Source organism: Granulimonas faecalis (assembly GCF_022834715.1).
GTDB lineage: Bacteria > Actinomycetota > Coriobacteriia > Coriobacteriales > Atopobiaceae > Granulimonas > Granulimonas faecalis.
This window is the reverse complement of sequence record NZ_BQKC01000001.1, coordinates 1,833,037-2,063,722: the sequence shown is the minus strand read 5'-3', so window position 1 is coordinate 2,063,722 and position 230,686 is coordinate 1,833,037. Positions and strand designations below refer to the sequence as shown.

The 230,686-nt window shown below is 68.8% G+C and carries 171 protein-coding genes, 8 tRNA genes, 1 other RNA gene and 1 riboswitch (1 of these 181 cut by a window edge); of the genes, 132 read left to right on the top strand and 48 right to left on the bottom strand.

From position 1 onward, the window contains the following. The 9 genes from OR600_RS09130 to OR600_RS09090 form a co-directional block, all read left to right on the top strand. On the top strand, positions 1-2,649 hold the final stretch of the coding sequence (locus OR600_RS09130; RefSeq protein WP_265591053.1) for an InlB B-repeat-containing protein. 4,446 nt of this gene lie to the left of the window's left edge; 2,649 of the gene's 7,095 nt are visible here — the last part of the coding sequence; its start codon lies beyond the left edge, outside the window; the stop codon is at positions 2,647-2,649. A 207-nt stretch (positions 2,650-2,856) separates the two neighbouring features. Further along, the gene (locus tag OR600_RS09125; protein ID WP_265591052.1) at positions 2,857-8,928 is read left to right on the top strand and encodes a hypothetical protein; all 6,072 of its coding nucleotides are present in this window, start codon (positions 2,857-2,859) and stop codon (positions 8,926-8,928) included. A 335-nt stretch (positions 8,929-9,263) separates the two neighbouring features. Further along, positions 9,264-9,338 (top strand) — tRNA-Gly (locus OR600_RS09120). A gap of 60 nt (positions 9,339-9,398) precedes the next feature. Beyond that, complete coding sequence (locus tag OR600_RS09115) at positions 9,399-9,905, top strand: hypothetical protein (protein WP_135977852.1); 507 nt, start codon at positions 9,399-9,401, stop codon at positions 9,903-9,905. Positions 9,906-9,962: 57 nt separating this feature from the next. Then, a complete protein-coding gene (locus OR600_RS09110) occupies positions 9,963-11,240 on the top strand; it encodes an aminopeptidase (protein WP_135977851.1) in 1,278 nt (425 codons plus the stop codon). 39 nt (positions 11,241-11,279) lie between these two features. Further along, positions 11,280-11,355 (top strand) — tRNA-Lys (locus tag OR600_RS09105). 101 nt (positions 11,356-11,456) lie between these two features. After that, a complete protein-coding gene (locus OR600_RS09100) occupies positions 11,457-11,732 on the top strand; it encodes a DUF4177 domain-containing protein (RefSeq protein ID WP_168354013.1) in 276 nt (91 codons plus the stop codon). Between the two features lie 2 nt (positions 11,733-11,734). Next, positions 11,735-11,965 (top strand): RDAC family protein, encoded by a 231-nt coding sequence (locus OR600_RS09095; protein ID WP_135977849.1) that lies wholly within the window; start codon positions 11,735-11,737, stop codon positions 11,963-11,965. Positions 11,966-12,349: 384 nt separating this feature from the next. Further along, a complete protein-coding gene (locus OR600_RS09090; RefSeq protein WP_135977848.1) occupies positions 12,350-12,898 on the top strand; it encodes a Spy/CpxP family protein refolding chaperone in 549 nt (182 codons plus the stop codon). 1 nt (position 12,899) lies between these two features. Here OR600_RS09090 and OR600_RS09085 read toward each other — a convergent pair whose 3' ends face one another. Continuing rightward, on the bottom strand, positions 12,900-13,796 hold the full coding sequence (locus OR600_RS09085; RefSeq protein ID WP_135977847.1) for a hypothetical protein: 897 nt from the start codon (positions 13,794-13,796) through the stop codon (positions 12,900-12,902). 133 nt (positions 13,797-13,929) lie between these two features. On the opposite strand from OR600_RS09085, the gene purB reads away from it, so the two are divergent. From purB to OR600_RS09040, 9 genes are all read left to right on the top strand, one after another. Further along, a complete protein-coding gene (purB, locus tag OR600_RS09080) occupies positions 13,930-15,276 on the top strand; it encodes an adenylosuccinate lyase (RefSeq protein ID WP_135977846.1) in 1,347 nt (448 codons plus the stop codon). A gap of 94 nt (positions 15,277-15,370) precedes the next feature. Then, entirely contained in the window at positions 15,371-16,762 is a 1,392-nt protein-coding gene (locus tag OR600_RS09075) for a Sapep family Mn(2+)-dependent dipeptidase (RefSeq protein ID WP_265591051.1), read from the top strand. 251 nt (positions 16,763-17,013) lie between these two features. Beyond that, on the top strand, positions 17,014-17,274 hold the full coding sequence (locus OR600_RS09070; RefSeq protein WP_135977844.1) for a TIGR03905 family TSCPD domain-containing protein: 261 nt from the start codon (positions 17,014-17,016) through the stop codon (positions 17,272-17,274). Positions 17,275-17,277: 3 nt separating this feature from the next. Continuing rightward, complete coding sequence (locus OR600_RS09065; RefSeq protein WP_265591050.1) at positions 17,278-18,663, top strand: Tat pathway signal protein; 1,386 nt, start codon at positions 17,278-17,280, stop codon at positions 18,661-18,663. A 148-nt stretch (positions 18,664-18,811) separates the two neighbouring features. Next, on the top strand, positions 18,812-19,531 hold the full coding sequence (locus tag OR600_RS09060; protein WP_135977842.1) for a response regulator transcription factor: 720 nt from the start codon (positions 18,812-18,814) through the stop codon (positions 19,529-19,531). A gap of 3 nt (positions 19,532-19,534) precedes the next feature. Further along, entirely contained in the window at positions 19,535-21,064 is a 1,530-nt protein-coding gene (locus tag OR600_RS09055) for a HAMP domain-containing sensor histidine kinase (protein WP_204406951.1), read from the top strand. Between the two features lie 75 nt (positions 21,065-21,139). Further along, the gene (locus OR600_RS09050) at positions 21,140-22,036 is read left to right on the top strand and encodes a phosphoribosylaminoimidazolesuccinocarboxamide synthase (protein ID WP_204406950.1); all 897 of its coding nucleotides are present in this window, start codon (positions 21,140-21,142) and stop codon (positions 22,034-22,036) included. Next, positions 22,023-22,628 carry a hypothetical protein gene (locus OR600_RS09045; protein WP_135977839.1) on the top strand — a complete coding sequence of 202 codons (606 nt, stop codon included), beginning with the start codon at positions 22,023-22,025 and terminating at the stop codon, positions 22,626-22,628. The genes OR600_RS09050 and OR600_RS09045 overlap by 14 nt, the downstream gene beginning before the upstream one ends. Before the next feature lie 22 nt (positions 22,629-22,650). Then, positions 22,651-22,726 (top strand) — tRNA-Arg (locus tag OR600_RS09040). Between the two features lie 443 nt (positions 22,727-23,169). Here the strand turns inward: OR600_RS09040 and pknB are convergent. From pknB to OR600_RS08995, 9 genes are all read right to left on the bottom strand, one after another. After that, on the bottom strand, positions 23,170-25,041 hold the full coding sequence (pknB, locus tag OR600_RS09035; RefSeq protein ID WP_135977838.1) for a Stk1 family PASTA domain-containing Ser/Thr kinase: 1,872 nt from the start codon (positions 25,039-25,041) through the stop codon (positions 23,170-23,172). 140 nt (positions 25,042-25,181) lie between these two features. Continuing rightward, the gene (locus tag OR600_RS09030; RefSeq protein ID WP_251164383.1) at positions 25,182-28,079 is read right to left on the bottom strand and encodes an FtsW/RodA/SpoVE family cell cycle protein; all 2,898 of its coding nucleotides are present in this window, start codon (positions 28,077-28,079) and stop codon (positions 25,182-25,184) included. Further along, the gene (locus OR600_RS09025) at positions 28,076-29,302 is read right to left on the bottom strand and encodes a Stp1/IreP family PP2C-type Ser/Thr phosphatase (protein ID WP_265591049.1); all 1,227 of its coding nucleotides are present in this window, start codon (positions 29,300-29,302) and stop codon (positions 28,076-28,078) included. The genes OR600_RS09030 and OR600_RS09025 overlap by 4 nt, the downstream gene beginning before the upstream one ends. Then, complete coding sequence (locus OR600_RS09020) at positions 29,299-29,712, bottom strand: FHA domain-containing protein (RefSeq protein WP_135977836.1); 414 nt, start codon at positions 29,710-29,712, stop codon at positions 29,299-29,301. The genes OR600_RS09025 and OR600_RS09020 overlap by 4 nt, the downstream gene beginning before the upstream one ends. Beyond that, entirely contained in the window at positions 29,712-30,815 is a 1,104-nt protein-coding gene (locus OR600_RS09015) for an FHA domain-containing protein (protein WP_265591048.1), read from the bottom strand. Before OR600_RS09015 ends, OR600_RS09020 begins: the two co-directional genes overlap by 1 nt. Further along, positions 30,802-32,547 carry a serine/threonine-protein kinase gene (locus OR600_RS09010; RefSeq protein ID WP_265591047.1) on the bottom strand — a complete coding sequence of 582 codons (1,746 nt, stop codon included), beginning with the start codon at positions 32,545-32,547 and terminating at the stop codon, positions 30,802-30,804. The genes OR600_RS09015 and OR600_RS09010 overlap by 14 nt, the downstream gene beginning before the upstream one ends. Before the next feature lie 122 nt (positions 32,548-32,669). Beyond that, a complete protein-coding gene (locus OR600_RS09005) occupies positions 32,670-33,602 on the bottom strand; it encodes a putative endonuclease domain-containing protein (protein ID WP_265591046.1) in 933 nt (310 codons plus the stop codon). Between the two features lie 282 nt (positions 33,603-33,884). Continuing rightward, a tRNA-Leu gene (locus OR600_RS09000) sits at positions 33,885-33,971 on the bottom strand. 383 nt (positions 33,972-34,354) lie between these two features. Further along, entirely contained in the window at positions 34,355-34,555 is a 201-nt protein-coding gene (locus OR600_RS08995) for a DUF6724 family protein (RefSeq protein WP_135977832.1), read from the bottom strand. Positions 34,556-34,718: 163 nt separating this feature from the next. Between OR600_RS08995 and serS the strand changes: the two genes are divergently transcribed. Together serS and OR600_RS08985 are read left to right on the top strand one after the other, a co-directional pair. Continuing rightward, the gene (serS, locus tag OR600_RS08990; RefSeq protein ID WP_265591045.1) at positions 34,719-36,014 is read left to right on the top strand and encodes a serine--tRNA ligase; all 1,296 of its coding nucleotides are present in this window, start codon (positions 34,719-34,721) and stop codon (positions 36,012-36,014) included. 146 nt (positions 36,015-36,160) lie between these two features. Then, a complete protein-coding gene (locus OR600_RS08985; RefSeq protein ID WP_135977830.1) occupies positions 36,161-37,051 on the top strand; it encodes a helix-turn-helix domain-containing protein in 891 nt (296 codons plus the stop codon). Between the two features lie 55 nt (positions 37,052-37,106). Here OR600_RS08985 and OR600_RS08980 read toward each other — a convergent pair whose 3' ends face one another. Then, positions 37,107-38,057 (bottom strand): patatin-like phospholipase family protein, encoded by a 951-nt coding sequence (locus OR600_RS08980; RefSeq protein WP_265591044.1) that lies wholly within the window; start codon positions 38,055-38,057, stop codon positions 37,107-37,109. A gap of 112 nt (positions 38,058-38,169) precedes the next feature. Here OR600_RS08980 and OR600_RS08975 point away from each other — a divergent pair, with 112 nt between their 5' ends. Continuing rightward, positions 38,170-38,514, top strand: coding sequence for a hypothetical protein (locus OR600_RS08975; RefSeq protein WP_265591043.1), 345 nt, complete (start codon positions 38,170-38,172; stop codon positions 38,512-38,514). A gap of 94 nt (positions 38,515-38,608) precedes the next feature. Here the strand turns inward: OR600_RS08975 and OR600_RS08970 are convergent. The 6 genes from OR600_RS08970 to OR600_RS08945 form a co-directional block, all read right to left on the bottom strand. Next, positions 38,609-38,685 (bottom strand) — tRNA-Arg (locus OR600_RS08970). A gap of 177 nt (positions 38,686-38,862) precedes the next feature. Beyond that, positions 38,863-38,939 (bottom strand) — tRNA-Arg (locus tag OR600_RS08965). 156 nt (positions 38,940-39,095) lie between these two features. Further along, positions 39,096-39,186: transfer RNA gene (locus OR600_RS08960), tRNA-Ser, on the bottom strand. Between the two features lie 96 nt (positions 39,187-39,282). After that, positions 39,283-40,029, bottom strand: a complete 747-nt coding sequence (locus OR600_RS08955; RefSeq protein WP_135977827.1) for a transposase — start codon at positions 40,027-40,029, stop codon at positions 39,283-39,285. 228 nt (positions 40,030-40,257) lie between these two features. Then, positions 40,258-41,187, bottom strand: coding sequence for a tRNA glutamyl-Q(34) synthetase GluQRS (gluQRS, locus tag OR600_RS08950; protein WP_265591042.1), 930 nt, complete (start codon positions 41,185-41,187; stop codon positions 40,258-40,260). Between the two features lie 93 nt (positions 41,188-41,280). Then, positions 41,281-41,796 carry a ferritin gene (locus tag OR600_RS08945; RefSeq protein WP_135977825.1) on the bottom strand — a complete coding sequence of 172 codons (516 nt, stop codon included), beginning with the start codon at positions 41,794-41,796 and terminating at the stop codon, positions 41,281-41,283. Positions 41,797-42,082: 286 nt separating this feature from the next. On the opposite strand from OR600_RS08945, the gene rfbA reads away from it, so the two are divergent. From rfbA to OR600_RS08810, 27 genes are all read left to right on the top strand, one after another. After that, complete coding sequence (rfbA, locus tag OR600_RS08940) at positions 42,083-42,985, top strand: glucose-1-phosphate thymidylyltransferase RfbA (RefSeq protein ID WP_265591041.1); 903 nt, start codon at positions 42,083-42,085, stop codon at positions 42,983-42,985. A 29-nt stretch (positions 42,986-43,014) separates the two neighbouring features. Further along, the gene (gene rfbB / locus OR600_RS08935; RefSeq protein ID WP_265591040.1) at positions 43,015-44,034 is read left to right on the top strand and encodes a dTDP-glucose 4,6-dehydratase; all 1,020 of its coding nucleotides are present in this window, start codon (positions 43,015-43,017) and stop codon (positions 44,032-44,034) included. Positions 44,035-44,049: 15 nt separating this feature from the next. Next, positions 44,050-45,519: a sugar nucleotide-binding protein gene (locus OR600_RS08930; protein WP_265591039.1), complete on the top strand. Its 1,470-nt coding sequence runs from the start codon at positions 44,050-44,052 to the stop codon at positions 45,517-45,519. Positions 45,520-45,835: 316 nt separating this feature from the next. Then, complete coding sequence (locus OR600_RS08925; protein ID WP_265591038.1) at positions 45,836-47,083, top strand: Fic family protein; 1,248 nt, start codon at positions 45,836-45,838, stop codon at positions 47,081-47,083. A gap of 188 nt (positions 47,084-47,271) precedes the next feature. Then, entirely contained in the window at positions 47,272-48,135 is an 864-nt protein-coding gene (locus OR600_RS08920) for a glycosyltransferase family 2 protein (protein ID WP_265591037.1), read from the top strand. 24 nt (positions 48,136-48,159) lie between these two features. Beyond that, on the top strand, positions 48,160-49,050 hold the full coding sequence (locus OR600_RS08915; protein ID WP_265591036.1) for a glycosyltransferase: 891 nt from the start codon (positions 48,160-48,162) through the stop codon (positions 49,048-49,050). Beyond that, complete coding sequence (locus OR600_RS08910) at positions 49,044-50,198, top strand: EpsG family protein (protein WP_265591035.1); 1,155 nt, start codon at positions 49,044-49,046, stop codon at positions 50,196-50,198. The genes OR600_RS08915 and OR600_RS08910 overlap by 7 nt, the downstream gene beginning before the upstream one ends. Then, positions 50,185-51,234, top strand: coding sequence for a glycosyltransferase family 2 protein (locus tag OR600_RS08905; protein ID WP_265591033.1), 1,050 nt, complete (start codon positions 50,185-50,187; stop codon positions 51,232-51,234). Before OR600_RS08910 ends, OR600_RS08905 begins: the two co-directional genes overlap by 14 nt. Before the next feature lie 38 nt (positions 51,235-51,272). Further along, positions 51,273-52,331 (top strand): polysaccharide pyruvyl transferase family protein, encoded by a 1,059-nt coding sequence (locus OR600_RS08900; protein ID WP_265591032.1) that lies wholly within the window; start codon positions 51,273-51,275, stop codon positions 52,329-52,331. Further along, complete coding sequence (locus tag OR600_RS08895) at positions 52,324-53,826, top strand: lipopolysaccharide biosynthesis protein (protein WP_265591031.1); 1,503 nt, start codon at positions 52,324-52,326, stop codon at positions 53,824-53,826. Before OR600_RS08900 ends, OR600_RS08895 begins: the two co-directional genes overlap by 8 nt. 21 nt (positions 53,827-53,847) lie before the next feature. After that, positions 53,848-55,041 (top strand): Coenzyme F420 hydrogenase/dehydrogenase, beta subunit C-terminal domain, encoded by a 1,194-nt coding sequence (locus tag OR600_RS09930; RefSeq protein ID WP_309295243.1) that lies wholly within the window; start codon positions 53,848-53,850, stop codon positions 55,039-55,041. A gap of 229 nt (positions 55,042-55,270) precedes the next feature. Continuing rightward, the gene (locus OR600_RS08885; protein ID WP_265591030.1) at positions 55,271-56,584 is read left to right on the top strand and encodes a nucleotide sugar dehydrogenase; all 1,314 of its coding nucleotides are present in this window, start codon (positions 55,271-55,273) and stop codon (positions 56,582-56,584) included. A gap of 1 nt (position 56,585) precedes the next feature. Further along, a complete protein-coding gene (locus OR600_RS08880) occupies positions 56,586-57,677 on the top strand; it encodes a Gfo/Idh/MocA family protein (RefSeq protein ID WP_265591029.1) in 1,092 nt (363 codons plus the stop codon). Then, positions 57,674-58,255, top strand: coding sequence for an acyltransferase (locus OR600_RS08875; RefSeq protein WP_265591028.1), 582 nt, complete (start codon positions 57,674-57,676; stop codon positions 58,253-58,255). Before OR600_RS08880 ends, OR600_RS08875 begins: the two co-directional genes overlap by 4 nt. After that, positions 58,255-59,388: a DegT/DnrJ/EryC1/StrS family aminotransferase gene (locus tag OR600_RS08870; protein ID WP_265591027.1), complete on the top strand. Its 1,134-nt coding sequence runs from the start codon at positions 58,255-58,257 to the stop codon at positions 59,386-59,388. Before OR600_RS08875 ends, OR600_RS08870 begins: the two co-directional genes overlap by 1 nt. Before the next feature lie 2 nt (positions 59,389-59,390). Continuing rightward, positions 59,391-60,662, top strand: coding sequence for a lipopolysaccharide biosynthesis protein (locus tag OR600_RS08865; RefSeq protein ID WP_265591026.1), 1,272 nt, complete (start codon positions 59,391-59,393; stop codon positions 60,660-60,662). Between the two features lie 607 nt (positions 60,663-61,269). Then, positions 61,270-63,294: a DUF4012 domain-containing protein gene (locus tag OR600_RS08860; RefSeq protein WP_265591025.1), complete on the top strand. Its 2,025-nt coding sequence runs from the start codon at positions 61,270-61,272 to the stop codon at positions 63,292-63,294. A gap of 137 nt (positions 63,295-63,431) precedes the next feature. Continuing rightward, entirely contained in the window at positions 63,432-64,754 is a 1,323-nt protein-coding gene (locus OR600_RS08855) for a glycosyltransferase family protein (RefSeq protein WP_265591024.1), read from the top strand. Between the two features lie 65 nt (positions 64,755-64,819). After that, positions 64,820-64,963 carry a hypothetical protein gene (locus OR600_RS08850; protein WP_168354009.1) on the top strand — a complete coding sequence of 48 codons (144 nt, stop codon included), beginning with the start codon at positions 64,820-64,822 and terminating at the stop codon, positions 64,961-64,963. Positions 64,964-65,403: 440 nt separating this feature from the next. Continuing rightward, positions 65,404-67,356, top strand: a complete 1,953-nt coding sequence (locus tag OR600_RS08845) for a DUF2207 domain-containing protein (RefSeq protein ID WP_265591023.1) — start codon at positions 65,404-65,406, stop codon at positions 67,354-67,356. 690 nt (positions 67,357-68,046) lie between these two features. After that, a complete protein-coding gene (arcC, locus tag OR600_RS08840; protein ID WP_135977809.1) occupies positions 68,047-69,015 on the top strand; it encodes a carbamate kinase in 969 nt (322 codons plus the stop codon). 199 nt (positions 69,016-69,214) lie between these two features. Further along, positions 69,215-71,344: an InlB B-repeat-containing protein gene (locus tag OR600_RS08835; protein WP_265591022.1), complete on the top strand. Its 2,130-nt coding sequence runs from the start codon at positions 69,215-69,217 to the stop codon at positions 71,342-71,344. A 379-nt stretch (positions 71,345-71,723) separates the two neighbouring features. Continuing rightward, entirely contained in the window at positions 71,724-72,788 is a 1,065-nt protein-coding gene (locus OR600_RS08830; RefSeq protein ID WP_251164147.1) for a putative endonuclease domain-containing protein, read from the top strand. 463 nt (positions 72,789-73,251) lie between these two features. Beyond that, positions 73,252-74,853: a bifunctional phosphoribosylaminoimidazolecarboxamide formyltransferase/IMP cyclohydrolase gene (purH, locus tag OR600_RS08825; RefSeq protein WP_135978374.1), complete on the top strand. Its 1,602-nt coding sequence runs from the start codon at positions 73,252-73,254 to the stop codon at positions 74,851-74,853. Positions 74,854-75,216: 363 nt separating this feature from the next. Continuing rightward, positions 75,217-75,912: a hypothetical protein gene (locus tag OR600_RS08820; RefSeq protein ID WP_239652475.1), complete on the top strand. Its 696-nt coding sequence runs from the start codon at positions 75,217-75,219 to the stop codon at positions 75,910-75,912. A gap of 58 nt (positions 75,913-75,970) precedes the next feature. Beyond that, positions 75,971-76,636 (top strand): response regulator transcription factor, encoded by a 666-nt coding sequence (locus tag OR600_RS08815; protein WP_135978375.1) that lies wholly within the window; start codon positions 75,971-75,973, stop codon positions 76,634-76,636. Between the two features lie 2 nt (positions 76,637-76,638). Next, positions 76,639-77,679, top strand: a complete 1,041-nt coding sequence (locus tag OR600_RS08810) for a sensor histidine kinase (protein WP_204408104.1) — start codon at positions 76,639-76,641, stop codon at positions 77,677-77,679. A gap of 173 nt (positions 77,680-77,852) precedes the next feature. Here OR600_RS08810 and rlmD read toward each other — a convergent pair whose 3' ends face one another. Continuing rightward, complete coding sequence (rlmD, locus tag OR600_RS08805; protein WP_135978377.1) at positions 77,853-79,040, bottom strand: 23S rRNA (uracil(1939)-C(5))-methyltransferase RlmD; 1,188 nt, start codon at positions 79,038-79,040, stop codon at positions 77,853-77,855. Positions 79,041-79,180: 140 nt separating this feature from the next. Continuing rightward, a riboswitch (cobalamin riboswitch) is annotated at positions 79,181-79,387 on the top strand. A gap of 168 nt (positions 79,388-79,555) precedes the next feature. Here rlmD and OR600_RS08800 point away from each other — a divergent pair. From OR600_RS08800 to OR600_RS08780, 5 genes are all read left to right on the top strand, one after another. Next, positions 79,556-80,008 carry a DUF4430 domain-containing protein gene (locus tag OR600_RS08800; RefSeq protein WP_265591021.1) on the top strand — a complete coding sequence of 151 codons (453 nt, stop codon included), beginning with the start codon at positions 79,556-79,558 and terminating at the stop codon, positions 80,006-80,008. Positions 80,009-80,157: 149 nt separating this feature from the next. Continuing rightward, complete coding sequence (locus tag OR600_RS08795) at positions 80,158-81,129, top strand: lactate/malate family dehydrogenase (protein ID WP_135978379.1); 972 nt, start codon at positions 80,158-80,160, stop codon at positions 81,127-81,129. Positions 81,130-81,468: 339 nt separating this feature from the next. Beyond that, positions 81,469-82,935, top strand: coding sequence for a radical SAM protein (locus OR600_RS08790; RefSeq protein ID WP_265591020.1), 1,467 nt, complete (start codon positions 81,469-81,471; stop codon positions 82,933-82,935). Between the two features lie 196 nt (positions 82,936-83,131). Next, complete coding sequence (locus tag OR600_RS08785) at positions 83,132-87,256, top strand: chromosomal replication initiator protein DnaA (RefSeq protein WP_251164149.1); 4,125 nt, start codon at positions 83,132-83,134, stop codon at positions 87,254-87,256. Positions 87,257-87,789: 533 nt separating this feature from the next. Then, on the top strand, positions 87,790-88,497 hold the full coding sequence (locus OR600_RS08780; protein WP_135978382.1) for an MgtC/SapB family protein: 708 nt from the start codon (positions 87,790-87,792) through the stop codon (positions 88,495-88,497). A 21-nt stretch (positions 88,498-88,518) separates the two neighbouring features. Here OR600_RS08780 and OR600_RS08775 read toward each other — a convergent pair whose 3' ends face one another. Then, positions 88,519-89,598, bottom strand: coding sequence for a 6-phosphofructokinase (locus tag OR600_RS08775; protein ID WP_135978383.1), 1,080 nt, complete (start codon positions 89,596-89,598; stop codon positions 88,519-88,521). Positions 89,599-90,015: 417 nt separating this feature from the next. Here OR600_RS08775 and fusA point away from each other — a divergent pair, with 417 nt between their 5' ends. The 14 genes from fusA to OR600_RS08705 all read left to right on the top strand — a co-directional run bounded on the left by fusA (position 90,016) and on the right by OR600_RS08705 (position 113,548). Beyond that, positions 90,016-92,070: an elongation factor G gene (gene fusA, locus OR600_RS08770; RefSeq protein WP_265591019.1), complete on the top strand. Its 2,055-nt coding sequence runs from the start codon at positions 90,016-90,018 to the stop codon at positions 92,068-92,070. 406 nt (positions 92,071-92,476) lie between these two features. Beyond that, positions 92,477-93,295 carry a vWA domain-containing protein gene (locus tag OR600_RS08765; protein WP_265591017.1) on the top strand — a complete coding sequence of 273 codons (819 nt, stop codon included), beginning with the start codon at positions 92,477-92,479 and terminating at the stop codon, positions 93,293-93,295. 242 nt (positions 93,296-93,537) lie between these two features. Continuing rightward, on the top strand, positions 93,538-95,463 hold the full coding sequence (locus OR600_RS09925; RefSeq protein ID WP_309295247.1) for a Spy0128 family protein: 1,926 nt from the start codon (positions 93,538-93,540) through the stop codon (positions 95,461-95,463). 396 nt (positions 95,464-95,859) lie between these two features. Then, complete coding sequence (locus OR600_RS08755) at positions 95,860-97,047, top strand: FprA family A-type flavoprotein (RefSeq protein WP_265591016.1); 1,188 nt, start codon at positions 95,860-95,862, stop codon at positions 97,045-97,047. 78 nt (positions 97,048-97,125) lie between these two features. After that, positions 97,126-97,320 carry a heavy-metal-associated domain-containing protein gene (locus OR600_RS08750; RefSeq protein WP_135978387.1) on the top strand — a complete coding sequence of 65 codons (195 nt, stop codon included), beginning with the start codon at positions 97,126-97,128 and terminating at the stop codon, positions 97,318-97,320. Positions 97,321-97,341: 21 nt separating this feature from the next. After that, positions 97,342-98,751, top strand: coding sequence for a hemolysin family protein (locus tag OR600_RS08745; RefSeq protein WP_135978388.1), 1,410 nt, complete (start codon positions 97,342-97,344; stop codon positions 98,749-98,751). 169 nt (positions 98,752-98,920) lie between these two features. Further along, positions 98,921-99,610, top strand: coding sequence for a sugar transferase (locus tag OR600_RS08740; RefSeq protein WP_135978389.1), 690 nt, complete (start codon positions 98,921-98,923; stop codon positions 99,608-99,610). Positions 99,611-99,972: 362 nt separating this feature from the next. After that, positions 99,973-104,517, top strand: coding sequence for an InlB B-repeat-containing protein (locus OR600_RS08735; RefSeq protein ID WP_251164152.1), 4,545 nt, complete (start codon positions 99,973-99,975; stop codon positions 104,515-104,517). A 266-nt stretch (positions 104,518-104,783) separates the two neighbouring features. Continuing rightward, the gene (locus tag OR600_RS08730; RefSeq protein ID WP_251164153.1) at positions 104,784-106,352 is read left to right on the top strand and encodes an amidohydrolase; all 1,569 of its coding nucleotides are present in this window, start codon (positions 104,784-104,786) and stop codon (positions 106,350-106,352) included. A gap of 389 nt (positions 106,353-106,741) precedes the next feature. After that, complete coding sequence (locus OR600_RS08725; RefSeq protein ID WP_265591015.1) at positions 106,742-108,598, top strand: phosphotransferase; 1,857 nt, start codon at positions 106,742-106,744, stop codon at positions 108,596-108,598. A 2-nt stretch (positions 108,599-108,600) separates the two neighbouring features. Next, positions 108,601-109,401, top strand: coding sequence for a sugar phosphate nucleotidyltransferase (locus OR600_RS08720; protein ID WP_251173683.1), 801 nt, complete (start codon positions 108,601-108,603; stop codon positions 109,399-109,401). Between the two features lie 9 nt (positions 109,402-109,410). Then, a complete protein-coding gene (locus OR600_RS08715) occupies positions 109,411-111,237 on the top strand; it encodes an aminotransferase class I/II-fold pyridoxal phosphate-dependent enzyme (protein ID WP_135978394.1) in 1,827 nt (608 codons plus the stop codon). A gap of 8 nt (positions 111,238-111,245) precedes the next feature. Further along, positions 111,246-112,313 (top strand): NAD/NADP octopine/nopaline dehydrogenase family protein, encoded by a 1,068-nt coding sequence (locus tag OR600_RS08710; protein WP_135978395.1) that lies wholly within the window; start codon positions 111,246-111,248, stop codon positions 112,311-112,313. A 5-nt stretch (positions 112,314-112,318) separates the two neighbouring features. Then, positions 112,319-113,548 carry a DUF1015 domain-containing protein gene (locus OR600_RS08705; protein ID WP_265591014.1) on the top strand — a complete coding sequence of 410 codons (1,230 nt, stop codon included), beginning with the start codon at positions 112,319-112,321 and terminating at the stop codon, positions 113,546-113,548. A 599-nt stretch (positions 113,549-114,147) separates the two neighbouring features. On the opposite strand, the gene nadC is transcribed toward OR600_RS08705, so the two are convergent. From nadC to OR600_RS08685, 4 genes are all read right to left on the bottom strand, one after another. Continuing rightward, complete coding sequence (gene nadC / locus OR600_RS08700) at positions 114,148-114,999, bottom strand: carboxylating nicotinate-nucleotide diphosphorylase (protein ID WP_135978397.1); 852 nt, start codon at positions 114,997-114,999, stop codon at positions 114,148-114,150. A 25-nt stretch (positions 115,000-115,024) separates the two neighbouring features. Beyond that, the gene (locus OR600_RS08695) at positions 115,025-116,251 is read right to left on the bottom strand and encodes an L-aspartate oxidase (RefSeq protein ID WP_265591013.1); all 1,227 of its coding nucleotides are present in this window, start codon (positions 116,249-116,251) and stop codon (positions 115,025-115,027) included. Further along, complete coding sequence (nadA, locus tag OR600_RS08690) at positions 116,248-117,180, bottom strand: quinolinate synthase NadA (RefSeq protein ID WP_135978399.1); 933 nt, start codon at positions 117,178-117,180, stop codon at positions 116,248-116,250. Before nadA ends, OR600_RS08695 begins: the two co-directional genes overlap by 4 nt. A 268-nt stretch (positions 117,181-117,448) precedes the next feature. Continuing rightward, positions 117,449-118,291, bottom strand: coding sequence for a LicD family protein (locus tag OR600_RS08685; protein ID WP_168354060.1), 843 nt, complete (start codon positions 118,289-118,291; stop codon positions 117,449-117,451). Positions 118,292-118,422: 131 nt separating this feature from the next. On the opposite strand from OR600_RS08685, the gene OR600_RS08680 reads away from it, so the two are divergent. The 5 genes from OR600_RS08680 (at position 118,423) to OR600_RS08660 (ending at position 126,750) form a co-directional block, all read left to right on the top strand. After that, positions 118,423-119,562: a glycosyltransferase family 4 protein gene (locus OR600_RS08680; protein ID WP_135978401.1), complete on the top strand. Its 1,140-nt coding sequence runs from the start codon at positions 118,423-118,425 to the stop codon at positions 119,560-119,562. A gap of 213 nt (positions 119,563-119,775) precedes the next feature. Beyond that, positions 119,776-121,548 carry a phosphotransferase gene (locus OR600_RS08675; RefSeq protein ID WP_265591012.1) on the top strand — a complete coding sequence of 591 codons (1,773 nt, stop codon included), beginning with the start codon at positions 119,776-119,778 and terminating at the stop codon, positions 121,546-121,548. 41 nt (positions 121,549-121,589) lie between these two features. Next, positions 121,590-122,537 (top strand): DMT family transporter, encoded by a 948-nt coding sequence (locus tag OR600_RS08670; RefSeq protein WP_204407158.1) that lies wholly within the window; start codon positions 121,590-121,592, stop codon positions 122,535-122,537. A gap of 108 nt (positions 122,538-122,645) precedes the next feature. Next, complete coding sequence (locus OR600_RS08665) at positions 122,646-124,664, top strand: YidC/Oxa1 family membrane protein insertase (protein WP_265591011.1); 2,019 nt, start codon at positions 122,646-122,648, stop codon at positions 124,662-124,664. Then, the gene (locus tag OR600_RS08660; protein ID WP_251173673.1) at positions 124,654-126,750 is read left to right on the top strand and encodes an alkaline phosphatase family protein; all 2,097 of its coding nucleotides are present in this window, start codon (positions 124,654-124,656) and stop codon (positions 126,748-126,750) included. Before OR600_RS08665 ends, OR600_RS08660 begins: the two co-directional genes overlap by 11 nt. 133 nt (positions 126,751-126,883) lie before the next feature. On the opposite strand, the gene OR600_RS08655 is transcribed toward OR600_RS08660, so the two are convergent. From OR600_RS08655 to OR600_RS08640, 4 genes are all read right to left on the bottom strand, one after another. Continuing rightward, entirely contained in the window at positions 126,884-127,492 is a 609-nt protein-coding gene (locus OR600_RS08655) for a hypothetical protein (RefSeq protein WP_135978406.1), read from the bottom strand. A gap of 350 nt (positions 127,493-127,842) precedes the next feature. After that, on the bottom strand, positions 127,843-128,526 hold the full coding sequence (locus tag OR600_RS08650; protein WP_135978407.1) for a hypothetical protein: 684 nt from the start codon (positions 128,524-128,526) through the stop codon (positions 127,843-127,845). A gap of 9 nt (positions 128,527-128,535) precedes the next feature. Beyond that, positions 128,536-129,252, bottom strand: a complete 717-nt coding sequence (locus OR600_RS08645) for a hypothetical protein (protein ID WP_265591010.1) — start codon at positions 129,250-129,252, stop codon at positions 128,536-128,538. Between the two features lie 41 nt (positions 129,253-129,293). Next, on the bottom strand, positions 129,294-129,857 hold the full coding sequence (locus OR600_RS08640; RefSeq protein ID WP_135978409.1) for a hypothetical protein: 564 nt from the start codon (positions 129,855-129,857) through the stop codon (positions 129,294-129,296). A 494-nt stretch (positions 129,858-130,351) separates the two neighbouring features. Here OR600_RS08640 and OR600_RS08635 point away from each other — a divergent pair, with 494 nt between their 5' ends. From OR600_RS08635 to OR600_RS08620, 4 genes are all read left to right on the top strand, one after another. Then, a complete protein-coding gene (locus OR600_RS08635; protein ID WP_135978410.1) occupies positions 130,352-131,410 on the top strand; it encodes an ABC transporter substrate-binding protein in 1,059 nt (352 codons plus the stop codon). A 69-nt stretch (positions 131,411-131,479) separates the two neighbouring features. Continuing rightward, complete coding sequence (locus OR600_RS08630) at positions 131,480-132,436, top strand: ABC transporter permease (protein WP_251164161.1); 957 nt, start codon at positions 131,480-131,482, stop codon at positions 132,434-132,436. A gap of 1 nt (position 132,437) precedes the next feature. Next, entirely contained in the window at positions 132,438-133,244 is an 807-nt protein-coding gene (locus OR600_RS08625) for an ABC transporter ATP-binding protein (RefSeq protein WP_265591009.1), read from the top strand. A gap of 301 nt (positions 133,245-133,545) precedes the next feature. Continuing rightward, positions 133,546-138,216 (top strand): hypothetical protein, encoded by a 4,671-nt coding sequence (locus OR600_RS08620; protein WP_265591008.1) that lies wholly within the window; start codon positions 133,546-133,548, stop codon positions 138,214-138,216. A 245-nt stretch (positions 138,217-138,461) separates the two neighbouring features. Here OR600_RS08620 and OR600_RS08615 read toward each other — a convergent pair whose 3' ends face one another. Both OR600_RS08615 and ffs read right to left on the bottom strand, forming a co-directional pair. Further along, positions 138,462-139,151, bottom strand: a complete 690-nt coding sequence (locus OR600_RS08615) for a DedA family protein (RefSeq protein ID WP_204407946.1) — start codon at positions 139,149-139,151, stop codon at positions 138,462-138,464. 66 nt (positions 139,152-139,217) lie between these two features. Further along, positions 139,218-139,313, bottom strand: an RNA gene (gene ffs, locus OR600_RS08610) — signal recognition particle sRNA small type. An 84-nt stretch (positions 139,314-139,397) separates the two neighbouring features. Between ffs and OR600_RS08605 the strand changes: the two genes are divergently transcribed. The 27 genes from OR600_RS08605 (at position 139,398) to OR600_RS08475 (ending at position 172,021) form a co-directional block, all read left to right on the top strand. Next, on the top strand, positions 139,398-140,009 hold the full coding sequence (locus tag OR600_RS08605) for a sugar O-acetyltransferase (protein WP_251173681.1): 612 nt from the start codon (positions 139,398-139,400) through the stop codon (positions 140,007-140,009). A gap of 107 nt (positions 140,010-140,116) precedes the next feature. After that, positions 140,117-140,809: an iron-sulfur cluster assembly scaffold protein gene (locus OR600_RS08600; RefSeq protein WP_265591007.1), complete on the top strand. Its 693-nt coding sequence runs from the start codon at positions 140,117-140,119 to the stop codon at positions 140,807-140,809. 20 nt (positions 140,810-140,829) lie between these two features. Beyond that, positions 140,830-141,864: a GGGtGRT protein gene (locus OR600_RS08595; protein ID WP_135978416.1), complete on the top strand. Its 1,035-nt coding sequence runs from the start codon at positions 140,830-140,832 to the stop codon at positions 141,862-141,864. Between the two features lie 541 nt (positions 141,865-142,405). Then, positions 142,406-144,802 (top strand): DNA polymerase III subunit gamma/tau, encoded by a 2,397-nt coding sequence (dnaX, locus tag OR600_RS08590; protein ID WP_265591006.1) that lies wholly within the window; start codon positions 142,406-142,408, stop codon positions 144,800-144,802. Positions 144,803-144,993: 191 nt separating this feature from the next. After that, entirely contained in the window at positions 144,994-145,377 is a 384-nt protein-coding gene (locus OR600_RS08585; protein ID WP_135978418.1) for a YbaB/EbfC family nucleoid-associated protein, read from the top strand. A gap of 34 nt (positions 145,378-145,411) precedes the next feature. Then, positions 145,412-146,032 (top strand): recombination mediator RecR, encoded by a 621-nt coding sequence (gene recR, locus OR600_RS08580; protein WP_135978481.1) that lies wholly within the window; start codon positions 145,412-145,414, stop codon positions 146,030-146,032. Between the two features lie 330 nt (positions 146,033-146,362). After that, positions 146,363-146,512 carry a hypothetical protein gene (locus OR600_RS08575; protein WP_168354062.1) on the top strand — a complete coding sequence of 50 codons (150 nt, stop codon included), beginning with the start codon at positions 146,363-146,365 and terminating at the stop codon, positions 146,510-146,512. A gap of 38 nt (positions 146,513-146,550) precedes the next feature. After that, positions 146,551-147,315 carry an ABC transporter ATP-binding protein gene (locus OR600_RS08570; protein ID WP_135978419.1) on the top strand — a complete coding sequence of 255 codons (765 nt, stop codon included), beginning with the start codon at positions 146,551-146,553 and terminating at the stop codon, positions 147,313-147,315. Further along, the gene (locus OR600_RS08565) at positions 147,305-149,512 is read left to right on the top strand and encodes an FtsX-like permease family protein (RefSeq protein WP_265591005.1); all 2,208 of its coding nucleotides are present in this window, start codon (positions 147,305-147,307) and stop codon (positions 149,510-149,512) included. Before OR600_RS08570 ends, OR600_RS08565 begins: the two co-directional genes overlap by 11 nt. A gap of 185 nt (positions 149,513-149,697) precedes the next feature. Next, positions 149,698-150,621: a hypothetical protein gene (locus OR600_RS08560; RefSeq protein ID WP_135978421.1), complete on the top strand. Its 924-nt coding sequence runs from the start codon at positions 149,698-149,700 to the stop codon at positions 150,619-150,621. Between the two features lie 144 nt (positions 150,622-150,765). Then, a tRNA-Asp gene (locus OR600_RS08555) sits at positions 150,766-150,842 on the top strand. A 159-nt stretch (positions 150,843-151,001) separates the two neighbouring features. Continuing rightward, positions 151,002-151,721 carry an HAD family hydrolase gene (locus OR600_RS08550; RefSeq protein WP_204407979.1) on the top strand — a complete coding sequence of 240 codons (720 nt, stop codon included), beginning with the start codon at positions 151,002-151,004 and terminating at the stop codon, positions 151,719-151,721. Further along, positions 151,697-152,593 carry an HhH-GPD family protein gene (locus tag OR600_RS08545; RefSeq protein WP_204407980.1) on the top strand — a complete coding sequence of 299 codons (897 nt, stop codon included), beginning with the start codon at positions 151,697-151,699 and terminating at the stop codon, positions 152,591-152,593. Before OR600_RS08550 ends, OR600_RS08545 begins: the two co-directional genes overlap by 25 nt. Positions 152,594-152,683: 90 nt before the next feature. Further along, positions 152,684-153,232 (top strand): rubrerythrin, encoded by a 549-nt coding sequence (gene rbr, locus OR600_RS08540; RefSeq protein WP_135978423.1) that lies wholly within the window; start codon positions 152,684-152,686, stop codon positions 153,230-153,232. A 513-nt stretch (positions 153,233-153,745) separates the two neighbouring features. After that, the gene (gene glgB / locus OR600_RS08535) at positions 153,746-156,016 is read left to right on the top strand and encodes a 1,4-alpha-glucan branching protein GlgB (RefSeq protein ID WP_135978424.1); all 2,271 of its coding nucleotides are present in this window, start codon (positions 153,746-153,748) and stop codon (positions 156,014-156,016) included. Between the two features lie 36 nt (positions 156,017-156,052). After that, the gene (locus OR600_RS08530; RefSeq protein ID WP_135978425.1) at positions 156,053-158,497 is read left to right on the top strand and encodes a glycogen/starch/alpha-glucan phosphorylase; all 2,445 of its coding nucleotides are present in this window, start codon (positions 156,053-156,055) and stop codon (positions 158,495-158,497) included. A gap of 65 nt (positions 158,498-158,562) precedes the next feature. Further along, complete coding sequence (locus tag OR600_RS08525; RefSeq protein ID WP_251164167.1) at positions 158,563-159,711, top strand: glucose-1-phosphate adenylyltransferase; 1,149 nt, start codon at positions 158,563-158,565, stop codon at positions 159,709-159,711. Positions 159,712-159,713: 2 nt separating this feature from the next. Continuing rightward, positions 159,714-160,808, top strand: coding sequence for a glucose-1-phosphate adenylyltransferase subunit GlgD (glgD, locus tag OR600_RS08520; RefSeq protein ID WP_135978427.1), 1,095 nt, complete (start codon positions 159,714-159,716; stop codon positions 160,806-160,808). After that, positions 160,808-162,295 carry a glycogen synthase GlgA gene (gene glgA, locus OR600_RS08515; protein ID WP_265591004.1) on the top strand — a complete coding sequence of 496 codons (1,488 nt, stop codon included), beginning with the start codon at positions 160,808-160,810 and terminating at the stop codon, positions 162,293-162,295. The genes glgD and glgA overlap by 1 nt, the downstream gene beginning before the upstream one ends. 32 nt (positions 162,296-162,327) lie before the next feature. Next, entirely contained in the window at positions 162,328-165,726 is a 3,399-nt protein-coding gene (locus OR600_RS08510; protein ID WP_265591003.1) for a 4-alpha-glucanotransferase, read from the top strand. Positions 165,727-166,056: 330 nt separating this feature from the next. Further along, the gene (locus OR600_RS08505) at positions 166,057-166,911 is read left to right on the top strand and encodes an acyl-ACP thioesterase domain-containing protein (protein ID WP_204829953.1); all 855 of its coding nucleotides are present in this window, start codon (positions 166,057-166,059) and stop codon (positions 166,909-166,911) included. Between the two features lie 11 nt (positions 166,912-166,922). Beyond that, positions 166,923-167,273 (top strand): phenylpyruvate tautomerase MIF-related protein, encoded by a 351-nt coding sequence (locus OR600_RS08500; protein ID WP_265591002.1) that lies wholly within the window; start codon positions 166,923-166,925, stop codon positions 167,271-167,273. 21 nt (positions 167,274-167,294) lie between these two features. Continuing rightward, positions 167,295-167,774: a UCP014422 family protein gene (locus OR600_RS08495; RefSeq protein ID WP_135978432.1), complete on the top strand. Its 480-nt coding sequence runs from the start codon at positions 167,295-167,297 to the stop codon at positions 167,772-167,774. A gap of 212 nt (positions 167,775-167,986) precedes the next feature. Further along, positions 167,987-168,127 (top strand): hypothetical protein, encoded by a 141-nt coding sequence (locus tag OR600_RS08490; RefSeq protein ID WP_168354064.1) that lies wholly within the window; start codon positions 167,987-167,989, stop codon positions 168,125-168,127. Positions 168,128-168,133: 6 nt separating this feature from the next. Beyond that, complete coding sequence (locus OR600_RS08485; protein WP_135978433.1) at positions 168,134-168,502, top strand: hypothetical protein; 369 nt, start codon at positions 168,134-168,136, stop codon at positions 168,500-168,502. A 219-nt stretch (positions 168,503-168,721) separates the two neighbouring features. Beyond that, positions 168,722-170,119: an FtsX-like permease family protein gene (locus OR600_RS08480; RefSeq protein ID WP_168354065.1), complete on the top strand. Its 1,398-nt coding sequence runs from the start codon at positions 168,722-168,724 to the stop codon at positions 170,117-170,119. A gap of 159 nt (positions 170,120-170,278) precedes the next feature. Next, complete coding sequence (locus tag OR600_RS08475; RefSeq protein WP_265591001.1) at positions 170,279-172,021, top strand: alpha-amylase family glycosyl hydrolase; 1,743 nt, start codon at positions 170,279-170,281, stop codon at positions 172,019-172,021. Positions 172,022-172,265: 244 nt separating this feature from the next. Here the strand turns inward: OR600_RS08475 and OR600_RS08470 are convergent, their stop codons facing one another. Then, positions 172,266-172,442: a hypothetical protein gene (locus tag OR600_RS08470; RefSeq protein ID WP_168354058.1), complete on the bottom strand. Its 177-nt coding sequence runs from the start codon at positions 172,440-172,442 to the stop codon at positions 172,266-172,268. On the opposite strand from OR600_RS08470, the gene OR600_RS08465 reads away from it, so the two are divergent. Beyond that, on the top strand, positions 172,432-172,617 hold the full coding sequence (locus OR600_RS08465; protein ID WP_204829965.1) for a hypothetical protein: 186 nt from the start codon (positions 172,432-172,434) through the stop codon (positions 172,615-172,617). The genes OR600_RS08470 and OR600_RS08465 overlap by 11 nt on opposite strands. Before the next feature lie 30 nt (positions 172,618-172,647). On the opposite strand, the gene OR600_RS08460 is transcribed toward OR600_RS08465, so the two are convergent. Continuing rightward, positions 172,648-174,042 carry a Wadjet anti-phage system protein JetD domain-containing protein gene (locus tag OR600_RS08460; RefSeq protein WP_251164170.1) on the bottom strand — a complete coding sequence of 465 codons (1,395 nt, stop codon included), beginning with the start codon at positions 174,040-174,042 and terminating at the stop codon, positions 172,648-172,650. A gap of 623 nt (positions 174,043-174,665) precedes the next feature. On the opposite strand from OR600_RS08460, the gene OR600_RS08455 reads away from it, so the two are divergent. Further along, complete coding sequence (locus OR600_RS08455; RefSeq protein WP_135978437.1) at positions 174,666-176,717, top strand: lipase family protein; 2,052 nt, start codon at positions 174,666-174,668, stop codon at positions 176,715-176,717. A 232-nt stretch (positions 176,718-176,949) separates the two neighbouring features. Here the strand turns inward: OR600_RS08455 and OR600_RS08450 are convergent, their stop codons facing one another. From OR600_RS08450 to OR600_RS08440, 3 genes are all read right to left on the bottom strand, one after another. Further along, positions 176,950-177,822: a spermidine synthase gene (locus OR600_RS08450; RefSeq protein ID WP_265591000.1), complete on the bottom strand. Its 873-nt coding sequence runs from the start codon at positions 177,820-177,822 to the stop codon at positions 176,950-176,952. After that, positions 177,819-179,066: a 6-phosphofructokinase gene (locus tag OR600_RS08445; RefSeq protein WP_251173799.1), complete on the bottom strand. Its 1,248-nt coding sequence runs from the start codon at positions 179,064-179,066 to the stop codon at positions 177,819-177,821. The genes OR600_RS08450 and OR600_RS08445 overlap by 4 nt, the downstream gene beginning before the upstream one ends. Before the next feature lie 96 nt (positions 179,067-179,162). Beyond that, entirely contained in the window at positions 179,163-179,516 is a 354-nt protein-coding gene (locus OR600_RS08440; protein ID WP_168354067.1) for a YxeA family protein, read from the bottom strand. Between the two features lie 230 nt (positions 179,517-179,746). Between OR600_RS08440 and OR600_RS08435 the strand changes: the two genes are divergently transcribed. Further along, positions 179,747-180,556, top strand: a complete 810-nt coding sequence (locus OR600_RS08435; RefSeq protein ID WP_135978441.1) for a MurR/RpiR family transcriptional regulator — start codon at positions 179,747-179,749, stop codon at positions 180,554-180,556. 245 nt (positions 180,557-180,801) lie between these two features. Here the strand turns inward: OR600_RS08435 and OR600_RS08430 are convergent, their stop codons facing one another. After that, positions 180,802-181,968, bottom strand: coding sequence for a DUF3810 domain-containing protein (locus OR600_RS08430; RefSeq protein WP_168354068.1), 1,167 nt, complete (start codon positions 181,966-181,968; stop codon positions 180,802-180,804). A gap of 361 nt (positions 181,969-182,329) precedes the next feature. Between OR600_RS08430 and OR600_RS08425 the strand changes: the two genes are divergently transcribed. The 3 genes from OR600_RS08425 (at position 182,330) to OR600_RS08415 (ending at position 184,071) form a co-directional block, all read left to right on the top strand. Next, on the top strand, positions 182,330-182,476 hold the full coding sequence (locus tag OR600_RS08425) for a hypothetical protein (protein ID WP_168354069.1): 147 nt from the start codon (positions 182,330-182,332) through the stop codon (positions 182,474-182,476). 36 nt (positions 182,477-182,512) lie between these two features. Then, a complete protein-coding gene (locus OR600_RS08420) occupies positions 182,513-183,304 on the top strand; it encodes an amidase domain-containing protein (protein WP_204407731.1) in 792 nt (263 codons plus the stop codon). Between the two features lie 140 nt (positions 183,305-183,444). After that, positions 183,445-184,071 carry a hypothetical protein gene (locus OR600_RS08415; protein WP_251173795.1) on the top strand — a complete coding sequence of 209 codons (627 nt, stop codon included), beginning with the start codon at positions 183,445-183,447 and terminating at the stop codon, positions 184,069-184,071. A gap of 195 nt (positions 184,072-184,266) precedes the next feature. On the opposite strand, the gene OR600_RS08410 is transcribed toward OR600_RS08415, so the two are convergent. Together OR600_RS08410 and OR600_RS08405 are read right to left on the bottom strand one after the other, a co-directional pair. Further along, complete coding sequence (locus tag OR600_RS08410) at positions 184,267-184,830, bottom strand: SGNH/GDSL hydrolase family protein (protein WP_265590999.1); 564 nt, start codon at positions 184,828-184,830, stop codon at positions 184,267-184,269. After that, the gene (locus OR600_RS08405) at positions 184,827-185,441 is read right to left on the bottom strand and encodes a DNA-deoxyinosine glycosylase (RefSeq protein WP_265590998.1); all 615 of its coding nucleotides are present in this window, start codon (positions 185,439-185,441) and stop codon (positions 184,827-184,829) included. The genes OR600_RS08410 and OR600_RS08405 overlap by 4 nt, the downstream gene beginning before the upstream one ends. A 368-nt stretch (positions 185,442-185,809) precedes the next feature. Between OR600_RS08405 and OR600_RS08400 the strand changes: the two genes are divergently transcribed. The 9 genes from OR600_RS08400 (at position 185,810) to OR600_RS08360 (ending at position 197,516) form a co-directional block, all read left to right on the top strand. Then, a complete protein-coding gene (locus tag OR600_RS08400) occupies positions 185,810-186,208 on the top strand; it encodes a hypothetical protein (RefSeq protein ID WP_265590997.1) in 399 nt (132 codons plus the stop codon). Further along, on the top strand, positions 186,205-186,468 hold the full coding sequence (locus tag OR600_RS08395) for a hypothetical protein (RefSeq protein ID WP_135978448.1): 264 nt from the start codon (positions 186,205-186,207) through the stop codon (positions 186,466-186,468). Before OR600_RS08400 ends, OR600_RS08395 begins: the two co-directional genes overlap by 4 nt. 63 nt (positions 186,469-186,531) lie before the next feature. Next, the gene (gene ettA, locus OR600_RS08390; protein WP_135978449.1) at positions 186,532-188,226 is read left to right on the top strand and encodes an energy-dependent translational throttle protein EttA; all 1,695 of its coding nucleotides are present in this window, start codon (positions 186,532-186,534) and stop codon (positions 188,224-188,226) included. Positions 188,227-188,360: 134 nt separating this feature from the next. Next, positions 188,361-188,846, top strand: coding sequence for a C-GCAxxG-C-C family protein (locus tag OR600_RS08385; protein WP_265590996.1), 486 nt, complete (start codon positions 188,361-188,363; stop codon positions 188,844-188,846). Between the two features lie 230 nt (positions 188,847-189,076). Then, positions 189,077-190,156 (top strand): Gfo/Idh/MocA family protein, encoded by a 1,080-nt coding sequence (locus OR600_RS08380; protein WP_265590995.1) that lies wholly within the window; start codon positions 189,077-189,079, stop codon positions 190,154-190,156. After that, positions 190,153-190,893, top strand: coding sequence for a DeoR/GlpR family DNA-binding transcription regulator (locus OR600_RS08375; protein WP_265590994.1), 741 nt, complete (start codon positions 190,153-190,155; stop codon positions 190,891-190,893). The genes OR600_RS08380 and OR600_RS08375 overlap by 4 nt, the downstream gene beginning before the upstream one ends. Before the next feature lie 293 nt (positions 190,894-191,186). Continuing rightward, positions 191,187-191,609: a glycosyl hydrolase family 28-related protein gene (locus tag OR600_RS08370; RefSeq protein ID WP_168354070.1), complete on the top strand. Its 423-nt coding sequence runs from the start codon at positions 191,187-191,189 to the stop codon at positions 191,607-191,609. A gap of 73 nt (positions 191,610-191,682) precedes the next feature. Beyond that, positions 191,683-192,630, top strand: a complete 948-nt coding sequence (locus tag OR600_RS08365) for a glycoside hydrolase family 28 protein (protein ID WP_309295242.1) — start codon at positions 191,683-191,685, stop codon at positions 192,628-192,630. Between the two features lie 125 nt (positions 192,631-192,755). Continuing rightward, positions 192,756-197,516, top strand: a complete 4,761-nt coding sequence (locus OR600_RS08360) for a hypothetical protein (protein WP_265590992.1) — start codon at positions 192,756-192,758, stop codon at positions 197,514-197,516. A 199-nt stretch (positions 197,517-197,715) separates the two neighbouring features. Here the strand turns inward: OR600_RS08360 and OR600_RS08355 are convergent, their stop codons facing one another. Next, positions 197,716-197,982 carry a hypothetical protein gene (locus OR600_RS08355; protein WP_265590991.1) on the bottom strand — a complete coding sequence of 89 codons (267 nt, stop codon included), beginning with the start codon at positions 197,980-197,982 and terminating at the stop codon, positions 197,716-197,718. Positions 197,983-198,186: 204 nt separating this feature from the next. Here OR600_RS08355 and OR600_RS08350 point away from each other — a divergent pair, with 204 nt between their 5' ends. From OR600_RS08350 to OR600_RS08340, 3 genes are read left to right on the top strand one after another with little or no spacing between them, the layout of a single operon-like run. Continuing rightward, positions 198,187-199,419 carry a cation diffusion facilitator family transporter gene (locus OR600_RS08350; protein WP_168354071.1) on the top strand — a complete coding sequence of 411 codons (1,233 nt, stop codon included), beginning with the start codon at positions 198,187-198,189 and terminating at the stop codon, positions 199,417-199,419. Between the two features lie 22 nt (positions 199,420-199,441). Next, a complete protein-coding gene (gene pth2 / locus OR600_RS08345; RefSeq protein WP_135978458.1) occupies positions 199,442-199,855 on the top strand; it encodes an aminoacyl-tRNA hydrolase in 414 nt (137 codons plus the stop codon). Positions 199,856-199,863: 8 nt separating this feature from the next. Next, entirely contained in the window at positions 199,864-200,634 is a 771-nt protein-coding gene (locus OR600_RS08340) for a YaaA family protein (RefSeq protein ID WP_251164179.1), read from the top strand. A 350-nt stretch (positions 200,635-200,984) separates the two neighbouring features. Here the strand turns inward: OR600_RS08340 and OR600_RS08335 are convergent, their stop codons facing one another. Further along, complete coding sequence (locus tag OR600_RS08335) at positions 200,985-202,184, bottom strand: MFS transporter (RefSeq protein ID WP_204407965.1); 1,200 nt, start codon at positions 202,182-202,184, stop codon at positions 200,985-200,987. 270 nt (positions 202,185-202,454) lie between these two features. Between OR600_RS08335 and OR600_RS08330 the strand changes: the two genes are divergently transcribed. Beyond that, the gene (locus OR600_RS08330) at positions 202,455-202,748 is read left to right on the top strand and encodes a DUF2087 domain-containing protein (RefSeq protein WP_204407964.1); all 294 of its coding nucleotides are present in this window, start codon (positions 202,455-202,457) and stop codon (positions 202,746-202,748) included. Positions 202,749-202,751: 3 nt separating this feature from the next. On the opposite strand, the gene OR600_RS08325 is transcribed toward OR600_RS08330, so the two are convergent. Then, complete coding sequence (locus OR600_RS08325) at positions 202,752-204,044, bottom strand: MFS transporter (RefSeq protein ID WP_251173782.1); 1,293 nt, start codon at positions 204,042-204,044, stop codon at positions 202,752-202,754. A gap of 108 nt (positions 204,045-204,152) precedes the next feature. On the opposite strand from OR600_RS08325, the gene OR600_RS08320 reads away from it, so the two are divergent. Next, a complete protein-coding gene (locus tag OR600_RS08320; protein ID WP_251164181.1) occupies positions 204,153-205,013 on the top strand; it encodes a LysR family transcriptional regulator in 861 nt (286 codons plus the stop codon). 195 nt (positions 205,014-205,208) lie between these two features. On the opposite strand, the gene OR600_RS08315 is transcribed toward OR600_RS08320, so the two are convergent. From OR600_RS08315 to OR600_RS08300, 4 genes are all read right to left on the bottom strand, one after another. Next, complete coding sequence (locus tag OR600_RS08315) at positions 205,209-205,976, bottom strand: MFS transporter (protein ID WP_265591064.1); 768 nt, start codon at positions 205,974-205,976, stop codon at positions 205,209-205,211. Positions 205,977-206,376: 400 nt separating this feature from the next. Next, entirely contained in the window at positions 206,377-207,558 is a 1,182-nt protein-coding gene (locus OR600_RS08310; RefSeq protein WP_204407816.1) for an iron-containing alcohol dehydrogenase, read from the bottom strand. Positions 207,559-207,675: 117 nt separating this feature from the next. Beyond that, on the bottom strand, positions 207,676-208,329 hold the full coding sequence (locus tag OR600_RS08305; protein WP_135978465.1) for a GPP34 family phosphoprotein: 654 nt from the start codon (positions 208,327-208,329) through the stop codon (positions 207,676-207,678). Between the two features lie 112 nt (positions 208,330-208,441). Continuing rightward, on the bottom strand, positions 208,442-208,954 hold the full coding sequence (locus tag OR600_RS08300; RefSeq protein ID WP_265590990.1) for a hypothetical protein: 513 nt from the start codon (positions 208,952-208,954) through the stop codon (positions 208,442-208,444). 116 nt (positions 208,955-209,070) lie between these two features. On the opposite strand from OR600_RS08300, the gene OR600_RS08295 reads away from it, so the two are divergent. Then, on the top strand, positions 209,071-210,408 hold the full coding sequence (locus tag OR600_RS08295) for a 2-hydroxyacyl-CoA dehydratase subunit D (RefSeq protein WP_265590989.1): 1,338 nt from the start codon (positions 209,071-209,073) through the stop codon (positions 210,406-210,408). Here the strand turns inward: OR600_RS08295 and OR600_RS08290 are convergent. Continuing rightward, positions 210,405-210,956: an NADPH-dependent FMN reductase gene (locus tag OR600_RS08290; protein WP_135978468.1), complete on the bottom strand. Its 552-nt coding sequence runs from the start codon at positions 210,954-210,956 to the stop codon at positions 210,405-210,407. The genes OR600_RS08295 and OR600_RS08290 overlap by 4 nt on opposite strands. A gap of 362 nt (positions 210,957-211,318) precedes the next feature. On the opposite strand from OR600_RS08290, the gene OR600_RS08285 reads away from it, so the two are divergent. Together OR600_RS08285 and OR600_RS08280 are read left to right on the top strand one after the other, a co-directional pair. Continuing rightward, positions 211,319-211,813, top strand: coding sequence for a MarR family transcriptional regulator (locus OR600_RS08285; protein ID WP_135978469.1), 495 nt, complete (start codon positions 211,319-211,321; stop codon positions 211,811-211,813). A 93-nt stretch (positions 211,814-211,906) separates the two neighbouring features. Beyond that, complete coding sequence (locus OR600_RS08280; RefSeq protein WP_135978470.1) at positions 211,907-213,406, top strand: putative ABC transporter permease; 1,500 nt, start codon at positions 211,907-211,909, stop codon at positions 213,404-213,406. Between the two features lie 55 nt (positions 213,407-213,461). Here OR600_RS08280 and OR600_RS08275 read toward each other — a convergent pair whose 3' ends face one another. Then, positions 213,462-214,817 carry an Mbeg1-like protein gene (locus tag OR600_RS08275; RefSeq protein ID WP_135978471.1) on the bottom strand — a complete coding sequence of 452 codons (1,356 nt, stop codon included), beginning with the start codon at positions 214,815-214,817 and terminating at the stop codon, positions 213,462-213,464. Positions 214,818-214,936: 119 nt separating this feature from the next. Between OR600_RS08275 and OR600_RS08270 the strand changes: the two genes are divergently transcribed. The 3 genes from OR600_RS08270 (at position 214,937) to OR600_RS08260 (ending at position 220,061) form a co-directional block, all read left to right on the top strand. After that, a complete protein-coding gene (locus tag OR600_RS08270) occupies positions 214,937-215,506 on the top strand; it encodes a hypothetical protein (RefSeq protein ID WP_265590988.1) in 570 nt (189 codons plus the stop codon). Between the two features lie 644 nt (positions 215,507-216,150). Beyond that, the gene (locus tag OR600_RS08265; protein ID WP_204407484.1) at positions 216,151-216,549 is read left to right on the top strand and encodes an ArsR/SmtB family transcription factor; all 399 of its coding nucleotides are present in this window, start codon (positions 216,151-216,153) and stop codon (positions 216,547-216,549) included. A gap of 98 nt (positions 216,550-216,647) precedes the next feature. Then, a complete protein-coding gene (locus OR600_RS08260; protein ID WP_251164184.1) occupies positions 216,648-220,061 on the top strand; it encodes an ATP-binding cassette domain-containing protein in 3,414 nt (1,137 codons plus the stop codon). A gap of 114 nt (positions 220,062-220,175) precedes the next feature. On the opposite strand, the gene frc is transcribed toward OR600_RS08260, so the two are convergent. Continuing rightward, positions 220,176-221,507 carry a formyl-CoA transferase gene (gene frc, locus OR600_RS08255; protein ID WP_135978474.1) on the bottom strand — a complete coding sequence of 444 codons (1,332 nt, stop codon included), beginning with the start codon at positions 221,505-221,507 and terminating at the stop codon, positions 220,176-220,178. A gap of 306 nt (positions 221,508-221,813) precedes the next feature. Here frc and oxc point away from each other — a divergent pair, with 306 nt between their 5' ends. Both oxc and OR600_RS08245 read left to right on the top strand, forming a co-directional pair. Beyond that, the gene (gene oxc / locus OR600_RS08250) at positions 221,814-223,601 is read left to right on the top strand and encodes an oxalyl-CoA decarboxylase (RefSeq protein WP_251164185.1); all 1,788 of its coding nucleotides are present in this window, start codon (positions 221,814-221,816) and stop codon (positions 223,599-223,601) included. Between the two features lie 66 nt (positions 223,602-223,667). Then, a complete protein-coding gene (locus tag OR600_RS08245) occupies positions 223,668-224,855 on the top strand; it encodes an AEC family transporter (RefSeq protein WP_135978476.1) in 1,188 nt (395 codons plus the stop codon). A 256-nt stretch (positions 224,856-225,111) separates the two neighbouring features. On the opposite strand, the gene OR600_RS08240 is transcribed toward OR600_RS08245, so the two are convergent. Then, entirely contained in the window at positions 225,112-226,371 is a 1,260-nt protein-coding gene (locus OR600_RS08240; RefSeq protein WP_135978478.1) for a chloride channel protein, read from the bottom strand. Between the two features lie 122 nt (positions 226,372-226,493). Between OR600_RS08240 and nifJ the strand changes: the two genes are divergently transcribed. Next, positions 226,494-230,093: a pyruvate:ferredoxin (flavodoxin) oxidoreductase gene (nifJ, locus tag OR600_RS08235; RefSeq protein WP_251164186.1), complete on the top strand. Its 3,600-nt coding sequence runs from the start codon at positions 226,494-226,496 to the stop codon at positions 230,091-230,093. Positions 230,094-230,686 lie beyond the last annotated feature (593 nt).

Below are 230,686 nucleotides of genomic sequence, written 5' to 3'. Positions count from 1 at the left end.
GAGGACTACACCTACTATCAGGTGAGTAAGGTCGAGGTCACCGGCGACACCGCCGCCAAGGTCGACCAGGACAACCAGCAGGTCACCGTCACCCTCACCCAGGACGCCGACGTGAAGGTCTATGTGGAGCCCGTGGTGCGCAAGGTGGAGACCTACAAGGTCACCCGCCAGGTGGTCGACGGTCAGGTCGTCCCCAACGCCGACGGCGGCTCCATCGTGGCCTCCCGCACGGTTGGTCTCTACGGCAACTACTCCAATATCCTCGCCACCCCCAAGTCCGGCTTCAGGGTGGGGGCCGTGGAGGTCACCGACAGGCGCAACGGTGCCGCCGCGTCCCAGACGGGCACCATCACCCACCTGATCGGGCAGGACGGCGCGATCGCCGAGACCATCAAGGGCAAGGTCACCTGGAACGGTGCCGCCACAGCCTCCGAGCAGGAGACCGCGGACGAGCCCCAGGCCCTTGCCGACCAGGTGAACCCCGAGGCGCTCTCGGCCGACCCGGCCGCCCAGGCTCCCGCCAGCGACCCTCGCAACATCCAGGCCGACGAGCCCCAGGCCGCCGAGCCCGTCGAGGACCCGGTTGCCCCCAGCGTCTCCGCCCCTGTGGCCGATGAGGCCGATGGCACCGAGCCTGCGTCCGACGACACCCAGGCCCAGGAGCCCGAGGGTGCTGCGGCCGACGACGCCCTGGCGGCCGCCGCCTCCCAGCTCTCCGACGACGCCCCAGCCGACGAGGGCTTCTCCCTCATGACCAAGGCCTACGCCGACGGCACCAACGGCCCCGACGCCGACAAGAACGTCTTCACCGAGCCGGTCACCACCGACGGCAAGACCTCGGTGAGCATCACCAACATCACCGAGGACCAGATGGTGGTGGTCTACTTCGTGTCCGAGAGCGAGACGCCCGAGGACACCAAGCAGGTCGTCTCCGACCGTCAGGACGGCAAACTCCACCGCGTCTCCGTGGTCTTCACCGACCCCGAGGGCAACGTGCTCGCCACCGAGCCCAAGACCGAGGGTGAAGGCTTCGTGCCCGACGGCGGCAACGCCACCCTCTCCTGGGCCGACCTCGCCGGGTACCGCGTGGTCTCCGTCAACGGCGGGGCCGCAGCCTCCACCATCAACCTCGACAACGTCACTGCCGACACCGTGGTGACGGTGGTCCTCGAGCCCAACCGTCCCTCCGACCCCATCAAGGAGAGCGGATTCGAGCCCCGCTACGTCATCTCCACCGACGTGCGCGGTTACGGCGCCCTCACCATCACGCCCACCAAGACCGTGAGCGCCGGGGCCGACCACCAGGTCACCTGGGAGATCGACGGCGCACCAGTCGCCCAGGCCGAGGGTGACGAGGGCGGCTCCTCCGCCATGCCCCTCAACGTCCCCTACATCATCGACGTCGAGGTGGACGGCGACTCTGCTTCTGTGAGCGACAACGTGTTCAACCACGGCGGGTCCCAGGTCTCCACCCGCTCCGCTGGTGACAAGGGCTTCACCAACGTGGACGCCGACCACCACGTGGCCGTGACCACCATCCTCCTGAACGAGGACACCGACGGTAACGGCAAGCCCGACACCAACGTGGACACCGACGGTAACGGCGAGCCCGACACCAACGTGGACACCGACGGCGACGGCGAGCCCGACACCAACATCGTCGACGAGGACGGCGACGGCAAGCCCGACCCCGACGTCGTGGACCCTGACGACCCGGACAAGGACCCCAAGAAGCCCACCACCAACATCGACAAGGACGGCGACGGCATCCCTGAGGTCAACGTGGACACCGACGGCGACGGCAAGCCCGACGTGAACATCGACACCGACGGCGACGGCGAGCCCGACATCAACATCGTCGACCCCGACGGCGACGGCAAGCCCGACCCCGTGGACCCCAAGGACCCGGATTCTCCCAAGGTCCCCACCACCAACGTGGACACCGACGGCGACGGCAGGCCCGACACCAACGTGGACACCGACGGCGACGGCAAGCCCGACACCAACATCGTGGACGTCGACCTGGACGGCAAGCCCGACCCCGTGGACCCCAAGGACCCCGAGGCGCCCAAGCCCAACGTGAACATCGACACCGACGGCGACGGCAAGCCCGACCTCAACATCGACAAGGACGGCGACGGCAAGCCTGATCTCAACATCGTGGACAAGGACGGCGACGGCGTCCCGGACCCCGTGGATCCCAAGGCCGATCCCGTGCCCACCCCCGATGTCAACGTGGACACCGACGGCGACGGCTGGCCTGACATCAACATCGACACCGACGGCGACGGCAAGCCCGACAAGAACGTGGACACCGACGGTGACGGCGTCTACGACTGGAAGGACGAGGGCCACCCCGACCACCAGAAGTACCTCGACTCGATCAAGGGCGGGGACACCAACGGTGACGGCGTCTACGACTGGAAGGACGAGGGCCACCCCGACCACCAGAAGTACCTCGACTGGCTGAAGAGCCAGAGCACGACCACCACGACCACGACGCGCAGGCTCCCCTTCACCGGCGGCGCGGTTCCCAGGACCGGAGACATCGCCTCCGTGGCCCCCGCCATGGGCATCCTGGGTGCCATCGCCCTGGCGGCCACCGGCGCCCTGGTCATCCGTCGCAAGCGTCGCGACGACGAGGAGTAACGGCGGCGGGGGAGGGTACCGCCCATCACCGCTTCCCAAAGGGCCCGCATCGAAAGGTGCGGGCCCTTTCCTGTGGGAATGGAACCCGCAGGCCGATGGGCCCGCCGCCGACCGCCTGCCCATGGGTCTTCAAAAGGGAAAAGTGAGGTAGTGTATATATATTCAGGCTGAATACAGCTATCCCGATAAGGGAAGGAAGTGGAACCCATGAAGTCCAAACGCACCCACCCACGCCTTCTGTCCCTGCGCACCTTGCTGGCCGCCTTGCTGGCCGTGGCCCTCTCGGTGCCTCAGCCCTGTGTGGCCGCTGTGGCCGAGGCTGTCCGGGAGGGGACGTCGACCACCGTCTTCGGCGGTGTCACGGTCACGGGCGGCATGAGCGGCGTCGACTACGACGTGAGTGTCTCGCCGCTCCTGCTCACCGTGAAGACGGGGACCCCGCTGAGCTTCTCGGGCACCGGCGAGGGCTCTATCAAGATCGCTGAGGGGGTGGACGCCTCCATCACGCTCGACAACCTCGACCTCACGAGCAAGAGCTCCGCGCCTACGACGGCGGCGGACCGCAACTCGCCTATCGACCTCTGGCCCGGCTCGTCGCTCCACATCACCCTTGCCGACGGCTCCACCAACTATCTGCGCACGCAGCTCGACACCAACTGCGCCGGCATCCACGTGGCCGAGACCGCCAAGCTCACCATCGACGACTCCGTGACCAACCGCCTCACCGACGGTACCCACGTGGAGGTGGACGGCGGCAAGATCGCCACGGCCGGCACGCTGCTCGACGGCACCGAGGTGGCCGTGGGCGACGAGATCCTCAAACTTGCCTCCGACGACCCCGGCGTCCTCAAGGTGGCCGGAGGCTACGGCTGTGCGGCCATCGGCTCCGGCTCCATGAAGAACGCCGGGCTCATGGTCTTCGACGGCGGCTCCGTCGTCGCGGTGACCTGGCGCGGCGTGGCCGTGGACCTCGACAACCCCGGTGCCGGCGGCGACGCCGACATCCCGGTGAGCGGCAGCTACTACGCCAGCGCCGGCGCGGGCATCGGCGCCGGCTGCGGCGGCGGTGCCACCGACATGGTCTTCAACGCCGCCGACATCGACGCCTACGGCTCGTACCACGGCGCCGCCATCGGCGCCCCGCTGCGCTACGAGGGCGGCACCACCTACAACGGCGGCGCCCGCCAGCCCAGCGCCCTCACCACCACCCCCAACTCCACCTGTGGAAACATCACCATCAACGGCGGCTTTCTCAAGGCCCGCGGCTTCACCCACGGCAACGCCTTCGGCGGCGCCTGCGACTCCGCGGCCGCCCCGGGCGCCAAGGGCAAGGTCATCAAGGTCACCGGTGGCACCCTGCTGCCCACGTCGGGGAGCGGCCATTGGGACCTCGGTGGCCGCGACGGCACCGTCATCGTCACCGGCGGCTCCATGCGCATCGCCAACATGAGCAAGTTCCAGGGCGACGGCCCGTGGTCCGACGAGACCAAGACCACCAAGCTGACCATGGTCACCATCGACATGAAGGCCGAGCTCGAGCAGCTCGACAGCCTCAACTCCAAGATCAGCGGCTGGCAGCTCTTCGTCAACGGGCAGCCCCACAGCTACGGCGCGCCCACCATGTTCGACGACGGCAAGCTGTACCTCTGGCTCTCCGACGCCTATCTCCAGAAGGACCCCGAGACCGGCAAGTCCGCCCGCATCGAGGTGCGCCTCAACTACATCGACGCCAACGGCAAGGAGCAACGCCTCGAGCCCCTCTACGTCGAGGAGCTCGGCGGCTCCTCCGGGTCCACCCTCAAGCGCTACGTCAACATCGACCTCGACAACGAGGAGCTCGACCCCGCCGCCCGCGAGGTAGTGGCCGGCTACTTCTCCAAGCTCGACAAGTACTACGACGGCCTGCCCCTGCCCGGCCTCGAGCTCTCCGAGGAGGAGGGCCACTACATCTCTACCGCGGGCCTCGAGACCGTGCCCAAGCGCCTCACCGACTCCAGCTCCCTCGAGTACACCTACCAGACCGTCTCCGAGGAGGTCGACAAGAACGGCGACCCTGTGATCATCGGTTCCGGCTCGTCCCTGCCAACGGACTCCGGGCGCCAGCTCATCGAGATCGTCTCCAAGCAGTACGCCTCCGACCCTGGCATGCAGTCGTACTGGGGCCACCGCATCCGCGGCAACGCCGTCATCAACCCGGTGAACTCCGCCGCCCAGGCCGACATCTCCTCCCTCGGCCACGGCGTCGACGTCGAGGTGGGAGGGGAGACCCGCTCCTACAGCGAGCCCACGTGGGCCCAGGGCTCCGACTCCGCCATCGACTTCAACACCGCCACCATGGACTGCCTCGTGGTGCCCTTCGACGTGACGAGCGGCACCATCCCCGGCACCGACACGCCGTCGGCCGCCACGTGCGCGGCCCCCACGGGCACCGTGAGCCTCTACCTCGACGGCCGCCCCCTCACGGCCTCCCAGGGCGGCGTGATCGAGCTCGACGAGGGGACCTTCAGGGACGCCTCCGTTCCCGTAGCGGTCGAGAAGGTCGACGGTCGCGAGCACGTGGTGGGGTACTTCAAGATCACGCGCTCCCAGCTCGAGGCCTGGGGCCTCGCCGCCACCGAGGACAACCAGCACACCGTGCAGGTGCGCTACACGTCTGTGACCTCGGATGACCCGCCCCTGCGCGGCGAGCGCTCCGCGGGCCCTGCCTATGAGGACAGCGCCTACCTCAACTACTACGAGAGCGAGAGCCCGGTCACCAACGTCGAGATCGAGATAGCCCAGCCCGGCTTCACACTCTACAGCGGCGCCCTGACGGCCACGGGCTTCGACCCGGCCGCCCCCTTTGCCAAGGACCCCTCCGCCCTCGACGTGGCCGCGGCCCGCATGAGCTACCTCGACGCCGAGCGCGACGACGCCGGCAACCTGGTGGTGGGCGACGACGGCTCCCTCAAGACCTGGGTGGTCGACGCCGACTACGAGGCCGCACCGGCCCAACAGGTGGTCGACGGCGCCATGTTCATCGGCAAGGACAAGAACTGGTTCGACGTCTACACGCTCACGAGCTCCGTGGGCGAGATCGACATCGTGAGCTCCGACCCCGGCGTCGTCGCTGTGGAGCCCAACGCCAGCCTCGTGGGGCGCCGCGCCCAGTACCGGCCCGGCACCTCCGCCTACGTGGCCGGCACCAAGGCCCGCGTGGTGGGTCCCGGCGTGGCCGTGATCACCGCCACCATCCACGGCACAGGCGCCTACGACGGGGCCACCCGCAGCTTCCGGGTGTTCGTGAACCCGGACCTCGCCACGGAGCCCGCGCTCGAGGCGGCCATGACGGCGCGGGACGTCTCGCGCTCCGACGGCACCGTGCGCCCGGGCGACACCGTGCGTTACACCGCGGTGGTCTCCAACACCGCTGGCCTGACCATGTACCAGAACCCGGTCTACTCCCTCACCGTGCCGGCCGATGCCACGCTCTCGTCCCTGCGCCTCGTGGCGGCCGACGGCTCCGTGACCGCCCTCGAGGAGGGCAGCGGCTACACGCGCTCGGGCGACACCCTCACCGTGGCGAGCCTGCCGGCCCTCTACGGCGGCCAGTCCGTGCGCTTTGTGATGGACGTCACCGTGAACGACGGAGTGATCCTGCCCGAGCACGGGCCTCTGGAGGCCCTACGCTCCGAGTGCGCCACCTGGGGCGTGTACGGCCAGGACAAGTTCCATGGCGACGTGTTCCCGTGGGACACGCGCTTTGACTTTGAGAACGGCAAGGAGCTGGGCAGCGCCGACGAGCCCGCCGCAAGCGCCTGGGCCGACCCCATGGCCGAGAAGCGGGACCCCTCCGACCCCGACCCCGACGACCCGTCCCATACCGTCGACGACGCCGAGGGCACCGAGACCCGCCCCGTGGACCCCGGAGCCGTGATGGGTGACGACGAGCTCGCCGAGGTGGCTGCCCGTATCGCCGCCGAGAACGGCAAGGGGCTCCCCGATGGTGTGACGCCCACGGTGTCCGTGACGCGCGTCGACGGCGCCGGCGGGGTCACCGTGACCGGGGGCGTGCCCCTCTCGGCCCCCTCCACCTATCGCGTGGCCGTCACCTGGGAGCACGAGGGCGAAGACGGCTCCATCTCCACTACCACCGTGGTGGTGCAGGTGGACGTAACCGACGGGGACGACCACGACCTCGTGGTGGTCCCTGCCGACCCCGACGTGCCTGCGGGCGACATCTCCGTGGCCAAGACCTGGGCCAACGTGACGGCCGGTGCCGAGGACCGCGGCAACCGCGAGGTCGTGCAGGTGGGTGACGAGCTGCTCTACACCATCACCGCGACCAACGCCAAGGCGGGCTCCGTGTACCACGCCGCCGTGGTGGCTGACACGCTCCCCGTGGGCGTGGAGTACGTGCCCGGCTCCATCGAGGTCGTGTGCCGCCGCGGCACCGAGAAGGAGCGCCTGCTCAAGGCCGACGACTTCTCGGTCGACTACGGCGCCGACAGCCGCACGCTCTACGTGGCCGTTGGCGACCTCTACGGCGGCGAGACGGCCACCGTGCGCTTCAGGGCCCGCGTGACCGCCGAGCGCCTGAGCCACACCGACCCGCAGTCGCTCGTGAACGTGGGACGCGCCTTCGGCACGCTGCCCACGGACACCGTGAGCGACCCCGACCCCGACCCCGACGATCCCGACGCCCCCAAGAAGGTCGTGGTGACGCCGCCCGACGACACCCCCGGGCCCTTCGGCGACGACAACCCGCCCGCCGACCCCACCCTCGACGACCGCAAGGACGAGGAGCCCGCGGACGTCGAGCTGGAGTACACGGAGCATGTGCGCGCCGTGGCCGCCGACGCCGAGGTCACCTCCATCACCCGCGACGAGCTGCTCGGGCACCTGCGTGGCTTTGCGGCGGCCGACGGCTACGAGCTTGGGGCCGAGCCCACCGACCTCGCGTTCACGGCGGCCCACGCCGTGGCACCCCTCGGCCGCGCCGTCACCGGCGACGAGGCCACCTCGCTCGTCGAGACCGGCCGGAGCGACCTTGCGGCCACCTACGTGGCCGAGGACGGCTCCCGGGTGAGGGCCGTCCTGCACCACGTGGTGTGGGACGACGGCACCCCCGAGGACGAACGCCCCGGCGACGGCCCTGCACCCGGGACCTTCTCGGCGGCCATGACGGTCTCCGAGCGCGTCTCCGAGGGTACCGTCACCGCCTCCGAGCTCAAGGACCGCGCCCTGGCCCTGGCGGCCGACCGTGGCCTGACCCTGCCTGCCGGCGTCGCCGCGGGCGACTGGAGGCTCGTGCGCGTGGCTGCCGACGGCTCCGAGGAGGCGGTGGCCCCCGACGCCGAGGTGGACCTCTCCGAGCCCGCGACCTACCGGGCGGACGTCTCCTACCACCGCGACGCCGCCGGTGACACGCGCGGGCTGACCGGCACCCTGGCCCTGGGCTACGTGCTCTTTGACGGCACCTACCCCGAGAGCGACCCGGTGCCCGGCACCGTGGGCCCCGTGGCCCCCGCCGACCCCGACACGGCCCAGGTGACCGTGGTCAAGGAGTCCGCCAACAAGACGCCCCACGGGGACGGCAAGGCCCACGTGGGCGACCTCATCTCCTACACCGTCACCGTGGCCAACGGCGGCTCGGCCGAGACCTGCGTGTACGACGTGGTGGTCTCCGACGAGCTTCCCGTGGGCGTGGAGGTCGTGGCCGGCACCATGACCCTGGAGCTCCCCAGCGGGGAGACGGTGGCCGTGCCCGACGCCGTGTGCGACCCGGCGACCCACGCCATCTCGGTGTTCGGCGGCTCGCTCAAGGGCGGCGAGCGGGTTGTGCTGCGGTTCGACGCCCGGGTGACCGAGGACGCCGAGGGCCGCGACATCGGCAACCACGCCGTGGCGTCCTTCGTGCGGCCGTCCGACGCGCCCACGGAGACGATCTTCGGCCGTGACGACGACGCTCCCGGGCCCGGCGACCCCGCCAAGCCGGAGGACTTCGCCGGCTCCGTGGTCCTCGACCCCACGCCGGCCGCCTACCCGGACGGCGCCTCCGACCCGGTGGCCCCCGCCGAGGGCGGCTTCGGCGGCGCTGACGGCAACGGTACCGACGGCTCCGGCGGCAGCGGCACCTTGAGGCCCGCCCTCACACCGCTCTCCCGCGTGCCGGTGGGGCGCATCCTGCCGGTCACCGGGGACGTGGCCTCCCTGGTCCCGGTGCTCGGCAGCCTCGCGGCCGTCGCCCTGGGCGCCACGGGCGCGCTCGTGGCGCGGTCGCGCCGCCGCGACGGCTAGGCCCCGGGTCCTTCCCGGCCCCCACCCATCCATCTCCACCTGAACGCGATTGAGGGCGACTTTCCGCGGGCGAAACCCCCGGAAGTCGCCCTCATCCGTGTTCAGGCGGCCAGAATCCGCCCTTGACCGCGTTCAGGTGGGGGAGGGGTCGCCCTCAGACGCGTTCAGGTGCCGGGCAGGGGTGCCGGGTGGGAGTGGAGAGAAAGGCGCAGGGGCGGGGAGGAAGGTACGGGGAGAATGTCGGGCGCGGGTGTCGAGGATGGGTGATGGGGACGGGATACCGCGTCGCGCCGCCGTGCCACGCGGGCGCATCTGGGCTATAATGCAAGCCCGATGCGGGCATCGCCAAGTGGTAAGGCATCAGCTTCCCAAGCTGACATCCGCGGGTTCGAGTCCCGTTGCCCGCTCCATCGCGCTTCCGGCCCCCGCCAAGGGGGCTTTTTTGTGTGTGTGGCAGACAGGAGGAGGCCATGCAGGAGAGGTTCGACCGGGGAATGGCGGAGGCGATCAGGGCGTTCGTCGTGCGCAACCGCAACTCCGACGGCACCTATTCCCTCGACCCCAAGATCGCGCCGGAGGCCCTGGTCTCCCTCATCCACGAGGCCGTCGGCGACGAGCTCTCGTTCTACCCTGAGGCCGACCAGCTTGTGTGGGATGTGGCACGGCACATGGGCTTCGTCATACCGGCATGCCCGGTGGAGTCGCGAGGCGACGCCAAGGCCTTCCTGGCGGAGTACGGGGTGAGGAACGCCGACCAGTGGTACCGGAGGTTCGGGTTCGACGACGGCGTGATGAAGAACTTCTATGCGACATCCGTCCTCATGGCGCGCAACACCCCCTTCTGGCGCAAGCTGGTCCCGGTGCCCAAGTTGGCCGCCACCAAGGCGTCGACGTTCGCCCCGTACCTCGTGGACGCGCTCGACTTCTGCCTTGGGTATGAGACGGGGGCGGACGACGACCGGCTGTTCCGTTGCTGAGCCGGACCCGCCCGCGTGCAAGGTCTTCTGCAAAACTCTGAAAGGAGTCGTCCGGTCATGAGCCGTGAGCTTACCGACGAGGAGTTCGACATTCAGATGGGGGCGCTCGCACCCCGTCTCAAGAAGTACGCGCACCTGCTGGTGCGCGAGGGCCTCGGCCTCACCGAGGGCCAGGAGCTCGTGGTGGAGGCGGCCGTCGAGGCCGTCTCCTTTGTGCGCGACGTCGTCGCGGCCGGTTACGCCGAGGGTGCCGGCCATGTCACCGTGGTGTGGAGCGACGAGGCCGTCACCCGCATGGAGTACGAGAACGTGCCCAAGGATTGGTTCGAGCGCGTGCCCGAGTGGCGCGTCAAGCAGATGAACGGGCTCGCCGAGCAGGGAGCCGCCTTCCTGTGGTTGGACGGCGACGACCCCGACGGCATGGCCGGCGTGGACCAGGCCAAGGTGGCGGCCCGCCGCAAGGCCTCCAACACCCAGTGCGACGTGTGGCGCCACGGACTGGACTTCGGCCTCAACGCCTGGTGCATCGGCGGCGTGTCCACCCGCGCCTGGGCCCAGAAGGTCTTCCCCGACCTCGGTCCCCACGCCGCGGTCGTCGAGCTGTGGGAGGCCATCCTCTCCGTGGCCCGCGTGACCGACGACCCCCAGAGCGCCTGGGAGACCCACAACGCCACGCTCGAGAAGAACAAGCGCTCGCTCAACCGCCGTCATTTCGACGCCCTCCACTACGTGAGCGAGAGCAACGGCACGGACCTCGTGATCGGCCTCTCGCCGCGTCACATCTGGGACGGCGGCGCCGCCGAGACCCAGGGCGGGGTGCGGTTCTTCCCCAACATCCCCACCGAGGAGGTCTTCACCACCCCCGACCGCAACCGCGCCGACGGCATCGTCCACTCGGCCCTGCCGCTCGTCCACAACGGCAGTGTGGTGCGCGATTTCTGGTTCCGCTTCGAGGGGGGTCGCGTGTCCGACTTCGGCGCCGCCGAGGGGGCGGACGTCCTTGAGCACATCCTCGCCACCGACGAGGGGGCGGCTCGCCTGGGGGAGTGCGCGCTCATCTCCAAGAACACGCCCATCCGCGAGAGCGGCCTGCTCTTCTACAACACCCTCTATGACGAGAACGCCTCATGCCACCTGGCGTTGGGCATGGGCTTCCCCGAGTGCTACGAGGGCGGTTACGACCTCTCGCCCACGGAGCTCGAGGCCTCCGGTGTCAACCAGAGCGCCCAGCACGTGGACTTCATGATCGGCACCGACGACCTCGACATCACGGGTGTCACCGCCAAGGGCGAAGAGGTCCCGGTGTTCATCCATGGCCAGTGGGCGTGGGAGTAGGGTAAGATTGCACATACCGTGCGCATCGCGTGCGTTCATGGGCCTTTAGCTCAGCTGGCAGAGCAGGAGACTTTTAATCTCAAGGTCGTGGGTTCGAACCCCACAGGGCCCACCAGAGGCACAGACGCCCCCACCCGCCGACAGCCGGCGGGTGGGGGCGTTCCTTTTATATATAGTCGTGGACAATCAACGGAATCATGAGAGATGGGGGTTCCCATGGCAGGGTTCGAGTATCGCCACCGCGACGTGCCGTTCCGCGACTTCTTGGCTACGAACGTGGGTGAGGGGTTGCTCCCCAGGGGGGTGCGTGACAACGACGGCGCCTGCGCCGCCCTGGACCGCTGCATGGAGATCGTGGCCGAGGAGGCGCGGGACGGCTGGCGCCTCGTGCAGGTGATCCCCATGTTGAGCGAGCGCGTGGCCTACATGCAGGGGAGCGACCGGACCTGGGGCTACCGCGTGGTCCTGGAGCGCCCGGTGGGGGAGGAGTGACCATGGCCGTCATCACCACGTTCGACGTCGTCGACTGCAACCGCGCCCTTGCCGAGGCCGGCTTCTCCGGCTCGGTCCACCTTCACGACGCCTGCGGGGCCCAGTCCCTCTCCTGGGACGAGTCCCTCGACTCCGGTCCTGAACCCGTGGGACCGTGGCTGGAGCTGTTCTTCGCGTCCCGCGGCGCGACGGTGCGCGCCCTAGGGGGCCGGCGCCTCGTGGCGGGGTGCTGACGGGGCCCGCCGTGGCCCCGGGAGGGGACCCATTGCGCCCCGTTATGGCAACCGGTGAACGTATCTATATAATTGTTAGTTGATGTTATGGCGTTACAGGTACGGTCCTGTGTCACAACCGTCTTCACAACGGCGTCGTACCGAGGTATTGATTCTTTAAGTCTATATTTACAACAGCATGTGGATACTGGCGTTACGCAATGCATATCCTGTTCAGGTACGTTGTGTTACGGCGTGGATCCGATCCGGTCTTGGGTCACTTCCGTCACGGTATGGTGTCGCACAAAGAGGGTGGATAACACGCCTTAACGGCAACAGGATACGGTGGGCCGGCGGTGATACAATGACCGTCACGTTCGTCGCACCCTAAAAGGAGCAAGCCCTGTGGCCACCCTCAAAGAACTCGCAACCCGCTGCAACGTCTCCAAGATGACGGTCATCCGCACCATCGACAGCCTGGGCCTGCGCGGCGAGCACGTGGTCAAGAAGGGCGAGCGCGGCATGCTCGACATCGACGACTACGCCGCCTCCCTCATCGCGGACACCCTGATGAAGCGCGCCGAGCCCCAGCCTGCCAAGGCCGAGGAGGCCCAACCGGCGGCCGCGGCGGATGCCGCGCCGCGGGAGAGCGAGACGGCCGAGGTCTACCGTTCGTGGATCGAGGACAGCCGCCGTGCCTACGAGGAGCGCATTGAGGGCCTTAAAGAGCAGCTCGTTGCCAAAGACGCCCAGATAGCCCAGCTCACGTCGCTGCTCGAGGCCCAGAACGCCTCCATCGAGAAGGAGAGGGACGAGGCCCGGGAGGCCTCCGCCGCCCTGCGCGACGCCCTGGTGCGGGCCAACTCTGCCACGGAGACCCTGGGCCGCATCAAGTCGGCCACGCTGCGCCAGAGGCTCTTCGGGTTCAGGGGGCTGCTGCCCTCGGGGGAGTGACCTAGTCGTCCACGGCCGAGAGGCCGACGCCGAAGAGGATCCCCAAGATCGTGGTGTAGACGATGCCGACGCCCGAGAGGCGGTAGTCGTTGAAGTCGACGCTCAGGGTCGTGTGGAGCTGGAGCACGTCGAGGATGTCTGAGACAAAGAGCGCCGCCATCACGGCCAGCGGCACCCAGAACAGGAGCTTGGGGAGCCACGAGGGGTAGCCGAAGGCGGCCAGGCCCCAGAGCCACGACACCACGAGCGAGGTGATGAGGAACGCCCCGAGCGGCACGCAGGTGGAGCGCGAGACGAAGGTCACCGCCGGGCCCATGGCCAGGATCCCCGCGTCGTTGGCCATCACGGCGAAGGCCAGCTGGAACGAGAGCGTCATCCACAGCAGGCAGGCGAGCGTCGTCTGGATGAGCCTCCTCCTCGGCGCCTGCAGGGCCGGGCCGTCCTTGGCCCGGGTGCTCACGGGCATGGCGAAGCCCATGGCGAGGCCGAGGAGCACGATGAGCCACGCGCCGCGCCGCACTATGTCGCCGGAGAAGGCGTCGAGCTGCCGGGCGGTCTCTGTGGCGGGCAGCGCGATGGTGCCCATGATAGGGAAGGCCGCGATGAAGCACAGGAACCCGAAGGACGCCGCAGCCATGGCATAGCGGAGGCGCCGGGGCACGCAGATGTCGCGCATGATGACCACCACCATGCCGGCGACGCAAGGGACGGCGTAGGCCACCACCATGCAGGCCAGGGAGCAGGCCGAGACCTCGCCCGCCGTCGCGGCAGGGTTCGCCAAGGCGCAGGTGAGCACGACGAGGCTCACCACGACGGCCGCGCACAGCGCGATGCCGGCGTTGAGTATGGGCCTGCGCCCTGGGCGCGCGATGGCGCCGTTCATGTCGTCGTGGCCCATGCCCCCCCCCTTCCCGAGGTCCGCACAAGAATACACCGCGTCCCGACGGCCCGTGAGTCCGCACGGCCGCGGTTCAGCCGGTAGAATCATCCCCAGTTAGCAGCCGGCCCCCGCCACCCGGAAAGGACTCCCCATGATCGACCGCTACACCCGCCCCGAGATGGGCCACATCTTCTCGCTCGAGAACAAGTACGCCATCTGGCAGGAGATCGAGGTGCTGGCGTGCGAGGCCCACGCCAAGCTGGGCGAGTCGGGCATCACCGAGGAGGAGGCCGCCTGGATCCGCGCCCATGCGGGCTTCGACGTGGACGAGGTGGACGCCATCGAGGCGGTCACCAACCACGACGTCATCGCCTTCCTCACCGACCTGGGCGAGCACATCGACGCCGAGGTCCCCGAGGGCGAGCCCAAACCCAGCCGCCACGTGCACTACGGCATGACCAGCTCCGACCTGGGCGACACCGCCCTCTGCCTTCAGCTGGTGCAGGCCACCGACATCATCGTCGACGACGTCCGGCGTCTCGGCGGCATCTGCCTGCGCCGTGCCTTCGAGGAGCGCGACACCCTCTGCGTGGGCCGCACCCACGGCATCCACGCCGAGCCCATGACCTTCGGCATGAAGTTCGGCAGCTGGGCGTGGGAGCTCCACCGGGACCTGCGGCGCCTCGAGGACGCCCGCGCCAACGTGGCCTGCGGCGCCATCAGCGGCGCGGTGGGCACCTACTCCTCCATCGACCCGGCCGTGGAGGCCTACGTCTGCGAGCACCTCGGCCTGAACGCCGACCCGCTGTCCACCCAGGTGATCAGCCGCGACCACCACGCCTACCTCGCCGGTGTCCTCGCCACGACGGCGGCCACCTGCGAGCGCATCGCCACCGAGATCCGTAACCTGCAGAAGACCGACACCCTCGAGGCCGAGGAGCCCTTCCGCGCCGGCCAGAAGGGCAGCTCGGCCATGCCCCACAAGCGCAACCCCATCACCGCCGAGAAGGTCTGCGGCCTGGCCCGCGTGGTCAAGGCCAACGCCCAGGTGGCCTTCGACAACGTGGCCCTCTGGCACGAGCGCGACATCTCGCACTCCTCGGCCGAGCGCGTGGCCATGGCCGACTCCTTCATCGCCCTCGACCACATGCTCCACTGCCTCATCCGCATCGTGGACGGCCTCGTGCTCTACCCGGCCCAGATGCTCGCCAACCTCAACAAGACCCGCGGCCTCATCTTCTCGTCCAAGGTGCTGCTCGCCCTGGTGGACGAGGGCCTGAGCCGCGAGGACGCCTACGCCGTGGTGCAGGAGAACGCCATGGCCACCTGGCGCGAGATCCAGGCGGGCGAGCCCGGCACCACCTTCCGCGAGAAGCTCGCCGCCGACCCACGGGTGTCCCTCTCCGGGGAGGCGCTCGACGCCATCTTCGACCCGCGTTCCTTCCTCACCCGTGTGGACGCGGTCTTCGACCGCCTGGGGGAGCTCTCCTTCGAGTAGGCCGTCCTGTCCGCCCTTTTTCGGTCCCCACGTTTCAGCATGGGGCTCAATGGGCACGAAGACCCCCATGGAACCCAGGAGAGAGGAAGCGGGCATGGCTGTTTCGAAGGAGATCTCGGAGTTCGTCGACGAGGTGTGGCCGAGCGTCAAGAAGGACATCGCGGCCCTGGTGGCGGTGGACTCCGTGGAGGACCTCGCCGCGGCGGCGCCCGGCGCGCCCTGGGGCCCCGGCCCCCGCGCGGCGATGGACGAGGCACTCGACCAGGCCCGGCGTCACGGGCTCGAGACCTGCGACATCGACGGGCGCATCGCCTATGCCGACCTCCCTGGCACCGGCGACGGCGTGCTGGCCACCATCGCCCACGTGGACGTGGTGCCCGCCGGCCCCGGCTGGGACTCCAACCCCTTCGAGCTGCGCGAGCGCGACGGCTACCTCGTGGGCCGCGGCGTCGTGGACGACAAGGGGCCCTTCGTGCTCACGCTCTGGGCGGCCGAGTACTTCCGTCGCGCCGGCAGGCCGCTGCCCCGCACGCTGCGCTGCATCGTGGGCGCCAACGAGGAGACCGGCATGAAGGACGTGGCGGCCTACCTCGAGCGCGAGGGCGAGCCGTGGTTCCTGTTCACCCCCGACGCCGAGTTCTGCGTGGGCTGCGGCGAGAAGGGCCACCTCACGGCCACGTTCCTCTCGGGCCCCGTGGCCGGCGCGCCCCTCGTCTCGGTGAGCGGCGGCACCGTGGCCAACGCCGTGCCCGGCACCGCCACGGCCGTGGTGGAGGCCCAGGCGGCGAGCCTGCCCGTGGCCGACGGCATCGAGGTCCGAGACCTCGGCGGCGGCCTGGCCGAGCTGTCGGCCACCGGCGTGGGCGGCCACGCGTCGCTGCCCGACGGCACGGTCAACGCCATCGCCGTGCTCATCGGCTACATCGCGGACAACGGCCTGTACGACGCACGCACCCAGGGCGGCTACGTGTCGTTCGTGCAGGGGCTGCTCGCCTCCACCGATGGCTCCTCCGTGGGCCTTGCCTCCGCCGACGACAAGTTCGGCCCCCTCACCATGGTGGGCGGCGTGGCCCGCACCGTGGACGGCCGCTTCACCCAGACCGTGGACATCCGCTTCCCGACGTCGACGACCTCCGAGCACCTGCACGCGGTCCTCTTCCGGTTCGCCGAGGAGCACGGCATGCGCATGAGCGCACCCCACGTCATGGAGCCTTCCTACATCGAGCCGGACTCCCCGCAGGTGATGGCGCTGATCGACGCCTACGAGGGGGTGACCGGCCGGGAGGGTGACGCCTTCACCATGGGCGGCGGCACCTACGCGCGGCACTTCGCAAACGCGGTATCCTTTGGCCCGGAGGGCGACGACCCCGCCATGCCCGAGTGGGCCGGCTCCATGCACGGCCCCAACGAGGCGGTGAGCGAGGCGGCCCTGCGCGAGGCCCTGGCCGTGTACATCCAGGCGATCGAGAACCTGATGGCGCTGTAGGGGCGCTCGCTGCCGGGAGGGGGTGACAGAGGTGCCTGGCCCATCTGTCACTCCCCCTATGCTCTATTTATGTCATCCGGCCCCCCTGACGGGGCGCCCCCGGAAAATGGGACAGAAGTGTCCGACCAAAGGGACAGGGGGGGTTGTGTCCCGTGATGATGGCGTGACAACCGTGCGCAGGGTCTGTGCATACAAGCTGAAAAAACCCGGGCCGTCGTATACTTCTCCCCTGACGAAAGGGTTCTAGCTTCATGACCACCCATGACTTTGCGCCGCGCGGGGTCTGCTCCCGCGCGATCCATATAGAGCTCGAGGACGACGGCCGCACCCTGCGCTCCGTGTCCTTCGAAGGTGGCTGCGACGGCAACCTCAAGGCCATCGGCACCCTGTGTGCCGGCCGCCCGGTCGACGAGATCGTGGCGCTCCTCGAGGGCAACACCTGCGGCCGCCGACCCACCTCCTGCGCCGACCAGCTCACCCGCGCCCTCCGGGCGGCCCAGGCGGAGGTGTAGCCCATGGCATCGACCCAGCGCCGGCCCACGCCGCGCCGGGCCGCCGGCCGGACCCGTCCGGCCCCGTCCGGCCGCACCAAGCCCAAGACCCCCAAGACCCCCAAGACCCGGGCCGCCGCCGCCCGCACGGCCGCCGGTTACGCCGTGCCGCGCCCCGAGGGCGCCGACCGGTCAGCCATCGACCGCCGCACCCTCATCAAGGGCGGCGCGGGCATCGGCGCCGTGGCGGTCCTCGGCTCGGCCCTGAGCTCCATCCAGGGCTGCTCGTCCAAGGGTCAGGGAGACGCCCAGGCCCCCGGCCCCGTGGTGGTCGACGAGGGCTCGGCCACGAGCGTCCTCGACTCCTACACCGCCGCCGACGCCGCCCCCGGCCTCGCCCAGACCGGCGCGTGGACGCTGCCCCTGGGCACCGTGCTCACGCCGTCGGAGGGGCAGTGGATCGCCTGCACGCTCACCGGCGAGAACGCCAACCCGCCCGTGAGCGCCGGCGCGTTCTCCCTGGCCTCCGGCACGGTCCAGGCCGTGGTGGAGCGGCCCCGCACCCAGGGCGCCACCTACGTGGTCTACGAGGCCCGCTGCTCCGACTCGGTCTACGCCTGGGTGGAGCTCGACACCGTCTCGGGCTCCTGGACCCTCTACGGCTCGGCCTTCTCGGGCGGCGCTCTCGCCGGTGAGCCCGTGGAGCTCTACTCGGCCGACACCGAGTGGGAGCCTCCCCTGGTGGCGTGCTCCGGCGACGCCGTCCTGTGGCTCGTCATGCCCGTGGCCTCCGGGTCGCAGTCCACCCAGGACTCCACCTGCCACATCTGGCGCGCCGGCCAGGCCGAGGGGTCTGTGGCGGTGACCTCCCACGGGCGCTTCGCCTGCGAGCCCACCGTCTCCGACGGCGTCGTCACCCTGGTGCCCCGCGTGCGCGAGGACGAGGGCGTCTATTACGGCATCACCGCCTACGACCTGGCGTCCGACCTCTCAAAGCAGGTGGACCAGCTCGTGTTGCCCCAGACCGTCAGGCCCTTCTCGGCCGTGCGCATGGGGGAGCGCTTCGTCTTCCAGATCGAGGCCAACTACCAGTCGGGCGGCCAACTGGGCAAGATGGGCACCTACGTGTCGCAGGGGGACGGCTCGTTCGTCTCCGTGGCCCGCGAGCCCCTGGCGGCGCCAGCCGGCAAGGGCGACATCGTGGTGGTGAAGGTGCGGGCCAGCTACGTGGTCGCCGACCTCGCCAACTCGACCTACGGCACCCTGGCCGCCGAGGACCGTGCCGTCGACTACGGCGAGTACCCGGCCCGCGTGGGAACGTGCGACACCTTCGTCACGTTCTGCACCGTCAAGGACCCCACCACCGGCTACCCCTCCGCGGTGTCGGTCCGGGCCTTCTCCGTGGCCTAGGCGGGGCGGTCCCTTTCACCCTTGTCATCCATGCCCCCTTTTGGATGGAAATTCCCTGGCTGGGGTAGACTGGTATTTGTTCAGTTATATGGAACGGCCCGCGACACCGGGCCGTTGCACCGGTTTTTTGCGAGCAAGGGGGCCCTCCATGGCTTCAGACGCCAAGCGCATTCTGTTGGTTGAGGACGAGAAGGTAATCCGCGACGCCGTGCAGGCGTACCTGGAGCGCGAGGGTTACTGGGTGCGCTCCGTGGGCGACGGCCAGTCGGCCGTGGAGGAGTTCGAGAAGCACACCTTCGACCTCATCATCCTCGACCTCATGCTCCCCAAGCTGTCCGGCGAGCGCGTTTGCCGCGCCATCCGCGACACCTCCGACGTGCCCATCATCATGCTCACCGCCAAGGGTGAGGTCGAGGACCGCATCATCGGCCTCGAGCTCGGCGCCGACGACTACCTCATCAAGCCTTTCTCGCCCCGCGAGCTCGTGGCCCGCGTCCGCGCCCTGCTGCGCCGCGCCCGCGTGGAAGCCGAGCCCCAGATCGAGGTCCTGGACTTCGGGGACCTGGTCATCGACATCTCCGGCCACAAGGTGATGGTGGAGGGCAAGGAGGTCGACCTCACGGCCTCCGAGTTCAAGCTCCTCACCACCCTCGCCCGCTACCCCGGCCGCGTGTACACCCGCATGGAGCTCGTGGAGAAGGTTCTCGGCTACGACTTCGAGGGCTACGAGCGCACCATCGACTCCCACGTGAAGAACCTTCGCGCCAAGCTGGGCGACGACCCCCGCAACCCCAAGTGGCTCTACACCGTCCACGGTGTGGGCTACCGCTTCGAGGCCCCGGAGAAGCCGGCGGAGGAGCAGAAGTAACCCATGGCCCGCGTCGACTCCCACAGCACCGCCCACGAAGGTCAGGGCGGCCAGGAGCACGCCGAGGGCCAGGGGGCCGCGTGGCAGACCGGTAGGGCGGACGTCGGGCGTGGGCCGAGCTTCTCGAGCCGGCTCATCCTCTCGTTCGCCCTCACGGCGGTCATGACGGCTGCTCTGCTCGTGGCGGTGCTCGGCGTGGTGTGGGAGGGGCAGTTCCAGAGCTACACCCGCGACAACATGGAGCGCATGGCCTCCAACACGGCCAGCATGCTGGCCCGCGCCTACAAGGCCGCCGACGGCTGGGGCGCCTCCACCAACCAGGTGGTGAGCGCCGCGAGCGCCCAGGCGTCCGACGTGGGCATCCAGGTCATCAACGCCAACGGCACGATCATCTACGACGACACATGGCCCGCCTCGGCCGTCGTCGGCGAGGACGGCGCGCCCTCCGTGTCGCTCGCGCCGGCCGCGCCGGAGTCTGCCGTCACGGCTCCCGTGGAGGTGGACGGCGGGCGCGTGGGCACCGTGCGCGTGTGGGCCTTCGGCTCGGACGCCCTGCTCACCAAGTCCGACGCCGCGTTCCGCAAGAACTCCTACGGGGCCATCGCGGCCGCGGCCTGTGCCGCCATGTTGCTCGCCTGCATCATGGGCGTGTTCATCTCGCACTCCCTCTCCAAACCCATCCGGCGCATCGCGCAGGCCGCCAAGGCCCTGCGCAACGGCGACCTCACGGCCCGCTGCCGCGTGGACGGCGAGGACGAGATCGGCCGGTTGGGGGAGACCTTCGACGACATGGCCACGAGCCTCGAGCGCGACCTCACGATGGAGCACCGCCTCACCTCCGACGTGGCCCACGAGCTGCGTACGCCCCTCATGGCCATGCTCGTGAACGTGGAGGCCATGCAGGACGGCGTGCTGCCGGCCGACGACGAGCACCTGGCCCTCGTGGCCAGCGAGGTGCGCCGCCTGTCGCGCCTCGTGGACGCCATGCTGCGGCTCTCGCGCATCGAGAACGGGACCACGGCCGTCAAGCTGGAGACCTGCGACATCGGCGCGCTGGTGGGTGCCATCGTGGAGAGCCAGGAGGGCCTGTTCCGCGACCAGGGGCTCGAGCTCACCTACATCGGCCGCGCCCCCTCAGACGAGCTGCGCTGTGCGGCTGACCCCGACATGATCAAGCAGGCCGTCATCAACCTCATGAGCAACGCCATGCGCTACACGCCCGAGGGCGGCCACGTGGTGGTGTCCGTGGGCCGCGAGGGCTCCGACATGGTCATCTCCGTGGCCGACACCGGCATAGGCATCGCAGAGGAGGACCTGCCCCGCGTCTTCTCGCGGTTCTGGCGCTCCGACGCCAGCCGTGAGCGCGTGAGCGGCGGCCTCGGCGTGGGCCTGTCCCTCGTGAAGGAGATCGTCTCCAAGCACAACGGCTTCGTGGAGGTGAAGTCGGAGCTCGGGCAGGGGACCGTGTTCATCATCCACATCCCAGCCGAGCAGCCCTCCCACCGCGTCCGCGGCCTCGGGTCTACGCATTAGGGTTCCTCTACAATGGAGGGTCAGTGCGTCCGAAGAGAGGGGCGCCGAGGCCCACAGACGGGGGAGAGGACCCATATGGAGACCATGGACAGGCGGCCGGACGGCTCGGGCAAGGTCCGCGACATCTACGACTGCGGCGACAACCTCCTCATGGTGGCGAGCGACCGCATCAGTGCCTACGACTTCGTGCTGCCCGACGAGATCCCGTCCAAGGGCGAGGTCCTCACCCGCATCTCGGCGTTCTGGTTCGACCGCTTCGCCGACCTCGTGCCCAACCACATGGTCTCCATGGACGTGGCGGACTTCCCCGAGGAGTTCTCCCGGTGGGCCGACTACCTGGACGGCCGCGCCATGCTCGTGAGGAAGGCCCAGCCGCTGCCCGTGGAGTGCATCGTGCGCGGCTACCTCACCGGCTCCGGCAAGAAGACCTACGACGAGGACGGCACCGTGTGCGGCATCGCGCTGCCCGACGGCCTCCGGGAGGCCTCAAAGCTGCCCGAGCCCATCTTCACCCCCTCCACCAAGGCCGATTTGGGCGACCACGACGAGAACATCTCGTTCGAGCGCTGCGCCCAGATCGTGGGGCCCGAGGTGGCGGACCGTCTGCGCAGCCTCTCCATAGCCTTGTACAAGGCGGCTTCCGAGTATGCCGCCGAGCGCGGTATCATCATCGCCGATACAAAATTCGAGTTCGGACTCATCGACGGCGAGATCGTCCTCATCGACGAGTGCCTCACCCCCGACTCCAGCCGCTTCTGGCCCGCCTCCACCTATGGGGAGGGCGAGGTCCAGCCCAGCTACGACAAGCAGTACGTGCGTGACTGGCTGCGGGCCAACTGGGACATGGAGGGGGAGCCGCCCCACCTTCCGGCCGACGTGGTCGAGGGCACGGCCGCGCGGTACCAGGAGGCGTACGAGATCGTCTGCGGGGAGCCGTTCGTTCCCGCAAAGGAGCAGCATGTCTCAGCGTAACCCCAACAACGACCGCTCCCAGAAGCAGCGCACCGAGGGCGTCTCGGGCATGACGCGCAAGGGCGCCTCCCGGGCCAAGCCGGTGTCGCAGGCGGGCTCCACGGTGCAGGTCGTGGAGCGCCGGTCCAAGACCCGCTCCAAGGCCAACCCTGCCACCCTCTCCAAGGAGGAGAAGAAGGAGCTCAAGCGCCGCGAGCGCGACGAGCGCGACCGCGTGACGGTGGTCAGCAACATCCTGCAGCGCCAGGACCCGGCCTACGCTGGCCTGCGCCGTCTGTGGTGGATCCTCCTGGGCGCCGGCCTCGCCTTCACGGCCGTCTCCTGGATCTGCATGTTCATCGTTCCCGGCGCCTCCAGCGACCCGGGCACCCCCATGGGTATGGCCGCCATGGTCTGCATCATACTGGCGTACGTGTGCATCATCGGCGGCTTCATCTTCGACTGGGTGAAGGTGCGCCCCATCCGCCGCAAGATCGAGGCTACCGTGGCCGGCATGACCGAGAAGCGCATGCAGCAGATCGTGGACGACGACTTCCGTCGCGAGGAGGAGGCCCGTCTGGCCCGCGAGCAGCGCAAGCGGGGCACCAAGTAGGCTAGAATAGCCTTTGCACAACGCGCCTGTAGCTCAGGGGATAGAGCACCGCTCTCCTAAAGCGGGTGTCGACGGTTCGAATCCGCCCAGGCGCACCACGATAACCGCAGGCCGGGACCGCCAACGGGCGTCCCGGCCTTTTTGCTGCCGCGACCCGGCGGCCGGCCCCCTCTCCCGACCGTCTCCCCTCGGCACCTGAACGCGTCCGAGGGCACCCCCATTCCCACCTGAACGCGGTTGAGGGCGGATTTGGCGCCCCTGAGTGCGTCTGAGGGCGGATTCCGGCTCGTTCGGCCGTCCGGAGTCGCCCTCAACCGCGTTCAGGTGCCGAGGGGCACGGGGGGGGCACGGGCGGCACGGGCGGCGGGCATGGGACCGGCGGGCGGCGGGCAGGGGACAGCGTCAGGGGCTCGCGTGGGACAAAAGTGTCCGGGTGGTGGGACAAAAGTGTCCGACCAATGGGACGGGGCATGAGAAAGGGGCCCACGCGTCGTCGGATGCGCGGGCCCCTCGGGTCTCTCGTCTCGATGCTGCCAGTGGCTTACGGGTTGTTGGAGTCCGAGCCGCCCTCGCCCTCGTTACCGGTGTCGCCACCCTGGTTGTCCGAGTTGCCGCCCTCGTTGCCGGTGTCACCGCCCTGGTTGTCCGAGTTGCCGCTCGAGTTCCCGCCTTGGGAGGGCGTCGTGGGGGTGGTGGGCTGCTGCGGGGCCGGCTTGGGGCCCTTGCTGATGGTGAGCGAGATGGTGGTGCCGGCGGGCTGCTCGCCGTTGGGGGTGTACGAGATGACGCAGCCCTCGTCGACGGAGTCGCTGTAGACCGAGTTGCCCACCGACACGGCGAAGCCCGCGTTCTGCAGGGTAGAGGTGGCGCTGGACTCAGAGTAGCCGCGCACGTCGGGCACCGACTTGGAGTCCTTGCCCTTGGACAGGCTGTAGGTCACCGTGTCGCCCTCCTTGGCGGTGGTGCCGGCGGCGGGGGACTGGCTTACCACGAGGCCGCTGTCCACGGAGTCGCTGAACACGGAGTCGCCGGCCTTGGCTACGAGGCCGAGCTTGGAGAGGGCCTCCTGGGCCTGGTCGGGGGTCATGTTGTCGAGGGGCGGCACCGTCACCTCCTGGGCTGGCTTCTTGCCCTTGGACACGGTGAGGTTGATCTTGGTGCCGCGCTCCTGGAGGGTGCCGGACTGCGGGTCCTGGTCGATGACCGTGCCCTCCTCGGCGGTGTCGCTGTACTCCTGGGTCACCGAGCCTACCTGGAAGAAGTCGGTCTGCTCGATAGCCGCCACGGCGGAGTCCTGGGTCATGGAGATGTAGTTGGGCACCGACTGGGTGGCGTTCTGGTTGCCCAAGGCAAAGTACACGATGGCGCCGATGAGGACGATGGCTGCGATCACGCCGACGACGATGCCCACCTTCTTGCCGGTGCCGCCGCCCGAGGGCTCGTCGTCCTCGTCGTCGCTGTCCACCTTGGCGGCCACGCGGGTGGCGCCGGAGGGGTTGGAGACGCGGTTCATCTGCTGGGTACCGCCGGTACGGTTCATGCGGCTGGTGGGGCCGGCCGGGATCATCGTGGTGGCGTTGTTGGAGACCGAGACCACGCGGCCCGCCAGGTAGTCGGTGAGGGCGCGGCGCAGCTCGTCGGCGGTCTGGAAGCGCGCCTGCGGGTCCTTCATGAGGCACTTCATGATGATGGTCTCGAGCTGCGGGTCCACGTTGGGGTTGACCTGCGATGGCGGCACAGGCTGCTCGTTGACCTGCTTGAGGGCCACCGAGATGGCGTCGTCCCCATCGAAGGGCACCTTGCCGCAGCTGGCCTCGTACATGACGATGCCGAGGCTGTAGATGTCGGAGGTAGGACCGAGGGGCTTGCCCTGGGTCTGCTCGGGCGAGACGTAGTGGGCCGTGCCGAGAACGGAGTTGTCGGCCGTGAGGTGGCTGTTCTTGGCCCGGGCGATGCCGAAGTCCATGACCTTGATGGTGCCGTCGGGCTGCACCATGATGTTCTGCGGCTTGATGTCGCGGTGGATGATGTCGTGCTTGTGGGCCACCGAGAGGGCCTGGCAGATCTGGGAGCCGATCTGGGCAACCTTGCGCGAGTCGAGGGCGCCGTGGGTGCGGATGCCGCTCTTGAGGTCGGTGCCGCGCAGGTACTCCATAACGATGTAGTAGGTGTCGCCGTCCTTGCCCCAGTCGAAGATGCCCACGATGTAGGGGCTCTGGAGGGCGGCGGCCGCCTGGGCCTCCTGCTTGAAGCGGGCGGCGAATGAGGGGTCGGCCGCGTACTGCGGCAGCATGGTCTTGATGGCCACCGTGCGCCCCAGGACCTCGTCGGTCCCGCGGTACACCGTGGCCATGCCGCCGATGCCGATCTTTCCCTGTACCTTGTAGCGTCCGCCAAGGATCCGCTCTGGCATATTCCGCTCCTGTTCCGTACGTGCCGGGGCCGTGGTGCTCGAGATGATGTGGGCGCCCTGCCGGTGTCCTGTTTTAACTGCGTTTGTGCCTGGTGCCGTCGATGTCTGTCAGTGGTGCGTGGGTGGTGCGGTCGTCTCCATCATGCCGCCGCCTGGATCTGGAGGGTCCGGGCGATGACCTTGCCGGCTATCGAGGTCGCCACGCCGCGGGCCTCCGCGTCGTTGGACCCCTCGATGCACACCGAGATGGCCAGGGTGGGCTTGTCGGCAGGTGCGAAGCCGATGAAGAGCGAGTTGATGCCGCTGCCGGTCTCGGCGGTGCCGGTCTTGCCGGCCACCGTGACGCCCGACAGCGACGCCGCTCCGCCGGTGCCCGACTCAACCACGGAGACCATGGCGTCGGTGACCTCTCGGGCGGTGTCGGCCGAGATGGCCTGCCCGAGCGACTTGGGGGCGGTCTTTGAGATCTGGGTGCCCTCGGGGGAGAGCACGGAGTCGACGACGTAGGGGTTCATGACCACGCCGCCGTTGGCGATGGCGGCCGCCACTACGGCGTTTTGCATGACGGTGGCCTGGGGTCCGTTGGCGCTGGCGTGCTCGCCCACGGGCTGGCCGCAGCCGGCCCAGGCGGTCTCCCACTCGCCCATGTCGCCGGGGTTGGCCATGACGGAGGGGATGCACGAGAAGTCCAGGCCCAGGGAGCCGTCGTAGCCGAAGGCCTCGGCGTACTTGACGAGCTCACCGGCGCCCTCCTGCACGGCAAGCTGGCCGAAGGCCACGTTGCTCGAGACGGCGAAGGCCTCGCGCAGGGTGAGGGTGCCGTACTCGCGGTCGCCGTCGTTGGTCACCGCGGCGCCCCCGATGTCCATGGAGGCCGGGGCGTCGAAGGTGGAGTCGAGCGTGAACGCGCCGGAGTTGAGGGCGGCCGAGAGCGTCACGGCCTTGAAGGTGGAGCCGGGCGCGTAGAGGGCCTGGGTGGTGCGGTCGACGAGGGCGCCGTTGCCGCTGGCCCCCGTGATGGCTGCGGCGAGGTCGTCGTAGGAGTAGGTGGGCGCGCTCGACTTGGCCAGGACGGCGCCGGTGGACGGGTCGAGCACCACGACAGCGCCCACCCGGCCGGCGAGGGCCTCGTCGGCCACCTGCTGGATCTTGGAGTTGATGGTGAGCACCACGGAGTCGCCGGGCTGCTCGATGCCGGCGAGGGAGTTCATGGCCCCCTGCCAGCTGGAGTGGTCGGCGTGGCCGGTGAGGGCGTTGTTCATGGTGCTCTCGATGCCGGTGGCGCCGTACTGGGTGGAGAGGTAGCCCACGGTGTGCACGGCCAGGTTGCCGGCCGGGTAGCTGCGCACGTAGGTGCCGTCGGACTGCTTGAGCGACTCCGCCAGCGTCACGCCGTCCGACGTGATGATGGCGCCGCGCTGCACCTTGGCCGAACGGGCGATGGTGTGGTTGTTGGACGGCATGGACTGGTAGTCGCCGGCCTTGATGACCTGGATGAACGTGAGGTTGGCGATGAGCAGGGCGAAGAGCACCGTGAAGAAGGTGACGAGCGCCGTGAGACGGTGCGAGAGGGCCACGCGGCCGAGTACGCCGGACTCGGGTGTCTCCATACCGAAGCTCACCATGGCGTAGGGGCTGTCCTTGAGGGCGTCGTGCACCTGCGACACGCCGTTGGCGTGGAGCGCGGGGGTGACGGTGGAGCCGGCCACGCCCGAGCCGCTCACCAGTACGTTGTGGCCCGTGCCCTGGTCGCCGCAGCGCAGGAGCAGGCCCACGATGATGAAGCTGGCGAGCAGCGACGAGCCGCCCTGGCTCATGAAGGGCAGCGTCACGCCCGTGAGCGGCATGAACTTGGTGACGCCGGCCACGATGAGGAAGGCCTGGAAGCACACCGAGGTGGTGAGGCCCGTGGCGGTGAAGGCGGCCATGTCGCTCTTGGCGCGCGCCGCCGTGGCGAAGCCGCGCACGGCGAACAGCATGAACAGCAGGAGGACGGCGCTGCCGCCGAGCAGGCCCATCTCCTCGCCAATGGCCGAGAAGATGAAGTCGGACTCAACCACCGGGATGAGGCGGGGCATGCCACGGCCCACGCCGGCGCCGAAGAGGCCGCCGTCGGCCAGGGAGTAGAGCGACTGCACGATCTGGAGGCCGCCGCCTTGGGCGTCGGCGAAGGGGTCGAGCCAGATGTTGAAGCGCACACGCACGTGGTTGAACAGGAAGTAGCAGCCCACGGCGCCCGCGGCGAGCAGGGCTACGGAGATGAGCACGTAGCTGGCGCGCCCCGTGGTGACGTAGATCATCACCACGAAGATGGTGAAGAAGAGCAGGGCGCTGCCGAGGTCGCGCTCGAAGACCACGATGAGCAGCGACAGGCCCCACATGCAGAGCACCGGCGCGAGCATGCGCGGGCGCGGCAGGGTGAGCGGGCCGATCTTGCGGCTCGACACGCTCAGGAGCTCGCGGTTGGCTGCGAAGAAGCTCGCGAGGAACAGGACGATGGCGATCTTGGCCAGCTCGCCGGGCTGGAAGGAGAAGGAACCCAGCCTGAGCCACAACTTGGAGCCGCCCTGCTCGGTGCCAAAGACCATGGGCAGCAGGATGAGCGCCACGCCGATGATGCCGATGGTGAACTTGTAGTCGGCCAGCTCGTCGAGGTTGCGCACCACGAACAGCGTGACCACCATGGCCGCCACCGAGAGGAACAGCCAGGTCACCTGGTTCATGGCCAGCGTGGGCGCCAGGCGTGTGACGAACGTGATGCCTATGCCCGACAGCACGAAGACGATGGGCAGGATGGCCGGGTCGGCCCCGGGGGCCAACATGCGCACGGCCAGGTGCGCGGCGGCGAAGGCGGCGAACAGACAGATGGGCACGGCCACGGTCTCGAAGGAGAGGGTCGCGCCGGTGTCCACCACGTACATGGCGTAGATGAGCAGTACAGGGACGGCGCCGGCGCAGAGGAGCAGGAGCTCGGTGGTGCGTCGGTTGGCCCCGCGCTCGAGGCGCTCCTGGGCGTAGGCGGAGACGTGTCCCATCATGATGCGGCACCTCCCTGGTCGCCGGAGCTCTTGAGCGTGTCGGCCGTCTCCTTGGCCTGGCCGGCGGCCTCCTGGATCTGGCGGCGGTAGTCCTCCACCGTGGTGCGGGCCTTGTCCTCGGACTCCACGGAGATGCCCTCGGAAAGGCGGCTCTGCACGGCCTCGGGCAGCGAGGCCACCGGGACGTCGGTCTCCTCCACGAGGTGGGAGAGGGGCACTCCGAGGAAGTCCCCCTCCATGCCCTGGTAGATGCCCACGGTGTCGCCGGAGGGGGCGAGGTAGAACGTGCTGTTGATGAAGAGGGAGAGCACGACGGCCGCCACGGCCAGGAAGGCCGCGAGCACGCCCACCCAGGCCAGGACCGCGCGGCGGCGGCCGCGGCGGCGGATGTCCTCCTTGCCGTCGTTCCTGATGTCCACCACGATGACGGTCACGTTGTCGTGGCCGCCGGCGATGAGGGCGGCCGACACGAGGGCGTCGGCGCAGACCTGGGGGCTCGCCGAGGTGACGCAGATGTCCTCGATCTCGGCGTCCGTGACCATGGACGAGAGGCCGTCGGAGCACAGGATCACACGCTCGCCTGCCTCGACGCCGATGGTGAAGTGGTCCGCGTACATGTCGGGGTCGGAGCCCAGGGCGCGGGTGATGACGGAGCGCGAGGGGTGCACGCGGGCCTCGTCGGCCGTGATCTCGCCGGCATCCACGAGCTCCTCCACGAAGGAGTGGTCGTGGGTCACGCGCACGAGGGCTCCCTTGTGCAGCAGGTAGAGCCGTGAGTCGCCCACGTGGGCCACGGCCATGCGGTCGTCCTCGATGATGCACGCCGTGGCGGTGCAGCCCATGCCCTCGCGGCCCCGCCCGGTCTCGGGGGCCGTGAGGACGTCCATGTTGGCCGCCTCGATGGCGGCGCCGAGCTGGGCGGAATCCGCCGTGGCGGGCGCCTCCTTGGCGATGGTGTGGATGGCGATGGAGCTGGCCACCTCGCCGGCGGCGTGGCCGCCCATGCCGTCCGAGACGGCGAAGAGCGGCGGCCGGCAGAGGTAGGAGTCCTCGTTGTGGTCGCGGATGAGGCCCACGTCCGAGCGGGACCCCCACGCGAGGCGCCGGTCGGACCCTGACTCGGAGTCCGATCCGGGCCTGCGTTCGAGGTCGAGCATGGGTCGGGAGGGGGCCGTGGCCTGGGTGACGCTCGCAGGCACGGGCAGGTGCTGCTCGTCCGTCATCGGCGGCTCACCCTAAGGACGGCGTCCCCCACCTGGAGGTCGTCGCCGTCGCGCAGGGTCACCGGCTCGGTCACGGTGCGGCCGTTGACCATGGTGCCGTTGGTGGACTCGAGGTCCTCGAGGACCAGTGCGGGCCCCTGGATGGTGAGGCGCGCGTGGTTGGCGCTCACGAAGGGCTCGTCGATGACGATGTCGCAGCTGGGGGAGCGGCCGATGACCACCGGCCCCAGCATGTCCACGTGCAGGCCGCGCAGGTTGCGGGGACCCTTCTCGAGGTCGAGGGTCCAGATGGCGGAGTCCTTGCGCTGCCCCTTCACCAGGCCGATGCCGGTGCGCATGACGGCGAAGAGGAAGAGGTAGAGCAGCACCACCAGGAGGATACGGCCCGCGAACAGGACGATGTCGATCATCAGCCCTCCCGGAACTCGAGGTTCGTGAGGCCGAGGGTGATCAGGTCGCCGTCACGAAGGGCGCACTGGTCGACGTCGACGTCGTTGACCAGCGTGCCGTTGGTGGAGTTGAGGTCGGTGATGGTCCAGCCGGACCCGTGGTGCGAGAGCTCGGCATGGCGCCGGCTGACGTTGGGGTCGCGCAGGACGATGCCGCCGGTGGTGCGCTCGCGGCCGATGACGCAGCGGTCGGAGGTGCAGGAGTAGGTGCGGCCCGACTGACGGTCGATGAGCAGGGCGCCTACGGGCGTGGAGGTCGGGCGCTGGTTGGCGTGGGGGTTCACCAGGGGCACGTTGCGGCGTTGGGTGGCCGGCGCGGGGGCAGGGACGGGCGCCGGCGCGGCGAGGCGCTGGTCGTCGTGGCGGGCACGGGCCTGCTGGGCGTGCACCTCGTCGGACGGAGAGACGGAGCCCATGTAGCCGGCGCGGGGCTGGGCCGGGGGTACGGGCGTGCCCGGGCTGCGGTAGCCGGCGGGCAGGGGCGCCGCAGGGTCGTGTCCCATGGCGTAGGCGTCCTCCACGACGTCGAGCACGGTGTCGGGGCTCATGACGTCCAGGCCGTCCTGGGAGGGGTCGGCCGCCGGGGTGCCGATGGGCCCGAGTCCGAGGTCGAGGTCGGCGGCCTGGGGCTCGGGCCGGGACTGGCCCGCGGGGGCGCCGGTGTAGGCGCGCTCCTCCTCGCGCAGGCGGTCGAGCGTGCGGGCGTCCACGTTCTCGGCGAAGACCGAGAACTTCCCGTGCTTGAGGGCGGGGTCCACCATGAAGCGCACGAGGGGCTGGCCCACGAAGGTGTAGCCGCGCCGCTGGGCGTGGGCCTCCAGGAACAGGGCCGTCTCCTCGGTGAGGTTGGCGTAGAGCGGGCGCATGGCGGTGTCGTCCGCCTGCGACACGAGCACGGTGAAGAGTGCCGGCGCGGTGTCCACGCCGTTGATGACGTAGGTCTCGTTCTCCATCTCCGACGAGGCCTTCTTGGCGAGCTTCTTGAAGGAGAGGGGTGCTGCGGCCTGGGACGACGATCCGAAGATGCCTGCTATACGTTCTTCGAACACGTTAAGAAAGTTCACGGTCTTCCCCTTCCCGACGCAATTCGGGAGGCCCGAACAACGTGATCGCGACGATCATAAGTACCGTAGAGCCTAGCGCAAGGCCCATGGGGGCGCCCGACGGTGCGCCCCATATCCCGCCAAAATCCAGACCCCCCGCCAGGGAGCAGCCCACAAGCGTGACGACGAGCGCGAGCACCTGTCCCGCCGCCGCGGTGCCCTCGGACCCCCGGCGCCCCGTGGCCGAGGCGAGTGCCGCCGCCCCTGCCGAGAAGGCCGCGGCCGCCCAGGGGCCCGGCGAGGCCAGGGCGGCCGGCACGGAGGCGACGGCCTGGGCCACGGTGGCGGGGTCCGCCGACCAGAGCGCCCCCTGACCGGTGACCACCCAGGTGACGACGGACGCGGCGGCCGCTGTGCCGGCTGCGGCGGCGGGCTCCAGCGCGAAGCCGGCCAGGGCCGGGCACACGGTCCATGCGCCGAGGGCTGGCGCCGCCAGGACCGCCGGCGCCAGCGGCGCTCGGCCGCCCGCGAGGCGCAGGGGCACGAACCCGCAGGCCACCGCGACGGCGCAGCCGACCACGGCCTGGGCGGGTAGCCCGGCTGCGATGCCGGCGGCCGCGCACGCGACGCCGGCGAGGGCGAGCCCCGCGGCGCAGGCCGCCGTGGGCACCGCCGCCCCGGCCACGGCGGCCGCAACGATCAGGCAGACCACGGCCACCGGCCCGAGGCCGGCGAGCGGGGCGGCGCACTGCCACGCCAGAGCGGCCGTGCAGCCGGCGGAGGCCAGGCGGGCGGCCGCGGCGGGGAGCCAGGGGATGCGGCGGCCGGGGGGGTCGAGGGCGCGCCAGGCCCCCTCGTCGAAGAGCTCCTCGTCGGAGCCTTCGTCGTCCAGCAGCGAGACGATGGAGTCGCGGCCCTCATCGGGGTCGCCGAGGGAGGGCAGCACCTCGCCGGCGAACTCCTCGGGGTCTGTCATGCGGCCGGCGGGGGAGGGGGCGAGGGCCGTCTGGAACGCCAGGGTGGTGGGGCCGCCGAGACCCTCCTCGGCGTCGGAGAGCGGCGGCGCGCCCTTCTCGATGAGCTTGAGGGAGGCGGCCGGCGTGGTCGCCTCGAAGGGCCGCAGGCCGGTGAGGGCCTCGTAGCAGACGGCGGCCAGGGCGAAGACGTCGGTGCGCTCGTCGACGAGGTCGCCGGTGAGCTGCTCGGGAGGCATGTAGCCCACGGTGCCGCCCCGGGCCCCGCCCCAGCCTGCGGCGCTGGCGATGGAGGCCATGCCAAAGTCCGCGAGCTTCACCGAGCCGTCCCGGGCCACCATGACGTTGGCCGGCTTGATGTCCAGGTGCAGGACGCCGTTGTCGTGGGCGTAGGCCAGGGCGGCCGCCACGGACCTCAGCACGTGGGCCACCTCGCACCAGATGAGAACGCCCCCCTCCACCCGGGCCATGAGCTCGGCGAGGGTCACGCCGTCCACGTACTCCATGACAATGTAGGCGTGGCGGTCGTCCACGGCGAAGTCGTGGACCGTGACGATGTTGGGATGGGTGAGGAAGCTGGAGGCGCGGGCCTCGGCCAGGGCCTCGTCGACCACCGAGGCGGCGTCGCCCTCGGCGTCCAGGGGCAGGCACTTCACGGCCACGCGCCGCTGCAGGCGCACGTCCCAGCACACCAGGACCGACCCGAAGCCGCCGGTGTCGCGCAGCTCTATGGTGCGGTAACGGCCCAGGAGCAGGGCCGGCGATGTCTGTGTCTCCATGGGCGAGTCCTTGGGTGCGGTTGGGGTGTGGTGGGGCCGCCTGACCGCACCAGTGTAGCGCGGGCGCCCCGGTCGGTGGTGGCCCGCCCATGCCGGTGCCGCCTTTGGCATGGTCCCGTCCGTCACCAGAACCGGTGGGGGCCCAGCATGACCGCCCGGAGGCACCGGCGCTGCCAGGTGAAGCGGTCGTCGGGGTGCCACGACAGCCCCAGCCGCTCGGCCAGCCGGGCGCAGGCCATGGAGAAGAGCCGCTCGTCGTGGACGACGGCCGAGGTCCACGGGCCCACGTCTATGCCGAGCAGGTCCGAGGCCAACTGCCGCTGTCGGTCCTTGATAGCCTGCTCGCGGTTGTCGTGGAACTCGGTGCTGTCGTACTCCACGCCAGCGCCGGCGTCGGGCCAGTAGAGGTCCACGAGCATCGACCGTTGGCCCCCGACGGCCTGTCTGAGCTCGCTCGGGAGCTCTATCTTGGCGTTGAGCTCGGGTTTTGGCAGCCCCATGCCCCCGTGGGCGGGCTTCAGGGCGAGCATGACCGTCAGGGCCGTCTCCATGGGGGAGCGCGAGCGGTCGGCGATGGCGCCCAGGGCCTCCTCGAGCACGGCCCTGCCCTTTGCCGCAGGGGCCTTCCGGCAGAGTTCCTCCACGGCGCCTGCGGTTATCAGGGGGTCGCGGGGGAGGCACCGGCCGATCGCCGGGTCGCACAGGTAGCTCGCCGCCACCGTGCACCCGAGCGCCGCCGTGCCGGCCACCCCGAGCATCGCGGCCCTGAGCAGCAGGTAGAGCCCGGGTGCCGGCACGTGGACCGGGTCGCCTCCCGCAAGGGGCCCCTCGACCCGGAGCAGAGGGGACATCGGCGTCTCGAAGGCCGGCGTGCGGTGGGGGACCGCGCCGTCCCGTCGGCAGCGGTCGTGCCCCGGGGCCACCATGAGGTGCACCGGCAGCCGCTGCGTGTCGGGGAGGCCGGCGAGGCTGCGGGCGAACGGGCCCATCTCGCTGTACCACGGCAGGTCGCGAACGGCGTCGGCCTGCCGTGCCGTGCACGTGGCCTCCCCCATGATGCGGTCCGCCTCTTCCTTCGGGATCGGTGTGAGCGGGGCTCGTGAGGCGTATGCGATCCAAGCACCCAGGTCGGTCAATACGGTACTCATGGGAATCAGTATGCACTAAATATACCGGTTTATATTGGACTTCTCAAAAATAGTTTGACAAAAACCCGACAATCGCCCGACCGTTCCCCGACGGGGCCTGTCAGGCGGCGAGGTGGGGGCGCCTGGGGACGGGGCGGCAGGAGGCGCGGCGGCACAAAAAAAGAGCCCCGGGGGGCTCTGGAAGTGCGATGGTGCGGGCGAAAGGACTTGAACCTTCATGAGGGAACCCTCATACGGACCTGAACCGTACGCGTCTGCCAATTCCGCCACGCCCGCGTAAGTCGGAATTATACACGTCCGTCGCCCGGAGGCAACGGTTTTTTAGGCAACGGCCGCCCGGACCCCAGGGGTGCGGGGTCGCGCCGCCATGCCAAAGCGGCTTTTGGCATGGACCTGCCGTCGCCGGGGCGTCTCAAGCCCCCTCACGAGGCCCCTTTGCCCATGCCAATAGCAGCCTCTGGCATGGGTCCGCCGCCCGCCGACCCCCTGCGGCCCATGCCGGACGAGCCTTTGGCATGGAATCGCCGCGTCGGAGTGCCGCTTTTGCCGAGAGACCCATGCCGGAGACGCCTCTGGCATGGGTTGAGACGCGACAAGGGCCCGCACCGCGGCATCCCACGGCACGGGCCCCATGAAGGTCGCTGTGCGGCGGCCGCGGCCTACTCGTCGTCCTCGTCGTCGCCGCCAAAGATGCCCGAGAAGATGCCGTCGTCCTCGCCGTCCCCCTTGGGGTGGTCGAAGTACATCCTCTTGGTGCGTCGCTCGAGGATGAAGGCGATGAGCAGGCACAGGGCGATGCCGCCGATGAAGATGGCGGCCACGCCTGCGCGGGTGTCGAAGAGCCAGGTCACGAAATCCATGGGGGAACCTCTCATGCAAAAGGGCCTGCGGGCCCGTCCGGTGGGGCCGGGCGCGTAGGCGCAAGTATATACTGGTGCGTCAGGCCGCGCAGGTGCCGCCTGCCCAGCCGCAGGTACGGCGCCCGACGGCGCATCAAACGAGCCCTAGCGAAAGTGGGTCACCATGCTCGACATCAAGTTTGTTCGCGAGAACCCCGACGCCGTGGACGCCTCCATGGCCTCCCGCAACGGCTCTTGGGACCGCGACCGCTTCTTCGAGCTCGAGGCCGAGCGCCGCTCCGTGATCGCCGAGGTGGAGGGCCTGCAGGCGCGGCGCAACAGCGCCTCCAAGGAGATCGGCCGCCTCATGCGCGAGGGCAGGCGCGACGAGGCCGAGGCCGCCAAGGCCGCCGTGGCCGCCGACAAGGAGCGCATCGCCGAGCTCGACGCCCGCCGCGGCGAGGTCGAGGAGGCCCTCACCGACCTCATGAGCCACATCCCCAACATCCCCGACGAGTCGGTGCCCTACGGCAAGGACGACAGCGAGAACGTCGAGGTCAGGCGCTGGGGCACCCCGCGCGAGCTCGACTTCGAGGCCAAGGCCCACTGGGACCTGGGGCCCGAGCTGGGCATCATCGACTTCGAGCGCGGCGTCAAGATCGCCGGCAGCCGCTTCTACCTGCTGGGCGGCATGGGCGCCCGCCTGGAGCGTGCACTCATCAACTTCTTCATCGACATGCACATCAAGGCGGGCTTCAAGGAGTGGTGGCCCCCGGTGATCACCAACGCCGCCACCCTCTACGGCACCGGCCAGCTGCCCAAGTTCGAGGACGACCTCTACCACGTGGAGCCCAACCTGTACCTCATCCCCACCGCCGAGGTCATGCTCACCAACATCCACCGCGACGAGATCATCGACGGCTCCAAGCTGCCGCTCAAGTACACCGCCTTCACCCCGTGCTTCCGCGAGGAGTCGGGCAGTGCCGGCCGCGACACCCGCGGCATCATCCGCGTGCACGAGTTCGACAAGGTGGAGATGGTCAAGTTCGCCCGCCCCGAGGACTCCATGAACCAGCTCGAGGCCATGACCCACGAGGCCGAGCTGTGCCTCCAGGCCCTCGGCCTGCCCTACCACGTGGTCACGCTCTGCTCGGGCGACCTGGGCTTCTCGGCCGCCAAAACCTACGACCTCGAGGTCTGGCTGCCCAGCTACGGCGACTACAAGGAGATCTCCAGCTGCTCCAACTGCTGGGACTTCCAGGCCCGCCGCGCCAATATCCGCTACAAGGACCCCAGCGAGTTCAAGGGCACCCGCTACGTGCACACGCTCAACGGCAGCGGTCTGGCCGTGGGCCGTGCCATGGCCGCCATCATCGAGAACTACCAGAACGAGGACGGCACGGTCACGGTCCCCGAGGCCCTCGTGCCCTACATGGGCGGGGTCACCGTCATCGAGCCCGAGGAGGGTGTGAACGCGTAACAGGGTCTTTCACCTGTGTCTTTGCGCCCCTGCAACCCAAAGTTGCGGGGGCGTTCCCGTTTCTCAACCCAAAGGTGGTGGCCTGCAACCGGCCGTCGCGGCACGGTGGTCCCATCCGTCCGGCCACGTACAGGAAGGCACCGACCATGAACGTCTCCATCGCCCAGCGCCTGGCCACCCTGCGGCGCGAGCACGGCCTCACCCAGGAACAGCTCGCCGAGAGGCTCGGGGTCTCGCGGCAGGCGGTCTCAAAGTGGGAGCGCACGGAGTCGAGCCCAGACACGGACAACCTCATCGCGCTCGCCCGGCTCTACGGGGTGACCCTGGACGAGCTGGTGTATGGGCCGGCCGGAGGAGAGCGTCCGGAGGGGCCGGCGGCCGAAGAACCGGTCGAGGCCGCGGCGGGAGCCGGCGACGCCGTCGAGTGCTCGTGGGACGACGGTGTGCGGGTGACGTCGGCCGACGCGTCGGTCTCCGTGGGCTGGGGTGGCGTGGACGTGCACGACCGCCGTACCGGCGACCACGTGGAGGTGGGTCCCGGCGGCATCCATGTGAATGCGTCCGACGGCGAGCATACCGTGCGCACCGAGGAGGACGGCTCGGTGTGGATCGACGACGAGCGCTACGACAGCTGGGCGGACGCCCACCGGGCCGAGGGGCACGGGTCCAAGCCGCGGGCGTTCGTCTCGCGCATCCCCTATGCGCCGCTGGCCATTATCGCGTTCCTCTGGCTCGGGCTCTTCGAGCAGCGCTGGGATGTGGGCGGCTGCCTGCTTGCCGTCATCCCCGCCTGGGAGAGCCTGTGCTCCGTGGCGAACGCCGTGGTGCGCGGCAAGCGCGGGCGCAAGCTGCGCGGGGCCGTGGCCGGCCTGTGCTTCTGGTTGGGGCTCTCGGGCTTTCTCGTGGTGGGGCTTCTCGAAGGGGCGTGGCATCCGGCGTGGGGCCTCATTCTCATGGGGCTGGCGGTGTCGCTGCTGGTGGACGCCCTGTGGCCGCGCCCTGCCGACGATACCGGGGAGGAGGCGCCGGCCGAGTAGCAGGCCCCCTGTCCCATCACCCGGACACTTTTGTCCCAAATCGCCGGCTTGGGCCCTACCCCTCCTGCCCGTTTCCGCCCCCGCGGAAGAGGCGGCTCAGGTAGTCCGCGGCGCCACGGCGCACGGAGTCGAGCAGGCTCGGGTGCGCGGCCGACCAGTCCACCGGGTGCTTGAGCAGCCACTCCCGGGCAAAGTCCACCACGCCCTCGCCGTGGCCGGGGTTGAAGGTGTCCTCGCCGGGCACGGGCACGTCGACCGCGACGTCGGCCGCCTGGGCGTAGAGGATCTCGAGCTGCTGGGCGCCGTAGTCCATGCACTTGCCCATGACGTTGAGGATGGAGAGGTCGTCCACGGCCTTGTAGGTCTTGAGCATGTGCACGCCCACCACGGCGTCCACCGCCGAGCGGTCGAACAGCGGCGTGGGCAGGTTCATGCGGCAGCCGCCGTCCACCAGGGTGCGGCCTAGGAAATGGACGGGCTGCACCACCAGCGGATATGCGCCCGACGCGGCGATGCAGGTGGCGAGGTCGTGGTCGCCCGGGATGGTGGTCCAGGCGCCCGGCCCCTCGAAGAAGCCGTCCGTGCCCGTGAACACCACGAGGTCACCGGTGATGATGTCCACCGATGTGATGGCCAGGGGCATCTTGAGGTCAGAGAAGGTGGCCACGCCCGCCTCCTCGAGCAGGGGGCGGACCTGCTCCACCAGCACGCCGTTGTCCACGAAGCCCTGGCGGGTGACGGCCGAGATCACGTGGCGGCGCATGTTCTTGACGATGCCTGCCTCCTCCACGCTGACGTCCATCTTGAGCAGGAGGTCCTCGATCTGGGTGGAGGAGAGCCCCGCCGCGGTGAGCGTGGCCACGAGCGAGCCCATGGATGTGCCCGCCACCGCACCCACGGGGATGCCGTTGGCCTCCATGTTGGCGAGTACCGCCACCTGGGCATAGGACCGCCATCCGCCGCCGGCCAGGGCGAGACCCACACCATCAACCTTGTTAGCCGCCATAGGACCTCCCTCTTTTTTGTGAACGAGACCTTTCTACCGCCGCTTGCCGCCTCTAAACAGAACATATGTTCGTATTTAGGGTATACTCCTGTCAACACCGAGAGGAGAACCCGTGAGCCGTTGTCCCGCAGCCCTTGCCCGCCCCCTGGCGCCCGTGGTGCCCCTGTCGCCCGGCCTGCAGGGGCCCGACGGCCCGTCCGTGGCCGTGGCGGACCTCGGCCGCGCCGTCGCGGTGCTGGAGCGGGTGGCGTCCGGGGCGCAAGGCCCGTGGCGGCGTGTGGTCACGGTGTCCAAGGGGGAGCCGCTTCGGGCCGCCCTGCGATGTCCAGAGGGGTGCGAGGCCCAGACGCTGGTGCAAGGCCTCTCGGCGCCCGGGGCCACGTTCGACGACCTGCTGGGGCTGCTCATGGCGGCCGGGGTGCCGTGCTCGGTGCGGGGCGACCCGTTCTGGTTGTGAGGTTTCTGGCTGTAAGGCGCCCGGCGGCATGGCCCGGATCAGGGGCGCTTTCTGCCGGCAAGAAAAAAGGCCCCGGAGGGCCTGGAAAATCGAGTGGTGCGGCGTACAGGATTCGAACCTGTGACGTTCTGATTCGTAGTCAGACCCTCTATCCAGCTGAGGTAACGCCGCGACTGATATTGAGTATCGTGGTAGGGTCCTCGTTTGTCAACCACCGAATACCGTCTTTTTCAGAGGCGGCGTCCGGCACCCGCCCGCTTCGTCCGAGGAGGCCCTCGGGGTTCGAGGCGGTGGGGGGTCGGCTCCGACCGGCAAGAAAAAAGGCCCCGGAGGGCCTAGAAGATCGAGTGGTGCGGCGTACAGGATTCGAACCTGTGACGTTCTGATTCGTAGTCAGACCCTCTATCCAGCTGAGGTAACGCCGCGTGCGAGAAATAGTATGTAACGGCGGTCCAAGGGTGTCAAGGACGAATTTTATTCAGCTTGGATACGGCTTCGTGCATGGGGACGGCGGCCTGCCAGGGCGCCGGAAAACAAGAGCAGCCCGCAGGCCACGGGGGTCTGCGGGCTGGGGCAGTCACTGGCGGAGAGCTGGGGATTCGAACCCCAGATAGGATTGAGTCCTATACTCGCTTAGCAGGCGAGCACCTTCGGCCTCTCGGTCAGCTCTCCGGGTGCGCACCCCATCATAACCCATCGCCGCGTCCCACCACCCGGACACTTTTGTCCCAATGGTCGGGCACTTTTGTCCCACAGGTTCACCGCTCCCTAACCCAAGGGGGCCCGGGACACGACTCCCCTCGACACGCCGGTAAGGCGCTCGATCGACCGGACGGTCATCCCTCCCTTCCGGAGGGTCGCCAGCGCGAAGTCCCGCTCGCCCCTCGCCATCGCCTTGACCTCCTTCGGGTCCGTTCCGCCCAACAGGCTGCGCGCCATCTCGAGAAGCGCCTCGGGTTGCACGTCCCTCTGGCGAACAGTCCCCGGAGCCGGCGGCGGCCCCTGGTCGGCGTGGGCCTCCTCAAAACCGTCCCACCCTCCAAAAAGGTCGAGCAGCCGCTCCACATCCACACGGCCGCACCCCTCCATCACCTCGTGGTAGCTGCTCCACGGGTAGGCGCTGGTGGGGGAGAGCCCCGCCCGCTCCGGATTGCGGTGGACGTAGGGGACGAGGGTCAGCAGGTACCCGTCGTCTTCCACTGGAAGCCGCAGGTACCGGCCTTGAAAAAGATGTCCCACACGGTCGTGCCGATGGTTGAACGCCCGGGCGTAGGTAGAGTTCACGCGGTGCATGAGCTTTGGGATGTCGTCCGCGTCCCCCTCGGCGACCAGATGGAAGTGGTTGTCCATGAGGCACCACGCGAGAAGCCCCACGTCGTTGGCCTCCAGGCCTTCGTCGAGGATTCTCAGGAGCTCGCGGCGGTCGTCGTCGTCCTCGAAGACGATTTGCCTGCCCGACCCGCGGGTCGTGATGTGGTAGATGTCCGAGCTGCTCTGTCGTCTGGCAAACGGCATGGGATTCCCTCCTTCAAGTTTGCCGGCCCATGCATGAGCGGGCGGTGTGGGAGGGGGTGGGGAGAGAATATCTCACATGGTTCGCCGTGGCTGTTAATAAGGGATACTTCGCGGAATGTTCAAAAGTACAAACCAATGGGAGGTTTTGTCGATAAGTGTAAAAGCAGCAAAGTGGGACAAAAGTGCCCGACCATTGGGACAAAAGTGTCCGGGTGGTGGGACGGCGGTTCAGGTTGTGATGCCGTCGCAGGGGATGTCCCCGCGGCCTCGCAGCGGGTCCCAGGAGAAGCCCTGCAGCAGCTCCGTCGGCGTCGTCGGGGCGTCGCTGTCCGTCAGGCCGGCCGCGTGGGCCAGGCGCCCCACCACGGTCTCGGGCCGCACGCCGCGGGCCCGGATGGCACCCAGGTCGAGGTCGCCGTCGCGTTTGGAGAGGCGCCGGCCGTCGGCCGCCATCAGCAGCGGCACGTGGGCGTACTCCACCTCGGGCAGCCCCAGCAGGCGCTGCAGGTAGCGCTGCCTCGCGGCGGACCCCAGCAGGTCGCGGCCGCGCACCACCTGCGTCACCCCCATGGCGGCGTCGTCCACCACCACGGCCAGCTGGTAGGCGGTCACGCCGTCGCTCCTCCGCACGAGGAAGTCCCCGCACTCCCGGGCCAGCACCTCCCGGTGCCTCCCCGCCACGAGGTCGTCCACCTCCACGGTGCCGGCCGGGTCGTCGGCGTCGGGCACCGCCAGCCGCACGGCCGGCGCCCGCACCGCGCTCCGGCGCGCCACCTCCTCGGCAGAGAGCCCGCGGCAGGTCCCCGCGTACACGTAGGTGCCGTCGCTCGCATGGGGCGCGCTCGCCGCATGGAGCTCGGCCCGCGTGCAAAAGCATAGGTACGTGAGCCCCAGCCCCGCAAGCCGCGCCAGGGCCTCGTCGTAGGCGTCGCCGCGCCGGCTCTGGAACACCGGGTCACCGTCCCAATCCAGGCCAAGCCACCGGAGGTCGTCCATGATGGCCTCCGCGCGCCCCGGCACCTGGCAGCGCGGGTCGAGGTCCTCCACCCGCATGACCACCGACCCCCCGCGGCTCCGGGCGCCCAGCCAGGTCATGAGCGCCGAGAAGGCGTTGCCTAGGTGCATACGCCCGGAGGGGGAGGGGGCGAAGCGGCCCATGACGGCCCCTCCGCCCCCGTGGCGCGCCGACCCATGGCCGGGCGCGGTCAGGTTGTGCGAACGGTCTCCTGCGGGAGTGTCCAACGGGCCTGCCTACATCGCCTTCGTGGGCGCCACGAACGTGCGGGCGGCGTACTTGGTGTCGAGGCTGAACAGGCCGTCGGGGGAGCCGCCGAACAGCTCGTAGTCCTTGATCATGTCCTCGGCGTTGATCTCCTCCTCCCCCTGCTCGGAGATGTACCAGTCCAGCAGCTTCATGGTGCGGTAATCCTTGGTGGCCACGGCGGCGGCATAGCAGTCGTTGATGCAGGAGGTGATGTAGTGCTCGTGCTCGAGGCCGGCCTTGAGCGGGGCGATGTCGCTGTCAAAGGCCATGGTGGGCTGCTCGATGCCCAGCATCTTCACGGGGTAGTTGTTGTCGAGCAGATAGCGGCGGAGAATCTTGGCGTGGGCCACCTCCTCCTCAACCTGGACCATGTACCAGTTGGCGTAGCCCTTGAGGCCGCGCTCCTCGTAGTAGTCGGCGAAGGTGAGGTACAGGTAGGCGCTGTAGAGCTCCTTGTTGATCTGGGTGTTGAGAAGCTCTCCGAGGTGCTCATCGATGACCATGGGTTTTCCTTTCGTGAGGGTGCGCGGTCGTTCGACCGCCAGGGTCTGTATCCGCGATTCTAGCGCCCGAGATGTATGGGCGGCGGAGCCGACCTCCTCGAAAGCGCACCCTTTTCATTGCCGCCCTGCGCTTTGGGTGAATTTGGGTGAATATGACGCAGGATTGAAGTTCGTCGGACCTGTCGGGGCCATACTGACTATGGTCGACGGCGCCGAGCGTCCGTCACGTTCTCACGATCGGCGGCACGGCCCGGGGCGGTGCCGCTCTATAGGAGGTCTGGCGCCCGTGAAAGGCATCATTCTCGCCGGCGGATCCGGCACCCGGCTCTACCCGTTGACCGAGGTCACGTCCAAGCAGCTGCTCCCGGTCTACGACAAGCCCATGATCTACTACCCGCTCTCCATCCTCATGATGGCGGGCATCCGCGAGATCCTGGTCATCTCGACCCCGGCGGACCTGCCCAACTTCGAGCGGCTCCTGGGCGACGGCGGCCGCTTCGGCGTCGAGCTCTCCTACGCCGAGCAGCCCAGCCCCGACGGCCTGGCCCAGGCCTTCGTCATCGGCGAGGGGTTCGTGGGCGGCGAGCCGTGCGCCCTGGTGCTGGGCGACAACATCTTCTACGGCGAGGGGCTCAAAAAGGTGCTGCGCGGGGCCGTGGCCCACGCCGAGAGCGAGGGCGGCGCCACGGTCTTCGGCTACCACGTCGACGACCCCGAGCGCTTCGGCGTGGTGGAGTTCGACGAGGGCTACAACGTGGTCTCCATCGAGGAGAAGCCCTCCCGGCCCAAGAGCTCCTACGCCGTCACCGGCCTGTACTTCTACGACGGCCGGGTGTGCGAGATGGCCAGGAGGGTGCGCCCCAGCGCCCGCGGCGAGCTCGAGATCACCGACCTCAACCGCCTCTACCTGGAGGAGGGCTCGCTCGACGTGGTGACCCTGGGCCGCGGCTACGCCTGGCTCGACACCGGCACCATGGAGAGCCTCTACGACGCCGGCGACTTCGTGCGCGCCGTGGAGCGCAGCCAGGGCCTGCCGGTGTGCGTGCCCGAGGAGGTGGCCTTCGAGAACGGCTGGGTCGGCCGCGAGGCGCTGCTCGCGGCGGCCGGGCGCTACGGCAAGAGCGGGTACGGCAGGCACCTCGCCGAGGTGGCCGAGGGCCGCCTCGTCCCCCACCACATCAGCGAGTGACAGCCCCCACCGAGGAACGAGGAGCACCCATGCAGGAGACCTTCTCCCCCAGAAACATCGTCGTCACCGGCGGCTGCGGGTTCATCGGCAGCAACTTCGTGCGCTGGGTCGCCGAGAACCGCCCCGAGACCCACGTGACCGTGCTCGACAAGCTCACCTACGCCGGCAACCCCGAGAACATCGCCGGCCTGCCCGCCGAGCGGGTGGAGCTCGTGGTGGGCGACATCTGCGACGCGGGGCTGCTGGAGCGGGTGGTGCCCGGCCACGACGCCGTCGTGCACTACGCCGCCGAGAGCCACAACGACAACTCCATCTCCGACCCGGAGCCCTTTATCAGGACCAACGTGGAGGGGACGTTCCGGCTGCTGGAGGCCGCCCGCAGGCACGGGCTGCGCTTCCACCACGTGTCCACCGACGAGGTCTACGGCGACCTCGCCCTGGACGAGCCGCGGCGCTTCCGCCCCGACGACCCCTACCGCCCGAGCTCGCCCTACTCCAGCTCCAAGGCGTCGTCGGACATGCTCGTGAGGGCGTGGCACCGCACCTACGGGCTGCCCGCGACCATCTCCAACTGCTCCAACAACTACGGCCCCTACCAGCACGTCGAGAAGTTCATCCCCCGCCAGGTCACCAACCTGCTCTGCGGGGGCCGCGCCAAGCTCTACGGCGACGGCAGGAACGTCCGCGACTGGATCCACACCGAGGACCACTCCCGCGCCGTGTGGGACGTCCTCACCAAGGGCCGCCCCGGCGAGACCTACCTCGTCGGCGCCGACGGGGAGAGGAGCAACCTCGAGGTGCTGCAGGCCATCCTCATGGCCATGGGCCGCGACCCCGAGGACTTCGACTGGGTGCGCGACCGCCCCGGCCACGACCGCCGCTACGCCATCGACCCTGCCAAGACCATGGAGGAGCTGGGCTGGGAGCCGCGCCACCGCGACTTCTCCGAGGGCCTGGAGGACACCATCGCCTGGTACGCGGAGCACAGGGACTGGTGGATGCCCGCCAAGGAGGCCACGGAGGCCAAGTACGCCGAGCAGGGGCAGTAGGAAGGGGTTGCATCCATGGAGTTCGAGCGCGAGCTTGCGGTGACGGAGTCGCCCATCGACGGCCTGTACGTCGTCGACCTCTCGGTCCACGGCGACGACCGCGGGTGGTTCAAGGAGAACTGGCAGAAGGCAAAGATGGAGGCCGCGGGCCTGCCTTCGTTCAACCCGGTTCAAAACAACATCAGCTTCAACGCCGACCGCGGCGTCACCCGCGGCATCCATGCCGAGCCGTGGGACAAGTTCATCTCCGTAGCCTGCGGCTCCGTCTTTGGCGCCTGGGTGGACCTCCGGCCGGGCAAGGGCTTTGGCACGGTGTTCACGTGCGTCATCGACTCCTCGGTGGCCGTGTTCGTGCCCCGCGGCGTGGGCAACGCCTTCCAGGCCCTGGAGGACGGCACGGCCTACACCTACCTGGTGAACGCCCACTGGTCCGCCGAGCTCAAGAAGACCTACACCTTCGTGAACCTGGCCGACCCCGAGCTGGCCATCCAGTGGCCCATCCCGCTGGAGCAGTGCACGCTCTCCGAGGCCGACCGGCACCACCCCTTCCTGGCCGACGCCCTGGCCATGGGGCCCAGGCGCACCTTGGTCACCGGCTGCAACGGCCAGCTGGGCCAGGCCGTGCGGTCCCTGGCCGAGGAGCGCGGCCTGGCGGGGTTCTTTGACTACTGCGACATCGACACCTTCGACATGTCAAACCCCGCGGCCTACGACGGCATCGACTGGGACCTCTACGGCACGGTCATCAACTGCGGTGCCTACACGGCCGTGGATGCCGCCGAGACCGAGGAGGGGCGCCGCACCTGCTGGGCCGCCAACGCCCAGGGGCCGGCCCTGCTCGCCGCCACCTGCGCCGCCCGCGGCATCACGCTGGTGCACGTGAGCTCTGACTACGTGTTTGACGGGGTTGAGGAGCTCCATGGCGAGGACGAGCCCTTTGGTCCGCTGGGGGTCTACGGGCAGTCCAAGGCCGCCGGCGATCTGGCCGTGGCCGTGGCGCCGGCTTACTACATCCTGCGCAGCTCCTGGGTGGTGGGACGCGGCAAGAACTTTGTGCGCACCATGGTGGCCCTCTCCGACCGCGTGGCCGACGGCGACGACGCCCTGGAGCGGGTGACCGTGGTGGACGACCAGATCGGCGCCCTCACCTTTACCGACGACATGGCCCGGGCCATCTTCTGGCTGCTGGGGTACCGCGAGGGCGACGTGGAGCCGAGCGAGCCCGCGCCCTTTGGCACCTACAACCTCACCGGTGCTGGCGAGGCGGCGAGCTGGGCCGAGATCGCCCGGACGGTCTTTGAGGTGCGCAACGGTAACGGCAGCGCCGTCGTGCCGGTGACCACCGAGGCCTACTACGAGGGGGCGAAGGGCCCGGTGGCCCCGCGGCCGCACTTCTCGGGCCTGGACCTTGCCAAGATCCGCGGGACCGGCTTTGAGCCGGAGCCGTGGAGGGATACGCTGGCCGCGTACATGGAGGAGCTGTAGGCGGCTGTTGACGCTGGATTGTCGACGCCCCCGGTGGCTTGTGGCCGCCGGGGGCGTTTTCATTTTTTTCTTTGTCTGCCTGTGAAGTCAGCGCATATGGCAACAATGATGCTGGTTGAGATAATATATAAATTACAGGTAAATCGATATCGAGAAAGCTAGTGTCTGGGAATATGACTCCTTTTGGGGGTTGGGTGTCCATTATTATTAAGGCCCCATTCCTCCCCGTCTTATTTATACTAATTGGCGTTTAGTATAAATAAGACGTCCCTAAATGGGCTCTTATTGCTACTGCATGGGATTGAGGAGGTCGGAGATGCCCTATGAAGAGCTATCGAAACTATTCTATAAAGATGGTTCTCCAGATAGGTATCGTGTGAACAGCGAGAAGGCGCGGGAAAGGCTGTCGGCTGAGTCGACCTTCCGCAGCGGGATCGTGTTCAATGAGGATGAGCTCTTCTTGGCGATGCCGCGTGAGCTTTCGGTAATTATCGAGCGGGTTCTTAGGCGTGAGCGTAAGGCCTCCGCTGCATTCAAGGCACTGCCTCCCATTGCCCAGGGTGCCTTCACTCGCAGCCTCATTATCGACGAGGTGGTGTGTTCAAACGGAATTGAAGGTGTTCGCAGCACGCGCAGGCAAGTGAGTGATGTTCTTGACGAGGTCAAGCATGGAGATTCCGCCGACGGGCTGAAGTCAAAACGTTTTAAGGAGTTTGCCAAGCTCTATCTCGGATTGAGCGAGAAGACGTCGGTGATGCCCCACTCGCCGGAGGACATACGGGGCATCTACGACCTATTGATGGCTGGCGAGGATCTTGACGGGAACACTCCGGATGGCCGCCTTTTCAGGAAAGATCCTGTGGACATTATCGATGGACGTGGAAGAACCGCGCATTCGGGCGTGAATCCAGAGCGGCGCATCATTGAGATGGTGGAATCCATGCTCTCCTTGCAGGAAAACGAGGAGGTTCCGCAGATCTGCTCGGCGGTGATGGCGCACTATGTGTTCGAGGCTGTGCATCCGTTCTATGACGGAAACGGCCGCACGGGACGCTACCTACTGGCGCTGGCGTTAAGCGATCCATTGTCTGTGAGTACTGCGTTGTCGCTCTCGCGTGTGATCGCCGAAAACAAGGAATCGTATTATCAGGCATTCAAGACTGTCCAACACCCCATGAACCATGGGGAGCTGACCTTCTTTGTCATGAGGATGCTCGAGTATGTGCTCGAGGCACAGGCCAACAACATCGAGAGGCTCGAGTTGAGGCGGGGACAAATGGAGGGCGCACGGAGTGCGGCACGTCTGGCTGTTGGCTCTGACGAGGTCAATGAGAAGGGGGGCGACCTCCTCTTTATGTTTGCCCAGGTCCAGCTGTTTGGATGGACCCCCGAGGTACTGCTTACCGATGCTGCCAACTACCTTAGTCTTTCGCCACAAATGGCAAGGAAACATCTGAAGACGCTGGAGGAAAAGGGACTCATAGAGACCCTGTCCCAAAGGCCCCTAAAGTTCCAGCTGTCTGCTCGAGGCCGGGGATTGATGGGGCTTCTGGAGGGGGAGTAGGTGGCTGTTGGCGCTGGATTGCCGACGCCCCCGGTGGCTTGTGGCCGCCGGGGGCGTTTTCTGTGGCACGGGGGCTTCCCGGTCTATGCTCTTTGTTGAAAAAGCTGAGTGCATTTTAAAGTGACATAGCGGGGTGCATCCCGCGGTATTACCTTTAGAGGGTAAAACTGTGAGAGGAAAATGCCACTGTGTCCGCGATTTCTTTGGTTTTGCCCACACTGAACGGGGAAAGCGAGCTGCCCGGCCTTCTGGAGACCCTGGGCGCCCAGACCCGCCCTGCAGGCGAGATCGTGGTGGTTGATTCCTCATCGGACGACAACACCTGCGAGGTGGCCGCATCTTATCCCGGCGTGCGTGTGGTGAGAATCGCTCGGGACGAGTTCAACCACGGGCTCACCCGAGACTTTGCCCTGCGTCAGACGACGGGCGACTACGTTGCCTTCATGACCCAGGACGCCGTTCCCGCCAACGGGCGCTACCTCGAGAACCTCGTGGCCCCGCTGGACAAGGACCCGCTGGTGGCCCTGGTGAGCGGTCGCCAGCTCCCCAAGCCCGACGCCCGTCGTTTCGAGCAGTTGGTGAGGGAGTTCAACTATCCGGCCGAGTCCAATGTGAGGACCATCGAGGACCTGCCCCGCCTGGGCATCAAGACCTATTTCGCCTCCGACGTGTGCTCCTGCTATCGACGGAGCGCCTATCTCGAGGTGGGCGGTTTTGACGAGGTGGAGACCAACGAGGACATGCTCATGGCAGCCAGACTGCTCAAGGCCGGCTACAAGGTGGCCTATGCGGCGGAGGCCGAGGTCTATCACTCCCACAACCTCACGCCAAAGGAGCAGTACCGGAGAAACAGGGCCGTGGGTGCCTTCCTGGCCGCCTACGACGGGGAGCTCGATGTCCCCGACGAGGTGGGGGAGGGTTCCCGTCTGGCAAAGAGCGTGCTGGGGGCGGTGCTTCGCGAGGGCAGGCCGGTCGAGGCCATGGCATTTGCGGCGGACTGCGCGGCGCGGCTTGCCGGCAACCGGATGGGACGGAGCCGCTGTCATGGATAGCGTCATTTGCATTGCAGGTGTTTCATGGCGGTAGCTGCATGCATAACCGTTCACAACCCCGACGTGGCTAGGCTCGGGAGTGTTGTCGATGCGCTCCGTGACAGCGTTGAGGCCGTCGTGCTGTTTGACAACGGTGGCGCTGAGGCCTTTCTCATGGCTCGTGGGTTGAATCAGTGCGATGGTTTTCAGGTAATTGGATCAGGAGAAAACGTTGGTCTTTCTCGGGCCCTCAACTGCTGCTGTGCCAAAGCGGCGGAGATGGGCATGGGTAGAGTGCTCCTGATGGATCAGGACAGCATCCCCGGGCCCCATATGGTCGAGGAGCTTACGCGGGGGTTCAACGGTAGGGGAAACGTTGCTATCGTCTGTCCCCGGATTGTCAAGGAGGGCGAAGACGCGGCGATCGCGGATTCCAAAGTCGATTCGAGTGAAGAGGACGTTCCGAGGGCCATTACATCTGGGTCTTTGCTCTCGCTCGATGCATGGGAATCTGTCGGAGGCTTTGACGAGGACCTGTTCGTGGACTGGGTCGATTACGATTTCTCGGCGTCTCTTCGTGATGCCGGGTATCGCTTAGTTCGCGAGAATGGGGTTTTCCTTGAGCATCAGCTGGGAAATGCGTCTCCCGTAACGCTTCCCGTCCCCGTCGTGGGCAGGGACGGAGTTCGTCTTCTCAGGATGCTGCGCACGAACCATTCGGAGGCCAGAAGAATGGACAAGGCCCGTTCCTGGGCGATTAGTCTTGCCAAAGGGCGGTCCCGTGCCATTAGAGCTCAAGAGGTTCGATATGTTTTCGCCACGGTCTTGCGCGATCTTCTCGTCGAGAAGAACAAGCGGGGCCTAGTAGATGCCTATGCTCGCGGCTTTCGAGAGGGAATTGCCCATGTGAGGGGCAAGGAGGCGCAGAGTTGCTAGTCTATCTTGCTCTCGATGTCATTCCGGTTGCTTGCATGGTTGCCTCTGTTGCCGTGAAGACGGCAACAAGATCGGACATAGTTGCGTTTTGGTTGATGGCGGCGCTCCTCATCCTCATAGGTGCTCTGCGCGGGCGCACCGTTGGAACGGATACGGGAGGCTACCTGCTGGGGGCCTATGGGGAGTCTCGAATCAACTCCCTTGAGTTCTTTTACAGATACAGCAAGTACTCCAGCTGGGATCCGCTGTTCAAATTGGTTCTTTGGCTGACGGGGCACTGGTCGCCCACCATGATGCCGGTGCAGTTGGCCTGCTCCGCGCTGACCGTTATTCCTATTTTTATGTCTCTTGCCGGAATGGCTAAGATGAACAGCAGGTTCTCCCCGTGGCCGGGGGTTGCAGTGTACACCCTGCTTTTCTATCCGGCATCCTTCAACCTCATACGCCAGTCGATTGCGATGTCGTTTGTGGTCTTCGCCTACTACCTGTCGATGAAGCGGCGTTGGTTCCGGGCTTTTCTGCCTCTGATTGTTGCTGTGGGGTTCCACAAGTCGGCTGTCGTGGTGGTTCCGCTGGTGCTGCTGTGCGCCCTTAGGTCCCTTCCCCTTCGAAGGTACGATGCGGTGCGGTATGCCGTGTTGACCGTGGGGGCCATTGCAGTTCTGTTCGCCGCCCCCCTTCTGCAGTGGGCGACGTCTGTTCTCGGCATTTACGGCCACTATGCCGACGGCACTGTTTCCGCAGGACCTGGAGGGCGAAGAAGTTGGTTGGAAATTTGTTTCATCGCCGTCGTTTTGGTCGTGGCGCACCGAAGGTTGTCGGTGCCGTCTGCGCTTCCCGAGAGATTCTCTCGGGAGTTGTCAACCGTCTGCCTGATGGGTGCCGTGCTTTACGGTCTGTGCGTCGTCAATCTGTTCCTCTATAGAATAGGTCTTTATTACCTGTACTTCTTCATTCTCTATGCGCCTTGTCTTATGGATGTGACGGCAATGGCTCCGGTGTTTTCAAAGGCTCGGCATTTTGACGGAGCGGCGGCCCGTAGAGCTGCGTTGCTAGGTTGTTTGGTCCTCCTGGCATGCCTGGTATTCTCCATAGATTATTATTTCATTTGTAAGATGAACGAGGTTGTGCCCTATGTCTTCTTGTAACGGCGGCCCGTTCTTTTCCATTTGCGTCGCCAGCTATAACGCTGCGCGCTATATCGGTGAGTGCCTTGAGTCCATTGCTTGTCAGTCCTTTAAGGACTATGAGGTGGTGTTGGTCGACGATGGGTCCACTGATGGAACGGCGGACGTGGTGGATTCTGTCGCCTATATGTTTGAACCTGGCGTACTGAGGTCATTCCGTTCCCCTGACAACCGTGGGACCTACGAGACAAGGCTTGACCTGATACGGCGCAGTCTCGGGGACTACATCTTGTTCCTCGATTCTGACGACATGTATGCATCTCCCGACGCGCTCCAAAAGATGCACAAGGCCATCTCATCTGGACGATTGGACATCCTGGTTTTCAACGCCACTCGCAGTATGGAGGTTCCAAGACCCTTGGAGAGCCTGGGGTGTCTCGTCGTGGGTGACGATGGCCTGCTTGACCTGCAGGCCGTGAGACGGTGTGCATTGAACACATACAAGATGAATAGCCTTTGCTACAAGGCGGTGAGGCGTGACCTGCTCGGGTGGAGCGTTGAAGCGGGGAGGCGTGTGGATATGTGTGAGGATCGGCTCCTGTCGGTCAGCGCAATCCTGACCGCCGACCGAGTGGGGCTACTCGACGAGCCCTTGTATTTCTACCGGAAGAACGAGGAATCCGTTACCAGGAAGAGATTCTATGTGAGGTTCTTTTTTGATCAGATGTTCGTGGACAGCACCTTGTGCGCTCGTGCCCGGTCCGCTGGCCTGGATGTTTCTGGACTATATCGCATGGACCAGAAGCTTATGTGTTCCGACCTGAGGTTGTGTGCGACGGCACCCAAGAGCGATCGGAGTCTGGAAGTTTTTGACGAGCTGCTTGGGTCGATGAGGGCTGAACCTTTTGCCCGGGAGGCATTGGGTGTGCGTCCTTCTCGTAGGCTGAGGCCTGATGAGGCCCTGCTGGTTGGCGGCATAAGAAGGGGATGGCCCTCTCGCGTCTTGTATGTACTGGCGCGAGGTTTTGCCGCTGCCAAGAGATTGGTGGCCGACTGAGCGATGGTTATGGTTCTCAACTCAAGAGGAGTGTGCGCATGGGCAAGGTCGGAATAGTCACACTGCCCGGAAAGTACAATTACGGCAATCGTCTCCAGGCGTATGCAAATTGGAAAATATATTCTAATCTCGGCTACGAGGCCTCCCTTCTTGTTCCCGGGCACAAGGGGTCGCTGGTTTCTGGTGCGGAGCGTCTTGCGAGAAAAGTCCTGGGAAGGGAGCGTGAGGACCCGGAGAGCTTGATGTCGGTCGGGCGCAGGGAGGCGTTTTCCCGTTTCGAGGGGCGCGTGGTCACCGAGGTGTTCGACCAAGGAGACACCCGGAGCGTGAGGGGATACGACCTTTTCTCGGTGGGAAGCGACCAAGTGTGGAACCCCTATTTCAATCGGGGCGCTCGTGCGTGGTACTACTTGGAGTTTGCCAGTCCGGATCAGAGGATTGCCCTGTCTCCGAGTATCGGGCTCGACGAGATGACGCCTATCCAAGGGCGGTCGTTGGCGCGAGGGGTCAAGGGGTTTGATCGAGTGTCTGTGCGGGAGAATCGCGGGGCGGACCTCATCGAACGGTGGGCCGGTAAGGAAGCCGTGGTGCTGTGCGACCCCACTTTGGTGCTTGGTGTCGATGAGTGGCGGGCCGTGGCGTCCGACCTCCTTACCCCTGATGGCCCCTATGTGTTCACCTACCTTCTCGGTGGCTTGGGAGGGTCGGCGGAGGAAGTCTTGCATGCCGTGACCGGAGGCGGTGCAATGCCGGTAATCTCTCTTTCCGACAGGGAAGGGACAGGACAGCTCCCGGCAGGACCCGCCGAGTTCATCTCCCTCATTGACCACGCCTACCACGTGGTGACCGACTCGTTCCACGCCGCGGTCTTCTCCTCGATCATGGAGACTCCCCTTACGATCGTGCGGAGAGAGGGTGGTGTTGGAATGTTCTCCCGTCTGGAGACCCTGGCCGACCTTCTGGACCTTCGAGACAAGATATACGGCGCCAACGGGTTCTCCCTTGACGATGCGGGCTCCTATGGCGGCACTCCCGGGCGCATCGCCCGGGAGAGGGACAGGTTCTTCTCCTATTTGGATGGCTGCATCCATGGCTAGCCAACGGAAGCTCGGCGCCCTGCTGGGGTATATGAACATCCTCATCAAAAACCTGGTGAATCTCGCCTACACCCCCATGCTCCTCGCATTCGTGGGTTCGGCAGATTACGGTGTCTATCAGTCGGCGAATTCCTTCGTATTCGCCCTTTCCCTGCTGTCTTTTGGGTTTTCCGGAGCCTATGTCAAGTTCTACACGTCGTTTGAGAAGAACGGGACGTCTGACGACATCCGTCGCCTCAACGGCATGTATCTCCTGGTGTATGCGGTTGTCTCTCTTGGTGCCTTTGTGCTTGGGTCTGGTTTTGCTCTCGGTGCGCCGGCCATCTTCTCCGACGGGTTCACCCAAGAACAGTCCGAACTCGCTCGCTCCTTGATGACGGTGATGAGCGCTACCATTGCGGTGACTCTTTTTTCGACGGTATTCGACTCGTATCTGCTCGTACATGAAGAATTTAAGTTCCAACAGAGTCGTCAGATTGCCACGACCCTTGTGACGCCGATAGCTGCTTACGTCCTTCTTGTGGCAGGGTTCGGTGCCATGGGCGTGGCTGTCGCACAGCTTGTGGTGACCGTTGCGCTCTTGTTGTTGAACGTTCGGTTTACGCTCGGAAAACTACATATGCGCTTTGACCTCGGCCATTTTGACAAGGCCTTGTTTAGAGCCATTGTTGTGTTTAGCGCCTGGGTGTTCATGAATCAGGTGAGCGACCTGGTCAACCAGAATGTGCCCAATATCTTGTTGGGGGCCCGTTCGGGGGCGGTGGCAGTGGCGGTGTTTGCCGTCTCCGTCCAGGTACGAAATGTTTTTGTCTACATGTCGTCGACTATGAGCAGCGTATTTGTCCCAAAAATCAACCGCATCGTTGCCGAGAGCGATGACAACCGGGTCCTCACCGGCCTGATGACGACGGTTGGTCGGTATCAGATGATGTTGTTCTGCTGGCTCTATGGGGGGTTTGTTCTGCTTGGTAGGTTCTTTGTCTCAAGGTGGGCGGGACCGGAATTCATGGACGCGTACTGGCTTATTTGCATTATGGCGCTCCCCCTCGGAATCCCCCTTTGTCAAAACACTGGCATCGAGATCCAGAAGGCCAAGAATCGCCATCGTGCACGTTCGGTTGTGTTGATGGTCATGGCGTTACTCAACGTCGCTTTCACTTGGGTGGCCGCCCCCGCCCTTGGGTACTGGGCTCCCGCCATTGCCTACGTCGTCACCATCGCAGTGGGTAACGGTGCGTTCATGAACTGGTACTACCACTTTCGAATCGGCCTTGATATGCGTATCTTCTGGGCTCGGGTTCTGCGAATCGTTGTCGTTGCACTCGCAGTGGTTTGCATCTTCTCATTGATGATTGCTTGGATGCCCGTTGCCTCATGGCTTGGTTTTGTGTTCTGGGGGCTTCTCTACACCGTCTGTTTTGGGGCTGCCTGTTGGTTCTTGGCGCTCGACGACGGTGAACGGGGCGCCATCGAAAGACAGGTCCCGTTCATATGATAGAAGCGAGGAGGTTCGGCGATGAATGAGACTCCTGTGATTCGAAGTCTGGGTGACGCCTGCTGCGGTTGCTCTGCCTGTGCGTCGGTGTGTCCCGTGGGGGCCATAGCCTTGGAGGCCGATGGGACGGGCTTTCGCTATCCGCGCGTGGATGAGGACGTTTGCGTTCGATGCGGTAGGTGCGACAAGGCGTGCCCCTCGCTCAGCCCCGGCGCAAGAGATGAGGTAAACGGGGTCAAATGGATACAGTCCCGAGATTGCGCCACATTGGCTAGGTCGTCTTCGGGGGGCGTTTTCTCGCTTGTCGCATCTCGTGTCATCGAGGACGGAGGAGTGGTCTCAGGCGCCCTGTTCTGCGACGGTGGGGCAGCGGTGTGCCATGGGGTGACGGGCGACCTTGATGGTCTCGTCGCCATGCGGGGATCTAAATACCTCCAGAGCTCCATTGATAAAGATATGTATAAAGATTTAAAGAACCGCGCCAAAGGGGGTCAGACTGTCCTGTTCACTGGTACACCGTGCCAAGTGGCAGGCTTCAACGGCGCTCTGGGAGAGGTGTCGCGGCTGCCCAACGTCTATTCGATGGCGGTGATGTGTCACGGCGTCCCCTCACCCCGCTTGTGGCGTGAATACTTGGCCTGGCTCGTGGGTGCTCATTCGGCGGACGTGGTGAAAGACATCCGTTTCAGGGACAAGGAGGACGGTTGGGGGCGCTCTCGCGTTGTGGTGGCTCTCGACGGAGGGGACACCGACGACGTGAGCGAGCGCTTTGGGGAGAACTGGTTCATGAGGGCATTTCTTGGCGACGCCTGCCTTCGTCCGAGTTGTTACGACTGCACGTACAAGTCGGTGAGCGGGTCAGACTTGGTGGTCGGGGATTTTTGGGGATTCGACGCGGCTGGTCATGGGTGCCAGGACCCGGCCCTCGGAGTGTCTGCGGTGGTCGAGAACACCGAAAAGGGAAAAACGATCATAAGTTCCGTTATGGACGGAGCGTTTATGGGGGAGGCCGACTACCGCGAGGTTCTTGAGGGAAATCCCGCCCTTGTCAAAAGCCCCAGGCCCCATCCGGGAAAGGATGCGTTCATGGAGGAGCTCGCAGCGGGAACGCCAGTGGAGGTCCTGATGTCTAGATGGAGCTTTGAGCCCACGCTGTCCCAAGTCGTCGCCCGCAAGGTGCGGGGTGCGCTGAGAAGAATCAGCCGCCTGGTGTAGGCTCTTGCCTGCCCCGACTTCCCCCGCCTGACAGTTAGCGGTGGTAGGTGTTACGATTTTGAATGAATGTTCGCCTCCGGGAGGGCAATGCCGTCCTATGACTTTCGTTTGATGCGGGATTCTGTGGGGCGACGTTGTCTCCGCGCCCGACTGTATGCTTGGGACCCGGGCCGGTAGCGCAGCCGAACCCTTCTGACCGGCTGTTCGATCGTGGTTCAGGGGAGGCCCTATGGTCGACGATGTCAGAACGAGCATAGAGCACCGCACCATCACCTGCGGCACCGTGGGCCTCGGCTACGTGGGCCTGCCCCTGGCCGTGGAGAAAGCCAAGGCGGGTTTCCGTACCATCGGCTTCGACGTGCAGCCCGCCAAGGTGGATATGGTCAATGCCGGCCAGAACTACATCGGTGATGTAGTGCAGGAGGACCTGGCACAGCTCGTCTCTTCCGGCATGTTGGAGGCTACGGGCGACTTCTCTCGCGTGGCCCAGTGCGACTTCGTGGCCCTTTGCGTGCCCACACCGCTCGACGCTCACCAGCAGCCCGATACTTCCTATATGGAGGCGTCGGCCAGAGAGATTGCCCCGCATCTCAAACCCGGCGCCATGGTGGTCTTGGAGTCCACCACCTACCCTGGCACCACCGAGGACCTCATCCGCCCCATCCTCGAGGAGGGTTCTGGCCTTGTGTGCGGCAAGGACTTCTACCTGGGCTTCTCGCCGGAGCGCGTGGACCCGGGCAACCTCGTCTACAAGACCAAGAGCACGCCCAAGGTGGTGGGCGCCATCGGCGAGGACGCCCTCGAGTGCATCTCCGCCGTCTACGAGGCGGTGCTGGAGGGCGGTGTCACCCGGGTCTCTAGCCCGCGCGTGGCCGAGATGGAGAAGATCCTCGAGAACACCTACCGCAACGTCAACATCGGCTTGGTGAACGAGCTCGCCCAGCTCTGCGACGAGATGGGCATCGACATCTGGGAGGTCATCGACGCCGCCAAGACCAAACCCTACGGCTTCACGGCGTTCTACCCGGGCCCCGGCCTGGGCGGCCACTGCATCCCACTCGACCCCTACTACCTGTCGTGGAAGGCTCGCGAGTACGGGTTCCACACCTCCATGATCGAGGCCTCCATGATGGTGAACGACCGCATGCCCGAGTACTGCGTGGACCGCGCGGCGCGGGTGCTCAACGACCAGCAAAAGGCCCTCAACGGCTCCAAGGTCCTAGTTCTGGGCGTGGCCTACAAGCAGGACATAGACGACTACCGCGAGAGCCCGGCCCTCAAGGTGATTGATCTGCTCGAGCGCCGCGGCGCCGAGGTCTCCTACTTTGACCCGTGGGTGTCCAGCTACCGCTTCAAGGGCGAGACCCACGAGTCGTTGCCCGAGCTCACACCCGAGGTCGTGGCCTCCGCCGACCTCGTGGTGGTGGCCTGCGGCCACACCAACGTCGACTACGAGATGGTACAGGCCAACGCCCAGGCCGTCTTTGACACCAAGAACGCCATGAAAGGCGTGGTCAACCGCGACAACATCGAGGTGCTGTAGCGTGAAGTGCGCCATCATCGGCTGCGGCCGCATCTCCACCAACCACGTCACCGCCATCGAGCGCAACGGCTTTGACCTTGTGGCCGTCTGCGACGTCAAGCCCGAGCGCATGGAGGAGCTGCTGGCCAAGCACGGCCTCGAGAACGACGACTCTATCGCTCGCCACACCGACTACCGGCAGATGCTCGCCGAGCACCCCGAGATCGAGCTTGCGGCCGTGGCCACCGAGAGCGGCGAGCACGCCAGGATTGCCCTGGACCTCATCGACGCGGGCGTGAACTGCATTGTGGAGAAGCCCTTGGCCATGTCCATGGCCGATGCAAACGAGATTGTGCGCCGCGCCGAGGAGACGGGCGTCAAGGTGTGCGCCTGCCATCAGAACCGCTTCAACGTGGCCGTGCAGAAGACGCGCGACGCCCTGGAGGCGGGGCGCTTCGGCCGGCTGTCCAACGGGGCCGTGAACATCCGCTGGAACCGCAACCGCGCCTATTACGAGCAGGCTCCTTGGCGCGGCACGTGGGCCCAGGACGGCGGCTGTCTCATGAACCAGTGCATCCACGGCATCGACCTGCTGCGCTGGATGATGGGGGGCGACGTGGTGGAGGTCTACGGCGCCACCGGCCAGCGCCAGCACGGCTACCTCGAGGCCGAGGATATCGGCGTGGCCGTGATCAGGTTCGCCGACGGCGCCGTGGCCACCGTGGAGGGCACCGTCAACGTCTACCCCCGCAACCTCGAGGAGACCCTCTGCCTCATCGGCGAGACCGGCACGGTCAAGGTTGGCGGCAAGTCCACCAACAACATCGACGTGTGGGACTTTGCCGACGAGACGGAGGAGGACCAGGCCAACAAAGGCCTGGAAGAGGCCACGAGCAACGTCTACGGCAACGGCCACACCGCTGTCTACGCCGACATGGCCGACGCCATCGCCAACGACCGCGCGCCCTACATCGACGCCAGGGCCGGGCGCGACGCCCTCGAGGTGGTGCTGGCCATCTACAAGAGCCAGAAGACCGGCCTTCCGGTAAGGCTGCCCCTCGACGACTTCGCCTCCACCGACATGGCCGGCGAGTTCGGGGAGGGGTCGCTGTGAGCGAGGGCCGCTTTCCGGGCGCCTTCGTGCACCCCACCGCCCTCGTCGACGAGGGCGCGGTCATAGGGGAGGGCACCAAGGTGTGGTGCTTCTCCCACATACAGGCGGGCGCCGTCATCGGCCGCGGCTGCACCCTGGGCCAGAACGTCAACGTGGCCGACAACGTGCATGTGGGCGACGGCTGCAAGGTGCAGAACAACGTCTCCCTCTACGAGGGGGTGGAGCTGGCCGACGGTGTCTTCTGCGGGCCCTCCTGCGTGTTCACCAACGACCTCACGCCCCGTGCCCCCTATCCCAAGGGCAGGGCCGGCTACCGCAGGACCGTCGTGGGGCGCGGCGCCTCCATCGGCGCCAACGCCACGGTGGTGTGCGGCCACGCGCTGGGGGAGTGGTGCATGGTGGGGGCGGGCGCCGTGGTGACCGGCGACGTGCCGGCCCACGCCCTGGTGGTCGGCGTTCCGGCCCGCCGGGTGGGCTGGGTCTGCGAGTGCGGCGAGCGCCTGGATGCGGACCTCGCCTGCTCCGCCTGCGGCAGGCGCTACCACGAGGCCGGGGCGGGCCTGAAGGAGGGGCTGTGATGGAGTTCAGGGATCTCAAGGCCCAGTACGCGGCGCTCAAACCCGCCGTCGATGGTGCGGTGGGGGCCGTTCTGTCCTCGGGGCGGTTCATCGGCGGCGCCCCGGTGGCGGAGCTCGAGGGGGCCTTGGCTGACTACGTGGCCGTGGCCCACTGCCTCACCTGCGCCAACGGCACCGACGCCTTGGAGCTGGCCCTCCTGGCCTGGGGCGTGGGCGAGGGTGACGCCGTGTTCGTGCCGGACTTTACGTTCTTCTCCAGTGGCGAGGTGGTGCCCCTGGTGGGGGCCACCCCGGTGTTCGTGGACGTGGACCCGGCCACCTACAACATGGACCCCGCCTCGCTGCGCCGGGCGGTGGCCTGGGTGCGGGAGAACACGGGGCTTGCCCCCAAGGCCGTCGTCGCCGTGGACCTTTTCGGCCTCCCGGCCGACCTTCCCGCCATCCGCGAGGTGTGCGACGGGGAGGGCATGTTCCTTCTGGAGGACGGCGCCCAGGGCTTTGGCGGCCGGATAGGCGAGGCCCGCGCCTGCTCCTTTGGCGACATCTCCACCACGAGCTTCTTCCCGGCCAAGCCCCTGGGCTGCTACGGCGACGGAGGGGCCGTCTTTACCGACGACGACGGTTGGGACGCCCTTATGCGCAGCATCGCCGTCCACGGCAAGGGGACGATGAAGTACGACAATGTGCGTCTGGGCATGAACAGCCGCCTGGACACCCTGCAGGCCGCCGTGCTCTCCGTGAAGCTCGAGGCCTTTGCCGGCTACGAGGTGGCCGACGTCAACCGGGTGGCCGCCTGGTACGGGGAGGCGCTGTCCTTCCTCGGGGCGCGCGGCTGGGGGCTGCCCCTTGTGCCCGACGGCTTCACGAGCTCCTGGGCCCAGTACACGGTGAAGGTGCCCGAGGGTGTGGACCGCGGCGCGGTGCAGGCCACCCTCAAGGACCAGGGGGTGCCCACCATGGTCTACTACCCCCGCCCCATGCACAGGCAGCCGGCCTTTGACGGCGTGGGACTCTGTCCCGACGGCTGTCCGGTCACCTGCGAGCTGTGCGGCCGCGTGCTGTCCCTGCCCATGGGGCCCTACATGGGCCGAGACGACGTCGAGCGGGTCGCGGCCGCCCTCGAGGCCCTCTGACCGTGGCGGCCCTCGACCGCCTCAAAGGACCCTTCGCCAAGCTCTACCGGACGGGGTTCTTCCATATCTTCGGTGCCGGGACGATCAACAAGGCGGTCTCCAGCCTCACCATGATCGTGCTGGTGTGGCTCATCCCCAAGGCGGAGTACGGCCTCTACTCCTACGTGTTCAACATCGTGAGCATCTTCGCCCTGTTCAACGGACTGGGGGCCTCGTCCGCCCTGCTCCAGCTCTGCTGCGAGCACATGGAGGACCGCCCCCTCATGCTGGCGGTGTTTCGCTACGGCGAGCGCTGGGGCAGGGTGGCCGACGTGGCCCTGGCCGTCCTCATCCTCGTCTACGCCCTGGTGGCGCCGGGGGCGCTGCCGGGTTCCCAGCCTCTGCTGGCCCTGTACTGCCTCTATCCCCTCGTGGTGCTCCTGTGCGAGCTTCGCCTCGTGTACCTGCGGTCGAACCTCGACAACAGGGCTTATGCCTATATGACCAACGTCCAGACCCTGCTTCTGGCGGGCCTCTCCATAGGCGGATCCCTCGTTGCCGGCGTGCCGGGGCTCATCGCCGGTCAGTACGCCGCCTACGTGGCGAGCTTCGCCGTGCTCGCGTGGCGGCACCCGCTGCCGAAGCCGATGCCGGAGGAGCGCGACCGCACTTTCAGTAAGAGGGAGTACTGGTACGTGGCGTTGGTGTCGTCCCTCAACAACGGGCTTAGCCAGGCGCTTGCGCTGTCGGGCACGTTCTTTGTGGGTCAGTTCCTGGCGAGCGACGTGGCCGTGGCCTCCTACAAGGTGGCCACCGCCATCCCGTTTGCCCTGTCGTTTGCCCCGACCATGCTCATGACCTACGCCTATCCGCGCTTTGCGGCCCAGTGCCACGACGGCGCGTGGACGCGGCGCAACTACCTCAGGCTTACCGCGGCCTGCGTCGGCGGGTTCGGGGCCCTCCTGGCGGCAGGACTCGCATTTGGCCCGCAGGTCATCGGGGTGGTCTTTGGCGAGCAGTACCTCGACGCCGTGCCTTCCTTCAGGATCCTCATGGTGGGCTTCTTCGTCACGGCGGCCCTCCGTCAGCCGGCAACGAACTTCCTCGTGACGCAGAAGAGGCTCCTTGCGAACACCGTGATGGCGGCGGCCTCCATCGCCCTCAACGTCGTCCTCTCGGTGGCTCTTGTGCCGCGCTTTCAGATGGAGGGGGCGGCTTGGGCCTATACGGCCTCCATGGCCCTGTTCGGCCTCGTCGCCCCTGTGCTGTATTGGCGCACCGTCAGGGACCTCTGACGGCTCGGGTGCATGTGCGCGCTCCGTGGGCCTCCTCGTTGATCGGGCAAGGATTGCGCGGCACCGCGTCTTGAGGGGGCTTCTGAAGATACTCAACTACTCGTTTAGCCGAGTGATGGTCTTGCGCAATGACAGCGTGTCTGTGCGCGATGGAGTCACACGCTCGTCCCGTCTACCCGCTTTCCGTGCCGCAAACAGATTCTTAGCCGCTGCGGCGCACCGGCTTTACGGCAGCCGGTAGACCGTGTCCCTCGTGGAGCCGTGCTTCACCAGCTTTCCGGCGTTTTCCAACTGTCGATTTCGTCATTCATTCCACCACCGTTCGAATGCGTGATGGAATATGGCGAATATATTCGAACACGACCGAATGTAGTCGAATGAGCGACGGAATACGTTCGAATGCCCATGTCGATCTCTGGCCCGTTTGCGGACCGGAGATCCGCCCCATGGAGATTCGGTCCCACCACCACCCTCTCCAGAGAGCAAGAAAACAATCCATAAATCCATGTATATACTGGTAGGTTAGCTGCCCGGGCCGCATCAGGCCCCGGCGCCCCCATGCCATCGCCGGCGCCTCGCGGCGTCTTTGCCTTCCCTAGGAGGTTCCGTGTCTGCCAAGCACATGGCCCCCGGCCCGTCCGACCCCAAGAAACGGCCGTCCCAGGGCCCTGCCTACCGGGCCTCCCACGTCAGGCAGACCGCCTCTCCCTACGGCCGGTCCCAGACCGCCGGCCCCCAGCCGTCCCCGCACCGGGCCACCCGGGCGTCGCGGACGGCGGCGGCTCCTACGGCCTCTGCTTCAGCGGCCCCCGCCCCGTCCCGGCACGGCGCCTCCGAGCTCGACCGCGTTAAGTCCCGCTCCGGCAGACCCGCTCCCGGCAAGCGCCGCCGTCGCGGCCCGCGCTGGTGGCAGGTGACCCTCATCGTCGTCGCCGTGCTGGCCGTCGTGGCCGGTGCCTTCGGCTTTGCCATGTACCAGGACGTCAAGGCCATCCAGTCCGAGGTGGGTAACGTCAAGCAGGAGTTCGCCGTCTACAAAGACGCCCTCATGAATGGCAAGTCCGACCAGCTCTCCGGCTCGGCCGCCTCGCTCGCCCAGAGCACGCAGACCATGGCTGACCACGTCTCAAGCCCCCTGTGGGCCCTGGCCGAGCTCGCCCCCGTCTATGGCCAGGACGTGCGCCAAGCCCGCGAGCTCGTGAACTCCGCCAACATCCTCACCCACAACGGCCTCGTGCCCTTCTCCAACAGCCTCAACGGCGTTTCGGTGAAGTCGCTGGTCAAAGATGGCGGCCAGGTGGACATCCCCATCCTGCAAAAAGTGATCGACGCCGTTCTCGAGGTGCAGGGCCCTCTGAAAGACACCATCCACACGGTGCAGTCCATGGAGCCGTTCCACATTCATAAGCTGAACGACCTTATCGACAGCACGCGCTCTGCCCTCTCCACCGCTTCGGACCTTCTCGATGAGGCCGACGACGTGCTGCCCCAGCTCCCCTCCATGCTCGGCGCAAATGGAGAGACAAAAACCTACCTCGTGGTGGCCCTCAACAATGTGGAGACCCGCTCTTCTGGTGGCTTCCCTGGCTCCTGGGGAACCATGACGGTGACCGACGGCAAGATTGCCCTGGGCGACTTCTCTGCCATTCAGGGGCTGCGCCAGGAGGGGGGCACCGGCTTTTCTCCCACTGCCGAGGAGGTGGCCGCCTTCGACATGGGTAGCGTCGTCGACAACCCTGGCTCGTCCATGATGACCCCCCAGTTCCCCCGGGCTGCCGAGGCCGCCGCCCAGAGCTGGCTGGCCTTCAAGGGCCAGGCCGTCAACGGGGTGGTGGCCATCGACCCCGTGTTCCTCCAGGCGCTCCTGGCGGTGACGGGGCGGTCGGTTGACGTGGGCGGCGTCCACGTGGACGGCTCCAACGCCGCCGCCGTCCTCATGCACGACACCTACTGGAACCTTCCCGTGGAGGCCCAGGACGCCTTCTTTGCCGGGGTGGCCGGCGCCTCGTTCCAGGCTGTCTTTGCTGGCCTTGGCCATGCCGACAGCGGGGATTTGGCCAAGACCTTTATCGACGGCGCCCTCACCCGCAACTTCCAGGTGTGGATGGCCGACGAGGCCCAGGAGGCCGCCATCGACGCTCTGGGTTTCTCGGGCAGGCTCGAGGACGATCCCGCCAAGCCGGTGCTGGGCACCTACACCAACGACTACACCTGGTCCAAGATGGACTGGTACCTCGACATGCGCACCTCCGTGGGCGAGGGCACCAAGAACCCTGACGGTTCCACCAGCTACCCGGTGACCACCACGGTCACCAACGCCATGACCGAGGCCGAGGCGGCGTCGGCCCCCTACTACGTCTACGGCGGGAACCCCGACAAGCGCAGCCAGGGCGACATGCTCACCCATCTCTACCTGATGGCTCCGGCCGGTGGGTCCATTTCCAACGTCCAGGGTACCGGCGGTGTCTTCTCTGCGGCCCAGCACACCGTCTACGGCTTTGACGAGTGGACCTGCGCCCTCCAGGAGAACCCCGGGGAGACGACCACCGTCACCTACACGGTGACCACGTCGCCCCAGGCCACGGAGCCCCTTGCGGTGGACCGCACCCCCGCGGCCCGGACGTTCTCGTAAGGGAGGTCCCTGTTTCCTCCGTGAGCGGACCCGGCCCGCCTCCTCAAAATAGGCAACTTGTGCGACCATGGTGGCCCATGGGTTGTCCGGTTGGCGATGGAGGGCGGGCTTTGAGGCTTCTTCTCATAGGAGAGCACATGGCCCCGCTCCAGAGCGTCGCCGCCCTGCGCTGGACCAAGCTCGGGAAGTACCTGGCCCTCGACCACGACGTCGAGGTCGACGTCCTCACCACCTACAAGGACTTCTCCGACCCCGCAGGCCGGTATCGCCGTGACGACACCCTCCTGGCAGACATGGAGCACTTTGGGACCTTCCATCTGTTGAGACCCCCGGTGGCCGTCCGGGCCTTTGCCGGGGCGAGGTCGTGGATGGCCCGGCTCCTCAGGGCCCGGGAGGACGACGGCCCCGTCCAAGCGGCCGTGACCTATAAGGGCGCCTTCGAGGACCTGAAGTCCTTTGGCCGCCGGGTCGACCTGGCCCTCGGGCGCCTCCTCGCCGCCCGCGGCTCGGCCATGGACCTCTCCTCCTACGACGTGATCGTCTCAACGTGCGGTCCCGGTTGGCCCCATCTGGTGGCCCGGGCCGAGAAGCGCCGCCGCCCCGACGTGGTGTGGCTGGCCGATTTTCGCGACCCGGTGTCCCGCAACCCCGCCGACCGGCGTCTCTGCAAGGCTTACGGTGAGGTGGTGGCCTCCGCCGACGCCGCGCTCGCGGTGTCCCAGGGCCTCGTACCCCTGATCTTTGCCCGCCCCGGTCAGCCGGTCCACGTGCTCACCAACGGCTTCGACCCTGCCGACCGTCCCCGGCGTCCGGAGGGGGCGCGGCGCCCCCTCGACCGCTTCCGTGTCTCCTACACCGGCACCCTCTACCACTTTCCGTGGGAGACGGAAAACATCGCCACCGTGCTGCGCCTGCTCCAGGCCATGGTCGACGACGGGGAGGTCGACGGCGACCACCTGGAGTTCGTCTATGCCGGGGCGAGCTCTGCGGTCTTCCGCTGCCAGGCGGCCACGGTGGAGGGCGTCTCCTTTCCCGTGCGGGACCTCGGGCTGCTCCCTCGCCACGAGGTGCTCGACCTCCAGCAGGCCTCGGCGCTGCTGGCGTTCTCCACGTGGAACACCTCCGCCCAGCAAGGGGTGATAACCGGCAAGCTCTGGGAGTACCTCATGGCCGGGGTGCCGGTGCTGGGGGCCTGCACGGGCGAGCTGAGCGGTTCGGAGGCGCGGCGGGTGGTGGAGTCGGCCCGGGCGGGCGTGGTCATGGAGGCCCCCACGGCCGCGGCTGACGCTGTGCGGGCCCGCAGGTTTGTGACGGGGCTCTACCGCCAGTGGCTCGAGGAGGGGACCACCTCTGTCGACGGGGATGCCGCTTATGTGGACAGCCACTCCTACCCGGCCTTGGCCGCCAGGCTCATGGACGAGGTCATTCTCCCGTTGACGGGGTCCCGGTCCCGGTCGTAGGCGGTGGTTTTCCGGGGACGTCACCTTTAAACTGTTGGAATCGTCCGGTTTGTTGGGAGGTGCCCATGCACACCGCCCGTCCTAAGCGCCGCACGGTATCCCGTCGAGGCTGCCGCCGCGGCCTCTGGGTCCTCTCCGTCGCCGCGGTCGCGGCGCTTCTCCTGCTGGTGGGCCTTCTCGTTCCTGCGGAGCCCTTCGCCAGGCCCTAAGCCCCGTCCCGGGCAGCCGTCACGGGATGCGCCCGACGTCGGTCCCGTCCCAATGGCCTTGTCCCAATGGTCGGACACTTTTGTCCCACCGGGGCGCTTCGGGTGCCGCACCCCTCTTTCCGCACCTGAATGCGGTTGAGGGCGGGTCTGCCGGGCCCGTATCGGCGAGAATCACCCTGCAACGCGTTCATACGGCGGATTTCCGCCCCTAGACGCATTCAGGTGCCGAGGAGGCCGGAGGAGGTCGCCCTCAGACGCGTTCAGGTTCCCTCTGGGGAACGGTGCCGAGGGGGCGGCCCTCCCCCGGGACGCCGCACGCACGCCCCAGCCCCGCGCCCCTCCTGCCCCCCTTGCCCAGATCGGTAAACCTGAAAACCCTTGTGGGGACATAAGCACTTCATTAGACTGTGGGGACCGTCCGCTCCTTTGGAGGTGGCCCCATGGTCGAGCATGTCCGGCGCCGTCGGCTCGGCGCCCTCCCGCTCCTGTTGGCCGTCGTCGCGGTGACGCTCGTCGCATGGCTGGCCGCGCCCGTATCCGCCCTCGCCAAGTCGTACGAGATCCCGCACGTGGACATCGACGCCACGCTGCAGCCCGACGGCACCCTCGTCGTTACCGAGGACCGCACCTTCTCGTTCGACGGCAGCTTCAACGGCGTGTACTGGCGCCTTCCCGCCGGTGACTACGAGGGTCGCTCCGTCGACCCGCAGGTGGAGTCGGTGGGCGTGGTCTCGCCGTCCGGCCAGCTGCAGTCGTTCTCCGAGGGCTACTCCGGGGCCACCGGCACCTACGAGCTGGACCCCGAGGGTACCTACACCGAGGTCAAGCTCTACAACCCGGCCGACGACGAGGACGTCACCTACCGCATCGTCTACCGGCTGCCGGGCCTTGCGTCCGCCTGGGCCGACACCGGCGAGCTCTACTGGAAGTTCGTGTCCGACGGCTGGGACGAGACCTCCCAGGACGTCACGTGCACCGTCCACCTACCGGTGCCCGCCGGCCAGTCCGTGGAGCCCGAGGGCAACGTGCGGGCCTGGGGCCACGGCACCCTCGACGGCTCGGTGTCGTTCGGCGGCGACGACGTCGTCTTCTCGGTGCCCGCGGTGGGCGGCGACGACTTCGCGGAGGCCCGCATCACCTTCCCGGTCTCCTGGCTCTCCTCGGTGACGCCCTCCTCGACGCCGCGCATGGACTCGATCCTCTCCGAGGAGCAGCGCTGGGCCGACGAGGCCAACCGGCGCCGCGAGATGGCCCGTGTCGTCTACGGCGGCACCGGGGTGGCGGTGGTGACGGCGGGCGCCGCTTCGGTGGCCGTGCCGCTGTGGGTCCTCTCGCGCTATCGGAAGCGCCACCGTCCGGTCTTCCAGGACGAGTACTTCCGCGACGTCCCCTCCGACGACCACCCCGCCGTGCTCGGCGCCCTGCTCAACGACGGCGACGCCACGTCCGAGGGCTTCACCGCCACCCTCATGCACGCTTCTGACGCCGGGGCCGTCGACCTCAACCTCGTGGAGGTTCCCAAGAAGGGGATCCTCGGGCGGCCCCGGGAGGACTACCAGCTGGTGAAGAACCCGCGTCGCGCCGACGATCTCTCCGACCCCGTGGACCGTGCGTTCATGACCTGCATCTTCGACGACGTGGCGCCCCTCGTGAAGGGCTACGAGCCGCCCGCCGACGGTCGTGTGGCCCTGGACTTCTCGCGCCTCAAGAAGGTGGCCAAGAAGCATCCCGAGGAGTTCGTGGAGGCCTACGAGGGCTGGTCGTCCGCCGTGGAGGGCGCCTGCACCGCACGTGGCTTCCTCACCGGGGAGTCGACGGGCGCCGGCTTCTGCGTCCTCTGCATCGTCCTGAGTGGCATCGCCCTCGTCCTCGGGTTCGTCGCCCTCCTGGCGTTCGAGGCCCCGTTGCCCGCCTTCCTCACGCTGCTCCTGCCCGTTGCCGGCATCGTGGCGTCGCTCGTGGTCGTGGGCCGGCTCAAGGCCTACTCGGCCGAGGCCGTGGAGCTGCGCGCCAAGCTCGAGGCGCTGCGCCGCTGGCTCAAGGACTTCACGCGCCTTGAGGAGGCCGTGCCCACCGACGTCGTGCTGTGGAACCGCCTGCTGGTCATGGCCGTGGTCCTGGGTGTGGCCGACGAGGTGATCGAGCAGCTGCGCGTGGCCGTGCCCGAGATCCTGGACGACCCCGGCTTCATGCCCACCTACATCTGGTGGAGCGCCCACGGGTCAATGGGGTCTCCGGCGTCGGTCTTCGGGGATGCGGCCGCCTCGAGCTATCAGGCGTCCACGGCGGCCGTGGCCGCGTCGTCGACGAGCTCTGGCGGCGGTGGCGGCGGCGGTTTCTCCGGCGGCGGAGGGGGCGGCTTCGGCGGCGGCGGAGGTGGTGGCGCCTTCTAGCCGCTGGTCCGGCCGTCCCATTGCCCATGTCCCATCACTCGGACACTTCTGTCCCACACCGGGGCGGGGCGGTCGACGCCCTGCCCCGCACTTGTCGACATTCCCGGCTGCCCCCTTCTTGCATCCCCTCCTCCCCGGGACCTCCTCCCTGGGCCCCTCCTCCGCACCTGAACGCGTCTGAGGGCGACCCCCTCCGCACCTGAACGCACCTGGGGGCAGAAATCGGCCACCTGAACGCGCTCTAGGGCGGTTTTCGCCGACAGGTCGTCGCCCGACCCGCCCCCAATCGCGTTCAGGTGTCGGGGGGCATGCCGGGAGGCGAGGAGAGCCGGGAGGTGCCGAGGGGTACCGGTGGCGGGGGGGGGCTGGAGAGCCGAGGCGCCGGGCTCCTGCCCCGGCCCGGGGTGGCCTGTCGCTGTCCCTTTATTTCTGCAAGCAACCTGCAATGCTATGCACGAGAACGGGTTTTAAAGGAATGCAGACGCTGACGCATGAAATTCACGGATGGATTCATACACGGCATCTTGAAAAAACCTATCTACCACTGAAAACGAGATACCTACCGCTCGGCGCAATGCATAAGCTCTCCATAATCATCGGGCGCCTCGGGGGTATACCTGAAAAGGTAAGGAGCCCCGTGATTCTCGGCACGGGGCTTTGCGTTTCAAATGGACTATTGGGAGGACACACATGGCTTCTGATTACACCAAGGCCCCGGGCAAGCCCGACCGCATCGTCGTGGCCCTCGGCGGCAACGCCCTCGGCGACAACCCCTCCGAGCAGATGGAGCGCATCGATGTCGCCGCGCCCGCGCTGCTCGGCCTCATCGAGCTCGGCAACGAGATCGTCATCACCCACGGCAACGGCCCTCAGGTCGGCATGATCCAGAAGTCGTTCGCCACCGCCAACGACATCAACCGCGAGATCCCGGCCATGGACCTGCCCGAGTGCGGCGCCATGAGCCAGGGCTACATCGGCTACCACCTGCAGAAGGGCCTCGGCAACGAGATCCGTCGCCAGGGCAAGCCGTGGCACGTGGCCACCATCGTGACCGAGGTCGAGGTAGACAAGAACGACCCCGCCTTCGAGAACCCCACCAAGCCCATCGGCCAGTTCCTCACCAAGGAGCAGGCGGACGCCCAGAAGGCCGAGAACCCCACCTGGCAGTTCATGGAGGACTCCGGCCGCGGCTACCGTCGCGTCGTCGCCTCCCCGGCGCCCAAGTCCATCGTTGAGATCGGCTCCATCCGCCACCTGCTCGACGAGGAGTACATCGTCATCGCTTGCGGTGGCGGCGGCATCCCCGTGTACGAGCAGGACAACGCCCTCGTGGGCGTCGGCGCCGTCATCGACAAGGACCTCGCCGGCGAGCTGCTCGCCGAGGACTGCGACGCCGAGAAGCTGATCCTCCTCACCGCCGTGGATCACGTGGCCATCAACTTCGGCAAGCCCGACCAACAGGACCTCGAGGACATCACCGTCGAGGAGGCCGAGAAGTACCTGGCCGAGGGCCAGTTCGGCAAGGGTTCCATGGAGCCCAAGGTCAAGGCCGCCGTCAAGTTCGCCAAGAGCCGCCCCGGCCGCGTGGCCATCATCGGCTCCCTCGAGAAGGCCCCCGAGGCCATGAAGGGCACCAGCGGCACCCGCATCCACATGTAGGCTGCCCGCCCAGAGCGTTCCTCCCAAGGCCCCCGCATCGGCGGGGGCCTTTTCTGTCAACAGGTTGCCCTCATGCTTGTGATCTTCTAAACGCGTTTGATTTTTCACGTTTTATGGGAATTCCAGTGGGAAGGAATCGAGCCGAGCGTCCCGTGGCGGCCAGCCAGGGGCGGAGGGCTCGTTCGAGGAGGTCCCGGTCGTGGGCACATCTGGATACCGTTGGAAGGGGAGGGCGGCCGCCGTCGTGGCCGTCGCATGCATCGCGGGGACGGGCCTCTCGGTGGCCGTGACGCCGGCGCTGGCCGACCCCGACGAATCCGCCGTGGAGGCGGCGGACCAGGCCCGGATAATCTCCAACATGCGCTGGACCGTCACCGGGCCCAATACTGCCACGGCCTCCTGGGACGCCGTGGACGGCGCCCTGCTCTACGACATCAGAATCCTTAAAAACGGCATTCAGGTCGATGCCGAGAAGACCCAGGGCACCAGCTTCGACTTCACCGTGACCGATCCGGGGGCCTATGAGTTCGCCGTGGGCGTGGCCCAGTCGGCCGGCGGCTCGAGCTCCGGCATCACCCAGGGTCGCGACAGGCTCCTCACGGTTTCCCTCGACCCCAACAACGGTGAGGCGGTGGAGCCCGTGGCCATGCTCGTGGAGGAGGGCGGCCGCCTCCGCAACAGGCCTGCCGATCCCTCCTGGGGGGCCAACGAGTTCAAAGGGTGGACCGCCTCCCCGGTGAGTGGCGCCTTGGTGATCCCCTACGACTTCACGGGATGGGGCGCCCAGATCATGGCCCCTGTCACCCTCACGGCCCAGTGGCGTCTGGCGGCCCCTGCGTCGGTGGCCTGGAACGTCACCCACGACGGCGTGGGTTGGGGCCAGGTGGACGGGGCTTCCGGTTACCACGTGGTGGAGGCCGCCGGGGCAGACGCCCCCGACACCACGGTCCTTGACATCGATGTGGCTGCCGGCGTCTCCTCCGTGGGGGTGGACGTACCCGCCGACCCCGGGACCTATGTGGTCACGGTGGAGGCCTTGGGCGGGATGGGCATCGCTCCCTCTGCGGCCACGGCCTCGGCGGCCCTCCACAGCGTGGCCTTCGACGCCGCGGGCGGCTCGCCCACGCCTGCCATGGAGTTCGTGGAGGCCGGCCAGGCGGCTTCCCGGCCGACCGACCCCACCCTGGCCGGCCACACCTTCGAGGGGTGGTACGCCCTTGGGGCCGGCGCCCCCTACGACTTCGCCGCGCCCGTGACGGCGCCGACGACCCTCACGGCCCGCTGGTCGGTGTCGCCCTGCTCGGTGCGCTTGGAGCTGAACGGCGGCACCCTCGTCGGCCTCGACGTGACCTCCTACACCCCGGGCACGGCCGTGACGCTGCCGTCGGCCTCCCATGTGGGCTGCACCTTCGGCGGCTGGTACGAGTCGGCCGACTTCTCCGGCAGCCCGGTGACGCAGATCGAAGCGACCGCTACGGGCGACAAGGTCTTCTACGCGAGGTGGGTCCCCGACACCTACCTCGTCTACCTCGATCCCGAGGGCGGCAGGATCCTCGATCGCCGCCTCACCCACTACACCTACGGCACCGGCCTCGTGCTACCCCAGATGGTGACGAGGTCCGGCTACACCTTCGAGGGTTGGTACGCCACCGCGGACTTCTCGGGCTCCCCGGTGGATGAGATCGCGCCGGACGCCACGGGCAACAAGTCCTTCTACGCCCGCTGGCGCGCCAACGACTACGGGATCGTCTACGAGACCGATGGCGGCGAGCTGCCCGAAGGCGCCCCCGACGGCTACGTGCACGGTGAGGGATGCGTGTTGCCGGTGCCCACGAAGGCCGGCCACACCTTCGAGGGGTGGTACGAGACGGCCGACTTCTCCGGCGACCCGGTGACCGAGGTGGGCGCCGACGCCACGGGCGACAAGGTCTTCTACGCCCGCTGGTCGGAGGACCCGGCCGACGTGCCCGGCGGTGATGCGTCTGACGGCGGCACGTCTGGCGGGAACCACGGCGCTGGTGGCTCCGGTGGGGCCGTGTCCGGTGGTGATGGCTCCGGTGGGGCCGTGTCCGGTGGTGATGGCTCCGGTGGGGCCGTGGACAAGGGCACCGGTGCGGGGTCTGCCGAGGGCGGCGCCGCTGCCGGCGTGAGCGTCACCGCTGCCGACGGCCGGGCCACGGTGGTCCCGGTGGGGGAGCGCGGCGCGGCGGCGGGCCTCGTTGCCGAGACGGGCGACTTCCAGCGGGGCGGCGGCGTGCTCCTCGGCATCGCCGCGGCGGTCGCGGCTGCGGCGACGGCGATGGCGGCACGGATCCATCGCAGGGCCTGACGCAGCCAGCGCGCCGTGGGGCCTCCCTGGCGGCTCTCGGCTGGCTGCGCCCCCCCCAGCGCCCCATCTGGCACCCCCCTTCGGCACCCCCCCCTCTCGGTACCTGACGGCACCTGAATGCAGTTGAGGGCGACTTTCCGCGGGCATAACCGCCGGAGGTCGCCCTCAACTGCGTTCAGGCGGCCGGAATCCGCCCCCAGTCGCGTTCAGGTGCCGAGAGGGTGCCCGCTCCTCCCCGCCGTCACCCGTCTCCCCCCGACACCCCCTGACGCCGGTGCTGTCAGGGGGTGTCGGAAAACGGTCGGAAAGGCGTCGAATCGCGGTCAGACACGGTTGCTACGCTCTCCTCCCCAACGGAAGGACCGAGGGAGGAGAGAGAATGACAGTGGAGTGTACCTGCGAGATCGTCCCTATTGAGGCCGTCGACCCCCCGTCTCCCGGGGCGGGGCCGGTGGTGTCCCATGAGTCCGCCCTCTGGCTCTGGCGCCAAGGGTGGGCCCCTGTGCGGCGCCTCGATGCCGAGGAGTCCGCCGACGCCCTCGGCGCGGCCATGTGCACCGAGGGTGTCCGCCGGCTGCGGCGGTGGACGAGCCACCCGGCCGAATGCCCCATCCACGTCCTGTGTGCCTCGCAGGATATGCGCCGCCGCGTCAAGCGGGCGGTGTGCCATGTGGTTCCGGCGGCATGCCGCGAGCCGGTCCCGCTCGTGGAGGCCCGTTCGCCGCGCGGCGACGGTACGGTGACGGCGGTGGCGCCGGAGGTTTCGTGGGCGCAGCTGGCCCTCAAGGCCGGCGTCACGGTGGCGCGGGAGCTGGCCTGGGAGCTCACAGGCACCTTCCGTCCCTGCGACGACGCACCGTTCGGCCTCGACGGGCGGGAGCCGCTCTCCGCCGTCGCCGACCTCATGGACGCCGCCGTCCTGCTACGCGGCGGCTGCTTTCCCAAGCACGTCGACCGCATGCTCCAGGGCGTGTGCGACCGCACGGCCTCGCCCATGGAGGGTCGTGTCGCCTGCCTTATGACGCTCCCACGTCGGCGCGGCGGCCACGGTATCCCGACGCCGGAGGTCAACCGTCCCATGGGCCTCACGCCGGAGGAGGCCCGGATCGTCGGCGCGGGCACCGTGGTCCCGGACTTCTACTGGGAGGAGGCGGGCCTGGTGGTGGAGTACGACAGCGACGCCGTCCACGGGGACTCCCGCGCCGCGGACCGCGACGCCCGCAAGCGCACGCTGTACGCGGCGCGCGGCATCGTCTGCCTGTCCCTTACCCGCGGCCAGCTCATGGACCCCGCTGCCTGCGACGCGTTCATGGACGTGGTCCGTGGGCATCTCGGTATGGACCCGGAGGAGCCGCGCCCTGGCGTGTGGCGCAACCGGGTGCGGCTCAGGCGTGCGCTTTTCGGCTGGAACGCCGCCGGCCTCGCCGCGGAGGGCGCCGGGTGAGGGGGGCGGGCGATGGGGGCGTCGGGTGACGGCGGCCAGGTGACGAGCGGTTGCCGGACCGCCGCCCCCACCTCTTCCATCCTTCCGCCTTCCTTCCTTTCTTTCTCCACCTGACATGGTTGAGGGCGACTCCAAAGGCGTGACGGCGCCGGAATCCGCCCCCAGCCGCGTTCAGGCGCGCGAAAACCGCCCGCAGGCGCGTTCAGGTACCGAGAGGGTCGCCCTCAACCGCGTTCAGGTGCCGTGACGGGTGGCGGGTGACGGGTACCGGGTGGCAAGAGGCAGCTGGCAGCTGGCGGCCGGCGGGTCGAGGCGGCACCGCCCCGCCCCGGCACCGCCCCGGCGCCGCGCCCCGCCTCGGCCCTGAGGCGCTCCCCTCGTTCGGCTACGATGGGAACCGCGGGAGCGAGAGGCCCGCCGTGCCGCAGGCAGCGGCAAAACCAGGGAGAGAAGGGGAGGCCCAATGACAGACAGGCCCGTCAATCGCGCGCTGGTCTCGGTAACCGACAAGACCGGCGTGGTGGAGTTCTGCCGACAGCTCCAGGACACCTACGGCGTCGAGATCGTCTCCACCGGCGGCACGGCCAAGGCCCTGACGGCCGGCGGCGTGGACGTGGTCGAGATCGGCGACTATACCGGCTTTCCGGAGATGATGGGCGGCCGCGTGAAGACGCTGCACCCCAAGGTCCACGGAGGCCTCCTCGCCCGCCGCGACGATGCCGGCCACATGGCCGAGGCCGAGGAGCACGGCATCCCGATGATCGACCTCGTGTGCGTCAACCTCTACGAGTTCGAGAAGACCGTCGCCTCGCCCGATGTCACGTTCGCGGACGCCGTGGAGCACATCGACATCGGCGGCCCGTCCATGCTCCGCTCCGCCGCCAAGAACTCCGACAGCGTCACCGTGGTGTGCGACCCGGCCGACTACCCCGACATCCTCGACGACATGGCCGCCCATGGCGGCGCCACCTCCCTCGAGCTGCGCCGCCGCCTCCAGGTGAAGGCCTATACCACCACCGCGGCCTATGACACAGCCATCTCCACGTGGCTCGCCGGCCGCCTCGCCGAGGACGAGGGCGCCGAGGCCACGGCGTTCCCCGAGCGCCTCACCGTGGGCCTCACCAAGCAGGAGGACCTCCGCTACGGCGAGAACCCGCACCAGGCGGCCGCGTTCTACCGCGAGGACGACGCCCCGGCCCACTCGCTGGCCAACGCCGTGCAACTCAACGGCAAGCCGCTCTCCTACAACAACCTCCTCGACACCGACGCTGCGTGGGCGGCCGTCCGCGAGTTCGACGAGCCCGCGTGCATCATCCTCAAACATCAGAACCCCTGCGGCTCCGCCGTGGCCGAGGATGTCACCGCCGCCTACGACAAGGCCTACGCCTGCGACCCCGTGAGCGCCTTCGGCGGCATCATCGCCTGCAACCGCGAGGTGCCCCTCTCGCTCGTGGAGCACTTCGCCGACGTCAACAAGCAGTTCGTGGAGGTGCTCATCGCCCCGTCGTTCACCGACGAGGCCCTGGAGCGCCTGGCGCGTCGCAAGAACCTGCGCGTGCTGGCCACCGGCGGTGTGGACGCCCCGGCGGCGCTGGAGATGCGCACGGTGGACGGCGGCCTGCTCGTGCAGGAGGTCGACCGCGTGACCGAGACGCCCGACGACTACCGTGTGGTCACCGAGCGGCAGCCCACCGAGCAGGAGCTCCACGACCTGGAGTTCGGCTGGAAGGTGGTCAAGACCGTGAAGTCCAACGCCATCCTCGTGGCCAAGGACGACGCCGGCATCGGCATGGGGCCGGGCCAGCCCAACCGCGTGGACTCCGCCATCATCGCCTGCGACCGCGCCCACAGGGCGTGTGAGCGCATGGGGCTGGCGCCGGAGAACCTCGCCGCCGCGAGCGACGCGTTCTTCCCGTTCCGCGACGACGTCGACGAGCTCGCGGCCCGCGGCGTGACCGCCATCATCCAGCCCGGCGGCTCCGTGCGCGACGAGGAGGTCATCGCCGCCTGCAACGAGCTCGGCATCGCGATGGTCTTCACGGGCAGGAGGCACTTCCGCCACTAGGGCCGAGGGCCGTCGGGCCGACAGGGGGTCGAGGGGCGGGATGCCTCTCGGCCCCCTGTCCAGTTGACCGGGCATTTTTGCCGCCGCTTTCGTGACAGAGGTGCCTGGCGTGACAGAGGTGCCTGGCCCATCTGTCACTTAGTATATTGCTATATTGATGGAAGATGCGCACCAGGGACACCGTGTGGCGCCTGGAGGGCCCGACCGACGTGACGGCGGCTCAACCGTGATGTGGGACAAAAGTGCCCGACCATTGGGACAAAAGTGTCCGGGTGGTGGGACAGGGGGGTGGTGTGGCGGTGGCGCTACCATGGAGGGTGCCGGCGCGCCCGCCGGCCTCATACGACCGTCCCAGGAGGCCCCATGCTCGACCCAGACCGCGACTACACCGACGCAGACCTCGCCGCCCTCGACGAGTTCACCCTGGGCGAGCCCGTGCTCGTGTGCCGCTGGCGCCTCTCGGACCGCCGCATCCCCATGGCCGGCCGCCACATCCGCGCCCTCGGCGAGCGCGTCACCGACGGCTGGGCCCCCACGCCGGAGTTCCTCGCCTGGGTGCGCCAGCACCTGGAGCAGACCCTGGACTCCGGCGCCGCCGACGACCCCGACGGCGTCCTCATGCTCGCCGTGGACGCCGCGGGCCACGGGGCCATGGCCGTGGGTCCCTACGAGCCCCTGGCCGACACCTCGGCCGCTGCCCTCGCCGCCCGTGCCGCCGCGTCGGCCGAGGAGGGCGCGCGCACGTCGGTGGCGCCCGAAACGCTCTGGGCCGTCGCGGACGGCGCCCTGCTGGCGGGCTTCGGCGACACCTTCACCTGCGGCGGCGCCGGCACCCTGCTCATGGACCTTACGGAAACGTTAGGGCGCCCGGTGACCTTTGATGGGACACTGGCTCAGAGGGTCGCCGCGGGGGAGCCCTTCGACGAGGTGTTCCTCGTCTCCGACGAGCACGGCGTGGTGCCCGCCTCCGACAACGGCGGCCCCGCGGCCGAGACGTTCGCGGCCCAGCTCGGGAGGCTTCGGGAGGCCACGACCGCCAAGCAGGGCCGCGGTATCTGACCCGGGCGCCCGCCGCGTCCGCCCGCACCCGTACCTACCGCAGGCAGAAGGAGGACCCATGACGCGCATCGCACTGGTCGAGGACGACGCCGCCATCCGCGACGCCCTGGCCCAGATCCTCTCCCAGCGCGGCTACGAGCCGGTGCCCGTCACGGACTTCTCCCGCACGTCGCAGACCGTGCTCGACGCCGCCTGCGACCTCGTGCTCCTCGACCTCGGCCTGCCCGGCGTGGACGGCACGGTGGTCTGCCGGGAGATCCGCTCCCGCTCCGACGTCCCCATCATCGTGGTGACGAGCCGCAGCTCCGAGGTGGACGAGGTGCTGTCCATGACCATGGGGGCCGACGACTTCGTGGCCAAGCCCTACTCCGCCCACGTGCTCGCCGCCCGCATCGAGGCCCTGCTCCGCCGCGTCCAGGGCTCCCGGTCGCGTCCGGTGGTGGAGCACAACGGGCTCTCCCTCGACGTCGAGGCCTCCTCCGCCGCGGCCAACGGCCAGACCGTGGAGCTCACCCGCAACGAGCTGCGACTCCTCGCCTACCTCATGCGCAACGCCGGGTCCGTGGTGTCCCGCACGGCTCTCATGTGCGAGCTCTGGGACACCGACGCCTACGTGGACGACAACACCCTGACCGTCAACATCAACCGGCTGCGCCAGACGCTGGCCCGTATCGGCGTGCGCGACTACCTGGTCACCCACCGCGGCCAGGGCTACTCGGTGTGACCATGGAGTTCCTCCGGTTCCTGAGGTCCAAGCTGCCGGGCCTCGCCCTTTACGGGGTGGCCCTCTTCGTGGTCGCGGGGCTCCTCCGCCTGGTGGGGACGCCGCGCGACATGGTCTACCTTGTGCTGGTGACGCTCGCCGCCGTGGAGGCGGGGCGCCTGGCCATGGAGTACCTGCCGTCGGCGGGCTTCTGGAGGCGCGTGAGCCTCATCGGCCGCGCCCACCCAGGCGACACCCCCAACGCGCTCGACCTGGCCTGCGACCTCCCGAGCCTGCGCTCCGGCCGCGCCGCCCTCGTGGATGACGCCGTGGACGCTCTGCTCGCCCAGGCCGACGCCGACGCCGCCGCCGTCAGGGCCGACTCAGCCGAGTACCGTGCCTTCATCGAGCGCTGGAGCCATGAGGTCAAGACCCCGGTGGCCGCCGCCTCCCTCATCGTCCAGGCCAACCCGGGCCCGGTGTCCGGCCGCATCGCCCCGGAGCTGCAGCGCATCGAGGACTATGTGGACCAGGCCCTCTTCTTCGCCCGCTCCTACACCGTGGACCGCGACTACGTGGTGCGCGAGACCACCCTCGGCGAGCTCGTACGCGACGCCGTACGCGCCCGCGCCACGCTGATCCAGGAGTCCGGCGTCTCCGTCTCCTTCGACGGTCTCGACCAGCCGGTCTACTGCGACCCCAAGTGGTGCGGCTTCATCGTGGGCCAGCTCGTGGACAATGCCTGCAAGTACATGGGGGCCGAGGAGAGCCCGTGTCTCTCGTTCACCGGCCGTAGGTTGGCGGCGGGCGGCTCGGCCGAGCGCGTGGAGCTGACCGTGGCCGACAACGGCGTGGGCATCGCGCCCCAGGATCTCCCCCGGGTGTGGGACAAGGGTTTCGTGGGCTCCAACGGCCGCGACCTCGCCCGGTCCAACTCCACGGGCATCGGCCTGTTCCTCGTGCGCGACCTCTGCCGCAAGATGGGCGTGGAGGCGAGCGTCTTCTCCGACGGCGAGTCGGGCACGGAGTTCCACCTGGTGTTCCCCATGGTGCAGAGGGGCTAGCAGGCAGGACCCCCGTCCCACCACCCGGACACTTTTGTCCCAATGGTCGGGCACTTTTGTCCCACGGAGCCCCGATGCGCGCCATTCATCAATAGAGAAATAAGCGAAGTGACAGATGGGCCAGGCACCTCTGTCACATGTCACATCATGCGGGTCCGGTGCGGGCCCCGCGGCTACCGCCTCCGCAGCGCCGCCACCGTCTCGGCGTGCTTGGTGTGTGGGAACATGTCCACCACCGTCAGCGACTCCAGCAGCCAGCCGCGCCCCACGAGGAAGTCCAGGTCGCGCCGTTGGGTCACCGGGTTGCAGCTCACGTACACGATGCGCCCGCACCCGCTGGCATCGCACGCCGAGAGGAACGCCTCCGTGGCGCCGGCCCGGGGCGGGTCGAGCACCACGACGTCGAACCCGGTGCGGTTGTGCTTGGAGTCGGCCAGGTAGGCCGTGGCGTCGGCGCAGACGAACCGCGCCCGGCCCCCCAGCCCGTTGGCCCGTGCGTTGCGCCGCGCGTCGGCCACGGCCCCCTCCACGCGTTCCACGCCCACCACGGAGACGCCGTCCACGGCCTTGGCCGCGCACAGGCCGATGGTCCCGATGCCGCAGTAGGCGTCCAGCAGCGTCTGGCCCGGCTCCAGCCGCGCGCCGTCGATGGCCAGCCGGTAGAGCGCCTCGGTCTGCTCGGGGTTGGTCTGGTAGAAGCTCGTGGGGCCGATCTCAAAGGTCACGCCCAGCAGCGAGTCGTGCATGACGCCGGGCCCCAGCAGGGGTTTCGATGTGGGTCCCAGGATGGCGTTCGTCCGCCGCTGGTTGATGTTCTGCACCACCGACAGCCTGAGCGGCGCCGCCTCGGCCACGGCCTCGGCCAGCTCGCGGCCGTGGGCCAGGGTGTTGCCGTTGGTCACGACGGTGAGCAGCCCCTCCTCGGTCCTCCAGCCGGTGCGCACCACGGCGTGACGCAGCATGCCGCGGCCTTTGTCCTCGTCGTAGGCGCGGATCTTGAGCCGCTCGGCCACCCGGGCCATGTCGTTGAGGATGGGCCGGCAGCGCGGGTCCTCGGCCAGGCAGGCGGCGCATGGCACGATGCGGTGCGTGCCCCGCTCGTAGAAGCCGCTGCGGATCATGCCCCCCTTGCCGGGCGAGAAGGGCGTGGCCGCCTTGTGCCGGTACCCTCGTGGCGCCTCCATGCCCACGATGGCCACGTCACCCGGGGCGGCCTCGCTCGCCCCGGAGTCCAGGAGGTCCGAGAAGAGCCCCACCACGGCCTCGCGCTTGCGGCGCAGCTGGATGGGGTAGGGGACGGCCAGCCATTCGCAGCCGCCGCACCGTTTGGCGATGGGGCAGGTGGGGGTGGCAAATCCCATGGGGGCTCCTTTTGCTCTCTCGACGCCGACACCAGAAGTCTAGCGGTCCCGCCGGCCGCTGCCACGCACCGGCGGCTCCGGGGCAAAAGCCCCGGGCGGGTCCCGGTGCGGGATGCGGTAGGCTGAAGACAACTGCATATCATCGCAACCCGAGGACACGGTTCGAACAGCTGTCCGCTTAGTAGATTAATAAGGAACCCGGTTTGAGTCCGGGACAGCCGCCACTACTGTGTTCGGGCAAAGGTGCGGGCGCATACCCATTGGGCCCGGTCCCGAGAAGGGGCCCGCACCGTCGGCCAAGGCCGACACCCGTGAGTCAGGAGACTTGCCTGTCCTCGATAGGTTCGACCGTCCCGGGCGTGTGGGTCGTGGTTACCGGTGCTGTGATGCCCCGCCTGCCCCTGTGACCCGGCGCCCTCGCCCGGGTACCGTCCCGGCAGACCGGGTCGTCCCTCCCCGCCGCGCCGCTCTCCCAGACGGGAAAGACGGGCAATCGACGAGAGGAAGGCACGCCCATGAACCGCAAGACAACCCAGGACCTCGCAGCCCACCGCCGCACGCCGCCCCTGCGCGGCCGCGTCGCGGCGTTGCTCGCCGCCGCGCTCATCGCTGCGGCACCGACCCTCGGCGCCTGCTCCGCCGCCCCCTCCGCGTCCGCGGAGGGGCAGCAGCAGGCGTCCGGGCAGCAGCAGGCGTCCGTCTCGGTGACCCAGAGGGTCGGCGACGGGGAGAAGGCCGTGGAGGTGCCCGACGGCTCGACGGTCCTCGACGTCCTGAAGGCGTCGGGGGTGGAGTTCGAGTCGAGCGACGGCTCCTACGGCGCCTATGTGACCTCCATCGACGGCAAGGCCGCCGAGGGTAACTCCGGCTGGACCTACTCCGTCAACGGCGAGCAGCCCACGGTGGGCTGCGGGGAGTATGAGGTCGCGGACGGAGACGTCGTGACGTGGGAGTACGTCTCCTTCTGACGTCTCGGGCGGTGACGCCGCCGCACGGCCGTTCGTGACCGTGGGGTGACGTGTCACGCGGCCTGCCTGCCGCCGCGCCGCGATAGCCGGTAGCATGGGGGCGCCCGACCGCCGCGGCCGGGCGCCCCTTCGCGTGAAAGGACCCGCTCATGGGAACGTGCGTATCCGTCGGCATCATCGGCCTGGGCCACGTGGGCGCCCACGTGGCCAACAGCCTCATGCTCCAGGGCATCGCCGACGAGCTCCTGCTCTGCGACATCGCCTCCGGTGACGAGGACAACTCCAGGAAGCTGGCCGCCGAGGTCCAGGACCTCTCCGACAGCCTGGCCTTCTGCTCCCACAACGTGCGCATCGAGAGCTGCGGCGAGGACTACGCCGCCCTGGCCTCGTGCGACGTCGTGGTCAACGCCGCCGGCAAGGTGCGCCTTGCCGCCCAGGACCGCGACGGCGAGCTCTTCTACACCACCGACACCGCCCGCCGTTTCATCCCCGTGCTCGCCCGCGCGGGCTTCTCCGGCGTGTGGGTGACCGTCGCCAACCCCTGCGACGTCGTGGCGACCCAGATCTGGAAGCTCGGCGGCTTCGACCCGCGCCGCGTCATCGGCACCGGCACCCAGCTGGACTCCGCCCGGTTCAGGCATGTGCTCTCCCGCGAGACGGGCATCGACCAGCACTCCGTGGGCGCCTACATGCTCGGCGAGCACGGGGCCACGCAGTTCGCCTGCTGGAGCCAGGTGAACTTTGGCGGCAAGCCCCTGGCCGAGCTGGAGCGCGAGGAGCCGGCGCGCTTCTCTCTCGACAGGCCGGCTCTGGAGGACGCCGCGCGCCGGGGCGGTTACGTGGCCATGGCCGGCAAGATGTGCACCGAGTACGCCGTGGCCAACGCCGCCGCGCGTCTGGTGCGGGCCGTGGTGTCCAACGAGCACGCGGTGCTGGCCTGCTCCACCCTCATGGACGGCGTCTACGGCGAGGAGGGCCTGTTCTGCTCCGTGCCCTGCGTCGTGGGTGGCTCCGGTGTGGAGGCCCTCATGGTGCCCGACCTCACCGGGCCGGAGCAGGCCGCCTTCCACGCCAGCTGCGCCCACATCCGCGAGAACCTGGGCCGCGTGGGCCTGGTCTGACCGTCCCCTCGGCGCCCTGCGGACGGGTCCCGCTCGCGGGGCGCCTTCCCTCGCCGTCCGCCGCGGGACCCGTCCGCGCCGCCACTCCCGTATATCACGCGCGGTCTCCAGTCTCATCAAATCCTTGTCGGGGGTAGACTGTTGCACTTGAGAACATGGGGGCTGGAGCAGCGGTTATCTCCGCTGTGGGCTTGATTGCCTACAGGTTGAAAACAGCTCGGTGCCACCTTGGTGAGGGGAGTGGTTTTGCCGTCCGGCGTCTTCTCCCTAAAAAAAGGGGGTACATGCAAGCCAGCCAACAACGCGGGGTCACAGCCCGCATGACAGCAAGGGGAGAGTATGCAGTCTAAGATCGCGCACGCCGCCGAGCGTACCGCCTTCGGTTTTGCCCTTGACGGCATCATCAACGCCGCCTCCAGCAAGGACCGCGAGAAGAACCTCGACCGGCTTGTCGATATGGGTTCCAAGCTGCTCAAGGACACCGCTCCCGGAGCCGCCCGTGGCCTGCGCGCCGGCCTGTACCCCGGGTCCAAGTGGGAGCAGTTCCTCTTCTCCCTCATGGACGAGGTGGACCACAACATCATCAAGACCGCCGTGCTCAACGGCGGCTACGAGGCTGCCTTCCGTGGCCTGCGCACCTGCACGGAGAACGCCGAGAAGTACCAGTGCAACGCGCCGTGGATCATCCTGTTCGACCCCACCACGGCCTGCAACAAGCACTGCATCGGCTGCTGGAGCGCCGAGTACGGCAACCGCTACAACCTGTCCTTCGACGACATGGACAAGCTGGTCTCCGAGGCCAAGGCCCTGGGCACCCACATGTTCATGCTCACCGGCGGCGAGCCCCTGGTGCGCAAGAAGGACATCGTCAAGCTGGCCGAGAAGCACAACGACTGCATGTTCAACATCTTCACCAACGCCTCCCTCGTCGACCAGGCCTTCTGCGACGACGTGAAGCGCGTGGGCAACATCGCCTTCTCCATCTCGGTCGAGGGCTTCGAGGACTCCAACGACGGCCGCCGCGGCGACGGCTCCTTCCAGGAGGTCATGGCCGCCATGGACCTCATGAAGGCCAACGGCCTGCTCTTTGGCACCTCCACCGCCTACACCACCAAGAACTACAAGACCGTCACCTCCGACGAGTACCTCGACATGCTCATCGAGAAGGGCTGCCGCTACGCCTGGTACTTCCACCTCATGCCCGTGGGCGCCGGTGCCGGCACCGACCTCATGTGCACCCCCGAGGAGCGCGAGTACATGTTCCACCGCATCCGCGAGATCCGCGGCATCACCGGCGGCAAGCCCATCTTTGCCATGGACTTCCAGAACGATGGCGAGTACGTGGGCGGCTGCATCGCCGGCGGCCGTGTGTTCTGCCACGTGAACGCGGCCGGCGACGTGGAGCCTTGCGTCTTCATCCACTACTCCAACGCCAACATCCACGACAAGAGCTGGCTGGAGTGCCTGCAGCAGCCCATCTTCCAGGCCTACCGCGCCCACTACCCCTTCAACGACAACCTCCTCCAGCCCTGCCCCATGCTGGAGAACCCCGAGATCCTGCCCCAGATCGTCCACGAGGCCGACGCCCCCTGCACCGACTACGCCGCCCCCGAGAGCGTGGACGACCTCTGCGCCCGCACCACGCCTTACGCCGAGAGCTGGAAGGCCACCGCTGAGAAGCTCTGGCTCGAGGAGCACCCCACCGGCAAGAAGATCTACGCCGACGAGCTTTCCAACATGGCCGTCGACGAGAAGGCCAAGATCATCGCCGAGGCCGACCGCGAGAACGAGGCCGTGACCAACTAAGGTCCCGCCCCGCACTGACGCGCGCAACTCGAGCGGCCCCGTGTATCCGGCGATACGCGGGGCCGCTCTCATATGCGTATGCGCCCGCCCGCCTGTCCCGCTTTTATTGACAGGGATAGATTACGGTCCTACGCTTGAAATCCAACTTAAAGAACGCTGCAAAAATACTGCAAACATAGGGCGATTGGCGGTACAAATGAACTCTCTCACCCGCACCCTGGCCTCCTTGGCCGCTGCCACCCTCACCTGCACGGCCCTGGTGGCCCTGCCGGCGACCCCGGCTGCCGCCGCCCCGCCGGCCGGCTACACCCATCCGGCCGATGCCTGCCCCGTCACCGTCACCGGCGGCGTGGAGGGGCGCGACTACTACTTCGCCTCCGAGACCTGGACGCGAAACCCCGGCAGCCCCGTCACGAGCACCCTCAAGAAGCTGGTGATCTGCTCCTCGACGCCCCTCACCCTCTCCACCGGGGGCGCCACGGTGGACGCCACCGTGTGGATCGAGGCCGGCACCCAGGCAAACATCACGCTGGACGGGGTGGACATCGCCTCCCACGTGCCGTTCACCATCGAGCGCAACCGCGACGCCGCCGGCAACTCCGTCGACCCCAAGACCAGCGTCCATATCACCCTGGCGGCCGGCTCCGCCAACCGCCTCGAGGCCGCCGCGTCGGCCTATGCCCCGGGTATCCGCTGCGGCGAGGACACGGTCCTCGTCATCGACGACGACGTGACCAACGTGGACGTGGATGGCGCCCCGGTGGACGTCACCGGCGGCCGCATCAAGGAGGGGACGGTCTACGTTGACCGCGACGGCGCCGTCCGGACCGCCGGCGCCGATGGTCCCACAACCAATATCAGCAACCTTGAGAGCCGTAACCCCGGGTCCCTGGAGGTCCAGGGCGGCTACCTCTGCGCGGCCATCGGCGGCAGCGACTGGGAGACCACCGGCGAGATGACCTTCAACGGCGGCTCCATCACGGCCCGGGCCGTGGGCGACGGCACCTATGGGTTCGGCGCCGGCATCGGCGGCTCCCACGGCGGCCACGGCACCACCGAGGACACCTGGATCACCTTCAACGGTGGCACGGTCACGGCCTGGGCCTCCTACCACGGCGCCGGCATCGGCGGCGGTGGCCCCAGCTACACCACCGCAGGCTCCACCAGCAGGGAGAACAACTACCGGTTCCCTGACGCCAAGCTCAGCGACCGCCTCCCCGGCAACGGCTTCGGGGCCAACTCCGGCACCCCGGTCCACTCCAAGGTCTGTGCCGGCAACCTGCGCTTCAACGGCGGCGTGGTGACCCCCATCTCGGCCGACCACGGCAACGCCATCGGCCAGGGGTGCTTCTGCTGGAACGTGGGGCGCAAGATCGTCATCACCGGCGGCACCATCATGCCCGACACCTCCCGCCAGGACCCCTCCTACGGCTATGCCCATGCCATCGGCGCCCTGGGCGGCGAGGTCTACGTCACCGGCGGGTCGGTGCGTATCGGCCAGGTGACCCACGACAACGGCAAGACCACCAACGAGAAGTACCAGTCCTACATCGGCGACCCCGTGGACCCCGACAACCTGCCCTCGGACTTCTACACCAACTTCTCCTCCGACACCGCCTACGGCGCCCTCGACAAGAGCAGTCAGGTCATGATGCGCACCATCAAAGTGCCCGGCGCCCTGGGGGCCAACGCCCGCATCACGTCGTTTGCCATGACGGTCAACGGGGTGTCGTACCCCTACGGCTCGCCCCACTCCACCGACGAGAACGGCAACCTCTACCTGTGGCTCCCCAAGACCACCGAGGGCGAGGTGCGCGTCAACCTGACCGCCGTGGACAAGGACGGCAACGTGGTCAGGACCGAGCCCTACTACATGGACGACGTCCAGAACGGCGGAGACCACCTCAAGCAGTACGTGGTCTTCTCCATCGACCCCGAGAAGGTGCCCACCCTCAAGAACCTCGCCAAGCGCTATGACGGCCTGCCCTGGGGCGAGGACGTCTCCGGCAAGCTCCTCTCCGAGGTGGCCCAGCAGGCCGTGGAGGTGGACAACCCGCCCGTGGCCGCCGGTCAGGACAAGAACAAGCTCAACGACGCCGCCTCCATGGTCATGGAGTCCCAGCGCCTGGCCACCGACGAGAACGGCGACCTCATTCGGCGCCCCGACACCGGCGACGGCTCCAACATCTACGAGGTGGACACGGCCTCGGCCATCACCAAGGGCTTCAACGCCAACGTGGGCAAGTACAAGCTCACCATCAGCTCCGACCAGTACGCCCAGGACGGCTCCTCCTTTGCCGAGAGCTTCTACGGTCACCGCTGCTACTACGACTACGCCGAGATCACGCCGGCCGACACCCAGACGCGCCTGGAGGTGGAGCGGGTGGGCTCCACGGCCGACGTGCGCCTGACCGCCCATGTGAGCCCACGCCACGACGACGCGGTGACCGAGGCGCTCACCTGCGCCGCTCCGGAGGGCGCCGTGCAGTTCTACGTCAACGGCAAGAAGGTGGGAGAGCCGGTCGCCGTGGCGGACATGGGTGACGACGAGCTCGAGGACGGCTATCGGCAGTCGGTGGCCACCCTCACCGTGGGCCCCGACGACTACCGGTCCCTCCTGGTGAACCCGGCCGCGCCCTCGTCGGCCCGCGCCGCGGACGGCCTGGGCAGCCAGCGGGTCACCGCCGAGTTCATCCCCACTCAAAAGGGCAACTACACCGACTCCAACACCGACTCCAACGCAGACTTCTTTGTGGCCGTGGACCCTGAGTGGTGGTCCTACGAGAAGGTCTACGACGGGACGCCGGCGTTCGACGGCCTCGACGGCTCCCATATCCTGCCCTTCGTGCCCGCCGGTTTCGACGTGACCCTCTCCTTCGACCCGGCCCAGGTGACCTATGCCCCCGACGGCTCCTCGGTGGGCACCCACCCCATCGTCCTCAAGGACACCGAGCTCACAGGTGCCGACGCCGACAAGGTGATCGTCATCGGCTACACCCGTGGCGACTCGCTGACACTTAAGGGCACCGTGACCCCGCGCGACGTCACGGTGACCACCTCGACGTCTGTGGGGACGGCCCCCGCCCATCGGCCCTTCGGCGGGTCGTTCTCCTTCGGGGCCGACCTCGTGGCGGGCGACAGCCTCGAAGGGCTGCTGGGCGCCGCCTCCTTCGACATGGGCGGCCTCGACCCCTCCGACCCCGCGCCCGGCCTCTACCTCGTGACCGTGCGGCCGGAGGCCCTCCGGGACCTTGAGCCCGACGAGGAGGGTCGCTACACCCTGGGGAACTACCGCATCGCCGTGGAGGGTACCTACGTGCGCATCGAGAAGGCGCCCCGGCCCGTGCGCGACGGGCAGATCTCCACCGTGGCCCAGGACGTGCCGGTGGGTGGGCCCCTCCAGATCGCGGACACCCTGGACGGTGCCCCCGTGGACACCGAGCGCTCCTACTTCAAGAGGGTGGGGGACGGCTGGGAGCCCGTGGACGGTGAGCCCACGGAGCCCGGCACCTACCTCGTGGTGTCTTCCGAGCGGAACCCGGGGCCGAGCCCGGCGCTGCCCGGCAGCGACGTCTTCCGGATCGTGGGCACCGGCACCGAAGGCGGCGACGAGGCCCCCGGCCCCTCCAGGGAGCCTGTGTCGGTGTCCGCCGACGACATCGTGAGCGGCCAGGACCCGCGGGTGACCGAGACGACCCCCGACGGCGACCCCGTGGAGGTCACCCGCACCTACTGGAGGCAGGACCCCGTGGACCCCGGCCACTGGGAGCCTGTGGAGGGCGTGCCCACGGAGCCGGGCACCTACCTCGTGGTGTCGGTGCCCACGGACCCCGACAGCCCCTGGGGCCCCGGTAGCGCCGTCTTCGTGGTGGAGCCTGTCCCGGCGGAGGACCCCGGCCCCGCGCCGGGCAGCCCCGACAAGGACCGGCCCGTGGTGACGGTCGAGGGTGTGGACGTCGTCGACGGTCAGGTGCGCCCCCGCGTCCTCGTGGACGGCAAGCCCTTCGACGGCGCCTCCGACCCCGAGGGCCGCCGCGTGGAGGAGGTCTACTACGTGAGGGAGCCCGACGGCAGCTGGCGGCGCCTAGCCGGTGTCCCCGACGGTCCCGGTGACTACCGTGTGGTGGTGCGCCTTCTCGACCGCGACGGGAACCTCCTGGCCGAGGCCTCCTACGACTTCTCCCTGGACGGTCGCGGCGCGGTGCTGCCGGTCACCGGCGACGTGGCTGGCGTGGCCGGTGTCCTGGGCGCCGTGGCGGGTCTCGGCGCCGCGGCGGCAGCGGTGACGGCGCTGGCAGCGCGCCCGGGTCGCCGTCGCTGACGGGCACCCCCGCCCCACCACCCGGGCACTTTTGTCCCATTTTGGTCGGGCGCGGTTGCTGCCACGCGGGTGCCGGCACCCATGGAACGTTCTGCGGGCGCCACTCCGCACGTAGAAGCTTCTGCGGGTGCCGGCGGAGCCGCCCTGCCGCCTGCGGAGCATTCTGCGGGCGGTTTCTCACCCGTAGAGGCTCCTGCGGGTGATCCGCTTGGGCCGCCGTCCCGTCGGCGTCGGCCGCACGTGGCGGCGGTGCCCGGCCATCTGTCGCTCTGCCTGTTTCTCGTTTTTTGGCATCCACCCATGCCGCGGTGGCCCCGCCATGGGACCCGGCGTCATTGGGACAGAAGTGCCCGACCATTGGGACAAAAGTGTCCGGGTGGTGGGACGGGGTGACCAGTGGGACGGGCTCGCGCGCCCGTGGCGGCTTCCGGGGCCGCTTGGCCGGCCGGCCGTGAATCAGGGGACATCCGCGGTCCCGAGGGGGTATGGAGCCAAGGGAGGGATAGTCCGGCGCCCCTGGAGGTGGCACGTCCATGCTAGGTCAGTACTTCGCGAGCCTCGGGGCCACGGCGGCCGGGTGGAGCACCGACGCGGTCTTCCTGCGGCTCATCCTGGCCGCGGTCGTGGGCACCGTCATCGGCATGACCCGGGAGTTCAAGAACAAGGGCGCCGGCGTCAAGACCCATGTGCTCGTGTGCCTGGGCTCGGCCCTCTCCATGATCGTGAGCCAGTACATCCTGGAGGAGATCCCCGGGGCCCAGCTCGACATGGTGCGCAACGGCGCCGCCGTCATCTCCGGCGTAGGCTTCCTCGGGGTGGGCACCATCATCGTCACCGGAAAGAACGAGGTCAGAGGCCTCACTACCGCCGCCGGCCTGTGGGTCTGCGCCTGCATCGGCCTCTGCGCCGGCATCGGCCAGGTGGACGCCACCCTGCTGGCCCTGGTCTTCGTCATCTTCACCTTCACGGTGCTCTCGCGGCTGGACGCCCTGGTGCACCGCTTCTCCAAGAAGTTCGACGTCTACGTGGAGTTCGAGAGCCGCCACGCCGTCAAGGAGTTCCTCAAGAAGCTCCACAGCTGGGACTGCGCCTATGACAACTTCCTGCTCACGGGAGGGGAGAGCGGCAGCTCCTTCGTGGCTGCCACCCTCACCATCACCCTGCCCACCATGGACCGCAAGCAGGCCTTCGTCGACGCCATCCAGCGCCTGGAGTTCGTGAGCTTCTGCGAGGAGATCTGACCGTCCCGACCGCCCCGCCCCCTACCGGTCGCCGAAGGAGATGCCCAGATCGCGGGCCTCGCGGACCATCTCACCGTCCGGGTCCACGTACTTGAGCTTGCCGGCCACGTCCTTGAGGGGCACGCGGCACATCCTGCTCTTCCGCTGGCTCACCATGAAGCCGTACTTGCCCTCAAGGCAGCCCATGGCCGCCTCCACGCCGCACTGCATGGCGAAGATGCGGTCCTGGGCGTCGGGCTGGCCGCCGCGCTGGGTGTGGCCGGGCACGGCCACGCGGACCTCGCGGTCGGTGCGGGCGGCGATCTGGTCGGCGATCTCGTAGGCCACGGACGGCATCACGCGCTTGGCCAGTTTGGCCTTGTACTCCTTCTTGGAGAGCGCGGCGTCCTCCTTGGAGATGGCGCCCTCGGCGGCCACGATGATGGCGTAACGCTCGCCGTCGGCATGGGCCTCGTCGATGGCCTCCACCACATTGTCGATGTCGTAGGGGATCTCGGGCAGCAGGATGACGTCGGCCCCGCCGGCAACGCCGGCGTACAGGGGGATCCAGCCCACCTTGTGGCCCATGATCTCGATGACGAACACGCGGCCGTGGCTCGTGGCCGTGGTGCGGATGTCGTCGATGCACTTGGTGGCCACCTCCACGGCGCTCGTGAAGCCGAACGTCATGTCGGTGCCCCAGGTGTCGTTGTCGATGGTCTTGGGCAGTGCGATGACGTTGAGGCCTTCCTGCGAGAGGCGGTTGGCCGTCTTGGTGGAGCCGTTGCCGCCCAGCATGAACAGGCAGTCGAGCCCCAGCTTGCGGTAGTTGGACACCATGGCGGGCACCTTCTGCACGCCGTCGGCCGTGGGCTTGTCCAGCTCCTTGAAGGGGGTGCGGCTCGTACCCAGGATGGTGCCGCCGTGGGTGAGCGAGCCGGCGAAGTCCTCGGGCGAGAGTCGGGTGTAGCGGTTGTAGATGAGGCCCTGGTAGCCGTCGAGGAAGCCGTAGACCTCGACCTTCCCCTCGGTCTTGAAGGCCAGGGTCTTCACGATGGCGCGCATGGTGGCGTTGAGCGCCTGGCAGTCGCCGCCGCTCGTGAGCATTCCTACTCGCAGCATGGACGGGCTCCTCTCCTCGATGACTCATCGACTTCAAAAAGTGTGGCACAAGCAGGAGGCCGTTGATGTACGGGCCCAACGATTGCCTGGGCTGGCCGACGGGGGCGGCCTGGCCCTCTCCGGGGGCGTGCCGCCCGGCCTCGGCTGGCTGATATCGCGGTTCCGACCGGATCCGAGGGGGAAGGAGCTGGAAAAACGGCCTGCGATCGCGGTTTCCTGCCGGTATCGGCGCTGCGGCGGCGGCCACGGGGGCATGGAATCGCGATTTCCAGCCGGCCCCGCCCCGGCGCGACCCGCCGCTCGCGGACGGGCGCCGATTCGACACATCTGCCATACCAGTTGTGGGGTAGGCTGAACAGAAGGTAAACCGCGCCGCGGCCCCGTGGCCGCGGCGACGTCTCTTATTGGGAGGCAGCCATGGCAGAGAAGGTCAAGAACGTCGTGCTTGTAGGCCAGGGTGGCGTTGGTAAGACGATGCTCGCCGAGGCCATGCTCCACCTGAGCGGTGCCACCAACCGCCTGGGCGGCCACTCCGGAACCAAGCCCACCCTCGACTACGACCCCGAGGAGGAGAAACGCTCCTTCTCCATCAAGCTCTCCGTGGCGCCGGTGAACTGGGAGGGCTGCCGCCTCAACGTCATCGACGCCCCGTGCTACCCCGACTTCATCGGCGACGCCTACTCGGCCATGGCCGCCTGCGAGACCGCGGTCTTCGTGGTGGACGCCGCCTCGGGCGCCCAGTCCACCACCACGCGCCTCTGGTACGCGGCCGAGGACCTCTCCCTGGCGCGCGCGGTCTTCGTCAACCGCATCGACCGCTCCGAGACCGCCTACGACGACACCCTCGCGGCGCTCACCGAGCGCTTCGGCAACCGCCTCGCCCCCGTGACGCTGCCCATGGGGGTGGGCAGCGACTTCGAGGGCATCATCGACGTCATCCGCATGAAGGGCCGCCGCCTCGGCCCCGACGGCAAGGCCCAGGTCTTCGACCTGCCCGAGCAGTACGTGGGCGCCGCCCAGGCCGCCCGTGACGCCATCTGCGACCTTGTGGTGGAGGCCGACGACGACCTTATGATGAAGTACCTGGAAGGCGAGCCTCTCACGGACGACGAGGTCGAGGGCCTGCTCTCCCGCGCTATCGCCGAGCGCATCTTCGTGCCGGTGTTCGCGGGCGTGTGCACCAAGGAGGAGGGCGTCGTCTCCCTCCTGGACGACATCGTGGCGTACTTCCCCAGCCCCGACACCTACGGCAAGGTCCCGCTGGTCAACGGCGAGCTGCTCGACGTGGACCCCGACGACGACCGCCCGGTGGTCTTCGTCTTCAAGATCCTCAACGACCCCCAGCAGGGCCGCCTCGCCTTTGCCAAGGTGCTCACCGGCACCGTCACGCCGGGCCTGGAGCTCGTCAATGCCCGCACCCGCAAGACCGAGCGCCTGGCGCACCTCTACCGCATGATGGGCCGCGACACCACCGAGGTGAGGAGCGCGGAGGCCGGCGACATCGTGGTGGTGCCCAAGCTCGACGCCCAGACCGGCGACACGCTCTCGGCCACCGGCAAGGTGGAGGCCGCGGCGTTCCGCTTCCCCAACTCGCTCTACCGCATCGCCATCGAGGCCGATCAGCGCGGCAGCGAGGACAAGCTCTTCACCTTCCTCGAGAAGATGGCCGACGCCGACCCCACCCTCAAGGTGGACCGCGACGAGGACACCGGCCAGACCGTGATCAGCGCCATCGGCGAGGCCCAGGTCTCCGTGCTGCTGGACCGACTGGAGAGCCGCGCCAACGTGGGCGCCCACACCGTGCCCCTGCGCATCCCGTACCGCGAGACCATCCGCCGCACCGCCACGGGCCACGGCCGCCACAAGAAGCAGACCGGCGGCGCCGGGCAGTTCGCCGACGTGCGCATCCGCATCGAGCCCAACCCCGACGGCGGCTACGAGTTCCTCGACGAGGTCGTGGGCGGTGCCGTGCCCCGCGGCTTCATCCCCGCGGTGGACAAGGGCGCCCAGGAGACCATGCGCGATGGCGTGCTGGCCGGCTACCCCATGATCGACGTCAAGGTGGCCCTCTACGACGGCCAGTTCCACCCGGTGGACTCCAACGAGATGGCGTTCCGCACCGCCGCGCGCCTGGGCTTCCAGGACGCCGTGTCCCAGGCCGAGGCCGTGCTGCTCGAGCCCATGGCCACCCTGCAGATCACCGTGCCCGAGAGCTACGCCGGCTCCATCATGGGCGACATCTCGGCCTCCCGCGGCCGCGTGGAGGGCATGGAGACCACCGACAAGGGCGAGGTCTCCATCCGGGCCCGCGCCCCCTACGCCGAGGTGGTGGACTACGCCACCCGCCTGAGGTCGCTCTCCCGCGGCACCGGCGAGTACACCATCGAGGTGGAGGGCTACGAGCAGGTGCCCCACGACGTCCAGGAGCGCCTGGCCAAGGAGTACCAGGAGTGTCGCAGCCAGGGGAGGTAGCCTCCTGCCGGACCGGGCGTGGGCTCGGGCCACCCATATCCGAGCGCCCGAGGGCGCCCCTGACGGTTCCGTGCCGTCGGGGGCGCCTTTTTCTGGTGGGGCGGGGTGCGACCCTGTCGGGGACGGGGCCATGGGCAACCGTTTGCCGATTTTTTGAGGAGGGGGCCCGGGGTGCGGGGACCCCGCGCCTTAAATTGCGCCCTCCTTTGATTTCAGGCGAAGGGTATTCCGCCGCCGGCGATGCCGGGCGGTTTCGCGCCGCCGTTTCTTGACGTCATCCGGATATGACAGAAGACTCTTTTTCTAACTGACAGACTGCGTGGCGTCGGCCGTAGGGCATCAGAGAGATGGATAGTATCTCTCTGCTCTATGCGCACTCTATATACAGGCAAGAAGGAGAGAGACCATGGACGTGAGGCGCCTCGGGCTCCTTCGGCAGACGAGCCCCCGGAAACGCCCGGGCCTGTGCCGGGTCGCCGCCCTGCTGGCAGCGGCCGTGGCGGCCGTCGTCGCCGTGGGGGCCACCACGGCGGGGGCCTCGACCCAGACCATGACGTGGGTGGCCGACCCCTCCACGGCCGACGGCTTCAGCGCCATCCTCGGCAACGAGGAACCCCTCAACAGCCGTTTTGCCGGCCGTGTGTGGACCGACAAGTCGGTGACCACCGACGCCGCCCAAGGCGCCCGGGGGGGGGTCTTCCACGCCACCTTCTCCGCCTTGGGGTCGTCGAGGGTTGTCAACAGGGAGGTCGAGAACCCCCTGGACGTGGCCTTCATCGTGGACCTGTCCGGGTCCATGGACAACGGGCGCATGGAGGCCGCCACCGAGGTCCTCGACAGCACGGTCAGGCAGCTCATGGAGGCCAACCCCTATAACCGCGCGGCCGTGAGCACCTTCGGCAGCGGTACCTATGACGCCAACCGGTCCGACCCGGTCCTGCCCCTGGGCCACTACGACGAGACGAGGTTCATCTACCGGGGCTCAAGTGGCACAGGGGCGCGCAGGCTCACCGTGACCGCCAGCGGTCGCCCTGACGTCACCGTGGCCGTCGAAGGCAGGTGGACAGGCACTACGGCGTGGACGGCGCCTCGAGCACCCGGGTCTTCACCGTTCGCGTGGGTGACCTCGCCGGCAACGAGCTCAGCCTCGCCAACGTCACCCTCGACCCGGCCCGCTACCTCGACCCTGCCAACGGCCCCCTCTCCTCCCAGGCCAAGGATATAACCGACGCCTGGAACACCTACCGCAGTGGGGGGCGCCCTTCGGTGCAGGTGAACCTCAATGGAACCCGGCCATTTCAACGACCTGTCAACGTCACCCTCAACCACCCCGCCGCCGCCGACGACATATCGTCGCTCGCCTACAACGACGGCGCCTACGTGGCCGGCACCGACGACCTATCCGACATCTTCGCCAGCATCATCACCCAGCTCCAGCAGACCGCCTTCAACCCGGTGACCGACGCCATGGGCGAGGCGGCGACGCCCCTCACCTACCGCGACCCCATCGGCCGCTACATGACCGTGAGGGAGGTGCAGGGGGTGGAGCTCTTCGGCACCACCTACCCGGTGACCGAGAACGCCGACGGTACCTACTCCCTTCCCAGCCGGGAGGTCGTCAACCCGGTGTACGGGACCTCCTTCAACCTCGGCGACATCAAGGTGTCCGTTGACACCGGCGACGACGGCACCGAGGAGCTCACCTGCGTGCTCCCCGCCGACGCCCTGCCGGTGCGCGTGGAGACGATCACCGTCGACGGGAGCGGCAACCAGACCGACTACACCTCCAACCGCGGGTCGGTGGAGGCCCAGCCGTTCAGGCTCCACTACACCGTGGGCTTCTCCGACGCCGTGATCTCAAACGGGGCGGTGGACCTGACCCGGGTGGACGCCGACTACAAGGCCGCCCACCGCAACGCCGACGGCGGCGTGGACTTCTACAGCAACCGCTACAGCGCCAAGGGCGCCGCCGACGCCGAGGGGCCTGACAGCACCCGGACCGTGGGCGACGCCATGGTGACCTTCGCCCCCTCGGCCAGCAACCGCTTCTATTACTTCCAGGCCAACCGCCCCGTCTACGGTGACGGCACCGAAGGGGAGCTGGGCGAGGGCGGCAGCGTGGGCACCCAGCTCACCTCCCTCGACCAGATCGACCCCGACGGCACCTACTACGTGGTCGTCGACTACCACCGCCAGGGTTCCGCCCGCATCGTGCAGTGCGTGGTGCCCTTCAGCGGCGCCGAGCTCATGGCCCAGGACTCCGTCGAGGTGGTGGACGGCGCCGTGGCCACCCGCATCGGCTCCCCGCTGCTGGGCAACGCCCGCTGGGCGGCCATCCCCAAGGCCGGCAACCCCACCGGCACCGCCGAGGGCTCCGGCCGCGTGAGCACCACCAAGGAGCTCGCGGGCCGCCCCCTGGCCGACGGCGAGTTCCGGTTCCAGCTCGTGGATGAGGACGGCGAGGTGGCGGCCAGCGGCACCAACGGCGCCGACGGCACCGACGGCACCGTGACCCTATCCCCGGTCACCTACACCCAGCCCGGCGTGTACGCCTACACCCTGGTCGAGGTGAACGACGGGAAGCCCGGCATCACCTACGACGACGCCGTCTACACCGTGACCACCACCGTGGTGGACGACGGCGACGGCACGCTCTCCGCCACCCATGAGGTGGCGGGCGGCGAGGCGGTGTTCGACAGCACCTTCACGACCACCCCCGTCGTCGACCCGGTCTTCGGCGTGGCTGCCAAGAAGGTCCTCGTGGGCCGCGACTGGACCGACGACGACGCGTTCGACCTCGTGGTCACCGCCGAGACCGAGGGCGCGCCCATGCCCGACCCCGCTACCGTGACGGCCACCGAGGAGAGCCCCATGGGGACCTTCGGCGCGGTGACCTTCTCCGAGCCCGGCACCTACTCCTACCTCGTGGGCGAGAAGGCCGGCTCAGAGGAGTCCATGGCCTACTCCCAGGCCCTGTACCGGGTGGTCTACGAGGTGACCGAGGATGAGGCCACCGGCGGGCTCTCCAGGTCCGTCTCCGTCACGCGGGTCAGGTCCGACGACGGCGCGGATGTGGACGAGGCTTGCCCGGCCGACGCCCCCATGGAGTTCGTGAACACCTACACCGCCCCCGAGGGCCCCTCGACTCCCGGCGAGCCTGGCGGGCCCGGTGGGCCTGGCGAGCCCCAGGGGCCCGGCACGCCCGGGCGGCCCTCCGACCTGGTGGAGAAGCTGCCCGAGCCCCTCAAGGCCGTGGTGGTGCCCGTCACCGGCCTGATCGCCAAGACCGGCGACGTGGTGGCGCCCCTCCTGCCGTGGATCGGCGCTGGCGTGGCCGCGGTCACGGCCGGTGCCCTCCGGGTGCTCAAGGGCAGCAGGCGCTGCAAGGGCTGACGTCCTAACGCCCAGCCGCGCCCCACTCGGCACCTGAATGCGTCCGAGGGTGGCCTCCTCCGCACCTGAACGCGTCCAGGGGCGGATTCTGCCTGCCTGAACGCGGTTGGGGGCGGTTTTCGGCCCCCGTCGGCCCCCAGGGTCGCCCTCAATCGCATTCAGGTGCCGAGGGGGCTGGGTGCCGAGGAGGGGGCGCCGTGCCCGGCCGGGTGTCGAGGTCCCGCCCCGCCCCTTGGTATGCCAAACCGCCAAAACCCGTGGAAGCTCCATCGAAAGGCGCCGTGATGGGGTCCGCCGCCCCTTATGGGGGTACATTCAGACGCAGACCGTCACTCCGGCCCCGACCGCGGGCCGGCCCGCGCGCCCGGGATGCCCCGGGGCTTGAAAGGAGCTTTGATGCAGGTCGCACAGCAGATCAAGCCCGATGTCTATTGGGTGGGTGCCCTCGACTGGAACGAGCGCCACTTCCACGGCTACACCACCGAGAAGGGCATCACCTACAACGCCTACCTGATCGTGGACGAGAAGGTCACCCTCATCGACACCGTCAAGGAGAAGTTCCACGGCGAGCTGCTCCAGCGTGTGTCGTCCGTGATCGACCCCGCCAAGATCGACGTCGTCATTACCAACCATGTGGAGATGGACCACTCCGGCAGCCTGCCCCTCGTCGCCCAGGCCTGCCCCAACGCCACCTTCTACTGCAGCACCAAGGCCGTCGGCGAGCTCGCCAAGCATTACCAGGGCGCGGGCATCGACTTCCAGCCCGTCAAGACCGGCGACACCCTGAACATCGGCAAGCGCACCCTCACGTTCATCGAGACCCCCATGGTCCACTGGCCCGACAACATGGTCACCTATGACGAGTACGACAAGGTGCTCTTCTCCAACGACGCCTTCGGCCAGCACTTCGCGTCCACCACGCGCTTCGACGTGGACTCCGACTGCTGCGAGGTCATGAAGCAGGCCCGCAAGTACTACGCCAACATCGTACAGCCCTACGGCATGCAGGCCGCCAAGGCCCTCGCCGCCGTGGAGGGCCTGGACCTCGAGATGATCTGCCCTGCCCACGGCGTCATCTGGACCGAGCATATCCCCGACATCCTCGAGTGCTACAGCCGCTGGACCAAGAACGAGCGCGTGGACAAGTGCGCCATCGTCTACGACACCATGTGGGACTCCACCGAGAAGATGGCCAAGGCCATCTGCGAGGCCTTCGTGCAGGAGGAGGTCGACTGCCGGTACTTCGACCTCAAGTACACCCACGAGAGCGACATCCTGGCCTACATCCTCGACTGCAAGTACGTGTGCGTGGGTTCCTCCACCCTCAACATGCAGATGATGCCCAACGTCGCCAAGTTCCTCACGTACTTCCGCGGCCTCTCCCCGCGCAACGACACCCGCGTCGGCCTGGCCTTCGGCTCCTACGGCTGGGCGCCGGTGGCCCAGAAGCAGGTGCAGCAGGTGCTCGCCGACACCGGCTTCCAGCTGCCCCTGGACCCGGTGAGCCTCAACTGGCGCCCCGACCAGGCCTACTTGGACGACCTTCAGGAGAAGGTGCGGACCATGGTGGCCGCCGCAGAGTGAGCTGGCGGTTCACGGTAGTATCGGAGGGGCCCGCCTGGCGGGCCCCTTCTCGTATCCCGATTATGCAAGGAGGAAGCTATGGGAAAGATTTCCGTATCGGGAATGCACTGCAAGCACTGCGAGATGCTCGTGACCATGGAGCTCGAGGACCGCGGCGCTACCGCCGTCGCCGCCGATTCCGCCTCGGGCACCGTGACCTTCGAGGGCGACCTCACGCCCGAGCAGGTCGAGGAGGCCGTCAAGGCCGCCGGGTTCGAGCTCGCGCACTCCTAGTGAAGTAGGTCGAACACGTAGATGGACATAGCCGTAAGTATCGTCGTCACCCTGCTGTTGACCCTGGTCAACGGCTTCTTCTCCATGAGCGAGATGGCCCTGGTCAACGTCAAGCGCCCACTGCTGGAGCGCGATGCCGAGGAGGGCAGCGCCAAGGCTAAGACGGCCCTCGAGCTCTCCGGCGACTCCGGCGACCTCTTGGCCGCCATCCAGGTAGCCATCACCCTCGTGGGATTTGCCAGCTCCGCCGTGGCCGCCACCAACCTGTCCGACCCGTTCGCCGTGTGGATGGCCTCCGTGGGCGTGCCGGCCACCGTGGCCGCCGGCCTGGCACCCGTGATCATCACCCTCGTGGTGTCGTACTTCTCCATCGTCATCGGCGAGCTGGTGCCCAAGCGTATTGCCCTGGCCGACTGCGAGGGCGTCTCAAAGCGCGTGGCGGGCTTTCTCAAGGGCTTCACCGTGGCCGCCAAACCGCTCATCTGGATCACCGCCAAGAGCGCCAACGGCATCTCCCGCCTGCTGGGTGTGCGGAGCGCCGACGAGCGCCAGAACGTCTCCGAGGAGGAGATCCGCTACATGGTGAGCGACGCCGAGGAGCTCACCGACGAGGAGAAGTCGATGATCCACGAGATCTTCGACCTCGGCGACGCGGCCGCCCGCCAGGTCATGGTGCCCCGCGTGGACATGACGGCGCTCGAGGACACCGAGACCCTGAGCTCGGTGCTCGCGTGCATGCGCAAGACGGGCTACTCCCGCATCCCCGTCTACCACGAGGACGTGGACCGCATCGTGGGCATCGCCCACATCAAGGACCTCATCAGCCCCATCATCGACGAGGGCAAGGGCGACGCCCCCATCGCCGGCTTCGTGCGCGAGGCCGACTTCGTGCCCGACACCAAGGACATCATCCCGCTGCTCTCCGAGATGCAGACGAGCCACGACCAGATGGTCATCGTGGTTGACGAGTACGGCGGCACCGCCGGCGTCATCACCATCGAGGACATCGTGGAGGAGGTCGTGGGCGAGATCGAGGACGAGTTCGACCCCGACAACAAGTACCTCACCAAGCTCTCCGAGCGCGAGTGGCTCGTGGACGGCCGTTTTCCCATCGACGACGCCGCCGAGCTGGGCTGGCCCATCGAGGAGTCCGACGAGTACGAGACCGTGGCTGGGTTCATCCTGGACCTCGCCGACGGCCTGCCGGGCCCGGGCGAGGTATTCGACGTGGATGGCTGGCGCTTCCGCGTGCAGTCCATGCGCGGCCGCCGCATCGCCCTGCTGCGGGTGATCGCGCCCGAGCCCGAGGCCGAGCCCGGCGAGGGCGAGGAGGCCGGAGAGGACGCCGACCGCGACGGCTGGCTCGACCGTCTGCGCGGCGGCCACGACCAGCGCCCCGACGACGACGGGGAGGACGCCGGGGAGGAGTGACCTCGGCCGACGGGGCTGCCGCCCCGGGTGCCCTGACGACGATGCACCTCTGGACCCGCAGGTTCAGAGGTGCATTTTTTGTCACACACAGACTTGGAAAATAACTTAGCGTAAGATAAATCCGTTTCTATGGGCAATCTTTTGCCCCTGTATTTCAGGGACGAAGTCTGTGGATAGGACCCGTGCGGTGGTGACGAAGAGAAGAGAGAGCGGCTCTCCCCGAAGATCCACGGGTCGTGCAGGCGACCCGTGGGGCTACCGCTTTGTCAAACGCCTCGCCGACATCGTGGTGTCGCTCCTCGTCATCGTCGTGCTGCTCGCGCCCTGCCTCGTCATGGCCGCGATCATCGCCCTCCAGTCCAAGGGGAGCCCCTTCTACACCCAGGAGCGGGTGGGGTTGGGCGGCCGTCACTTCAACCTGCTGAAATTCCGGTCCATGGCAGCCGACGCCGACGACGTGGAGCGCTACTTCACCCCCGAGCAGCTGGACCAGTGGGAGAAGGAGCGCAAGGTCGACGACGATCCGCGTATCACCTCCGTGGGGCGCTTCCTGCGCCGCACGTCCATCGACGAGCTGCCGCAGTTCCTGAACGTCCTTGCGGGCCAGATGTCCATCGTGGGGCCGCGCCCCGTGGTCGACGCCGAGCTGGGGCAGTACGGCGACCGGGCCGCCGAGTTCTGCAGCCGCCTGCCGGGCATTACCGGCTGGTGGCAGGTGGAGGCGCGCAACGACGCCGACTACTCCACAGGTACCCGCCAGGAGCTGGAGCTCTACTACATCGAGCACGCCTCCCCCTCCCTGGACCTCCAGATCTTCCTGCGGACCTTCGGCGTCATGGGTCGAGGCACCGGCCGCTAGCCTCCGCGTGACGGGGGGGGGTGCCCCGCGTGACAGACGCGTGACAGAGGTGCCTGCCCCATCTGTCACTTTGCATGTTTCTCACTTTATGGTGACGACCCATGCCGGAGGAGTCACCGGCATGGGTCTAGGCACCCTTTCGGGCGAGAAACCCATGCCGCAGCGGCCTTTGGCATGGGGGTGGGCCTGCCAGTCGGGCCGCCCCGCCGGGTCCGTCGCCTCCGGCCGGCTCCCTGCGACCATGGAGCCGACGCTCTCGGCCCCCGGCCGCGTCGCCGCCCGGGTCGATTGACACACTCCATCAGATTGCTGTAAGAAAGCAGATACTACTCTTAAATGCAGCTGAATCGAGGGGAGTTCCCATGGAGACCCTGAAGAAGGCCACCCAAAAGGGGGCGCGCCGGGTCGCGGCGGTCCTGATGGCCGTGGTCCTGGCGGCAGGTTCCCTGGCCGCGGCCCCCACCGCGGCCTACGCGGAGACGTGGGCCCAGTACCTGGCCCGCCAGTGGCAGGCCTGCGAGGACACCTTCGCGGCCCTCGACCGCGACACCGGCCTCGCGCCGTGGGACGGCACGTCGTCCCAGCCCGGTCGCGGCTCCGGCACGGCCGACGACCCCTGGCTGGTGGGCACCCCCGCCGAGCTCTCCTGGGTCATGCACTCGGCCCCCGCGACCCAGAAGAGCCTGCGGCTCACCGCCGACCTCGACATGGGCGGCCAGGGCAGGCGGCAGTGGGCCCCGGCCACGGGCTTCGACTCCGGCACCGTGCTGATCGACGGCAACGGCCACACGGTCTACAACCTCTATGTGGCGGGCACCAGCACCTCCTCCGCCACCGGCCCGGGCCTGGCCTTCATCGCCTCGGTGAACAACCCCTCCTTCACCATGTGTGACATCACCTTCCGCTATGCCGAGGTCCGCAGTGGCGGCGGGTACAACCAGGCGGTGGCCGTGGGCTACTTCGCCCGCGGCCTCGTGGACAACGTGGGCGTGGAGGACTCCCTGGTGACCGGCGGCGACTTCGTGGCCGGTCTCCTCGTAGGGTGGAGCACCGGATTCAGTGCCGTCGACGGCTCGGGCAACAAGCTCGCGGCCCCCACGGGGTCCTTCATCAACAACTGTCGCACCGTGCGCGTCTACACCCATGGGGCCAGCTGCATCGGCAACTTCACGGCCCCGCTCATGGGCGGCACTGTCACCAACTCCTACGCGGTGGACGGCGTGACCATCTCCACCGGCGGCCACTCCGGCGGCTTCGTCTCGTGCCCGGGCTACTGCTACGTGGAGAACTGCTTCTGCAACATCACCATGTACGGCAACACCCAGACAGGCGTCTTCAACGGCGTCAACCACTACAACAACGCCTTCGTCAACTGCGGTGCCTCCGGCGTGGTGGAGGGCACCAGTCAGGTGGGCGGCTTCGTGGGCGACGCCACCGGCGGCACGTCCTCGGCGACACCCTCCCAGTACACCAACTGCTATTCCACCACCATGACCGGCATGCAGTCCTCGGCCTCCAACATGGGCGGCTTCGTGGGCAGCGCCGACGGAAACATCCGCTTCGCCCAGTGCTTCGCCGCCGGCGAGGTGGGCGCCCTCACCACCGACGGCAACGACGCCACGGTGGGCGGCTTCGTGGGCGCCAACGGCGGGGCCTCCTACACCGCATGCTTCTTCGACATGCAGACCACCGCCATGGACATGCGCACCGCGGAGCCCGCCGGCGTCACCGGCCTGCTCACCAAGGAGATGACCGGTTCCGGGGCCCTGGCCAACCTCCCCGGCTTCTCCGGCGACCTGTGGCTGGCAAAGGACGGCGTCTACCCCCAGCTCAAGCGCTTCAACGACCCCCAGGAGTTCGCCGAGGCCGACCGCAACACCATGACGGCCTACTCCATGGCCTCGGTGTGCACCGCCATGCTCTACCCCTCCAACGGCGACTTCGAGGACACGGCCCACGACTCCGTGCGCAAGATCACCTACGTCTTCCCCTTCACCAACGACGCCATGGTGGGCGACCCGGCCTATGCGGTGAGCTGGACCGCCGACGAGATCTACAGTTCCGTGGTGGGTGACAACGACATCCCGGTCATCGTCCTCGACGACAAGACCTACGAGGTCAAGAGCCTTGCACCCGGGGTTGGCTGGACCACGGTCGAGGTGGTCTACACCGCCCCCGACGGCACCCAGGCCACCGGCACCCGCCGCATGCGCCTCGTCCCCACCACCACGCTGTCCCTCGCCACCTCCCGCGGCATCGACCACGTCGCCTACGTGGCCCGCGAGGGCGCCCGCCCCCTGCCCGTCAACACCGACGAGGGCTTCGTCTCCTACGACCACCGCCTGGGCGTGAACTTCTCCACAGGCAGTGCCGTGGACCTGGGCACCGGCACTCTCAAGCAGGAGCCGTTCCCCGCCGACTCCGAGGACTTCGCCGACGTGCAGCTCTCGGTGGTGGGCGGTGTCGTGGATGTGGCCATGGAGCGCCAGGACGACGAGGGCAACTGGGTGGAGGTGGAGCTCACCGACTCGGTCAAGGAGCTCCTCCTGCGCCAGCGCCACACCGAGCTCGCCGACCTCGGCCACTACCGCATGATCTACAAGTGGTACACCTCGGGCAACAAGAAGGGCGCCTATCTCGAGAGCATCAAGTATCTGGACGTCCTCGAGACCTTCGACGTGACCTATTACAAGAACGACGCCGACCTCGAGCAGCCCAAGGCCAAGGCCGACGGGACGGTTGCCCCGGTCTTCTGGCGCGCTTCGACCTCGGGCCTGTGGCAGGCGACCGCCAGGGCGGACGGCGGCTCCTACTATTACGACATCGGCGCCTACCTCCCCGGGGACACCGTCGACGACGCCTATTACCCGGGATCCGCCTCCAAGGCCGAGGGCGTGCCCGACGCCCCCACCACCGACGGCTGGCGCTTCGACGGTTGGAACACGGCCGCCGACGGGTCGGGCGCCGCCTTTGACGAGAACACCGAGCTCAAGGGGAGTGTGAAGCTGTACGCCCAGTGGAGCCCCAAGCCGGTCAAGGTCGTCTTCGACCTGGACGGCGGCGCCATGCCGGACCCCGACGACCCCGACGCCCCGGCCGACGCCTCCCCCATCGTCCAGGACAAGCACGCCCTGGACACCGTGACGCCCCCTGCCGGGACCCCCGTGCGCGACGGCTACTCCTTCATGGGTTGGAGCACCGAGAAGGGCTCGCTCAAGGCCGACTTCGACCCCGACGAGCAGCTGTGGGAGGAGCCTGACGGCGAGCGCACCTACTACGCCGTATGGGTACCAAACCCCACCACCTCCATCACCGCCGAGACCCGCAACACCACCGACCCCGAGGCGGCCCACCCTCAGGTCGGCGACGATCTGGAGACCACCGTGGTGGTCTCCAACACCGGTGACCCCGACAGCTACTGGAAGGGCGTGGACGTCGAGGTCCCCCTCCCGGTGGGAGTCGACCTCTCCGACGACCCGATCGAGGTGCGCTACCCCGACGGCACGGTGAAGACATACGACCCCAAGGAGCTCTTCGACCCCGAGACCCGCACCGTGAAGGTGCCCGTGGGCGACGTGCCCGGTGACTCCAAGGTGACCGTCGAGCTCCACACCACCGTGAACGGCAAGGTCCTCGACCCGCCCAACGACCCCGACGCCGTTCCCCCGGTCACCATCCCAGTCCAGGCGTCGGGCACCAACCCCGACGGCTCGCCGGTGCCCGCGGAGGTGGAGGAGACCCTTCCCAAGGGCGGCGACCAGGTCCTGCCCGACGACCCCGAGCCCACGGTCACCAAGGCCGTCACCGACCTCACCCGAGGCGACGCCGTGGATGCCCAGGTGGGCGACGTGCTGCGCTACACCGTCACCGTGACCAACGACGTGCCCGACTCCCTGCTCAAGAACGCCCGGGCCACAGACCTGCTGCCCGCCGGCATCGACCTCGACCGCTCCTCGGTGCGCGTGACCTATGCCGATGGGACCACCGGGTCCCTGGACTCCGCCGACGTCTACGACGAGGACACCCACACTCTCACGGTGCCCGTGGGCGACATCCCCGGCGGCTCCAGCGCCATCGTGGTTTTCGAGGGCTCCATCGCCCGCTCCGCCGTGGACGATGCCACCCCGGGCGCCCATGACGTGGGCAACGTGGCCACCGTGGACGGCGACACGCCCGAGGACCGCGAGGTGCCCACCGAGAGCTCCGACAAGGTGTTCCCGGCCGGTTGGATCAAGTTCGCCGTGCCGCAGCCCTCCCTCTCCAAGACCGTGGCCGACGACGATTCGGACGGCGGCTTCTACGAGGGCGACCAGGTGACCTATACCATCGAGGTGGGTAACGCCATGGTGGGCACCGTGTGGGAGGACGTCACGGTCCACGACGTGCTGCCCGACGGCCTGTCCCTCGTGACCACCTCCCTGTGGCTCGAGCATCCCGACGGTTCCCGGGAGCGCCTCCCCCACGCCCTCTACGACCCTGAGACCCGCGAGCTCACGGTGCCGGTGGGCGACGTGGCCGGTGGCGAGGTGTGGCGCGTGACCTACGCCTGCGACCTGTCCGTCCCGGCCGACGGCGGCGAGGTGGTCAACAAGGCGAGCGCCACGGGCAGCGGGTTCGGCCCCAAGGACCCCGACGCCCAGGGCGGCCCCCAGGCCGGCGGCACCGTCGCCATCGAGGCGGGCGGCTCGGCCCGCATCGAGGCGGTGCGGCCCGAGGCCGAGCTTCCCGGCACCGGCGGCACCACGACGAGCCGTACCGAGAGGACGGTGCGCCGGGTCCTGCGCGGCCTCGCCGTGCTGCCCGTGACCGGCGACCGCACGGTGGACGGCGCCGTCACCCTGGGCGCGTGCGTGACCGTGGCTGTGGCGGCGACGGTGGCCGTGGCGGTGAGGAGGCGCACGACGTAGCGGCGGGCGGCGGGCGGCGGCGAGCCCCTCGGCCCGTCCCCGGCCCCCGGCCCCCACCCCCCCCTCGGCACCTGAACGCGATTGAGGGCGACTCCCCGCGGGCAAAACCGCCGGAAGTCGCCCTCATCCGCGTTCAGGTGGGGAAAATCCGCCCCCAGACGCGTTCAGGTGGGGAGGGGGCGCCGAGGAGTGGCGGCCGGGCCGAGGGGCGCCCCCCCAGCTGCTACCCTTGGGATGCTGCTGGCGCGGCCAACGGAGGGAGAGCCATGAAGGTGTACGAGGGGACCGTCCTCACCGTCGACGCCCGGGACACCCGGGCTCGCTACCTGGTGGAGGACGGCGGCCGCATCGTCTTTGTGGGAGAAGGGCTGCCCGAGGCCTACGCCCGTGCCCCGCGGGAGCACCTGGACGGGCGGGCCCTCTGCCCTGCCTTCGTGGACACCCACGAGCACCTGGCCTCCTTTGCCACGTTCCACGCCGGCCTCAACGTCATGGACGCCCGCTCCAACGCCCAGATCCAGGCCATGGTGGCCGACTTCGCCCGCAAGAGCCCCTCCAAGCTCCTCATCGCCTTCGGTGCGTCGCCCTACTCGGTGGAGGAGGGCCGCCTCCTCTCCCGCGCCGAGCTCGACGAGGCCTGTCCCGACCGGCCCATCATGATGGTGAAGTACGACGGCCACGCCTGCGTGGTGAACTCGGCGCTGCTCACCCTCGTCGAGAAGAAGGTAGCCGGCCTCCGCGGCTACCATCCCGACACCGGCGAGATGAACCAGGAGGCGTTCTTTGCGGTGTCCGACCACGTCACCGGCAGCCTCTCCATCCCCGAGCTCGTCTCCAACATCCAGGGTGCCATGGACTATCTGGCGTCCAAGGGCATCGGCATGGTGCACTCGGTGTCGGGCGTGGGTTTTGCCGGCGACCTCGACATCTCGCTCGAGACCTGGCTGGCGAGGAGCGCCCGCTCCGGCTTTCAGGTGCGCGTGTTCCCGCAGTCCATGGACGTCTCCGTAGCCAGGAGGCGCGGCCTGCCACGCATCGGCGGCTGCTTCGCCTGCGCCCTGGACGGGTGCTTCGGCAGCCATGACGCCGCCCTCAGGGAGCCCTATGCCGACGAAGAGGGCGGCAACGGCGTGCTCTACTACACCGACGGGCAGGTGCGCGACTTCTGCGTGGAGGCCAACCGCGCCGGGCTGCAGATGGAGATGCACGCCATCGGCGACGCCGCGTTCGACCAGGCCGCCCACGCCCTCAAGGCCGCCCTCGACGACACGCCGCGCGACGACCACCGCCACGGCATCATCCACGCGTGCCTGCCCACCGAGGAGGGCCTGGCCATCTGCCGCGAGTACGGCATCCAGTTTCCCATGCAGACCAGCTTCATCGGCTGGCCCCAGGAGCCCGACGCCTACCTGGCCTCCATCCTCGGGCGCGACCGGGCCGACCGCCTCAACCCGCTGCGCACCTACTGGGACGCCGGCATCGTGCTCTCGGCCGGCAGCGACGCGCCCTGCACCGACCCCGACCCGGTGCTCTGGATGCAGCGCGCCTGCAACCACGACGTGCCGGGGGAGTCGCTCACCGTGGCAGAGGCCCTGCGTATGTGCACCTACAACGGCGCATGGGCCACGTTCGACGAGGACGAGCGGGGCTCGCTCGAGATGGGCAAGGTGGCCGACATGGCGGTCCTCTCGGCCGACCCCTTCGCGCTGGGCCCGGAGCGCCTGGGCGAGCTGCGTGTGGAGGGGCTGATCCTGGGAGGGGAGCCCTACCGGCCCCAGGGCGGCACCTGGCTGGGGGCCGTGGCGAGGGGGCTCGTCTCGCGCGCGAAGGCGTGACCCTCCCGGTACCGCCGCACCCCGCACCCCCGCATCGCCCTGCACCCCCGCATCGCCCCGCACCCCCGCACCCCAAATCCAAATCCAAATCCGCACCTGAACGCGTCTGAGGACGAACCTGAACGCGGTCGAGGGCGGAATCGGGCCACCTGAACGCGCATGGGGGCGGATTTTGCCGTGGGCCGATGTCGGAAGTCGCCCTCAGACGCATTCAGGTGCAGAGAGGGGGTGCAGGGAGGGGAGGGGTGTGGAGAGGGGGAGAGGCGCAGGAGTGGAGAGGGGGTGCGTCGCCTCCCGGTGCGGGCTTTGGGTGGAGGGGGCCCGTGCCGCCGGGAGGGGTGTTCCGCTCGGGGCTATGATGTTCACCTGTAAGTTATATTCATGTTATCGTGAACATCGGCCCGCACCGCATCTGCCCGCACCTTAAGGAGAGACCCCTGTCCCCGCGCACCCTCACCCGCTACGAGTTCGCCGTGCTCCAAGACGCGGCGCTCAACGGCCCCCGCCCCCAGCGTGCCGTTGCGGCGGCCGGCCGCGTCTCGGTGGGCTCGGTCAACAAGGCCGCGCGCACCCTCCGCTCCCACGGCCTCCTCGCCCCCGATGGTGCCCCCACCCCGGACGGTCTCGCCGCCCTCGAGCCCTACCGCGTGCGCAACGCCGTGATTCTCGCGGCCGGTGCCGGCACGCGCCTGTCGCCGCTGTCCTTCGAGCGCCCCAAGGCCGCCTTCGAGGTGCGCGGCGAGGTGCTCGTGGAGCGGCAGATCCGCCAGCTCCGCGAGGCCGGCGTCCGGGACGTCGTCGTGGTGGTGGGCCACATGAAGGAGGCCTTCTTCTACCTGGAGGAGGACTTCGGCGTCACCCTCGTGGAGAACCCCGACCACGCCGCCCGCAACAACAACGGCTCGGTCTGGGCCGCGCGCGCCTGGCTCGGCAACTCCTACGTGGTGTCGTCCGACGAGTACTTCTGCGAGAACCCCTTCCGCCCCTACCGCTACGAGTCGGTCTTCTCGGTCTGCCGCGCCACGGGTCCCACCGAGGAGCAGGTCGTCACGGTCGACCCCCAGGGGCACATCGCGCACGTGTCCCGCGGCGGCGATGGCGGCCTCTACCTCCTCGGCCCCGCCTACCTCGACCGTGCCTTCGCAGAGCGCTACCTCGCCATCCTCGGCGAGGAGTACGCCCTCCCGGCCACGGCGCCCAAGCTTTGGGAGCAGGTCTTCGCCGAGCATGCCGCCGAGCTCCCCATGGCCGTGGAGGAGCTGCCGGCCGGCGCGGTCCTCGAGTTCGACTACCTCGGCGACCTCATGGCCTTCGACCACGACTTCTTCGCCAACGTGGACTCCGCGATCCTCGAGAACATCTGCACCACCCTGGGCTGCCCCCGCGACGACATCCGCGGCCTCGCGCCCGTCTCGGCCGGTCTCACCAACCTCTCCACGGTCTTCTCCGTGGGGGACACCCGCTACATCTACCGCCACCCCGGCGCCGGCACCGACCAGATCGTCAACCGCGCCGCCGAGGCCCACGCCCTGGCTGTGGCCCGCGACCTCGGCCTCGACGACACCTACGTCTTCGAGGACCCCGAGCAGGGCTGGAAGGTCTCGCGGTTCGTGGAGGGCTGCCGGGACTTCGACTACCGCGACCCCCGCGACGTGGGGCGGGCCCTGGCCCTCGTGCGCCGGCTCCACGGGAGCGGCGCCACGTCGCCTTGGTCGTTCGACTTCTTCGAGGAGGGCACCAAGATCGCCGGGCTCCTCCGCCGCCGAGACTACCCGCTGCCGCGCGACTTTGACGGCCTGGCCGCCCGCGTGGCCGTGCTCGCCCGCGCCATGGCCGCGGACGCCGGCGACCCGGTGCTCTGCCACAACGACTTCTACGGCCCCAACCTGCTGGTGACCGACGACGCCATGCGCCTCGTCGACTGGGAGTACGCCGCCATGGGCGACCCGTTCTGCGACTTGGGCAACTTTGTGGCCCAGGGCTCGGGCTACTCCGTCGACGAGGCCTTGGCCGTCCTGCCGGTCTACCTGGGGCGCCCCGCCACCGCCGCCGAGGAGGCGCGGTTCCTCTCGGCCGTGGCCGTGGTGGGTTGGTACTGGTATGTGTGGGCCATGTACAAGGAGGCCATGGGAAACCCCGTGGGCGAGTGGCTCTACGTTTGGTACAAGGCGGCCAAGACCTTCTCGGCCGCCGCAGAGAGACGCATCGGGGCGCCGGAGCGCGCCCAGGAGGGAGCAACCCTGTGAGCATGCTCACCCGCGCAGAGTTCGACGAGCGCCTGGACAGCTGGAGGTCGGGCACGGCCACCGAGGCCGATCTGGCGGACCTCGAGCCCTACCGCGCCCGCCAGGCGGTGCTTCTGGCCAGCGGCCTGGGCAGCCGGCTGGCGCCCATCACCGTCAACACGCCCAAGCCCCTGGTGGACGTCTGCGGCACGCCCATCATCGACACCATCGTCAAGCCCCTGGTGGACGCCGGCATCGAGAGCATCTGCGTGGTCACCGGCTACCGCGCCGAGCAGTTCGAGCTCCTGCGCCGCCGCTGGCCGCAGGTGGAGCTGGTCCACAACCCGCTCTTCGACTCCACCAACAACATCTCGAGCGCCGTGGCCGCGGGCGACCGGTTCCGCAACGCCTACGTGTTCGAGAGCGACCTCTACATCAAGAACCCGTCCATCATCACCCCCTACCGATACCGGTCGTGCTACCTGGGCGTCCCCGTGGCGTCCACCGAGGACTGGTGTTTCGACACCGACGCCGACGGCCGCATCCTCGACCTGCACCGCGGCGGCACCGACTGCTGCCACATGTTCGGTGTGAGCTACTGGACCGCCGAGGACGGCGCCCGCCTGGCCGAGGACCTGCCCGTGGCCTTCGCCGAGGAGGCCAACCGCCAGCGCTTCTGGGACGACGTCCCCTGCGTGCTGGCCCGCGACCGCTACGACGTGCACGTGGAGCCCGTGACCTTCGACGACGTCGCCGAGATCGACTCCCTCGCGGAGCTCCAGGCCATGGACCCGCGCTACGTCGTGAACACCCTCCAACGCTGAGGAGAGGTAATGCAAGGACTGATTCTCGCGGCCGGCATGGGCAAGCGCCTGAAGTCGCTCACCGCCCACAACACCAAGTGCATGGTCAAGGTCAACGGCGTCACCATGATCGAGCGCGCCCTCACCCAGCTCGACCGCCTGGGGCTCTCGCGCATCGTCGTCGTGGTGGGCTACGAGGCCGGCAGGCTCAAGGACTACATCTCCACCCTCGACGTGGCCACGCCCATCGAGTTCGTGGACAACCCCGTCTACGACCGCACCAACAACATCTACTCGCTGGCCCTGGCCGCCGGGCAGCTCCAGGAGGACGACACCCTCCTCCTGGAGAGCGACCTCATCTTCGAGGAGGGCGTGCTCTCCGAGCTCGTGGACGACCCCAGGCCCACCCTCGCCCTCGTCGACAGGTACGAGAGTTGGATGGACGGCACCGTGGTCACACTGGACGACGACGACTCGATCCTGTCGTTCGTGCCTGGCAAGCGGTTCCGCTTCGAGGACATGGACCGCTACTACAAGACGGTCAACATCTACAAGTTCTCGAAGGAGTTCTCGCGCAACGTCTACGTGCCGTTCCTCAAGGCCTACAGCCAGGCCCTGGGCAACAACGAGTACTACGAGCAGGTGCTCCGCGTCATCACCATGGTCGACACGAGCGAGATCCTGGCCAAGCGCCTCACCGGCCAGAAGTGGTACGAGATCGACGACCTGCAGGACCTCGACATCGCCGAGTCCATGTTCGCCGTGGGCGAGGAGGTGCGCACCCGCCTCGTGGCCTCGCGCTACGGCGGCTACTGGCGCTATCCGCACCTCGTGGACTTCTGCTACCTCGTGAACCCGTTCTACCCGCCCAAGCGCCTCATGGACGAGATGAAGGCCAGCTTCGAGACCCTCGTGACCCAGTATCCCTCGGGCATGCGCGTGAACTCCCTGCTCGCGGCCAAGAACTTCGGTGTGTCCCAGGACCGCGTGGTGGTGGGCAACGGCGCTGCCGAGCTCATCAAGGCGCTCTTTGAGAACCCCGACGCCGCCGTCGAGGGCCCCTGCGGCCACATCCGTCCCACGTTCGAGGAGTACCCCAACCGCGGCCGCGCCGCCGACGCCGTGACCTACGTGCCCTCTGACCCGGACTTCGCCTACACGGCCGACGACATCGTCTCCTTCTTCTCCGAGCACCCCGTGCGCCAGCTCGTGCTCATCAACCCCGACAACCCCACGGGCAACTACCTGCCGGTGGCCGACGTCTGCCGCGTGGCCCAGTGGTGCGAGGACAACGGCGTGCGCCTGGTCTACGACGAGTCGTTCGCGGACTTCGCCGAGGAGCCGGGCAGCAGCTTCCTCGACGAGGGGCGCCTGGCGCGCTTCCCCCACATGGTGGTGGTGAAGTCCATCTCCAAGAGCTACGGCGTGCCGGGCCTGCGCCTGGGTGTGGCGGCTTCGGCCGACAAGGGGCTCGTCGACGCCCTCAAGGGCGACGTGGCCATCTGGAACATCAACTCCCTCGCGGAGTTCTACCTGCAGGTCGCCGAGAAGTACAAGGCCGACTACGCCCGCAGCCTCGACGAGCTCCGCGCCGAGCGGGCGCGCTTCGCCGCGGAGCTGGCCGCCGTGCCGCACCTGCGCGTGATGCCGAGCCAGGCGAACTACCTGTTCGTGGAGCTCGAGGGCGGCATGACGGCCTCCGAGCTCACCGAGCGCCTGCTGTGCGAGCGGGAGCTCTTCATCAAGGACCTCTCGGCCAAGGTGGTGCGCGACGGGCGCCAGTTCGTGCGCATCGCCGTGCGCGACCGGGCCGACGACGACAGGCTCGTGGCCGCGCTCCACGGCTACCTGGGTTAGGAGGGGCCGTGAGAATCTGTGTGGTGGGTGCCGGCAACGTCGGCATGCTCATGGCGGCGGAGTTCGCCGCCCGGGGCCACGAGGTGGCGGTGGTGACCTCGCGGCCGCGGGAGTGGTCGCGCACGGTGGACGTGCTCGCGCCGGACGGCGACGTGCTGTCCACCGGCGAGCTCGCCTGCGTGACGGCCGACCTCGCCGAGGGGGCCGCCGGAGCGCGCTACGTCTTCGTGACCTACCCGGTCTACCTGTTCGGGCGCCTGTGCGCCGAGCTCGCGCCCCTCGTGGAGCCGGGCCAGCGCGTGTGCTTTGTTCCCGGCGCCGACGCCGAGTTCTTCTGCGCCGGGCTGCTCGAGGCCGGCGCCGTGGTGTGCGGCCTCCAGCGCGTGCACTCCGTGGCCCGCATCGCCGAGCGGGGCCGCAGCGTCTTTGAGCTGGGGCGCAAGCCGTCGCTTCAAGTGGCGGCCATCCCGTCGTCCGAGACGGCGGAGGTGGCGGGCGAGCTCGCGGACCTCTTCCGGATGCCGGCGACGTGCCTGGGCAGCTACCTGGCAATGACGCTCACGCCGTCCAACCCGGTGCTGCACACCTCGCGCATCCGCACGATGTTCTCCGACTGGGGGCCCGGCGTCTCCTACCCCGAGAACCACCTGTTCTACGAGGGCTGGGACGACGCCGCGTCCGAGGCCCTGCTCGCCGCCGACGCCGAGGTCCAGGCCGTGTGCGCCGCCCTGCCGGAGCTCGACCTCTCCGGGGTACGGCCGCTCACGGAGCACTATGAGAGCCCCGACGTGCCGTCCATGACGCGCAAGATCTCGTCCATCCCGGCCTTCGCGGGGCTGCGCTCGCCCATGAGGGAGACGGAGGCCGGCCGTTGGGTGCCGGACTTCTCGTCGCGCTACTTCTCGGCCGACTTCGCCTACGGCCTCAAGGCCATCCGCGACGTGGCGGCCGCCGCCGGTGTGGCCACCCCGGCCCTGGACGACATCTGGGGCTGGTATGTGGCCGCCGCCAGGCCCGAGCGGGAGCTCGAGGGCGTGCCGGAGACCCGCGACGGCCTGCTGGACCTCTACCGGTAGCTGCCATGGAGCTCACCCCGTTCCGCTGCCTGAGGCCGGCGCCCCGACTGGTGGGGCGCCAGGTCTCGGCGCCACTGGACGTCTTCGACCGCGACCGCGCCTTCGAACTGGTGGCGGACAACCCGCTGTCGTTCCTCGCCATCGACTGGCCCGACACCCTCTACCCGCTGGAGGCCCAAGTGGACCTCACGGAGGCCTACGCCAAGGCCCGCGACCTTCTGGAGTGGCGCCGGGAGCGCGGCGTGCTGGTGGAGGACGACGAGCCGAGCCTCTACGTCTACACCATGGAGGAGGGAGGCCATCGGCAGACGGCCGTGGTGGGGTGCCTGCCGGTGGAGTCGTTCCTCGACGGCACTGTGCGGCGTCACGAGTCCACCCTGGAGGAGAAGGAGGACGCACGCGCGGCGCACATCGACGCCCTGGGCGCCCAGACCGGCCCGGTGTTCCTGACCTTCGGCGACAGCGACGACGTGGCCCGCGCCGTGGCCGACGTGCAGGCCGGCGAGCCGCTCTACCGCTTCGAGGCCGACGGCGTGGCCCAGACCGTGTGGCGCGTGCCCGCCGACGGTCGGGGGCGCGCGCTGACGGAGGCCTTCTCGGGCGTGGGCGCGGCCTACGTGGCCGATGGGCACCACAGGGCCGCCTCGGCCGTGCGGGTTGCCCTGGCACGCCGCGCGGCCGACCCGTCCCTGCCCGCCGACGCTCCCTGCAACCGGGTGCTCGTGGCGATGTTCCCCGCCGGGCAGCTCAAGGTGCTGCCGTACCACCGCATGGTGACCGGCGTGGACGAGGCCGGGCGCGAGGGGCTCGTTGCCGCCGTGGAGGCCGCGGGCTTCTCGGCGGCGCCGGCGGACGGCCCCGTGGCCCCTGCCGAGAAGGGCGCGTTCGGCATGTTCGACGGCGCGCACTGGTGGCTGCTCCGGGCGCCCGCGTCCAAGGGGGACGACCCGGTGGCGGCGCTGGACGTCTCGGCCCTGCAGGAGCGGGTGCTGGGGCCGGTGCTCTCGGTGGCCGACCCGCGCCGCGACCCGCGCCTGACCTATGTGGCCGGCACCGTGGGCCCGGAAGCGCTGGAGGCCGCCGCCCGCGAGGCCGGCGACGCCGTGGCGTTCACGGTGTGCCCCACGGCCATCGACGAGCTCATGGCCGTGGCCGACGCCGGGGAGCTCATGCCCCCCAAGTCCACCTGGTTCACGCCCAAGCCCTTCTGCGGGCTGTTCGTCCGCCGCGTGTGATGACAAGGTGCCAGGTTGGTTTGTCGCGGCACTTGGAGGCCAGCCGCACCCACAGCCTCGGGGCCCTCGTCCTCGATGTCCTCCCTGGTCCCGTCGGCCCTCTCCCAGATGCGGGCGCGCAGCGGCATCTCCGGCGATCGCGGCGCTGTGCCTGAAAGCGGCTGGGGACGGATGGTCTCGTCTCCACCCAAGGGCAATTGGGAGTGGGCGCCGGAAATCGCGATTTCCGGCCGACCTGCTGAGGGAAAACGGCCGAAAATCGCGGTTTTCCTCTCGCCAAAGTGGCGGGAGACCGCGATTGCCGGCCGCTTGTGGGGACGAACGCGGCCGGTAATCGCGATTTCCGGCAGCGCGATGACGGCGCAGTCTCTTTTCCTTGGTGAGGGGCTTGCTCCTAACGGCGCTTCCTCTCCGCCGCATCCCCGCCTGCCGCCTGAAAGCGATTGAGGGCGCCCTCAATCGCTTTCAGGCGGCAGGGACCAGGCGGCAGGGACCAGGCGGCAGGGACCAGGCGGCAGGGACCAGGCGGCAGGGACCAGGCGGCAGGGACCAGGCGGCAGGGACCAGGCGGCAGGGACCAGGCGGCAGGGCGGCGGCGCCTACAGGTAGCGCAGGTGTTTCAGCGAGAGGTCCAGGATGGGGCTCGAGTGGGTGAGGGCGCCCGAGCTCACATAGTCAACACCCAGGTCGACAAGCTCGGCTACGCGGCGCTCGTCCACGTTGCCCGAGACCTCCACCTCGGCGCGACCGTCGATGAGGCGCACGGCGGCGGCCATGGCGTCGCGGTCCATGTTGTCGAGCATGACGATGTCGGCGCCCGCCTCCACGGCCTCGGCCACCTGTTCCAGCGTCTCCACCTCCACCTCCACCTTGCGAACGAACGGCGCTCGCTCGCGGGCCGCGGCCACGGCGGCCATGATGCCTCCGGCGGCGTCCAGGTGGTTGTCCTTGAGCATGACGCCGTCGGACAGGCAGAACCGGTGGTTGCCCGCGCCGCCCACGCGCACGGCCTCCTTCTCGAGCACCCGAAGGCCCGGCGTGGTTTTGCGGGTGTCCACCAGGCGGATGCCGGTCCCATCGAGCAGGGCCGCCATGGCCCGCGCATGGGTGGCGATGCCGCTCATGCGCTGCAAAAAGTTGAGGGCCACGCGCTCGGCCGAGAGGAGTGCCCGCACGTCGCCCTCCACGGCGCCGAGGTCTTGGCCGCAGCGAACCCCGTCGCCCTCTTGCACGTCCGCCGCAAAGAAGGCGCTTGCGTCTAGCAGCTGGAACGTGCGCTCAAAGACGTCGAGCCCGCAGATGACGCCGTCCTGCTTGGCGATGAGACGCACCTGGGCGCGTCGCGGGCCGTCCACAACGGCGTCGCAAGAGGCGTCTCCAAAGGGCATGTCCTCGCGCAGGGCGGCGCGGATGACGGGCTCGGCCGCAAGGGCCAGGTTCTCAGGGCTCATGGACTTTCCTCTCGACAGGCGCGGCTCAGCAGGCCTCGGCGGTTTTGGGATGCGCGGCTCCCGGGGCCACGCGCGGCGCACGCCCCGAAATGGCCTCGGCGCAGCGGGCCGAGAACACCAGGCTCTCCAAAAGCGAGTTGCTCGCCAGGCGGTTCTTGCCGTGCACGCCGCAGCAGGCGGTCTCGCCGCAGGCGAAAAGCCCGGTCATAGACGTGCGCCCCCACAGGTCGCAGGCAATGCCGCCCATCAGGTAGTGCTGAGCCGGGACCACGGGCACCGGCTCGGCGAGGATGTCGTGGCCGGCCGCGAGGCACGTCTCATAGATGTGGGCGAAGTGGCCGCGCACCACGTCCTCGCCCACGGCAGAGAAGTCCAACCGCACAAAGCGCGACCCCTCGCGCTCCATCTGTTTCCGGATGGCGGCGCTCACCACGTCGCGGGGCGCGAGCTCGTCGCAGAAGCGCTCGCCGTTGGCACCCACGAGCACGGCTCCCTCGCCGCGACAGCTTTCGCTGATGAGGAAGGCGCGGCCGGGCTTGTCGGTAAAGAGCGACGTGGGGTGGATCTGCACCCAGTCCAAGTGCTCCGTGGCCACGCCGTGTCGCTCGCAGGCGCGGATGGCGTCGCCTGTGAGGCAGGGGTAGTTGGTGGAGCGCTCGTAGAGGCCGCCCACGCCGCCGCAGGCCAGCACGCAGGCGTTGGCAAGAAGCTCCACGGGGCCGCCCCCATCGCGGGCCAGCAGGCCCACACAGCGCCGGCCTTTGCCTTCGCCCTCCACAAGCAGGTCTTCCATGGGGCTGTGCTCGCGCACCTCCACCCAAGGCAGGGCCCGCACGGCGGCGAGCAGCGCCTCGGTGACGGCCGCGCCCGTGGTGTCGGCCCGGTGCACGATGCGTGGCCGGCTGTGGGCGCCTTCCCGGGTGTAGTCCAGGCGCCCGTCGGGGCTCCGGTCGAACTCAACGCCCAGCTCCACGAGCGTCCGGGTCACGGCGGGCGACCCATCCACCATGGCCTCGACGGCGGCCCTGTTGTTCTCGTTGTGCCCGGCGGCCAGGGTGTCGGCGATCCAGGCCTCGCGGTCGGCCGGGTTGGCAAGGGTGCACATGCCCCCTTGGGCGAGCATGGAGTCGCAGGTGGCCGCATCCTCCTTGCAGATCACGAGCGTGCGCGTCTTCTCGGGCAGATTGAGCGCGCAGAAAAGCCCGGCTACCCCGGCGCCGGCGACCACGACGTCCCACGACTCGCGCCTCATCGGTTCCCACCGCCTGCGGCGGCAAGCTCGAGCATGGCCTCAAGGGGTGCCCGGGCCGCCTCGGCGCACGACGGCAGCGCCACTTCGCCCGAGCCTGTCTCCAGGCAGGCGATCACTTTCTCGGGCGTGATGGCGGCCATGTCGGGGCAGCACGGGGCAGGGGAGGGGAAATGCACCCGCTTGCCTTTCCCCTCGCAGCGGCGGGCGATCTCGTGGCCCACGCCGTTCACGGTGCACACGACAAAGTCGGTGGCGTCCGAGGCCTCGATGGCGCCGATGATCTCGGCCGTGGAGCCTGCGACGTCGGCCATTGCGAGCACGGCTGACGAGCACTCCGGGTGCGCGAGCACCACGGCACCGGGGTGCCGCTCCTTGGCTGCGGTCACGGACGCGGGAGAGATGTCGCGGTGGATGGGGCAGCACCCGGGGTTGAGGATGACGCGCTTCTCGGGGACCTGCTCGGCCACGAAGCGGCCCAGGTTCTCGTCGGGGATGAAGAGCACGGAGCGCTGGGGGAGCGCCCGCACCACGGCCACGGCGTTGGACGAGGTCACGCACACGTCGGAGAGGGCCTTGAGCTCGGCCGTGGAGTTCACGTAGCATACCACGGCAATGTCGTCTTCCTCGGCGCGGCAGCGGGCGACGAAAGCGGGGTCGGCCATGTGGGCCATGGGGCAGTCGGCCCTGGGCTCGGGCAGCAGCACGCGGCGTCCAGGGTTGAGCAGCTTCACCGACTCCCCCATGAAACGCACGCCGGCCATGACGACGGTGGAGGCATCGCAGGTGGTGGCGATGCGGGCCAAGGCGAAGGAGTCCCCCACGAAGTCGGCCAGCTCCTGCGTTTTTGCCGGCACGTAATAGTGGGCGAGCACGACGGCGTCATGCTCGCGTTTGAGGCGCATGGCCGCCTCACGCGTGTCCTGGCCCATGGGCCACCTCTCTTTTGGACTCGGGCGCCCCCCGCGCCCGCTCTCGCCGTAAGTATGGCGGGTTATGAAGAGAGTCTCAAGGGAGGGGGTCGAGGCGGCGGCTGGCATATCTGGGGAGGGCGGGCCGCGGCACGGGTCTGAGCTGCTCCCGATTGGAAAACCCATGCCGAAGAGGCCTCTGGCATGGGTTGGGCGGTTTTGTCGCAGGTCTACCGCAGAGCCCACTTGCGTCTGAAAACGGCTGAGGGTGTCTCAAGCCCGCCCGCTTCTACCTGCGCTTCGCCACGTTGACACCGTCGCCAAAGTCCAGCACTTCGGGCGCGTGGGTGTAGCGCTCCTCCTCGGGCGGGAGCTTGTGCCAGTCGCCGTACATGCGGGTGAGATAGCGGTCGAGGTCGTGGGGCGCCCAGGTCTCGATGCCGTCGAAACTCACCCGCTGGCAGGGCAGCAGACAGTCGACGGGCATGGGATCGTACTGCGCGTAGCAAGGGTCTATCCACAGGTCGCCGGGGGTCTCGCAGCGCCAGGAGCGCTCGAATTCGCGGGCGATGAAGCGTTGGGGCACGCAGGACAGCACGCCATGCGCCGCCACGCAGGCAGCCTGGGCCGCGGCGCTCGGCACGTTCTTGGGGTGCGCGATGAACTTGAGGTAGCTGAGCCGCTGCCAGAACAGCATGCGACGCCGCTGCCGGTCCGCGATGCCCGGGTCGGCGTCGAGGGGAACGGAGGGGAAGACGTCCATGAAGATGGGCTGGCCCATTCCCGCCTCCACGGCCGGGGCGTCGGCAAAGCGGGTGCCGTCCTTCCAGATCTTGGCCCACAGCGTGGGGAAGCGCTCCGTGTTCTCCCAGGTATGGAGCGAGTAGCCCTCGGGCAGCGCAGAGGCGCCCTCGGCCAGGAAACGACGGTAGTCGGCCGCGGGCATCGCCGCGTCCACGTCGTCGTCCCAGGGGATGAAGCCGCCGTGGCGCGCGGCGCCCAAGGCCGTGCCGCCGTCGATGAAGTAGGTGAGCCCCAGCTTCTGACACGCCTCGTCAAAGACGGCGAGCATTTCGGTCATCTCTGCCTGAAGGCGTTCGAGGGTGCCTTCGGGGTAGGGCTTGTGAGGCATGGCTTCTCCCGGTGTTAGAGGTGTGGTGCTCGGCAAGGGCAACGGGTTTCTCTGTACCATACCCTTCGTTCAGGGTTCACGATGGGTGGCTGCCGGCGCGTGCCGGCAGCATACGGGAAAGGTTCTTCTCCATGGCGCCTCACCACTACGCGATCTTCTCGGCCCAGTACCTGCCCTCCATGGGCGGTGTGGAGCTCTTCAGCGACAACTTGGCCCGCGAGCTCGTGCACGAGGGCCACCAGGTGAGCGTGGTGGCGTCGGCGCGTAAGGGCGCGCCGGCCCGGGAGGACCGCGACGGCTTCCAGGTGGTGCGCCTTCCGGCTGCGCAGCTGCTCGACGGCCGCCTTCCCGTGACGCTCAAAGATGCCGCGTACCGCCGCATCTGGGGACGTCTGCTCGATGAGGACGTGGATCGCGTGCTCGTGAACACCCGCTTTTACCCGCACTCCCTCGAAGGCCTGCGCTTTGCCGCCGAAAAGGGCGCCCCGGCCGTCATGCTGGAGCACGGCAGCGCGCACCTGTCCTTTGGCATCCCTGCTGCAGACGCCGTGGTGAAGCGCTGGGAACACCTGGTCACCGCGCGGGCCCGTGCGGCCCGGCCCGTCTTTGCCGGCGTGTCGCTGGCGGCCTGTTCCTGGCTGGAGCACTTTGGCATCAAGACCGACGTGGTGATCAACAACGCCATCGACGCCGCGGCTTTTCGCGATGGCTCCTCCGGCCGCGATTTCCGTGCCGAGCTGGGCATTGCGCCCGACGCTTTCATGGCCTGCTTCGTGGGTCGCTTCGTGGCCGAGAAGGGGCCCTTGGCCGTTCTCGACGCCGCGCGGCTTTTGCCCGAGGTCTCCTTTGTCATGGCCGGCGCCGGTCCCGAGGAGGACCATATCCGCGCCGTGGCCGACTACCTGCCCAACGTGAGTCTCTTGGGCCGTCTGGGCCGCGAGGACGTCTCGGCGCTTTTTGGCTGTGCCAACTGCTTCGTTTCGCCTACGCGCTCGGAGGGCATGGCCACGGTCCTGCTCGAGGCCGGCGCCTGGGGCTGTTTGCCGGTGATCTGCCCCGTGGGCGGCGTGGCCGACGTGTTGGGGGACTCCGGCTGGGGCGAGATTTGCGGCGCCTCTGCCGACGAGGTCACGGCCGCCATTGCGCGTCTGGCCGTGCTGCCTGCCGAGGAGCGCGCCCGTCGCAGTGCCGCCTTCCGCGAGCGCGCGGAGACGGGCTTCACCTGGGCTCATACGGCCGCCCAGCTCGACGCCGCCTACCCCTGCGCCTGATCCCGCGCCCGACTGCGCGTCTTTTCCAGCGTCGTCCCCCTGTACCCCTCAACCGCTTTCAGGCGCAAGAGGCGGGGTGCAGCCGGAAGGGGGGGGGTGCAGGCGCGGGAGGGAGCGCAGGGGGGGGGCGGTGTGTTCTGTTTTTTCATATTGACATTTGTTCCGAACAAGAGGATTCTCTCCATATACGAACGAATCGCAGGGGAGGGCCTCATGGCTTTGGACCACAACGGCTTCAGGGTTTTGCGCACCCTTATGGACGGAGGCCGCCACACGCAAAGGGAGTGCGCCCTGGCGGCCCATCTGGGCGTGGCCACGGTGAACAAGGCGGTCCGCGCGCTCGAGGCGGACGGGCTCGTTTGCGACGGCGCCATCACCCAGGCGGGCCGTGAGGCCATGGAGCCCTACCGCGTGGACAATGCCGTGATCATGGCGGCAGGCCTTTCCAGCCGCTTCGTGCCCTTGTCCTACGAGCGGCCCAAGGGCCTGCTCAAAGTGCGCGGCCAGGTGCTCATAGAGCGCCAGATCGAGCAGCTTCTCGAGGCCGGCGTGCCCAAGGTCTACGTGGTGGTGGGCTACAAGCAAGAGCTCTTCTTCTACCTGGAGGACAAGCACCCCGAAGTCGCCATCGTCGTGAACCGCGAGTACGCCTCCCGCAACAACAACTCCTCGCTCAAGGCGGTGGAAGACAAGCTCGCCAACACCTATATCTGCAGCTCCGACGACTACTTTGAGGAGAACCCCTTCAAGGCCTACGTGTGGGGCTCCTACTACGCGGCCCAGTACGCCGAGGGGCAGACATCCGAGTGGGTCATGACCTGCGGCCCCCACGGCCGTATCACCAAGGTGGAGATCGGCGGTGCCGACGGCTGGTACATGCTTGGCCAGGTCTACTTCGACCGCGCCTTCTCCAGACGCTTCCGCCAGATCCTCGACGAGGAGTACGACCGCCCGGCCACGGCCCCCAAGCTCTGGGAAGAGATCTTCATCGACCACATCGACGAGCTGCCCATGGCCATCCGCCGCTATGAGCGGCCCATCATCCACGAGTTCGACTCCCTGGACGACCTGCGCGAGTTCGACCCGCTCTTCCTCGACAACATCGACTCTGCGATCATCGACAACATCACGGGGGCGCTGGGCTGCTCGCGCGCCGAGATCTGCGACGTCTACCCCCTAAAGGAGAGCCTGACCAACCTCTCCTGCCACTTCTCCACCAACGACGGCGAGTACGTCTACCGCCATCCCGGCATCGGCACGGAGAACATCATCGACCGCAAAAGCGAGCTCGCCGCGCTCGCGGCGGCCAGGGACATGGGCCTCGACTCCACGTTTATCTGCGCAAACCCGGAAGAGGGCTGGAAGATCTCGCGCTTCGTGCCCGGTGCCACCACCATCGACGCCCACACTCCCGAGGGCCTCGCGCAGGCCATGGCCGTTGCCCGCAAGCTTCACACGTCGGGCATCATCCTCAAAAGCACGTTCGGCTTCTATGACGAGGCAAAGCGCTATGAGGCCCTGCTGCGGGAGAAGGGCCCCATCGAGGTGCCGGAGTACGGGCGCTGGAACGAGCTGGCCGAGCGGGTCCACGGGGCCATGGCGCAAGACGACGCCCCTGTCACCGTCACCCACAACGACTTCTTCTACCTCAACTTCCTGGTGGAGCAAGACGGCACCTTCAACCTCATCGACTGGGAGTACGCCGGCATGGGTGACTCGGCCAACGACCTGGCCACGTTCTCGGTGTGCTGCGAGCTCTCGCCCGAGGAGGTGGAGCAGGCCATCGACCTCTACTACGAGGGCAAGGCCACGCCCGAGGAGCGCCGCCACAACCTGGCCATGATCGGCATGTGCGGCTGGTGCTGGTACTGCTGGAGCCTCCTCAAGGAGAGCGACGGCGACTTCATCGGCGAGTGGCTCTACATCTACTACCGCTACGCCAAGAAGTACCTCGCCCTGGCCGCCGACCTCTACGGCATCGCTTAGACGCCAGCGCCCCGGCGCGGGGCAGAAGGAAAGGAACCGTCATGGGATACGGGCTTGCCAGCGGCCTTCTGTGGGGCCTCGACACCGTTATCTTGGGCATCGCCCTCTCGATGGCCCCCTATGTGGGCACTGCCGAGGCCGTGGCCTTCGCGGCCATCGTGAGTGCCGCGTTCCACGACGTGTTCTGCGCGGTGTGGATGTTCTTGCTCATGGCGGTGCGCGGGCGCCTTAAAGACACCGTGGCGGCCCTCAGGACCCGCAGCGGTAAGGTGGTGGCCGCAGCGGCGCTTCTCGGCGGCCCCTTCGGCATGACGGGCTACGTGGTGGCCATCAACGAGCTGGGCCCGGGCATCACGGCCATCATCTCCAGCTTCTATCCCGCCTTTGGCGCTTTTTTGGCCGTGTTCGCGCTCAAGGAGAAAATGGAGCCCAAGCGCTGGGTCGCCCTGGCCGTGGCCATGGCTGCCATCATCGTGATGGGCGCGGCCGCAAGCGACATGGAGATGCCCGGCAACGCCATGGTGGGCATCGCGGCCGCCCTCGCCTGCGTGGTGGGCTGGGGAAGCGAGGCCGTGCTGCTGGCGTGGGGCATGCGCGACGACTCCGTGGACAACGAGACGGCGCTGCAGATCCGCGAGACCACCTCGGGCCTCGTGTACCTCGTGGTCATCCTGCCGCTCTTCGCGGCGTGGCCCTTTGCCGCCCAGGTCTTTGCCACGCCGGCCACGGCCGTGGTGGCGGGAGCGGCGCTGGCGGGCACCGTGTCGTACCTCTTCTACTACAAGGGCATCGACAAAATCGGCGCCGCCAAGGCCATGGCCGCCAACATCTCCTACTCCGCCTGGGCCGTGGTGCTGGGCATGGTGCTTCTCGGCCACGTCCCCAGCCCCGTCGAGGTGCTGTGCTGCATAGCCATTCTCTGCGGCACGGTGCTCGCCTCGGCCGACGACTGGAGCCAGCTCGTCCCGGGCAGGCGCGCGTCCTCCTAAGCCCGGCTCCTCAGGCACCCTGTCGGTTTTTTGTCGAGTTACAAGCGGGGACGTATCATTTCCAAGGCCCCTTTGGGGTTCGATCACCCTGCAAAGACAAGGACCGCAGTGCTGCAGATTCTCGCCGACATCTTTGGGGCCGTCCTCGACCCCATCTACGCGCTCACCGGCAACTGGTGGGTGTCCATCGCCCTGTTCACCGTGGTGACCAAGGTCATCCTCATGCCCATCTCGCTGTGGTGCCAGAAGAACTCGCTGCTCGTGGTGAGCCTTTTGCCCCAGGTGAACGCCCTCAAGGTCAAGTACTTCGGCGACCGCGAGGCCATCGGGGAGGCCCAGAACGCCCTCTACAAGGAGAAGGGCTACCACCCGCTGCTCTCCATGCTGCCCCTGGCCATCCAGGTTCTCATTCTCTTCGGCCTCGTGGACGTCATTCGCTCCATCACGGCCTCGGGTGCCCCCGGTACCGAGCTCCTCGGCCTCGTGCCCCTTGTCGACGGCGGCTGGTCGTGGGCCATGCCGGTGCTGGCCGCGCTCTCCTCGGCCGCCCTCGGCCTGGCGCAGAACCACATCAACCCGCTTCAGCGCGAGCAGTCCGCCGCCGAGAAGGCTTCCACCAACGGCCTGTCCATCGCGCTGTCGGCCATCCTGGGCGTGTCGGTGGCGAGCGGCATGGTGTTCTACTGGATCTGCTCCAACCTCATGGCCATCGGTGTGCAGCTGGCCTGCAACGCGATCATGGACCCCAGAAAGCACGTGGACTACCCGGCCCTCCGCGCCTCCCAGGAGGAGCTGGCGGCCCTCGAGAACCTCAACCGCCGCGCCGGCTCGCGCTTCAAGCCCGACCCCCTGGCCCGCCGCGAGCGCGCCGACATCGCCCGCTTCAACGACGTCATCGACAAGTCGCTCGTCTTCTACTCCGAGGGCAGCGGTTTCTACAAGTACTTCCGCGGCGCCATCGAGTGGCTTCTGGCCCACTCCGACGTGCGCATCCATTACATCACCAACGACCCCGACGACCAGGTCTTCAAGATCCACGAGACCCAGCCGCGCCTCATTCCCTACTACGTGGGCGAGAAGCGCCTCATCACCCTCATGATGAAGATGGACTGCGACGTCTTCGTGGCCTCCTTGGCCGACCTCGACAACTACTACCTCAAGCGCTCCTATGTGCGCCAGGACATCGAGTACGTGGACATGCTGCACCACATGACCTCGATGCACCTCGTGGGCGCGGCCAACTGCCACGACCACTACGACACGATCTTCTGCGTGGGCCCGCACCAGGTGGCCGAGACCCGCGCCTCCGAGCGGCTGCGCGGCGTGCCGGCCAAGAACCTCGTGCCGGTGGGCTACGACCTGCTCGACCGCGAGCGCGCCGAGTTCGCCGCCCGCCGCCCGGCCCCCGTGCGGGGCCGCCACCTCAAGGAGGCCCCGGTCGCGGCGGCCCCGGCCGACCGCCCCATGGCCCTCGTGGCCCCCTCGTGGCAGGACGACAACCTCCTCGACCTCTGCGGCGAGGAGGCCGTGCGCTCCCTCGTGGGCGCGGGCTTCTCCGTGGTGGTGCGCCCGCACCCCGAGTACGTCAAGCGCTACGGGCCCCGCTGGGAGGCCCTCAAGGGGCGCCTCGCCGACGTCTCGGGCTCCGTGTCGTTCGAGGACTTCTCCGGCGAGGGGTCCATCTTTGACGCCAGCGTGCTCGTGACCGACTGGTCGTCCATCTCGTGCGAGTACTCGTTCACCACGGGGCGTCCCACGGTCTTCGTGGACACGCCGATGAAGGTGGGCAACCCCGACTGGCGCGACATCGGGCTCGAGCCCACCGACATCTCCTTGCGAAATCAGATCGGCCGCAGCGTGGCCGTGGACCAGATCGGCTCCCTCGGGGAGGTGGCCCGCTCCATGGTGGCCCGGCCCGAGCACTGGCGCCGCGTCATCGAGGACGTCTACGACGGCTTCGTCTTCAATCACGGGCACGGCGGCGAGGTGGCCGGGCGCTACCTGCTCGACGCCGTGCTCTCCGCCCAGGCCCGCCGCACCGGCGCGGCTGGCGCCAAGCCTGCCGCGGGCGACACCGCCGTCGCCCCTGCGGCCACCGACCCCAAGGAGGGAAGCCGTGAGGCCTAAGACCCGCCGCACTCTGGCCCGCCTCGCCCTCGACGGCGCCTGGGCCCTCGCCTGCGTGACCCTGGCCCTGGCCCCCACGCCGGCTTTCGCCTACGTCGACCCGTCCGTGGTCACCTACACCATCCAGGCCCTGGCCGGCGTGGCCGTGGCCCTCTCGGCCGTGGTCGGCGTCGTGTGGCGCCGCGTGCGCCGCCGGGTGTTCGCCCTGCTCAAGATCGATGAGAACCGCGACAAGGTACGCGACCCCGAGGTGCACGAGATCGACCCGTTCGCGCCTGGCGCGTCTGAGCTCCTCGCCGCCGCCGATGCCGCCGCCACGGCCGACGATGCCTTGGTGGGCCCTCGCCGCCCCCAGAACGTGCGATGGCTGCCCCGCTTTTTGCTGGCCCTGCTCGCCTGGGGCTGCCTCGTCTACACCCTGGGCGTCGTGACGCCCTTGGAGATCGTGGCCACGAGCCTCGACAGCTTCGTCTTTGGTGCAGGCCCGGTGGCGGGCCCGCTGGTCGTCTTTGCCCTCGTGCTCATCGTCGTAGGCGCGCTGCTCCTGTCCCTGGTGCGGGGCCGCGCCTTCACGGTGACCGTCTCGGTGGTGGCGGCCCTTGCCGTGGCTTGCTTCGTGCAGTCGACCTTCCTCAACACGGGCCTGCCCGTGGCCGACGGCAAGCCGGTGCCTTGGGACGACTACACCAAGATCACCGTGGTCTCGTCTCTGGTGTGGATCGCTCTTGTGGCCGGCGCGGTCCCGTTCGCACTGGCCAAGGGCCGCTCGGCCAAGACGATGGCCTGTGTGCTCTCGGTGGTGCTCGTGCTCGTCCAGTCGGTGGGCCTCGCCTCCACCTGGAGCGACCAGCAGCGCGCCCTCGACGAGCTGGGCTCCGGCAGCACGGTCTGGGACGGCAAGCCCCTCGTGACCACGGAGGGCATAAGCGAGCTCTCCGACAAGGACAACGTGGTGATGTTCGTCCTCGACACGCTTGACAACAAGTACCTCGACCAGGTGCTGGAGCGCTATCCCGATGCGCTTGACGGGTTCACGGGCTTCACCCGCTACGCCAACTCCTCCGGCGTCATGATCCCCACTCGCTTTGCCATGAGCTCCCTTATCACGGGCCAGCACCTCGATGAGAGTGACGCCGCCTATGGCAACGCCAAGATCACCGAGTGGTACTCCGGCGACAACAACCTCGTGGACGCCATGGGCAGCCTGGGCTTTGGCGTGAACGTCTACGCCACCGACCTGCCCCAGGGCGTGGGTCCCCTGCAGGGGCGCGTGGGCAACATCCATCGCATCGACTTTTCTGCCCCGTTCTGGCCCACGGTAACCGAGCTGTGGAAGTGCTCGCTCTACCGCGAGAGCCCCTGGGCAGCCAAGCCGCCGTTCTGGTTCTACAGCGGTGACGTTGTGGGCACCCTGATGGGCGACAGCTCGGGCAACGGCTCCAACACGCCGTTCAAGCTCGATGACGAGGCCTATATCGATGCGGTTCGCTCCGAGGGCCTTTCCTTTGGCGACGACGTGGAGGGCGAGACGGGCACCTGTCGCCTCATCCACATGATGGGCTCCCACTACCCGATCACGCTCACGGCCGACGGCAAGCGCGTGGAGGAGGGCCAGACCGACTACGTGGACCAGACCCGCGGCGCCCTTCTCGGCGTGGAGGCTTACCTCGACGAGCTCAGGCGCTTGGGCATCTACGACCAGACCACCGTGATCGTCACCGCCGACCACGGCGAGTGGTACCTGGCCGATGAGATCAGCGAGCCTTCCAGCCCCTTCCTTTTGGTGAAGCCCGCCGAGACGGCCGAGCAGGCCGCCCAGCCCCTCAAGGTGAGCCATGCTCCCGTGAGCCAGCGCGACCTGCCGGCCACGCTGCTCAAGGCCATGGGCGACCCCAACTACAGCGACTGGGGCCGCGCCGTGGACGAGATCGGCGAGGACGAGCAGCGCACGCGCCTCTACGACGCCACCTCCGTGGTGGGCGACGCCCATGTGTACACGGCCATCAAGGAGTGGGCCATCACGGGCGACGTTCAGGACTGGAACGCTTGGGCCAAGACCGGCCGGGAGTGGGCTATTGAGGAGTGACGACGCGGCCGGCCGGTGACGGGGCGGCATGGACAAGGGCGCCTGCCTGCGAGGGGTTCTCGCGGACAGGCGCCCTTTGCTTGCGCGGGGCCGGTTTACCGGCGTTTTTCTCGGCCGTTCTTGGCCTTGTCCCCTAGATGCCGAAGGAGCCGCCCAAGGCGCCCACCACGCGGTCGAAGCGCGCGGGCCCCAGAAGGGCCAGCATGAACAGGGCGAAGAGGCCGCCCACGGGGTCGGAGTCGGAGAAGCGCTGGTAGAACTGGGCGACCTTGCGCACGTAGGCGTTGTCGAGGTTCTCCACCGACAGCATGTGGATGACGTAGTTGGCGTTCCAGTGGAAGGCCACGACGTCGGCGCCGGCCATGAGGCGGGTGCAGCGCTCGTAGACCTGTTCGGCCAGCTCCTCGTTCTCGCAGAACTGGGTGGTCACCTCGTCGAGGAGGGCCTCGGGCCACTCGCCGTCGCGCACGTGGTCGATGGCGGCCTCGTCGGCGGTGATCTCGACGAGGATCTGGGGCGGCAGGAGGGCGGCGAGGATGTCGTCGCCATCGGTGCCGAGGGGCTCCACGATGGTGGGCTTGGAGGCGTTCTCGAAGACGTCGGCGTCGCCGATCTCGGCGAACTTGGCCGCCCAGTTGACGCCCATGGACTTGCCGCCGGTGAGCATGCCTGCCAGGATGCGCGGCGTGAGTGCGATGCCGGTGGTCACATAGACGGGGTCGGTTCTCTCGTTGTCGCTCACAGGCTGTCCTCTCCCTGGGTGCTGCCGTGTTATGCAAACTCCACAATTCTAGCCGATGGGGCGCGCCGGGCATCGGGGGCCCGCGGAGGGTCGCCGGCCGCGCAGGGCGCTCTGGGCGGTGGGGGCGGCGGGAGAGGGGGTGGCGTGGGGCCGCCGTGGGGGGCGACCATACCGGAGGCCCCGTTGGCATGGTCGGGCCTCACAAACCGAAGGGCGGGAGAAGCGGCAGGCGGAGACCGCACCACGGTGGTGCGGCGAACCCGACGGACCGGTGGAAAAGCGCGCCACCGTGGCGTGGGACAAAAGTGTCCGACCATTGGGACAGGAGTGTCCGGGTGGTGGGACGGGCCCTAGGCCCGGGCGCCCACCTTGCGCTCCAGGTACTCCCTCAGCTGCTCGGGGGTGCCGCCCCGCAGGGTGCGCTTGTCCCAGCAGACGTCCTCCAGGTCGGCCCGCTCGGCGAGCCTGTCGGCGTAGGACGGTGAGAACATGTTGTGCAGCACGCTGCCCACCTCGCCGTCGCCGGCAACCAGCACCAGCAGGTGCTCGGTCTCCTCAATGTGGGAGAAGGCCTTGTAGGGCTTGGCCACGGAGCCCGCAGGGCGGCCGTCTTGCAGCACGCAGCAGCGGGCCTCGGACAGGCAGGCGCTCGACCGCAGCTCGCAGCGCTGGTCGTCGCCCGTGCCCGCGCCGTGGCGGGCGAACCAGTGGTCGGCCGTCTTGCGCCACGAGCGCTTGGGCCAGAACAGCGTGAAGCCCGTGACAGCCAGGGCCACCGACCAGCCGAGCAGGGCCAGGATGACCACGCCGGCCACGACGCCCCACGCCGTCATGACGCCCGCAGCGACGGTGCCCCAGACGTAGGCGGCCAGGACCACGGCCCAGACCACCGCCATGACCAGGCCGTCGCGCTTGTTCATCGACCGGTCCTTGGCCGAGACGAGCTCCCTTAGCAGGGGCTCGTCCATGACGATGGTCGACTCGTAGACCACGTCGCCGGCGCTCATCGCCGGCGTGCTCTCAGGTGTTGCCATGGGTTCCTCCTAGCGGCGCCGGCCGCGGCGCGCCTGCTTCCTCTGCCGACGCGCCTCCTTCTTGGCGGCGTCCCGCTCGCGCTGGGCCGCCTGCACGCTGCCCCAGCCGTCCAGCGTGCGGCACACCTTCTCGCACCAGCGCACGAGGGCGCCGCGGTCCGGCTCCACCACATGGGACCCCACGAAGTGCACGAACTCGGCGTTGCCGCCGCGCACGAAGCCGTCCATGGCCACGATGACCAGGGCCGACTGCCCGGCCATGGTGAGGCAGCACACGGTGGGCGTGGCCACGGCTCGGTTGAAGGCGCGCCACGGGAACACCTTGAAGGGGCCGTCTCCCACCTTGACGCCCAGGCCCTCCTCGGTGGCATAGAACACGCGGTCGCGGGAGGCCTCGCCGGCCTTGTCGAGCTGCGAGATCATGCGGCGGGCGCTCTCCATGGGCAGGCGCGAGCCCTGCCACACGGTCATGAGGCCCACGAGGAGCACGAGCACGAACGCGAGGGTGTCGGCGCCGAAGGCAAGCCGCCACACCAGGGCGAACACACCGAGTGCGATGCCGAAGGCGAAGTAGACGAGCCGGAGCGCCGCCGAGGTGGTGAGCCGGCAGCCCTCCTTGACCATGTCGTTGGTGAGGTGCGTCTCGTTGACGAGGGGCGCGTCGGTGGGCACGCCCTTGGGGAGGGGCGCCGCCTTCCTGTGCCTCGACTGTTTTGAGCGGGCCATGGGCCCCCTTTCTCGTGCGGTTTGGAGGGACGCCCCGGCCGTCAGCGCCCCTCGGAGGCGCCGCGGGACTCGACGAGGGCCAGGCAGGCGTGGAAGCGCTGGAGCGACAGGGCGCGGCGCGGGACGAGGGCCAGGGAGCCGTCGCGGAAGCGCACCACGATCATGGAGTCGGAGTGCTTGACGTCCTTGACCTCGGCCAGCGGCATCACCTCGGCGTCGCGGTCGGCGCGGGCCACCTCGATGCGGTCGGGCCAGACGTCCACGGTGACGCGGCGGGCGTCCTCGGGCAGCGCCACGGCGTTCCAGCCCTGGGCCGCCACGCGGCGAGCTACGGCGTCGCCCCAGCGGCCCGCCACCACGAGGAGCACGGCGCACGCGACGGCGCCGGCCACGGCGACGGCCGGGTTGGCGTCGGGCACGAGGAGGCAGAACGCCACGAGTGCCACGAGGCACACGGCGCAGGCGATGTAGGCGGGGTTGGTGGCGCCGCCGGGCACGAGGAGGCTCGTGGCCTCCTGGGTCATGAGGCTGGTGAGCTCGTAGCTCGCGTGGAACGCGGGCTTCTCGGCGGGTGCCTCGGGGCGTTTGGGCTTGGAGTGGGGCATGGGTGGGTCCGTTTCGGGGGGTGGTCGGGTGCGTGTGACGACAAGATTCTAGCCAACTGCGACCCGGGGACCCAGCCGGGTTTCAACTCGGTAAAGCGGGACCGCGCCCGTTGACAGGCGCGCCAGGCCGGGTCTAGAGTCCTTCTCAACCGAATACCGGTACCCCAAACCGACGAAGCGGAAGTAAAACCGCCCCAAGCGCCTACAGAGAGCCCGTGCAGCTGAGATGCGGGTGGTGGCAGGACGGCACAATGGACCCGCCGAGGGCGCGGAGAAGCGCAGCAGCGTGGAAGCCGCGACGGGAGCTCCCGTTACAGAGCAGGGCGTGGACGCGCCCGCAAAGAGGACGGAGACCTCCTCCGTCAATCAAGGTGGCACCGCAGGTGTTTCGACGTCGAGACGCTTGTCCTTGAGTCAGACCAAGACCGGGGGCGAGCGCTTTTTCATGGCCGCCCCACGGGTCCGGCGCCACCGGGCCCAGAAAGGAGCGAGCGATGAACCCGACGACCCCCGACCCCAAGCGCCTCCCCAGGAACGGCTTCCCCAAGAACGGCCTCCGCGGCGGCCTGATCTGCGCGCTCGTGCTCTGCCTCGCGCTGGGCATGGCGCTCTCCGGCTGTGGCCCGGCCACCTCGGCCCAGGACGAGGCCGGCTCCACCGGCGACAAGAGCGACCCCGTCAAGGTCTGTTTCGTCGAGGTCGTGGAGAACGACGCTTTCGTCACCATGATGAACGGCTTCAAGGACGAGATGGCGGCCCAGGGCTACGACAACGTCACCTACGACGTCCAGAACGCCCAGGGAGACACCTCCACCCTCAACCAGATCGCCGCCCAGCTCAAGTCCTCCGACTACGACGTCATCGTGCCCATCGCCACGCCGGCCGCCCAGGCCTGCGCCAACGCGGGCATCGCCACGCCCATGGTCTTCATGAGCGTCACCGACCCGGTGGCCGCCGGCCTCATGGCCGACCTCGACAAGCCCGACAAGGGCATCACCGGCACCTCCAACACCTCCGACGTCAAGGCCATCTTCGAGTTCGCCGGCAAGCTCGACCCTGCGGCCCTCTCCGGCAAGGTGGGCATCCTCTACTGCTCCGGCGAGAAGAACGCCGAGGTCACGGCCAAGGCCGCCGAGGAGTACCTCAAGGGCCGCGGCATCGAGGTCGAGGTCCGCACCGTCACCAACAGCTCCGAGGTCCAGCAGACCGGCGCCGCCCTCGCCTCCGACGTGACGGCCATCTACGTGCCCGTGGACTCCGTGGTCCAGAGCTCCATGACCGCCCTCACCGAGGCCGCCACCAAGGCCGGCGTGCCCGTCCTCGGCACCGACCCCGTCATGGTCCAGTCCGGCGCCCTCGAGTCGGTCTCCTGCTCCAACACCACCCTCGGCGCCAAGTCCGCCGACATGGCCATCAAGGCCCTCACCGGCACCCCCGTCGCCGACATGCCCGTGGAGGTGCTCGCCTCCGACGACTACGCCGTCAACGGCACCACCGCCAAGGCGCTCGGCGTGGCGGTATCCGACTCCGGCGACTACCGCGTCATCGACTAGCTGCGCCCCGCACCCCCGGCGCCCCGTCCCTCCGGCGGGGCGCCCGCGTCTCCCCAGGAGGATCTCCCCATGACCCTGCAGGTTCTCTTCGACGCCCTCATGCTCGGCTTCGAGTACTCGTTGCTCGCCGTGGGCGTCTACGTGACCTTCCGCGTCCTCGACATGGCCGACCTCACGGTCGACGGCTCCTTCGGCCTCGGCATGGCCTGCTCGGCCGTGCTCACCGTGGCCGGGCACCCCTACCTGGGCCTCGCCGTGGGCTGCGCGGCCGGCGCCCTGGCCGGCTGCGTGACCGGCCTCCTCGTCACCAAGGCGCGGATCAACCCGCTGCTCGCCGGCATCATCACCATGACGGGTCTCTACTCCGTGAACATCTACGTGCTCGGCGCGCCCAACGTGAGCCTGCTGTCCACCGTGCGGTGCTTCGACCCCGTCGTCTCCGCCCTCGGCGGCGCCGCCACCGTGGACGTCGTGAAGATGGGCTTCGTGGTGCTCGTGGTGGCCGTGGCCGTGGCGGCCCTCGCCGGGTTCTTCCGCACCGAGGCCGGCCTCGCCATGCGGGCCGTGGGCGACAACGAGGCCATGAGCCGCGCGAGCTCCATCAACACCAGCGCGTTCAAGGTGGGCGGCCTGGCCCTCGGCAACGCCATGGTGGGCCTCACCGGCGCGCTGCTGGCCCAGTACCAGGGCTTCGCCGACCTCTCCAGCGGCACCGGCATGGTCATGGTGGGCCTCGCCTCCGTCATCATCGGCGAGGTCTTCGGCGGCCGCCGGTCGGTCACCCGCGGCCTCATGTGCGCCGTGGCGGGGTCGGTGGCCTACCGCCTCATCATCCAGCTCGCGCTGTCGGTGAACCTCATCGACGCCAACGCGCTCAAGCTCGTCTCGGCTGTCATCGTGGGCGCCTTCATGGCCGTCCCCTCGGTGAGGGCCGCCCTGGGCGAGCGCTCCGTACGCATCAAGGCCAAGGGCGCCATGGAGCGGCTGCTCGCCGAGGACGCCCAGGCCCTCAAGGGAGGCGAGTGACATGGCCATGCTCGAGGTCCGTGGCGTCGAGAAGACCTTCAGCCCCGGCATCAACGTCGCCCATCGGGCACTGGACGGGGTGGACCTGTCCATGGGGGCCGGCGAGTTCGCCTGCGTGGTGGGGTCCAACGGCGCCGGCAAGTCCACGCTGTTCAACGTCATCGCCGGCTCGGTGACCCCGGACGCCGGGCTCGTGTCCATCGACGGCAGGAACGTGACGTTCGACCCCGACTACCGCCGCGCCCGCGTGCTGTCCCGCGTGTTCCAGGACCCGCTCATGGGCACCGCCCCCAGCCTCACCGTGGCCGAGAACGTGGCGCTGGCCCTGGGCCGCTCCGAGCGCGGGGGCGCCCTCAGGCCGGCCATGCGCCGCGAGAAGCGCGAGCTCATCGCCGAGCGCCTGCGCGACCTGGGCTTTGGCCTGGAGGACCGCATGGACGTGCCCGTGGGCTCGCTCTCCGGCGGCCAGCGCCAGGCCGTGACGCTGCTCATGGCCACCATCGGCAACCCGTGCCTGCTGCTGCTCGACGAGCATACCGCCGCCCTCGACCCGGCGGCCACCGAGCGCGTGCTCGAGCTCACCGACCGCATCGTGGCCGATCAGAAGGTGGCCACCCTCATGGTCACCCACGACCTCGGCGACGCCCTGGCCCACGGCACCCGCACCCTCGTGATGCACGACGGCCGCATCGTCGCCGACGTCTCGGGGGAGGAGCGCGCCTCCATGGATGTGGCCGACCTCCTCGAGCTCTTCCGCTCCACGGCCGGCACGGACCTCGCCGACGACAAGGTGCTGCTCAAGGCCTGACACGCCCCTGCACCCCTCCCGCACCCGTCGCCCTTCTCCGCACCTGAACGCGTCCGAGGGCGGCCCTCTCGGTACCTGAACGCCTCTGGGGGCGGATTTCGCACGCCTGAACGCATCTGAGGGCGGATTCGGCGCCGATACGGCAACCGGACCCGCCCTCAGCCGCGTTCAGGTGCCGGGCTCCCAGCACGGAATAAAAATGGGGACTCTGCGCTATACTATTTCAGATGAATTTGGATAATGCCCACCGGACTCCCCGTACCGGTGGCCGCAAGCCAAGGTTCTCGGGAAGAGGCACACCATGAGACGCACCTTCAAACGCACCGACCCTCCCTCCGGCACCGCCCTGCCCGCACGGCCGCTCCGCCTGATCGCGACGGCGGCCCTGGCGGTCCTCGTCGCCGTGTCGCCGGTCGCCACCGTCGCGGCCCGCGCCGCCGGACTCGCCGACGTCGTGCCCGTGACGGCCACCCGCGCCAACCAGGAAGACGTCCAGCTCTTCATCAAGGCCGGCGCCGCCACGCCCGTCGACGGGTTGGCCAACACCTACAGCTTCCCCGACCTCAAGGTCACCACCGAGCCCGCCGACGCCAAGTTCCAGAGCATCACGGTGCAGTTCACCACGGGCATCACCGCCGCCGACGAGATCTACTTCAACTCGGCCCACCAGCAGAACAACAACGAGGCGCTGCCTGCGGGCTTCGTCCGCTATAACGGCAACAAGCACGGCAACCGCTCCATCAACTACACGCAGGCCGGCGGCGCCACCGCCGAGCAGTGGCAGGAGTTCCTCTCCCGCTACCTCACCGTCCAGCTGGCGGACAACACCAACACCAAGGGCCTCCGCATCGTGGCCAGCCTGGCGCCGGTGAGCACAACCCGCGACTACAACTCGCTCAACGGCCACTACTACGAGGTGGGTCGCGACAGCACCGGCTGGTCCACCGCCCTCCGCCGTGCCGAGGAGCACACCTATATGGGCATGCAGGGCTACCTGGTGACGGTCACGAGCCAGGCCGAGCAGGACTTCGTCTTCTCGCTGGTGCACACCGACACCTGGATCGGCGGCACCACCGACGACGCCTACACGCGGCGTACGGGCGACTGGGCGCAGAACTACCGCACGGGCAACGCCGGCGTCCCCACCCGATGGGCCGACAGCCGGACGTTCAACGGCGCCGGCGTGGTGAGCGCCTACTACTGGGTCTCGGGACCCGAGGCCGGCCTCAAGATGGGCGACGCCTCCACGGGGCAGCGCTGGTACCCGGCCACCAACCCCGAGACCGGTGAGCAGATGTTCATGCTCTGGGCCTCCAGCCAGCCCGACCAGTCCGCCGGCAACGAGAAGTACATGCAGCTGGCGGTCGACTTCGGCAACTCCGCGCGCGACGGCCGCTGGAACGACCTGCCCGACAGCACCTACCCGCTGCCCTACATCATCGAGTACGGCGACATGCCGGGCGACAAGGAGGCGGGCGACGGCGAGGGTGGTGCCGACGCCACCGTGGACGTCTACGTGAAGGTCGACATCGTGGTCGACCCCACGGGCCGCACCATCACCACCGAGGCCGACGACGTGACCGTGGGCGACCCCCTCAGGGTCCAGGAGAACGTCAATGGCGACACCGACGTCAAGACGCACCACATGGATGCGAACAACCAGGAGGCCGGCGTCACACCCGCCGCCGTCACCCGCGTCTACCAGGTGCGCGACGCCTCCGCACCCGGCGGCTGGCGCGACCTGCGTCCCGACGAGGCCAACGCCGAGGGTGAGCCCTTCCATGCCGGCACCTACCGCGTGACCTCCTCGGGTGTCTACAGCGTGGACGCCTCCGGGGCCACCATCCAGGACTACGTCCCCGGCACGGCCACCTTCACCATCCGGCCCAAGGCCGTCGACGCCACGGCCCCGGTCGACCCGGACGGCCCCGGCGGCTTCGAGGCCCAGGACCCGGAGACGGGCGAGACAGTCGAGGTGTCCGCCCGCCGCTGGACCAAGGTCTATGACGGCTCGCCCTACCTCGAGGGCGGCCGCGTCTCCGTTGCGGACGGCACGGTCCCCGGCGCCTCCGTCTGGCTCGAGTTCGACGCGGCCGAGCTCTCCTCGGCCGACGCCGGCTCCCGCGACCTCGTCCTCCACGGGGCGCGCCTGGCGGGCGCCGACGCCGCCGACTACCGCCTGCCCGGCCTGAGCGACGCCGGCGACCTCACGGTGAGGGGCACCGTGACGCCGCGCCCGCTCACCGTGTCCAGCCGCTGGTTCTCCGACCCCGCCGCGAGCCCTGCGACCTGGGTGCGCGACGTGGCGCTCGTCGACCCCGACGCCCCCGATACCGAGCCTGCCCACACCGACGCTGCCGCCTTCGACGCCGCCTCCGTCACCGGGACCGCCGCCGACGGCGCCGGGCACACCTGGCCCGTGGCGTGGCCCGCCAACATGCTCGCACCGGGCGACACCCTGGAAGACGAGCTCGGCGGCGTCTCCTTCAGCCCCCGCACGTCCGGCGGCCTGGCCCTCAGCCACGCCCGCCCGCAGATTGGCACCTATGAGCTCGCGTTCTCCTTCGACAGGCTCCGGCGCGGCGATGGCGGCACGCTCGTGACCCCGAGCGGCAACTACTCCGTGACCCTCGTGCCCGCGCCTCTGCGGGTGACCGACCGTCGCACCGTGGTGGTCACCGACGGCCACCCCGTCTCCGTCACCGAACCCGTGAAGCCGGCCGACCCGTCCCCTGACCCTGTGACGCCCGAGGATGTCGAGCGCCTCGTGTGGGAGACCTTCGGCCCCGACGGCCCGGCACCCACCGGTGGCATGGTGCCGCCGCTGCCCGACGGCGTCGAGCCCGTGACGGTCATCAAGAAGGGCGGCGTGCCCGTCGAGGAGATCGACCCCACCAAGCCCGGCGAGTACACCGTCGAGGTCACCTACCCCAACCCCGACGGCACCGACTACGTCGTCGAGGTCACCTACGTCGTGACGCCCGACCCCGAGCCGTCCGGCGACCCCGGGGCCTTCACCGTGACCACGCGCCTCGAGGGTGCCACCCAGGGCGCCACCGTCACGCCCACGACCGCCTACGCCCCCGGCGCCGACGGCCGGGTGACCTGGGCGCCGGGCCCCGACTGCTACGTCGCCTCCGTGGAGCTGGACGGCCGGGCCGTCGACCCGGCGTCGACCTCCCTGGACCTCGCGTCCCTCTCGGCCGACCACACGGTGGTGGTCACCCTGGCCAGGAACCCCGTCATCGCGGGCTCGTCCTCCTCGGGCTTCTACACTGTGACCGTCAACACCTACGGGGCGGGTGCCGAGACGAGCCCCTCCCAGGTGCTCGAGCCCGGCGGGGACGGCCTGGTCTTTTGGGCCGCGGCCGAGGGCTACCGCGTCTCCGCCGTCTGGGTGGACGGCGTCCCGCTGGACGAGGCGGCCGTCGCGAGGGGCTCCATGGCCTTCGCGTCCATCTCGGGCAACCATGTGGTGGACGTCTACACCGAGCGCGCCGACGGAGCCCCGTCGCTCCGGGCGGATGACCTGCGTGTGACCACCCGGATCGAGGGCGGCCCCGGCAGCATCACCGGGGGCGCCACGGTGGGTGTCGGCGGCTCCTACCATGTGGCCTGGGAGCCGGTGGTCCAGACGACGCCCGACGTGGACGCCGCCGACTACGCCGTCTACGAGGTCTCGGGCGTCGCGGTCAACGGCCTCCCCGCCGCCGGCCCCTCCGACCGCGAGATCGGCCTGGACAACATCCGCGAGGACAAGGAGGTCGTGGTCTCCCTGTCGCCGGTGGTCTACCGGGTGTCCGTGCAGTCCTTCGGCCCGGGCACGGCCGCGCCTTCGCGCACCGTGTTCAAGGGACAGGGCTACCGCGACGTCTTCGGCACGCCGGACGCCGGCTCCCGCATCACCTACATCGAGGTGGACGGCACGGTGTACTACGACGAGCGCGACGCCGCCGCAGGGTCGCTCGTGCAGGCCTCGCGTTTCGAGGGCGCCGGCGTGTTCCGGCAGGTGCGTGCCATGACGCCGGTCTTCCCCGACCCCTCCCTGGACCCCCGTGAGGCCGGCGCCGCCGGGATGGCCCTCGACTTCTCGGGCATCGCCGAGGACCACGTGGTGAAGGTCTACTTCGCCAAGGAGGGCGAGGACCCCGTGAACCCCGACTCCCTCGCCGCCGACGGCCTCGTCCAGGTGGTCCCCGGCGTGGAGGGCGGTCCCGGCACCGTAGTGGTAGGCGACCCCGAGGACCCGTCGACCCCCGGCAACGGCATCGTCGACCCCACGAGGGACGTGGCCGTGACCTGGGACGTCCCCGATGGCTACGTGCCCGTCAAGGTCGTGGTGGGCGACCGCGAGTTCCCCGTGGACCCCGAGACGGGGTCTGCGATCATCCCGGCCGGCACGCTCCGGGACGGCGACAGGGTCACGTTGGTGGTGGAGAGGCGCGCCCCCGGCGACGACGAGGTGCCGTCCCGCACGGCTCCCGGGGAGGCGCCCGAGCAGCTGCGCGTGGAGACGTCGCTCTCCGGCGGCATAGGCTCCATCACGGCGGGCGCGCTGGTGGACCGCCACGGCTCTTACACCGTGGAGTGGAGCGCTGCCGCGGGCTACCGCGTGGCCAAGGTGGTCATCGACGGTGTGGAGCGCCCCGACCTCCTGGAGGCCGGCAGGTGGACCTTCGAGGACGTGGGCGAGCACCACTCCGTCGAGGTGTTCCTCGAGAAGGTGCCCGACCCCGTAGACCCGCCCCGTGACGAGAACGGCGGCACCTCGACGCCCGGCGCCCCGGACGCCCCTGCCGCGCCGCTGCCCGACACCGGCGGCTCCTCCGAGCCCGCCGCCTCCGGCGACGTGCGCCCGGTCTCGGTGCTGCCCGCCACGGGCGATGCGGCGACCCCGTTGCCCGCGCTCACCGCGGCCGCGGTGCTCGTCGCGGGGACGGCCCTCTCCCTCGTGCGTCGCTGGCGGGGGTAGGGGGGACTTCCCACCTGAACGCGATTGAGGGCGGGTTCGGCTGCCGTATCGGCGCCGGGCCCGCCCTCAATCGTATTCAGGTGCGCGAAATCCGCCCCCAGGTGTGTTCAGGTGCCAGGAGGGCCGCCCCCAACCGCGTTCAGGTGCGGAGAAAGGTGCGGTGGAGGGGGGGGGGGGGGGGGGGGGCCGCCCGTCCCGGGGTTGGGTCCCGTCCGTCCGCGGAGGGCCACCCGTCCGTGGCCCGCCTACTCGCCGTCCCGGTCCTCCTCGGCCAGCCGCCGCTCCTCGCGGTGGGCGAGCCGCGCCTTCACCAGGCCGGCCACGGCGGGGATGGCCGAGATGAGCACGATGCCCACCACCACAAGCTCGAAGTGCTCCTGCACCGCGGGAATCTGCCCGAAGAAGTAGCCCAGCAGGGTGAAGAGCGACGACCACACGATGCCGCCGAGCACGTTGAAGCCAAAGAAGTGGTGCCACTTCATGCCACCCACGCCAGCCAGGAACGGCACGAACGTGCGGATGAAGGGGAAGAAGCGCCCCAGGAAGATGGAGACGCCGCCCCACTTGTCCATGAAGGCCTCGGACTGCGCCACGCGCTCGGGCGTGAGGGCCTTGATGCGACCGCTGTCGATGATGCGCCGGCCCAGGAAGTGGCCGATGAAGAAGTTGCACTGGTCGCCGAGGATGGCGGCGGCCCACACGAACAGGAGCAGCTCCCAGATGGGCAGCACCTGGCCGGCCTCGCCGTGACAGAGCACGCCGGCGGCAAACAGCAGGGAGTCGCCGGGCAGGAACGGCATGAAGACCACGCCGGTCTCGATGAACACCACCAGGAAGATGAAGCCCACGGCCACCATGGGACCCTGGGCGATCCAGCCCTGGATGGCCGCCATGGGGTCCTGCAGCAGGCCGGCGATGAATGCGATGAAGTCCATGGCGCTCCTCGGGTGAATCGGTACGGAAGCGCCCCTCGGGCCGCACGGCTCGAGGGGCGCGCTGCGTGCCAGGCGGGAACGGGCGCCCACCAGAGGCCCCTTATGGCTGCTACCTCCCGGTCCTGACCAGGTTCGGGACATGGTGTCGCCCGCCCCTGCCGGACACGCATGGCCCATAGTATAGCGGTGCGGGGCCCGTGCCGGCCCCGACCGCCGCGACCGCCGTTTCTACAGATAGGAAGCGTCATGGACGCCGCCCCCGCCACCCACGCCGAGCGCATGGCCGCCGGCCTCTGGTACGACGCCAACTTCGACCCCGAGCTCCTCGAGGCCCGTCGCCGGGCGGCCTCGGCCTGCCGCGCCTTCAACGCCTGCGACCCGGCGGACGCCGAGGAGTGCGACCGGCTGATGCGCGCCGTGCTCGGCTCGGTGGGCGCGGCCGTCGAGGTGCTCGCCCCGCTCACCGTGGACTACGGGTCCAATGTGACCCTCGGCGACGGGTGCTTCGTCAATCACGGCGCCTACTTCATGGACGGCGCGCCCGTAACGCTGGGGAGCCACGTCTTCGTGGGCCCCGACTGCGGCTTCTACACCGCCTGCCACCCGCTGGTGCCCGAGGAGCGCAACGCGGGCTGGGAGCGGGCCCTTCCCATCACGGTGGGCGACGACGTGTGGATCGGCGCCAAGGTGTGCCTGCTGCCCGGCGTGACCGTGGGCGCCGGCTCCGTGGTGGGCGCTGGCTCGGTGGTCACCCGCGACGTGCCGCCCGGGGTCGTGGCCGCGGGCAACCCGTGCCGGCCGGTCCGCGCCGTCACCGACGCCGACCGTGTGCTTTCCGGTGGCGTTCCGCGCGACTGAGGCCTTGCGGCCCCCGCCGGCGCTCCTCGCGTTTAAAATGGGGAGAGTCGTCGAGCGGGGGACCCGCCGCGTCACCCGTTCCAATGAGAGAAAGAGAGAGGAGCGGCATGATTTACTCGACAGAAGTGGAGGCCATGTGCCCTGTGGCCAAGGGCGCCTACCACGGCCCGGCACCCATCCCCGAGGAGGGCAAGTGGGTCCAGGCCAAGGAGATCTCCGACATCTCCGGCCTCACCCACGGTGTGGGCTGGTGCGCGCCGCAGCAGGGCGCCTGCAAGCTCACGCTCAACGTCAAGGACGGCATCATCGAGGAGGCCCTCGTCGAGACCATCGGCTGCTCGGGCATGACCCATAGCGCCGCCATGGCCTCAGAGATCCTGCCCGGCAAGACCATCCTCGAGGCCCTCAACACCGACCTCGTGTGCGACGCCATCAACACCTCCATGCGCGAGCTGTTCCTGCAGATCGTCTACGGCCGCACCCAGACGGCCTTCTCCGAGGGCGGCCTGCCTATCGGCGCCGCCATGGACGACCTCGGCAAGGGCCTGCGCTCCCAGGTGGGCACCATGTACGGCACCAAGGCCAAGGGCGCGCGCTACCTCGAGCTCGCCCAGGGCTACGTCACCAGGCAGGCGCTCAACGACAAGGACGAGATCGTCGGCTTCGAGTTCATCAACCTCGGCGTGCTCGCCGACGCCCTGAAGGACGGCCTCGACGCCGCGGCCGCCGTCGAGAAGGCCACCGGACGCTACGGCCAGTGGGACAACCCCGCCAAGGTCATCGACCCCCGTCACGAGTAGGAAAGGAGCTGAAGTCACCCATGGCAGTTACGTTCGAAGGCTACGAGCGCCGCATCGACAAGATCAACGAGACCCTCGCCGAGTACGGTATCTCCTCCCTGGAGGAGGCCCAGAAGATCTGCGAGGACCACGGCATCGACCCGCGCGCCATCGTCCTGGGCGTCCAGTCCATCGCGTTCGAGAACGCCGTCTGGGCCTACACGGCAGGCTGCGCCATCGCCCTCAAGAAGGCCGAGAGGGGCGAGGTCAAGACCGCCTCTGACGCCGCCGCCGCCATCGGCGTGGGCCTGCAGTCCTTCTGCGTGCCCGGGTCCGTGGCCGACGACCGCAAGGTGGGCCTGGGCCACGGCAACCTCGGCGCCATGCTCCTCGGCGAGGACACCGAGTGCTTCGCCTTCGTGGCCGGCCACGAGTCGTTCGCCGCGGCCGAGGGCGCCATCGGTATCGCCAACAACGCCAACAAGGCCCGCAAGACCCCGCTGCGCGTGATCCTCAACGGCCTTGGCAAGGACGCCGCCCAGATCATCGCCCGTATCAACGGCTTCACCTACGTCAAGACGTCGTTCGACTACTACACCGGCGAGCTCACCGTCGTGGAGAAGATTCCCTACTCCGACGGCCCCCGTGCCGCGGTGAACTGCTACGGCGCCGACGACGTGCGCGAGGGCGTGGCCATCATGTGGAACGAGAACGTGGACATCTCCATCACGGGCAACTCCACCAACCCCACGCGCTTCCAGCACCCGGTGGCCGGCACCTACAAGAAGGAGCGCCTGGAGAACGGCAAGAAGTACTTCTCCGTGGCCTCCGGCGGCGGCACCGGCCGCACGCTGCACCCCGACAACATGGCCGCCGGCCCCGCCTCCTACGGCATGACCGACACCATGGGCCGTATGCACTCCGACGCCCAGTTCGCCGGCTCCAGCTCCGTCCCGGCCCACGTGGACATGATGGGGCTCATCGGCATGGGCAACAACCCCATGGTCGGTGCCACCGTCGCGTGCGCCGTGGCCGTGGAGGAGGCCATCACCGACGCCATCGAGAAGGGCCTGTAGCCCTCACCGGCGCCACCCGGCATCGCCCCGCCCCGCAGGGCCCCGACCGCACCGCGCGGCCGGGGCCCTGTCCCGTGTCCCACCACCCGGACACTTTTGTCCCACTTTTGGCGAGCTCGCGGCCTCGGTGAGCGGCTTGGTGGCCTTCGGTGAGCGGATTTCTACTCACCGAAGGGTCCCTGTCCGCTCACCGAACGCCCCCACCCCCGCCCTCCGTCGCCCGCCCGCCAAAACCTACCGTTCGCCGGAAGGGTCCCCCGTTTTTCCGCGACCGGGAATGAGGGCCCGCCCTCGCGGTATAAGGACGACAACGGCGCGCCTCGCCCCCTCTTCTCCTTGGCCACTTGGCTGTGGGGCCCGGCACCCCGCCCCCTGCCAGACGCATCCCTCTTGGCGGGCGCGCCATCGTCCTCACCCGCGGTCGTGCTCTCTCCCTCTCTCGGACGACCGCCGAACGGCGCCCCAACCCGGGGCGCCGTTTCTCTTGCCGCCGTCTCGGTCGCGTACAATGGACAACCCGAGCCGGGACGGGAGGAAAGCCATGGAGTCTCTGTACCGCAAGTACCGCCCGCAGACCTTCGACGACGTCGTGGGTCAAAAGACCGTGGTGTCCACCCTCGAGCGGGGTGTCCAGAGCGGCGGCCTCGGCCACGCGTACCTCTTCTGTGGTCCCCGCGGCACCGGCAAGACCACCCTGGCGCGCATCCTCGCCAAGGCTGTGGCCTGCGACCAGGGGGCTGGCCACCTGCCCGACGGTACGTGCGACCAGTGCGTGGCCATCGCCGAGGGTCGCCACCCCGACGTCCACGAGCTCGACGCCGCCTCCCGCACGGGCGTGGACGCCATCCGCGAGGAGATCGTCAACCGCGTGGACTTTGCCCCCACGGTGGCGCGTCAGAAGGTCTATATCGTGGACGAGGTCCACATGCTCACCACGGCGGCCTTCAACGCGCTGCTCAAGACCCTCGAGGAGCCCCCGGCCCACGTGGTCTTCGTGCTCTGCACCACCGACCCGCAGAAGATCCCGGCCACCATCCTGTCGCGCGTGCAGCGCTTCGACTTCCGCTCCATCGACGACGCCGACATCCGCGAGCGCCTGGAGTACGTCTGCCGCGAGGAGGGCTTCTCGGCCGAGCCGGAGGCCATCGACATCGTGGCGCGCCACGCCCGCGGCGGCATGCGCGACGCCCTCTCCACGCTCGAGCAGCTCTCCGTGTTCGGCGACGGGTCGATCACCGCGGCCGACGCCCGCGACCTCTTGGGCGTGGCCGACTTCGCCGCCCTCGACGCCGCCGTGGCGGCCCTGGCCTCCCGCGACGCCGCGGCCCTGCTCGGCCTGGTGGCCGAGCAGACGTCTGCAGGCAACGACCTCCTCCGCTTCTGCGACGGTCTCGTGGGGCGCCTGCGCGACCTCTACGTGGCCGCCGTCGCCGGTCCGGTGGAGTCGCTCCTGGGCGGCACCGAGGGGGAGCGTGCCGCCCTGGTGGCCCAGGCGCGGACCCTGGGGCCCGCCGAGAGGATCTCGCGCTGCCTGGACTGCCTGGGCTCCACGGCGCTCTCCATGCGCACGGCCCGCAGCCCGCGCCTCACCCTGGAGGTGGCGGTCTCGCGCCTCGTGCGGCCGGAGACCGACATGACGGTGGAGGCCCTGGCCGAGCGCGTGGCCGTGCTCGAGCGCGCGCTGGCCGGCGGAGCCGGTGCGGCGCCGGCCCTCAGGGCGGGGGATGGGCGGTCCCAGGCGCCGGCGGCTGCCGAGAGGAACGCGGCGCCGCAACGGGCGGCCGCGCCCCAGATTGCGCCCGCCGCCGAGCGGGAGGCCCGGCCGGCCTCGGCCACCGCTGCCGCCCGGCTTGCCGCCGCCGTCCCGCCGCGGCAGCCGCAGGCCCAGGCCCCGCAGCCCGCGGCCCAGGCGGCGGCCAAGCCCGCATTGGCCTCCGCGCCAACGCCGGCGCCCAAGCCCACCCCGCAGCCGACGCCGGCGCCACCCGCTTCCGCGCCGACGCCAGCGCCGGCGCCCAAGCCCGCGACCCAGGCGGCCCCCGCGCCGTCGGCGACGCCGACCCCCGGCGACCCGCGCCTCGGCGCGGCCTGGGACACCGCACTCTCCTTGCTCCGCCAGACGAGCGCCCCCACGCACGCCCTCCTCATGAACGCCCGCCCCCTGAGCGACGACGGCCACACGCTGGTCATCGAGTCGCCCCAGGCCGGCTTCGTCCAGGGCCTCCTCGGCCGCCCCGACGTCTCGCAGGCCGTCTCCCAGGCCCTCTCGCAGACCATGGGCCAGCGCACCGTCGAGGTCCGTGCCGCCGGTGCGCCCGTCGGACCGGCGCAGGGGTCTCCCGCCACGGCGGCTCCCGCCCCTGCCTCCCGTCCCGCCCCACAGCCCTCGTCCCGCCCGACGTCCCCCCAGGTCGCACCGGCCCCCCAGGCGTCGGCCCCCGCCCGCCCGGCCACGCCCCAGTCCGCACCGCAGGCGCCCTCCTCGGCGTCGGCCCCCGGTGCGGCCGTGCCACCGTGGGAGGAGGCCTCTGCGGCCACGGCGACCGCTCCGGCGCCCCCCGAGTCCGACGACGACCGGGTCCCCCTCGAGGCCTACGGCATGGCCCCGACCGCCGGCGCCACCGAGCAGCCCGCCGGACCGGCCGGGCAACCCGCCCCGGCGTCGGCCCCCATGCCCGCGCCCAAGCCTGCGGCGGCCGCGGCCGTCCAGCAGCCGGCCCCTGCCCCCAGGCCCCCCGCGTCCTCCCCGCAGCCGACGCCCCCGGGCCTCGCTGACCCCTTCGTCGAGGCCGCCTCGCGGGCCGCCGCCCGGCCCCAAGCCGTGGACCCCTCCACGCTGCCGCCCGACCAGGCCTCGGCGTTCGAGCTGGCCTCCTCGGTCTTCGGCGAGGGCGTGCGGGTGCTCCCGGTTGAGGGCGACGGCCCCTTCGGCGCCTGACCGGACCCCGGAGCATCGGCCCCGCCGTCCCCGGCCGCCCCGCACCCCCGCGTGGGACAAAAGTGTCCGACTGCTGGGACAAAAGTGTCCGACCGTTGGGACACGACCAGACAAATGACGCGCCGCGACCGCTACAGTTGTGACAGCACCGCCGGCCTCCGCCGGCGCACCCCCGACAGAAAGGTCAACCCATGGCTAAGAACCGCATGTCCCGCGGCGGGATGCCCCGCGGCAACATGGGCGGCGTGAACATGAACCAGCTCATGCAGCAGGCCAAGAAGATGCAGGAGCAGCTCGCCCAGGCCCAGGACAAGGCCAAGGAGCTCGAGGTCTCCGCCAGCGCCGGCGGCGGCATGGTCAAGGTGGTCGCCTCGGGCGACATGCAGCTCAAGTCCATCGCCATCGACCCCGAGGCCCTCGACCCCGACGACGTCGAGCTGCTCCAGGACATGATCCTGGCCGCCGTCAACGACGCCCTCAACTCCGCCTCCGAGGCGGCCAACAGCGAGGTGGCCTCCGCCACCGGCCTTGGCGGCATGGACCTGGGCGGCATGGGCATCCCCGGCCTGTTCTAGCCCCTTGTACGGCAGCGACCCCACGGGGACGCCCCTGGGCGCCCCCTCACCATCACCCGACGGCGACCGCCGTGCGCTCACGCGGCTCCTCGACGAGCTCGGACGCCTGCCCGGCATCGGCCCCAAGTCGGCCCAGCGCATCGCCTACCACCTGCTGTCGGTGGACGGCGAGGAGGCCCGGCGCCTCGCCCAGGCCGTCCTCGACGTCAAACGCCTCGTGCACTTCTGCCCCGTGTGCTTCTCGTACGCCACGGGCGACGTCTGCGACGTCTGCGCCGACCCCTCGCGCGACCGCTCCTCCATCTGTGTGGTGGCGGAGCCGCGCGATGTCTCGGCCATCGAGCGCACCGGCGTCTACCACGGCCTCTACCACGTGCTGGGCGGTGTCGTCTCGCCCATGGACAAGGTGGGTCCCGAGCAGCTCCACGTGCGCGAGCTCATGGCCCGGCTCTCCTCCGACGAGGTGGCCGAGGTGATCCTCGCCACCAACCCCGACGTGGAGGGCGAGACCACCGCCACCTACCTGGCTCGCACCATCCGCCCCCTGGGCGTCAAGGTGACGCGCCTGGCCTCGGGCCTGCCCGTGGGCGGCGAGCTGGAGTATGCCGACGAGGTCACCCTCGGCAGGGCCATCGAGGCCCGCCGCATGGCCTGACCCCCCCCACCCGTCGGCCCGCTGCTCCTCTTGGCACCTGAATGCGTCTGAGGGCGACCCTTTCCCCACCTGAACGCGTCTGAGGGCGGATCTCGCACCCTTGGGCGCCCTAGAGGGCGGGTTCCCGTGCAAACCGGCGCAGGGACCCGCCCTCAACCGTGTTCAGGTGCCGGGGCGGGTGCCGCTGGGGCTGCCGTCAGCCCCCCTGCGCCTCCGGCAGGCCCTCCCTTACGGCACTGTCACCCACCGTAAGCCCAATCGATGGCAGCCCCCGGGGCCCTCCTCCACCATGGGAGTCGTCAGAAACGCCGACCCGTGAGGAGGAGCACCATGATGAAGCGGGCCCTCGACACCTACTTCGAGAACAACCAGGCCGTGCTGGACGGTTCCATGTCAACCGTCGAGCTGGCGTGCTGGACGGCCCTCATGACCGTCGTGGGCGCCGTGATGATGGCCGCCCTCTGGGTGTTCTCCCGCTGACCCTCCCCACCGCACGATCCCTGGAGAAAGGAACCGCCATGTCCAACGTCCTCGAGGTCCGCGACCTGGTGAAGGTGTACGGGGGAGGCCTCGCCAGTGCCACCCGGGCCCTCGACGGGGTGAGCCTCACCGTCGCCAAGGGCGAGTCCGTGGCCATCATGGGCCCGTCCGGCTCCGGCAAGACCACCCTGCTCAACTGCATCGCCACCATCGACCGGCCCACCTCCGGCGAGGTGGTGGTGGACGGCACCGACGTCGCCCACATGCGCCAGCGCGCCCTGGCCGACTTCCGCCGCACCCAGCTGGGCTTCATCTTCCAGGACTCCAACCTCCTGGACACCCTCACCTGCCGCGAGAACATCGAGCTCCCGCTCACCATCGCCCGCCGCAAGCCGTCGTTCATCCGCGAGCGCACCGAGCAGGTGGCCACCTCCCTCAACGTCTCCGAGGTGCTCGACAAGTACCCCTACCAGGTGTCCGGCGGCCAGGCCCAGCGCATCGCCGCCTGCCGCGCCATCGTGGCCGACCCGGCCCTCGTGCTCGCCGACGAGCCCACGGGCGCCCTGGATTCCAAGAACTCCAAGGTGCTCCTCGAGTCGTTCGAGCGGCTCAACCGCGACTACGACACCACCATCCTCATGGTCACCCACGACGCCTACGCCGCCAGCTACTGCCACCGCGTGCTGTTCATCCGCGACGGCAGCCTCTTCACCGAGGTCCGCCGCGGAGACCGCGACCGCCAGGAGTTCTTCGCCGAGGTCAACCGCGTCATCTCGGTGATGGGGGGTGGCGATGCTCGTTAAGATCGCCCTCGGCAACGTCCGCCGTTCCCTGCGCGACTATGCCGTCTACTTCGTCACCATCGCCCTGGGCGTGGCGGTCTTCTACGCCTTCAACACCATCGGGGTCCAGGGGGAGTTCCTGTCCGGGTCGGCCAGCGAGACCCTGCTCTTCATTGCCGACCTGCTCCACGGCCTCACCTATGGCCTGGCGGTGGTCCTAGGGTTCCTCATGGTCTACGCCAACAACTTCCTCGTGCGTCGCCGCAAGGAGGAGTTCGGACTCTACCAGATCCTGGGCATGACCCGCGGCCAGGTGGGCCTCATCATGGCGGTGGAGACCCTGGTGGCCTCCGTGGCCGCCTTCCTGGTGGGGCTCGTGCTGGGGCTCTTCGCCTCGCAGCTCCTGGTCTTCGTCTCGGCGGCCTTGTTCAACGAGACGGTCAAGGAGTTCCGCTTCATCGTCTCCGGGGACGCCCTCGTCACCGTGGCCTCCTGCTTCGCCGTCACCTTCGTGGTCATGCTCCTGTTCAACCTGCGCACCATCTCGCGCCTGCGCCTGGTGGAGCTCGTGCGGGGCGGCAGGGCCAACGAGTCGGTGCGCCTCAGGCGCCCGGTGCTTTCCGCCGTGGCCCTGGTGGTGTCCGTGGCCCTCATCGTCTGGGCCTACCAGCGCCTGCTCACCATGGGCTTCCCCGTGATGCTGGGGAGCACGACGGGCGAGGACGGCCAGGCCAACCTGCAGTTCGCCATCACCACGGCCATGGTCACGGCCGGCACGTTCCTGCTGTTCTGGGCGCTGCCCACGGTGCTGGTCAAGGGGGCCGAGAGCCTCAGGCACTTCTACCTGCGCGACCTCCACATGTTCACCGTGCGTCAGGTGGCGAGCCGCATCAACTCCAGCTCGGCCGCCATGGGGGTCACGGCCATGGTGCTCTTCCTCGCCGTCACCTCGGTGACCACGGGTATGGCCCTGGCCACCTCCCTCAACGACTCGCTCCTGCGCTGCAGCCCCTACACCGCGTCGGTGAACGCCTTCTACTTCGATTCCGGCAACATCCAGGCGTACTCCTCCGAGGGCAACGGCCAGGCCTTCGCCGAGGCCACCGCCCCCGTGGACATGGCCGAGAACTACCGGCGCCTGGGCATCGACTTCGACCGGTTCGGGGTCCGCACGGCCCAGGTGAACACCTACGACCAGCACGTCCCCGGGGCGCCCGAGGGTGGCACGTCCCTGGCCGACGTCGCCAAGGCCACCGGCACCATGGGCTTCTGGAAGGAGTACAACCTCGCGGACGTCGCGGCCGACACCTACCCTGTCCTGGAGCCCCTTTCCAGCTACAACGCCTCCCGACAGCTCCTGGGCATGGAGCCGGTGTCCCTCGACGAGGGGTCCATGATCGTGACCACCGACAGCCCCTCCACCTTCGGTCGCTTCTGGGACCAGGTGGCCGCCTCGGCCCTGCCCGTCTCCGTGGCCGGCCGCGACCTCACCGTCCAGGAGGTGGTGACCGACGAGAGCGCCGCCCTGTTCGACTCCGGCGTCTCCCAGAACATCGGCACCCTCGTGGTCCCCGACGACATGGTGGTCGGCCTGGCCCCTGCCACGTCCTTCCTGCAGTTCATGGCCCCCGACGACCAGGTGGGGGCCTTCGACGAGTACTTCGACGAGAACTCCCTCCCCGCCTCGGCCCTGCTCGCCCGCGGCGAGTCCGACGCCGATGTGGAGCGGGCCAACTGGCTCATGGACGACGGCCGCGCTGTGGGCACCTTCACCTACTCCAGCACCTTCGCCTACCAGCGGGAGAGCTCGGGCAGCCTCACGGGCCTCGTGGGCTATATGGCGGTCTACATCGGTTTCGTGCTTGTGATGTCGGTGGCCGCGGTGCTCGCCATCCAGATGCTCTCCGGAGTGGCCGACTCGGCCGGGCGCTACCGTCTCCTCAACGAGCTGGGGTGCCCCCGGGGCCTCCAGAACCGCTCCCTGCTCAGCCAGGTGCTCTTCTACTTCCTGCTGCCCCTGGCCGTGGGCGTGGCCCACTCGGCGGTGGCCCTCACCAAGGTGGGCGAGATCGTCTCCTTGGTCACCCCCTTCGACATCGTGGGGGCCACGGCGGCCGGCGCCCTGGTGTTCGTGGTGGTCTACGGCGGCTACATGGCGGTGTGCTGGGCGCTTTCCGCCGGTACCGTGCACCGCACCGTGAGCGAGGCGCGCCGCTAGCCCTCGTGGTCGCCGCCTCGGCCGAACGGGCCCCTCTCCGTGGAGTTGCTGCGGAGAGGGGCCCGTTTTCATGTTCGTGGATGCCGAGACCGGTGACGGGCGGGTATCCGGGGTTGCCAAACCGTCTAAGATGCTGGGGTAACCATTGCCGAGGCACGGGCACGGGCCCGCACATCGAGGAGACCATGGCGAACAACCCCTACAGCGACGGGTCGTCCCGTACGCCAAGACACGCCAAGCACGCCGCAAGGCCCGGGAAGTCGTCGGAGCCGCGTCGCTTCGGCGCCCGGAGGCAGCAGGAGGAGGCCCCCGTACCCCGCGCCGCGGTCGGTCCCGTGGACGTGCCCCCCGTCTCCGGCCCCGAGGACGTCGTCACCGTGCCCGACGGCGCCCCCCGCCCCATCGGCGTGGACCCCTCCGAGACCGGGGCCTTCTCCACCCTCGCCTCGGGCCAGGGCGCCGTGCTCCACGACCGTGGCTCGGCCTCCGAGGCCGCCTCGGCGGCCCGCGAGAACTTCCGTCGCGGCGGGTCGGCGCGCCTGAACCGGGGCAAGCGCCCCCACGTGGCCTCCCGTCATGGCGGCGCCCACGTGAGCCGGCCGGTGGCCATCGGCTTGGGCGTGGCGGCAGCCTGCGTGGTGGTCGTGCTCGCCGTGGTGGTCATCGGCGCGCTGCACACCGTGCCCACGTCCCTCGACGGCGACGCGGGCCAGACCCCCGCCCGCGTGGAGCAGACCCAGGACGACCAGGGCCAGGGCATCGAGTACGCCGGCTACACCTACGGCGTGCGCCAGGACGACGACGGCGCGGGCTACTCCTTCGTGCGCACCCAGGGCGCCGACGGCGACCCTCAGGTGCTGTTCCGGCTCCAGGGCACGCCGGTGACCGTGGTGCTCTACAACGGCGGCTTTCTCATCCCCGAGAACCTCGGCGGGTCGTGGAACGTGGTCTCGTGGGTCATGGGCGACGGCTCCGTGGAGTCGGTGCTCGCCCACGACGACGGCACCCCGGTGGAGGGGAGTGGCACCGTCTCGTCCGCCAAGCTGGACGGCTCCAACCTGGTTCTCTCCTTCGACAACGACGTGACCGAGACCGTGTCGCTGGGGTAGGCGCCCCTGTCCCATCACCCGGACACTTTTGTCCCAATGGTCGGGCACTTCTGTCCCAAATGCCGCCGTCGGGAAAAAAGTTCCGATTCACGCTTGCATCGCCAGCAGCAGTCGTGCAATACTAACGCTCGCGCCAAGGCGCACGGGGTGTTAGCTCAGCTGGTTAGAGCGCCGGCCTGTCACGTCGGAGGTCGAGGGTTCAAGTCCCTTACATCCCGCCACGTTGGACCTGCAGGGCCGGAGGTTTTCCTCCGGTCCTTTTTCTTGCGAACGCCGCCGCATCGGCCTTTTCGCGCTTTTCTTCCCCCTGCCCCTGATAGGCCCTATGCTGTTGGGGTATCTGCACCGCAATGGGAACGTTTTCAAGGAGAGTCCGGCCAGTGGCCAGTGTTGACGACAGCGGCACCAGTCGACGGGGTGAGGCCGTCGCGCCCAAGGCGCGCTTGGCCGTCTTCGACTACGACGGCACCATCATCTCGGCCCAGTCGGGCACCCAGTTCACCAAGTACCTGCTGCTCAACGGCTACATCAGCCCGCTCTCGGCCCTCAAGGTGATACTCTGGGGCGCCCGCTACACCCTGCATCTCCCGCACGACCAGGCGGCCGTGCGCGGCTACCTGGTGAACGACCTCGACCGCCTCACCAGGGCCCAGATCCTGGAGATCATGGGCCGCTTCCACGACGACGTCCTCACGCGTTTCTACCGCCCCGCCGCCCTCGAGCAGGTGCGTGCCTGCCGAGAGGACGGGTGCGTGTGCGTGCTGGTCTCGGCCACCTTCCACGGCATCGCCCAGGCCGCCGCGCGCCATATCGGCATGGACGCGTTCCTCGCCACCCGCATGGCCGTGAACGGGGAAGGCCACATGACCGGCGCCGTGGACGGCGAGGTGGTGGAGGGTGCGGGCAAGTGCCGCGCCGTGACCCGCTGGGCCGACGGGCGCTTCGGCCCGGACAACTGGGTGGTGGAGTACGCCTTCGGCGACCACCATTCCGACGAGGAGATGCTCTCCCTCGCCCGGCACCCCTACGCCGTGGACCCCGGCCGCTCCCTGCGCTCGGTGGCCAAGCGCCGCGGATGGCCGGTGCTACTGTGGGAGTGACCGGCGCCGACGACCGGCAGCCCCCCTCGATGGACTCGTTCCGCCGCCGTGTGCTCGCCGAGGGGCGCCTCCACTGGCGCGACCTGCCCTGGCGTCGCACCCGCGACCCCTACGGGGTGTGGGTGAGCGAGGTCATGCTCCAGCAGACCCAGGTGTCGCGGGTGGACGGGCGCTGGCAGCGCTGGCTCGCGCGCTTTCCCGACCCGGCGTCCCTGGCCGCCGCCGAGACGGCCGACGTCCTCTCCGAGTGGCAGGGGCTGGGCTACAACCGCCGCGCCCTGGCCCTCCAGCGGGCGGCGTCCGAGATCTGCGGGCGCTGGGGCGGCCGGGTGCCCCGGGACGCGGCCGACCTCGTCTCGCTGCCCGGCATCGGTCCCGCCACGGCGGCTGGGATCCGCGCCTTCGCCTTCGACCTCCCCGGGGTCTACCTCGAGACCAACGTAAGGGCGGTCTTTCTCCACGAGTTCTTTCCCGACGGCGAGAAGGTCCCCGACCGGGTGCTCGTCCCCCTGGTGGAGGAGGCCTGTCCGGAGGTGGGGGCCCGCGGCTGGTACTACGCCCTCCTCGACTACGGGGCCCATCTCAAGAGGACCGTGCCCAACCCCTCCCGGCGGTCGGCCGCCCATGGGCGCCAGTCGGCCTTCGAAGGCTCCCGGCGGCAGAAGCGCGCCGCCCTGGTGCGCCTGCTTCTGGAGGCGCGGGAGGTAGGGGCCGGCGGCCTCGCCCTGGAAGACGCCGTGGCCTCCCTGGGGGAGCAGGAGGCGGCCAAGGGGCGCCCGGAGCCGGCCGCCGGGTTGGTGGAGGAGCTTCTGGAGGAGCTTGCGGCCGAGGGGTTCTGTCGCCGTGGGGACGGAATGTGGAGTTGTCGATAGAGCCGTCCCCGTCGGCGCGGTTGGGTATCCTAGCCTCTGAAAGTTGGGCAAACGCCCGCATCACAGGCCGTCACATCCAAGGAGGACAGGATGCCTACCATCGACTTCAATGAGTCCCAGACCAAGAAGAACCTGGAGATCGCCTTCGCCGGCGAGTCCCAGGCCGCGATGAAGTACAGCTACTACGCCAAGCAGGCCGCCAAGGACGGGTACGTCCAGATCGGCGACATCTTCTCCGAGACCTCCGGCAACGAGTCCATCCACGCCAAGCTCTGGTTCAAGTACCTTCACGGCGGTCACGTGCCCGACACCATGACCAACCTCAAGGACGCCGCCTCCGGCGAGAACTACGAGTGGACCGAGATGTACGCCGAGTTCGCCAAGGTCGCCAAGGAGGAGGGCTTCTCCGAGATCGCCGCCAAGTTCAAGCTCGTCGGCGACATCGAGAAGACCCACGAGGAGCGCTACAACAAGCTCGTCGACCGCATCGAGAACGGCGAGGTCTTCTCCCGCGGCGACACCACCGTGTGGCAGTGCCTCAAGTGCGGTTACCTGCACGTGGGCCCCACCGCCCCCGAGGTCTGCCCCGTCTGCGGCCACCCGCAGTCCTACTTCCAGCAGCGCGCCGTCAACTACTAAGGCGCCCGGCCCAAGGCCGCTCCCTGGATTCGAGCCCGGTCCCTCCTCGGAGGGGCCGGGCTTTTCTCGTCTTCCGGCTCGCCCCGACCCCGGCCCGGTCCTTCCCATCGCCCCATCGCCCTTGGCGGGGGGGGGTGCCGACGCCCTTCCCGGGTCACTTTTTTATTCGGTACCTAACTAATCCCTTTGAAAAGGCAAGGGATATAGTGTGAAAAAATGTCTCCCATCCATGGTCAACCCCGATGGTCACCAACGGTTTATCGTCGGTTTCGCCCCGATGGACCCTATTTGCAAAGAAAAAGTAATACTGGGATGCACCAGCGGAAACAACGGTTTTTGGGGGGCATTTCGGCAAAAATCGCAGTGGGCGGCGCTGTTTTACTTGTATATGTGGGATGCACCGGGTATCGTAGGCTCACGTAATCGCAAAATACCCTGAAGAGCGTCGGGCAGCAGCCTGAACGGAGGGCCGGGTTCTGTGGGGCCGCGGCCGCAGAGAAGGGAGGGCGCTTCATGGGCGCCACCGAACACACCATCACCAAAGACGACCTTTACCTGCTGGCCAAGGGCGACTGGAACCGCAGCTGGGAGAAGATGGGTGCCCACAGGGCCACCGTCGACGGCCGGGACGGCTACACCTTCGCCGTGTGGGCCCCCGGCGTCCGCAAGGTCACCGTCATCGGCGAGTTCAACGAGTGGAACATCGAGGCCGACCCCCTGACCGAGACCCCTAACGGCGGCGTGTGGCAGGGCTTCGTCCCCGGCGCCGCCGAGGGCCAGCTGTACAAGTTCTACATCCTGTGCGACGACGGCTCCGAGCAGTACAAGGCCGACCCCTACGCCTTCTGGAGCGAGTGCCCCCCGGGAACCGCCTCCCGCCTCGCCGACCTCTCCGGCCACGTGTGGAAGGACGGCCTGTGGATGGGCCGCCGCGGCCGTACGGACCACTTCAAGCGCCCCCTCAACATCTACGAGGTGCACCTGGGCTCCTGGAGGCGCCACGACGACGGCCTCGACGGCCTCGGCACCGGTGAGGGCGGCGGCTCCTACCTCACCTACGACGAGCTCTCCGAGGAGCTCGTGAGCTACGTGGCCGACATGGGCTACACCCACATCGAGCTCATGCCCGTCATGGAGCACCCCTTCGACGGCTCCTGGGGCTACCAGACCACCGGCTACTACGCCCCCACCGCCCGCTACGGCGACCCCTGCGCCTTCATGAACTTCGTGGACAGGTGCCACCAGGCCAACATCGGCGTCATCCTCGACTGGGTGCCCGGCGGCTTCTGCCGCGACATCCAGGGCCTCGTGCACTTCAACGGCCACAAGCTCTACGAGAAGGAGGAGCACCCCAACTGGGGCACCTACAAGTTCGACTACGCCCGCGGCGAGGTGCGCACCTTCCTGACCTCCAACGCCCTGTTCTGGCTCGAGGCCTACCACGCCGACGGCATCCGCATGGACGGCGTGACCTCCATGCTGTACCTGAACTTCGGCGTCGACGACCCCTCCCAGAAGAAGTTCAACGAGAAGGGCACCGAGGAGGACCTCGTCGCCATCGACTTCGTGCGCCACGTCAACGAGACCGTGGGCAAGTACCACCCCGACGCCATGATGATGGCCGAGGAGTCCACCGCGTGGCCCCTCGTGACCCGTCCCGCCGAGGTGGGTGGCCTGGGCTTCCACTACAAGTGGGACATGGGCTGGATGAACGACACCCTCAACTACTGCAAGACCGACTTCCCGTACCGCCCCGGCAACCACAACCTGCTCACGTTCTCGATGATGTACGCCTACTCCGAGAACTACGTCCTGCCGCTGTCACACGACGAGGTCGTGCACGGCAAGGCGTCCCTCATCCAGCGCCAACCCGGTGACTGGTGGCGCCAGTTCGCCGGCCTGCGCAACCTCGCCTTCTACCAGATGACCCACCCCGGCGCCAAGCTCAACTTCATGGGCAACGAGATCGCCCAGTTCATCGAGTGGCGCTACTACGAGGGCATCCAGTGGTTCCTCACCGACGAGTACGACACCCACCGCAAGTTCCAGCACTTCGTCCGCGAGCTCAACCGCTTCTTCCGCGACAACAAGGGCCTCTGGCAGCACAACTACGACGAGGGCGGCTTCGAGTGGATCGACGCCGACAACAGCGAGCAGTCCATCGTCTCCTACGTGCGCCACGGCGACCGCCCCGTGGACGACCGCGTGGTGGTCATCAACTTCGACCCGGCCACCCACGAGGAGTTCCGCCTCGGCGTGCCGCGCGAGGGCAACTACGTGGAGGTCTTCAACACCGACGCCGTGGAGTTCGGCGGCTCCGGCGTGATCAACGAGGGCACCCTCGTCTCCACGCCCACGGCCACCGACCGCTGCGAGGACTCCATCGTCCTGCGCGTGCCGCCCCTGGCCGGCGTGGTGCTCAAGCGCACCGGCAAGTCGTCCTACGTTGCCCCCAAGCCCAAGGCGGCGCCTAGGAAGGCCGCTCCCAAGAAGGTCGCGCCCGCCAAGAAGGCTCCGGCCAAGAAGGCGCCCGCCAAGGCCGCGGCGGAGAAGCCCGCCGCCTCCAAGCCGGCCGTGAAGAAGGACGGGGCCCCCAAGCCCGCGCCCAAGGCCGCCGCGCCCAAGGCCGAGGCCGCCAAGAAGGCCGAGCCCGTCGCCTCCGTCGCCGAGGCCCGCGTGAAGAAGGCCGCAGCCTCCGCCGCCAAGGCCGCCCCCGCCGCCAAGAAGGCTCCAGTCAAGAAAACGGCCGCCAAGAAGCCGTCCAAGCGCTCCACCAAGCGCTAGGGGACAGCCCACACCACTTCGAGAGAGAGCGCATACATGAAAAACGAGATCTTCAAGGACACCGAGCAGTTCAAACGCGAGTACCGCCGCATGGTCGAGTCCGAGGTGGGCAAGGGCTTCGACGAGGCCGACGACCACGAGCGCTTCGCCGCCCTCTGCAAGCTCGTCGCCTTCCGCGCCCGCGCCATCCACGTGCGCAACGACAACGCCATCGAGGCTCAGCGCAAGAAGCGCGTCTTCTACTTCTCCCTCGAGTTCCTCATCGGCCCCCTCCTCGAGAACTACCTGCTCAACCTCGGCATCCTCGACACCGTGAGCGAGGGTCTCGCCGAGATGGGCACGAGCCTCGAGGCCGTCTCCTCCTGCGAGGTCGACCCCGGCCTCGGCAACGGCGGCCTCGGCCGCCTGGCCGCGTGCTTCCTCGACTCCATGGCCCACGAGGGCATCGCCGGCTACGGCAACGGCATGCGTTACCGCTACGGCCTGTTCCGCCAGGTCATCAAGGACGGCCGCCAGGTGGAGGAGACCGACAACTGGCTGGCCAAGGGCTACCCCTGGGAGGTGCGTCGCCCCGAGTCCGCCGTGCCGGTGACCTTTGGCGGTGAGGTGGTACGCCACGAGGAGGACGGTCGCTACTGGTTCACCCTGGAGGGCGGCGAGACCGTCAACGCCGTGCCCTACGACATCCCCGTGGTGGGTTACGGCGGCAACACCGTCAACAAGCTGCGTGTGTGGGCAGCCGAGCCCGTGGAGGAGCGCTTCGACCTCGACGCCTTCAACGAGGGCGCCTACGCCGACGCCTCCAAGTTCCGCACGGACGTCGAGGCCATCTCCACGATCCTCTACCCCAACGACGCCGGCGAGCACGGCCGCATCCTGCGCCTCAAGCAGGAGTACCTGTTCGTGGCAGCGGGTATCGGCTCCATCATGCGCACCTTCAAGCGCGAGCACACCGGCGCCGACGGCACCGTCGACTGGGCCGCGTTCCCCGAGGCCGTCGCCATCCACACCAACGACACCCACCCGGCCATGTGCGGAGCCGAGCTCCTCCGCGTGCTCGTGGACGAGGAGGGCCTGGACTACGACACCGCGTGGGGCATCGTCACCCGCTCCATCAGCTACACCAACCACACGGTGCTGCCCGAGGCCCTGGAGAAGTGGCCCATCGACGTCTTCCGCCGCCTCCTGCCCCGCATCTACATGTGGATCGAGGAGATCGACCGCCGCTACCGCGAGGACTTCATGGTCGAGCACGGCGACCGCATGGACCTGCTGCGCGACACCGCCATCCTCTGGGACGGCCAGGTCCGCATGGCCAACCTGTCCATCATCTGCTCCCACTCCGTGAACGGCGTGGCCAAGATCCACACCGACATCCTGGAGCGCGAGGTCCTCAAGGACTTCTACGAGCTCACGCCCGAGAAGTTCAACAACAAGACCAACGGCATCTCGTTCCGCCGCTTCCTCGGCAACGCCAATCCCAGCTACTCGCGGCTCATCACCGACGCCATCGGCGACGGCTGGCTCGATGACGCCAGCGAGCTCAAGCGCCTCGAGGCCTTCTCAGCCGACCCGGTGTTCCTCGACGCCATGGCCGACTCCAAGCGCCTCAACAAGGAGCGCCTGGCCCGGTACGTGCGTGAGCAGACCGGCGTGGAGCTCGACTGCGACAGCGTCTTCGACGTCCAGGTGAAGCGCTTCCACGCCTACAAGCGCCAGCTGCTCAACATCTTCAAGGTGATGGACGTCTACAACCGCATCGTCGCCGACCCCTCCTACCGCCCCCGCCCGACCTCCTTCATCTTCTCGGGCAAGGCCGCCCAGAGCTACACCTACGCCAAGGAGGTCATCCGCCTCATCAACTCTGTGGCCGACGTGGTCAACAACGACCCCCGTGCCAACGAGATGATCAAAGTAGCTTTCATCCCCAACTTCTCCGTGGGCAACGCCGAGCTCATCTACCCGGCCGCCGAGATCTCCGAGCAGATCTCCACCGCCGGCATGGAGGCCTCCGGCACGTCCAACATGAAGCTCATGGCCAACGGCGCCATCACCCTGGGCACCCTCGACGGTGCCAACGTCGAGATCGCCCAGCTGGCCGGCCGTGAGAACATCGAGATCTTCGGCCTCGAGGTGGCCGACGTCGAGGGCTACAAGTCCCGCGGCGACTACTTCGCCTGGGACGAGTACAACCGCGACCGCGACCGCCTCGGCCGCGTGGTCGACGAGCTCGTGGACGGCACCTTCGCCCGCCTGTCCGGCGACTTCAGCCTCATCCACGACGGCCTCATGCATCAGAACGACGCCGACTTCGTCCTCAAGGACTTCCGCCCCTACGTCTCGGCGTGGGAGCACCTGGGCGAGGTCTACGGCGACCGCCGCCGCTGGAACCGGATGGCGCTTGCAAATACTGCGAACTCCGGTTTCTTCAGCTCAGACAGAACCATCCGCGAGTACGCTGAAGACATCTGGCACGTTTAGAGTATTTTCAAATTGAGGGAGTGGCCGGCGCCGTCGGCCCCCTGACAGATCGGAAGGGGTATCAAATGAGCAAGAAGGAGTGCCTCGCCATGCTTCTTGCCGGCGGCCAAGGTTCCCGTCTCGGGGCTTTGACCCGGTCCATCGCCAAGCCCGCCGTGTCCTTCGGCGGCAAGTACCGCATCATCGACTTCGCGCTCTCCAACTGCGCCAACTCGGACATCAACACCGTCGGTGTCCTCACGCAGTACAGGCCCTACCTGCTCCACAGCTACATCGGGACCGGCGCGGCCTGGAACCTCGACGAGCGCGGCGCGGGCGTCTCCGTGCTCCCGCCGTTCGCCACCGAGGCTGGCGGCTCCTGGTACGCCGGCACGGCCGACGCCATCTACCAGAACCTCGGCTACATCGAGAGCAACGACCCCGAGTACGTGCTCATCCTCTCGGGCGACCACCTGTACTCCATGGACTACCGTAAGATGCTGGACGTCCACATCAAGAACAACGCCGACCTCACCATCTCTGTCATGCCGGTGCCGTGGGACGAGGCCAGCCGCTTCGGCATCATCACCAAGGACGAGGACGACTCGGTGATCAAGTTCACCGAGAAGCCGGCCCAGCCCGACTCCAACCTCGCCTCCATGGGCATCTACATCTTCTCAACCGACCTCATGGTGCAGGCCCTCAAGGAGGACGCCGCCGATCCCGATTCCGAGCACGACTTCGGCAACAACATCATCCCGAAGATGCTCGAGGAGGGCCGTCGCATCTTCTGCTACGAGTTCAACGGCTTCTGGCGCGACGTCGGCACCATCTCGTCCTACCACGACACCGCCATGCAGCTGTTGGGCGCCAACCCGGAGTTCAACCTGTACAACAAGGACTTCCCGGTGATGAGCAACGCGCCCACCCGCCCGCCCCACCTCATCGGCACCGCCGCCTCGGTGGACGACTCCCTCGTGGCCAACGGCTGTCGCGTGTTCGGCGAGGTCAAGCATTCCATCCTGTCCACGGACGCCTACGTGGGCCCGCGCGCCCATGTGGTCGACTCCATCCTGCTGCCCGGCGCCAAGGTCATGGCCGGCGCCTACGTGGTGAACGCCATCCTGGGCGAGGGCGCCGTCGTGGAGGAGAACGTCAAGTTCGGCAGTGTCGACAAGGTCAAGGACACCGCCGTCGTCGGTGACAACGTCGTCGTTGGAAAGGGGGAGGAGTAACCGTGGATCGCTGCATCGGACTCATCACCGCCAATTATTCCGTCAAGAACCCGAGTGCCCTCACCGAGTCGCGCCCCCCTGCGGCGCTCCCGGTGGCCGGCCGCTACCGCATGGTCGACTTCGCCCTGTCCAACATGGTGAATGCCGGCATGCGCACCGTGGGCCTCATCCTGCCCTACAACTACCGCGCCCTCATGGACCACGTCGAGAGCGGCAAGGACTGGTCCCTCGACCGCAAGCACGGCGGCCTGTTCAACCTGCCCGGCTCCGCCTTCGGCAGTTCCCGCTCCGGCGCGCGCTTCCTCATCCGCGACCTTATCGACAACCGCATGTTCCTCGAGAAGGAGACCCGTCCCTACGTGGTCCTCTCGGCCGCCAACATCATCCTCAACATGGACTACACCGAGCTCATCGACGAGCACGTGAAGTCCGGCGCCGACATCACCGTGGTGACCAAGCGCGCCTCCGAGGAGAACGTCTCCCTCACCGGCTTCCACACCGAGAACGGCCGCGTGACCGGCGTACATCAGGGCGTCCAGTTCGGCGACACCGCCTTCATGGACACCTTCATCGTCTCCATCGACATCCTCAAGCAGCTTCTCGGCTGGTACGAAGCCGTGGACTACCTCGACCTCTTCGAGGCCCTCATCGGCGACCTCGACCGCGTCAACGTCCGGACCTTCACCTTCGATGGCCCGGCCATGGCGGTCTTCTCGGCCAAGTGCTTCTACAAGAACTCGATGAAGCTCCTCGACCCCGAGATCGACGACGAGATCTTCGGCGACGAGCGCCCCATCTACACCAAGGCCCACGACAACCCGCCCGCGAAGTACGAGCCGGGCTCCAAGGTGTCCAACGCCTTGGTGGCCGGCGGCTCCCGCATCGCCGGCTGCGTGGAGAACTCCATCCTCGGCCGCAGCGTCATCGTCGAGGCCGGCGCGACCGTCCGCAACTCCATCATCATGCAGTCCTGCACCGTCGAGAGCGGCGCCCGCGTGGAGAACGCCATCATCGACCGTGACAACGTGGTGCCCGCCCGCACCGAGCTCCGCGGCACCACCGACGACGTCCTCATCAAGGGGAAGGGAACCCTCTAGTGTCCGCCAAGGTCCGCAGGAAGCTCCGCATCGTCTTCGCCTCGGCCGAGGTCGCCCCGTTCACCAAGACGGGCGGCCTGGGCGACGTGGCCGGCTCGCTGCCCAAGGCCCTCGCGGCCGCGGGCTGCCGCGTCGCGGTCATGACGCCCAAGTACGGCTCTATCAAGCAGGAGTACGTCGACCGGATGGAGCACGTCTGCGACTTCTACCTCAACATGGGGTGGCGCAGCGAGTACTGCGGCCTCGAGCGCATCGTGTCCGACGGCGTGGAGTTCTACTTCATTGACAACGAGCACTTCTTCAAGCGCGACGGCGGCCTCTACGGCTATTTCGACGACGGCGAGCGCTTCGCGTTCTTCTCCAAGGCCATCACGGAGAGCCTGCAGTACCTGCCCGACTTCCGGGCCGACGTCCTGCACTGCAACGACTGGCAGACCGCCCTCGCACCGGTCTTCCTGCGCGAGTACTACCAGGGACTGCCGCTCTACGACAACGTGCGCACCGTGTTCTCCGTGCACAACGCCAAGTTCCAGGGTCAGTACGGCGACTCCGTGCTCGACACCGCCGGCCTGCTCTCGGCTCCCAAGGCCGTCGGTCAGATGTACTGCGGCCCCAAGACGGTGAACTACATGCAGGGCGCGCTCATCTACTCCGACCTGCTGTCCACCGTGAGCCCCACCTACGCCCAGGAGCTCAAGACCCCGTTCTTCGGCGAGGGTCTCGACGGCATCTTCCGCCAGCGCGAGGGCGCGCTCCACGGCATCGTCAACGGCATCGACGTGGACTCCCTGAACCCGGCTACCGACCCGGCCGTGCCGTTCAACTACTCGATCGACGATATGTCGGGCAAGGCCGCCTGCAAGGAGGCCCTCCAGCGCGAGCTCGGGCTGGAGGTCAACGCCGAGCGCCCGCTCGTGGCCATGGTGACCCGCCTCACCAAGCAGAAGGGCCTCGACCTCGTGCAGTACGGCCTCGAGCGCCTGCTGGGCCGCTCGGTGCAGGTGGCCGTGCTGGGCACGGGGGACCGTGCCTACGAGGACTCCCTGCGCTACTTCGACTGGAAGTACAGGGGGTCCATGAGAGCCGTCATCGACTTCGACCTGGGCCTGTCCCAGCGCATGTACGCCGGCGCCGACATGTTCCTCATGCCGTCGCTGTTCGAGCCCTGCGGCCTGTCGCAGCTCATCTCCATGCGCTACGGAACCTTGCCCATCGTCCGCGAGACCGGCGGCCTCAAGGACACCGTCACCCCGTACAACCGTTACACCGGCGAGGGTACGGGCTTCTCGTTCGCCAACTTCAACGGCGAGGAGATGTGCGACTGCGTGCTCAACGCCTGCGAGGTATTCTGGACCGACAAGCAGGCCTGGTCCTCGCTCCAGCGGCAGGCCATGGGCCAGGACTTCTCCTGGACCGTCGCGGCCAACCGCTACATCGACCTGTACTCGACGCTCCACCCCGAGGTGATCTCGCCCGACCGCGGCTAGGCGGGCGGCACCCCGAGAACGAGAGGAAAACCATGAGAGCCCTTCACAACAGCAGGGGCTCCCGGTACAGAGACCCATACGGCGCCGCCCCCCAGGGCGGCGCCGTCACGTTGACCGTGGACGTGTGGGACGACCCGGGAACCCAGGCATCCATCCGCACGTGGGTCGACGGCGTCGGCGAGACCTTCCTGCCCATGGAGCTCGTCGACACCGCCGACGACGGCCGCCTCACCTTCACCGGCGAGGTCCCGTGCGAGGAGCTCGGCATCGTCTGGTACGCCTTCCTCCTCGAGGGCTCCGACGGCACCGTGCGCTACTACGGCGCCCGCGAGGGCCGCACCGGCGGTGTGGGGCAGATGTACGATCACATGCCCCCGTCGTTCCAGATCACCGTGTACAGGCCCCGCGAGGTGACGCCCGACTGGTACAAGGGCGGCATGGTCTACCAGATCTTCCCCGACCGCTACAAGCGCGGGGCCGACTGGCGCGAGCGCACGGAGGCGGCCCTCTCCCAGGAGCGCGTGGGCGGCGTGCCCCGCTCCCTGGTGGAGGACTGGGACGAGCCGCCCGCGTACAAGCGCGACGACTCGGGCCGCGTGGCCGAGTGGGAGTTCTACGGCGGCACGCTCGAGGGCATCCGCGAGGAGCTGGGCCGCATCCGCGACATGGGCTTCACGGCCATCTACCTGAACCCCATCTTCGAGGCGCAGTCCAACCACCGCTACGACACGGGCGACTACCTGGCCGTGGACCCCATGCTGGGCGACGAGGCCGGGTTCCGCCGCCTGTGCGCCGAGGCCGCCGAGATGGGCGTCTCGGTGATCCTCGACGGCGTGTTCAACCACACGGGCGTGGACTCCCGCTACTTCAACAAGTTCGGCAACTACGACTCCGTGGGGGCCTGGCAGTCGCCCGACTCGCCCTATCGACCCTGGTACCTCATGCAGGAGGACGGCACCTACACCTGCTGGTGGGGCGTGGACGACCTGCCCGACACCGACAAGGCCAACCCCGAGTGGCAGGACTTCGTCTACGGCCCCGACGGCGTGGTGGCCCACTGGCTGCGCGCCGGCGCCCGCGGCTGGCGCCTGGACGTGGCCGACGAGCTCAACGACGCCTTCATCGCCGGCATCAAGGCCGCCGAGGACCGCGTGCTGCCCGACGCCCTGCTCCTGGGCGAGGTGTGGGAGGACGCCTCCAACAAGCTGGCCTACGGCGAGGTGCGCAAGTACCTCTGCGGCACCGAGCTCGACAGCGCCATGAACTACCCGTTCAGGGAGGCCCTGCTCCACTACGTCTGCGGCACCTGGCCCGCGGAGGAGATGGCGGAGCGCATGGCGTCGCTCAAGGAGAACTACCCGCCCGACGCCTTCTACGCCACCCTCAACCTGCTGGGCAGCCACGACCGCACGCGCCTGCTCACCATCCTTGGCGGCGCGCCCGACAAGGACTCCCTCAGCGACGACCAGCGCCGCGGGTACCGCCTCTCCGAGGGGCAGCGCGGACTCGCCAAGGGGCGCCTGTGGCTGGCCACCCTCGTGCAGATGTGCTCGCCGGGCGTGCCCTGCGTGTACTACGGCGACGAGGCCGGCCTCGAGGGCTACACCGACCCGTACAACCGTGGCACCTATCCCTGGGGCCACGAGGACGCCGACTGCGGCGCCATCTACAAGAACGCGATGGACCTGCGCCGGCAGTTCCCCATGCTGGTGAACGGCGGGTTCGAGCCGTTCTCCGTGGGTTCCGACGTCTACGGCTTCTGGCGCACGCCGGCGGCCGGCGACGACGAGGCCGGGGAGCGCATCTGCGTGCTCGTGAACCGCTCGCTCTCCGACGTCCACGAGGTGCGGCTGCCCATGGTGGCCGAGCTCTGCGACGACCTGGTGAGCGGGCGCGTGCCCGAGCGCGACGGCGACGAGGTCGTGGTGACCCTGGGCCAGCTGGGGAGCGCCCTGCTCTACTTCCACGGGCCGAGCCCCCTGGCCAAGCCCTTCGAGCGGGGCCTGGGCGTCATGTGCCACATCACCTCCCTGCCCCGCGAGGAGGGGCCGGGCACCCTGGGCCCCGAGGCCTACGACTTCGTGGACTGGCTCGAGCGCTGCCACCAGGGCTACTGGCAGGTGCTGCCGGTGAACCCCACCGACTCCTTCGGCAGCCCCTACGCGGGGCTCTCCGCCTTCGCGGGCAACACGGCGCTGGTGGACGGGTGCGGCAGGACACTCGAGGGGCTCTGGGAGGCCTGGGAGGCCAAGGGCGTGGCCGGGCTGCCGGCGGGCCTCGCCGGGCGCGGCCGCGTGGACGAGCGCGTGTTCACAGAGGCGCGCCTCTCGGCCTTCTCGGAGGCCAACGCCGACTGGCTCGACCCCTACTGCGCCTTCATGGCCGTGCGCGACGCCGTGGCCGCCGGCGAGGTGGCCGTGGATGCGGACGACGGCGTACCGCTTGAGTCCGTGGCCTGGCAGGACTGGCCGGCCCGCTACCGCGAGTACTCGCCGGCGCTCCTCGACGACCCGGTACTGGCGGGGCGCGTGGGCTTCCACCGGTTCTGCCAGTGGGTGTTCCAGGAGCAGTGGGACGGCCTCAAGGCCTACGCCAACGACCGCGGCGTGTCGCTCATCGGCGACATGCCCATGTACGTGAGCGAGGACTCCGCCGACACCTGGGCCAACCGCGAGGTCTTCAACCTGGGCGAGGACGGCCGCAAGGACGAGTCGGCCGGCGTGCCGCCCGACGCCTTCGCGCCGGAGGGGCAGCTGTGGGGCAACCCCACCTACGACTGGGGCCGCCTGGCCGACGACGGTTACGGCTGGTGGGTCGAGCGCCTGCGCAGGGCCTTCGGGCTCTACGACTACGTGCGCCTGGACCACTTCGTGGGCTTTGAGAACTACTACTCGGTGCCCGCCGGCAAGAAGGCCACCGAGGGCCGCTGGCTGCCGGGCCCGGGCAAGGCGCTCTTCGAGCGGGCGGCCGAGGTCTTTGGCCCGCTGCCCGTGATCGCCGAGGACCTGGGCACCATCACGCCGGCCATCCGCGGCCTCGTGGCCCAATGCGGCTTCCCCGGCATGGACGTGCTGGAGTTCGCCGATGCCGACCTCAGGGGCGGCTACGCCCCGACCCCGGGCAAGGTGGCCTACACGAGCACCCACGACACCGACACCCTGCTGGGCTTCGTGCGCTCCGCCTACGGGATCGCCGACGACAACGAGGCGCTCACCGTCGCCGAGAGGATCATGGCCGATGCGCTCCGGAGCGACACGCGCGTGGTCATGATGCCGCTGCAGGACGTCATGGGCCTGGGCACCGAGGCCCGCATGAACGTTCCGGGCCAGGCCGAGGGCAACTGGCGGTGGCAGGCCGACGCCGAGGGCCTGGCATCGGCCGAGCCGCTGCTGCGGCTGTTGACGGAGGAGAGCGGCAGGTCCCCGCGCTAGGCAGGACGTGACAGAGGTGCCTGGCCCATCTGTCACTTCGTATGTTTCTTTCTTGATTGCAATGGGCGCCCTGCATGGGTTGCCCGTGTTCGCCAAGGCCCCTCGGTCCAAGGGGGCCTTGGCGAACTGCCTTTTGCGTCCATGGGGCCGTCGATGTGGGCGGCCGTGCATGAAACCGCGTGAGGCTGGGACAGAAGTGCCCGGGTGTTGGGACAAAAGTGCCCGACCATTGGGACAGAAGTGCCCGGGTGGCGTCGGGGAATAAACCCCATGCACCAGCCCCGTGACCGGGTGTCGCGCCCGCGCCCGCCCCGCCCCAAGGAGAGACCCGTGGCCTTCCGGACCGCCTACACGCCCCTGTACCGCGACGCCGACGAGAGCGGTCGGGTCGGCACGCTCGGGCTCCTCGCCATGCTCCAGGAGTCGGTGCTCGGCCACGCCGCCGCCTTGGGCCTCGACCACGACGACCTCGTGCGCACCCGCGGCATCGGCTGGATGTTCGCCCGCTACCGGCTGGCCGTGGCCCGCAAGGCCGCCGTGCGCGTGCCGGTCACCCTCACCACCTGGATCTACGCGGCGCCGGGTGCGCGCTTCCTCAACAACGAGGTCCTCGTCGAGCAGGACGGCGCCCTCGTGGCGGCGGGCCGCGTGGAGAGTTGCTTCTACGACGTGCGCGCCCGCGCGGTGGCCACGCCGGAGGCCGTGGGCCTTGCGCCGTCGGCCCTGGAGCGCGACCTCGGCACGGCGCCGGTGGGGCCGTGGCGCGACCTCCCGGCCGACCCCGCACCCCTCGATCGCGTGCGCACCCACACCGTGGGCTTCACCGACCTCGACTCGTTCCGGCACATGACCAACCTGCGCTACCCGGGCCTCGTGGTGGACGCGTTCCCGTCGGCCGTCTACGACCGTCTCGAGGTCCGCGACATGGAGGTCCACTTCCTGCGCCAGTGCTTCGAGGGCGATCGCCTGGACGTCCTGCGCGCCGACGGCGTGGACGCCTCCCGCCTGCCTGCGCTGGCCGACGCCGGGCTCCCGCCCTCCGTTGGCCCCGCGCCCCGGCCGGAGCCGCCGTCCTCGTCCTCCGTGCTCGTGTGCCGTGACGGTCAGGTGGTGGCGGCGGCCCTCGTGGCCATGGGCGCGCCGGCAGGGTCCGTCGGCGGGTACAACCCCCTCGTCAGCCAGTGAGAGGAGAGGCCATGCCCGTCATCCGCACCTACACCTCCGAGCCCGTCTCCGAGAGCCAGCGCGACACCCTGAAGTCGTTCTACGGCGCCCTCATCGCCAAGGTCCCGGGCAAGAGCGAGTCCTGGCTCATGTGCGTCTTCGACGACGACCTGCCCATCTACATGGGCGGTTCCGCCGACGAGCCCGCTGCCTACGTGACCGTGGACGTCTTTTCCCGCGCCGCCGTGGACCCGGCGGTCTGGGGGTCCATGACCGGGCCCATCTGCGACGAGCTCCGCGACGTCCTGGGCATCGACCCGGCGCGCGTCTACGTGCGGTACGGCTCCACTCCCGACTTCGGCTGGAACGGTTCCAACTTCTGACAGATGGAAGGGATGGTCCCTGTGGAGAAGCTGCCTCCCGCAGAGAAGGTCTACGAGGCCTGGACGGCCGTCGAGGACGGCCATGCGCGCCTGGGCGACGACGGCGCCACCTGCACCGTGGTGTCGAGCGACGGCGCCAGGCGCTACACGGTGCGCCGCGAGACGGGCGCCGACGGCCGCGAGGTCTACCGCAGCAACGACAACGCCACGTACTGGCAGGGCTACGCTGGCTACCCGGTGATCGCCATGCTCATGCTGGAGGGCAGGGTGCCGCTGGACCTCACCGTTGCCGGCTGGTTCGCCGGCGTGGACTGGCATGCCGTCAACGCCGCCCACAAGGGCGACCACGCGGCGGCTGTGGCGGCGGTGGAGGCGGGGCGCGGCCTCAAGAAGGAGCGCGTGACCCACGCGCGGCAGGATGCCGAGAAGGCCCTGGACGTCCTGGCGGCCCTGGACATCGAGGTGGGTCGCAACGGCGTCAAGGTGGAGAGGCTGGGTTAGGCCAGGGTCGTCGTTCTGCCGTTGAGCATGGCCACCCTCCGGCCGTGGCGCCCTCCGGTCGACGCCGGCGCTTACGCGACACCCCCGCTTTGCACTAGGCTGGTTGCGCGGCCGCCGTCAGGCCATCCGCCACCTTTGCGGCGGGCCCGCGGGGCGTCTCGGGCGCTCGGGCACTCGGGCACCTCCGCCTCTCACCAGAAGGACAACTCCATATGGGCAACACCGCTCCCGTCGTCAGGGCGATCTACGGCGACTGCGTGATCAAGCGCGTGGGTCGCGCCGAGGGCCGTTACGAGACCTGGGTCTTCAAGACCTGCATGCTCACGGGCATGCTCCTGCTCATGGCCCCCTGAGGCCACGTGGTCCACGGCGCGCTCCCCGCCGACGCCTTTGCCCGGGCGGCGCCCGCCTACGGCGTCGGCTGGGTCGCCGCCATGGCGGTGTGCCTGGTCGTGGGCGACCCCATCGTGGCGCTCGTGGCCTCTAAACTCGTGAGCCGCCTCTCCGGCGACCGCTCCCGCTCCGCGGCCATGGCCCTCACGAACATCCTGGTGACGGCCACGGTCATGAGCCTGTACGGCGTGGTCGTGGGCGGCGCCGACGACGTCCTCGGCGCTTGGGTCCCCACGCTGCCCGCCATCTGGGCCTTCGCTTTCTGCCCCAACCTCTTCATCGTGGGCACGGTGGCCACGTGGGTCACCCTCAGGGTGGCCCGCGCCAAGGCATAGGGGCCGCCCCGCCGGGAGGGATCACCCGTGGGGCCCGCACCGCCGCGGCGTTGCGGGCCCCACCCTTACACCTCCGTCACCGCGATGTAAGCCCGGGCGATGGCAGCGGCGTCCCGGGCGGCGCACCATGGGAGTCGCCGGCTGTCCCCTTGCCAGCCGGTCGGGCGTCGGGCGCAGGTCCCGCGCCCGACGACCCGCCCCCTCCCGAAAGGCCCCGCCATGTACCTCAAGCTGGCCCTCGGCAACGTGCGCCGCAGCCTCAAGGACTACTCGGTGTTCTTCGCCACCCTCGCCTTCGCGGCCTGCCTGCTCTACTCGTTCTCCGCATCCGGCGACTACCTCGCCGCCATGGCCCTCACCGAGCGCCAGCGCGCCACCCTGGGATCCCAGCAGCTCAACACGGTGATGAGCGCGTTCTCGGTGTTCGTCGTCATCGTCTTCGCCTTCCTGGTGAGCTACGGGTTCCGATTCATCCTCAGGCGCCGCAAGCGGGAGTTCGCCCTCTACGCCATCCTGGGCATGGACGGCCCCCATGTGTCGAGGATCCTGCGCTACGAGGGGTTCCTCGTGGGCGCGGCCTCCTTTGCCGCGGGCGTCGCCGCGGGCGTGGTGTTCTCGCCCTACTTCATGCTGCTCGAGGCCTACGTCTTCGGCGTGGCCTGGGCGCCGGCCCTCGTGTTCTCCACGGGCTCGTTCCTCTGGACCCTGGGCTGCTTCGCGGCGCTCGTGGCCGTGGCCTGCGTCTCGTCGGGACGGGTGGTGTCGAGGAGCACCCCCGCCGCCCTGTTCTCGGCCGACAGGCGTCCGGAGCGGCTCCTGGGCGAGGGGCGCCCGTGGGCCCAGCGGCTCCAGCTGGTCGGCGGCGCCGTGCTCGTGGCGGCGGTGTGGGCGACGGTCCTGCTCCAGCCCGGCATGTTCCTCGCGATGCTGCTCCCCTTCGGCCTCGTTGCCCTTGCGGGCACGTACCTGCTGTTCCGCTCGCTGGCCCACTGCGTCCCCGCGTGGCTGCGGAGGCACCCCCGCCGCTACCTCTCCGGCCTCACGTGCTTCACGGTGCGCCAGGTGGAGGCCAAGGCGTCCAGCTCGGCCATGGCCATGGCCATGGTGTGCGTGCTGCTGGCCTGCGGCGTGTGCATGGTGGTCGCGGGCCTGGCCTTCTCGGTGGGCATCAGGGACGGCGTGGCGCCAGGAGCCGGCATATCCGACCCGTTCACATGGGCGCCCATCGGCTTCATCGGACTGTTCTATGGCATCGCCTTCCTGCTGTCGGCCATGGCGGTCCTGGCGCTGCAGCAGCTCTCCGAGGCTGCCGACAGCGCCATCCGCTACCGGGTGCTGGCGGACCTCGGCGCCGACGACGCCATGATGGGCCGCTCGCTCCGCTCTCAGCTGGCCGTGTACTTCGGGGTGCCGCTCGCGGGCGCGCTGCTCCACGACGCCGTGGGCCTCACCCTCATCGCGCTGCTGGCCATGGGCGTGGGCGCCGGCGGGTTCGGCGCCATGGCGGGGGCCACCGTGGCCGGCGTCGTGGTGTTCATGGCCCTCTACTACGCCGTGACCTACGCCGAGTGCCGGCGAATCCTCTTCGCCGGCCGGGCAGCGCGCCGCGAGGTCTGACGTCCGCCACGGCGGGCGCCGCCGCCCTCCGCCCCCGGAACGGGTACGCACCCCGCGGGCCCGGCAAACGGTTCACAGACTGAAACAAAGTTGAACATTCTGCCGCCGTTGGCTAGACTCGGGCCTCTGGAACGAGCACCCGTGTGGAGAGGATCGCCCATGCCCTGGTACGACGAGGCCGTGTTCTACCACATCTACCCGCTGGGTCTCCTGGGCGCGCCGCGCCAGAACCCCTACGGCGAGCCGCAGCACCGCCTGCCGGGGCTCGTCCCCTGGCTCGACCACCTGCGCGGCCTCGGCGTCACGGCGCTCTACATCGGCCCGCTGTTCCAGAGCGTGGGCCACGGCTACGAGACCTGCGACTACCGCCTCGTGGACACGCGCCTGGGCACCAACGACGACCTCCGCGACCTCGTGGCCGCCGCCCACGACCGCGGCATCCGCGTGGTGCTCGACGGCGTGTTCAACCACGTGGGCCGCGACTTCTTCGCCTTCTGCGACCTGCTCGAGCACCGCGAGGCCAGCCCCTACCGCGACTGGTTCTGCAACGTGGACTTCGGCGGGGACAACTCCTACGGCGACGGCCTCTCCTACGGCACCTGGGGCGGCTACGACCTGCTCGTCAAGCTCAACCAGAGAAACCCCGCCGTGCGCGACTACCTGCTGGACGCTGTGCGCATGTGGGTGGCGGAGTTCGACATCGACGGCATCCGCCTGGACGCCGCCGACGTGCTGGACTTCGACTTCATGCACGCCCTGCGCGCGGTGGCCAACGCCGTGAAGCCTGACTTCTGGCTCATGGGCGAGGTCATCCACGGCGAGTACAGCCGCTGGGTCAACGGCGACACGCTCCACGCCGTGACCAACTACAGCCTCCACAAGGCCCTCTACAGCGGCCACAACGACCACAACTACTTCGAGATCGCCCACACCGTCAAGCGCAACTACGACATGGGCGGCGACCGCGTGGACGGCCTGCGCCTCTATAACTTCGTGGACAACCACGACGTGGACCGCATCTGGACCAAGCTGGACGACAAGCGCCACTTCGAGCCGGTCCACGTGCTCATGTACACGCTGCCCGGCACGCCGTCCGTCTACTACGGAAGCGAGTTCGCCATCGAGGGCAAGCGGACCCCCTACGCCGACGACATGCTGCGCCCGGCCCTGGACCTCGCGGACTTTCGGGACTCGCCGTCGGCCGCCCTCATCACCGCCCTGGGCGCCATCCGCCGCGAGACGCCCGCCCTGTCCTATGGCGAGTACCGCGAGCTGGCCCTCACCAACCGGCAGTACGCCTTTGCCCGCACACTGGAGGGCGGCGACAGCGCCATCGTCTCGGTGAACAACGACGACAACCCCGCCACGGTGACCGTGGACGCCCTGGGCCGCCCGGCCTACACGGGTGCGCTCGCCGGGCGCACGGCGAGGGCCCACGACGGTGTGGTGGACCTGCCCATGGAAGCGTGCTCGGGTGAGGTGTGGCGCCCCGCGGACGGATCAGACGGGGAGGGCACCGCCGACGGCGGTGCCGCTGCTGCCGCGGAGGCCGCCCGCGAGGCCCAGCGCCGCATGCGGGAGGAGGCCGAGCGGCGCCGTGCCGAGGAGGAGGCTCGCGCCGCGGAGGCCCGTGCCGCCGAGCAGGAGCTCCTCGACCGCGCCCGCGAGGCCGTTGTGGCCCGCGAAGCCGACGAGGGGGAGGGCCGGGAGACGCCCGAGCTGTCCATGGATTTCCTCCTCGGGCGCGAGAGGCCCTTCGAGGACATGACCGTGCAGGAGCTGCAGCTCTCGGTCCTGGCCCAGATGGCCATGCGTGGCCCCGTCACCGAGCAGATGCGCCGCGACGTGGCCGAGAACACCTACCACGACTCCCTGGTCAACTGGGCAAAGAGCTTCAACTAGGGGCCCCTCGCCCCGCGCCCCTGTCCCACCACCCGGACACTTTTGTCCCAATGGTCGGGCACTTTTGTCCCAATCGCCGGACGGCCCGCCCGTGGAAGCTTCTGCAGGCGGAAAGGCGCCCGTGGAGGCTTCTGCGGGTGCCCGGTCAAAGTGGCGAAGGGCCGGCCCTCCCGAAGTGGGACAAAAGTGTCCGACCAAAGGGACAGGCGGCCGGTCTGCGCCGCCACTCGCCGCGGCCGCCCCGCTACCTGCCGTGGGCCGCGGCCCCCCGCTCCGCCATCGGCGCCCACCGGTCGCCATGCCTCCAGAGCAGGTAGAGGGTCTGCGTCGCGCCCGCGTCTCCAATGGGCACGAGCGAGCGGCCCTCCGGCCGCCCCCCGGCCTTCTCGGTGTAGAAGGTGAGCAGCGGCGTGGTGTCCATCCCCAAGTCGGTGCACCGCGAGCGCATCGAGGAGAACATCGACATCTTCGACTTCGAGCTCTCCGAGGCCGAGATGGGCGAGGTCGCCTCCCTGGACCGCGGCGCGAGCGAGATCGTGGACCACGGGGACCCCGCCTTCATCCACACGATTGGCACGATGAGGATCCACGGGTGACGGGGTGACGGGACGGCTTGCCCGGGCGCCCTACTCCCACCCGTCGGCGGCCTCCAGGGCCATCGCGCGCACGTAGGCCGCCACGCCCATGGACGCCGCCCGGGCCGCGTCGGACACCAGCTCCATCTGCTCGGGGGAGAGGTGCACCGTCACGGTGGTCCCGGTCGCCCCGCGTCGGTCCGGCTCGCCGGAGCCCGCCGTCCCGCCGCCCGCGGCTTGCCGCACGGCGGGGCCGCCCGTCTCGGCCATCTGGGACAGCACCCACTCGTAGGGGACCTTCTCCTGCTCCACGCGGCGCGGGCCCGGGCAGTCCTTGGAGCAGAGCCGCTTGTAGAGGATCCTGTCGGCACCGTTCAGGTGGTCCAGCCGCGCCGCGCGCCGCGCGCCCTCGTCCACATCCACGCCAAAGCGTGAGAACCGCCGGTAGGTGCCGCCGTCCATGGCGAGGGTCCGCGCGGCCACGCCCCGTGCCTCGCAGGCGGCCACGAAGCGGTCGGCGATCTCCAGGCCCGCGGCGTCGATGTCGCCCCAGTAGTAGACGTGCTCGGCCGCCGCCAGCCACGGAAGGTCGTCGAGGGCCCGCGGAGCGGTGGCGCCCTGCCCCCACAGGCACACGGCCCCGGGGACCGACAGCGGGAACGCCTCCATGGAGTCGCGGTTCTCGCTCACCACGACGGTCCTCGGCTCGTACGGCGGCTCCCAGGGCGCGTCGCCCGACAGCGCGAACGCGAACCGGGGGTGCCCCGGGTCCGACGCCCATGCGGGGTCCAGCAGCCGCCACTGCCACACGCGCTCCCGCTCCGAGAGGCCGAGGCCGCGCCGATGGGTGAGCAGCAGCACGCAGCGCCGGCGGTCCCGGTCGTCCAGCCACTTGCTTCCCAGGCCGTCGACGGGCAGCTGCCGCGCGGTGAGGCCGGTGGGGTCGTGGGTCAGGAACCAGTCGGCCACCTCCAGCAGGAGCTTGATCCCCTCGCGGTCCCAGCACTCAGACAGGCAGAGGAGCTCCTCGGCCTCCCCGGCCGAAAAGGGACCGTAGGGGCGGAACGCGCGGGCATGGGCGTTGAGCCGCGACATCGTGGCCGAGAAGGGCCCCGAGAGGCGTGAGACGTCCTCGGGGGTGAGGCCGACCAGGGCCGCCGGCAGCTCCATGGGGGCGCCGGTGGCGGGGTCGGTGCGGGGCACGGCGGTGTGGGGGAGCCGCGCCTCGGCGATGGCGCGGTCGAGCTCGTCGGCGGCCTCGAGCCAGGGCTGCGGGCCGGTGTTCAGCTCCTGCTGGGAGGGGGCGCCGAGGTCGAGGTCAAACGGCTCCGGCGGCTCGGCGTCGCGGAGCAGCGCGGCGGCGTATGCGAACCGCCGGGCCTCGAAGTGCCGCAGCACGGAGAAGCGCACCTCTCCGAAGGTGGGGTAGCGTCGCTCCTGTGTCATGGGCCCTCCTCGCCGTCGCCGCCGTGCCGCGCCCCATGCTACCGGATGTGGCAGAGGGGGCGCGGCTCCTCTCGTGTGCGCCGCGTGACAGAGGCGCCTGGCCCATCTGTCACTCCTCTTATTGCGGTATTGATGATTCCCCCGGCGGCGACCGTGTCGCCGGGGCGTCCCAGCGGGGGGCACGTCCGCAGCGGGGCCCGTGGGCCGTGGTGGGGTCTCTCCGCAACGGCGCCCTGCAGGGCCGCCCTGCAACGCCCCTCTGGCGCGGGCCCGCGTTGCCGTGCGCCCTCCAGCGCATTCCTGCCGCAAGGGGGTCTTGGAGGGTGGGTTTCGGCACGCGAAGGCGCCCCGATGCGCGATCCGCCGCCCCGCAGCGGGTCCCTGTCGCAACGCCCCGTTGCAGGGCGCCCCTACAGGGTGGCCCCGCTGCATGCGACCCCTGTAGGGCGGCTCCGCCGCGGCCTCGGACCGGGGCGCCCCCGCTCCGCCGGCGATGTGGGACAAAAGTGTCCGACCATTGGGACAAAAGTGTCCGGGTGATGGGGCGGGGCGCCGGGATGCGTGCGCCGCGGGGTAGAGACCACCCCGACAGACCCGCGCCCGCCGATCCCTCGGGAGGCCCCATGCAGCCCGCTATACCCTACGACCAGCTCCTCGCCAGCCCCACCCTGCGGCGCGTCGAGGTTTCCTACGGCACCGACGACCCCAAGATCGAGCACGAGACCAAGGAGGGCTACATCCCCGCCTCCTGCACGGCGCCCTTCGACCCGGCGTGGTTCTCGCTCCCAGCGGACCGCTACAACCCGCTGCTGGCCACGTCGTCCATGGGGCTCGCCTCGGCCACCTACGGCAACCGCCAGGCCAACGGCTTCTCCTATATCCTCGACACCATGGCCGCCTACGGCTTCAAGGACGTCGACATCAGCTCCTACCTGCATCGCAACAGGGACGACCACGCCGACATCGACCATGACGTCAACCTCGTGGCCTACGCCTTCGGCCACCAGGCGCTCGCCGGTCCCGACGGCGAGGGGTTCGAGCTCGTGGCCTGTGTGGTGCGCGGGACATCTCCCACCCTCGAGTGGCTCTCGAACGCCGACGTCGCGGACTCCGTGGAAGGCGGCGACTACGCCTCGCTCCGCTGGCACGAGGGCTTCCGCGCCAGCGAGCTGGAGTGCCTGGGCAACCTCGAGCGCTACCTGCGCGACCACGGCCTGGACACCGCGACCACCCGCATCTGGAACTGCGGCCACAGCCGCGGCGGCCCCATCTCCAACATCTTGGGCATGGACCTGGACACCTGGGGCGACCGCGGATTCTCCGTGACGCCCGACCACGTCTACACCTACACCTTGGCCTGCAGCCTTACCACCTTCGACGAGGACGCCCACGGCCCGCGCTACGGCAACATCTGGAACATCAACCACCCGGAGGACTTCATCGGCCGCATCCCAGCCGCCCACTGGGGGTTCCGACGCTACGGCACCGACGTCTTCCTACCCTCCATCGCCACGTCCTACCGGGCCTTCCAGCGCACCAAGGCCGACGCCGACAGGCGCTTCCTCGCCCTCGGCGGCGCCAGGGCCTACACCGTCCACGGCATCGCCGGCCCCGACTCCTTCGTGCACGAGGCGGTGTGCTGCGCCGCCACGGTGGCCGAGATGTACGCGCTGCCCCATGCCGCCGGGTGCCACTGGCACCCGTTCAGCGACTTTTTCCAGGCGTTTTGCCGGGTGGCCGGAACGGCCGGCCTCGAGCGGGTGAAGGCCGCGGCCTCCCTGGCCCGGCTGGCCGCCGGGGCCTACTGGCACGCCTTGAGCTACTTCGTGGAGGACCAGTTCCTCAAGCCCCTGAGCCCCATCACCCACAACGAGCAGCACTACCTGGCGCGCCTGGAGGCCGTCGACGCCCTCGGCGAGGACGTCCTGGACGGCTGGCGCGCCGACACCCGGCGCATCACCTTCTACGGCACCCTGGACGTGGACGTCGTCTGCCTCGACGACCCGCACCCCACCGACACCTTCAACGACGGCGCCGTGAGCCTTGAGGGGGCGGCCCTGCAGCCCCGGGCCGAGGGCGGCCGTGTGGTGAGCCGGATCGTGGGCGACAAGGTGGACCCCGACCTCCTCGACACCCCCGACTCCGTGGCGGTCTATGCCGACCACCGCGCCGACCGCCTCTGCCTGTGGCTGCCCGTGGACGGCCGCTACCTCGTGCGCCTCACCGCCCGAGAGGACAACGCCGCCATCGACGCCACCTGCGCCGTCTGCCACCCCGAGGGGGCGGTGCTCGCCCAGGAGGTCTTCTCGGCCGGGTCTCTGGCTGCCGGCCACTCCCTGGTCCTCGACGGGGCCGACCTCGTGGGGCGCCTGCCCCAGGGGCGCGTGGAGGAGGCCTGGGCCAGCTTCGCCGAGAGGGGCGACTTCCCGCCGACGCTCGCCGTGGACGCCGTGCCGTACCCGCCCCGCCCCGACGGCGGCGACGCCGTGGGAGACCGCGGCCTCATGGCCGGCGACCACGCCCTGCTCCGCGCCTACGAGGTGGCCGGCCACCGGTTCCGCGGCTGGCACGAGGACGCCGGCGACGGGACGCCGGGGCGCCTCGTGAGCCGCGACCGGGTCATGACCGTCAAGGTGGGGGAGGAGGACGCCCGCTACGTGGCGGTCTTCGACTGACCCGCCCCTGCCCCACTGGCCCATCACCCGGACACTTTTGTCCCAATGGTCGGGCACTTTTGTCCCATTTGGACGCATGGGGGGGCGCCCGCGGAAGCTATTACGGGTGAAAAGGCATCCGCAGAACGTTCCGCGGGTGCCGGCGTCCGCGTGACGGCCGAGACGCCCACCCGTTGGGACAAAAGTGCCCGGGTGATGGGACAAAAGTGTCCGACTGGTGGGACACGGCCCCTCACAGGGGGTAGGCGCCCGGCACCTCCCGGTCAGCGTCGCTCGCCACCAGCAGGTGGTTCTCCTCCTCGGCCAGGGGGTCGGGACACGGCACGTCCCACACGTGGGAGAAGGTGCCGAGCAGGGCGTCCCGCGCTGCGAGCACCGGCGACGGGTCGGTGGGGGAGCAGACCACGTTCGCCACGTAGAGGCCTCCGGGGGCCATGGCGCCCTTGGCCAGCGAGAGGCCCACGGGCGAGAGGAACGCCTCGGGGGCGTCGGTGCCGGCATAGGCGTCGTTGATCACCGCGTCGAAAGGCCTGCCGCCTTTCATGGCCCGCCGCGCGAGGAACCGCAGGCCGTCGTCGGTCACCACCCGCAGGCGGGGCTCGCCGGAGGGGGTTGATCCGGCCCTGGCCACGGCGTCGTCCAAGTGGAACTCCCGGCGTGCGATGGCCACCACGGCCGGGTCCACCTCCACCACGGTCACCTGCACGGCGTCGTCCACGGCCACGGCATGCCGCGGCCATGCGCAGCCTGCGCCGCCGATGACGAGGACCGACCGGGCGTCGGCCCCCTCGACGGCGGCCCGCCCTCCCGCGTCCTCCGCCCTGGCGGCCCCGTCGCGCAGCACCAGGTCGAAGCCCCGGGCATAGGCGGCCGCGGGCTCGTCGGGGTCGTCCAGGTACATGACCGTCTGCCAGCCGCCGCCGAGGGACAGCACCCGTATGGCGCGGCCGTCGGGGCTCGTGGTGGTGAAGACGTGGGCCCGGCCGAACATCGTGGGAAAGAGGCGGTCGTCCCTGCGCCCCAGCACGGTCGTGGCGGCAGCAGCCGCCACGGCGGCCCCGGCGCCCACGGCCACGGCGGCCGCGACCCTCAACGGGCCCCTCACGCGTCCTCCTCGGGAAGCCACAGGTGCCAGGGCAGGCCCTCCACGAAGGTGGGCGCGGCCTCGCCCTGGATGAGCGGGCGCACGTACTCCCGCATCTCGTCGGTCACGCCCATGCCGTCCGGACGGATCCACTCCGCGGGCACCGGGCGCACGCGGTTGGCCACGGCCGATATGGCCGACAGCCCATAGGACACCGAGTAGGGGCGGTTGTGCTCGCGGCGCATCACCGGGACCATGCCCGTGCAGCCGTCCTTGGCCGCCTGCACGGCCACGCCTCCCAGGGTGGAGGCCTCCTCGAGGTCCGTGGCGCTCGCCAGGTGCGAGGCGCAGCGCTGGAGCGTGGAGAACTCCACGGCGCGCGTCTTCACGCCCAGGCGCCCCTTGACCAGGGCGGCCAGGTAGCGGCCCACGCCGCTCTGGGTGGCCACGTGGCCGAAGGCGTCGATGCCCACGGACTCGTCGCGGAACAGTGGCTCGCCGTCGGCGCGCACCACGCCCTCGCTGGCGGCGACCACCACGGTGTCGCGCTCCTCCAGGAGCCCCTCCACGGCGGCCACGAAGGCGTCGACGTCGAGCGGGGCCTCCGGCAGCAGGATGATGTCGGGGCCGCCCGCGCCGGGGCGCCCGGCCAGGGTGGAGGCCGCCGTGAGCCAGCCGGCATCGCGACCCATGATCTCCACCACGGTGACGCTCTTGAGGAAATAAGCGGCGGAGTCGCGGGCCACCTCCTTCACGGCGCAGGCCACGAACTTGGCCGCGCTGCCGTAGCCGGGGGTGTGGTCGGTGCCCACCATGTCGTTGTCGATGGTCTTGGGCACGCCCATGAAGCGGATGGGGCTGCCCGCGCGTTCGCCGTACCGGGCGAGCTTCTCGATGGTGTCCATGGAGTCGTTGCCGCCGATGTAGAGGACGGCGTCCACCCCGAGGGTCTCGAAGCGGGAGAAGAGCCGCTCGAACGGCGCGGTGTCGCCGTCGGGGTCGGGGAGCTTGTAGCGGCAGCTGCCGAGCAGGCTCGCCGGCGTGCGGCGGAGGAGGTCGAGCTGGAGCGGGTCCGAGAGCAGGCCGTCGAGGTCCACCACCCGGCCGGCCAGCACGCCCTCGATGCCGTTGCGCATGCCCAGCACCCGGGCCCCCAGCTGGTGGGCGCACTCGAAGACGCCGGCGAGCGTGGCGTTGATGGCCGCCGTGGGCCCTCCCGACTGCCCTACCAGCACCGTCGCGTTCCAGCTCTCCTGTGGTGCCATGGGCCCTCCTCGCGTGTCGAAACGTGCAGGACCCACTTTAGGGCAACCGGCGGCGACAGGGTACCGGGTCGGCCTGCCGCCGCCGGGGCCGGCGCGTCACCCCTCCGGGGGAGTGAGGAGCGCCTGGGCCGCCTCGGGCACCTGGTCCCAGGAGACCTCCTCCCACGAGATCACGCCCACGAGGGGGCGCGTCTCGAGCAACAGGTAGGCCTTGTCGCGCAGGATCCGCTCGGTGTCGAGGGTCACGGGGGCCGGCTTGCCGTCGGGCGTTGCCCCGTCGAGGTGGTAGGAGTAGGTCATGCCGCCGTGGGGCTCGATGGGCTGCACGAGGTTGTCGTCGGTCTGCACGTAGACCCGGGCCGGCTCGCCGAACTTGAGGACGAGGAGCGCCGCCGCCACCGCGCACACCCCTGCCACGGCCACCAGGCCGATGACGATCTTCCTTGCCACGGGACCTCCCACCTGTCTGGGGCGCCGGCCGTCCGGCACCCGGTGGACCCATGGTCCCAAGGGGCCCGGTGACGGGCCATCGAAGGGGGTGACATCGCGGTGACGGTTTCGTAAGGGTGGCACCCTCGGATTTCTGTCTCTTGAGGGGTCGGTGGGGGGCGACGGCGGTGACGACCGCGCCGTGAGGTATGGTGGTCCCGACCGTCGTTCGGACGACAAGGAGACCCTCCGTGGACCGTTCCCGCCGCAACCTCCTCACGTCCCTGCTCGCCGCCTACAACGCCGACCCCGGCTCCCCGACGGGCCGGGTGGCGGCCTACCTCCTCGAGCACTTCGGCTCCCTCTCCCAGATATCCAGCCGCGACGTCATGGCCGCGGCCGACGTCACCCGCCCCGAGCTCCGCAGCGCCGTGACGGCCCTCGGTCTCGCTGACTTCGCCGACGTCGCTCGCTGCGGCGGCGAGTGGCCGCTCTTCCGCGACTACTTCCTGGCCTACATGGCCTCCGGGGGCGACGCGGGCCGGCTGCGCTCCGAGATCGACCGCCTCTACGACTCCGTGGACGCCGCCATGGACACGCCCATGGCGGCCTCGCTGGTCTCCTCGCTCCACGGCGCGCGCTCCGTGACGGTGCTCACCGCCGACTCCTCGGCGGCCGCCCTGGGCGAGTTCCAGCGGGCCATGGTCATGGAGGGGCGCCTCGTGCGCTTGGTGAGCGAGAGCGATCCCAAGGAGGCCCTGCTGGCGTCGCTTGGCCCCGCCGACCTGCTCGTGGCCGTGTCCACCTCGGGCGGCTCCGTGAAGCGCTGCCTCGACCTCCTGGAGGGCTGCGAGGCCTGGAAGGTGCTCGTCTCGGCCTGCGACGACGAGCTTGTGCAGACCCCCTTCGACGACGCCCTGCTCATCGGCCACGCCATGGCCGAGGGCGAGCCGCTGCACCGGGTCTTCGCCACCTACGGCGTGGCGTACCTGTTCGACCGGATCTTCGCCGAGTACGCGGGGGAGCGGGGCCCGGAGCGCGGGCGGGCGGGGGCAGAGTAGGGCCGTCTGAGGCTGTCCCTCTCGGCACCCCTCTCGGCATCCCTTGCCGCCGTCCTCCTTGCTGCCCCCTCTCTCGGCACCCCTCTCGGCACCTGAACGCGTCTGAGGGCGACCCCTTCCGCACCTGAACGCGTTTGAGGGCGGATTTCCCCTCCCTGAACGCGCCTAGGGGCGGATTCTCCGACTCGACGCCGCCCGATGTCGCCCTCAACCGCATTCAGGTGCGGAGGAGGAGCGCGGCGGTCTCAGGCGCTCTGGAGGGCGGGGTCCGCCAGCAGGAGGTCGACCATGAGGCCGTAGCTGGCCGTGCCCGCCTCCTGGCCGTTGGCCTTGAGGTAGCCGTCGTTCACGGCGTCGCCGAGGTCCTGGAGGGGGCCGCGGTAGGCCGCCGCCATGTCGGCCCGGGCGGCGCGGTCACCTGCCACTGCCAGGTCCCTCTCGCCGTGGATGCGGGCCCAGGCCTCGGGGTCGGCCCGGTGGAGCGCGGCCATGGCCTCGTCGTAGGCCATGGTGAGGCCGCTGTAGCGGGCGAGGGGGTCGTCCGATGCCGCGCAGGCCAGGTAGCCGATGTAGTTGGCCTCGTCCTCGCGCATGAACCCGGCGCGGTGGGCCAGCTCGTGGCCCATGGTGGCCGGGATGGAGAGGCGCGGCCAGTCGCAGCTGACGTTGGCCTCGGCCGTGTAGGGGAAGTAGACGCCGGTGATGCCCACGAGCGACATGGCGCGCGACGCCAGCACCGGCTTGGGGTCCGAGAAGTCCACGGCAAAGAGGCCCGGGTAGCGGTCGTTCAGCGCCCGTACTTGGGACGTCGCGGCCCGTGCCATGGCGGGGAAGTCGCCGGCGGCTCCGCCCGTGGCGGACGGCCGGTTGCGGAGCCAACCATCCGAGACGGGTCCCAGCGCGACGCGGCTCTCGTCCACGCGGCGCCCGAGCTCCTCGCAGAGGGCCGTCAGCCGGCGGGCGCGCTCCTCGGCCGGGAGGGCACGCGCCTCCTGCAGGACCGGCCCGTAGCCGGCGAGCTCGGCGAAGGTGGGCCGGCTGTAGTTGAGGCCCTGGAGCGCCATGAAGAGCGCCCAGGCTGCCGCGACCACGGCGACGGCCGGCACCGCGCGGCGCCCGGCGGCGGCGAGGCGGCGGCCGCGGCTGGCACGGACGACGGCCGCGACGGAGCGTGCGAAGTAGACGACGGCGGCCGTAGCGGCGAGGACGAGGACCCACTCCGCCACGGAGAAGGGCACGAGCCCGGGCAGAAACCCCACGGCGTCGGAGAGGGCCACGTAGGGGCCGCAGGCCCAGGCGTCGGAGGGGTGCGCGGCAAGCCAGGACGAGCCGGCGAGGGCCGCGGCCGCCATGGCGAGGCATGCGCCTGCGGCAACGGTGGCGCGGCGCGGGCGCGGGTGGTGCAGGTGCATGGCCCCTCCTCTCGACGGCCCCACCATACCGGATGGACGGCAGGGCCCCATGCGGGTTCGGGGCTTCATGGCAAAGGGAGCGGTGACATGTGTCAATTGGCGTACTTCGTTGTCGGCATAATGCCTGTTACGAGACGCTTAATAAATACTCAACGAAATGAATGCAAACAATAATAATATACGAATATGAATTAATAATGGCAGATAGAACAATAAAGCAATAACTTAGAAAATAGCTATCAAAACCATTCGCCATTCGAATTATACCGTTCAGGTTTTCTATACAATTCCGATGGGTTGTGTATCTTAATTCTCGCTTTACTGGAAGGGAGGTTGAAAGATAAGAGAAAGGATACTTGAGATGAAGAAAGCTGTCGTTACCCTGCTTGCGGTCTTGTTTGGGGTTGTGTTCGTCTGCGCCGGCCGGGCCTACGCCACTGAGGACGGCTATCTGGAGGATCCTTATACGCGGATTCCCTCCTTTGCTGCTGTGTCTGGAAAAGAATAGGAACTCCTTGATGTATTTAAAGACACTGATGTCGCTGTGGACCGCTTTGCATCCGATCATGCTGCTTTTCTGCAGAAGTGCAATGATCTCGGTCTTCCCTCCCTTAGTGCAGAAACGGCAGGTGTTTATATAGAGCGAGTGGGCGATTTAAATCTTTCCTATCAAGAAGAGAGCGAGGTGCTCTCATTTCTGGATATCCTAGAAAACCCAATTGAAAATGAAGCGATTAAGCAGGGACTTCAGTGCATTGAGATAGCGCAATCTGTGGGAGATATGGCTTCTGATGAAGCGGAAGATGCTGTTTCGTTCTTGCTGCCCAGCCCAGACCCCTGTCTTTCGGAGAGCGCCATTCAGCCGTTCAACTCGGGAATTAATCTTGAGCTTGCTCGATCGTATGCAGCCCAGTTCGCAACTACTTACAATGCAAACTATGGGTATATCGGTGGGGCAGATTGTACGAACTTTGTTTCACAAATCCTCCATCACGCCGGCGTCTCAATGGATTGCAAGAATTCGACTGCGAGCGGGTGGTGGTGGCTTGGGAAAACGAACAAGTCTAATTCTTGGGTAAATGCCAATACGTTCAAGAATTATATTGGAAGCGGTTATACCACGCGGACTTGGTCATCGTTCGTGAGTAATGTCCGGTCAGGGGACATTATCGGACTCGATTGCGGTGCAGACGGCGTGGTCGATCATTGTGGCTTCGTGTATACCACGGATGGAACGCGCCTTCGGATTGCTCAGCATTCTTCTGGCTATCTAGATTGGAATCGAGGCTGGCCGAATTATAACAATTCAGGAAGGTATTATCGCATTCGCCGCTAGGAGAGTTTGTGTCATTAGTTAAATTGTACTCGGATGCCCCTGCTGCTTGGGTAGTGGGGGCGTCCCTGCTCATAGCCGTGATCCTCTGCGTGCGACTTGTTCGGCGGCGTTCTTGTTCGTGGGCGATCGCAGAGGCGGTGGTGGCACTGTGCGAGGCGAGCCTGCTTGTGCCTCTCGGCAACAGCACGGCGCTCGCGCTCGGGGAGGTGCGGCCCCTCGTCCTCCTTGTCGCCGAATGGCATCCGGTCGCGCAAGGGCTGTTCTGCCTGATGGCCCTCTGCGTGCCGGTGGCCGTTTTCCTCATGGCGAGAGGTCGGCGTTCGGTGGCGCACCCTCTTGGGCCCGGACAGGTTCTAGCGGCCGTGCTGGCGGCCATCATCGGAATGCAGGTGGCGGCCTATCTGGTCGTCGGTGCCTCATATTGCCATGTGAGGCCTTGGTATGAGCCCTCTGCCAGCGTCTTACGCGTCTCGTACCTTCTCATGTGGCTCCAGGTCGCGGTCGCCGCCGTCTGGATCGTGCGTCGGGCACAACGGCGTTGTGTGCCCGTTGCGGTGCTTGTGGGCAGCGTTGCGGCCGGGTGCGCTGCCGGTACTTTGGGGCACGGGATCGCCCTGTTGGATCCTTGGGACTTCATTGCGTGGACCGACGCTGTCCCCCGCGGCGAGCTCGTGCCCGCCGTCGCAGTGTTGATCGCGATTCAGGTGTGTTGTGCAGGCGCGGTGCTCCTCGGGGAGCGGGCCGATAGGGAGGTGCGACTGGGCTGATAGGCTTGGCTGGACGGCAGGCCCGCGGTTGAGTTAACGGTCCCGGATGGACGACAAGGGCACCATGCGGGTTCAAGGCCTCGGTGCACGGGGTCGGGCCTTCGGTGGGTGGCGGTGCGGGGCCTCGGGCCTTCGGTGAGTGGAAAAGCGTGCACCGAGGGCATGGGCCTGTGCACCGAAGGCGCGAGCAGGCCGTCAGGCTCCAAGCGTCCCCGCCAGCACGTTGGCTGCCAGCTCGCTGCCGGCCCCGCTCGGGTGCACGCCGTCGGCGGCGAGGAGACCGGCGCCCACGGCGCCCCCGTCGCCGACCTCCCAGAACGCCGCGCCCACGTTGGCCACGGCCACGCCGCACTCCCGCTCCACACATCCCAGCGCCGCCTGCATGGCGCCGTGCATCTCCGCAGGGGAGAGGTCCAGCCTCCCCAGGGCCGCGCTCCCGGCGCCGAAGGCCCACGTGCCGTACACCACCGGCACCGCGCCCGCCTCCCGGGCCATGGCCGCCAGCCGAGCCACGCTCTCCAGGAACCGCCCGGTCGCCGTGACCGGGCCGTGGCCCATCTCCTGCAGCACGAGCGCATCCACGCCGCCTGCGGCCAGCGCCGCCGCCGTGGCCGCGCCCAGCCGCGTGGCCGGGTTGGCCTGCTCCGCCAGCCGCGCGCCGCCGCGGGCGTGCACGGCCACCTCGCGGCCGAGGAGTGCCGCCAGCCGGTCGGGCATCCCGTTCCGCGTGGTCAGGCTGTTGCCCAGCATCAGGATCATCGCGCATCCCCCGGGGCCGAGACCCCCGGAGCCGAGTCCTCCGGGTCCGAGACCGCCGCGGCTGTCGGAGCCAGCGCCGCCAGCACCCTTGCCGCCGCCTCGCCGCCCTCGGCCAGGTCCCTCACGGGCGCGTAGGCCTTAACGAGCGCGTCTAGCGACATGCGCGCGTTGGCCGGGCTCGTGGACGGCAGCGCCAGGTGGGGCAGCTCGGGCCACCGCGGCGCGTCGAAGCGCTCGTAGTGGCGCGTCGCTGCAGAGCCGCAGGTCACCACGGCCTCAATGGGCGCGGCGTCAATGATGCGCGCCAGGTCGTTGGGGCGCGGCCGCTTGATGGAGGCGTCCGACGCGCCCACGATCTCGCAGCCCGCCAGCACGTCCCACACGGCGAGGCGGTGGCGCAGCATGAGGGCCTTCTTCTCGGCAATGGTGGTCGCCGGCGGCTCGTCCCAGAGGCGGGCCATCACGGGCCAAAAGCGGTTGCGCGGATGCCCGTAGTAAAAGCCGTACTCCCGCGACTTGGGGCTCGGCATGGTGCCGAGCATCAGCACGCGGCTGCGGCTGTCAAAGAGCGGCTCGATGGTGTGGGTCACGAGGGTGGGGGTGTGGGCCATGGCTGCCTTTCGGGAGGGGCGGGGCGGTTTGTTCAGCATAGGCCTGCTGGGCCGGGGTCGAGCCGGTGGGTCGTCTCGGCCGGCGGCCTGGACCGATTCGGAGAAACGCTCCAACTTGCAAGTTGGAGCGTGCTGGCGGCGCCCGGCAGCCCGCTTTGGCCCGAAAAACGCTCCAACTTGCTACTTGGTGTGGATTAACGGCTCCTTCTCCCTCCAAATCCGCTCCAACTTGCAAGTTGGAGCGCCTCATCTCAGCCGGTCACCTCGGCCGCCCCCCATATTGTTGGGGACCCTTTGGGGGCATAGAAAACCACACAGGCCGCTGGCACTTCGGCGCCGGCAGAAAACCCAAGGCGAGAAAGGCGTCCATGAAGAAGGGTCTTGGAGCAAAAGTGCCGCTCTGTCCCGGATCGGCCGCAGCCGCCGGCACGTGCGACGAGGGCGGAGGGGTCCTCAATGCCGCAGATGTCTCCTTTGACAAGCGCGGCTGCGACAAGGCCCTGCGCCGGTGGCCCGACCTCCGCGTCCGGGTGGCCGCCGCTGTGGAGACCCAGGCGCAGGCCGGGTTCTTCCATTGCAAAGGAGCCGGCCGCTGGCGGGGGTGCGCCCTCAAGGAGTGCCGCGTGAACTCGCGCGACGCCGGCAGCGTGCGTATCGCATTCTCGGTGGAGGGCGGCCGCGCCACGGTGGTCTACATCACGCAGACCCTTGTGCGCCGCGACTTCCTCCGCGAGCTCGACCGTTTCTTAGGGGAGGCGCGCCCATGAAGCTTGTGGCCATGAAGCAGGCCCTGGGGCGGGCCCAGGGCCTGTGTGGGCGTGGGGCCTCGGGCACGGTGAGGCTTCTCACGTTCAAGAAGGATCGCTCAGTCACGGTGAGTGCGGTCGACGGCATGGTGAGGGTGGCCGAGCAGGGCTTCTCGTCGCAGGTGGTGGAGGTCCCGGCCGGCTCCGAGGCCAGGCGGGCCCTCCGCGAGGCCTGTCGTCGGGAGTTTCCGCGCTCCAACAAGCTCTATGTGAGGGAGTGAAGCGGCCGGCTGTGGCAAGATGAAAGGTCCGTCCAGCCACAAGTGCAGCACAGGGAGCTTTTTATGGCAGAGTTCGTCTACCAGATGTACGAGGCCCGCAAGACCGCCGGCGACAAGGTCATCCTCGACGACGTGTCGCTCTCGTTCTTCCCCGGGGCCAAGATCGGCGTCGTGGGCCCCAACGGCATGGGCAAGTCCACGCTCCTCAAGGTCATGGCCGGCATCGAGGACGTCTCCAACGGCGAGGCCCGCCTCACCCCCGGCTACACCGTGGGCATCCTCGAGCAGGAGCCCAAGCTCGACGAGGACGCCACCGTCATCGAGAACATCCGCCAGGCCTTCGGCGACCTGCTGGCCAAGATCGACCGCTTCAACGAGATCGGCAACGAGATGGCCGAGCCCGACGCCGACTTCGACGCCCTCATGGCCGAGATGGGCACCCTGCAGGACCAGATCGACGCCGCCAACGGCTGGGACCTCGACTCCCAGCTCTCCCAGGCCATGGACGCCCTGCAGTGCCCCGACCCCGACACGCCGGTCTCCGTGCTCTCCGGTGGCGAGCGCCGCCGCGTGGCCCTCTGCCGCCTGCTGCTGGAGGCCCCCGACCTGCTCCTCCTCGACGAGCCCACCAACCACCTCGACGCCGAGAGCGTCCTCTGGCTCGAGCACTTCCTCCAGAACTACGAGGGCGCCGTGCTCGCCGTCACCCACGACCGCTACTTCCTCGACCACGTGGCCGAGTGGATATGCGAGGTGGACCGCGGCCAGCTCTTCCCCTACAAGGGCAACTACTCCACCTACCTCGACACCAAGGCCGCCCGCATCGCCGCCCAGGGGACCCAGCAGGCGCGCCTGGCCAAGCGCATGAAGGCCGAGCTTGAGTGGGTGCGCTCCAGCCCGAGCGCCCGCCTCACCAAGAACAAGGCCCGACTCGAGCGCTACGAGCAGATGGAGGCCGAGGCCCGCAGCGCCAAGAAGCTGGACTTCGCCGAGATCCAGATCCCCGTGGGCCCGCGCCTGGGCGCCAAGGTCCTCGAGGTGGAGCACCTGGAGAAGGGCTTCGACGACCCGTCCGGCGAGCGCCGCGTCCTCATCGACGACCTCTCGTTCACGCTGCCGCGCAACGGCATCGTGGGCGTCATCGGCCCCAACGGCGTGGGCAAGACGACGCTGTTCAAGACCATCGTGGGCCTCGAGGAGCCCGACGCCGGCACCGTGGAGCTGGGCGAGAGCGTGAAGCTGTCCTACGTGGACCAGAACCGCGCCGGCATCGACCCCGACAAGACCGTGTGGGAGGTCGTCTCCGACGGCAACGACTTCATGATGGTGGGCGAGACCGAGGTGCCGAGCCGCGCCTACGTGGCCGCGTTCGGCTTCAAGGGCGCCGACCAGCAGAAGAAGGCCGGCGTGCTCTCCGGCGGCGAGCGCAACCGCCTGAACCTGGCCCTCACCCTCAAGCAGGGCGGCAACCTGCTGCTCCTCGACGAGCCCACCAACGACCTCGACGTCGAGACCCTTTCCAGCCTCGAGGCAGCGCTCCTCGACTTCCCCGGCTGCTCCGTGGTGATCAGCCACGACCGCATGTTCCTGGACCGCATCGCCACCCACATCCTGGCCTGGGAGGGCACGGACGAGGAGCCCGGCCACTGGCACTGGTTCGAGGGCAACTTCGAGAGCTACCAGAAGGACCGCGAGAGGCGCCTGGGCCCCGAGGCCAGCCGCCCGCACCGCATCCACCGCAAGCTCACCCGCGACTAGGGTCCCTCCCTCTGCCGCAGCCGTCCGCCCCGCTGGGCCCGTGTCGCCGATGGCCGCGACGCGGGCCCGGCTCCTGTCTTGGTAAAACCATGGTATTGTTGCATTGATATATAAAAATGCGACAAGGAGAAACCATGAACATAGGTGCCGTGGCCGTGAGCCCCAACAAGGTGGTCCGAGACGCCGAGGAGAACTACCGCGGCGGCTTCTTTTGCTGCGAGGCCCTCATGGGGGCGGTCTGCGACATCTTCGACCTCGACGTGGCCGACGACGTGGTGGCCATGAGCTCGGCCATGGCCGTGGGCATGGGGCGCTCGGGCTGCGTGTGCGGGGCGCTCAACGGCGGGGTCATGGCCCTGGGCATGTTCTTTGGGCGCACGACCCCCGACGGCCCCGCGGACCCAAAGGTGCGTCGCGCCATGGCCCTCTCCAACGAGCTCCACGACTGGTTTCGGGCCAACAACGGCAAGAACGCCGTCTGCTGCCGGGTGCTCACCCGGGGCATGGACATGGCGGCCGGCGAGCACAGGGGGCAGTGCATCGTCCTCACGGGCCTCTGTGCCTGGAAGGTGGCCGACATCGTCTGCCGCGAGCTGGCCATCGAGAACCTCGACGGCTGAGGGCCGCCCCGTTGGGGGGCGGGCAGGGCGGCGGATGAGGCTGGGCGGTGGACGGGGCGGCGATCCCGGCTGGGACAAAAGTGTCCGGGTGTTGGGACGGTTGGGACGGGGGGGGGGCAGCAGCCCCTCCATTTTCTGTGCATTCTCGCGCAGAACGAGCAAAAATGCGCAATACTGTCCACAGTCACGCAAGAACCGGCGCACAGCCGCATCTACCACCGGGAGGTCCCATGTCGGAGCATGCCCCGCTCGACGCCGCCGCGGCCGCGGAGGCCGCCTTCGCCCGCGCCCAGTCCCAGCCGTTCCCCGACGACATCTTCACTGCGCCCCAGCTCAACTGGGCCGTCATCGGCTGCGGCGTCATCGCCAACCAGATGGCCGAGTCCCTCGCCCTCGCCGGCCGCCGCCTCGCCGGCGTGGCCAACCGCACGGCCTCCAAGGCCCACGCCTTCGCCGAGCGCCACGGTGTGCCCCGCGTCTACGAGACCGTCGAGGAGCTCTACGCCGACCCTGCCATCGACGCCGTCTACATCACCACGCCGCACAACACCCACATCGCCTACCTGCGCGACGCCCTCGCCGCCGGCAAGCACGTGCTCTGCGAGAAGGCCATCACCCTCAACTCCGCCGAGCTCGAGGAGGCCCGTGCCCTCGCCGCCGAGAACGGCGTCCAGCTGATGGACGCAACCACCATCCTCCACATGCCCCTCTACCGGGAGCTCCGCCGCCGCGCGGATGCCGGCGAGTTCGGCCCGCTCAACCTCGTGCAGGCGAGCTTTGGGAGCTACAAGGAGTACGGCGACCTCACCAACCGCTTCTACAACTCCGACCTGGCCGGCGGCGCCATGCTCGACATCGGCGTCTACGCCCTCACCTTCGCCCGCCTCTTCATGGGGAGCCAGCCCGACGAGCTCGTCTCCCTCGGCAACCTCGCGTCCACCGGCGTGGACGAGAAGGGCGGCATCGTCGCCCGCAACGCCGAGCAGCAACTTGCCGTCGTCAGCCTCTCGCTCCACTCCAAGCAGCCCAAGCGCGGCGTGCTCTCCTTCGACCGCTGCTATATCCAGGTGGACGAGTACCCCCGCGCAGACAGTGCCAGGATCGTGTGGACCGAGGACGGCTCGGTGGAGGAGGTCGCGGCCGGTGAGGAGGCCTACGCCCTCTGCTACGAGATGGCCGACCTCGAGCGCGCCGTGGCCGGCGACGAGGATGCCCGCGCCCTCATCGGCCACGCGGCTGACGTCATGGACCTCATGACGTCCCTCCGTGCCGCCTGGGGCGTCGTGTACCCCGAGGAGCGGCAGGCGTGATCGCGCGGCAGCGCCTGGACCGGATCGTGGAGACGGTGAGCCGCAACGGGGCGGCCACCGTCCCCGAGCTGGCTGAGTCGTTCGGCATCAGCGAGTCGACCATCCGGCGCGACCTCGACAAGCTCGACTCCGCCGGACGCTTGGTGAAGGTCCACGGCGGCGCCGTGTGCCTGGAGGACGAGCACGTGCGCCGCGAGCTCACCATCGGCGAGCGGGCGGACCTCCGCACGGCCGAGAAGGCGCGAATCTCCCGGTACGCGGCGTCGCTCATCGGCCCCGACGACCTCGTCTACATAGACGCCGGTACCACGTGCCGCGCGCTCGTGGACCACATCGGGGAGACCCGTGCCTCCTACGTCACCAACTCGCTGGACAGCGCGGCGGCCCTCGCGGTCCGCGGGCTCTCGGTGGTGGTGCTCGGCGGCGAGGTCAAACCCGCCACGGCGGCACTCGTGGGCCCCGAGGCCGTGGAGACGCTGTCGCGCTACCGGTTCACCCTGGGGTTCTGGGGCGCCAACGGCGTGAGCCGCGAGTATGGGCTCACCACGGCCGAGCGGCTGGAGGCACAGGTGAAGAGGCTCTCGATCGCGCGGACAGGGCGGCCTTTCCTGTTGGCCGACCACACGAAGCTCGGTCGCGTGGGGCCCGTGGTGTTCGACCCGCTGGAGGCGGTGACGGTCCTCACGGACGAGGTGCCGCCCGACTGGGCCGACGTCGCGACGGTCCGCGCCGTCTGACGGGGGACAGGGGTCGCGGCCGGTGCGCCTCCCGCCCTCCTCCCTCCCATCTGAACGCGATTGAGGGCGACTCCCGACGCGCTTTTGCGCCGGAAGTCGCCCTCAGCTGTTTTCAGGGGTCCGGAATCCGCCCCCAACCGAGTTCAGGTGGGGAGGGGGCGTGGCGACGCCATGCGAGCCCGACCAACGTGACGGCGGCTCGACGGCGGGCAAGGTTGGGACAAAAGTGCCCGGACACTTTTGTCCCAATGGTCGGGCACTTCTGTCCCATCGAGCCGAGAGGAAGCCGGCCCATGGAAACCGCCGATGTCGTCTGGATGCCCCGGAAAGCTGTTGTCTCCTGGGCCTGCGCCCGCGCCGCCGTGGTGGAGACGCCGCCGGAGTCCGTGCGGCTCGACATCCGCGACTTCGGGGCCGCGGGAGACGGCCGTCGCGACGACACCGGGTCCATCCAGGCGGCCGTGGCCCGCTGCGCCGAGGGCGGCACCGTGGAGGTGCCGGCGGGGCGCTACCGGGTGTCGAGCCTGTGGCTCAAGGACGGCGTCTCCCTCCATCTGGCCCAGGGGGCCGAGCTGCTGGCCGTCTACGACCGGGAGGGGAGGGCGCTCCTCCCTCCCAGCCAGGCCCGCACCGACGGCGGCGCCCCGTACCCGCTCGGCACCTGGGAGGGGGCACCTGGGAGGGGGAGTCCTGTGCCATGTCCGCCGCCGTCGTGAACGCCGTGGGGGTCCGTGACGCCTGCGTCTACGGCCCCGGCACGGTGGACGGCCAGGCCACCGCCGACACCTGGTGGCACGACCCCAAGCGCATCCGGGCGGCCGCCCGGCCCCGCCTCGTCTTTCTCGAGGGGTGCGAGAGGGTGGCCCTGGTCGGCACCCTCAGGGACAGCCCAAGTTGGAACGTGCACCCGGTGCTCTGCCGCGATGCGAGGTTCCTCTGCCTCGCCCTGAAGAGTCCGGCCGACTCCCCCCCAACACCGACGGGGTCAACCCCGAGAGCTGCACCGGCGTGCTGGTCTCGGGGTGCGAGTTCTCCGTGGGCGACGACTGCGTGGCCATCAAGAGCGGCAAGCTCTCCATGGAGCGCCCGGTGCGCCCTCCCTGCACGGCCGTACGCGTGACCCACTGCTCCATGCACGACGGCCACGGGGCCGTGGCCATCGGCAGCGAGACGGCCGGGGACGTCTCCGTCGTGGTGGTGGAGGACTGCGTCTTCAGCCGGACCGACCGGGGCCTGCGGGTGAAGACGAGGCGGGGCCGCGGCCGGGACTCGCTGGTGACCTCCGTCGTCTTCCGGCGCATCGCCATGGAGGGGGTGGGGGTGCCGTTCGTGGTGAACGCCCTCTACAACTGCGACCCCGACGGCATGGAGGCCTGGGTCCAGGACCGTTCGTGCCGCCCGGTGGACGCCACGACGCCCCGCCTGGGCTCCTTCACCTTCGAGGACATCGTCGTGCGCGGCGCCAAGTGGTGCGCCGCCTGGGTGGCGGGCCTTCCGGAGGACCCCGTGGACCGCCTCGTGTTCCGCCGGGTGGAGGTGGCCTTCGACGACGGCCCCGACGAGGGGGCGCCGGCCATGGCGGGTGGCGTGGGCGCCTTCTGCCGGGGAAGCCTCGTGGTCTCGGGGGTGCGGCCCCTTGATTGCGGCGACGTGGCGCTCTCGGGGGTGGACGGGCCCCTCCTGACGGTGGACGGCACCGAGGTGCCGGCGGGGGACGGGCTGCATCGGGCCCGGTAGGCCGCGACAAAGGGCGCTTCTTTTCAAGGGAATTGAAGAGTATATTCAGGTCAATTCAAGATTGACCTGAATATGGGCCGCGGACCGTCTGGGGGCGGCCCCTGCCCTTTGAGGAGGAGTCTGCCATGGGAAAGTCGTCGTTTGGCCGGCGTGGACGCAGGTTGGCGCTCGCCGCCCTGCTCGCCCTGTCGGTAGCCGTCCCGGCCCCGGTGGCGCGGGCTTTTGCCGAGGGGGTCGACGGCCTGTCGGCCCAGGCGGCCCAGGACGGCCGCGCCTGGTCCGCGGCGGGTGACCTCAAGGTGGCGGGAGGTGTCGAGGGCGTCGACTGGCGCCTCGACGGCACGGTGCTCCACGTGACGGGCCCTGCGCCGCTGACCCTGGCCAACGCCGACGGTGTGGCCACCTCCGCCACCACGGTGCGCGTGGACCCCGGCGTGGCGGCCGACCTCACCCTGGCCGGTGTCCATATCGCGTCGGCCACGGTCTGCCCCATCGACGTGGCCACCAACCTCTATGGCACGGCCGACGGCAGCCGGGCCGCCCGCGGGTCCCAGATCGTGGCCCCCACCTCCCTCTACCTCAAGGTCGCCGACGGCACCGAGAACAGCCTCACGGTGACCGCCGGCGGCTCCATATACGCCGGCATCCGCTGCGGCGAGGGCTCCTCGCTCGTGGTCGACGACGGGCGCGACAACCGCGACGCGTCGGGCGCCATGGCCCGGGTGGAGGGCGACAAGGTGGCGGCCGACATCGTCCTGTCCGACGGCACCGTGGTGGAGGCCGGGTCCCACGCCTCGGCCCTCGACAGCGACGACCCCGGCTACCTCGAGGTTCACGGCGGGGGCCAGGGCTCGGGCATCGGCGGCTCCTCCTACGAGGACGGCGGCACCCTCACCTTCAACGGCGGGCGCCTCAAGGTGGACGTCTACGGCTGGAACTTCTCCGGCGAGGGCGGCACGAGCTACTCGGCCGGCATCGGTGCCGGCGGCGAGGCCAACGGCACCGCCACGGCCATGACCTTCAACGGGGGCACCATCGAGACCCACGGCGGCCTCCACGGGGCCGGCATCGGCGCCGGCCACAGCGACTGCTCCGGCTACGGGGCCATGCTCCCCGACGCCATCCCCACGCCCCGCCTGGGCCGCGGCGTGACCTACGCCGGCGACATCAACATCAACGGCGGCTTCATCGAGTCGTTCGGCGGGTGGCACGGCGGTGCCTTCGGCAGCGCGTGCTGGTCCACCAACGCCGGCCACACCGTCACCGTCACCGGCGGCACCCTCATTCCCCATCACGGCACCGGTGGCGGCGGGGCCCACTCCGACGGCGGCCGCTACAACGTCTTCCCCGACATCGGCGGGTCCGGCGGCTTCGTCGTGATCTCCGGCGGCTCGGTGTTCTGCACCGACCCCGTCCGCTACTTCCTGGGCATCGGCGACACCGCCTGGAGCAACGACGCCGGTATGGCCCCGGGCTACAACACCGGCGACCCCAACGACCCCAACAAGGTCTTCATGGTCACCATCGACCTGTCGGCCGAGATCAAGCGCGTGAACGAGGACGGCACCGTGGTGGGCGGCGACAACCTCATCCATGACTGGGAGCTCCTGGTGGCCGGCCAGCGCTACGACTACGGTGCGCCCCACCGCTTCTACGACGGGAAGCTCTACCTGTGGCTGCCCAAGCAGGCCACCTCCGAGCAGGTCACGGTCAACCTCTCCTACGTCGACGAGAACGGCGCCGTGCAGAAGGTCAACCCGCTCTTCAGGAACCCCGGCCAGGAGGACACCCTCAAGCGCTACGTCGACTTCGAGCTGCCGGCCTCCTACGCCGACAAGCTCGTGAAACCCTACGACGGCCTGCCCTTCGAACCCTACGACATCGGCGGGGCCGGGAACTCCATCACCACCGACGAGGCCCTGCCCAAGACCCTCTCGGATCCCGACAAGGTCACCTACAAGTACCAGGTCTACACCGGGCGCGACGGCGAGCCTGTGGGCCCGGAGGTTTCGGAGGACGGCGGCCTGCCCTCCGACGAGGGGGTCATGCGCCTCACCATGACCTCCACCCAGTTCTCCGACAACCCCGACCCCATCTACGCCGACTTCAAGGAGAACTACTGGGGCCACAGGGCCGTGGGCTGGTGCGAGATCACCCCGGTGCCCTCCCGGGTCGCCCTCGTGGAGGCGCAGTGGGTGGCCGACGGCGCGCCCGGCTCGGACGGCCACGACGCCCGCCAGGCCATCAAGGTGGCGGCAAACATCTCCGGTGGCTTTTTCGACGACGACCCCGACTGCCCCGTGGCCGCGACCTGCAAGGCCCCGGAGGGCAAGGTCCAGCTCTATGTGGACGGCGAGGCCGTGGGCGAGCCCGTCGAGCTTCTCTTTGAGCCCAAGGTGCTGGACGGCGCCCGTTCCGTGACGCTGCCCCAGAACGCCTGGCGCGTGGACAACGGCGCCGGGGGCAGCACCACCCGCTTCGAGTACACCTTCGTGCCCGCCGACCGGGACATCCTCGTGCCCACGGCCACCGATGACCGCGAGCACGAGGTCACCGTGCGCTACCTGCCCTCGAAGAACTACCTTGCCAGCGCCAACCCCACCGAGGACGACGACGTCCCCTCGGCCACGGTGCGCATCGACCCCGTGGACCCCGGGGCAGAGGTGGAGCCGGGCCCCGGCGACCCCGGCGACCCCGACGACCCGGCCAACCACCTGGTGGTGGAGCAGGGCGAGCCCGAGGAGGGCGACGACGGAAGCCGGTTGGTGAAGGGGACCGTGACCACGGTCTTCCGGGCCCCCACCGACGACGACCCCCATCCCGGCCGCGTGGAGCTCAAGCTCTCCACCGCCAGCTCCGCGCCGGTGAGGGTCACTGCCTCGGACGGGTCGGTCTTCACGGCCCAGATCGTGTGCGACGAGGACGGCGTGCCGGTGCGCGACGAGGCCGGCCGCATCACCGTGACCCTCGACCCCGAGGCGGTGGGCAAGGGCAACCTCACCATCGTGCAGGAGCCCAACGGCGCCTATGTGGGCACCACCTTCTCCTTCGAGGTGACGGTGCTGCCCGACGCGTCGGTGGAGCCGGCCCCCGCCGTGGCCAAGGCCGTGGTCAACCTCACCCACCCCGACGGCCCCACCCGCCCCGGCGACCGGCTCCGCTACACAGTCACGGCCTCCAACGGGGCCGCGGGCTCGGCCTGGACCGACGTCGTGGTCACCGACGCCCTGCCCTCCTGCCTCAAGCTCGACGGCGGCTCGGTCCATCTGACCAACGGCGCCGACCTCCTGGACGTGGACGGGCGGCCCGCCGAGGGCGATGGCCCCCTCGTTCCGGGCCAGTGGCGCCTCTCGGCCCCCGGCGCCGACGGCAGGGCGGTGCTCGAGGTCGCCTGCGGGACGGTGTACGGCGGGTCGTCGGCCACGGTGACCTTCGAGTGCGTTGTGGCCGACGACGCCGTCGGCCGCGACGGCGACGCTGCGGACCTCTCCAACAGCGCCTCGGCCACGGGCACCCGGCCCAACCCCGACCAGGACGAGGGGGCTCCCCCCACGGTGGGGCCCGTGGAGCCGGACGACGCCCCGGCGGTGACGCCCCCCGGTGGCTCGGAGGTGGCCCCGGGCGAGCCAGCCGACGGTGCCCTCGCCTCCCGGAAGACCGTCGAGAACCTGAGCCGTCCCGCCCAGGCGGGGCGCACCCTGGTGGGCGACCGCCTGCGCTACACGGTGGAGGTGTCCCTCGGCGGCTCCCCGGCCACCCGGGTGGACGACGTACGGGTGGCCGACCCGCTCCCCGCGGGCATCGAGCCGGTGCCGGGCACCGTGCGCCTCACCACCCCCGATGGCCGCGAGCTGACGGTGGCAGATGGGTGCTACGACGCCCAGACCCGCGTCCTCGCCCTGCACTGCGGGGAGCTCTGGGGCGGCGAGTCGCTCATCGTGACCTTCGAGGCCGTGGTGGGAGCCTCCGCCCTGGGTTCCGACGGCGCCAACGTGGCCTACGTGGGCGCCTCCGTGCCCCAGGCCCCCGGCGACCCCGACGCCCCCGCCCCGGGCACGGCCGTGGACCCCGACGACCTCCCGTCCCTCGACCCCGACGCGCCCGGCGACCCTGACGACCCCGGTGTCGTGGAGGTCGCCACCCCGCCGGCCACCCCGTCGCAGATCCTGGGGTCCGACCCGGCCCCCGAGGACGTGGTGGTGACCAAGGAGGTCGAGAACCTCGACCGCTCCGACGGCACCACCCGGGTGGGCGATACCGTCCGCTACCGGCTCTCGCTCTCCCTCCGTCAGGAGGGGTCGGCCCTCATGGGCGCGGTGCTGCGCGACGACGTCCCCCGGGGCCTCGAGCCGGTCTCGGGCTCGATCCGCCTCCTGGGCCCCGATGGTGCCGACATCGCCGTGGACGACGGGTGCTACGACCCGTGGAGCCGGACCCTGGCGGTCTCGGTGGGCACCGTCTGCGGCCCCCAGACCGCGACCCTCGTCTTCGACGCCCTGGTGACCCCCGACGCCGTCGGCCGCGACATCGGCAACGTCGCCATCGCCTTCGGGGAGATGCCCTCCCAGGTGTCGCTGCCCCTGTCGGGCCCCGGCCGGGGCGAGCCGTTCTCGCCTGCGGGCGGGTGGGGCCTCTACGAGCGCACCCACCCGCGCTATGGCAGTGACACCGTCTGGCCCGCGGGGGCGGGCCCCGACGGCGGTGTCCTTCCGGCCGACCGCGAGCTGCCCTCCACCGGATCCGACGGCCGACGGACCATCGTCTCCCGCCATCCCCTCGGCCTCCTGCCCGTGACCGGCGACGGGTCGTCGGTGGCAGGTGCTGTGGCCCTGGCGGCATCCGCGGCATCCGCGCTCCTCGTCCTCGTCCGGCGCCGCCGCCCCTAGGCAGCGGCTGCGGTGGGCGCCCCCGGTCGGACCCCGTGCCGGCCGGGGGCGCCCTTCTTGTCTCGGGACCTCCAGGGGCGGTACCGGGTGTCTCCGTGACGAAAAGGGCGCCGGTGACCGAACGGATCGGCCAGCGGCGCCCTCGGGCGGAGTCTTGTCAGGGGGGGCGGACCGGCGTGGCCCGGGCCCGGCGGCCGGCCTACTCCTCGCCGGTCACGCTCTCGGAGACCTCGGCGTAGCGGTTGCCGTTCTCGTCGGTGCCCACGGTGAGGTTCTCCTCGACGACGCGGCCCTCGGCGCCGTCGACGGCCTCGGCCACCGCGGGGTCGCCGTAGCTGCCCTCGACGTCGTAGTTGGGCTTGATGGAGGCCTCCATGGAGTGGGTCTCGTTCTCCAGGGCCCCCTCGCGGATGACGTCGTCCACCAGGGTCTTCTCGGCCTTCTCGGCGTTCATGTGCTCGGACATCGCGTCCCCTTTCTCCGGCGCCCCCGCGGGGCTTCCCTTGCTTTGCAAAAGACCCTGTTCCCCGAGGGACCGGTCCCTTGAATCGGCGTCGCGGCCCGCCACGGGACACCCACGGTCTTGGGCCCCGGGTGTAGGGTCCGGGGGTGGGCGGGTAGGAACCTGATGTCCTGTGAGAACGCGAACGAACGAAGGCGACCGCACCCCATGGCAAGCACCCGCACCGACGAGAAGCCCACTGCCGAGAAAACCGCAGGCAAGACCGGCCGCGCCCCGGCGTCCGGCGCCTCTCGGGGCCTCTCCGGCGAGAGTATTCCCTACGCGCCCGCCGACGAGCGCGACCGCAACGCCGTCGTCGTGCGCTGCGGCGCCGTGGGCATCGTGGCCAACGTGGCGCTCGCCGTGGCCAAGGCGGCCATCGGCTTTGCGTCCAACTCCCTCGCCATCGTGCTCGACGCCGTGAACAGCCTCACCGACGCCGTCTCCTCGGTGGTCACCATCGTCGGCGTGAAGCTCGCCGCCCGCCCGGCCGACAGGGAACACCCCATGGGCTACGGCCGCGTGGAGTACCTCTCGGCGCTCCTCGTGGCGGCGGCCGTGTTCGCCACGGGCGTCATCACCCTGCGCGACTCCGTCCTCAAGATCCTGCACCCCACCCTGTCCACCTACGACTGGGTGGCCGTCGTGGTCATCGTCCTGTCCATCGCCGTCAAGGTGTGGCTGGGGCTCTACACCCGCGGCAAGGCCCGCGAGACCCGCTCCGACGCCCTGGACGCCTCGGGCGTGGACGCCCTGTTCGACGCCCTCGTCACCGGGGCCACCCTTGTCGGCATCGCCGTGACCATGCTCTGGCACGTCACCATCGACGGCTGGGTCTCCGCGCTCATCTCCCTCGTGGTGGCCAAGAGCGGCTGGGACATGCTGCGCAGCATCGTAAGCGAGATTCTCGGCGAGCGCATCGACCCCAAGCTTGCCCGTGGCCTGCGCGCAGAGATAGCGTCGTTCCCGCCGGTCATCGGCGCCCACGACCTGTTCCTAGACTCCTTCGGCCCCAACGAGATGATCGGTTCCGTGCACCTGGAGGTGCCGGCCAACATGACGGCCATGGAGATCGACACGCTCTCGCGCAAGATCTCGGACCGCGTGTACCGCGAGCACAACATCATCCTCACCTGCGGCGTCTACGGCGCCGACCCCGAGGACCCGGAGTGGAAGAAGTTCAACGACTCCATCCGCGCCGAGGTCATGGCCCACGAGGGGGTGCTGTCCATGCACGGGCTCTATGTGGACCACGACCACAACCGCGTGGTCTTCGACGTGGTGCGCGACTTCTCGGTCACCGACGTGGAGGCGTTCAAGGGGCGCATCGTCGATGACCTGGAGAAGCGCCACCCCGACTACACCTTCACGGTCCATGTGGACGTAGACTACGCGGAGTGACCGTTTCGTCCCGGGAGGTGCCATGGCCGCCTACAAGGCCAAGCAGATGATCGTGATGCGCCGCGACCTCAAGATGCGCAAGGGTAAGATCGCCGCCCAGGCGGGCCATGCCTGTGTGGACGCCGTGCTCAAGGCGCTGGCGGCACGTGGAACCACGCTGGGCGAGGACGGCGAGCCGGTCTTCGCCGCCGGCGACGACTCCGCCCTGGCGGCGTGGTTCTCGGCCGGCGTGGCCAAGGTGTGCGTCTACGTGGACGGCGAGGAGGCCCTGCTCGACGTGGCCGAGCAGGGCATGGATGAGGGCTTCGTCGTCTCCCTCGTGAGGGACGCCGGCATCACCGAGTTCCACGGCGAGCCCACCTACACCTGCCTCGCCTTTGAGCCGCTCTTCCCCGAGCAGGTGGACCCCATCACCGGCGACCTGCCGCTCTACTAGGGGGCGCCGTGCTGCGGCTGATCGTCTCACCGGCCAAGGGGATGGCCGCGTGCGAGGGACCGCTGCCCTTGGCAGAGCCGGCGTTCCTGCCCGAGGCCGAGCGGCTCACGGAGGACCTGCGGGCCATGGGCCGCAGGGAGCTCCAACGGCTCTGGAAGACCTCGGACGCCCTCACCGGGAAGGCCCTGGACGCCCTCGACGCGTGGGGGCCGGACGGTCGCGCCCCGGCGGTCCTGGCCTACCGCGGTATCCAGTACACGCGCATGGCCCCCTCGGTCATGACCGAGGGGGAGCTCGCATACCTCCAAGGGCACCTGCGCATACTCTCCGGCCTATACGGGGTGCTGCGCCCCTTCGACGCCGTGGCGCCCTATCGGCTGGAGATGGGGGCGCGCCTAGCCGCAGGTGCCGGCTGGGGCGGTTGCGGCTGCCGGGACCTCTACGGCTTCTGGGGCCCGTGGCTGGCCCGGTCCCTCTTTCCGGAGGGGGAGGGGCTGCTCGTGAACGTGGCCTCCAAGGAGTACGCCCGGGCCGTGCTGCCGTGGCTGGTGGCAGGCGTGCGTTGTGTGACCTGCCTCTTTGGCACCGTGGCCGACGACGGCCGGTGGGTGCAGCGGGCCACGGCCGCCAAGGAGGCCCGGGGTACCTTTGTGCGGTGGTGCGCCGAGCAGGGCGTGGGGTCGGAGGAGGGCCTTGCGGCCTTCGACCGTGGCGGGTACGCGCTGGACGCCGAGCGGAGCGCAGACGACGGCACGAGGCTGGTGTTCACGCGGCGGTAGGCGGGGCCGGCCGGCGGGCGGGCGGTCCCGGCGCGTACCGGTACCCGTGGAAGCTTCCGCGGGCGGTCCCGGCGCCTCTCGTCACCCGTGAAACGTTCTGCGGGTACTTTTCCACCCGTAGAAGCTTCTGCGGGTGGTCCCGGCGCCCCTCGGCACCCGTAAAACCTTCTGTGGGTACTTTCGGCGCCTCTCGGCACCCGCAAAAGCTTCTGTGGGCATTTCTCCAAGCGGCCCGGACGGGACGGCAATGGGCCTGAATGGGCCTGACCGGCGGCCTTCCCCCGCGACCCTGGGCCGACGGCCCGTCCCCGCTCCAGGCCCTCCTTCCTTGGGTCTTGCGCGAGGGCCGCTCAGGATCGCGGCCCATTGAGACGGGACCAGGCTGCCACCGACGCAAGCGTTGCCACGGCAAAGGAAAGGGTGACGATAAGGGGTATAGAAATTAACTTGATCATTGCTGCCACCGCGGCAGAAGAGAGGAGCACGGCGATTGATCCTAGGGACTCGCGCAGGGCAATCGTGCGGGTGCTGCCAGAGGGACAGCTTGGTGTCTGGAGGGAGGTCAGGAGGCATACGTCTTGCACCGAGTTTCCAAGGCCAGTGAGAAAAAGCATGGCGCAGCGCAGCGGCCACCAGGACACCCAGCCAAAGCAAAGATAGGCAAAAAGGGAGAAGCCGGTGGCTAAAAAGCAGAGGCGATTCGGGGCGAACTGCCGCTTTCCGAGAAACTCGTAGACAACATTGCCGCAAAGCTGGCCGGCCATGAGCAGGGAGAGGAAGCCGCCGTACAGGGCGACGGAGTTGCTTGAGGTCTCGGTGGCAGCGATGGGCATGAGCGAATTAAGGGTTCCGAAGGCCAGACCGGATGTAAAGTCAACTAAGAGAAAAATGCTTACAAATAATGGAATAGATTTAACTACACCAGTCAGATGCCAATGGCCGCCACTGCCCACTTCGACAATTTCGCATTCATCATGGCCGGTTGAAATCAAAGGCTTTGCATTGACGGCAAGAAAACGAAGAAGTGCAGCTGATCCGGCGAAAAGTACGGCGGCTCCCAGGGAGAGGGCTTCGAAAGAGAACCGCGTGGCGAGAAGGCCGGTTATTGCAGGACTTAACAACATGGCGGCATTGGTTGCGGTGAGAAGGCGGTTGATGGCCTTGCCGTTTTCGGCTGTTGAGGAGAGCGCGGGTGCCAAGGAGAAATAGCAAGGCATCGCGAGGGCCTCGGTGAAGCTCCATGCTAATGTTAAAAAGAATAATATATAATCACTTCTTAAGAAAACAATGGGAACATAGAGAAGACAGCGAAGAAGCTCGATGTGCGGCAGCATGGATAGAGCCGTATGCCCACGAGCCTCCAAAGCGAAGAGGGCCGCGTTGGCTGGAAGGGCCGGGACCGAGCGAAAAACAAACAGGAGGGCCATAAGGGCGTAATTGCCCGTTTCGTTAAAAACAGTCGACGGGGCAGCCGTGGACACGGCCCAGACACCAAAACACGAAAGTGTGCGGGCTGTGATAAGAAAAAATAAGGAGGTGGTTTCTTTCATTTTGTATGCAAGGAGATGAGGGTGGGCCCGCCCTCATTTAAGGGTGGGCCCGAAGGGTTGCTAGTTGCAGTACTTGACCAAATAGTCCTCGTGGTCAAAGACCTCAATGAACAGGTCGCTCGCAGTCGAGTTTTCGGTCTCACGGTCTTGAGAACTCATCGTAGTCTGCATGTCCTCCATTGCTATCCTCCTTTCCTGATGTCTGGGGTAATTCAGCGAATGGATGTTATTACTAGACAAACGGTGTTCCCCCGGCAGGAAGGCGTGCCCATGGGCGAGGACAGGGTCTCTGACTTTGCTAGGCGCTATCTTGATTCTCAAGGACGAGTGACGTCCATTCCCGCAAAGCGGGCGATGAAGGAGGCCCTTGTCGCTTGGGCGGCGAGGAGGTTCGAGCCGGGCCGCCCTTATTCTGAATCCCAGGTAAACGAGGTGCTCGCCCCTGTGATGGAAGACTACGTGTGGCTTCGCCGCATGCTGGTCGACGGGGGTTATCTGATCCGCGACGACCGCGGGACGGCATACCGTCTCGCGGGGCCTCGGGGCGAGGCGGCGGATCGCTAGGGCCTACACCAGCCGCTTGCGGTGCAGCCCTTCAAAGAGCGCCACGCCCGCTGCCGCAACGAGCACCAGCCCGCAGAACAGGCCGCGGTAGCCCACCATGGGCACGATCAGGCCGAAGATGACCGGCGCCACGCCGCAGGCGAGGTCGCCCATCATGTAGAAGGTGGCGTTGGCCACGGTGTAGCGGCTGCGGTCCAGGTGCCGGGTGGCCATGGCGAGCCCTGTGGGCTGGATGGCGCCCATGCCGTAGCCGATGAGGGCCGCGGCCGCCAGCAGGGCCGCGCCGTTGGCCGCCATGCCCATGACGACGATGCCGGCGCCCATGGCCACGAAGCCGGGCACGAGCAGCGGGGCCGGGCCGCGGGTGTCGAGGAGCTTGGCCGTCATGGGCCTGGTGGCAAGCATGGTGAGGGCGTAGACCACGAAGAAGACGCTGGCTGCCCCCATGAGGCCGGCCTGGCTCGCAAAGGGGTCGAGGTAGGTGGAGACGGCCCCGTAGATCAGGTAGCCCACAAAGGCCACGGCGCCCACGGGCAGGGCCGAGCACTCCAGGAACCGGGCCAGGGGCCGGGGCGTGGCCAGGAGACGGACCCCTGCGGGGTCGAAGTCCACGGAGGAGGCCCCCGGCTCGAGGGAGTCCACATCCTCCAGGGCGGTGGCCTCCCGGGCCTCGTCGGCGGGAAGGGGACCTGTCAGGGCCGTGGCGGCCATGGCCACGGCGGCCAGCCCCGCGGCCACCATGAACAGCAGGTCGCTGGCGGGGCCGGCGGAGAGCACCATGCCCAGGAGCGGTCCCACGGCCGAGGCCAGGGTCACCGACAGCATGAAGTAACCCATGCCCTCCCCGTGGCGTCTCTCGGGCAGGTCGGCCGACGCGATGGAGGTCACCGTGGTGGAGGCCACGCCGTAGCACAGGCCGTGGACCAGCCGGATCGCCAGGATCGCGTCGAGGGTGCCGGCGGCCAGGTAGAGCAGGCTCGAGGCGCAGGTGAGACCCAGGCCCGCCAGGGTCGTCGCCCGAAGGCCCAGGCGGTCGGTGGCGGGGCCGCCGAGGAACCGCGCGGCCAGGCAGCCGATGGTGAAGATGCCGCAGGCGGCCGAGGCGGACGCCACGTCGGCCCCGTACCGGTCCATGCAGTAGGCGCACATGACCACCGAGAGCACGAAGAGGTTCGCGCGCAGGGCGAACGACGCCACGAACCCGAGGGCGAAGGAGCGGGTGAGGATGGGCTCCTGCCGGGTGGCGGCGTTCTGGAGGCGGGGGAGGGCAAGGACGTGGGAAACGCTGGGCAGCACGGACGAACTCCTTCTGGGTCGATGGGAGCCCCATGGTGAACGGTCCTTGCATATGATGGAATAGATGGTATATAGAAGTAGTATTTACAAACCGTAAAAGGAGGCATCGTGGACGAGACCAGGGTGGAGGCGTTCCTGCAGGCGGTGTCCACGGGGAGCTTCTCGGCGGCCGCCCGGGCCATGGGCTACACCCCCGCCGGGGTCCTGCGTCTGGTCGACGCCCTGGAGTCGGAGCTGGGGGTCACCCTCCTGGAGCGCACGAGCCGCGGCGTGGTGCCCACCAAGGCCGGCGAGGCCCTGGTGCCCGACCTGCGGGAGCTCGCGGTGCTCTCCGGCCGCGTGAAGGGCCTCGCGGCCGAGATCGCCTCCCCCGACCGCGGTACCGTGCGCCTGGGCAGCGCCCGCTCCCTGGCGGCCCACTGGCTCGCCCCCGCCATCGCACGGTTCGGCGACCGCCATCCCGGCGTCACCGTGCAGCTCAGGGAGGGCGCCACGCCGGAGCTCGCCCGGTGGCTCACGGCCCGCGAGGTCGACGTGTGCGTGGGAGGCCCCCAGCAGGGCAGGAGCTGGACCTATCTGGGGGAGAGCCGCTACGTGGCCCTCGTGCCCCGCGAGCACCCCTTTGCCCGCCGGCCGTTCCTGCATCTCTCGGACTTCGACCGCGAGCCCCTGGTGCAGATCCGCCCCGGCCGCGGCACCGACACGGCCCTACTCATGGCCGAGGAGGGGGTGGAGCCCGACGTCCGCTTCTCCACCGCCGACATCGAGACGGCCAAGGCCATGGTGGGGGCGGGCATAGGCATCTGCCTCACCATCGACCTCGCCGGTCCCGTGGAGGCCTTCGGGGCCGTGATGGTGCCCATGGCGGCCATCGACCCGTTCCGGTTCGGGGTGGTGCACCGCGGGGAGGGGAGCCTCTCCGCCGCCACCACGGCCTTTGTGGAGGAGCTCGTCTCCCTCGGAGCCTGAGCCCGGCCGCCGGACCACCGGGCCAGGCGCACCGGGCCGCCGGGCAGCTGCGGCCCCCCCTCTGCACCTGAACGCGGTTGGGGGGCGACTCCCGGCACGCCCGTGCGCCAGAAGTCGCCCCCCCAATCGCGTTCAGGGACGCCGGATCCGCTCTTGATCGCGTTCAGGTGCCGAGAGGGTCGCCCTCAATCGCATTCAGGTGCCGGGCCGATGCCCGCGCCCAGGGCCACGAAGCCGGGCACCATCAGGGTGGCGGTCGAGGATCTTGGCCGTGAAGGGCCTCGAGGCGAGCATGGGCGCCGCGTAGGCGAGGAAGAAGAAGCCGGCGCCGCCCATGAGGTGGGCCTGCTGGGCAAAGGGGTCGAGATAGGCGGACACCGCGCCGTACACCAGGTAGCTGATGAAGATGACGGCGCCCACGGGCAGCACAGAGAGCTCGAGGAACCGCGCGAGACCCGGGGACGTGGGCAGCAGGCGCACGCCGTCGGGGGAGAAGTCCACCTCGGGGGGGGCGTCGGGTTCCAGCGACTCGAGGTCCTCCAGCTCGCGGCCCAGCTCCTCCTGCCCGGCGGTGGGGCCGCAGAGCAGCGTGGATGCGAACCCGGCTGCGGCGAGGCCGGCGGCGAGCAGGAGCAGCGCCGCGTAGTTGGCGCTGCCCATGAGGGCGATGCCCACGAGCGGGCCCACGGCCGACGCCAGGGTCACGGAGAGCATGAAGTAGCCCATACCCTCGCCGTGGCGCTCCTCGGGCACCTGGGCCGACGCCATGGACGTCACCGTGGTGGAGGCCACGCCGTAGAAGAGCCCGTGGCAGAGGCGGATGGCGATGACGGCGTGGATGTCGCCCGCCACGAGGTAGAGGAGCGACGAGGCCGCCGTGAGGGAGAAGCCCAGGATGGCGATGGGGACGAGGCCGAGTCGGTCCGTGACGGGGCCGCCGAGGAACCGGCCCCCCCCAGGCAGCCGATGGTGAAGATGCCGGTGGCGAGCGACGCCGTGGCGATGTCGGCCCGTAGCGCTCCATGCAGTGGGTCGTCATGATGACCGACAGCACGTAGAGGTTGCAGTGCAGCGCGAACGATGCCACGAATCCCCATCCGAAGCTACGGGTGAGGATGGGGCGGCGGGCGTCCTGCTCGGCGGGCAGGGCGATGGATGTGTGGTGTGCCAAGGGGACCAGACCTAACGACGCGGCGACGACGGCGAGGTAGGTAACCCCCTTTTTGGTATGAGCGTTCGTACGGAATATTGAGAGGGCTTTCACGGTCCGTGAAAGCCCTCTCCTCCGTAACGCCGCCTGCCGCTCCCGTCTGCGCCCGAAGGCCCTCAACGGCTTTCAAGCGCAGGGAGGAGGCGGTGCCCCCTACAGGCAGGCCCGGTAGATCTCCACCACGTCCGCGGGCGTGAGCTCCACGAAGCCCTTGATGGCGGGGCCGTGGCAGGCCTTCTCGGCCATGGCCCCGAAGTGCTCCTCGTCGATGCCGATGGCCGAGAGGCTCCCGGCCAACTGCAGCTCGTCGCAGAAGAAGTCCTGGAGCGCCTGGATGCCGGCCTCGGCCCGCTCCATGTCGCTGAGGGAGGGGTCGCAGATGCCGAAGACGTTCTCCGCGAACCGGCAGAACTTGGGCAAGGTGCCCTCGGGGTCCTTGGCCAGCACATGGCGCATCCAGGCCGGGGTGAGGATGGCGAGCCCCAGGCCGTGGGTGATGTCGTAGAACGCGGAGAGCTCGTGCTCCATGGGGTGCACGCTCCAGGCCTGGGTCTTGCCGCCGTCGGCGAACCCGTTGATGGCCCAGCTGCTGGCCCACATGAGGTTGGCCCGGGCCTCGTAGTCGTCGCCGTGCTCCATGGCCCTGGGGGCGAAGCGCATCACCGTGCGCAGGAGCCCCTCCATGAAGGTGTCGAGGAAGTAGAGGTCGTGGTCCTGGGAGAAGTAGGCCTCGCAGGTGTGGCTGATGATGTCGGCGGAGCCGGCGGCCGTCTGGAACGGCGGCACCGTGAAGGTGTTCGCCGGGTCGAGGAAGCTCGCCTTGGGCAGCAGGCACGGCGCGCCCCTGCCCTCCTTCTGGTTGGTCTCAGGGTTGGAGATGACGCCGCCGTTGTCCATCTCGGAGCCGGTGGCGGCCAGGGTGAGCACGGTCACCAGGGGCAGGGCGTCGTCGATGGGCGTGGTCTTGTCGGCGAACCAGTCCCATGGGTCGCGGTCGCTCACGGCCGCGGCGCAGATGAACTTGGAGCAGTCGATGGTGGAGCCGCCGCCCACGGCGAGCACCACGTCCACGCCGGCCTCGCGGCAGAGCTCGGCGCCGCGGCGCACGGAGGCGATGCGTGGGTTGGGGTCGATGCCGCCCAGCTCCACCACGGTCATCCCCTGCCCGCGCAGCTGGGAGAGCACGCGGTCGTACAGCCCGGTGCGCTTGATGGACCCGCCGCCGTAGGTGAGCAGCACGGTGCTGCCGTGGGAGGCCACCTCCTCGCCCAGGTGACCGAACTCGTCGTCGCCGAAGTAGATCTTGGTGGGGATGTGAAAGGTGAAGCCGTTCATGGGACTCCTCTCGAGGGCGGGTTGCCCTCAGTGTAGCGCGGTCCGCTCCCGCCATGAGAAGGCCCCGTGCGGCCGGCAGGGTCGCACGGGGCCTAAAGGGCCTTGGCGGGCCGCCGGCTAGTGCTTGGCCACGTACTCGCGGACGATGGGGGCGTAGACCTTCTCGACGTCGTTCCAGGCGGAGACGAAGGTGTCCTTGCCCTCGGGGGTCGTGGCGAACTTGAAGGAGTCCCACTTGCGGTCCTTGAGGAGCTCCTTGATGTCGCGGCGTTCCTCGCGGCCGAACACGTCGTCGGCCAGGCCGGCGCCGTCGATGAAGGCGAGCAGGGCGGCGTCGTCGCGCTTCATGGGCTCGTCGCCGTCGAGGGCGCGCACGACGTGGCCCACGATCTCCTTGCGGGCGTCGGGGGAGGGCACGAAGGTGGTCTCGCTCTTGTCGGTCACGAGCAGGCCGGCCTCGCGCAGGGGGTCGCAGAGGGAGGCCATGAAGGGGGAGAACTCCTTGCCGAGCATGTGCTCGAGGAGCTTGTCGGCGTCGACGACGCGGTGCTGCTCCACATAGTCGTAGAGGGGGAGCAGGTCGCGCTGGCTCACGGGGAGCTGGGCCTCGCAGCGCACCTTGTCGTCGTCGCGGGCCACCTTGACGAAGCCGTCGCTGGCCAGCTCGTACAGGGCGCAGGCCACGGAGCAGGCCTTGGCCTCCTTGGTGGCGAAGTTGCCGTCGCCGTCGAGGGCGCAGACGATGAAGCGCTGGGTGAGGGAGGTGTTCATGGGGTTCTCCTTGCTTTGGCAGGCCTTCGGTTTATGTCGGGGTCTCTACCCGCGACCCCGGTGTCCCTTATCAGCGCGCGATGCCTGCGGGCCCCGGCGGCCCTTCCGCGGCCTAGCGGTCGGCGTGGTCCTTGGCCATGAGGCGCGGGCCGAAGGTGCCCATGAGGCCGAGGCCCATGGCCACCAGGACGCCGAAGAACCCGACCTTGAGGATGAAGGCGATCTGGGTCATGGCCGCGAAGGCCTCGGTGTAGAAGTCGGCGCCGAAGCGGATGGCCTCGGGGGTACCCATGGCCAGCATGGTGATACCGAGGGCCACGGCGAAGACGCCGCCGATGAACCCGAGCCAGTCGTAGACCTTGGCGGCGCGGCGGTAGCCCGCCTTCCCGGCGCCCTTGCCGTTGTCGGCGGCAGGGTGGGGCAGGGCGGTGGCTGCGGGGGCCGCGGCCGCGACGGACCCGGGGACAGCCTTCTCGGGCTCGGGGCCGCCGTCTCCGGTGAACGCGGGTTCCTCGTCCAGTACGCCCTCGGTCTCGGCGGCCACGGCGGCCGGCTGGGCGTCGAATCTCTCCTCGGCCTCCTCGTAGGCGGTCTGGTCGGTTTTGACCTCGTCGGTGTCGCTCATGGGTTCCTCCGGTTTCTTCTCTTTGGCGGTGCGGTTTCGGACCTCTCCTACCCTCGAAGGGTCCCTCTCACAATGGGCTACCATGGCCCTGGACCATTCTCCCTGAAAGGAGCGCCATGGACCCTGTCACGTTGCTCGGATCTTGGGTGGACAGGGCCGCGGTGGACGACCCGGCCCGGGCGCGGGGGCTGCTCTGCCTCGCCTACTCGGCCGTGGCCCTCAAGGGGCGCCTCACCGGCGGCCGCGGGGTCGTCGCGGCGCAGGACCGCTGCAACGGGGTCATCGCCTCCGGGGTGGTGGGCTCCCTCAGGCATCCCGAGGCGTCGTGTGTCGTCAACATCTTCCTGCCCTGCGAGCTGCTCCACGCGGCCGGGGTGGCGCCGATGATCCCCGAGGTCGTCTCGGTCTACGTGGCCTGCACCCGCTGCGCCGAGGGCTTCTGCGAGCGTGCCGAGGCCGCCGGCGTCCCCGAGAGCTTCTGCAGCTACCACAAGCTCATGCTCGGCATGGAGGACGCGGGCGTCCTGGGCCCGCCGGCACTCGTGGCCAACACCACGCTGGCCTGCGACGCCAACCAGGTGAGCTTCCGCTCCATGGCCGAGGCCGCCGGCGCCCCGCACCTCGTGGTGGACGTCCCCCAGGGCACCTCCGAGGAGGACGTGGCCTATGTGGCCGACCAGCTCCGCGACCTCGCCGCGACCCTCGGCGACGTCCTCGGCGCCGAGGTCGACGAGGACCGCCTGCGCGAGGTGTGCCGCCGGTCGCGCCGCACGCTGGAGGGGATGCGGCGCTACTGCGCCCTGAGGTCGCGGTGCAGCCTGCCCACCACGCTCACCTCCGAGCTCTGTCTGCTCGTGTGCACCCATGTGTTCCTGGGCACCGAGGCCGCGGAGGACTTCGTGGCCGACATGGTGGCCGCCGCCGAGGCCGCTGGGGCCGCCGAGGGCGCGGGCGGCCGGGGCGTGCCTCGCGTGTTTTGGCTGCACACCCTGCCCAACTGGCAGGGGGCTATGGGCCGCATCTTCGACGGCGGCGCCGAGGCCGAGCTCGTGGGCGACGACATGGCCTGCGACTCCCTCGACGTGCTCGATGCCCTGGACCCGGAGCGGCCCTTCGACTTCATGGCCCGCCGCCTGGTCTTCTCTACGTCCAACGGCCCGGCTGGGCGCCGGGTGGACGCCGCGCTCGCCCGGGCGCGCGAGGCCGGGGCGGACGGCGCCGTGCTCTTCGGCCACTGGGGCTGCAAGCAGACGCTCGGCCTCGCCGGCGTGGCCGAGAAGGCCTTCGACGAGGCCGGCATCCCGTTGCTCGTGCTGTCCGGGGACGGCTGCGATCCGAGGAACGCTCCCTCGGGCCAGATGGCCACCCGGGTGGGGGCGTTCCTCGAGTCGCTCTCGCGCACCGCGTCCGGGGCCGCGGACCCCGGGGCGGACGGCCCTGCGGCAGGGGTCTAGTCCCCGGCGCCCTCCATGGCGGCGAGCAGGGCGTCAGCCTGGGCGGCCAGGCGGGTGCGGTCGTCGTCCGACACCTCGAGGACGCCGGTTCCGTAGCCCTTGCCGATGGCCACGCCCACGGGGTCTGCGGCGACATCCATCTTGATGGACTCGCAGAGCCGCCTGCACTCCGCCAACGAGCCGGCCGCCGCCTGGCGGCCGCCGGCGCCGCTCATGACCACGGGCTTCCCGGCCACCGCCGTGACGGCGGAGCCCTCCAGCATGGGCCGGCTCATCCAGTCGAGCAGGTTCTTCACCAGGGCCGGCATGAGGCCGTTGTACTCGGGGGTCACGATCCAGATGCCGTCGGTGGCGGCCAGCTCGCCGCGCACGCGGGCCACGGCGTCGGGGGTCGGCCATTCGATGTCCTGGTTCATGAAGGGCACGTCCGTGTAGTCGAGCTGGGCCACGGCGGCGCGGTCGCCTACCGTCTCGCGGACAACGTCCGCCAGTTGCTGGTTGAACGAGCCCGTGCGCGTGGAGCCCACGACGAGGGTGATCTTGTCCATGTCTCTCCTTCTTCAGAGGGGTCCTTCACCGGTTTGTGCCCACTCGCTTGAGGAGGTATCGTTCGTGGCCCATCTGTGGCCCCGGGTCGGTTCCATTGGCCCTCTTATCTGAAACTGTTCTGTAATATTGGAAGAACAGAGGTGAAAACGCTTTTTTTCGACACTCTGACCGTACCTGAATAATATATCTATCATGAAACCCTAGGTTTCCCGTTATCCCTCATTTTTCTGCTTAAAAGAACCCTTTCAGCTGAACGACGCCGCGGGTACTATAGTGCATAAGATAACCGGTTGCATATTCCCCTCGCCGCCTGCGGTGCGGGGTGCCGGTGTCGAGGCCAGCGTGCGAACCGGGGGCATCCATGGACAAGGACAGGCAGGACAAAGAGCGTATGCTCGCAGCGTGGCTGCGGGTCACCACGAGTGTCTCCCAAGTGCACCAGCTGCGGGACCTCCGCTACAACGAGGCCCTCATCTGCAACATCCTGATGAAGAACGAGATCGAGCACCCCGGCCGGCGCCTGACCGCCACCGACCTCTGCCGCGAGTCCCACATCCTCAAGAGCCAGATGAACCGCACCCTCCAGTGCATGGAGGAGAAGGGCATCATCGAGCGCCAACGTTCCACCGAGGACCGCCGCCGCGTCTACACGCGCCTGCGCCCCGACTCCGTGATCTACGAGCGCCAGCACGACCAGGTGCTCGACACCGTGGGCGCCATCGCCGCCCGCGTGGGCACCGACAACGTCGACCAGATCGTGGACATGCTCAACGCCATCAGTGAGGCGGCCGAGGAGGTCTCCCGCCAGGGCGCCGGCGCTGACGAAACGGGGCGGGCCGCCGTGGCCAACGCCTGACGCGGTGCCGCAGGGCACTGCTCGGTTGCCGAAGGGGCCGATGGGGAATAGAACCCCATCGGCCCCTTTCATTTACCGCGAGATTGGCTTTCCATGATCCTCAGGCAGGCGAAGGCGAAAGACCCGGCCAAGGGTGCCGGCGACGAGTCCGGCGTGGACGCCCTCACGAGCCGTTCCCAGCTCCTCGCCCGTCGCGGGCAGGTGGAGCGCCGCATCAAGGATCTCGGCCGCGAGCAGGCGTCCCTGGTGAGGGAGCGCCGGACGCTCGACCGCCGCATCGCCCTGTGCGAGCGCGACCGCCTCGCCGACGCCGTCTACGGGCCCGTGGCCCCGGAGCCCCCCGACGAGGCCACCCCCACGCCCGCCGAGGTCGACGCCGCCGGCGAGGGCATCCTCAAGCGCGACGGCACCCGCAGGAAGCCCCGCTTCGTGACGCTGCTCGGCCATACCGTGTCGGTCACGGCCGCCAGCTACGCCGTGCTGCTCCTCGTGGCCGGCGTCTTCCTCGTCCCGCTGTTCGGCACCCTCGCCTCCGAAGCCATCTTCGACGTGGCCCGCGGCGGCGTGCGTGGCAACCTCGACGTCACCGTCGTGGTGTTCGTCGTGGAGTCGGTGCTCATGCTCGCCCTCGCGGCGGGGCTCTTCGCCATGGCGCTGCGCATCCTCCAGGGCGACAGCGCCCATCGCCTGGCCCTTTGCGAGGGCTGCATCCTCCTGCTCACGGGCGTCATCCTCTGCCACGTGATGGTGTTCGGCATGACGAGCGTGCTCATCGTCTACGGGCTCCTCGCCGCCCTGCTCGTGGCCCTGCACTCCTACTGGGACCCGGAGCTCGCCCTCGAGCGCGCCAACCGCCGCACCGACACCGAGTCGCTCAAGGCCATGGTCTTCTCCAAGGACGAGCGCACCACCATCCCCGGCAGGCGCTCGGGCACCGGCTACATCACGCTGAACTTCTTCAACCTGTTCTGGATCTTCACCATCGCGTCGGTCCTCGGCCTCATCGTCGAGACGGTCTACTTCTTCATCGGGAACCACTGGTGGATGGACCGCGCCGGCATGCTGTGGGGCCCGTTCTCGCCCATCTACGGCTTCGGCGCCTGCCTCATGACCATCGCCCTCAACCACTTCCACAACAGGCCCGTGCCGGTGATCTTCCTTGTGAGCGCCGTCATCGGCGGTGCCTTCGAGTTCTTCACCAGCTGGTTCATGCAGTACGCGTTCGGCGTGACGGCGTGGAACTACAGCGGCACCTTCCTCAACATCGACGGCCGCACCAACTTCTTCTACATGTGCTGCTGGGGCCTGCTCGGCCTCGTGTGGGTGAAGCTGCTGCTGCCCGTCATGCTGTACTTCATCAAGCGCATCCCCTGGGGCTGGCGCTACACCCTCACCACCATCTGCGCCATCTTCATCATCTTCGACGGCGTGGCCACCCTCACCACCCTCGACTGCTGGTACCTCCGGGAGGCCGGCGTGCCGCAGACCAACCCCATCGAGCGGTTCTGTGCCGTGCATTACGACAACGAGTACATGGCCGATCGCTTCCAGACCATGACGATGGAGGTGTCGTCGAGCGCGAGGACGCAGTAGGGTCGTTCCGGCCGGGGCTCCCGCGACGTGGGCCCCGGCCTTGCGCGGGCGCCCCTCAGCGCCTCCGCAGGGCCTTGAACAGCAGCACCCCCACCGCCGTTCCCGCCGCCGCCCCCAGGACCGCCCGCACCGCGGGGCGGTCCAGCCCCAGCCAGCGCCGGGCATTGTCGAGGGTGCGCTTGCGCCCGATGTAGCGCTGGTACCGCCTCATCTCCGCGGGGTCCAGCGGCCCGGTCTCGTCGAAGACGGGCTCGCCGCCCAGTGCGGCGCCCCCGCCCAGCAGTTGATGGACGGTCTCCGTCGTGGCTTGGGCCGCCTGGGAGACGCGTGTCTGCATGTAGCCGCTGGCCAGGACGCCGAGCAGGTCCATGATGTAGTCGCGCACCTCGGGCTCGGCCCCGGCGATCCGGGCCGTGACGCCGGCCACGATCTCCGGGTCGCCGCTCATGAGGTCCGAGAGGCCCTCCACGCCCACATCCTGCAGCGAGTCGAAGAACGCCGTGAACACGTGTCGGCGCTTCTCGCGGTCGGCGGAGTCGAGCCACGAGTCGAAGGCGCGGTTCACCGCCCTGGCCTCCGGCAGGATGCCCGGCGACTCCACGAACGACGGCCCCAGCACCTGCCAGCTCAACGCGGAGTGCTGCATCACGCCGCGCTCGTCCGAGGCCACCACCTTGGTGGGCTCGCCCACCGAGAGGAGCTGGCCCACCACGTCGAACTCCGGCACGTAGGTGCGGATGCGGTCACGCACCGGGGCGATGCTCTCCTCGGGCAGGACCTCGGGGTCGAAGCCCGGGCCGTCGTTGTTCCAGATGACCGAGACCTTCCCGCGCACGGCCTCGCCGCACATGGCGGCGCCGTAGACCGCCAGGTTGCCTCCCTTGGAGTGGCCGCCCACCATGATGGGGGCCGGCACGTCCCCGCAGGTGACGTCGAGGTAGGTGGCCGCGTCGGTCTGCGACGGCACCACGTCGTAGGTCATCTCGAAGTCCTCGCGCCATCCCACGACCGTGTCGTCGGTGCCCCGGAAGGTCACGTAGGTGGACCCGTCCGACAGCCCCACGTGGAAGACGCAGAGCTGCTCGCCGCTGCGTGCGTCGAGCCGGGCGTGGAGGCGTCCCAGGCGGGCGTCGCGGAACCGCCGGCCGGCCGCCAGTTTCTGCGGGAGCAGGACCGTGTAGGGCGAGACTACGCCGGCCCAGCCGTAGATCTGTTCCTTGCCGTTGACCTCGAGGAAGCGCTCGGCCGCCTCGGCCATGGTCACGGTCCCGCCCTCGGCGACCGTGGGCACCACGCCCTCCAGGGCGCAGTAGGACAACTGCGCCAGCACGACGTTGTCCACCTCGTTGAAGGGCACGGCCTCCAGGGGCACGTCCCCGTACCAGTCGAGATAGTCGAGAATGTCTGCCACGCGCCCTCCTTGGCTCTCCTTGTGGTTCTGATGATGTGTACCCCTGCCCACACCCTGAAACCCCTGCGGTCACTACCATGGCATGAACCACAAAACGAATGTTCGCAGGGAGGGACACTTTGAATCGATTCGTGGGCACCCGCGCCCTCTGCGCCGTCCTGGCGGGGACCCTGACCGTGGGTGCCGGGGTTGCCCTCGTGGGGTGCGACGCCTCGACGCCTGCGACGGCGACCCAGGGCCAGGGGGTCCAGGGGCGCCGCTTCACCGTACCCCAGGCGTACTTCGGCTCCAAGGACGAGGGTGCCAGCAGGCGCGCCCTCGAGGAGGCCGGCGGCACCGACATCGTGCGCGACTCCGACGGCAACTACACCGTGACCATGAGCGACGCCGCCTTCGAGGCCTTCTGCGAGGCCGACCTCGATCGCACGCGCCAGCTGCTGGACGCCATTCCCAACTCGCCCGACTTCCCGCAAGTGAGCGCCATCGCCTACAACGACGGCCTCACCGAGGTCACGCTCACCTGCACCAAGGCCGGCATGGGCAGCCAGGGGGAGAACGCCGCCAGCACGGTCATCTACGCCGCCTGCCTGCACCAGGTCATCGTCGGCGACGACCTCGCCTGCACCGTCCGGTTGGTGGACGGCCAAGGGCAGGTCCTGGACACCTACGGCGCCCCCGCCGACGCCTAGGACACGCCCCAGCCGCCGTCTTCCGCCATCAAGGCCCGTACTTTGGGACGGGCCTTTCTTTATGCAAAAGCAGATCATAAATATGCATATATAATTGCGGGATACATCGATGTCTTAAAACATGTTGAATCCTAGCTGACAGCTCAACGGATCGGGATGACCCACGCATGCCTATCAATATAAGAATCTGTCCCTCTTGGGAGCTCCGTCGCTCCACGGAATCGCCCTGTATCGAGAAAGGCAAAAACGTAGGAAGACAACTGGATTGTTTTTATCGCATACCGAATCCAACCGCACGGGGCGGCTCGGCGTTTAGCTCCTCGTGGTCTTTCTCGGATGTTGCCATCGCCAACGGTCGAAGCATCGTGACCGGAGGGTGGGGGGCCGAGATGTTTGCAGAATATTCAGTCGATTCGACAATGCGTGGCGTGTCGTCCAGGGATGCGGGATAAGGAGTGCATCGACGGCCGTCGTACTCTCATCGGGGGAGCCGGATCGAACCCCGATGATGCGACCTTAACGTGGGGTTCTGGAAAAGTTTGGCGCATATCAGACTAATTAGGTTTTGTTTCTAGACAAGAGCGCCGAGAAGTAACAGAATATGCATGACCATTCTCACCTCGAGTGCCGGGAGGAGTTTCCCAATGAAGAGCATGGACGGCGCCGCTGTGTTCAAGGCGCTGGCAGATGAGAACCGTGTCGACATCGTCCGGTTCATCGCGAGGCATCCCGGCGTGACCGCCAGTGCTCTGCTCGACCGTCTCGACATCGCCCAGTCCACCCTCTCCCATCACATGAAGGTGCTGCTGAGTGCCGGCATCGTCGTGTGCAAGCGCAAGGGCAAGTGGACCCACTACTCCATCAACATCGAGACGGTGGACCGCATCGAGCGCTTCGTCGGCGCCTTGAGGCCCGCCCGCACGGCCAAGTCCCACCGCGCGCGCCCCATGGGCGAGGTCGCCGAGACCGAGACCACGGTCATCCGCATGAGCGGGCAGGACATCGAGGCGGAGGACCTCGAGGGGGTCGCGGCCGAGGAGTAGGTGCTCCCGCATCGGCTATACTCTCAGTGAAAAGTTATTTTCCCCGGTTCTGACTACGGTCGGGAACCGGGGGTTTCTTTTTGCGGCGGGAGGACCCCATGCTGGAGCTCAAGGACGTCGTCAAGACCTACCCTGTGGGAGACGGCGAGGTGGCGGCCCTGCGCGGGGTATCCCTGGCGTTTCGCACAAGCGAGTTCGTGGCCGTCCTCGGCCAGTCGGGCTGCGGCAAGACCACGCTCCTCAACATCGTGGGCGGCCTCGACCAGTACACGTCGGGCGACCTGCTCGTGAACGGCCGGTCCACCAAGGGCTACTCCGACGCCGACTGGGACGCCTACCGCAACCACTCCGTGGGCTTCGTGTTCCAGAGCTACAACCTGATCCCGCACCAGACGGTGCTTGCCAACGTGGAGCTCGCGCTCACGCTCGACGGCGTCTCGGCGGCCGAGCGCACGCGCCGCGCCACCGAGGCCCTGGAGCGGGTGGGCCTGGGCGACCAGCTCGCCAAGAAGCCGGCCATGATGAGCGGCGGCCAGATGCAGCGCGTGGCCATCGCCCGCGCCATCGTCAACGACCCCGACATCATCCTGGCCGACGAGCCCACGGGCGCCCTCGACTCCAAGACGTCGGTGCAGATCATGGACCTGCTCGAGGAGATCTCCAGGGACCGTCTCGTGGTCATGGTCACACACAACCCCGAGCTCGCCGAGGATTACGCCACCCGCATCGTGCGCCTCTCCGACGGCCAGGTGCTGTCAGACTCCAACCCGCCCACGGCCGCCGAGCTCGCCGCCGAGCCCATGGACCCCAAGCCCCGCCACACGCACCTACCGTTCCTCACGGCCTTGGCCCTCTCGGCCAACAACCTGCGCACCAAGAAGGGTCGCACCGTCCTCACGGCGTTCGCCGGAGCCATCGGCATCATCGGCATCGCGCTCATCCTGTCGCTCTCCAACGGCATGAACGACTACATCGCCGGCATCGAGTCGGACACCATGGGCGCCTACCCCATCACGATCAGCCGGCAGACGGTGGACATGATGGGGGCCATGAGCGAGGACTCCATCAACGAGCGTATGGAGATCGCGGGCTATGGCACGGGCGGCGACGGTGGGCAGGAGGACGCCATCGTCTCCAACAACGTCGTGGCAAAGACCGTCGAGCAGATCGACACGCTGGTGAAGACCAACAACCTCGGCGCCTTCCGCTCCTATATAGAGGGACACCATGCGGACATAGGCCCCTACGTCACCGCGATCTCCTACGACTACGAGGTGTCGCCCCAGGTGTGGCGTGAGGACGAGGGCGGCGGCGTGAGCCGGGTGTCTCCCCGCACGCTGTTCGACGGGGCCGGCACCATGGCGCAGTCCATGATGGCATCCAACGCCACGACCTCCTCGCAGTGGAGCCAGCTCGTCGACGACGAGTCGCTCCGCGAGGGGCAGTACGATCTCAGGTCCGGCCGCTGGCCGGAAGGGGAGGGCGAGGTGGCCCTCGTGGTGGACGAGAGCGGCCGCGTGAGCGACTTCGTGCTCTACACCCTCGGCCTGATCGACGAGGGCTCCATGGACGAGCTCGTCTCCTCGGTCGAGAAGGGCGAGGAGGTGGAGGACCCGGTGCACACCGTGGCCTTCGACGACGCCATCGGCAGGACCTACACGGTGTTCTCGCCCTCACAGCTTTACCAGGAGCAGGACGGCGTGTATGTGGACAAGGGCGACGACGCCCCGTACGTGGCGTCCCGGATGGCCGACGGCGTGCCCGTGGAGGTCGTGGGCGTGCTCCAGGCCAAGGACGGCGCCCCGATGACCGGCGGTGTGGTCTACACCGGGGCGCTCGCCCGCAGGCTCATGGCCGTGGCGGCCGAGCAGCCGGTGGTGAGGGCGCAGCTTGCCGACCCCGACAGGAACGTGCTCACGGGCGAGGCCTTCGAGGACGACGGCGGCTCCGCGGCGGCCGGCGTCGATGCGGCAATGAACACCATGACCTCGATGTTCTCCCGCACGGACTTTGCCGGTGGGGCCCGTGTCGCCGACGGCCCGTGGCGTGGCGGGGCCGTGGTGACGGCCGGTGTCTGGCACGCGCCCGAGACCGTGACGCTGCACCTCGTGGACGCCGAGGCGGCGGCACCCGGGGACGGCGCAGGGGATGCCGGCGGCGATGGGGCCGGGGACGCCGGTACGGGCGACACGCCGGCGCCGGGCGGCGACACCGTCACGGTGGACCTCTCCAAGCTGAGCCCGGAGCAGCGCGCCCTCGTGCAGGCGCTCCTCTCGGGCGACGTCTCGGCCGACGAGCTGCAGGAGCGCATCCGCGAGATGGTGCTCGACAGCATCACGCCGGAGGAGATCCTCTCGCGGCTCACCCCCGAGCAGAAGCAGCAGGTCGTGCAGGCGATACTCGCCGACGTCACGCCCGAGCAGATGATGGCCATGCTCACCGAAGACCAGCGCGTCCAGCTCATGGCCGACGTCGTGAAGGGCCTCTCCGACGAGCAGAGGCAGCAGCTGGCCCAGCAGCTCGGCGTGCAGGTGGACCCGGCCCAGATCCTGGCCGCCATGACGCCCGATCAGCGCGACGCCATGGCGCGCGAGTTCATGGCCTCCGACGCCGGCAAGGCCCTTATGGGGCAGTACCTGGGCTCCATCGACAAGGACGCGCTGCTCGCCGAGTACATGAAGACCGTGGACACCGACGCCCTCATGCGACAGTACATGGAGAGCATGGACACGTCGACGCTCGTGGCGCAGTACCTGCAGGGCGTGGACACCGAGGCCCTCATGGAGCAGTACCTGTCGTCGCTCACGCCCGAGCAGCTGGCCGAGATGGCGGGCATGACGGCGCCCACCCAGGAGCAGATCGACGCCCTCATGGCCCGCTACTCCGGCGACACGCCGCGCACCTACGACGACGTGCTGGTAAAGCTGGGGTACGCCACCGAGGACCGGCCGGAGCGGATCGTCATCTACCCCTGCGACTTCGAGGCCAAGAGGGGTGTGGAGGACTTCATCGCCGGCTACAACGCCCAGGCCAAGACCGACGCCGACAAGGTCACCTACAACGACCTCGTGGGCATGATGACGAGCTCCATCACCGACATCATCAACATGATAACCATGGCCCTGCTGGCGTTCGTGGCCATCTCGCTGGTGGTGAGCTCCATCATGATCGCCATCATCACCTACATCTCGGTGCTCGAGCGCACCAAGGAGATCGGCGTGCTGCGGGCCATCGGCTCCTCCAAGGGCGACGTCACGCGCATCTTCACGGCCGAGACCTTCATCGAGGGGCTGCTGGCCGGCCTCATCGGCGTGGCAGTGGTCGTGCTCATCGACATCCCCATCTGCATCGTGGTGGAGCAGAACTACGGCGTCGCGGGCATAGCGGTGCTGCCCCCGGTGGACGGCCTGATGCTCGTGGCCATCTCGGTGGCGCTCACGCTGGCGGCGGGGTTCATCCCGTCGCGCATGGCCGCGAGGAAGGACCCGGTGGAGGCGCTGCGCAGCGAGTAGGGTGGGACAAAAGTGCCCGACCATTGGGACAAAAGTGTCCGGGTGTTGGGACAGGTCGGGCCCCCTGCGTCTGACGATGCAGGGGGCCCTTCGAGTCGCTCTCGGTGGTGCGGGTTACTTTGCGGCGGGGGTCACGAGGTCGGCCTTCACGCCGTTGTTGGAGCCGATGACGCCGGCCTGCTCCATCTGGGCGATCTGGTCGTCGGTGTAGCCCAGGCCCTTGAGGATCTCGACGTTGTTCTCGCCGAGGTTGGGGGCGCGCTTGTAGTCGGGCTTGTAGTTGGCGAGGCTGAAGGGCAGGCCGATGGTCTTGAAGGAGCCGCGGGCCTCGTCCTGGTCGATGGTGACGATGGTGCCGTCGCTGTTGAGGTCGGGGTCGTTCTCCAGCTCGTACCAGTCGAGCACGGGGCCCACGGGCACGCCCTTCTCGCCGAGCATCGTGGTGAGGGTGTCCTTGTCGTACTGCATGGTGAACTGCTCCACGCGGGCGTAGACCTCGGCCTTGTGCTCGTCGCGCGCGTTGGGCGTGGAGAACTTGGGGTCGGTGAGCCAGTCCTGGAAGCCAAGGGCGTTGCAGAAGTTCTCAAAGCCCTTGGGCGACTGCTGGATGACGATGTAGACGTAGGCGTTGGGGTCGGTCTCCCAGCCCTTGGCGCGGTAGCACCAGCCCAGCACCAGGCCGCCCTCGGCGTTCTCGGGGCGCGGCACGGCCTTGCCCCACTTGTAGCCGGGGTAGCAGGCGTAGTAGCTGAGCTCGTGCAGGTGGTCGAGAATCAGCTGGTCGCGGAGCTTGATGCGGCAGAGGTTGAGCACGGCGTTCTGCATGGACTGGTACACATAGGTGCCCTCGCCGGTGTGCTCGCGCTGCATGAGGGCGGCGAGGATGCCGATGCACAGGTGCATGCCGGTGTTGGAGTCGCCCAGGGCGGCGCCGGACTGGGTGGGAACGTTGAAGTCGCCGGTGTTCCAGCCGGTAGTGGAGGCGGCGCCGCCGGCGCACTGGGCCACGGGCTCGAAGGCCTTCACGTGGGCATAGCGGCTGCCCTGGTTGAAGCCCTTGAGGGAGGCCATGATGCACTTGGGGTTGATGGCGTGCACCTGCTCCCAGCCAAAGCCCAGCTTCTCCACGTCGCCCGGGCCGATGTTCTCGACGAAGACGTCGGCGTCCTTGAGGAGGTCGGTGAGCACCTTCTTGCCGGCGTCGTCCTTCATGTCGAGGGTGAGGGACTTCTTGTTGGCGTTGAGCTGCAGGTAGTACAGGGAGTACGACCCGTCCACGTCGTTCATCTCGTTACGGGTGGGGTCGCCGCCGTGAACCTTCTCGAGTTTGATGACCTCGGCGCCGAGCCAGGCGAGGAGCTGGGTGCAGGAGGGGCCGGACTGGACCTGGGTCCAGTCGATGACCTTGATGCCGGCGAGGGGCGCCGTGTTGGTGGTGTCTGCCATGGGATTCCTTCCTTCGAACCGTGGAGGCCGCCTTCGGGCGGTCTGGGCGATGATGGCTCTCGTGGTCGTGGGTACCCGTGGCCTCCGGGGTCCCCACGGGGTGTCCCCAAGTCCACAATCACTCTACATAAATATAATTTTATAAATCTGACAGAAAAACAGTGGACTCTACCTCATGTAATAAAGGGACTTGAGATGTATTACGTCCGCTTTTTTTGGGTTCGGGCGCCAGAGCGACGCGGTTCGGGGGAAGAGACCCCGTGCGATGAAGCGGCTCTGCCACCGCATATGACATTGGAGGTACACGTGAGCAACCAAACCGCCGCCCCGAATCAGGGTCTCACCGACGGCATGCATTTCCTCGCCGACACCTTGATCGCCAACGGCGTCAAGAACATGTACGGCGTGGTGGGCATCCCCGTCACCGATTTTGCCCGTATCGCCCAGGCCAAGGGCGTCAAGTACGTGGGTATGCGCCACGAGGCCGACGCCGGCAACGCCGCCGCGGCCGAGGGCTTCCTCACCGGTCGTCCCGGCGTCTTCCTCACGGTCTCGGCCCCCGGTTTCCTCAACGGTCTCGCCTCCCTCAAGGAGGCCACCGAGAACGGCTGGCCCTGCATCCAGCTGGCCGGCTCCTCGGTCCGTCACACCGTCGACCTCCACGAGGGCGAGTACGAGGGTCTCGACCAGCGTGCCTACGCTGTACCCTTTGCCAAGGACTCGTTCCGCATCGACCGCATCGAGGACATCCCCCTGGGTATCGAGCGCGCCATCCGCACCGCCACCACCGGCCGTCCCGGCGGCGTGTATGTGGACATGCCGGACGACCTCATGGGCCAGACCATGGATGAGGACGCCGCCCAGAAGATCCTGTTCACGGCCGAGAACCTGAACCCGGCGCAGCCCGCCGACCAGGCTATGGTCGAGAAGGCCCTGACGCTGCTCGAGAACGCCAAGAACCCCATGATCGTCGTGGGCAAGGGCGCCGCCTACGCCCGCGCCGAGAAGGAGGTCGCCGAGTTCGTCGACAAGACGAACATCCCCTTCCAGCCCATGTCCATGGCCAAGGGCCTCATCCCCGACGACGACCCCCACTCCACCGCCTCCTGCCGCGGCCTCGCCCTGCGCACGGCCGACGTCATCCTGCTCATCGGCGGCCGCCTCAACTGGATGCTCGGCTACGGTGGGGGCAAGAAGTACAACCCCGACGTCAAGTTCATCCAGATCGACATCGACGGTGCCGAGTTCGGCAACGCCCGCCACATCGACTGCCCGCTCCTCGGTGACATCAAGACCGTCATGGGGCAGCTCGTGGACGGCCTGTCCTCCCACAAGATCCAGGCCAGCCAGGAGTGGATCGACCTCCTCGCCGCGGACACCAAGAAGAACGACGAGCGCTTTGGCGGCGCTGAGACGGCCGACACCGTGCCGATGACCCACCAGAACGCCCTGGGCGCCATCAAGCGCGTGCTCGACAAGAACCACGACGTCTACGTGACCAACGACGGCGCCAACACCCTGGACGACTGCCGCGACATCGTCGACATGTATCTGCCCCGCCACCGCCTCGACTGCGGCACCTGGGGCGTCATGGGCGTGGCCATGCCCTACGCCATCGCCGCCGCCGTCACCACCGGCAAGCCCGTGGTGTCCATCTCCGGCGACTCCGCCTACGGCTTCGCGCCCCTCGAGGTCGAGACGGCCTGCCGCTTCGACCTCCCCATCGTCACCATCGTCCTCAACAACGGCGGTATCTACCGCGGCGACTTCGAGGACCTCGGCGACTCCGGCGACCCGAGCCCGCTGACGCTGGACGCCTGCGCCCACTACGAGAAGGTGGGCGAGGCCTTCGGCGCCACCGGCTACTTCGCCACCACGCCCGCCGAGCTCGAGGCCGACCTCACCGAGGCCCTGGCCTCCGGCAAGCCCGCCTTCATCAACGTGCAGCTCTCCGTCCACGCCGGCGTCGAGTCCGGCCACATCGGCGACCTCAACCCCAAGCCCGTCGTCGGCCCCCTCGCCACGAGCGAGTGCGAGGACCTGAACGAGGAGGTCGTGGACGGCAAGCTCGTCCAGGAGAAGCCGGCCCAGTAAGCCGCGAGGCCATCGTGCGGGGTCGCCTTGGCGGGCGGCCCCGCACCCGAGGAGAAAAGCGCATCCATGATCAAGATCATCGTCAACGACATCGTGCCGATCCTTGTGATCATGGCCCTTGGCTACATCTGCGGTCGCGTCCATTATTTCGACGACGACCAGCGCCAGGGCCTCAACAAGGTCGTGCTCGACATCGCCCTGCCCGCAGCCCTGTTCGTCTCCATCGTCAAGGCCACCCGCGAGATGCTCGCGAGCGACCTGGTGCTCACGATCCTGTCCCTCGTGGGCGTGACGGGCATGTTCATGCTCAGCTACCTGCTGTGCAAGAAACTGTTCCACCACACCACCCAGGAGGCCGCCGTCTGCGCCCTCATCGCCGGCTCGCCCACCATCGGGTTCCTCGGCTTTGCCGTCCTCGACCCGATCTACGGCAACGACGTGACCACCAACCTGGTCATCGGCATCGTGTCCATCGTGGTCAACGCCGTGACCATTCCGCTCGGCTTCTACCTCATCAACAAGGGCCAGAGCGAGATGCGCGCCAAGGCCGCCAAGGGCACCAAGGCCGTGCCCGCCGCCTCCGCCGCCGTCCCGGCTGCCGGCTCGGCTGCCGTCGACGACGCCAAGGCCCCGAGTACCCCCGCCACCCCGGCCGGCGCCCCCGTCACCGACCAGGAGGCCCGCGCCGCCGAGAAGGAGCACGGCATCCGCAAGGAGATCGACGTCATCCGCGCCGAGGAGCGCGGTCACGCCAAGAAGCACGCCATCAAGAACCCCAATGTGGCCGCCATCGTCAACGCGGTGAAGAAGCCCGTTGCAGCCGCCCCGCTCATCGCCGTGCTGCTCGTGCTCATCGGCGTTCGGTTCCCCTCCGAGCTCGACCCCTGCTTCGAGCTCATCGCCAAGGCCAACTCCGGCGTGGCCGTGCTGGCCGCCGGCCTCGCCCTGTCCACGGTCTCTCTGGGCGTGAACAAGGAGGTCATCTGGAACACGTTTTACCGCCTGATCCTCATGCCCGCCGTGATCGTGGCCGCCGGCTTTGCCCTGGGTATGGGCAGCGACCCGTCCAAGATCTCGATGCTGGCCATGGCTGTGGCCCTGCCCCCGGCGTTCTCCGGCATCATCATCTCGAGCCGTTACAACATCTACGTGAAGGAAGGCGCCAACTCCGTGGCCGTCTCCACGGTGTGCTTCGCCGCCACCTGTATCCTGTGGGTGTGGGTCATGCCGATCCTCTGCTCCATGTTCCACTAGGGCACGTCCAACGGCTCAAGGCCTTGCCTTCGAGGGCCCGTCACGGCGGCGGGCCCTCTTTTTTGTGCCTGGGGCGGGGTTGTCGGATGGGCTGCCGGGCGAGTCTGTCTGAAACCGCGATTGCGGACGGTCCACCCGGGGGTGTCGGCCTCCGGCCTGAAACCTCGATTTCTGACGGCGGGCCTGCCGGGCGTAGGCGGCGTCGGTTTTCGGGGTGGCCGCAGGGCGGGCTTGAGCCGCCGTTCCTGCCGAGGGGCTACTCCCGGTGCCGCCGCACCTGGTCGACGACACCCTTCAAGGCGGTCCGTCCCAGCCACGCGGCCCCGATGCAGGGGAGCAGCCAGGGGGCGAAGCCCCAGCCAAAGAACTCGCAGCCCACGAGCGCGCCGGAGATGGGGCAGCCGAGGGCCACGCCGTAGAGGGCCGCCATGGCCAAGGCGCCTGTGAGCAGCGGGTCGGCCCCGCAGAGGGACGCCACCGCCGACCCCATGAGGGCCCCCGTCACAAACATCACGGTGACCTCGCCGCCCCGCAGCCCAAAGCCCAGGCACACCACGGTGAGGGCCAGCTTGAGGGCGAAGCCCCACCCGCCGTGGGGCTCCGCTAGGGCCGGGACCACCAGGTCGGTGCCGAGGCCCGCCCATCCCATAAGGCCCGGCACGACGAGGAGCGCCACGGCCACCACGACCCCTCCCGTGACCAGGCACCGCATGGGGTCGCGGCCCATGCGGCTGCGGAGCCCCTCGAGAAGGCGGACCCCCACCTCGAAGCCCACGCCCGCCACGGCGGCGCCCACGGCCACCAGGAGCGCCCCTGCGAGGTCGGGTGCCGCGGCGGCCCGGGAGCCAACGAAGGGGGTCTGGATCTGCAGGCCCATGGGCCTGGCAAAGGCCGCGGCCACCAGGCACGAGAGCAGCACCGTGGGCAGGTGGCGCACGCGGCATCGCCGGGCCGCCAGGTGCTCCACCAGGTAGGCGAAGACCCCCAGGGGGGCGCAGAGCAGGGCCGAGAAGCAGGCTGCCAGGCCGCAGGCCACGGCCCAGTCGTAGGCCGGCTCGCCGTTGTCGTCGTCCACGGAGAACCAGGGCACCATGGCGGCCCCCACCGAGGCCCCCAGGTACTTGGCGGCGGAGTCCGGCCCCACCGACGCCCCTCCCAAAAGCGACATCAGGGTCCCGGCCAGCATGGTGGGGCCCACCCTGGTGGGGAGACGCCGGTTGGCCCCCATGTCCTTCATGAGGCCGTTGAACCCGGGCCGCAGGTCCATGACCACCCCGAGGCGCCGGTACATGACTACCTCGAGGGCCGCCAGGGCCGGCAGGAGGGCGCTCAGCCACGGCAGTGCCCGCCAGGCGTCCCCTGCCCAGGAGACCCCGAGGCAGAGCACCACGTTGGCAAGGCCGCACAGGATGCCGCAGGCCACGGCGAAGGCCACGCGCCTTGCGCCCATGGCCCAGTCGTAGGCCTCGAGGCGTCGTCTTGTCCAGGTGGCGGCCGCCGTCATCCTTTGGCCCACAGGCACTCCCTCCGCAGAGCTTCCGTCGTCTCCGTAGATACCCGACCTGCCCGCTTGTCTGCGGGTATAGACCGCCTGTTCATCCCTTGGGCCCCTGGCCCGACCATCCCGTGGAGGACCCCATGCCCCAAACCCAGCATCCCCGTCGCGAGGCCATGGACGGCATGACCGCCGCGGCCTACGCGGCCTACGCCCTGTCCGACGCCGCCCTCATCTACCCCATCACGCCGGCCTCCAAGATGGCCGAGACCGTGGAGCGCTGGGCCTGCGAGGGTCGCGAGAACCTCTTCGGCGCCCCGGTGGACGTCAAGGAGATGCAGTCCGAGAAGGGCGTGGCCGGCGCGTTCCACGGTGCGCTGTCGGGAGGCGCCCTCGCCAGCACCTTCACGGCCAGCCAGGGCCTCATGCTCATGATCCCCAACCTCTACAAGGTGTCGGGCGAGCTGCTCCCCGGCGTGCTCCACGTGACGTGCCGCTCGCTCTCGACCCACGCGCTCTCGATCTTCGGCGACCACCAGGACGTTATGGCCGTCCGCGCCACCGGTGTGGCCATGCTCGCCAGCGCCACGGTGCAGGAGTGCATGGACCTCTCCCTCGTGGCGCACCTCTCCGCCATCGACGGCTCCGTGCCGTTCTGCCACTTCTTCGACGGCTTCCGCACGTCGGACGCCATCGAGACCGTGGACGTCATCGAGCCCGAGGCCATGGCGCCCCTGGTGGACCGGGACGCCGTGCGGGCGTTTCGCGCCCGCGCCATGGAGCCGGAGCACCCCGACATCCGCGGCACGGCCCAGAACCCCGACATCTACTTCCAGAACCGCGAGGCCGCCAACCCCTCCTACGACGCGCTCCCCGCCGTCGTGCAGGCCAACATGGACAAGGTCGCCAAGCTTACGGGCCGGCGGTATCACCTCTTCGACTACGACGGCGCCCCCGACGCGGAGCGCGTCGTCGTGACCATGGCCTCCTCGGCCCAGGTGGCCAAGGAGTGCGTGGCGCACCTCGTGGCGGCCGGCGAGAAGGTGGGCGTGGTAACGGTACGTCTCTACCGGCCTTTCTCCGCCGAGCACCTCCTCGACGCCATCCCCGCCACGGCCAGGCGCGTCTCGGTGCTCGACCGCACCAAGGAGCCCGGCAGCCTGGGCGAGCCACTCTATGGGGACGTGGCCCTGGCCGTGCTGTCCTCCGGACGTCCCGTCGAGGTCCTCGGCGGCCGCTACGGCCTCTCGTCCAAGGACTTCACGCCGGCCCAGGTCAAGGCGGTGTTCGACAACATGGCCCTCGAGGAGCCCAGGCGCCGCTTCACCGTGGGCATCGACGACGACGTCACGCACCTGTCCCTGCCCGTGGGCGGGCCCGTCCGCTGCCTGCCGGGGCCGTGCTCCCAGGCGGTGTTCTACGGCTTTGGCTCCGACGGCACCGTGGGCGCCTCCAAGCAGGTGGCGCGCATCCTGTCGCGGGAGCAGGGCGCCTGCGTGCAGGAGTACAGCTGGTACGACTCCAAGAAGAGCGGCGGCCTCACCATCTGCTACCTGCGGCTCTCCGACAGGCCCGTGCAGAGCCCCTACCTCGTTGACGACGCCGGCTACGTGGCCTGCCACAAGTCCACCTACGTGCGCCGCGGCTACCCCATGGCCGACCGCCTGGCCGAGGGCGGCACGTTCGTGCTCAACGCGCCCTGGGCCGACGCCGCCTCGTGGGAGGAGCACGTCCCCGCGCAGCTGCGCCAGGCGCTCGCCAGGAAGAAGGCCAAGGTCTACGCCGTGGACGCGAGCGGCCTCGCCGAGCGCTCCGGGCTCGGCGGGCGCGTCAACATGATCATGGAGTGCGTGTTCCTCAAGCTCACCGGCCTCATGGACTACGACGCGTTCGTGGCCGCCCTCAAGGCGGACATCCAGGAGGTCTACGCCGCCAAGGGCGCCGACGTCGTGAAGGCCGACCTCGAGGCCGTGGACGGGGCGCTGGCCTCGCTCGCCGCCATCGACTACCCCGACTCCTGGGCCACGGACGGCGAGGGCCCAGAGACCGTGGCCCAGAGGATGGCACCGGCCGACAGGAGCGGCTACGTGCGCGACGTCTTCTGGCCCATGGAGGAGCTCCGCGGCGACGACCTACCCGTGAGCGCCATGACGCCGGACGGCTTCGTGCCCCTCGGCACCACGGCCCTGGAGAAGCGGGCCGTGGCCTACTCGGTGCCGCGGTGGGACGCCGACGCCTGCGTGGAGTGCTACGAGTGCTCCTACGTGTGCCCCCACGCCGCCATCCGGCCCTACCTCGCCACGGGGGACGAGCTCGCCTTCGCCCCGGAGGGCTTCGACACCAAGCCGGTCACGTTGCCGGCCCTCAAGGACGAGGGCCTGTCCTTCAGGATCCAGGTCTTCCCCGAGGACTGCGTGGGCTGCGGCAGCTGTGCCTACAACTGCCCGGGCCACGCCCTGTCCATGGAGCCGCTGCCCACGCAGCTCGAGACCCAGAGGGAGGCCCTGGACTTCTGCCGGTCGTCCGTCTCCCTCAAGGACCACCTGCTGCCCGCCGCCACGGTGCCTGGCACGCAGCTCCAGCAGCCGCTCTTCCAGTTCTCCAGCTGCTGCGGCGGCTGCGGGGAGGCCCCCTACATCAAGCTGCTGACCCAGCTCTTCGGCGACCGCCTCATCATCGCCAACGCCACGGGCTGCTCGTCCATCTACGGCGCCTACATGCCGGCCATGCCCTATGCTGTCAACGCCGCCGGGCACGGCCCTGCCTGGGGCAACTCGCTCTTCGAGGACAACGGGGAGTACGGCTACGGCATCGCCAAGGGCGTCAGGATCCGCCGGGGGCATCTGGAGCGCCTGGTGTCCCGGGCCGTGGCCGACGAGGGCGCCGGGCTGCCCGCCGGGGCCACCGCCCTCATGTCCAGCTGGCTCGAGGGCAAGGACGACCCCGAGGCCGCCTACGACCTGGGGCGCGCCATCCGCACCGAGCTCGAGGGCACGGCCGCGGGCACGGGGGAGGGCGCGGGTCTCGCGCGGCAGATCCTGGACTACGGCGAGATGTTCGGCAAGAAGAGCGTGTGGGCCGTGGGCGGCGACGGCTGGGCCTACGACATCGGCTACGGCGGCCTCGACGAGGTGGTGGCGAGCGGGGAGAACCTCAACATCCTGGTGCTGGACACCGAGGGCTACTCCAACACCGGCGGCGAGATGAGCAAGGCCACCCAGATGGGTGCCGTCACCGGGTTCACCTACAACGGTAAAGGCACGCCCAAGAAGGACCTGGGCACCATGCTCATGCAGTACGGCTACGTCTATGTGGCCCACGTGAGCCTTGCCGGCGACATGCAGCAGGTGATCGACGTCATGCGGGAGGCCGACGCCTACGACGGGCCCAGCGTGGTCATCGCCTTCTGCCCCTGCATCAGCTGGGGCATCGAGGGCGGCATGGGCAGCGTCACGGGCATCATGCGCGAGGCCGTGGAGACCGGCTACTGGCCGCTCTGGCACTTTGACCCGCGCCTGGCCGAACAGGGCGGCGACGCCTTTGTGCTGGACTCCGCGGCGCCGAGCAAGCCCATGGGGCCGTTCCTGGCCAAGATGCGCCGCTATGCGAGCCTGGCCGACCGCGAGCCGGCCGTGAGCGCCAGGCTCCAGAGCGAGCTGGCCAAGGACAGCGAGGCGGTCTATCGCAAGCTGGACGCCCTGGTGCAGGTGTACGGCGGACTGGACGAGAAGAGCGGCAAGTAGGCGCCCCCCCCCACTGCCGCCTAGGCCCCGCGCCTCTCCCCGCGCCTCCCCCCCCTGCGCCTGAAAGCGATTGAGGGCATCCTCAGTCGCTTTCAGGCGCAGGGCCCCATGCCGCGGAGGCCTGCGGCATGGGGTACGGGCCGATGACAGAGTGAAGACCCATGCCGCAGCGGCCTGTGGCATGGAAAATGAACCCTTGGGCCGCCAAAACCCGTGTCGGAGCAGCTTCCGGCACGGGTTTTTCTGCCTCGGTCGACACGCCCCCGGCCACGTTCCCCGCGCTCTCTCCGCCTGAAAGCGAATAAGGATACCCTCAGACGCTTTCAGGCGGAGAGAGGGAGAGGAGATGGCCACGAGGTGCAAGCCCGCAGGTCCCGCACGAATAATCAAATTACAAAGTTACTCGCAAAATAGCAAAAAATATGCATAGACAAACTACCATGCTAGTTAGCACATAGTTCCTACATAACGGAATCTGAATATGCCAATAATGCGTATAGAGCAAATTAGCAGGCATAATGCAGGGATTTTCCCTCACCAATATAATTAACAGACACAGATCACCCATCCCTTTTGACTGTGTAGAATACATG

Coding starts and splice junctions, on each gene's coding strand:
- OR600_RS09125 (WP_265591052.1), top strand. CDS start 2,857: ATGAAGTCCAAACGCACCCACCCACGCCTTCTGTCCCTGCGCACCTTG.
- OR600_RS09115 (WP_135977852.1), top strand. CDS start 9,399: ATGCAGGAGAGGTTCGACCGGGGAATGGCGGAGGCGATCAGGGCGTTC.
- OR600_RS09110 (WP_135977851.1), top strand. CDS start 9,963: ATGAGCCGTGAGCTTACCGACGAGGAGTTCGACATTCAGATGGGGGCG.
- OR600_RS09100 (WP_168354013.1), top strand. CDS start 11,457: ATGGCAGGGTTCGAGTATCGCCACCGCGACGTGCCGTTCCGCGACTTC.
- OR600_RS09095 (WP_135977849.1), top strand. CDS start 11,735: ATGGCCGTCATCACCACGTTCGACGTCGTCGACTGCAACCGCGCCCTT.
- OR600_RS09085 (WP_135977847.1), bottom strand. CDS start 13,796: ATGGGCCACGACGACATGAACGGCGCCATCGCGCGCCCAGGGCGCAGG.
- purB (WP_135977846.1), top strand. CDS start 13,930: ATGATCGACCGCTACACCCGCCCCGAGATGGGCCACATCTTCTCGCTC.
- OR600_RS09075 (WP_265591051.1), top strand. CDS start 15,371: ATGGCTGTTTCGAAGGAGATCTCGGAGTTCGTCGACGAGGTGTGGCCG.
- OR600_RS09070 (WP_135977844.1), top strand. CDS start 17,014: ATGACCACCCATGACTTTGCGCCGCGCGGGGTCTGCTCCCGCGCGATC.
- OR600_RS09065 (WP_265591050.1), top strand. CDS start 17,278: ATGGCATCGACCCAGCGCCGGCCCACGCCGCGCCGGGCCGCCGGCCGG.
- OR600_RS09060 (WP_135977842.1), top strand. CDS start 18,812: ATGGCTTCAGACGCCAAGCGCATTCTGTTGGTTGAGGACGAGAAGGTA.
- OR600_RS09055 (WP_204406951.1), top strand. CDS start 19,535: ATGGCCCGCGTCGACTCCCACAGCACCGCCCACGAAGGTCAGGGCGGC.
- OR600_RS09050 (WP_204406950.1), top strand. CDS start 21,140: ATGGAGACCATGGACAGGCGGCCGGACGGCTCGGGCAAGGTCCGCGAC.
- OR600_RS09045 (WP_135977839.1), top strand. CDS start 22,023: ATGTCTCAGCGTAACCCCAACAACGACCGCTCCCAGAAGCAGCGCACC.
- pknB (WP_135977838.1), bottom strand. CDS start 25,041: ATGCCAGAGCGGATCCTTGGCGGACGCTACAAGGTACAGGGAAAGATC.
- OR600_RS09030 (WP_251164383.1), bottom strand. CDS start 28,079: ATGATGGGACACGTCTCCGCCTACGCCCAGGAGCGCCTCGAGCGCGGG.
- OR600_RS09025 (WP_265591049.1), bottom strand. CDS start 29,302: ATGACGGACGAGCAGCACCTGCCCGTGCCTGCGAGCGTCACCCAGGCC.
- OR600_RS09020 (WP_135977836.1), bottom strand. CDS start 29,712: ATGATCGACATCGTCCTGTTCGCGGGCCGTATCCTCCTGGTGGTGCTG.
- OR600_RS09010 (WP_265591047.1), bottom strand. CDS start 32,547: ATGGAGACACAGACATCGCCGGCCCTGCTCCTGGGCCGTTACCGCACC.
- OR600_RS09005 (WP_265591046.1), bottom strand. CDS start 33,602: ATGGGGGAGGCCACGTGCACGGCACGGCAGGCCGACGCCGTTCGCGAC.
- OR600_RS08995 (WP_135977832.1), bottom strand. CDS start 34,555: ATGGATTTCGTGACCTGGCTCTTCGACACCCGCGCAGGCGTGGCCGCC.
- serS (WP_265591045.1), top strand. CDS start 34,719: ATGCTCGACATCAAGTTTGTTCGCGAGAACCCCGACGCCGTGGACGCC.
- OR600_RS08985 (WP_135977830.1), top strand. CDS start 36,161: ATGAACGTCTCCATCGCCCAGCGCCTGGCCACCCTGCGGCGCGAGCAC.
- OR600_RS08980 (WP_265591044.1), bottom strand. CDS start 38,057: ATGGCGGCTAACAAGGTTGATGGTGTGGGTCTCGCCCTGGCCGGCGGC.
- OR600_RS08955 (WP_135977827.1), bottom strand. CDS start 40,029: ATGCCGTTTGCCAGACGACAGAGCAGCTCGGACATCTACCACATCACG.
- gluQRS (WP_265591042.1), bottom strand. CDS start 41,187: ATGGGCCGCTTCGCCCCCTCCCCCTCCGGGCGTATGCACCTAGGCAAC.
- OR600_RS08945 (WP_135977825.1), bottom strand. CDS start 41,796: ATGGTCATCGATGAGCACCTCGGAGAGCTTCTCAACACCCAGATCAAC.
- rfbB (WP_265591040.1), top strand. CDS start 43,015: ATGCAGGAGACCTTCTCCCCCAGAAACATCGTCGTCACCGGCGGCTGC.
- OR600_RS08930 (WP_265591039.1), top strand. CDS start 44,050: ATGGAGTTCGAGCGCGAGCTTGCGGTGACGGAGTCGCCCATCGACGGC.
- OR600_RS08925 (WP_265591038.1), top strand. CDS start 45,836: ATGCCCTATGAAGAGCTATCGAAACTATTCTATAAAGATGGTTCTCCA.
- OR600_RS08915 (WP_265591036.1), top strand. CDS start 48,160: ATGGCGGTAGCTGCATGCATAACCGTTCACAACCCCGACGTGGCTAGG.
- OR600_RS08905 (WP_265591033.1), top strand. CDS start 50,185: ATGTCTTCTTGTAACGGCGGCCCGTTCTTTTCCATTTGCGTCGCCAGC.
- OR600_RS08900 (WP_265591032.1), top strand. CDS start 51,273: ATGGGCAAGGTCGGAATAGTCACACTGCCCGGAAAGTACAATTACGGC.
- OR600_RS08895 (WP_265591031.1), top strand. CDS start 52,324: ATGGCTAGCCAACGGAAGCTCGGCGCCCTGCTGGGGTATATGAACATC.
- OR600_RS09930 (WP_309295243.1), top strand. CDS start 53,848: ATGAATGAGACTCCTGTGATTCGAAGTCTGGGTGACGCCTGCTGCGGT.
- OR600_RS08885 (WP_265591030.1), top strand. CDS start 55,271: ATGGTCGACGATGTCAGAACGAGCATAGAGCACCGCACCATCACCTGC.
- OR600_RS08870 (WP_265591027.1), top strand. CDS start 58,255: ATGGAGTTCAGGGATCTCAAGGCCCAGTACGCGGCGCTCAAACCCGCC.
- OR600_RS08855 (WP_265591024.1), top strand. CDS start 63,432: ATGGCCCCGCTCCAGAGCGTCGCCGCCCTGCGCTGGACCAAGCTCGGG.
- OR600_RS08850 (WP_168354009.1), top strand. CDS start 64,820: ATGCACACCGCCCGTCCTAAGCGCCGCACGGTATCCCGTCGAGGCTGC.
- OR600_RS08845 (WP_265591023.1), top strand. CDS start 65,404: ATGGTCGAGCATGTCCGGCGCCGTCGGCTCGGCGCCCTCCCGCTCCTG.
- arcC (WP_135977809.1), top strand. CDS start 68,047: ATGGCTTCTGATTACACCAAGGCCCCGGGCAAGCCCGACCGCATCGTC.
- OR600_RS08830 (WP_251164147.1), top strand. CDS start 71,724: ATGACAGTGGAGTGTACCTGCGAGATCGTCCCTATTGAGGCCGTCGAC.
- purH (WP_135978374.1), top strand. CDS start 73,252: ATGACAGACAGGCCCGTCAATCGCGCGCTGGTCTCGGTAACCGACAAG.
- OR600_RS08820 (WP_239652475.1), top strand. CDS start 75,217: ATGCTCGACCCAGACCGCGACTACACCGACGCAGACCTCGCCGCCCTC.
- OR600_RS08815 (WP_135978375.1), top strand. CDS start 75,971: ATGACGCGCATCGCACTGGTCGAGGACGACGCCGCCATCCGCGACGCC.
- OR600_RS08810 (WP_204408104.1), top strand. CDS start 76,639: ATGGAGTTCCTCCGGTTCCTGAGGTCCAAGCTGCCGGGCCTCGCCCTT.
- rlmD (WP_135978377.1), bottom strand. CDS start 79,040: ATGGGATTTGCCACCCCCACCTGCCCCATCGCCAAACGGTGCGGCGGC.
- OR600_RS08800 (WP_265591021.1), top strand. CDS start 79,556: ATGAACCGCAAGACAACCCAGGACCTCGCAGCCCACCGCCGCACGCCG.
- OR600_RS08795 (WP_135978379.1), top strand. CDS start 80,158: ATGGGAACGTGCGTATCCGTCGGCATCATCGGCCTGGGCCACGTGGGC.
- OR600_RS08790 (WP_265591020.1), top strand. CDS start 81,469: ATGCAGTCTAAGATCGCGCACGCCGCCGAGCGTACCGCCTTCGGTTTT.
- OR600_RS08785 (WP_251164149.1), top strand. CDS start 83,132: ATGAACTCTCTCACCCGCACCCTGGCCTCCTTGGCCGCTGCCACCCTC.
- OR600_RS08780 (WP_135978382.1), top strand. CDS start 87,790: ATGCTAGGTCAGTACTTCGCGAGCCTCGGGGCCACGGCGGCCGGGTGG.
- OR600_RS08775 (WP_135978383.1), bottom strand. CDS start 89,598: ATGCTGCGAGTAGGAATGCTCACGAGCGGCGGCGACTGCCAGGCGCTC.
- fusA (WP_265591019.1), top strand. CDS start 90,016: ATGGCAGAGAAGGTCAAGAACGTCGTGCTTGTAGGCCAGGGTGGCGTT.
- OR600_RS08765 (WP_265591017.1), top strand. CDS start 92,477: ATGGACGTGAGGCGCCTCGGGCTCCTTCGGCAGACGAGCCCCCGGAAA.
- OR600_RS09925 (WP_309295247.1), top strand. CDS start 93,538: ATGGGCGAGGCGGCGACGCCCCTCACCTACCGCGACCCCATCGGCCGC.
- OR600_RS08755 (WP_265591016.1), top strand. CDS start 95,860: ATGCAGGTCGCACAGCAGATCAAGCCCGATGTCTATTGGGTGGGTGCC.
- OR600_RS08750 (WP_135978387.1), top strand. CDS start 97,126: ATGGGAAAGATTTCCGTATCGGGAATGCACTGCAAGCACTGCGAGATG.
- OR600_RS08745 (WP_135978388.1), top strand. CDS start 97,342: ATGGACATAGCCGTAAGTATCGTCGTCACCCTGCTGTTGACCCTGGTC.
- OR600_RS08735 (WP_251164152.1), top strand. CDS start 99,973: ATGGAGACCCTGAAGAAGGCCACCCAAAAGGGGGCGCGCCGGGTCGCG.
- OR600_RS08730 (WP_251164153.1), top strand. CDS start 104,784: ATGAAGGTGTACGAGGGGACCGTCCTCACCGTCGACGCCCGGGACACC.
- OR600_RS08720 (WP_251173683.1), top strand. CDS start 108,601: ATGCTCACCCGCGCAGAGTTCGACGAGCGCCTGGACAGCTGGAGGTCG.
- OR600_RS08715 (WP_135978394.1), top strand. CDS start 109,411: ATGCAAGGACTGATTCTCGCGGCCGGCATGGGCAAGCGCCTGAAGTCG.
- OR600_RS08705 (WP_265591014.1), top strand. CDS start 112,319: ATGGAGCTCACCCCGTTCCGCTGCCTGAGGCCGGCGCCCCGACTGGTG.
- nadC (WP_135978397.1), bottom strand. CDS start 114,999: ATGAGCCCTGAGAACCTGGCCCTTGCGGCCGAGCCCGTCATCCGCGCC.
- OR600_RS08695 (WP_265591013.1), bottom strand. CDS start 116,251: ATGAGGCGCGAGTCGTGGGACGTCGTGGTCGCCGGCGCCGGGGTAGCC.
- nadA (WP_135978399.1), bottom strand. CDS start 117,180: ATGGGCCAGGACACGCGTGAGGCGGCCATGCGCCTCAAACGCGAGCAT.
- OR600_RS08685 (WP_168354060.1), bottom strand. CDS start 118,291: ATGCCTCACAAGCCCTACCCCGAAGGCACCCTCGAACGCCTTCAGGCA.
- OR600_RS08680 (WP_135978401.1), top strand. CDS start 118,423: ATGGCGCCTCACCACTACGCGATCTTCTCGGCCCAGTACCTGCCCTCC.
- OR600_RS08675 (WP_265591012.1), top strand. CDS start 119,776: ATGGCTTTGGACCACAACGGCTTCAGGGTTTTGCGCACCCTTATGGAC.
- OR600_RS08670 (WP_204407158.1), top strand. CDS start 121,590: ATGGGATACGGGCTTGCCAGCGGCCTTCTGTGGGGCCTCGACACCGTT.
- OR600_RS08650 (WP_135978407.1), bottom strand. CDS start 128,526: ATGGCAACACCTGAGAGCACGCCGGCGATGAGCGCCGGCGACGTGGTC.
- OR600_RS08645 (WP_265591010.1), bottom strand. CDS start 129,252: ATGGCCCGCTCAAAACAGTCGAGGCACAGGAAGGCGGCGCCCCTCCCC.
- OR600_RS08640 (WP_135978409.1), bottom strand. CDS start 129,857: ATGCCCCACTCCAAGCCCAAACGCCCCGAGGCACCCGCCGAGAAGCCC.
- OR600_RS08635 (WP_135978410.1), top strand. CDS start 130,352: ATGAACCCGACGACCCCCGACCCCAAGCGCCTCCCCAGGAACGGCTTC.
- OR600_RS08630 (WP_251164161.1), top strand. CDS start 131,480: ATGACCCTGCAGGTTCTCTTCGACGCCCTCATGCTCGGCTTCGAGTAC.
- OR600_RS08625 (WP_265591009.1), top strand. CDS start 132,438: ATGGCCATGCTCGAGGTCCGTGGCGTCGAGAAGACCTTCAGCCCCGGC.
- OR600_RS08620 (WP_265591008.1), top strand. CDS start 133,546: ATGAGACGCACCTTCAAACGCACCGACCCTCCCTCCGGCACCGCCCTG.
- OR600_RS08615 (WP_204407946.1), bottom strand. CDS start 139,151: ATGGACTTCATCGCATTCATCGCCGGCCTGCTGCAGGACCCCATGGCG.
- OR600_RS08605 (WP_251173681.1), top strand. CDS start 139,398: ATGGACGCCGCCCCCGCCACCCACGCCGAGCGCATGGCCGCCGGCCTC.
- OR600_RS08600 (WP_265591007.1), top strand. CDS start 140,117: ATGATTTACTCGACAGAAGTGGAGGCCATGTGCCCTGTGGCCAAGGGC.
- OR600_RS08595 (WP_135978416.1), top strand. CDS start 140,830: ATGGCAGTTACGTTCGAAGGCTACGAGCGCCGCATCGACAAGATCAAC.
- dnaX (WP_265591006.1), top strand. CDS start 142,406: ATGGAGTCTCTGTACCGCAAGTACCGCCCGCAGACCTTCGACGACGTC.
- OR600_RS08585 (WP_135978418.1), top strand. CDS start 144,994: ATGGCTAAGAACCGCATGTCCCGCGGCGGGATGCCCCGCGGCAACATG.
- OR600_RS08575 (WP_168354062.1), top strand. CDS start 146,363: ATGATGAAGCGGGCCCTCGACACCTACTTCGAGAACAACCAGGCCGTG.
- OR600_RS08570 (WP_135978419.1), top strand. CDS start 146,551: ATGTCCAACGTCCTCGAGGTCCGCGACCTGGTGAAGGTGTACGGGGGA.
- OR600_RS08565 (WP_265591005.1), top strand. CDS start 147,305: ATGCTCGTTAAGATCGCCCTCGGCAACGTCCGCCGTTCCCTGCGCGAC.
- OR600_RS08560 (WP_135978421.1), top strand. CDS start 149,698: ATGGCGAACAACCCCTACAGCGACGGGTCGTCCCGTACGCCAAGACAC.
- OR600_RS08545 (WP_204407980.1), top strand. CDS start 151,697: ATGGCCGGTGCTACTGTGGGAGTGACCGGCGCCGACGACCGGCAGCCC.
- rbr (WP_135978423.1), top strand. CDS start 152,684: ATGCCTACCATCGACTTCAATGAGTCCCAGACCAAGAAGAACCTGGAG.
- glgB (WP_135978424.1), top strand. CDS start 153,746: ATGGGCGCCACCGAACACACCATCACCAAAGACGACCTTTACCTGCTG.
- OR600_RS08530 (WP_135978425.1), top strand. CDS start 156,053: ATGAAAAACGAGATCTTCAAGGACACCGAGCAGTTCAAACGCGAGTAC.
- OR600_RS08525 (WP_251164167.1), top strand. CDS start 158,563: ATGAGCAAGAAGGAGTGCCTCGCCATGCTTCTTGCCGGCGGCCAAGGT.
- OR600_RS08510 (WP_265591003.1), top strand. CDS start 162,328: ATGAGAGCCCTTCACAACAGCAGGGGCTCCCGGTACAGAGACCCATAC.
- OR600_RS08500 (WP_265591002.1), top strand. CDS start 166,923: ATGCCCGTCATCCGCACCTACACCTCCGAGCCCGTCTCCGAGAGCCAG.
- OR600_RS08490 (WP_168354064.1), top strand. CDS start 167,987: ATGGGCAACACCGCTCCCGTCGTCAGGGCGATCTACGGCGACTGCGTG.
- OR600_RS08480 (WP_168354065.1), top strand. CDS start 168,722: ATGTACCTCAAGCTGGCCCTCGGCAACGTGCGCCGCAGCCTCAAGGAC.
- OR600_RS08475 (WP_265591001.1), top strand. CDS start 170,279: ATGCCCTGGTACGACGAGGCCGTGTTCTACCACATCTACCCGCTGGGT.
- OR600_RS08470 (WP_168354058.1), bottom strand. CDS start 172,442: ATGGACACCACGCCGCTGCTCACCTTCTACACCGAGAAGGCCGGGGGG.
- OR600_RS08460 (WP_251164170.1), bottom strand. CDS start 174,042: ATGACACAGGAGCGACGCTACCCCACCTTCGGAGAGGTGCGCTTCTCC.
- OR600_RS08455 (WP_135978437.1), top strand. CDS start 174,666: ATGCAGCCCGCTATACCCTACGACCAGCTCCTCGCCAGCCCCACCCTG.
- OR600_RS08445 (WP_251173799.1), bottom strand. CDS start 179,066: ATGGCACCACAGGAGAGCTGGAACGCGACGGTGCTGGTAGGGCAGTCG.
- OR600_RS08430 (WP_168354068.1), bottom strand. CDS start 181,968: ATGCACCTGCACCACCCGCGCCCGCGCCGCGCCACCGTTGCCGCAGGC.
- OR600_RS08425 (WP_168354069.1), top strand. CDS start 182,330: ATGAAGAAAGCTGTCGTTACCCTGCTTGCGGTCTTGTTTGGGGTTGTG.
- OR600_RS08410 (WP_265590999.1), bottom strand. CDS start 184,830: ATGATCCTGATGCTGGGCAACAGCCTGACCACGCGGAACGGGATGCCC.
- OR600_RS08405 (WP_265590998.1), bottom strand. CDS start 185,441: ATGGCCCACACCCCCACCCTCGTGACCCACACCATCGAGCCGCTCTTT.
- OR600_RS08400 (WP_265590997.1), top strand. CDS start 185,810: ATGAAGAAGGGTCTTGGAGCAAAAGTGCCGCTCTGTCCCGGATCGGCC.
- OR600_RS08395 (WP_135978448.1), top strand. CDS start 186,205: ATGAAGCTTGTGGCCATGAAGCAGGCCCTGGGGCGGGCCCAGGGCCTG.
- ettA (WP_135978449.1), top strand. CDS start 186,532: ATGGCAGAGTTCGTCTACCAGATGTACGAGGCCCGCAAGACCGCCGGC.
- OR600_RS08385 (WP_265590996.1), top strand. CDS start 188,361: ATGAACATAGGTGCCGTGGCCGTGAGCCCCAACAAGGTGGTCCGAGAC.
- OR600_RS08380 (WP_265590995.1), top strand. CDS start 189,077: ATGTCGGAGCATGCCCCGCTCGACGCCGCCGCGGCCGCGGAGGCCGCC.
- OR600_RS08370 (WP_168354070.1), top strand. CDS start 191,187: ATGGAAACCGCCGATGTCGTCTGGATGCCCCGGAAAGCTGTTGTCTCC.
- OR600_RS08360 (WP_265590992.1), top strand. CDS start 192,756: ATGGGAAAGTCGTCGTTTGGCCGGCGTGGACGCAGGTTGGCGCTCGCC.
- OR600_RS08355 (WP_265590991.1), bottom strand. CDS start 197,982: ATGTCCGAGCACATGAACGCCGAGAAGGCCGAGAAGACCCTGGTGGAC.
- OR600_RS08350 (WP_168354071.1), top strand. CDS start 198,187: ATGGCAAGCACCCGCACCGACGAGAAGCCCACTGCCGAGAAAACCGCA.
- pth2 (WP_135978458.1), top strand. CDS start 199,442: ATGGCCGCCTACAAGGCCAAGCAGATGATCGTGATGCGCCGCGACCTC.
- OR600_RS08335 (WP_204407965.1), bottom strand. CDS start 202,184: ATGAAAGAAACCACCTCCTTATTTTTTCTTATCACAGCCCGCACACTT.
- OR600_RS08330 (WP_204407964.1), top strand. CDS start 202,455: ATGGGCGAGGACAGGGTCTCTGACTTTGCTAGGCGCTATCTTGATTCT.
- OR600_RS08310 (WP_204407816.1), bottom strand. CDS start 207,558: ATGAACGGCTTCACCTTTCACATCCCCACCAAGATCTACTTCGGCGAC.
- OR600_RS08305 (WP_135978465.1), bottom strand. CDS start 208,329: ATGAACACCTCCCTCACCCAGCGCTTCATCGTCTGCGCCCTCGACGGC.
- OR600_RS08300 (WP_265590990.1), bottom strand. CDS start 208,954: ATGAGCGACACCGACGAGGTCAAAACCGACCAGACCGCCTACGAGGAG.
- OR600_RS08295 (WP_265590989.1), top strand. CDS start 209,071: ATGGACCCTGTCACGTTGCTCGGATCTTGGGTGGACAGGGCCGCGGTG.
- OR600_RS08290 (WP_135978468.1), bottom strand. CDS start 210,956: ATGGACAAGATCACCCTCGTCGTGGGCTCCACGCGCACGGGCTCGTTC.
- OR600_RS08285 (WP_135978469.1), top strand. CDS start 211,319: ATGGACAAGGACAGGCAGGACAAAGAGCGTATGCTCGCAGCGTGGCTG.
- OR600_RS08280 (WP_135978470.1), top strand. CDS start 211,907: ATGATCCTCAGGCAGGCGAAGGCGAAAGACCCGGCCAAGGGTGCCGGC.
- OR600_RS08265 (WP_204407484.1), top strand. CDS start 216,151: ATGAAGAGCATGGACGGCGCCGCTGTGTTCAAGGCGCTGGCAGATGAG.
- OR600_RS08260 (WP_251164184.1), top strand. CDS start 216,648: ATGCTGGAGCTCAAGGACGTCGTCAAGACCTACCCTGTGGGAGACGGC.
- frc (WP_135978474.1), bottom strand. CDS start 221,507: ATGGCAGACACCACCAACACGGCGCCCCTCGCCGGCATCAAGGTCATC.
- OR600_RS08245 (WP_135978476.1), top strand. CDS start 223,668: ATGATCAAGATCATCGTCAACGACATCGTGCCGATCCTTGTGATCATG.
- nifJ (WP_251164186.1), top strand. CDS start 226,494: ATGCCCCAAACCCAGCATCCCCGTCGCGAGGCCATGGACGGCATGACC.